General features: G+C 41.0%; 201 protein-coding genes and 1 rRNA gene (1 of these 202 cut by a window edge). 87 read left to right on the top strand and 115 right to left on the bottom strand.

Annotated elements, in window-relative coordinates:
* The 8 genes from FLL46_RS24530 to FLL46_RS24495 all read right to left on the bottom strand — a co-directional run.
* On the bottom strand, window positions 1-631 hold the 5' portion of the coding sequence (locus FLL46_RS24530) for a methionine aminotransferase (RefSeq protein ID WP_142934696.1). The gene continues 518 nt to the left of window position 1, outside the view; only the first 631 of its 1,149 coding nucleotides appear in the window; the start codon lies at window positions 629-631; the stop codon falls past the left edge of the window.
* A 64-nt stretch (window positions 632-695) separates the two neighbouring features.
* Complete coding sequence (xthA, locus tag FLL46_RS24525; protein ID WP_142934694.1) at window positions 696-1,505, bottom strand: exodeoxyribonuclease III; 810 nt, start codon at window positions 1,503-1,505, stop codon at window positions 696-698.
* Between the two features lie 52 nt (window positions 1,506-1,557).
* Complete coding sequence (locus tag FLL46_RS24520) at window positions 1,558-3,366, bottom strand: M61 family metallopeptidase (RefSeq protein ID WP_142934693.1); 1,809 nt, start codon at window positions 3,364-3,366, stop codon at window positions 1,558-1,560.
* Between the two features lie 102 nt (window positions 3,367-3,468).
* Complete coding sequence (locus FLL46_RS24515) at window positions 3,469-4,734, bottom strand: MFS transporter (protein WP_142934691.1); 1,266 nt, start codon at window positions 4,732-4,734, stop codon at window positions 3,469-3,471.
* Window positions 4,735-4,953: 219 nt separating this feature from the next.
* Entirely contained in the window at window positions 4,954-6,216 is a 1,263-nt protein-coding gene (locus tag FLL46_RS24510) for a DegT/DnrJ/EryC1/StrS family aminotransferase (RefSeq protein ID WP_142934689.1), read from the bottom strand.
* Between the two features lie 12 nt (window positions 6,217-6,228).
* Complete coding sequence (locus tag FLL46_RS24505) at window positions 6,229-7,605, bottom strand: NAD-binding protein (RefSeq protein ID WP_142934687.1); 1,377 nt, start codon at window positions 7,603-7,605, stop codon at window positions 6,229-6,231.
* Window positions 7,606-7,891: 286 nt separating this feature from the next.
* The gene (locus FLL46_RS24500; RefSeq protein WP_142934685.1) at window positions 7,892-9,091 is read right to left on the bottom strand and encodes an MFS transporter; all 1,200 of its coding nucleotides are present in this window, start codon (window positions 9,089-9,091) and stop codon (window positions 7,892-7,894) included.
* 606 nt (window positions 9,092-9,697) lie between these two features.
* On the bottom strand, window positions 9,698-18,256 hold the full coding sequence (locus FLL46_RS24495) for an RHS repeat-associated core domain-containing protein (RefSeq protein WP_142934684.1): 8,559 nt from the start codon (window positions 18,254-18,256) through the stop codon (window positions 9,698-9,700).
* Window positions 18,257-18,763: 507 nt separating this feature from the next.
* On the opposite strand from FLL46_RS24495, the gene FLL46_RS24490 reads away from it, so the two are divergent.
* Window positions 18,764-19,393 carry a winged helix-turn-helix domain-containing protein gene (locus FLL46_RS24490; RefSeq protein WP_142934682.1) on the top strand — a complete coding sequence of 210 codons (630 nt, stop codon included), beginning with the start codon at window positions 18,764-18,766 and terminating at the stop codon, window positions 19,391-19,393.
* 166 nt (window positions 19,394-19,559) lie between these two features.
* Window positions 19,560-23,189 carry a two-component regulator propeller domain-containing protein gene (locus tag FLL46_RS24485; protein WP_142934680.1) on the top strand — a complete coding sequence of 1,210 codons (3,630 nt, stop codon included), beginning with the start codon at window positions 19,560-19,562 and terminating at the stop codon, window positions 23,187-23,189.
* A gap of 63 nt (window positions 23,190-23,252) precedes the next feature.
* On the opposite strand, the gene FLL46_RS24480 is transcribed toward FLL46_RS24485, so the two are convergent.
* The 4 genes from FLL46_RS24480 to FLL46_RS24465 all read right to left on the bottom strand — a co-directional run bounded on the left by FLL46_RS24480 (window position 23,253) and on the right by FLL46_RS24465 (window position 28,984).
* Entirely contained in the window at window positions 23,253-23,873 is a 621-nt protein-coding gene (locus FLL46_RS24480; protein WP_142934678.1) for an alpha/beta family hydrolase, read from the bottom strand.
* A gap of 231 nt (window positions 23,874-24,104) precedes the next feature.
* Window positions 24,105-26,657: a pre-peptidase C-terminal domain-containing protein gene (locus tag FLL46_RS27925; RefSeq protein WP_142934676.1), complete on the bottom strand. Its 2,553-nt coding sequence runs from the start codon at window positions 26,655-26,657 to the stop codon at window positions 24,105-24,107.
* Between the two features lie 306 nt (window positions 26,658-26,963).
* Window positions 26,964-27,914, bottom strand: a complete 951-nt coding sequence (locus FLL46_RS24470) for a DUF4097 family beta strand repeat-containing protein (protein WP_142934674.1) — start codon at window positions 27,912-27,914, stop codon at window positions 26,964-26,966.
* Between the two features lie 317 nt (window positions 27,915-28,231).
* Complete coding sequence (locus FLL46_RS24465; protein WP_142934672.1) at window positions 28,232-28,984, bottom strand: glutamine amidotransferase-related protein; 753 nt, start codon at window positions 28,982-28,984, stop codon at window positions 28,232-28,234.
* A gap of 363 nt (window positions 28,985-29,347) precedes the next feature.
* Between FLL46_RS24465 and FLL46_RS24460 the strand changes: the two genes are divergently transcribed.
* The gene (locus FLL46_RS24460) at window positions 29,348-29,680 is read left to right on the top strand and encodes a hypothetical protein (RefSeq protein WP_142934670.1); all 333 of its coding nucleotides are present in this window, start codon (window positions 29,348-29,350) and stop codon (window positions 29,678-29,680) included.
* Between the two features lie 124 nt (window positions 29,681-29,804).
* Here the strand turns inward: FLL46_RS24460 and FLL46_RS24455 are convergent, their stop codons facing one another.
* From FLL46_RS24455 to FLL46_RS24440, 4 genes are all read right to left on the bottom strand, one after another.
* Complete coding sequence (locus tag FLL46_RS24455) at window positions 29,805-32,882, bottom strand: efflux RND transporter permease subunit (protein ID WP_142934668.1); 3,078 nt, start codon at window positions 32,880-32,882, stop codon at window positions 29,805-29,807.
* Window positions 32,883-32,946: 64 nt separating this feature from the next.
* Window positions 32,947-36,189: an efflux RND transporter permease subunit gene (locus FLL46_RS24450; RefSeq protein ID WP_142934666.1), complete on the bottom strand. Its 3,243-nt coding sequence runs from the start codon at window positions 36,187-36,189 to the stop codon at window positions 32,947-32,949.
* A complete protein-coding gene (locus FLL46_RS24445) occupies window positions 36,186-37,325 on the bottom strand; it encodes an efflux RND transporter periplasmic adaptor subunit (RefSeq protein WP_142934664.1) in 1,140 nt (379 codons plus the stop codon). Before FLL46_RS24445 ends, FLL46_RS24450 begins: the two co-directional genes overlap by 4 nt.
* Before the next feature lie 532 nt (window positions 37,326-37,857).
* Complete coding sequence (locus tag FLL46_RS24440) at window positions 37,858-38,433, bottom strand: DUF416 family protein (protein WP_142934662.1); 576 nt, start codon at window positions 38,431-38,433, stop codon at window positions 37,858-37,860.
* A 254-nt stretch (window positions 38,434-38,687) separates the two neighbouring features.
* On the opposite strand from FLL46_RS24440, the gene FLL46_RS27920 reads away from it, so the two are divergent.
* Both FLL46_RS27920 and FLL46_RS24430 read left to right on the top strand, forming a co-directional pair.
* The gene (locus FLL46_RS27920) at window positions 38,688-39,218 is read left to right on the top strand and encodes a sugar O-acetyltransferase (RefSeq protein ID WP_210418812.1); all 531 of its coding nucleotides are present in this window, start codon (window positions 38,688-38,690) and stop codon (window positions 39,216-39,218) included.
* Window positions 39,219-39,356: 138 nt separating this feature from the next.
* Window positions 39,357-41,354, top strand: coding sequence for a DUF1631 family protein (locus tag FLL46_RS24430; protein WP_342779821.1), 1,998 nt, complete (start codon window positions 39,357-39,359; stop codon window positions 41,352-41,354).
* A gap of 74 nt (window positions 41,355-41,428) precedes the next feature.
* Here the strand turns inward: FLL46_RS24430 and FLL46_RS24425 are convergent, their stop codons facing one another.
* Window positions 41,429-42,703 (bottom strand): hypothetical protein, encoded by a 1,275-nt coding sequence (locus tag FLL46_RS24425; RefSeq protein ID WP_142934658.1) that lies wholly within the window; start codon window positions 42,701-42,703, stop codon window positions 41,429-41,431.
* Window positions 42,678-44,090: an MBOAT family O-acyltransferase gene (locus tag FLL46_RS24420; protein ID WP_142934656.1), complete on the bottom strand. Its 1,413-nt coding sequence runs from the start codon at window positions 44,088-44,090 to the stop codon at window positions 42,678-42,680. Before FLL46_RS24420 ends, FLL46_RS24425 begins: the two co-directional genes overlap by 26 nt.
* A 328-nt stretch (window positions 44,091-44,418) precedes the next feature.
* Here FLL46_RS24420 and fabF point away from each other — a divergent pair, with 328 nt between their 5' ends.
* Entirely contained in the window at window positions 44,419-45,642 is a 1,224-nt protein-coding gene (fabF, locus tag FLL46_RS24415; RefSeq protein WP_142934654.1) for a beta-ketoacyl-ACP synthase II, read from the top strand.
* A 32-nt stretch (window positions 45,643-45,674) separates the two neighbouring features.
* Here fabF and rimI read toward each other — a convergent pair whose 3' ends face one another.
* The 6 genes from rimI to FLL46_RS24385 all read right to left on the bottom strand — a co-directional run bounded on the left by rimI (window position 45,675) and on the right by FLL46_RS24385 (window position 52,272).
* Entirely contained in the window at window positions 45,675-46,130 is a 456-nt protein-coding gene (gene rimI / locus FLL46_RS24410; RefSeq protein WP_142934652.1) for a ribosomal protein S18-alanine N-acetyltransferase, read from the bottom strand.
* Between the two features lie 50 nt (window positions 46,131-46,180).
* Window positions 46,181-47,074, bottom strand: coding sequence for a uracil-DNA glycosylase family protein (locus tag FLL46_RS24405; protein WP_142934651.1), 894 nt, complete (start codon window positions 47,072-47,074; stop codon window positions 46,181-46,183).
* Window positions 47,071-47,910 (bottom strand): ion transporter, encoded by an 840-nt coding sequence (locus FLL46_RS24400; RefSeq protein ID WP_142934649.1) that lies wholly within the window; start codon window positions 47,908-47,910, stop codon window positions 47,071-47,073. The genes FLL46_RS24405 and FLL46_RS24400 overlap by 4 nt, the downstream gene beginning before the upstream one ends.
* 278 nt (window positions 47,911-48,188) lie before the next feature.
* Window positions 48,189-48,854 (bottom strand): YiaD family glycine zipper/OmpA-like lipoprotein, encoded by a 666-nt coding sequence (locus FLL46_RS24395; RefSeq protein ID WP_142934647.1) that lies wholly within the window; start codon window positions 48,852-48,854, stop codon window positions 48,189-48,191.
* A 290-nt stretch (window positions 48,855-49,144) separates the two neighbouring features.
* Entirely contained in the window at window positions 49,145-51,604 is a 2,460-nt protein-coding gene (locus tag FLL46_RS24390; protein WP_142934645.1) for an acyl-CoA dehydrogenase, read from the bottom strand.
* A gap of 2 nt (window positions 51,605-51,606) precedes the next feature.
* A complete protein-coding gene (locus FLL46_RS24385; protein ID WP_142934644.1) occupies window positions 51,607-52,272 on the bottom strand; it encodes a TetR/AcrR family transcriptional regulator in 666 nt (221 codons plus the stop codon).
* A gap of 406 nt (window positions 52,273-52,678) precedes the next feature.
* Here FLL46_RS24385 and FLL46_RS24380 point away from each other — a divergent pair, with 406 nt between their 5' ends.
* The 4 genes from FLL46_RS24380 (at window position 52,679) to FLL46_RS24365 (ending at window position 61,637) form a co-directional block, all read left to right on the top strand.
* Window positions 52,679-53,185: a hypothetical protein gene (locus FLL46_RS24380; RefSeq protein WP_142934642.1), complete on the top strand. Its 507-nt coding sequence runs from the start codon at window positions 52,679-52,681 to the stop codon at window positions 53,183-53,185.
* A 739-nt stretch (window positions 53,186-53,924) separates the two neighbouring features.
* The gene (locus FLL46_RS24375; protein ID WP_142934640.1) at window positions 53,925-55,190 is read left to right on the top strand and encodes an efflux RND transporter periplasmic adaptor subunit; all 1,266 of its coding nucleotides are present in this window, start codon (window positions 53,925-53,927) and stop codon (window positions 55,188-55,190) included.
* A 94-nt stretch (window positions 55,191-55,284) separates the two neighbouring features.
* Window positions 55,285-58,533, top strand: coding sequence for an efflux RND transporter permease subunit (locus tag FLL46_RS24370; RefSeq protein ID WP_142934638.1), 3,249 nt, complete (start codon window positions 55,285-55,287; stop codon window positions 58,531-58,533).
* A gap of 2 nt (window positions 58,534-58,535) precedes the next feature.
* Entirely contained in the window at window positions 58,536-61,637 is a 3,102-nt protein-coding gene (locus FLL46_RS24365; RefSeq protein WP_142934636.1) for an efflux RND transporter permease subunit, read from the top strand.
* 170 nt (window positions 61,638-61,807) lie between these two features.
* Here FLL46_RS24365 and FLL46_RS24360 read toward each other — a convergent pair whose 3' ends face one another.
* Window positions 61,808-62,278 carry a hypothetical protein gene (locus FLL46_RS24360; protein WP_142934634.1) on the bottom strand — a complete coding sequence of 157 codons (471 nt, stop codon included), beginning with the start codon at window positions 62,276-62,278 and terminating at the stop codon, window positions 61,808-61,810.
* Window positions 62,279-62,426: 148 nt separating this feature from the next.
* On the opposite strand from FLL46_RS24360, the gene FLL46_RS24355 reads away from it, so the two are divergent.
* Entirely contained in the window at window positions 62,427-63,575 is a 1,149-nt protein-coding gene (locus FLL46_RS24355; protein ID WP_142934633.1) for an adenylate/guanylate cyclase domain-containing protein, read from the top strand.
* A 71-nt stretch (window positions 63,576-63,646) separates the two neighbouring features.
* Here the strand turns inward: FLL46_RS24355 and FLL46_RS24350 are convergent, their stop codons facing one another.
* Entirely contained in the window at window positions 63,647-64,621 is a 975-nt protein-coding gene (locus FLL46_RS24350; protein ID WP_142934631.1) for a LysR substrate-binding domain-containing protein, read from the bottom strand.
* Window positions 64,622-64,896: 275 nt separating this feature from the next.
* Window positions 64,897-65,799 carry a 5'-nucleotidase gene (locus FLL46_RS24345; protein ID WP_142934629.1) on the bottom strand — a complete coding sequence of 301 codons (903 nt, stop codon included), beginning with the start codon at window positions 65,797-65,799 and terminating at the stop codon, window positions 64,897-64,899.
* Between the two features lie 259 nt (window positions 65,800-66,058).
* Between FLL46_RS24345 and FLL46_RS24340 the strand changes: the two genes are divergently transcribed.
* From FLL46_RS24340 to FLL46_RS24330, 3 genes are all read left to right on the top strand, one after another.
* Window positions 66,059-67,696: a tetratricopeptide repeat-containing response regulator gene (locus FLL46_RS24340; protein WP_168204309.1), complete on the top strand. Its 1,638-nt coding sequence runs from the start codon at window positions 66,059-66,061 to the stop codon at window positions 67,694-67,696.
* 38 nt (window positions 67,697-67,734) lie between these two features.
* Complete coding sequence (locus tag FLL46_RS24335) at window positions 67,735-68,424, top strand: sensor histidine kinase (RefSeq protein WP_142934625.1); 690 nt, start codon at window positions 67,735-67,737, stop codon at window positions 68,422-68,424.
* Window positions 68,425-68,566: 142 nt separating this feature from the next.
* Entirely contained in the window at window positions 68,567-69,349 is a 783-nt protein-coding gene (locus FLL46_RS24330; protein WP_142934623.1) for a hypothetical protein, read from the top strand.
* A 34-nt stretch (window positions 69,350-69,383) separates the two neighbouring features.
* On the opposite strand, the gene FLL46_RS24325 is transcribed toward FLL46_RS24330, so the two are convergent.
* Both FLL46_RS24325 and FLL46_RS24320 read right to left on the bottom strand, forming a co-directional pair.
* Complete coding sequence (locus tag FLL46_RS24325; RefSeq protein WP_142934621.1) at window positions 69,384-69,860, bottom strand: STAS domain-containing protein; 477 nt, start codon at window positions 69,858-69,860, stop codon at window positions 69,384-69,386.
* Window positions 69,861-69,862: 2 nt separating this feature from the next.
* Entirely contained in the window at window positions 69,863-71,068 is a 1,206-nt protein-coding gene (locus FLL46_RS24320; RefSeq protein ID WP_142934619.1) for a response regulator, read from the bottom strand.
* A 168-nt stretch (window positions 71,069-71,236) separates the two neighbouring features.
* Between FLL46_RS24320 and FLL46_RS24315 the strand changes: the two genes are divergently transcribed.
* Window positions 71,237-71,542 (top strand): PilZ domain-containing protein, encoded by a 306-nt coding sequence (locus FLL46_RS24315; protein WP_142934617.1) that lies wholly within the window; start codon window positions 71,237-71,239, stop codon window positions 71,540-71,542.
* Between the two features lie 409 nt (window positions 71,543-71,951).
* Here FLL46_RS24315 and FLL46_RS24310 read toward each other — a convergent pair whose 3' ends face one another.
* Together FLL46_RS24310 and FLL46_RS24305 are read right to left on the bottom strand one after the other, a co-directional pair.
* Window positions 71,952-72,692 carry an MlaA family lipoprotein gene (locus FLL46_RS24310; protein ID WP_142934615.1) on the bottom strand — a complete coding sequence of 247 codons (741 nt, stop codon included), beginning with the start codon at window positions 72,690-72,692 and terminating at the stop codon, window positions 71,952-71,954.
* A 361-nt stretch (window positions 72,693-73,053) separates the two neighbouring features.
* Entirely contained in the window at window positions 73,054-73,437 is a 384-nt protein-coding gene (locus tag FLL46_RS24305; protein ID WP_142934613.1) for an HvfA family oxazolone/thioamide-modified RiPP metallophore, read from the bottom strand.
* Window positions 73,438-74,018: 581 nt separating this feature from the next.
* Here FLL46_RS24305 and fliK point away from each other — a divergent pair.
* The 4 genes from fliK (at window position 74,019) to FLL46_RS27750 (ending at window position 79,251) form a co-directional block, all read left to right on the top strand.
* Window positions 74,019-75,923: a flagellar hook-length control protein FliK gene (gene fliK, locus FLL46_RS24300; protein WP_142934611.1), complete on the top strand. Its 1,905-nt coding sequence runs from the start codon at window positions 74,019-74,021 to the stop codon at window positions 75,921-75,923.
* Entirely contained in the window at window positions 75,920-76,267 is a 348-nt protein-coding gene (locus FLL46_RS24295; RefSeq protein ID WP_142934609.1) for an EscU/YscU/HrcU family type III secretion system export apparatus switch protein, read from the top strand. The genes fliK and FLL46_RS24295 overlap by 4 nt, the downstream gene beginning before the upstream one ends.
* A gap of 94 nt (window positions 76,268-76,361) precedes the next feature.
* Window positions 76,362-78,983, top strand: a complete 2,622-nt coding sequence (locus tag FLL46_RS24290; RefSeq protein ID WP_142934607.1) for a putative bifunctional diguanylate cyclase/phosphodiesterase — start codon at window positions 76,362-76,364, stop codon at window positions 78,981-78,983.
* A 91-nt stretch (window positions 78,984-79,074) separates the two neighbouring features.
* Window positions 79,075-79,251: a DUF6316 family protein gene (locus FLL46_RS27750; protein WP_246119396.1), complete on the top strand. Its 177-nt coding sequence runs from the start codon at window positions 79,075-79,077 to the stop codon at window positions 79,249-79,251.
* 330 nt (window positions 79,252-79,581) lie between these two features.
* On the opposite strand, the gene FLL46_RS24285 is transcribed toward FLL46_RS27750, so the two are convergent.
* Entirely contained in the window at window positions 79,582-80,736 is a 1,155-nt protein-coding gene (locus FLL46_RS24285; RefSeq protein ID WP_246119395.1) for a cystathionine gamma-synthase, read from the bottom strand.
* 147 nt (window positions 80,737-80,883) lie between these two features.
* A complete protein-coding gene (locus FLL46_RS24280; protein WP_142934603.1) occupies window positions 80,884-81,867 on the bottom strand; it encodes a PLP-dependent cysteine synthase family protein in 984 nt (327 codons plus the stop codon).
* Between the two features lie 474 nt (window positions 81,868-82,341).
* On the opposite strand from FLL46_RS24280, the gene FLL46_RS24275 reads away from it, so the two are divergent.
* Window positions 82,342-84,387 carry a putative bifunctional diguanylate cyclase/phosphodiesterase gene (locus FLL46_RS24275; RefSeq protein ID WP_142934601.1) on the top strand — a complete coding sequence of 682 codons (2,046 nt, stop codon included), beginning with the start codon at window positions 82,342-82,344 and terminating at the stop codon, window positions 84,385-84,387.
* A 109-nt stretch (window positions 84,388-84,496) separates the two neighbouring features.
* Here the strand turns inward: FLL46_RS24275 and FLL46_RS24270 are convergent, their stop codons facing one another.
* Entirely contained in the window at window positions 84,497-85,162 is a 666-nt protein-coding gene (locus FLL46_RS24270) for an SDR family oxidoreductase (RefSeq protein WP_142934599.1), read from the bottom strand.
* A 72-nt stretch (window positions 85,163-85,234) separates the two neighbouring features.
* Window positions 85,235-85,717, bottom strand: a complete 483-nt coding sequence (locus FLL46_RS24265) for an FKBP-type peptidyl-prolyl cis-trans isomerase (RefSeq protein WP_142934598.1) — start codon at window positions 85,715-85,717, stop codon at window positions 85,235-85,237.
* A gap of 190 nt (window positions 85,718-85,907) precedes the next feature.
* Between FLL46_RS24265 and FLL46_RS24260 the strand changes: the two genes are divergently transcribed.
* Window positions 85,908-86,162 (top strand): hypothetical protein, encoded by a 255-nt coding sequence (locus tag FLL46_RS24260; RefSeq protein WP_142934596.1) that lies wholly within the window; start codon window positions 85,908-85,910, stop codon window positions 86,160-86,162.
* 60 nt (window positions 86,163-86,222) lie between these two features.
* Here FLL46_RS24260 and FLL46_RS24255 read toward each other — a convergent pair whose 3' ends face one another.
* Together FLL46_RS24255 and FLL46_RS24250 are read right to left on the bottom strand one after the other, a co-directional pair.
* Window positions 86,223-86,663 carry a hypothetical protein gene (locus FLL46_RS24255; protein ID WP_142934594.1) on the bottom strand — a complete coding sequence of 147 codons (441 nt, stop codon included), beginning with the start codon at window positions 86,661-86,663 and terminating at the stop codon, window positions 86,223-86,225.
* Between the two features lie 367 nt (window positions 86,664-87,030).
* On the bottom strand, window positions 87,031-87,564 hold the full coding sequence (locus FLL46_RS24250) for a hypothetical protein (RefSeq protein WP_142934593.1): 534 nt from the start codon (window positions 87,562-87,564) through the stop codon (window positions 87,031-87,033).
* Window positions 87,565-88,094: 530 nt separating this feature from the next.
* Here FLL46_RS24250 and FLL46_RS24245 point away from each other — a divergent pair.
* From FLL46_RS24245 to FLL46_RS24210, 8 genes are all read left to right on the top strand, one after another.
* Window positions 88,095-88,562 (top strand): hypothetical protein, encoded by a 468-nt coding sequence (locus FLL46_RS24245; RefSeq protein ID WP_142934591.1) that lies wholly within the window; start codon window positions 88,095-88,097, stop codon window positions 88,560-88,562.
* Window positions 88,563-88,565: 3 nt separating this feature from the next.
* Window positions 88,566-89,354 (top strand): phosphoadenosine phosphosulfate reductase family protein, encoded by a 789-nt coding sequence (locus tag FLL46_RS24240; protein WP_142934589.1) that lies wholly within the window; start codon window positions 88,566-88,568, stop codon window positions 89,352-89,354.
* 12 nt (window positions 89,355-89,366) lie between these two features.
* Window positions 89,367-89,807 (top strand): hypothetical protein, encoded by a 441-nt coding sequence (locus FLL46_RS24235; protein ID WP_142934587.1) that lies wholly within the window; start codon window positions 89,367-89,369, stop codon window positions 89,805-89,807.
* A gap of 3 nt (window positions 89,808-89,810) precedes the next feature.
* Window positions 89,811-90,014, top strand: coding sequence for a hypothetical protein (locus tag FLL46_RS24230; protein ID WP_142934585.1), 204 nt, complete (start codon window positions 89,811-89,813; stop codon window positions 90,012-90,014).
* 3 nt (window positions 90,015-90,017) lie between these two features.
* Window positions 90,018-90,272 (top strand): hypothetical protein, encoded by a 255-nt coding sequence (locus FLL46_RS24225; protein WP_142934583.1) that lies wholly within the window; start codon window positions 90,018-90,020, stop codon window positions 90,270-90,272.
* A gap of 2 nt (window positions 90,273-90,274) precedes the next feature.
* The gene (locus FLL46_RS24220) at window positions 90,275-90,637 is read left to right on the top strand and encodes a DUF2591 family protein (RefSeq protein WP_168204308.1); all 363 of its coding nucleotides are present in this window, start codon (window positions 90,275-90,277) and stop codon (window positions 90,635-90,637) included.
* A gap of 475 nt (window positions 90,638-91,112) precedes the next feature.
* Window positions 91,113-91,436: a hypothetical protein gene (locus tag FLL46_RS24215; protein ID WP_142934579.1), complete on the top strand. Its 324-nt coding sequence runs from the start codon at window positions 91,113-91,115 to the stop codon at window positions 91,434-91,436.
* A 93-nt stretch (window positions 91,437-91,529) separates the two neighbouring features.
* Window positions 91,530-91,994: a hypothetical protein gene (locus FLL46_RS24210; RefSeq protein ID WP_142934577.1), complete on the top strand. Its 465-nt coding sequence runs from the start codon at window positions 91,530-91,532 to the stop codon at window positions 91,992-91,994.
* Window positions 91,995-92,158: 164 nt separating this feature from the next.
* Here FLL46_RS24210 and FLL46_RS24205 read toward each other — a convergent pair whose 3' ends face one another.
* Window positions 92,159-92,482 carry a hypothetical protein gene (locus FLL46_RS24205; RefSeq protein ID WP_142934575.1) on the bottom strand — a complete coding sequence of 108 codons (324 nt, stop codon included), beginning with the start codon at window positions 92,480-92,482 and terminating at the stop codon, window positions 92,159-92,161.
* A gap of 269 nt (window positions 92,483-92,751) precedes the next feature.
* Window positions 92,752-93,471 (bottom strand): hypothetical protein, encoded by a 720-nt coding sequence (locus FLL46_RS24200; RefSeq protein ID WP_142934573.1) that lies wholly within the window; start codon window positions 93,469-93,471, stop codon window positions 92,752-92,754.
* A 399-nt stretch (window positions 93,472-93,870) separates the two neighbouring features.
* Between FLL46_RS24200 and FLL46_RS24195 the strand changes: the two genes are divergently transcribed.
* Window positions 93,871-94,389, top strand: a complete 519-nt coding sequence (locus FLL46_RS24195; RefSeq protein WP_142934571.1) for a hypothetical protein — start codon at window positions 93,871-93,873, stop codon at window positions 94,387-94,389.
* A 4-nt stretch (window positions 94,390-94,393) separates the two neighbouring features.
* Window positions 94,394-95,080, top strand: a complete 687-nt coding sequence (locus FLL46_RS24190) for an SOS response-associated peptidase (protein WP_142934569.1) — start codon at window positions 94,394-94,396, stop codon at window positions 95,078-95,080.
* Between the two features lie 2 nt (window positions 95,081-95,082).
* Here FLL46_RS24190 and FLL46_RS24185 read toward each other — a convergent pair whose 3' ends face one another.
* The 23 genes from FLL46_RS24185 to FLL46_RS24075 all read right to left on the bottom strand — a co-directional run bounded on the left by FLL46_RS24185 (window position 95,083) and on the right by FLL46_RS24075 (window position 120,311).
* A complete protein-coding gene (locus FLL46_RS24185) occupies window positions 95,083-95,436 on the bottom strand; it encodes a hypothetical protein (RefSeq protein WP_142934567.1) in 354 nt (117 codons plus the stop codon).
* Between the two features lie 635 nt (window positions 95,437-96,071).
* Entirely contained in the window at window positions 96,072-96,986 is a 915-nt protein-coding gene (locus FLL46_RS24180; protein WP_168204307.1) for a S1/P1 nuclease, read from the bottom strand.
* Between the two features lie 305 nt (window positions 96,987-97,291).
* Entirely contained in the window at window positions 97,292-103,054 is a 5,763-nt protein-coding gene (locus FLL46_RS24175; RefSeq protein WP_142934563.1) for an LPD38 domain-containing protein, read from the bottom strand.
* Window positions 103,054-104,340 carry a hypothetical protein gene (locus FLL46_RS24170; protein ID WP_142934561.1) on the bottom strand — a complete coding sequence of 429 codons (1,287 nt, stop codon included), beginning with the start codon at window positions 104,338-104,340 and terminating at the stop codon, window positions 103,054-103,056. Before FLL46_RS24170 ends, FLL46_RS24175 begins: the two co-directional genes overlap by 1 nt.
* Window positions 104,337-104,594, bottom strand: a complete 258-nt coding sequence (locus tag FLL46_RS24165) for a bacteriocin (RefSeq protein ID WP_142934559.1) — start codon at window positions 104,592-104,594, stop codon at window positions 104,337-104,339. The genes FLL46_RS24170 and FLL46_RS24165 overlap by 4 nt, the downstream gene beginning before the upstream one ends.
* Window position 104,595: 1 nt before the next feature.
* Window positions 104,596-105,183 carry a hypothetical protein gene (locus FLL46_RS24160; RefSeq protein ID WP_142934557.1) on the bottom strand — a complete coding sequence of 196 codons (588 nt, stop codon included), beginning with the start codon at window positions 105,181-105,183 and terminating at the stop codon, window positions 104,596-104,598.
* Entirely contained in the window at window positions 105,176-105,760 is a 585-nt protein-coding gene (locus FLL46_RS24155) for a hypothetical protein (RefSeq protein WP_142934555.1), read from the bottom strand. The genes FLL46_RS24160 and FLL46_RS24155 overlap by 8 nt, the downstream gene beginning before the upstream one ends.
* Window positions 105,760-106,176, bottom strand: a complete 417-nt coding sequence (locus FLL46_RS24150; protein ID WP_142934553.1) for a hypothetical protein — start codon at window positions 106,174-106,176, stop codon at window positions 105,760-105,762. The genes FLL46_RS24155 and FLL46_RS24150 overlap by 1 nt, the downstream gene beginning before the upstream one ends.
* Window positions 106,177-106,232: 56 nt before the next feature.
* On the bottom strand, window positions 106,233-106,640 hold the full coding sequence (locus FLL46_RS24145) for a hypothetical protein (RefSeq protein WP_142934551.1): 408 nt from the start codon (window positions 106,638-106,640) through the stop codon (window positions 106,233-106,235).
* Window positions 106,641-106,723: 83 nt separating this feature from the next.
* On the bottom strand, window positions 106,724-107,032 hold the full coding sequence (locus tag FLL46_RS24140) for a hypothetical protein (RefSeq protein ID WP_142934549.1): 309 nt from the start codon (window positions 107,030-107,032) through the stop codon (window positions 106,724-106,726).
* On the bottom strand, window positions 107,025-109,847 hold the full coding sequence (locus FLL46_RS24135) for a hypothetical protein (RefSeq protein ID WP_142934547.1): 2,823 nt from the start codon (window positions 109,845-109,847) through the stop codon (window positions 107,025-107,027). The genes FLL46_RS24140 and FLL46_RS24135 overlap by 8 nt, the downstream gene beginning before the upstream one ends.
* Complete coding sequence (locus FLL46_RS24130) at window positions 109,840-111,456, bottom strand: hypothetical protein (RefSeq protein ID WP_142934546.1); 1,617 nt, start codon at window positions 111,454-111,456, stop codon at window positions 109,840-109,842. Before FLL46_RS24130 ends, FLL46_RS24135 begins: the two co-directional genes overlap by 8 nt.
* 6 nt (window positions 111,457-111,462) lie before the next feature.
* Complete coding sequence (locus FLL46_RS24125) at window positions 111,463-112,107, bottom strand: phage adaptor protein (RefSeq protein ID WP_142934544.1); 645 nt, start codon at window positions 112,105-112,107, stop codon at window positions 111,463-111,465.
* 7 nt (window positions 112,108-112,114) lie between these two features.
* A complete protein-coding gene (locus FLL46_RS24120; protein WP_142934542.1) occupies window positions 112,115-112,735 on the bottom strand; it encodes a hypothetical protein in 621 nt (206 codons plus the stop codon).
* A gap of 5 nt (window positions 112,736-112,740) precedes the next feature.
* On the bottom strand, window positions 112,741-113,181 hold the full coding sequence (locus FLL46_RS24115; protein ID WP_142934541.1) for a hypothetical protein: 441 nt from the start codon (window positions 113,179-113,181) through the stop codon (window positions 112,741-112,743).
* Between the two features lie 60 nt (window positions 113,182-113,241).
* The gene (locus FLL46_RS24110; RefSeq protein WP_142934539.1) at window positions 113,242-114,177 is read right to left on the bottom strand and encodes a major capsid protein; all 936 of its coding nucleotides are present in this window, start codon (window positions 114,175-114,177) and stop codon (window positions 113,242-113,244) included.
* A gap of 46 nt (window positions 114,178-114,223) precedes the next feature.
* A complete protein-coding gene (locus tag FLL46_RS24105; RefSeq protein ID WP_142934537.1) occupies window positions 114,224-115,147 on the bottom strand; it encodes a hypothetical protein in 924 nt (307 codons plus the stop codon).
* Window positions 115,148-115,265: 118 nt separating this feature from the next.
* Window positions 115,266-115,469, bottom strand: a complete 204-nt coding sequence (locus FLL46_RS24100) for a hypothetical protein (protein ID WP_142934535.1) — start codon at window positions 115,467-115,469, stop codon at window positions 115,266-115,268.
* Window positions 115,469-117,583, bottom strand: coding sequence for a portal protein (locus FLL46_RS24095; RefSeq protein ID WP_142934533.1), 2,115 nt, complete (start codon window positions 117,581-117,583; stop codon window positions 115,469-115,471). The genes FLL46_RS24100 and FLL46_RS24095 overlap by 1 nt, the downstream gene beginning before the upstream one ends.
* 12 nt (window positions 117,584-117,595) lie before the next feature.
* Window positions 117,596-117,928 carry a hypothetical protein gene (locus tag FLL46_RS24090; RefSeq protein ID WP_142934531.1) on the bottom strand — a complete coding sequence of 111 codons (333 nt, stop codon included), beginning with the start codon at window positions 117,926-117,928 and terminating at the stop codon, window positions 117,596-117,598.
* Window positions 117,928-119,436: a terminase gene (locus FLL46_RS24085; protein WP_142934529.1), complete on the bottom strand. Its 1,509-nt coding sequence runs from the start codon at window positions 119,434-119,436 to the stop codon at window positions 117,928-117,930. Before FLL46_RS24085 ends, FLL46_RS24090 begins: the two co-directional genes overlap by 1 nt.
* On the bottom strand, window positions 119,390-119,836 hold the full coding sequence (locus tag FLL46_RS24080; protein ID WP_142934528.1) for an Ntn hydrolase family protein: 447 nt from the start codon (window positions 119,834-119,836) through the stop codon (window positions 119,390-119,392). The genes FLL46_RS24085 and FLL46_RS24080 overlap by 47 nt, the downstream gene beginning before the upstream one ends.
* Window positions 119,829-120,311, bottom strand: coding sequence for a terminase small subunit (locus FLL46_RS24075; RefSeq protein WP_142934526.1), 483 nt, complete (start codon window positions 120,309-120,311; stop codon window positions 119,829-119,831). Before FLL46_RS24075 ends, FLL46_RS24080 begins: the two co-directional genes overlap by 8 nt.
* A 108-nt stretch (window positions 120,312-120,419) precedes the next feature.
* On the opposite strand from FLL46_RS24075, the gene FLL46_RS24070 reads away from it, so the two are divergent.
* Window positions 120,420-121,349, top strand: coding sequence for a hypothetical protein (locus tag FLL46_RS24070; RefSeq protein ID WP_142934525.1), 930 nt, complete (start codon window positions 120,420-120,422; stop codon window positions 121,347-121,349).
* A 79-nt stretch (window positions 121,350-121,428) separates the two neighbouring features.
* Here FLL46_RS24070 and FLL46_RS24065 read toward each other — a convergent pair whose 3' ends face one another.
* The 4 genes from FLL46_RS24065 to FLL46_RS24050 form a co-directional block, all read right to left on the bottom strand.
* Window positions 121,429-122,421: a hypothetical protein gene (locus FLL46_RS24065; protein WP_142934523.1), complete on the bottom strand. Its 993-nt coding sequence runs from the start codon at window positions 122,419-122,421 to the stop codon at window positions 121,429-121,431.
* Window positions 122,422-122,514: 93 nt separating this feature from the next.
* Entirely contained in the window at window positions 122,515-122,751 is a 237-nt protein-coding gene (locus FLL46_RS24060) for a spike base protein, RCAP_Rcc01079 family (RefSeq protein ID WP_142934521.1), read from the bottom strand.
* Entirely contained in the window at window positions 122,748-127,415 is a 4,668-nt protein-coding gene (locus FLL46_RS24055) for an SdiA-regulated domain-containing protein (protein WP_142934519.1), read from the bottom strand. The genes FLL46_RS24060 and FLL46_RS24055 overlap by 4 nt, the downstream gene beginning before the upstream one ends.
* Before the next feature lie 9 nt (window positions 127,416-127,424).
* Window positions 127,425-127,634, bottom strand: a complete 210-nt coding sequence (locus FLL46_RS24050) for a hypothetical protein (RefSeq protein WP_142934518.1) — start codon at window positions 127,632-127,634, stop codon at window positions 127,425-127,427.
* A 150-nt stretch (window positions 127,635-127,784) separates the two neighbouring features.
* On the opposite strand from FLL46_RS24050, the gene FLL46_RS24045 reads away from it, so the two are divergent.
* The 3 genes from FLL46_RS24045 to FLL46_RS24035 all read left to right on the top strand — a co-directional run bounded on the left by FLL46_RS24045 (window position 127,785) and on the right by FLL46_RS24035 (window position 130,374).
* Window positions 127,785-128,687, top strand: coding sequence for a hypothetical protein (locus FLL46_RS24045; RefSeq protein WP_142934516.1), 903 nt, complete (start codon window positions 127,785-127,787; stop codon window positions 128,685-128,687).
* A 79-nt stretch (window positions 128,688-128,766) separates the two neighbouring features.
* Complete coding sequence (locus FLL46_RS24040) at window positions 128,767-129,603, top strand: hypothetical protein (protein WP_142934514.1); 837 nt, start codon at window positions 128,767-128,769, stop codon at window positions 129,601-129,603.
* A gap of 27 nt (window positions 129,604-129,630) precedes the next feature.
* Window positions 129,631-130,374, top strand: a complete 744-nt coding sequence (locus tag FLL46_RS24035; RefSeq protein WP_142934512.1) for a hypothetical protein — start codon at window positions 129,631-129,633, stop codon at window positions 130,372-130,374.
* A 184-nt stretch (window positions 130,375-130,558) separates the two neighbouring features.
* Here FLL46_RS24035 and FLL46_RS27915 read toward each other — a convergent pair whose 3' ends face one another.
* The 9 genes from FLL46_RS27915 to FLL46_RS23995 all read right to left on the bottom strand — a co-directional run bounded on the left by FLL46_RS27915 (window position 130,559) and on the right by FLL46_RS23995 (window position 135,431).
* Entirely contained in the window at window positions 130,559-130,690 is a 132-nt protein-coding gene (locus FLL46_RS27915; protein ID WP_281282004.1) for a hypothetical protein, read from the bottom strand.
* Window positions 130,691-130,786: 96 nt separating this feature from the next.
* Window positions 130,787-132,118: a hypothetical protein gene (locus FLL46_RS24030; RefSeq protein WP_142934510.1), complete on the bottom strand. Its 1,332-nt coding sequence runs from the start codon at window positions 132,116-132,118 to the stop codon at window positions 130,787-130,789.
* Window positions 132,119-132,170: 52 nt separating this feature from the next.
* Window positions 132,171-132,458 (bottom strand): helix-turn-helix domain-containing protein, encoded by a 288-nt coding sequence (locus tag FLL46_RS24025; protein WP_142934508.1) that lies wholly within the window; start codon window positions 132,456-132,458, stop codon window positions 132,171-132,173.
* 76 nt (window positions 132,459-132,534) lie between these two features.
* Window positions 132,535-132,834 carry a DUF1364 domain-containing protein gene (locus FLL46_RS24020; protein ID WP_142934506.1) on the bottom strand — a complete coding sequence of 100 codons (300 nt, stop codon included), beginning with the start codon at window positions 132,832-132,834 and terminating at the stop codon, window positions 132,535-132,537.
* 2 nt (window positions 132,835-132,836) lie between these two features.
* On the bottom strand, window positions 132,837-133,187 hold the full coding sequence (locus FLL46_RS24015) for a hypothetical protein (RefSeq protein ID WP_142934505.1): 351 nt from the start codon (window positions 133,185-133,187) through the stop codon (window positions 132,837-132,839).
* Window positions 133,184-133,645 carry a hypothetical protein gene (locus FLL46_RS24010; protein ID WP_142934503.1) on the bottom strand — a complete coding sequence of 154 codons (462 nt, stop codon included), beginning with the start codon at window positions 133,643-133,645 and terminating at the stop codon, window positions 133,184-133,186. The genes FLL46_RS24015 and FLL46_RS24010 overlap by 4 nt, the downstream gene beginning before the upstream one ends.
* 119 nt (window positions 133,646-133,764) lie before the next feature.
* A complete protein-coding gene (locus FLL46_RS24005) occupies window positions 133,765-133,959 on the bottom strand; it encodes a hypothetical protein (RefSeq protein WP_142934501.1) in 195 nt (64 codons plus the stop codon).
* A 4-nt stretch (window positions 133,960-133,963) separates the two neighbouring features.
* Window positions 133,964-134,548 carry a replication protein P gene (locus tag FLL46_RS24000; protein WP_142934499.1) on the bottom strand — a complete coding sequence of 195 codons (585 nt, stop codon included), beginning with the start codon at window positions 134,546-134,548 and terminating at the stop codon, window positions 133,964-133,966.
* Window positions 134,517-135,431, bottom strand: a complete 915-nt coding sequence (locus FLL46_RS23995; RefSeq protein WP_142934497.1) for a hypothetical protein — start codon at window positions 135,429-135,431, stop codon at window positions 134,517-134,519. Before FLL46_RS23995 ends, FLL46_RS24000 begins: the two co-directional genes overlap by 32 nt.
* Before the next feature lie 93 nt (window positions 135,432-135,524).
* On the opposite strand from FLL46_RS23995, the gene FLL46_RS23990 reads away from it, so the two are divergent.
* On the top strand, window positions 135,525-135,941 hold the full coding sequence (locus FLL46_RS23990; RefSeq protein WP_142934495.1) for a helix-turn-helix domain-containing protein: 417 nt from the start codon (window positions 135,525-135,527) through the stop codon (window positions 135,939-135,941).
* A gap of 7 nt (window positions 135,942-135,948) precedes the next feature.
* Here the strand turns inward: FLL46_RS23990 and FLL46_RS23985 are convergent, their stop codons facing one another.
* Window positions 135,949-136,329 (bottom strand): hypothetical protein, encoded by a 381-nt coding sequence (locus FLL46_RS23985; protein ID WP_142934493.1) that lies wholly within the window; start codon window positions 136,327-136,329, stop codon window positions 135,949-135,951.
* Between the two features lie 79 nt (window positions 136,330-136,408).
* On the bottom strand, window positions 136,409-136,708 hold the full coding sequence (locus FLL46_RS23980) for a hypothetical protein (RefSeq protein ID WP_142934491.1): 300 nt from the start codon (window positions 136,706-136,708) through the stop codon (window positions 136,409-136,411).
* Window positions 136,709-137,064: 356 nt separating this feature from the next.
* Between FLL46_RS23980 and FLL46_RS23975 the strand changes: the two genes are divergently transcribed.
* Together FLL46_RS23975 and FLL46_RS23970 are read left to right on the top strand one after the other, a co-directional pair.
* Complete coding sequence (locus FLL46_RS23975; RefSeq protein WP_142934489.1) at window positions 137,065-137,685, top strand: hypothetical protein; 621 nt, start codon at window positions 137,065-137,067, stop codon at window positions 137,683-137,685.
* A 107-nt stretch (window positions 137,686-137,792) separates the two neighbouring features.
* Complete coding sequence (locus FLL46_RS23970; RefSeq protein WP_142934488.1) at window positions 137,793-138,104, top strand: hypothetical protein; 312 nt, start codon at window positions 137,793-137,795, stop codon at window positions 138,102-138,104.
* On the opposite strand, the gene FLL46_RS23965 is transcribed toward FLL46_RS23970, so the two are convergent.
* Entirely contained in the window at window positions 138,070-138,279 is a 210-nt protein-coding gene (locus FLL46_RS23965; protein WP_142934486.1) for a hypothetical protein, read from the bottom strand. The two genes, FLL46_RS23970 and FLL46_RS23965, sit on opposite strands and share 35 nt — an antisense overlap.
* Before the next feature lie 40 nt (window positions 138,280-138,319).
* Window positions 138,320-138,856 (bottom strand): hypothetical protein, encoded by a 537-nt coding sequence (locus tag FLL46_RS23960; protein WP_142934484.1) that lies wholly within the window; start codon window positions 138,854-138,856, stop codon window positions 138,320-138,322.
* 419 nt (window positions 138,857-139,275) lie between these two features.
* Between FLL46_RS23960 and FLL46_RS23955 the strand changes: the two genes are divergently transcribed.
* The 16 genes from FLL46_RS23955 to FLL46_RS23890 all read left to right on the top strand — a co-directional run bounded on the left by FLL46_RS23955 (window position 139,276) and on the right by FLL46_RS23890 (window position 147,206).
* Window positions 139,276-139,563: a hypothetical protein gene (locus tag FLL46_RS23955; protein WP_142934482.1), complete on the top strand. Its 288-nt coding sequence runs from the start codon at window positions 139,276-139,278 to the stop codon at window positions 139,561-139,563.
* A gap of 26 nt (window positions 139,564-139,589) precedes the next feature.
* Entirely contained in the window at window positions 139,590-139,940 is a 351-nt protein-coding gene (locus FLL46_RS23950; protein WP_142934480.1) for a hypothetical protein, read from the top strand.
* A 14-nt stretch (window positions 139,941-139,954) separates the two neighbouring features.
* A complete protein-coding gene (locus tag FLL46_RS23945) occupies window positions 139,955-140,161 on the top strand; it encodes a hypothetical protein (RefSeq protein ID WP_142934478.1) in 207 nt (68 codons plus the stop codon).
* Complete coding sequence (locus tag FLL46_RS23940) at window positions 140,145-140,597, top strand: Rad52/Rad22 family DNA repair protein (protein ID WP_142934477.1); 453 nt, start codon at window positions 140,145-140,147, stop codon at window positions 140,595-140,597. The genes FLL46_RS23945 and FLL46_RS23940 overlap by 17 nt, the downstream gene beginning before the upstream one ends.
* The gene (locus FLL46_RS23935; RefSeq protein WP_142934475.1) at window positions 140,598-141,092 is read left to right on the top strand and encodes a siphovirus Gp157 family protein; all 495 of its coding nucleotides are present in this window, start codon (window positions 140,598-140,600) and stop codon (window positions 141,090-141,092) included.
* Window positions 141,093-141,107: 15 nt separating this feature from the next.
* Window positions 141,108-141,272 (top strand): hypothetical protein, encoded by a 165-nt coding sequence (locus FLL46_RS27245; protein WP_168204306.1) that lies wholly within the window; start codon window positions 141,108-141,110, stop codon window positions 141,270-141,272.
* A gap of 58 nt (window positions 141,273-141,330) precedes the next feature.
* Window positions 141,331-141,729 carry a single-stranded DNA-binding protein gene (locus tag FLL46_RS23930; RefSeq protein ID WP_142934473.1) on the top strand — a complete coding sequence of 133 codons (399 nt, stop codon included), beginning with the start codon at window positions 141,331-141,333 and terminating at the stop codon, window positions 141,727-141,729.
* Between the two features lie 818 nt (window positions 141,730-142,547).
* Window positions 142,548-142,745: a hypothetical protein gene (locus FLL46_RS23925; RefSeq protein ID WP_142934471.1), complete on the top strand. Its 198-nt coding sequence runs from the start codon at window positions 142,548-142,550 to the stop codon at window positions 142,743-142,745.
* Between the two features lie 7 nt (window positions 142,746-142,752).
* Window positions 142,753-143,001: a hypothetical protein gene (locus FLL46_RS23920; protein WP_142934469.1), complete on the top strand. Its 249-nt coding sequence runs from the start codon at window positions 142,753-142,755 to the stop codon at window positions 142,999-143,001.
* On the top strand, window positions 142,998-143,912 hold the full coding sequence (locus tag FLL46_RS23915) for a DNA cytosine methyltransferase (protein ID WP_142934468.1): 915 nt from the start codon (window positions 142,998-143,000) through the stop codon (window positions 143,910-143,912). The genes FLL46_RS23920 and FLL46_RS23915 overlap by 4 nt, the downstream gene beginning before the upstream one ends.
* Before the next feature lie 23 nt (window positions 143,913-143,935).
* Entirely contained in the window at window positions 143,936-144,301 is a 366-nt protein-coding gene (locus FLL46_RS23910) for a YopX family protein (protein ID WP_142934466.1), read from the top strand.
* Window positions 144,298-144,696 carry a hypothetical protein gene (locus tag FLL46_RS23905; RefSeq protein ID WP_142934464.1) on the top strand — a complete coding sequence of 133 codons (399 nt, stop codon included), beginning with the start codon at window positions 144,298-144,300 and terminating at the stop codon, window positions 144,694-144,696. The genes FLL46_RS23910 and FLL46_RS23905 overlap by 4 nt, the downstream gene beginning before the upstream one ends.
* 9 nt (window positions 144,697-144,705) lie before the next feature.
* On the top strand, window positions 144,706-144,924 hold the full coding sequence (locus tag FLL46_RS23900) for an excisionase (protein WP_142934462.1): 219 nt from the start codon (window positions 144,706-144,708) through the stop codon (window positions 144,922-144,924).
* The gene (locus FLL46_RS23895; protein WP_142934461.1) at window positions 144,914-146,119 is read left to right on the top strand and encodes a phage integrase Arm DNA-binding domain-containing protein; all 1,206 of its coding nucleotides are present in this window, start codon (window positions 144,914-144,916) and stop codon (window positions 146,117-146,119) included. The genes FLL46_RS23900 and FLL46_RS23895 overlap by 11 nt, the downstream gene beginning before the upstream one ends.
* Window positions 146,120-146,425: 306 nt before the next feature.
* Window positions 146,426-146,590: a hypothetical protein gene (locus FLL46_RS27240; RefSeq protein WP_168204305.1), complete on the top strand. Its 165-nt coding sequence runs from the start codon at window positions 146,426-146,428 to the stop codon at window positions 146,588-146,590.
* Between the two features lie 241 nt (window positions 146,591-146,831).
* Window positions 146,832-147,206, top strand: a complete 375-nt coding sequence (locus tag FLL46_RS23890; RefSeq protein ID WP_142934459.1) for an FHA domain-containing protein — start codon at window positions 146,832-146,834, stop codon at window positions 147,204-147,206.
* A 153-nt stretch (window positions 147,207-147,359) separates the two neighbouring features.
* On the opposite strand, the gene FLL46_RS23885 is transcribed toward FLL46_RS23890, so the two are convergent.
* The 10 genes from FLL46_RS23885 to FLL46_RS23840 form a co-directional block, all read right to left on the bottom strand.
* Window positions 147,360-152,405, bottom strand: a complete 5,046-nt coding sequence (locus tag FLL46_RS23885) for a PKD domain-containing protein (RefSeq protein WP_142934457.1) — start codon at window positions 152,403-152,405, stop codon at window positions 147,360-147,362.
* A gap of 236 nt (window positions 152,406-152,641) precedes the next feature.
* Window positions 152,642-153,619: an AgmX/PglI C-terminal domain-containing protein gene (locus tag FLL46_RS23880; RefSeq protein WP_142934456.1), complete on the bottom strand. Its 978-nt coding sequence runs from the start codon at window positions 153,617-153,619 to the stop codon at window positions 152,642-152,644.
* Window positions 153,620-153,629: 10 nt separating this feature from the next.
* Window positions 153,630-154,229 carry an ExbD/TolR family protein gene (locus FLL46_RS23875; RefSeq protein WP_142934454.1) on the bottom strand — a complete coding sequence of 200 codons (600 nt, stop codon included), beginning with the start codon at window positions 154,227-154,229 and terminating at the stop codon, window positions 153,630-153,632.
* A gap of 28 nt (window positions 154,230-154,257) precedes the next feature.
* Window positions 154,258-154,764, bottom strand: coding sequence for an ExbD/TolR family protein (locus FLL46_RS23870; RefSeq protein ID WP_142934453.1), 507 nt, complete (start codon window positions 154,762-154,764; stop codon window positions 154,258-154,260).
* A gap of 7 nt (window positions 154,765-154,771) precedes the next feature.
* Window positions 154,772-155,470 (bottom strand): MotA/TolQ/ExbB proton channel family protein, encoded by a 699-nt coding sequence (locus tag FLL46_RS23865; protein WP_142934451.1) that lies wholly within the window; start codon window positions 155,468-155,470, stop codon window positions 154,772-154,774.
* A gap of 7 nt (window positions 155,471-155,477) precedes the next feature.
* Entirely contained in the window at window positions 155,478-155,792 is a 315-nt protein-coding gene (locus tag FLL46_RS23860; RefSeq protein WP_246119394.1) for a hypothetical protein, read from the bottom strand.
* Window positions 155,792-156,604 carry a tetratricopeptide repeat protein gene (locus FLL46_RS23855; protein WP_142934449.1) on the bottom strand — a complete coding sequence of 271 codons (813 nt, stop codon included), beginning with the start codon at window positions 156,602-156,604 and terminating at the stop codon, window positions 155,792-155,794. Before FLL46_RS23855 ends, FLL46_RS23860 begins: the two co-directional genes overlap by 1 nt.
* 32 nt (window positions 156,605-156,636) lie before the next feature.
* Window positions 156,637-159,546: a tetratricopeptide repeat protein gene (locus tag FLL46_RS23850; RefSeq protein WP_142934447.1), complete on the bottom strand. Its 2,910-nt coding sequence runs from the start codon at window positions 159,544-159,546 to the stop codon at window positions 156,637-156,639.
* A gap of 2 nt (window positions 159,547-159,548) precedes the next feature.
* On the bottom strand, window positions 159,549-161,336 hold the full coding sequence (locus FLL46_RS23845; protein WP_210418811.1) for a tetratricopeptide repeat protein: 1,788 nt from the start codon (window positions 161,334-161,336) through the stop codon (window positions 159,549-159,551).
* A 3-nt stretch (window positions 161,337-161,339) separates the two neighbouring features.
* Complete coding sequence (locus tag FLL46_RS23840; RefSeq protein WP_142934446.1) at window positions 161,340-161,942, bottom strand: AraC family transcriptional regulator; 603 nt, start codon at window positions 161,940-161,942, stop codon at window positions 161,340-161,342.
* A 453-nt stretch (window positions 161,943-162,395) separates the two neighbouring features.
* On the opposite strand from FLL46_RS23840, the gene FLL46_RS23835 reads away from it, so the two are divergent.
* The 3 genes from FLL46_RS23835 to FLL46_RS23825 are packed head-to-tail and all read left to right on the top strand — an operon-like array spanning window position 162,396 to window position 164,410.
* Window positions 162,396-163,049, top strand: coding sequence for an outer membrane beta-barrel domain-containing protein (locus FLL46_RS23835; RefSeq protein ID WP_142934444.1), 654 nt, complete (start codon window positions 162,396-162,398; stop codon window positions 163,047-163,049).
* Between the two features lie 33 nt (window positions 163,050-163,082).
* Window positions 163,083-163,829 carry an SH3 domain-containing protein gene (locus FLL46_RS23830; RefSeq protein WP_142934442.1) on the top strand — a complete coding sequence of 249 codons (747 nt, stop codon included), beginning with the start codon at window positions 163,083-163,085 and terminating at the stop codon, window positions 163,827-163,829.
* Complete coding sequence (locus FLL46_RS23825) at window positions 163,799-164,410, top strand: outer membrane beta-barrel domain-containing protein (RefSeq protein WP_142934440.1); 612 nt, start codon at window positions 163,799-163,801, stop codon at window positions 164,408-164,410. Before FLL46_RS23830 ends, FLL46_RS23825 begins: the two co-directional genes overlap by 31 nt.
* Window positions 164,411-164,551: 141 nt before the next feature.
* Here FLL46_RS23825 and FLL46_RS23820 read toward each other — a convergent pair whose 3' ends face one another.
* The 3 genes from FLL46_RS23820 to FLL46_RS27235 form a co-directional block, all read right to left on the bottom strand.
* The gene (locus tag FLL46_RS23820) at window positions 164,552-164,818 is read right to left on the bottom strand and encodes a hypothetical protein (RefSeq protein ID WP_142934438.1); all 267 of its coding nucleotides are present in this window, start codon (window positions 164,816-164,818) and stop codon (window positions 164,552-164,554) included.
* 428 nt (window positions 164,819-165,246) lie between these two features.
* Entirely contained in the window at window positions 165,247-166,017 is a 771-nt protein-coding gene (locus FLL46_RS23815) for a hypothetical protein (RefSeq protein WP_142934436.1), read from the bottom strand.
* A gap of 54 nt (window positions 166,018-166,071) precedes the next feature.
* Window positions 166,072-166,995: a calcium-binding protein gene (locus FLL46_RS27235; protein ID WP_168204304.1), complete on the bottom strand. Its 924-nt coding sequence runs from the start codon at window positions 166,993-166,995 to the stop codon at window positions 166,072-166,074.
* A gap of 431 nt (window positions 166,996-167,426) precedes the next feature.
* Here FLL46_RS27235 and FLL46_RS23800 point away from each other — a divergent pair, with 431 nt between their 5' ends.
* Genes FLL46_RS23800 through FLL46_RS23785 form a run of 4 tightly spaced genes read left to right on the top strand, consistent with a single transcriptional unit; the run spans window position 167,427 to window position 170,677 of the window.
* Window positions 167,427-167,993 (top strand): RNA polymerase sigma factor, encoded by a 567-nt coding sequence (locus FLL46_RS23800; RefSeq protein WP_142934432.1) that lies wholly within the window; start codon window positions 167,427-167,429, stop codon window positions 167,991-167,993.
* Window positions 167,963-168,709 carry an anti-sigma factor gene (locus tag FLL46_RS23795; RefSeq protein WP_142934431.1) on the top strand — a complete coding sequence of 249 codons (747 nt, stop codon included), beginning with the start codon at window positions 167,963-167,965 and terminating at the stop codon, window positions 168,707-168,709. The genes FLL46_RS23800 and FLL46_RS23795 overlap by 31 nt, the downstream gene beginning before the upstream one ends.
* Window positions 168,702-169,364: a leucine-rich repeat domain-containing protein gene (locus FLL46_RS23790; protein ID WP_142934429.1), complete on the top strand. Its 663-nt coding sequence runs from the start codon at window positions 168,702-168,704 to the stop codon at window positions 169,362-169,364. Before FLL46_RS23795 ends, FLL46_RS23790 begins: the two co-directional genes overlap by 8 nt.
* Window positions 169,361-170,677: an alginate export family protein gene (locus FLL46_RS23785; RefSeq protein WP_168204303.1), complete on the top strand. Its 1,317-nt coding sequence runs from the start codon at window positions 169,361-169,363 to the stop codon at window positions 170,675-170,677. The genes FLL46_RS23790 and FLL46_RS23785 overlap by 4 nt, the downstream gene beginning before the upstream one ends.
* A gap of 106 nt (window positions 170,678-170,783) precedes the next feature.
* On the opposite strand, the gene FLL46_RS23780 is transcribed toward FLL46_RS23785, so the two are convergent.
* Window positions 170,784-171,950 carry an MFS transporter gene (locus FLL46_RS23780; RefSeq protein WP_142934425.1) on the bottom strand — a complete coding sequence of 389 codons (1,167 nt, stop codon included), beginning with the start codon at window positions 171,948-171,950 and terminating at the stop codon, window positions 170,784-170,786.
* A gap of 147 nt (window positions 171,951-172,097) precedes the next feature.
* Between FLL46_RS23780 and FLL46_RS23775 the strand changes: the two genes are divergently transcribed.
* Window positions 172,098-172,970 (top strand): AraC family transcriptional regulator, encoded by an 873-nt coding sequence (locus tag FLL46_RS23775; protein ID WP_142934424.1) that lies wholly within the window; start codon window positions 172,098-172,100, stop codon window positions 172,968-172,970.
* A gap of 82 nt (window positions 172,971-173,052) precedes the next feature.
* Here the strand turns inward: FLL46_RS23775 and FLL46_RS23770 are convergent, their stop codons facing one another.
* A complete protein-coding gene (locus FLL46_RS23770; protein ID WP_142934422.1) occupies window positions 173,053-174,132 on the bottom strand; it encodes a tetratricopeptide repeat protein in 1,080 nt (359 codons plus the stop codon).
* A 331-nt stretch (window positions 174,133-174,463) separates the two neighbouring features.
* Window positions 174,464-175,861, bottom strand: a complete 1,398-nt coding sequence (locus FLL46_RS23765; protein ID WP_142934420.1) for a sodium-dependent transporter — start codon at window positions 175,859-175,861, stop codon at window positions 174,464-174,466.
* Between the two features lie 274 nt (window positions 175,862-176,135).
* Between FLL46_RS23765 and FLL46_RS23760 the strand changes: the two genes are divergently transcribed.
* Window positions 176,136-176,273, top strand: coding sequence for a DUF3149 domain-containing protein (locus FLL46_RS23760; protein WP_142934418.1), 138 nt, complete (start codon window positions 176,136-176,138; stop codon window positions 176,271-176,273).
* A 45-nt stretch (window positions 176,274-176,318) separates the two neighbouring features.
* On the opposite strand, the gene FLL46_RS23755 is transcribed toward FLL46_RS23760, so the two are convergent.
* The 4 genes from FLL46_RS23755 to aceE all read right to left on the bottom strand — a co-directional run bounded on the left by FLL46_RS23755 (window position 176,319) and on the right by aceE (window position 183,587).
* A complete protein-coding gene (locus tag FLL46_RS23755; RefSeq protein WP_142934417.1) occupies window positions 176,319-177,458 on the bottom strand; it encodes a polysaccharide deacetylase family protein in 1,140 nt (379 codons plus the stop codon).
* A 255-nt stretch (window positions 177,459-177,713) separates the two neighbouring features.
* Window positions 177,714-179,135, bottom strand: coding sequence for a dihydrolipoyl dehydrogenase (gene lpdA, locus FLL46_RS23750; RefSeq protein ID WP_142934415.1), 1,422 nt, complete (start codon window positions 179,133-179,135; stop codon window positions 177,714-177,716).
* Between the two features lie 118 nt (window positions 179,136-179,253).
* A complete protein-coding gene (gene aceF / locus FLL46_RS23745; protein ID WP_142934413.1) occupies window positions 179,254-180,897 on the bottom strand; it encodes a dihydrolipoyllysine-residue acetyltransferase in 1,644 nt (547 codons plus the stop codon).
* A gap of 14 nt (window positions 180,898-180,911) precedes the next feature.
* Window positions 180,912-183,587, bottom strand: a complete 2,676-nt coding sequence (aceE, locus tag FLL46_RS23740; RefSeq protein WP_142934412.1) for a pyruvate dehydrogenase (acetyl-transferring), homodimeric type — start codon at window positions 183,585-183,587, stop codon at window positions 180,912-180,914.
* Window positions 183,588-184,175: 588 nt separating this feature from the next.
* Between aceE and FLL46_RS23735 the strand changes: the two genes are divergently transcribed.
* Window positions 184,176-185,162, top strand: coding sequence for a hypothetical protein (locus FLL46_RS23735; RefSeq protein WP_142934410.1), 987 nt, complete (start codon window positions 184,176-184,178; stop codon window positions 185,160-185,162).
* Between the two features lie 314 nt (window positions 185,163-185,476).
* Here the strand turns inward: FLL46_RS23735 and ampE are convergent, their stop codons facing one another.
* The 3 genes from ampE to FLL46_RS23720 form a co-directional block, all read right to left on the bottom strand.
* Window positions 185,477-186,334 carry a regulatory signaling modulator protein AmpE gene (gene ampE / locus FLL46_RS23730; protein WP_142934408.1) on the bottom strand — a complete coding sequence of 286 codons (858 nt, stop codon included), beginning with the start codon at window positions 186,332-186,334 and terminating at the stop codon, window positions 185,477-185,479.
* 248 nt (window positions 186,335-186,582) lie between these two features.
* Window positions 186,583-187,224: a 1,6-anhydro-N-acetylmuramyl-L-alanine amidase AmpD gene (ampD, locus tag FLL46_RS23725; protein ID WP_342779818.1), complete on the bottom strand. Its 642-nt coding sequence runs from the start codon at window positions 187,222-187,224 to the stop codon at window positions 186,583-186,585.
* Window positions 187,225-187,315: 91 nt separating this feature from the next.
* Window positions 187,316-189,637, bottom strand: coding sequence for a DUF1631 domain-containing protein (locus FLL46_RS23720; protein ID WP_142934406.1), 2,322 nt, complete (start codon window positions 189,635-189,637; stop codon window positions 187,316-187,318).
* Between the two features lie 663 nt (window positions 189,638-190,300).
* Between FLL46_RS23720 and FLL46_RS23715 the strand changes: the two genes are divergently transcribed.
* From FLL46_RS23715 to FLL46_RS23705, 3 genes are all read left to right on the top strand, one after another.
* Window positions 190,301-194,608 (top strand): RHS repeat-associated core domain-containing protein, encoded by a 4,308-nt coding sequence (locus FLL46_RS23715; protein ID WP_142934404.1) that lies wholly within the window; start codon window positions 190,301-190,303, stop codon window positions 194,606-194,608.
* Between the two features lie 96 nt (window positions 194,609-194,704).
* Window positions 194,705-195,031, top strand: coding sequence for a hypothetical protein (locus FLL46_RS23710; protein WP_142934402.1), 327 nt, complete (start codon window positions 194,705-194,707; stop codon window positions 195,029-195,031).
* A gap of 95 nt (window positions 195,032-195,126) precedes the next feature.
* The gene (locus tag FLL46_RS23705) at window positions 195,127-195,459 is read left to right on the top strand and encodes a hypothetical protein (RefSeq protein WP_142934400.1); all 333 of its coding nucleotides are present in this window, start codon (window positions 195,127-195,129) and stop codon (window positions 195,457-195,459) included.
* A 259-nt stretch (window positions 195,460-195,718) separates the two neighbouring features.
* Here the strand turns inward: FLL46_RS23705 and FLL46_RS23700 are convergent, their stop codons facing one another.
* Window positions 195,719-197,560 carry a pre-peptidase C-terminal domain-containing protein gene (locus FLL46_RS23700; protein ID WP_142934398.1) on the bottom strand — a complete coding sequence of 614 codons (1,842 nt, stop codon included), beginning with the start codon at window positions 197,558-197,560 and terminating at the stop codon, window positions 195,719-195,721.
* A gap of 413 nt (window positions 197,561-197,973) precedes the next feature.
* Between FLL46_RS23700 and FLL46_RS27230 the strand changes: the two genes are divergently transcribed.
* The 3 genes from FLL46_RS27230 to FLL46_RS23690 all read left to right on the top strand — a co-directional run bounded on the left by FLL46_RS27230 (window position 197,974) and on the right by FLL46_RS23690 (window position 199,075).
* Window positions 197,974-198,147 (top strand): pepsin/retropepsin-like aspartic protease family protein, encoded by a 174-nt coding sequence (locus FLL46_RS27230; RefSeq protein WP_168204302.1) that lies wholly within the window; start codon window positions 197,974-197,976, stop codon window positions 198,145-198,147.
* Between the two features lie 308 nt (window positions 198,148-198,455).
* Entirely contained in the window at window positions 198,456-198,683 is a 228-nt protein-coding gene (locus FLL46_RS23695; RefSeq protein WP_142934396.1) for a ribbon-helix-helix domain-containing protein, read from the top strand.
* Between the two features lie 5 nt (window positions 198,684-198,688).
* On the top strand, window positions 198,689-199,075 hold the full coding sequence (locus tag FLL46_RS23690) for a type II toxin-antitoxin system RelE/ParE family toxin (protein ID WP_142934394.1): 387 nt from the start codon (window positions 198,689-198,691) through the stop codon (window positions 199,073-199,075).
* Between the two features lie 67 nt (window positions 199,076-199,142).
* Here the strand turns inward: FLL46_RS23690 and FLL46_RS23685 are convergent, their stop codons facing one another.
* Window positions 199,143-200,984 carry a pre-peptidase C-terminal domain-containing protein gene (locus FLL46_RS23685; protein ID WP_142934392.1) on the bottom strand — a complete coding sequence of 614 codons (1,842 nt, stop codon included), beginning with the start codon at window positions 200,982-200,984 and terminating at the stop codon, window positions 199,143-199,145.
* A gap of 437 nt (window positions 200,985-201,421) precedes the next feature.
* Between FLL46_RS23685 and FLL46_RS23680 the strand changes: the two genes are divergently transcribed.
* The 11 genes from FLL46_RS23680 (at window position 201,422) to zapD (ending at window position 213,106) form a co-directional block, all read left to right on the top strand.
* Window positions 201,422-201,976, top strand: a complete 555-nt coding sequence (locus tag FLL46_RS23680; RefSeq protein WP_210418810.1) for a retropepsin-like aspartic protease family protein — start codon at window positions 201,422-201,424, stop codon at window positions 201,974-201,976.
* Between the two features lie 45 nt (window positions 201,977-202,021).
* Entirely contained in the window at window positions 202,022-202,915 is an 894-nt protein-coding gene (gene nadC / locus FLL46_RS23675) for a carboxylating nicotinate-nucleotide diphosphorylase (RefSeq protein ID WP_210418809.1), read from the top strand.
* A gap of 438 nt (window positions 202,916-203,353) precedes the next feature.
* Window positions 203,354-203,779, top strand: a complete 426-nt coding sequence (locus FLL46_RS27745) for a pilin (protein ID WP_142934390.1) — start codon at window positions 203,354-203,356, stop codon at window positions 203,777-203,779.
* A gap of 157 nt (window positions 203,780-203,936) precedes the next feature.
* Window positions 203,937-204,686: a hypothetical protein gene (locus tag FLL46_RS23665; RefSeq protein ID WP_142934388.1), complete on the top strand. Its 750-nt coding sequence runs from the start codon at window positions 203,937-203,939 to the stop codon at window positions 204,684-204,686.
* 308 nt (window positions 204,687-204,994) lie between these two features.
* Window positions 204,995-206,713 (top strand): type IV-A pilus assembly ATPase PilB, encoded by a 1,719-nt coding sequence (gene pilB / locus FLL46_RS23660; protein WP_142934386.1) that lies wholly within the window; start codon window positions 204,995-204,997, stop codon window positions 206,711-206,713.
* A gap of 18 nt (window positions 206,714-206,731) precedes the next feature.
* Entirely contained in the window at window positions 206,732-208,006 is a 1,275-nt protein-coding gene (locus FLL46_RS23655) for a type II secretion system F family protein (protein WP_142934384.1), read from the top strand.
* A gap of 43 nt (window positions 208,007-208,049) precedes the next feature.
* The gene (locus FLL46_RS23650; protein ID WP_281282003.1) at window positions 208,050-208,973 is read left to right on the top strand and encodes a prepilin peptidase; all 924 of its coding nucleotides are present in this window, start codon (window positions 208,050-208,052) and stop codon (window positions 208,971-208,973) included.
* Window positions 208,974-209,081: 108 nt separating this feature from the next.
* Entirely contained in the window at window positions 209,082-211,283 is a 2,202-nt protein-coding gene (gene asnB, locus FLL46_RS23645) for an asparagine synthase (glutamine-hydrolyzing) (RefSeq protein WP_142934382.1), read from the top strand.
* Between the two features lie 11 nt (window positions 211,284-211,294).
* Window positions 211,295-211,591, top strand: coding sequence for a hypothetical protein (locus FLL46_RS23640; RefSeq protein ID WP_142934380.1), 297 nt, complete (start codon window positions 211,295-211,297; stop codon window positions 211,589-211,591).
* Window positions 211,592-211,639: 48 nt separating this feature from the next.
* Entirely contained in the window at window positions 211,640-212,272 is a 633-nt protein-coding gene (gene coaE, locus FLL46_RS23635) for a dephospho-CoA kinase (RefSeq protein ID WP_142934378.1), read from the top strand.
* A gap of 30 nt (window positions 212,273-212,302) precedes the next feature.
* Window positions 212,303-213,106 (top strand): cell division protein ZapD, encoded by an 804-nt coding sequence (gene zapD, locus FLL46_RS23630; RefSeq protein ID WP_142934376.1) that lies wholly within the window; start codon window positions 212,303-212,305, stop codon window positions 213,104-213,106.
* A 118-nt stretch (window positions 213,107-213,224) separates the two neighbouring features.
* Here the strand turns inward: zapD and FLL46_RS23625 are convergent, their stop codons facing one another.
* Window positions 213,225-214,382 (bottom strand): choice-of-anchor H family protein, encoded by a 1,158-nt coding sequence (locus FLL46_RS23625; RefSeq protein ID WP_142934374.1) that lies wholly within the window; start codon window positions 214,380-214,382, stop codon window positions 213,225-213,227.
* 143 nt (window positions 214,383-214,525) lie between these two features.
* On the opposite strand from FLL46_RS23625, the gene FLL46_RS23620 reads away from it, so the two are divergent.
* Window positions 214,526-216,271 (top strand): dipeptidyl-peptidase 3 family protein, encoded by a 1,746-nt coding sequence (locus tag FLL46_RS23620; protein ID WP_246119393.1) that lies wholly within the window; start codon window positions 214,526-214,528, stop codon window positions 216,269-216,271.
* A 115-nt stretch (window positions 216,272-216,386) separates the two neighbouring features.
* On the opposite strand, the gene FLL46_RS23615 is transcribed toward FLL46_RS23620, so the two are convergent.
* Genes FLL46_RS23615 through hutG form a run of 3 tightly spaced genes read right to left on the bottom strand, consistent with a single transcriptional unit; the run spans window position 216,387 to window position 218,979 of the window.
* Window positions 216,387-216,890, bottom strand: coding sequence for a hypothetical protein (locus FLL46_RS23615; RefSeq protein WP_142934372.1), 504 nt, complete (start codon window positions 216,888-216,890; stop codon window positions 216,387-216,389).
* A 39-nt stretch (window positions 216,891-216,929) separates the two neighbouring features.
* Window positions 216,930-218,168: a cyclic di-GMP phosphodiesterase gene (locus FLL46_RS23610; RefSeq protein ID WP_142934370.1), complete on the bottom strand. Its 1,239-nt coding sequence runs from the start codon at window positions 218,166-218,168 to the stop codon at window positions 216,930-216,932.
* Window positions 218,169-218,178: 10 nt separating this feature from the next.
* Window positions 218,179-218,979, bottom strand: a complete 801-nt coding sequence (hutG, locus tag FLL46_RS23605) for an N-formylglutamate deformylase (RefSeq protein WP_142934369.1) — start codon at window positions 218,977-218,979, stop codon at window positions 218,179-218,181.
* 224 nt (window positions 218,980-219,203) lie between these two features.
* Between hutG and hutC the strand changes: the two genes are divergently transcribed.
* The 3 genes from hutC (at window position 219,204) to FLL46_RS23590 (ending at window position 223,527) form a co-directional block, all read left to right on the top strand.
* A complete protein-coding gene (gene hutC / locus FLL46_RS23600; RefSeq protein ID WP_142934367.1) occupies window positions 219,204-219,914 on the top strand; it encodes a histidine utilization transcriptional repressor HutC in 711 nt (236 codons plus the stop codon).
* Between the two features lie 105 nt (window positions 219,915-220,019).
* Window positions 220,020-221,513, top strand: coding sequence for a histidine ammonia-lyase (gene hutH, locus FLL46_RS23595; protein WP_142934366.1), 1,494 nt, complete (start codon window positions 220,020-220,022; stop codon window positions 221,511-221,513).
* Between the two features lie 13 nt (window positions 221,514-221,526).
* Window positions 221,527-223,527 (top strand): urocanate hydratase, encoded by a 2,001-nt coding sequence (locus FLL46_RS23590; protein ID WP_142934364.1) that lies wholly within the window; start codon window positions 221,527-221,529, stop codon window positions 223,525-223,527.
* A gap of 76 nt (window positions 223,528-223,603) precedes the next feature.
* Here FLL46_RS23590 and lysA read toward each other — a convergent pair whose 3' ends face one another.
* From lysA to FLL46_RS23575, 3 genes are read right to left on the bottom strand one after another with little or no spacing between them, the layout of a single operon-like run.
* Window positions 223,604-224,752: a diaminopimelate decarboxylase gene (gene lysA, locus FLL46_RS23585; RefSeq protein ID WP_142934362.1), complete on the bottom strand. Its 1,149-nt coding sequence runs from the start codon at window positions 224,750-224,752 to the stop codon at window positions 223,604-223,606.
* The gene (locus FLL46_RS23580; RefSeq protein ID WP_142934360.1) at window positions 224,752-226,062 is read right to left on the bottom strand and encodes an aspartate kinase; all 1,311 of its coding nucleotides are present in this window, start codon (window positions 226,060-226,062) and stop codon (window positions 224,752-224,754) included. Before FLL46_RS23580 ends, lysA begins: the two co-directional genes overlap by 1 nt.
* A 4-nt stretch (window positions 226,063-226,066) precedes the next feature.
* A complete protein-coding gene (locus FLL46_RS23575) occupies window positions 226,067-227,074 on the bottom strand; it encodes an aspartate-semialdehyde dehydrogenase (RefSeq protein ID WP_142934358.1) in 1,008 nt (335 codons plus the stop codon).
* Between the two features lie 676 nt (window positions 227,075-227,750).
* Between FLL46_RS23575 and FLL46_RS23570 the strand changes: the two genes are divergently transcribed.
* Complete coding sequence (locus tag FLL46_RS23570; protein ID WP_142934357.1) at window positions 227,751-228,062, top strand: LysR family transcriptional regulator; 312 nt, start codon at window positions 227,751-227,753, stop codon at window positions 228,060-228,062.
* A gap of 158 nt (window positions 228,063-228,220) precedes the next feature.
* Here the strand turns inward: FLL46_RS23570 and FLL46_RS23565 are convergent, their stop codons facing one another.
* The 3 genes from FLL46_RS23565 to FLL46_RS23555 are packed head-to-tail and all read right to left on the bottom strand — an operon-like array spanning window position 228,221 to window position 229,781.
* Window positions 228,221-228,757 (bottom strand): SprT-like domain-containing protein, encoded by a 537-nt coding sequence (locus FLL46_RS23565; RefSeq protein ID WP_142934355.1) that lies wholly within the window; start codon window positions 228,755-228,757, stop codon window positions 228,221-228,223.
* Window positions 228,730-229,476 (bottom strand): PepSY domain-containing protein, encoded by a 747-nt coding sequence (locus FLL46_RS23560; RefSeq protein WP_142934353.1) that lies wholly within the window; start codon window positions 229,474-229,476, stop codon window positions 228,730-228,732. The genes FLL46_RS23565 and FLL46_RS23560 overlap by 28 nt, the downstream gene beginning before the upstream one ends.
* Window positions 229,473-229,781 (bottom strand): GIY-YIG nuclease family protein, encoded by a 309-nt coding sequence (locus tag FLL46_RS23555; RefSeq protein ID WP_246119392.1) that lies wholly within the window; start codon window positions 229,779-229,781, stop codon window positions 229,473-229,475. Before FLL46_RS23555 ends, FLL46_RS23560 begins: the two co-directional genes overlap by 4 nt.
* Window positions 229,782-229,920: 139 nt before the next feature.
* On the opposite strand from FLL46_RS23555, the gene FLL46_RS23550 reads away from it, so the two are divergent.
* Entirely contained in the window at window positions 229,921-230,283 is a 363-nt protein-coding gene (locus FLL46_RS23550) for a hypothetical protein (RefSeq protein WP_142934349.1), read from the top strand.
* Window positions 230,284-230,571: 288 nt separating this feature from the next.
* Here FLL46_RS23550 and rrf read toward each other — a convergent pair.
* Window positions 230,572-230,686 (bottom strand): 5S ribosomal RNA (gene rrf, locus FLL46_RS23545).

The raw sequence follows: 230,686 nt of genomic DNA, 5'->3' as shown, positions 1-230,686 counted from the left end.
GTCTCTCGCCGTCAAAAGTAATAAACTCGTACACCTCATCACTAATTAAAAACAGTTCATTATCGAGCACTAATTGCTGCAAGATTTGCATATCATTTTCACGTAACAAGCTGCCCGTTGGGTTATGAGGACTATTAATAATAATCGCCCTGGTATTCGAATTGATTACCGATTTAACCTGTTCCCAATCAACCCGATAATCAGGTGCATGCAATGGAATATGCACACACTTGCCGCCCGCCAACTCTACCGAGGGTTCATAGGAATCATACGCCGGGTCAAAAACAATCACTTCATCACCTTGACGAATAATCGTCTGGATAGCGACCCAAAGTGCTTCGGTTGCGCCCGAAGTAATCGTCACAGTTTTTTGCGGATCTAATTCAAACTCATACTGTCGTTTGATTAATAATCCAACTTCCTCCAATAGCTCTGGCATTCCTGTTGAATGAGCATATTGATTTTTCCCGTCGGTTATTGCTTGATTTATCGCAGACTTTAAGAAGTCTGGCGTGTCAAACTCGGGAAACCCCTGCGACAAGTTGATCGCGTTGTGTTGATTTGCCAGCACAGACATTTCCGTGAAAATAGTCGTGCCGACGTGAGGTAATTTGCTCTGAAAATTATTCAATTGTATTAATCCATTTCAGTTTTAAATCGATTTCGAAAAAGGTTAAACCGCCATTGTGTGAATTTTAGATATCAAACTCAGCCCAAATAGGCGCATGATCGCTTGGCTTCTCCATGCCACGAATATCATAGTCAATTCCCGCATCGGTGCATTTATCGTAGAGTCCCATCGTCGCCAGAATTAAATCAATACGCAGCCCTCTTTTAGGATCGTCAGCAAATCCTTTACTACGATAATCAAACCAACTGAAGCGATCTTCGACTTCTGGGTAGTGTTTGCGGAATGTATCGCCAAAGCCTTTATCAACTAACGCTTGCAACCACTCACGTTCTTCCGGTAAAAAGCTACACTTGCCAGTCTTTAACCAACGTTTGGCATTCGGTGCGCCAATACCAATATCTTGATCTTTAAACGATATGTTCATGTCACCAACAACAGCCCAGTTTTTATTAAGCTTGCTTTTGGTCAGGTATTTATTCAAATCTTGATAAAATTTTTGTTTAGCTGGAAATTTAGTTGGGTGATCTCGATTTTCGCCCTGCGGAAAATATCCGTTAAACACAAATACATTTTCTTTTTTGCCTTTGTGCTCAGTGATTATCGCACGGCGTTGAGCGTGAGCCTCATCACCAGGATAACCTTTTTCAAAAGAAACCGGTGCCTCTTTACTTAACGTCGCCACGCCATAGTGTCCTTTTTGCCCGTGAAAAACAGCATGATATCCAATTGATTCAACAATCTCGTGTGGGAAATCAGGATCATCGACTTTGGTTTCCTGAAGCGCAATGACATCTGGAGAATGAGCATCAACAATTGCTTCTATCTGGTGTGGTCTTGCTCTAAGGCTATTGATATTAAAACTGATAATTTTCATTATTTCTTCTCTTATTTTTATGCCGGTTATTATTCAAAAGCGCTTGTTCGACTCAGTGTCCAACCGCCCATTGTAAAAATGCATCACTCGCTTTTTCATTTTTAAAACTTAAATAACAAGTATTTGCTTCACCTTCGGTGAGTTTAACTTGTGTATGGTAAAGCCGCTCTCTTCTAAAGTAACTAATCAAAACCTCTGTTCCAATCGGCACTCTTGCAATCACTTGATCGAGTTCACTTGAAGCGATTCTGATGTTATCGACAGCAATAATAATATCATCATTGGATAATCCAGCGACGGCAGCACAGGAGTTTTCCGTGACCGAATGAACTTTCGCACCAAGTGCATCAGCCTTGTGGGTGATGCCCAAAAAGGCTACTGATTTTCGGTCTTTGGCTTTGGCCGCAAAACCACCTTTTTCATTATGTAAATACTGGGGAATAACTTGAAACTCAATATCTACCGATTCAAAGTAGGATTTTAAATCGAGATCTTTAGTTGAATAAAGCGCGTCAGCGAAAAAATCGTTTAACGACTGCCCGACCAATTCTTTCGCTAACAGTTGGATTTGCGTTTCACCAACACCTTTACCTGACTTACCATGTTGATTCCATACCAGACGCATTAAATCATCGAGGGACTTTTTTCCTTCCGAAAGTCGGCGTATTTCAAAATCTAGTCCTAAGGCCACCATTGCCCCTTTCGTATAATAACTGACAATCGCGTTAACGGCATTTTCATCTTGCTTATAAAACCGGGTCCAGGTATCAAAACTGGATTCAGTGACGGTTTGTTTTAACCGTCCTCGACTGCGCAATGTTTTAGTGAGTGTTTGTGCCAACATGTCAAGATAAGATGAAGGTTCAATGACTTTTGATCGAGCCAGTAGCAATTCGTCATAATAAGAAGTGACCCCTTCAAAAAACCACAGGAGTTCTGTGTGAACTTCTTGCGACATATCCATTGGAATAAATCGCGCGGGCTTTATCCGCTTAACATTCCAACTATGAAAATACTCATGGCAACAAAGTGACAGAAAAGTGCGATAATTTGCGTCTATGACTTCCGGCGAATCTCCAATGAGTGGTAAATCTTCGAAACTACAGTGCAGGGCCGTGGATGCCATATGCTCTAAACCGCCAAAACCTTTTTTCTGCACAAATGTCATAAACACATAATTTTCAAAAGGTGGCTTTTCATCGCCAAAAAAAGTGATTTCAGTTTCACAAATTTGTTTGATATCTTTCGCAATTCTTTGTAAGTCAACTCGGGCAGGCGCTTCAGTGAAAACCATCTTATGGGGCACACCAAAAACTTCGAATTCCACAGAAGTTAAATCTCCGATTTCAAAGGGATGATCGATTAATTCGTCATAGTTTTCGCTGGTATATTTACCAAATCCCTGTTGATTAATTTGTTTAGCCATCATCGCAGTTGCCACCTGCCAGTTATTTTCAACAGCATGGTCTGAGGCGTTCAGAATGACCGTATGTTTCTCTGCTTCGTACCCTTTAATACCTAAAAACAAACTGGTGCCGTTAAAAAATCCGTGTTGGTTATCTAGATGGGCAGAACGAACCGATAAATCCCAGGCGTAAACCTGGTAATTAATTTCCAGGCATTCCACATCTTCCAGTAACTGCCAGGTTGATTTATCTACTTTTTCCAGTGATACCGGGAAGCCCTTCGTATTCCCTTTAACTGTAATCAGGTTTCGAGCAAAATCTCTGATCATATAGCTGCCCGGAATCCAGTTGGGCAAATAAAATTGCTGTCCCTTATGGAGCGTAAAATTGATATTCAGTTTTACATCAAATAAATGGGCATTAGCGTTTTCGAAACTGACGGTATAGTGAATCATTCAATTACTCTTCTCAATTGCTTTGATAAGTTGGTATTCGATCCAATGTCTAAAAACCTGAATTTGGGATAAGAACTCAGGTTAACTAAGATCTGCCAGATCCTAGTTGGTTTTTAGCTGAAACTGACGATTAAACCACACAAACAAGAGTCCGCCTGTGGTGGTAATACTTAAGGGTAATAATAGCGCATACTTGCCATAACCGGAATGTAGAGACTCTAGCCATTGATAAAAACTAATACCAATCAAAGGCATAATTAGCCCACGAACCCCTGTCAAAGTCACATGAACGGCCATATATTCCATCGGACTGGCATTGCCAACAAAGTCATTATGGCCTAAATTCCATCCTATGACGCCGCCGGAAATAGCGATACCATAACAACAGGCACCAATAAAAAACAACCAGTCTATTCCTGACAACTGGGCGACAACAAAAGCAACAAGCGCCAATACAAACCCCCAGCTATGGATGGAGCGGTAGTGGAAGATGTGGTTACCATCGAGCAATCTTGCCCACCAGCCGACAGCCACCGGAATCAGGGCTAACGGAATGGCCGTTGTGATAAGTATCTGACTACTTTTACTTAGTTCAGTATATTCATTGAGGTACACGATTAGCGGTGCCATAAACATCAAGTTTCCACTGCCCAGAACAAACATCGACAACATATACCTGGCGAAGGGTTTGTTATTTTTCAGCACCGAAAATATCTTGGCGAAAGAGATTTTTTGCGTCGCTGTTTGCTCCATTGAAATCGACTTTTGTTGATGTCTCACTGACAAGAAGCGATATCGATAAGCTCCAGCCAGGGATAGTATGGCAAAGCCGATATATAACCATTGGAACGCCTGGAAATTCCAATCAAGAACCCAGCCGGCGAAAATAGCGGCTATCGACATCAGTAGTGAGGCGAAGGTTGCTAATTTTGCGGTGACTTTGCCACGAATATAACGGGGATAATTGGCACGCCAGATTGGAGAGCGGATCGTCATTATTCCTGACCAGCAGGTCCTCGCAACGATTAACAATACTAATAAAAAACACAACCCAACTGCGCTAAATGAAATGAAACTGATCCCAAAAGTGCATAAGCAACAAATCACGGCCAGGTCAGACACAACTTTGGCTTTGTCTCTTCCGTGGCTAATTTTTACCCAGATAAAACTAACCAGGTTGGAATAAAATGGTGCACCGGTCGCAATCGCAACAGACAAGTTAAGTAACCAGTCAGAAACCAACCCATTAAACCCATTTTTTATGAGGACACCGACAACGCCCCCTTCCAATAACGCCAGGGCAAAAGCTAAGCTGGTCCAGGTAGCCATTTCGGTCCGAATTCGGGCCGCTAAAGTAGGTACAGACATTAATGATTATTCGCTAAGAAGTGAGCAGCCTATACTAGATTAATCTTATTAGAATTCAACCCATATTTGCTTAGGGGCTAGAAATAGTGCTTAGCAGCTATCATCTTGTTGTTTTTTCCAGTAAAACGCAGCCATAGTTCAGACCAGTCTTATTGATAGACAAGTCTGAACAGATTACGAGGTGGTAAATAGACTAATCAGAGTTAAACAACTAACGGCTTATTTTTTGTAATATTCATAAGCCTTGTTAAACGCCGCGAACATCAATTCCATGTGACTTTCACAATAAACGGGATGGGCAGGAAAAACCAATGTGCTCTCACCAAGGAATCTGGCAGTTTTACAATCGAACTGGCTATAATCAATGTGTCTGTGAGCCGGATCATTGAAAGGATAGTTCTTAAGCCCTGCGCCCTGAGTTTTTGTAAATGCCTCTTCATAATATATTTCTGGCCAGGGCACATGAAACGATGGTACCCCTTCGGCTGCAATCGATTCAGCAAATGTTTTTATGTCACAGCTGATTAATTGCATATCTAAAACGAAAGGCGCCCACCAGAAAGAGTTGACTCTGATGTCATCATCAACTGGCGGATGAAGCACTAACGGGTGTTCCCCTAATTGAGCCGAGAGGTATTTTCCATTTTTCTTTCTTTGTGCCAAGTTCCAATCTTCAAACCTGGCCATCTCCTTTATGCCAATGGCAGATTGAACCTCGGTCATTCGGTAGTTGAAACCAAGTCTCGGATGGATATAGGGCAATTTTTGTTCAAGCTCTAGTAATTCAATCCGCTTAGCCACATCAAATCCATGATCTCTAAAGGAGCGACATTTCCAGGCAAGCTCCTCAGATGAAACAAAAATTGCGCCCCCTTCTCCGCCGGTCGTAATATGTTTACTTTGACAAAAACTATAACAACCCGCATCGCCAATTGTGCCTAAATGTTGGTTACCGAACTTCGAACCGAGCGCCTGAGCACAATCTTCTATCACTAACAGATTATGTTTCCTGGCAATCTGCATTATTGCCTCCATATCGGTTGCAACACCAAAAGTATGAACAACTAAAATTGCCTTTGTTCGTTCATTAATATTCTCTAAAACCGATTCGGGATCCAAAGTGTGTGACAGATCAACGTCTGCAAAAACCGGCAAAGCGCCCGCTTGCATAATCGAAAATGCGGTGGCGATAAAAGTATAAGGCTGACAAATCACCTCATCACCCGGGCCAATTCCAAGAGACGAAATTGCCGTATGCAGTGCCGAGGTTCCGTTGGTTGTACTTATAGCATAACCTTCTCCTAAATAGGATTGTAAACTCGATTCAAACTGCTTTCCCTTATCGCCGGTCCAATAGTTTACTTTTCCAGTTTCGATAATTTCAGCAATATCTTCAACGATAGTCTTGTCAAAACTCGGCCATGCCGGAAAAGCTGTTTTGTTAATCGGTGTACCACCATGAATAGCTAATGTATTGTTCATTTTAATCCCTAATTAAATATTTGATGCTAGCCAGCGAGAGACGGCGCAAATGGTTAAAGCTGGATTGGCAATTCCTAATCGAGGAAAAGCACCAGGCCCAATCGCGTAAACCCCAGGCATAGTCGTTAGTTCAAGTTCTTCTGTTAGTGCGCTCGGCCCTTCACTCCCAATAGCGTGACAACAACTTTCATGTTCAAATGAGCCATAAGGAAGTGAAAAGCGCGAATAAACATTGCTTTGCTCAGTTGTATTTAGCGTATCGAGTGAATGGTTGTATTCATCCCATCGAATATCTTTTCCCGAAGATTTGAAAAACTTTCCAGAACTTTCAACTTCGACACTACCGGTAAGTGGTTTTAGTTCTACGCCTAATACTTCAGAAGCGAATGCAACTAATCTCTTCGCGATTTTATTAAAAATGTCGATATCGGATTTCGAGTGATGAGAATCAATTTTTAAACTCGCTTTTCCACCGCTGTAGTGACAGTTAAGTTGACTTAAATCAGAGTGAAGTGGACTCTGTTCCATAACCGCCATAAATTCTAAAATACGATCACCATCCTCCGCGCGCGGTCTTTCCAGCACAAATATATTTGAGCTGAGATCGTGATGCTCGCTATAGCCGGTCCAAATCATTTGGTGCCGAAACTCTCCAACGGGCTTACCACCGTCAACTTTCACAAAAATTCCTAAACAATAATGATCAGTAATCTTTGAGCTAAAACTTTTCTCTATCGAGTTAGCGATAATCGCGTTATTGACAATGGCAGAAGTCGCCAGTACACACTTGGAAAACCCCGACCGATTAACCGTTTTTCCCTGGTTATCCGTTAAGTAAAACCCATCGGTCGACTGACTAATTTTAGCAATGTTTGCTCTCTCAATCGTTATAACACCATCATTTAAAAATGACTCAAGAGAGTAGAGAGGGCTGTAGGCAAAAAACTTACCATCATCGGTCAACTTAGCCGCCTGTGGCGTGTGGGAAAGTTGAGTTCCTTCTTTTTGTTTGCGGGACATTTCAGGATAGCTTTGCGATAGTAAATTAGACACCTGGCGATATAACCCCTTTTCTCCAGTTAGAATTCTTCTCCACGCAACCGGCCAAGAAGAAAGAGCCTCATCTTCAATCGGAATCATAACGCCGTGGTAACAAAGGGAACGGCCGCCCAATCGTTCGCTAATACCGCCGCCGAGCCCCCAGTTTTCATCCGATGTCCAGTGTCTTTTTTTCTCGTCTCCCGCTAACTTTCGAGTATCAAAATTGACATGTTTTTTCCTTAAGCTTGGGCCTGCCTCATAAATGTGGACTCGCTTTCCTTTAATTGCAGCATGGAGCGCAAACTCCAGCCCTGAAAGCCCCCCACCCACAACACACAACTTACTCATATACGCTCCTTTTATTCAAGTAGTCTTCAAGTACAGAAAAATAATTTTGGATTCGCGATTCCAATATTCCTACGAACCTCAAATTGAGTGAAACTGACTGTAATTGATCAAACGTGCTATTTTTGTGATTGTCCGAATTCTATTGCTATTTATTGTCTAATATTTTTTCTGATCGCTTTTATACTTTCCGTTAACGATTTTGTTTTCAGATAGTGGTTCGACTTTCTATTAACTGACTTGCTTTTTTACAAGCTGATATGTTTTTTATGAACTGAACTGTTCTTTATTAGCTGACTCGTTCTCTATTAAATAAATACAATGCTGCCAGGCCAATAACACCTACCGCCGATGAAAACCAGATCGCACCTTTGGTTTCGAAAAAGTAGGTTCCAGAAAAATAAACCAGAGATGAAACTGACGAAGAAATAAAAAATGAAATTGAAAGAAGAGAACTTCCCACGCCCGCGCGTCCTGTCGCTAATGACTGTAAATATCCAATGGGAATACTAATGAGGCAGGAAGCCCCGAGCGCTACTAACGGTACCAACAAATACACATGGATCATATTTTGAGTCATTGATAATAATACGTTGGACAGCGCGAACAGCAACGCACCTACGATGATAACGTTTGACGCTTTTCTACTGGTTGCTTGTTTTGACCAATAAAAAATAAAAAATACTTCAAAAACAGCGATTCCCGCTTCAAATATTCCAATGCTAGAATACTCACCACCAGCCTGCCCTACTATTATCAGCGGAACAGTCGCATCTAAGGTGAAAAGCATGTTAGTCACTAACGATACACTAACCAGCTTCATTAAGTTCTTTTTGGTAAAAACTTTAAGAATAGATTCTGATGCTAAAGAAGACTTTTGCCGAGGGCAGACTAGCTTTTCATTTGAGAATAGTAAAAAAATCAACCCCGCGAATATTCCCGCAAAAAGCCACACTAAAACCAGATCATCTTTAACTAAAGCGATAGAGCCTATCACGCCTAAAGTTAGTACATAGCCAAGTGAATAAGTAGAACGTAAAGCCGCATTTTCGTTGTGTATTTCATGGTTTTCAGATTGCTGTTTCTTCGCTGCGGCATAACCAAATATCAAGGAGTTGAGCACGGAAAATACAGGCAACAGCAAACAGTTTGAAATAAAATAAATGAGCTGATTTGGCCAAATATAAAGCGCAATATTCCCAACTAGCCCACAAACACAGCAAGCGAGTATATATTTAACAAAACTACCTTCTTTATCTGACTTAATGCCAAAGTAGATACTAAAAAAAGTGATCACAATGCCAGATAACAGCATAACGATACCATAATACAACTCTGGTAACCCGATGACTTTGACGCCGAAAATATTTTTGTATGGATTGACTGCCGCACATGCACTCGCAAACAGAAAGATAGCCAGGACCTGCTTATTAAAAAACAGCGCTGTCATTGAGTCCTTATATTCAAACATCCTTATTTTTTTAAACAAAACAAAATCCTCTTAATGTGATACTTTACAATTTCTATGGTTTCGATTTGATTCCAACTTCCGTTGTCGTCATTCCTCAGTGGAAGCAGGCGTGAGAGTTGTATTCAATTTCATTTCAGTCACTCGGCTAAAATGAAAGTTTACCAGTTGCAGCGCTCGAAAAAATTAACGCGGCGGCTAGAAGTGGCTTTAGTCTATCGATCTAAATTTTTTTTAACAAGAACTTTTGTATGAACTTTATATGAATTTGTTCTATCACAAAATTTTCACAATAGCGTTGATAAAATTTTTTAAAAAACGTGAATCCTACAATCTCAAAACAAGATAAATATTCGTTTCGTTTGAATTTGCTTTTCGATTGAAAAATTGATTTAGATTTGATTTTTGTCAGAGAACTTAAAGCGGCAATTAGATGGCTTCGTCAATTAAAAGCCGGCTTTGTCTATTCGATGAAAACCGTTTTTGCCAACAAGTCAGGTGAATTAATTTAAAACTCTGAAAAATTTCAGCGTGAATTCCTCATTCACCTTTAAGAAAATACAACCCTACAGTATTCTGTTAAACTAAGTGCAGCTAAATGCAGGGTTGTATTTTGCTATCGCAACATTATTTTCTGGACTGTTGATATGTCTGCATCAACAACGGAGTCATGTTAGCAGGAAGCACTGAAGATACAACAAAAGGTGTTGCCACCACCACATTGATCCCATTCATAAAACCACCAAAGGCTCTGAATAAAGGTCCACGTGCGGCGTTAACATTTCCCATTGCATCATAACCGAAGAATTGATTTAAATAGTCGTGTGGTCCAGCAAAGGCTTCTACAATTCGATCCCAGATAGATCCCGGTTTATAATCAAAGAATAAAAACTTACCGGTTCCACCTTGCATCCCTCCCAACACGCTTCTCATTTGACCGAAATTACGACTCGTTGGCGCTTTAAAGAAGCGCTTCCAATCCCAGCGCCCTCCCCCTAACTTAAATCCATCTCCCATAAAACCCACGCTAATTCCTGTCGCATTTAACGGGTTGAGTTTTGATTGGGCTATCATAATTTTTCGCATTTTAATCGCGGCAGCTTTTAACATCCCCTGTACAAAAACGGTTTTAAATCCATCGATAAATTTTCCGCCATCCATTTCTGATGAAATCCCCGAAGCGGTTCCTTCAGCTAGCGCTCGACCAAAACTATAAACCTTTTGATAATAACCGGAAATCCCACCAAACAAGGCTCCCGATACGGCGCCTTTGAGCGCTGCTTCAAGAGAGCCCCCCATCACTGCGCCACCGACAAAGCCTGCTACCGCCCCCTGAATTACACCGGCGGCCACTGATGCGGCAGTTCCAGTAAACCCGGCACCGGCAGCCCAGGCCGCCGCTACGCTGGACATGGCGCCATAAGTCACCACAGTCAGAACAATCGCGACAATTGGCCGCCACCATTTTTTTAGAAAACTCTTAACGCCACTTAGAAAATAACCGGAAGGATCCGTGTAGGACAAGGGGTTGTTATTCACATAACTGTAACGATTTAAACTTTGTAAATCTTCAGGAGTTTTCACTTGTGGATCAGCACTGACAAATCGACCAATCTCCGCATCATATAATCGACCATTCATATGAATGAGTTTGACGGTATCCAATTGTTCATGGCCAGTAAATCCACGAGTGATAATTGATGAAACTTTTTCTGAGGGCTTCCAATTACTCTGTCGCCGTTTACCCCAGGCATCAAAACTTAATCTCTCAAGTAACGTGCCAGCTTCATCGGTCACCGATTCAATCGAGCCCAAATGATCCTTATGCAGGTATTTTGTATTCGATTCGATGCCAGATTGTGCATTATTCGACTCGGTGTAAATAGCAATAGTTTCACTACCTTGCTGAATGAAGTGAATGTGCTTAACTTCATTACCTGAAGTCTCTCTTTCGTAGCGGCCCTCAACATAAATCGTCGTTTTCGTTTGAGCGGCCTGAGTGTCAGTCTTTTTAACACGATGATTAAGCGGACCATATTCAAACTCGACCAGCGAGCCATTATTGCTAATTCGACGAGCCTTATTAAACGAGCTAAAAACCACGCTGCCGAAACTTCCGCTACTTAAATCCGACGCGTGGCTAATACGATTACCATTAGCGTCATAACTAAAATATCGATTGCCGGCACGCACCACCGCATGCGGTCTCTGGCTGTCATAGGTATAGTTACCGACATCAGATTTATAAGTAATATTGCCGATATCATCGTAATTGACGACAATCGCAGACTGGCCTGAAACCGTCGCTCGAGTTAACCGATTTAGATTATCATAAATGAAACTTTCAGATACGCCTTGAGTGGCATCAGCCCGATACTCCATATTGCCCAGCGAATCATACCGGTAACTTAGCGATTGAACCGATGAAGAAAGTTTTTTGCCGAATTTCAGCGCACCAGTAGATTGAATAGATTCCAACCAACCGGTATCTGAACGATAGCTTTTGGTGGTGTTAATACCATTACCCAAAGATACCTGTTCTATTTGTCCGCGCGCATTGACGCGTTTCGCTTGCCAGTATGTGTGGCTTTTGTCTTTACTGGTCAACTTAGTTTGATAGCCATCAGCGTTGTAAGCATGACGGACGGCAAACCCGGTTGGATAAGTATAACTATCAACATGTCCTGCACGATTATGAGTTCGCGAGCTGGGAAAAGATTCGTTATCAATTTGGCGAATCACTTCAGACAATCGACCGAAACTATCATAATGATAAGATTCTTTGTTGCCGTTTGGTCCACGAACATAATCCAGCTGACCAACACCAAATGCCGCTGTATCATATTGATAGATTGTCGTCCCTTCAGGCGAAATGACTCGACTAACTCGCCCAAGTTTATCGTAACTACTCCGCACCCATTGTTGTTTTGCATCTTGCTGGGTCAGCATTTCGCCCAACCCGTTATAGGTGTAGTTTGTTGTTCCTGTGTCGCCCTCAGTTATTTGAGTTTTATTACCGCGAATATCATAGCGCATGGTGATCCTGTTATTTTCTGGATCACTCGACTGAATAACATTACCAAAACCATCGTACTGGTACGTTAAAGCTTTGTTGCTATCATCGTATGAGGTAACCAGTCGTCCCCGAGCGTCAACAACGCGTTTTGCCGTTTGGTTTTTAGCATTAGTAATCGTGGTTTCCAACCCTTGATATTGATGCCGCGTGACTCGATTACCTGGGGCGGTTTGGGTGGTAATTCTTTGAAGCGCATCATAATTAAACACAGTGAATATCGCTGAGCTACCAGCAAAGTGCGGTTCCGAAATACGGTACTTCTCACCTTGCCCATTAAACTGCGTATCAACATAAATCGCGTTGCCGTCAAAACCACTAACCTGGTTTCTGATCACTCGGCCTAAACGATCAAAGTAATCAACTTTACTCGCTTTGCCGCTACCATCTTCACGAATGAAATAAACAGCATCGCCTGGACAAGTCAGGTCGCACTTAAAATAACTGGTACGAACCTGCTCTCCGCTGGGCGATGTTTGTAAAACAACCCGGCCGAACGCATCATAGGAATATCGCGTGGTCAACAAGTTAGCGTCGGTTTGTTGACTGAGTTTACCAAGCAAAGGTTCATGAGATAAAGTTTCACTATGCCCTAAAGAATTTTTTCTTCCGGTTTGGAATCGTCCATAACTATCGTAAGTAATTTCCTGGGAACGGCTGACAATTCCATTACCACTAATGGTTACTTTGGTACGATTGCCAAAGTCATCTAAAGTAAACTGATTGATCAGTTTCAAATTGGCGTGATCAGGTTGGACCGTTTCAGTAATCAGTCGACCATAATCATCATAATCGTAAGCCATCGTTCGCGTTTGAGGAGAAGAAAAATTGGATTCAGCAGTGGTTGATTGTCCTTTCATTTGCGACAACAGCCAAGCATTGACATTATTATCAAACGAAGTCTGAACTCGCTCCTTGTTACCATCATTCCAGTCAACCGTGGTATCTATCTGGTGACCAAAGTCGTCATAAATACTAGTTCGAATAACATGCCGGTAAAGACTCGAATCCAATTCATATTGGCGACTTTCACTGCGAGAAATGTAACTAAAATAATGACCGTTTCCACCAAGAGAATTAATATCCAGGGTGTTATCAACTCGCTCAACTAAAATATCATTTCCGACATAGTGGAATGTTTTTACCGGCATATCAGACAGGCGATAATCGTGACTGTACTGATTTTTTATGGTTTTTTGTTCGCCGCTGCGGGTTTCTGTCACTTCGCTAAAACCTAAAAATTGTTTGCGGCTGAAATCGTACTGCCCATCTTTATATTGAAAAGCGTTTTCGAAATTTCCACCAATACCGTTTGGCGTTAAATATCGCGACACAACATAAGTTGATGGCTGAATATTCGCTTTTGGATAAACAGCACCCTGCCCTTTAGCGTAAATAGCGTCGTTGGTTAAAGGCGAGTACTCGATATCAAAATTAAAACCATCGGCATTGGTAATACTTTTAATTAACGGCAATTGGAAATCTTGAGAATAAATAAAATCACGCCGTGTATTTCCCCATCCATTGACCTTGTAAATATCGGTTTTACCGTCGCCGGAAAAGTCTCCATGCTTTAAAGTTGAGACATCGTATCGCGCTCTTCCCAGATCATTACTGACAAAAGTATTCAAACCATCTTTTGTCACAAATTGACCATTTCCAAGTGTCAGATAAATCGTATCAACCTGATAGTTCCCCCAACCGCGTACCCGATAAAGATCGGTTTTTGAGTCAGCGTTAAAATGAAATAATTTGATCCGCGCGATATCAACACCAGCGCCTTGAGTTGAGGAGTTATTGACTGACGTATTAAGCCCGAGTATGCGATGAAATTGTCCATCACCTTTCGACAGGTGAATATAATCACGGGTGCTAAGATTGTCGTTACGCCACCCATCAACATAATAAATATCAAGATTTCCATCACCGTTAAAGTCACCAAATTTAAGACGCGCCAAATCAACATTTGCCTGGGAAACATTGCTCCTTACTTTGGTTGAAATACCATTGACACGGGTAAATGTTGTATTCCCTGTATTCAAATGCAACCAGTCATTGGTGAAATAATTTCCCCATCCGTTCACATAATAAATATCGGCTAAACCGTCACCGTTAAAGTCACCTGGAATTATTCTCGAAAGATCAACACTCGCTCGTTCACGCCCGCTATTAACGATGGTTGAAGGCCCAGTTACTGGATTGGCAAATAGATCTGCACGAGTTTGCCCAGTGTTACCTAACGAATAATAAACGTAATCAGTGAAAGAACCCGGTGACCCCCAACCACCTCTCACATAATACAAGTCAGTGCGCCCATCACCATTAAAATCCCCTAATTTAATTCGTGATAAATCAACCCGAGCTTCACTCACATCATTTGAAATGTAGGTATTGATAGCATTAACCGGCGTACCGAATGTCCCGTCCTCTTGGGCAAAATAAACTTTATCAATCGCGTTGTTTCCCCAACCGTTAATTTGATAAATATCAGTCCGGCCATCGCCGTTGAAATCGCCAAACTTTAAGCGATCAATATCGAGTTGCGCACCACTCACGGTATCTCCGATACGCGTCACCAATCCATCAACTCGGTGATAACTGCCATCACTATTTGATAGATAAACATTATCGGGATCAGGTGAAGGCGCCTGGCTGGTATCCCATCCGATCACTTGATAAATATCTGACTGTCCGTCACCGTTAAAATCAGCAAACTTAATTCGAGATGAGTCCAGAAAAGCGCGTTCCGCCGAACCACCTATTTCCGTTAATAATCCCTGGAATGAATCGTAGCTGCCGTCACCAGGATCTTGCCATGTAAGATTAATCGGCTCATGACATTGCCCGTTGTTGCCGCACTCTGTTATCGATTCGAGATAGGTTCGATCAAGTTGTAATCCATTTTTTTCCAGCGCCGACGTTTCTATATTCATCGCTTCTAGATCATTCGTTTCAACCATATTGCGATTAAAATCTGAGTCATCAAAGTTCGATTCTTTTGTTTGCGTATTAACGTATTGCAATCGATATTCCCTGACAATACTGTTACCGAAATAACTCTGAATTGTTGCTAGTCGTTTACTGATTGTCACCGGCGACCCGGAAACAAATCTAACTCGACGGTCAACTCGACTCTGATAATTAAATGCCACATGTGCAAACGGCAGTGTGCCGGCAACTTCATTACCGGTATAATTGATTCGAGTGGGATAATATTCACCGTCTTTACTATTTTCAAAGTATTCAACCGTTAAATAATTGCCGCTCCTATCAGATAGTTTGCTCATTGCCCAGGAAAAAATATCAGCGCGACCGCTCGCTTCAATTCGCCCGACGTCGCTGTTTGCATTCCCACCATATTCAACAATTTCGCCGCTTTGATACCACACTTTAAAATAAGCTGGACCATTACCCGCAACGCCATAAGAAATAATTCGACTGAAAGTTTCTCGTTCGGTCCGATATTCAGTACCATCTTCTCCATACACGCCACTAATTGCGATTAAGCGCTGACCATCAAGGCAAAATCGGTCATTGCCGTCAAAATCAACCCCATCAACAAAACCATCTTGCGCCTGGGTCGCTGCACATCGAGAGATCCCTGACAAACCAGATAGATTCCAACCAATGCCAAGTAACCCAGAGCTAACCTGGCTGGTATAATTTAAAGATAATAATGGCTGAATTCCTTGTACACCCGGAGAAACAATTAATGGTACTTTATAGTTAGCACTGCCTGTTGCATCAACGCTAAACTCTGCTGGAGTATAACCAAATCGGCTGCCGGAAACCGGTGGTAACGTCGGTAAAACAGCGCTCTTAATGTTCCAGGAAGTTTGTGCACCATTGAGTGTCATGGTGATAGTCTGCATGCCGGTACCCGTTGCTGATCGGCTGCGAATGGCTAGTGTATCGCCGTTGTCAACTTGTGCTGAACTACCGACAACATTGTCATTTTTAATCAATGTACTGTTAGCACCTCCCTGAATGCTGACATTAACGGGACTGTCCAAACCAGCTAACACTATCGTGTTCGAAGTATAAAAAGTATCCGGCACTGCCGCATCTACATCGGTAAAACTAATCAGTAAATCACTGCAAAGAATGTCATAGTTTAATGATGCTGATCGCGGGTTGTTAATACTCCCAACCGCAAAAGTTTCATCGGTATACGCCCCACATAACTCCGGGGAAGTTAATACGCCGCTATTTTCGAAAATACCATTACTGTTAGTTTTGCCAATGACCACACCATCTCTTTCTACTTCGCCGTCTTTCAAACGCCAGCTATAAATATTCTGATTGGCTTGAACGGGATCGGTCGTTATTTTTAACTGTGCGGTATTGCCCAGGCGGTAAGTTGGGAAAAACTCATCAGGGCGCGTCGCAACAGGCGCTTCAGGGACATCACAAGAAATAGTATATGTCAGCGAATTTGAACGCGGGCCGGTACTGGAGCCTACACTAAATTGCTCTCCGCTATAACTACCGCAAATTGACGGATCTTCTAACACCAGCGTATTTTCGAAAATGCCGGCGGCATTTGTTTTTCCAACAAAGTCTCCGTTACGTTCCAACTGACCGTCCTTAAAACGCCACCCAAAGACATCTTCATTGGACTGAATGGGGTTAGTAGTCAGTCGTAATGTCGCTGTTTGACCGATCACATAGTTAGGAAAGTTTGTATCAGTTCTTTCCACATGAGGCGCTTGAGGACAAGTGATACGATAAGACAACGCGGTCGAACGAAGCCCATTTGTGCTACCCACGGCAAATTGTTCGCCGCTGTACTCACCGCAAACGTCAGGATCCTCTAAAACCAGCGTATTAACAAAAATCCCGTTGGCATCGGTATCTCCAAGATATTCAGCATTTCGTTGAACCTGACCGTCTTTTAAACGCCAGGTGTAAACCGGTTCTTCAGGCTGTTTCGGGTTGGTCACCACCCTGAGCTGAGCTGTTTGTCCCAATTGATAGTCGGGGTAGTGGCCATCCGGGCGCGTGGCTACTGGCCTGCCTGGTGGTGGACAGGTTACCGTATAGGAAAGCGAAGATGACCGAGGATTTGAGCGTGAACCTACCGCAAATTTTTCTCCAGAGTACTGTCCACAAACATCCGGATCAGTTAAATAGAGTTCGTTGACAAAAACTCCCTGAGAATTTGTATATCCTAAATGTTCACCATTGCGTTGTAGCTGACCGTCTTTGTATCGCCAGGTATAAACAGGTTCATTAGGTAACGCCGGCGTTGTTGACACAGTAACCCGCGCGAAATCTCCTAAATCATAATTGGGATAGTTATTATCGTTTCTTTGTGCAACCGGCGTTGGGCAGGTCACGGTGTAACTCATCGAAGTGGAACGGTCATTAATGATATTGCCAACCGCAAATTGTTCATTCGTATAACTACCACAGGCGTCAGGATCATCAATGGTGAGGCTGTTGATAAACACGCCGCTAGCATTAGTTCGGCCAATTTCCTCGCCATTTCTCTCAACCGAACCATTTTTCCGACGCCATGAAAAAACCGGTGCATTCGCCATCACTGGGCTGGTTCTGATTTCCAGCTGTGCAACATCGCCGATTTCGTAGTTCGGAAAGTGGCTGTCGTTTCGATCGGCGTCAGGAGCCGGGCAAATAATTTTATAACTTAATGAAGCAGAACGAGGATTACTCACCGCGCCCACCGAAAACTGTTCGCCACTATATTGGCCACATAAGTCGGTAGCCTCCAAAGTGACATCAACTTCAAATACTCCCTGTGAATTAGTCTCCCCTATTTCATCGCCATTTCTCTGTACGACACCATCTTTGACTCGCCAGGCAAAGACCGGCTGTTCAGCTTGCACCGGATTAGTGGTTAGCCTCAAAATTGCTCTATCATTCAGACGATAATTCGGATAATTTCCATCCGGCCGTGTCGCATTCGGTGCATTAACTGACAGGCCAGCCCCGAATTTATTAGCTGCTCGACTATCGGATGCACTCTCATCTTGAGGGCTATTTTTAACAGCGAAACTATTCAAACTAATCAGTAGCGTACACAATATCACGATCAGATTTAGCATCCACTTTCGTATTCTCATTAAGTGATAAAAGATTGATAGGCTCATATTGATTCCTGTGGTCAGATTTGAAGTAAATTTCTATTTTTATTTTTTTCAAGCCGACTTTTTCAATCTGCCGGCTGACGTTCCCTTGTTTCTTTCAAATAAAGAAAAACACTTCCATTGGTAGACTATCAATATAATTGCCACAGCAATATTTAATAAAGTGAATAAAAGTCTATTCAGAAAAAATTAGTTCATGTGAAAAGTTCACTTACGCTTAACAATTAGAAAAATCACTGTTAAGAGGCTGAAACAACTTAGATTTTGCAAGTGTTTAATCGATGAAACTCCAACCATAAACAATTCTCAAAAAGAGATTAACATTAGTTAATATTTCACAAAAAAGTTTCGCTAACCAACCTTCTCCAGCTTGATTTATTAAAAAAAGGTTGAATTTCATTTCAGTAACAAAATCTCCTAAAATATTTTGTTAGATTCAAGTATTATTCATTATTACTAGACAAAATACTGGCTACTAAAACCCAACAAAAAGACGCAAAAAAACTGAACATGGACACTGAAATTATTGATAACTCGGAAATCCTTTACACAAAAAAACAGGCCGTATACAAATCCGGCACTCGTAATTCAAACAGGTTAAATTATCCTGACTTTGAAATCGGCGGTTACTTATTCTGCCCCCGCGATCGAAAAGTAAACCACGATGGAGAAGAAATCATTCTGGCCGGGAAAGTGATGCACACTTTATGTTTGTTAGTAAGCTGCCAGGGCGAAGTGATCAGTCATGACTATCTGATAAAAAAAATCTGGAATGACGATTATATTATTGGAAAAAAAGGTGTTAGCAATGCAATTTGGCAACTGAGAAAAATATTAGGTAAAAATAAAGCTCTCAACAATTGTATTCAAACAGTGCCGAGAAAAGGTTACTTACTCAATGACAACATTGAAATTGGAACAGCCGAAAAATCAATAAACCAAAGACATCGTGTTCCGAATAACACACCAACATCTGCTCATTCGAAAGTCAAAAACTTCAAGCTTTACAATCGAGGGAAAATTAAAAAAAGACTCGCCAATATCAATTTAAGCAAGTTGTGCAAACAACTTTTCACTCATTTATTGATGTGCTGGACTACAGCGATTATGATTTACATTATGCTTAAATTTTTCCCATGAGCAAATAATCAACTGAAACGATAACTTGATACTCACGAATAGTACGTTAAAAATCAAGCCGTCGATTAGGCCAATATACCATTAGTAATAACATTGAAGTTAACGCCAATTATCTATTTTCAACTATAATCAGTATTTAACCTTGTCGATCTTTGCCGTTTTCTGCATGATTAAATACTTGCTATTCGCCTTTACTTTCATTCATTTAGTGTTAGCAAAACCAGCCGATGCTAACAATGCGCTGAGGTTCGAACCCTATTCATTAAGCCAGGGACTGTCACAGGGGACTGTCAACTGCGTGCTTCAAGATCAACAAGGTTTTATCTGGATAGGAACGCAAGACGGTTTAAATCGATTTGACGGCTACACATTTAAAGTTTTTACCCATGATCCCGAAAACAGTCATTCCTTATCATCCAGCTTTGTTGATTCACTTTATGAAGACAAGAATGGCGTTTTATGGGTTGGAACCAGTAATGGCCTCAATCGATTTGAACGCACTACAGAAAGCTTCACGCGTATCAATTTAGCGGGTGAGAGTCGAGAATATATTGGCAGTCAATTCATTAAAGAGTTATCCCCAGCAGTAAACGGAAAGTTATGGGCAGGAACACTGGGCGGTTTATTTTTATTTGATCCAACTAGTCTAACTTCACATCAATTTTCTCATCAGGAAAAAGACGCGAACTCGCTAATCAGTAATCGCGTTTTTACCATGATGCTCGATCAAAAAAAACATCTCTGGGTTGGCACGCAAGGTGGATTGGATATTTTTAATCCAGAAACTAATTCTTTTTCAAGATTCCAATACTTTTTGCAGGGTGAGTCTCATATTATTGACGATATCATTACCATACTACTCCAGGACAAAATAGGAAATATCTGGATTGGCACTTACAATTCAGGATTGTTCCGGTTTAATCCAGAATCGGGCCAAATAAAGAACTTTCGATATGACTCCAATAATCAATATAGTATTGCAAGTGATCGCGTCATCTCCATGTTTCTGGATCAATCTGGAGACCTTTGGGTAGGGACATTTAAAGGCCTTAACTTATTTGACCGCAGTAGCGAAAATTTTTCTCGTTATCAGCATGATCCGGTCAACAAATATAGTTTAAGCGATGATAGAGTTTGGAGTATCGCAGAAGACTTCAGCGGTGGACTATGGTTCGGCACCGGAAATGGCATCAATCGAGTTGATCTGGGGTCGCGTCAATTTGGCCATCAAACCGAAGCAACCAGGCGGAAAAATGGACTCAGTCACAAACGCGTCAGATCACTACATAAATCAAACAATGGTACCTTGTGGATTGGCGTTGACAATGGTCTTAATCGCTATGATCCAATATCAAAGCAATACACATATTTTGTACACAACCCGGATGATAATAATTCGATTAGTTCCGGTCTAGTTATGTCTGTTCTGGTCGATCGAAAGGAACGTACCTGGGTTGGTACGAGTGACGGCGGATTGGATTTATTTATCCCTGAAAACAACCACTTCGAACACATTGACTACAACGAAAATTCACAGCGTAAAACAAACTTAAATCGGGTTTACTCTATTAAGGAAGATCGAAATGGGCAACTATGGGTAGGAACATTGAATGGCTTATTTCAATTTGACCCTGAAAAAAGAACGTTCAAGCAGTTTAAACATGATCCACAAGATCCGGAATCAATTAGTGATAATGAAATTTATTCAACATTGGAAGATAAGTCCGGCAATATTTGGGTTGCAACAAGAAACCATGGATTAAACCGACTCAATCTATCGACAGGCCATTTCGAGAAATTTATTCACGACGCAAACAATCCAAACAGCATAAGTCACAACCGAATATTCGCACTCTATCTAGATGTGAATCAAACCCTTTGGTTAGCAACCTCCAATGGACTGAATAAACATATTCCAGGGACGAATGTTTTTAAACTATATAGCAAGAAATATGGAATACCGAATGAAAAAGTTTACGCGGTAACCGGTGACAGTCGAGGTTTTATCTGGATCAGCACTAACCGCGGGCTGGCGCGATTTGACCCCAGAAATGAAACTTTTAAAAGTTACGATGAAAGTCGTGGAGCGCAATCCAATGAATTCAATAATGGAGCATTTTTTAAATCGAGCGATGGCGAGTTATTCTTCGGCGGCATCAATGGCTTTAACCGATTTCATCCTGAAAACATTGTGGACAACCCTTTTCCCCCAAAACTAATTATCAGCGACTTTTTATTATCAAATCGACTACCAGGTTTAAGCAACGAAAACCCGACTTCACCACTCGACCGAGTCATATCCGAAACCCACAAACTCAATTTGACTTATAAGAACTCCGTTTTCTCATTCGACATTTCTGCCTTACATTTTTCAAGCCCGTTACAAAACCAATATGCCTATCAGCTAAAAGGGTTTGATGAGAACTGGATCAATACCGATGCTGCCCACCGACGAATAACCTACACCAATTTACCATCCGGCTCTTACCTTTTTCAATTTAAAGCCAGTAATGCCGACGGTATCTGGAGTAAGACTCCAAAAATGATTACTATCGAAATTGAACCTGCACCATGGCGAACCTGGTGGGCTTACTTAATTTACGTGACTCTCTTCAGCATCATTTCAGGCAGTTTCATTCGCGTAAAATGGCAGCAATTGATGTTGGAGAGGCAGGCAGCGAAAGCAATTGCAATCAGCCAACAAAGACTCTCAACCGCGCTTTGGGGCAGTCGTAGTGAAATGTGGGAATGGCACATACAAAAAGAAATAGTTGAAAGAGAGAACCTGTTACCTGACATTATCAAGATATCGGGGCCGGCCAAATTTCCAAAGGACTTTATTGCATTAATTCATGAAGATGATCGAACGACATTTGTTAACGCGTTTAATGATCACTTGAATAGAAAAAGCCAATTTCTTGAAACCTCTTACCGAATAAAGTCACATAAAGAAGAGTGGCGCTGGGTTATGGACAGAGGTCAGGTAGTGGAATGGAATGAAAAAAATGAAGCTGTCGTCATGCGAGGTATCTTAGCCGATATTAATGACTTAAAAGTCGCGGAAATCAACCGGGTACTTTCCATTCGAAAATTAATCACCGGGGTCGCCCATGAAATCAATACGCCATTAGGTGTTAGTATTACCGCGATATCGCTGGTGAATAATGAATTAAAAGCTGAGATGAAATCGGAGTCACAAGAAAACCAACAATTAGCCGGCAAACCAGAGCTTAATGAAACTATGGAAGATGCATGTCAGTTGATTGAAGGAAATCTTTTTAGAATATCTCGCCTGATTACAGAGTTTAAGAAGCTCGCAGAATTTTCCGGCGTCAGAAAATACGCCTTTAAACTAATCGAAGTCTTAAACGACTGCGAAGCTCAGTTTCGCTCTTATCAACTCCCTTTACCGCTCCAATATCATATAGAGTGCCGAGACGACATCCTGGTTTTAGGTGAACCGCTGATCTTAAAACAAGTACTGGATATTTTCTTTGATAACAGCATCGAACACGGCTTTCTCAATCGGACTTCAGGAAAAATCACCATTACAGCTAAAATGGCTCAAGGGAAAGTATTACTCACATTTTCCGATAATGGTATTGGAATGAAACAAAAGCATCTCGATCAAGCGTTCGATCCTTTTTTTACCACCAAACGAATTGATCGGCATATTGGACTGGGATTACACACCGCATACTCTTTGATCGTCAATGAACTACAAGGAGACATATCAATCACAACCAACGAGAATGAAGAAGGTGTATCGATTACTATTGAGTTAAAAGCAGTATGAGCTTAATTTTTTCACGCTAACTCTTCGTGTAAATAAAATTAACTATTTTACGCCGAGTTGAGATTACTTTAGCTTTTTACAAAATGTAATGACTTTTTCGGTAGCGAGCTGCAGATTTTTATCGAGTGTTGTCCCCGACTTAACCCTTGGCTTAAAACTATGATCGCCATCGAATAGAAATTCAGTGCTCACTTTTTCAGACAAATCAAATTCGACGACCTCTTCCCTGCTCCCGAAAGTATCTCTTTCTCCCTGTAAAATCAGCGTTGGAGTTTGTATCGTTTGCAGGTGTTCTCCACGATATTTCTCGGGTTTACCTGGCGGATGGAAAGGAAATCCAAAACAAACCACGGCGGCAACCCTATATGCAAATTCAGGCTCACAAACCAGGTGGCTGGCCACTCTTCCCCCCATCGACTTACCACCAATAATTAACTTTTTATTTTCTGATATTTTTTCCACTTCTAACTTAAACGCTTCTAATAATTTTGGCATTCTGTCCGGCGGCCGTCGTTTTCCGTCTTCTAACCGTTTGTTCATATAGGGAAAATTAAACCGTATGACTTCAACTCCATTAACAGTTAACAATTTATCCATCGCCAACATCCAGTCAGAATCTTTATCTGCACCGGCACCATGGGCAAAAAGAAAGGTAAAATGATTCGTGTTTTTATTTGAAGGCATGATCTTTAGAGCTGACTAAAAAGCTTATTTGTGAATTCAGGATGACTGATTGTATCCAATACTCAGATTATTTTATACAGCATAACGACATTTAAGTGATAGAGAAACTCTAAACAATTCGAGTCTTCTTGAGCAAGCAATTATATTTTTATCTGGGTAAAAAAAAGAGGCTGGCAATTATTTCACCAGCCTCAATCATCGGGGATGATTATTCTGAACTAACTGAACAGACTATGGCTTCCATTCAGCATTCAGATTGACACCTGTAAACGCTCTATAACCACGAATACTGATGTGCCATGTACCTGCAGCAGGATTATTAAAACTACAAGACTCTACGTTTCCGTTTCTGTAAGGTCTGCAGTCATACGAGCCAGTAGTCGGTTGAGCGCCTTCACGAACGTAAAGATCAGCGTCGCCAGTACCATCAGCAATGTTGACATCTAAACTCCCCATTCCCACTGGAATTTCAACGGTGAAGTGAGTCCATGATCTTCTCGCACCTGATAAATCACTCTCAGTTAAGCTACCGCCTGTACCGCCAGAGCCATCAGAGAATGAACCAGTTAAGCTAACGCCTGAGTAGCTACTATAGGCGCGTAACATGACGTGATAAGTACCCGCCTGTACATTCGAAATGGTGCAGGTTTCTGAGTTACCATTTCTGTATGGACGACAATCGTAAGTTGTCTGGGTTGGTGCTGCACCGAAGCGAACATAAAGGTCAGCATCACCACTTCCACCGCTAATGACAAAGCTTAGATTGGTCGCACCGGCCGGCACTTCCATGGTGTAGAAGTCTTCGTCACCAGTCGTTCCAGATAAGTTAGTTTTAGCAACGCCATTTTCCAATACATTGTCGCCACCGCCACCACCGCCGGTCACAGTAATAGACTTAGAAGTTGTGTTAGTCGCGCCCTGATTATCAGTTACAGTTAACTGCACATTGTAAGTACCAGCTGTAGAATAAGTGTGAGACGCATTTGCCCCAGTACCAGTGTTGCTATCGCCGAAATTCCACGCGTAACTAGCAATGCTACCATCTGGGTCTGAACTTGCAGAACCATCAAATGTACAAGCTAGATCGGTACAAGAATTGGTAAAAGATGCCGTTGGAGATTGGTTACCACCGCCTCCGCCACAGCTGTTGAACTTAAAGCTAGAAATATAGGTGCTCCATTGACCACCAGACTTACCATATTCACCGGTGTACCAGAAAGTGCAACCGTCAGCTGGATCCAGTGCTAAATGGCTATAGTCGCCGTAACGGTTACTGGAAACGCCTGAAGTACCGTTCACTAGCACAGCTTCGGCTTGAGTCATGGTGCCGCTTGCGTCGTTAGCTAAGCGTCCAGTGTAGCGTAAACCGGCAAAGTCAGAACTACTTCCCCAGCTATAAGCCAGCGCGATGTTTCCATCTTTATCCATGCCGATTGAACCCATCCAGCGGTTTTTGCTATCTGGAGAGTAAGTACCTTCTTGATGAAGACCCCATGCCCCGCCGCCAGAACGTCGTAATTCAAACCATCGAATACCGCCACGGTCGTTGCCGTTCACATCGGTGACATAGTTACCAACGATGGTTTCATAGCTACCGAAGTTACGATATTGTGCGCGGAACATTACGACTTCACGTAATGGATCCAGGTTTGAAGAAGAACCTGATTGTGGGAAACAAGAAAACGAAGTTAGTCCACAAAGCGAAGAATCGAATTCAGCCACAGGGATATCAAGAACTTTAGTAAAGCTTGAATTACTAGTGGTGTTGAAATCAGCGTTAAACTGCCACAACTCAATGTAGTCCTGGCTAGGATTATTGGAGCTAGAATTGTGAACTTCGTCATCACGATGACGTAAGAAATATCCCGGCGTACCATTTGGCATTGCCGTTGTTCCATCGTGATCAACCGGCTGCAACATCTGGAAACCGAAACCCGCTAAATTGGGTGCAGTTAAACGAACAAAATTTGCAGAAGCACCGCTTAACATTGCTGTTCGATTTAACGCATAAACAGTTGGAGAACTTTCGTTAGTGCCAACATAATAAGCGTCAACACCAACACCATACTTTGGATAATCCGGGAAGGTTGGTGACTGGAATGCATAAGCGTACCAACCGCCACTAACTGGATCTGAAGTTTTTGAAATATAAACACAAAGATAGTTTCCTGAAGAAGAAAACTCGCTCAATAACCAGCGCTGTGCCATATCATCAAACAACACAATGGGATCGCCAGCGCCGCTTGCACAGCTACCGCTACCCAAAGTTTCCATGTTAGTCGGTCCACTGACTAAACTACCATTTGATTTATTGTAGACTGAAAAAATCGATCCGCTATTGCCATTGATAGATTGGATATAATAATTAAGACCAACATCACCTGTCGGATCCGGCGGGTTAACACCAGTAAAACCATTACCTTCAAAATTTTGCTCTAAAGCCCTCGCTTCAACTGCCGGTAATTGTGAAGCGATAACTTGTTTTGCCATCAACTTGTCATTTTTATTGGCGACTTTGTTTTTAGGCGCTGCAGGTAAAACATAGTCTTCGCGAAAACGACGGCGAGGCATATCTTTGATTGCCATACCAGCCTGCCATGAATCAGCGGTTGGTAAACTTCGGAGGTCGACGTTCACGTTCTTAGGACTCACTTGCTTAGAACTCCACAAGCTGTCCGCATGAAGTGTTTCATCTTGCGAACTTGCACTAACACCAATACTTGTTGTCAATAGTGCGATCGCTGAAAACTTCAAAAGTGAATGAGAATTATTTGTTGTTGTCACTTTCTTGGTCCTTTTTGTTTATAGAAATGTTGTAGACTGTTTTTTAAATTAAAATCTGGTAACTCGATTCGCTATTTAAAAAACGTTCTCCTTGGTACCTCATATCCCTTGTGCAAAATCAATATACATAATGCAAATGTTACAAAGTACGTAAATAATGCACAGAAAATAAACAAGAAATTAATCTAACCGCGTTTACTTATATTAAAAAAGAGATAACTATTTTTTGTTACGCATAAACAAAATAAGGCTGAATAAATCAGCCTTAAAATAGGTTATAAATAATTTAATAAATGGAAAAAACAATCAGGATTTTTTGCGACTTTTATTTTTTGAATTATCTCTTTTATCATCACGATCAAAGACAGGATCACCAGGTTTCCATAACTTGGCTTTTGGTAGATTACGAAGATCAACATCCACTGCATGAACATTTGAAGGTTTAACTGATTGAATTAATTCCGGTGGAGAAATAATTTTAACTTTGATATCTCCATCGTCTGAAATTAATTTAACTAACGACTGATTATTACCTTGCTGAAAGTTTAATTTCGATTGTTGTTTTCGATTAAGAGTAATCTTTCCCGCTGTCTCTCCAGTTAAATGAATATCCATATCGCTAAAAACATCGGCTTTAATCAATCCGCTTTTTGATTTTGCAGATGAATGCCCCATTTGTTTTATGCCACGTAACCTCAGCGCAATTTCTCCGCTATCAGTTCTCGCTGCAAACAAACCAGTTGTGGTCAGTTTTATATCACCACTTTTTGAAACAGCTTCAACATGACTAGCAGATTTGTCTATTTTAATTAAACCACTGTCAGTTTCTGCGTAAATGCTCACAGTATCAGGAAAAAGTATTGACACATCTGTTCGGCCACGTAACTTACCTTTTTTATCGTGAACGTTTTCTAAATACACAACTTCTATCAATAAACGACCTTCCTTTTGCTCGATTTTAAATTCAGGTCTAACCGGATACTTACCAATTTCCTGATAAGTCGCATGCATAAATATTTTTTCGCCACTATGATTACGAGAACGAATGCTCCCGTAAGGATTTTTTAAAACCACCAGTCGTGATTCAGGAATTTTTCCTTCCCAGTCGTAACTATTAATTTGAACTTTAGGTGTTGCTGCTTTTTTGACTTTTTCGATCGATTTATTTTTGTCAGCCGAGTTTGCTGAAAGAGAAACACTCGCCAATAAAAATGAAATTGCACCGAAAGCGAGTATATGTTTGTTTATGAGTTCCATTATGTCGCACCGTTTGTTGTTTTTCTAGATTGTTATTTTATTAATAAATGTTCCAAACAGGTTCACCTACACTGATAGGTATTCAAAACCAGTAGGAGTTCTCTCCACTTCGGTCGAGATGACAAGGACTGTACCTGCATACTTACCCGAAACATGTATTTAGCATATCGACCAACCTTGCAGTATTCAATGTGTAAAATACCAAATTGTTCTCGACAATATTTAAAAAATATCTCAAGTTATTTAAAACGCAGGACACGTTAATAGTTGGAGCAAGATTTAAAATGAGGCTGAATAAAAATAAATGACGACTGCGGCTAAAAATGACGGTGGTTAAAACAATGTTTTTCATTTACTTTTGGCAGCTTCGCTAAAAATGCACCGAAAACTTTTTCGCTGAGCGATAACGATCGAGCAATTTCATTTTCTGTCTGCTGTTTAATTTGAGCAATACGATCTTGAGATTTATCCAATCCCAACTCTCGCTGATGCACCGGTAAATTAAGCCAGCGTTGAATTAGTGCTGAACTCGCTTCAAGGTGAAACTGAAAACCATAAACATTATCTTTAACTCGATAGGCCTGATTCACAATTTCTTCGCCTTGAATAAGCAACTCAGCATCTTTTGGTAAATCAAAGGTATAACCATGCCATTGGAATATATTTTCCTGTTCGCCGAAGGCCTGTGTTACTGAATCATCTCGCCCAGCAATCGTCGGTAGCATTTTATACCAACCAATTTCACTCTGTTTTGCCCGGTAAACCTCTGCCCCCAGTGCTGCGGCAATTAATTGTGCGCCGAGGCAAATTCCAAGGATTGGAATATTTTGCTCAATTGCTTCGCGAATAACCTGCTTTTCAACGTCCAGATGCGGATACTCTGCTTCTTGACCAATATTCATCGGGCCACCCAGAATAATTAACGCGTCATATCCCTCAATACTAGGCTGAGCGTCTGGGTTACGGCCAAAGTTAACGTATCGAATACGGTGTCTCTGGGAACGAATGAGCGGATCCAACGTGCCTAAAGGTTCGTAAGGGACATGTTGGAAGACCATTATTTTTGCCAATGCAGTAATTCTCGTATTAAAAATAGAATGTTCAATCGATAACTCTAGCGGTTATCGAGTCAGGCTAAGTGTACAATTTTCGATAAATCTTCAAAATATCTCTTGGGCATATAAAAATAACTTTACTATTTCGTTTAATATTAGTGTATTGAGTGCTTTTTTGGAAAATGGCTCAGGTTTCATTTTTGTTGGCTTTTAAATTCATTCCGCAGCATTCTCACCAAATCACAATAAAAAACAAATCTCCCCCTGATATTTTAATGCGCGTTGATCATCACTTCGCTATAATCACCGCAGTTTTTCGGCCGGTACAAGAATTGGGATCCAGTATGGTCGATTTGGTAGTAACTAAAGGAGTAATCAATGAATTCATTTACTAAGTTAGTGGGCAGTTTGAGCTTTTTAACTGTATCCACCATTTCCTCTGCAGCGGGAAGCTATTCACATGATCAGGAAATAAAGCAAATTCAACTATATGAGGGACATACTGGAGTTTTAATTAAGCAGACTGATATGGTCGATCCCGACAACTGTGGTAGAAATGACTATTATATTTTGCCTGAGACTCGAACAATGTTTAAAGAAGCTTATTCTACAGTTCTTGCCGCATACCATTCAGGAAGCAAAATAAAGTTCTGGATTGATGGCTGTCATGAAGGGATCCCTAAAATCAAGCACATATATTTGATTAAGTAATATCTAGCTAGAGGTTAACTAGCTTTATCATATTGACAGTTCCACTTTCTAAAAAAAGTGGAACCATGAATTAGCTTTCAGACAATTAACCCGAACGAGTCTAAGATCACAACTCATACAACAATCACTGACTCGCAGGCTGTTTCCTTCTAAACGCAGACCCAATCCACCGAAAAAGCGCGGCAACCCTGCCCGGCGTATCCTCAACCAGAGAAATTGTCGCCGGCAAAAACACCGTTGTTAACACTGTTGAAAACAATAACCCACCGATAATGACGTAAGCCATGGAATAATAGTACACACCGCCTAGCGAAGGCTTTTGAATCACGATAGGAATCAAACCCACCAATGTAGTTAAAGCGGTCATAATAATCGGCCTTAGTCGTTCCTTCCCTCCTTGAATCATCGCTTTTGATCGCTCCCAGCCTTCGCGACGATAAAGATTGATGTGTTCGATCATCACAATGCCATTATTCACCACAATGCCTAACAACAACAAAACCGCCACTGAAGCAGGTTGGTCGAAATCAATGCCAAATAAAAACAAGGTCCAGAAAGCCCCGGCAAGCGCAAAGGGTAAACTAATCATCAGCGCTATTGCCTGACGCATTGACTCAAATAAACTCGCCATCACCGCGAAAATTAAACCGAGCGCCAACAGCAGATTCAGCACAAACTCCTCCTGACTCTGTTCAGCTCCTCGCCAACGATTATTAAACTGCCATTGATAACCTGTCGGAAGCGGCATGTCTTTTAATAGCTCAACAATCTGCTTGTGATACTCCTTACGTTTACCCTCTTCAAATCTAGCTCCAACCCAAATGCTGGATACTTTGTTTTGCCGCTGAATTCGTCCTGGGCCTTTGCGCGTCGCAAAATTCGAAATACTATCCAGTGCAATTGCTGAACCGTCAGACTTTTCCAGGGTTAAATTTTTCACATCAGAAACATGAGTGTCCTGATCTTCTCCGAGCAATAATCGCATTTCAACTTCACCATTTTCACTTTTAAAGCGCGGTAAGTTTCGACCTCTAAAAGTCATTTCAACTAAACTGGCGGGCTGATTAGAAGCAACACCATAACCAGACATTCGATCGCGATCGAGTTCAGCGTGAAGCTCCAATCTTCCCCCTTCTGCGGTGGAGTAAAAATCAAATAAACCTGGTATATTTTCAATTCTTAGAAGCGCCTTCTCAGAAAGCTCACCTAAAGTTTCAGTATCAGGTCCGTTTAACCGAACTGCAACGCGCTTACCACTATTACGACGCCAAAATGGCCCATTGTCCTGGACCTGAAGCTTAACGCCGGGAATAACAGGGAGCAACTCAGGTAACTGACGGCGAACTTTGTTCATTTCTTCCTCATTCTGGAAACCTTGTTTCATATATAAACGAGTAATCGAGTTTTGTTCACTCCACCAGCTATAAATGGACTTAATATTAAGTTGTTCTTTGTAAGGCGCTAAAGATTTTTCGACACGAGTAACAAGGGCTTCTTTTGCCTGTAATGACATAGGTTCACTAATATCAATTCGGATCCCTACAAACATTTCGGTGGGTGCGGCATCAAAATTAAAGTTAATATTTTTGACCGGATAAATAGTGGCGAGCAAAACACCGAATCCTGATACCACAGCCATCCAGCGATGTTTCAATGTAAACCCAAGTATTCTCGAATAAACCTTTTGTAACCAGTCCATGATTGGCGTTTTAGTCACCGTTTTCTTTTTCTTTAATAGTCGCGTTGATGCGAGTGGAATCAAAGTCTGGCTAATTACCAGGGAGGCAATCAAGGTAATACAAATGGTTAAACCAAGCTCCTGCAAAACAATATTCATGTTCGTAGGCTTGGAAAAAATCATTGGTAAAAAAACGATCAGTGACGTCAGAGTTGCTGTCATAACAGCGATTGAAACTTCTTTCGAACCTAATATTGCCGCGACTCGACCGTCATAGCCTTTCTTTTGATAACGGTCAATATTTTCCATTACGACAACGGCGTTATCCACTAACATTCCGAGGCCAACAATAAGACCTAATAACGAAATAGTATTCAATGACTTGCCTTGCAACCAGATAACGCCACAAGCCACAATCAGTGAAAATGGAATACAGGCAACGGCCACAATTGTAGTCGAAACTTTTCTTAAGAATAAAAATAAAACAATAGTGGCAAGTATCGCGCCGAAGAAGCCGGTTTGCTCTAAGTCTCCCAAAGTGTTGCGAATTTCTTTGCCCTGATCTTGCCAAACCAGGAAATTAATTCCATCCAATTCAGGATCGTTTTGCATTTCATCGATTTTCTGGTAAACCGCATCAGTGATTGTAATCGTATTTGCTGATGATTCCTTGGCAACATTTAGTCCAATTGCAAAATCACCGTCAAGGTGTCTACCATATTCCAGTGGCGGCTCTTCATAACTAATCTCTGCAACATCTGATAATCTTAATTGCGATCCAGTTAAGGGCAAACGACCAATTTCATCGGCAGTTTTAAACGCGCCAACCGACCGCAATAACACTTTAGACTGTGAATTTCTGACGACACCGATGGCAGCATTCTGATTATTCTGAGCAATGTCACGCCACACAGATCTGGCATCAATACGATGTCGTTTAAGTTTTTGCAGGTCGAGATTTATTCTGACTTCTCGCGGGTTAACACCATCAAGTGACACCACTGCAACGCCCGCAATTCTTTCTAGTGGTTTAACGATTTTCCGGTCGAGTAAATCATAGTTTTTACTTAAGTCTCTGCCGGAACTTAAACGCGCTTCCATAATGGTTTCGCCGGACTCACGCGGATTCCAGTTTTCAGATATAACAATTCTTTCCAGATCTTCGGGTAGCTCATCTTTAATACGATCGAGTCGTTCGTGTATTTCCACCCTGGCCAAAGCCATGTTGACGTTAAATGAAAAATTAAGATTAATTCGGCCACCGCGAGAATCACTGTTAGACCACATGTGTTCAAGGCCATTCATTGACGCAAGGCTCTCTTCGATGGGTTTAACAATCATCCGCTCGATCGCTTTTGGCGAAGCATTGGGATAGTTGACCACTACAAATAAATTTCTTTGCTCTGACTCAGGCATGAACGCCAGTTCAAGTTTGAATAAAGCAATAATACCAAGCACCAAAATGCTAATCAGCGCCATTAAGGTGCCTATGGGCTTTTTAACAGCTATTTCTGGTAAGGTCATGATCTTTACCTCTTCACTCTTAAACAATACCTGGCAATTCGAAGTCTTACTTAGCTATCAGCTATTAACGGCCGGGTGCAGGTTCGATCGATTTATCGGCAATCGGATTATCTTTCGACGCTTCATTTGGTTGCTCGTGATGACTCTCAATTTCTTCTGCTTTTGCCACCCTTTCATCAAGAATTTGTAGTTCTTCATCAGTGGTAACATGAGATGGCATGATTAGATAAGCTGCAGGAATAATAAATAAGGTTAATCCTGTAGCGATGACTAATCCGAAAGATACAACCACAGCCAGCGGAGCCCTGAGTTCAGCCCCCTCTCCAAATCCGATAGCCATCGGCAACAGCCCTAACACAGTGGTGCAAGTGGTCATTAAAATGGGTCTCAATCTGGACTTGCTAGCCTCGACAATGGCCTCAAATTTATCTCGCCCACTACGTCGACTCTGGTTAATGGCATCAACCAAAACGATTGCGTTATTGACTACCACACCAACTAAAAAGACAGCACCGATTAAGGAGATAACACTAATGGCGTAACCACTAACGTAGAGCCCGCCGATCACACCAATCATCGCTAATGGAATGGTAAACAAAATAACAAACGGATGTCCTAAGTGTTCAAAGGTCGCCGCCATCACCAGGTAAACCAGGAAAATCGCCAACAGCACCGCAAATAACATACTATCAAAAGATTTTTCCATTTCTTTTTTCTGACCGCCGAACTCAAAAACAATACCGATCGGCGGAGGATTATTTCGAATGACCTGCGCTAATTCTTCAACCACATCATCTAAGCTTCGTTGCTTAAAATTGGCTGCGATTATCGCCACCCTGGATTGCTGTATTCGATCAATAGCAGCTGGACCTTGTGCTGATGTTACCGTTGCAACGGCGCTTAAGGTAACCGGCCTTTGTTGTGCTTGACCAATGACAATATTTTCAATATCGGTCACACTATCTCTATCAACTTCGCGATTGCGTAATCGAATATCGATTTGTCGATCCGGCTGTTGAAATCGTGAAACAATGCTGCCGTTCACCCGTTGATTTAATGTCTCTGCCACATTTTGGATAGAGAATCCCAAGCGCGCCAACTTTTGGCGATCAAACTGGATCATCAGTTCTGGGTTGCCGGTTTCTAACGACGCCTGAATGTCTACCAACCCTTCAACTTTTTCAAGCTCGGGTAAAAGTTGCATGCTGTACTCACGCAACAAATTGATATCTTCGCCAAAAAATAATAATTCCAACGGTGTTTTTAAACTGAAAAAGGAAGGTCTGCCAAACTGCACATCAGCTTGTGGAATATCATTAAATTGTTGCCTTAAATGCTCAGCGACACGCTCTTCCATTTGGGCATCGCTACGATCTTTAATAACCACGCTGATTTGCCCCAGATTTTCATCTTTGGTTTTTAACGAAAGCCCACCACTAACATTACGACTACCAACCGACGTATACACTTTAGCAACATCGGGATGAGCCAGGGCGACATTTTCCATGCCGGTTAAGACTTGATTGGTTGTTGGTAATGCAGTTCCTTCAGGCAAACTGATATCAAAATAGAACTCACCTTCACTCATCTGCGGAATCAGTGCAGTGGGAATTCCAGGTAGCAGTTGTACTGCAAAAAATAGCGCAATAAAACCGCTACTAACGGTTAACCATTTTATCGCTAGCGCTTTACGCAAAACCGATTCGTACCATCGTGAAAAGAAACCTAAGGACTCTCTGTCTGCTTTTGTTATTTTGTCAGTTTGATTAGCGTTTTCTATTTTTGTTGTTGAGGAATCAACTGATTTTAAATCATCAACAGCGGACTTTTTTCGAGCTGACGACTTCCCCAGTGAGGCTAACATCGGAATTAGTGTAAAGGAAACCACTAGCGAAGCTAATAAGCTAAAAGTCACCGTCAATGCCTGATCACGAAACAACTGACCGGCGATTCCTTCGACAAAAACAATAGGGATAAATACGGCAATAGTGGTTAACACTGAAGCCGTCACTGCGCCGCCAACTTCACTGGTTCCAACAATTGCCGCTTGAGCAATACTTAATCCTTTTTCACGTTGTCGGTGGATTGATTCCAACACGACAATCGCTGAATCAACCAACATTCCGACACCAAGCGTTAGTCCGCCTAATGACATAATGTTGAGGGAAACATCGGAGCGGTACATAAAAATAAATGTCGCTACTACAGACAATGGTATCGCCGTGGTAATAATCGCAGTTAAACGGAAATCCCGTAAAAAGATCCACAAAACGCAAATTGCTAACAGACCGCCAATCAACAACGATTTTTTTACTTCATCAATTGACTGTTCGATAAAGCGAGACTGATCAAACTGAACATCAATCGAGGCCCCTTTGGGCAACTTACGCTTTAATGCCTTTAATTGCTTTTTAACCTCTGCCGCCACTTCAACAGTGTTAGCATCACCTTCTTTGTACAGGGATACCAAGATACCTTCTTGGGAATTAAAGCGTGCAATTTCTTCTCGGTCTTTGCTCGACCAGATAACTTCAGCTACATCTCCCAGTCGCACGGCAACTTTTCCAGGCGGTGTAATTCGCAAGTCTCGAATTTCCTGAAGGTTGTCATATTCATTGAGAGTTCTGACCAATAATTGAGTTTGTTTGTTTTTTAACGAGCCGCCAGGCCGGTTGATATTGGAGTTTCGTAACAGCAATTCGAGTTCTTGAGGAGAAATTCCCATTGCGGCAACTTTTCCCTGATTAATGTTCACATGAATTTCTTCTTCTTCACCACCTTGAATTTTCGCAGACGCAACACCTTCAATTCGCTCAAGACCTTCTTTAATTTCCTTGTCGCCTAAAAGCCTGAGCTGGGTTAACGGCAAGTCGCCGCTAATACTTAATTTCAAAACCGGATCTAATGATGGGTCAAATCGCAAAACAATCGGCGTTTCAGCTTCAAGCGGCAAAAATAGACGATCGAGTTTTTCCCTGATATCCATAGCGAGCTCGCTCATGTCAGCCCCCCAACCAAACTCAAGCGTTACCTCTGAGATGCCAGAGCGGGAAACTGAATGAATTTCTTTAAGTCCTTTTAAAACGCCGACAACTTCTTCCACAGGCCGAGTAATTAATTGTTCGACTTCTGCAGGGGCTGCATTAGGAAACTCGGTTTGCACGGTTAACGAGGGATAACTTAACGAAGGAAGTAAATTAATCGGTAATCGAGAAAAACCAACCATACCGAATGCCAGGGTCGCAACCGCAACCATCAGCACGGTGACTTTACGTTTTACTGAAAACTCGACCGCCTGACGGATCATGAATCACGTCCCTGCTTTTTCTTTGGTTTGTCTTTTTCTGCTTGTTGTGGTGACTTAGCTTCAGGATCTAAAACACGAATATCATTACCCTCGTTCAGATTTCTCTGTCCTTTGACAACAATCTTGTCACTCTGACTAATGCCGCTAACCACTTCAGTCTTATCATCAATAATGTAACCGGCAACAATATTTTTTCGTACGGCCTTATTGTTTTCCTCCACAAATAAATAGTACTGACCACGCTCTTCAATTAAAGCAACACTAGGTAAGAGCAACGCATTCTCACGTTGATCGGTGATCATTTTTACTTCAGTGAAATCCCCAGGTCGTACACTTGCGGGATATTGATCTAAACGCACTGTTACCTTTACCGTACCTGTCGTCGGGTCAACGATGGGACTAACCAGATCAATCACGCCCTGTAGAGTGTCTGGTGTACTATCTACTTTTAAATCAACCAACTGTCCTTTCGCGACCTTTCCTATTCGATTAGCCGGCACATGAACTCTTACCAGCAGTGGATCAATCGCCATCACTCTGAACAATAAATTACCGTTTAGCACATGTGCACCCAGGTCAACATCTCTCCATACCAGGCGACCATCAAATGGCGCGGCAACCTTGGTGTAAGATAGCGCGAGTTCAGCGAGTTCCAGATCGGTTTGTGCTGTCAGGTAGTTGGTATTCGCAACTTCCCACTCGTTCGGAGAAACCGCCCCTGCATTGCGCATTTTATTGAGACGATTAAACTCTCGCTCAGCACTCGCCAATTTTTGTTTGGCTTGTTTTAATCTTAACTTCTGGTCATCATCTTCTAATTGCAGAAGAATTTCGCCCGCTTTAACATCATCTCCCTCTTCTCGAAATATCTGCCTGACAACACCCGCTCCCCTCGCGTAAATCTGTGCATCGCTGCTGGGTTCAATCGTTGCAGTGGTCAGGTAATAAGAAGCCGCAGTACCAATTTCTGCATGGCCAACTTCGACAGGAACAGATTTGGCGGCCCCTCGGCCTTTCCCTTTTGCCTTAGCGTTGCTTTTAGAATTAGCACTGTTATCTGAACAGGCAGCCAAACAAAAGATCGAAAGAATAAGCAGGTAAACAAAGGAGTGAGGTCGTTTAAACAAAATACTCATACGGTAAACAGGCCTTATAATGAATTGAAATCTATTATCTTAAAAGTAAAAAAGAGTTTCTTAGTTATTTACGAATATTTACATTTTCGGATCAATAACAGTCCTTAAGTATACTATGTAACCTGAATTCGGGATAAAAATAGCCGCCGAGGACGACTATTAAGACGTAATAATTTCCGAATGGTTTGCACAATGGCTAATTCAATGATTTACGCCTAACAGCTTTTAAGTGATTCATAGCCTCAAATTTCAGTTAAAAGGCCCATGTTTCAATGCCTTAAGCGCAATTTCGATGAAAAGTCTTGCCTCAACCAGGAGTCAATCAATTGTTTTAACAATTAAACAAAAATAGGAAAAGAGGCTTTTTCACTATACCAATACTTTAGATAGCCTGAATTCGAGGCAGATATTTTCTTAACATTCAAAGTGTTACTCGCGTCCAAAACAGGCAAATTCGAGTGACTCAAAGTACTAATGTTACTACCAACGTAATCCATGTTATTGGTAGCGATTAGCGGCTAGAATTTGGTCGTTAATACTCAATGGCCAGGCTAGATAATCGCTCATTCATGACTAATGACTTTATTTTTTGGCAACCTTGTTTGTTGGGTTTAATCAAAGTGACTAAATCAAAAACTTCTCTTTGTGTTTCCATTTCCCATAAAAACAAGTTGTCTTCTTTCAAAGTGGCCTCGTCAGCCTGCCGCTGCGATTGTTGCATTGTGATAAATTCCAGGTAGGCCAAGACAGAACTTTGCGACAGTTGACTGATTTCCCGAGCGCAATTTATTTCTTTATCCTGAAATGACAGAAATAAACACTCCATGCCAGTACAAACATCAATAGCAGGGTAAACAGCGTAGATTTCAAAGCTGGAATCGTTGGGTGTTTCTTGTTGGAGTTTATCCAGTTGAGCGTCGACATTAAACTTGATAGATAACCCGGCTAATTTTTGCCAAACCAGGTCGAGTTGATTAGTCAGAATCGAATAATCGCCAAACTCAGCAGTTTGAGAAAAATACGCATAATTCGGCAACATTCTTTGCATCAGCGCAGCCGCGAATACTTGCTGTTGCCAGAAGTTAAGCGTATTAGCATCAAAGTTCATAGGAAATTAATTGATATTGGTCGTCGATTGACGCACCTTAATACGCCTTGTAATTAAACTCAACAAGATCTCACATAAAACCGCTTCGTCGTTCCATATTTTAGTCTCAATAATAATTCTCTTTGTGCTAACCGTTTAGTTGCATGCCAAATCATCATGAAAGATAGCTGTAGTCTCTATCAATATTAAAAAAACAAAGTAAACTACTCATATTGACCACAATCAGTTACTTACCGTTATCGGTGATCAACAATATGCCTAAAATGGAACAATTTGACAGTCGCCTTCCTGAATTGAGAGAGCAGCGAAACCGGGTCCACGACATATGTAGACAATTTAATCGAAGCCCCAGCAAGGGCAACCTCAAGAAATTAAAAACGATCTTCTCTCGCTGTGGCGATGAAGTTTTTATTGAACAAGGTTTTTATTGTGATTATGGTGACCGAATCAGGCTGGGTGATCGTGTCTACATAAATGTTGATTGTACCTTGTTAGATGGTGGAAAAATCGCCATTGGCGATGATTGTTTAATCGGCCCCAAAGTCCAAATATTAACCATCAACCATGCACTTTCTCCCAAAGAAAGGTTGAAAAAAGAGAATTTTTGTCAAGACGTCATTATCGGTAAAAATGTCTGGATTGGTGCTAGTGCAATTATTCTACCAGGCGTCACTATTGGCGATGGCGCTGTTATTGGCGCTGCCAGCGTTGTCACTCGTGACCTCGACAGCAATTGTTTGTACTTAGGTAACCCCGCCCGAATGGAGCGCCGACTGGACGACTAAATAACTTATTTGATTCGTTCATTTTCAATGTCACCCAGTTATTTTGTGACTATACTTGTAACTATTGTCACGGAAGGAATAATTGATAAAATAGGTCAGATTCCTGATTCACTCTAAACACTCGGTACTTTTAACACGATTTTAAATCAAAAAATGTCAAACAACTCATTCGGTCAACAAGACGTCAACTTACCGAACAATGATAATCAAAAAGTCGACAAATATGTGTTTATTCAACAGTTATTTGATGCGATTTCAGAAAATGATAATTCATCGGCCAGTCAAACAGCGATAATTGCTGAAATTGACGATTTATTGCACAAACAAGTCAAGCAATCGCAAACACTATTAGAAGATTATTCTTCAATAAGCTTACTAGAGTCGCTGGAGTCAAAACAGGATATTCAATTATCTGCACCATTTAAAAACGTAATTTCTTTGCTCGATAATCTATTCGACTTTATCTTGAACGACAAAAACCTGAGATTAGAAATCATTGATTTAATCGCTCGTTTACGTGTCCCATTTTTAAAGCTATCACTCATCGACAACAGTGTATTTCTGGATCAAAGTCACCCAGCTCGAATATTACTTAATGAAATGAGTAAAGTCGGCTTACTCTGGGAAGTGAAAGATTCGAAGACAAATTTAATTAAAGAACAAATCAATAAGGTTACAGCTCAAATTCTTAAGGCAAGTATCGAACAAGATTTAGCCAGCCTGTTCGAAACGGCTTGCGAGCAATTTACACAGTTTTCAAGTAGTTTGATAAAACGAACTGAGATCTTCGAAAAACGCATACGCGAAGCCGAACATGGTAGAGCCAAGGCCAAGTTGGCACAATCAAGAGCGGACCAAGCGCTTAACCAAATAATCAACAAACAAAATACGCCGGAATTTGTTCAAAAGCTAATTCACGACGCTTGGAAACACGTGGTTTATTTGGAATTATTAAAATCTGGTGACAACGATCAATCTAAGCCAATTGTTTCAATTAATACTGCAAAACAACTACTCGTCAGCTTACAACCTTTAAACTCAGTTGATGAACTGGATAAGTTTCTCGAACTCCAACCCATTTTACTCGACGCGTTAAAAAATGGCTTAGAAAAAACTTCCTATTCATTTGCAGAAACCGATGCTTTCATGGAAGAGCTAGACTCCTTTCACACCAACCTGGTGATGCAAGTACAAACTTTTATTGAAAAAGAACCGGAAGAAGAAATCCTCAGGTTAAAACCTGCCGATCCCTTTGATATGAACCAGGAAGATCATTCATCCGAAACACAACAACAAATTGAGCCAATAGAAAATGTCGATGTAGAAAAAATGTCACTCGAAACCTGGACCGAATATATGTTTAATCGATTGCCGGAAAATTCGACTGACAATGAAATCATTATTGAAAATATTCCATTCAGACAAGAAAAAGATGCTGCGGCTAGCAAGAAATTAATTAAGCTGTTAAAACCGGGGCGGTGGTTTGATATTGAAATGAATGGCGATTTTACACGGTGCAAGCTAGCGACTTACCTGGACCAAACTGACCAGTATATTTTTGTCAGTGGCAGCGGCGCCAAAATAGCAGAGCTAGACAGTGAAACACTGATTGACTATTACCAAAATAAGCACGTCATTATTCTTGATAATACTCCCCTGTTTGAGCGCGCATACGGCTCAGTTATTGATCAGGTAGTTGCCACGCACCTAAAACAGCAAGCGCTCAAGCGAGCGGAAGAAGAAGCCGAACTTGAGAAACTCAAAAAACAACAGGAAGAAGCGAGATTAGCTGCCGAAAAAGCGAGGTTAATTGCTGAACAAAAAGCACAAGAAGAAGAACAAAAACAAGTGCTACAAGTGATGGAAAGTCTATCTCATCTAACTGTTGGCAGCTGGGTTGAAATTCAAGTTGATAACGTGATGAAAAAATGTCGGCTGGCGGCTAAAATAGCGTCATCCGGGAAAATGATTTTTGCTGACCGAACCGGGGTTAAAGTAAAGGAATGCTCTCTCGAAGAACTAGCAATTATGTATCGAGCAGATAGACTTCAACTCAAGCAGAAAAACGACCTTTTCGATCAGGCGCTGGCTTCGGTCATATCTAATGTCCGAAATTTAAAATCTGAGCGAAGTTAATCGCTCTGTAAAAAATAGACTGTATTCGGTTAAATAGAACTGTTCATCTTTTACTCTATTACTCTTTTACTCCTTTACTCTTTTAAATCATTCGCGTAGTTTTCAACCAAAGCGTGAGTAAAGGCAATATCTCCAGAGTAACGCGCCAGATGAGTCGTATCGCTGAACATTTCAGGCGTTATCGATGGTATGTTTTGAAAATCCTTAATCTTAATACCTGTTTCCATTTCAATCCGTCGTAAAACCCTATTTTGCCTTTCAAGCGCTTCTGGCGTATTGACTATCCATTTAGAATTTTTTGGCAATAAAATAACTTCGACCTGATCGGAAAACTGTTGAAAGTTTTTAACAATACGAATAAAAGCTTTAACTAATTCTTCCTCAAAGTGAAGATGAGTAATGTCCGCCGAGCGTTCACGCCAGAGTTTATCACTCTCCATTCGATAAGGCGTACGCAAGGTTTCATAATACTCTTTGAATACCGCGATTGTTTCCGCCGATCTTTCTTCTGGAATAGTTCCCCCTCCCTGCCACGATAACGACCAATCCTCATCTTTATAATCTGGGTAATCTTGCTTAAACCTGGTTGATAGCTCATCGCCTAACTCTCGACGCCGGTCAATGATCTCCTGAGAGTCTTTTTCCGCCTCAGGTTTCGGGCGTTCCTGGCTGAACAAACCTCTGCCAAAATAAAAGGTAATCATTTCTGCAGAAATATTGTCACGAATATAATGAATATTGTAGATTAACGCACCTCTCGTCGGATCAGACAAAGCAACTTCTTTAAGCTCTTCTTCACTTGCCAGCATTCCAACATAAGCGTCCATAATTGCCTTTGCGCCGTTAAATCGATTTTTAGTTGTTTGAAATGGATTAAATTCTAAAATTGCCAACTTAACTCGTTTATTATTTTTTTGATAATTTTCCTTAATCCTCCGCGACAAATAATCCTGAAAATAAGGGTTGAGTCCACCGAATCCAAAGTTATAAGATTTAATATCGATCCCCTTCTCTTTCATTTCACGGTCAAACTGACGCGGTGAAAATCCAGCATGTACCATTGATGAACCAAACACCATCACATGGTCTACTTTTTCTTCGGTCATAACCGGCAATGCATGAACAGCTTCAAAAACCCGTGACAGAAAGTTCTCTCCTTTAACTCCCATGGCAAAGGTAAACAGTCTAACGAGTAGCATGGCTGCCGCCATGCCCAGCAAAGCGACTAGCCAGATTTTCAAATAGGCTTTTCTGGGATTGAGAGCCACACTTCCATCTTGTTCTGAACCGGAATTTGAATCAGAACCTGAATCAGGGTTTGAATTAGAATTGGAAATAGATGAATTCATTACTGGGTTCTCCAACGAGTAAACATAAGCCTTGACCAATCACCAATAAAGACCAGAATAGCCAAGCTTTTTTCTTCAATTTTTCCGAGTGATTCAATACAAAATAATCTAACAAATGCATTAACAACAAAGCGAGTATCGCCAATCCAAAAATTAACAAAGCAACATTTCCAGATTCAGGTAGCGGCGCGCTCAATCCATGCATTTCGATAAGCATTAACCAGGCACTTGATAAATCTGGCGCACGGAACAATACCCATCCGAGCAATACCAAGTAAAAGGTCATCGCCCACTTTATGATTACAATTCCTTTGGATTTATTTTCGACAAAGCTAGCGAATTTCGGTAATCCCGCTAAATAATGAGTGACGCTAATAATAATGCCATGAAATACTCCCCAAGCGAGAAAAGTCCACGCAGCTCCGTGCCATAATCCACCCAATAACATGGTGAGCATCACATTGCGATATCGGTTATTTCGATTTCCACCTAATGAAATATACAGATAATCACGCAGCCAGGTAGACAGCGAGATATGCCAACGACGCCAAAAATCAACTGGGGACAATGCAAAATAAGGAACACGAAAGTTTAAAGGAATTTGAAATCCTAGTAGCAAGGCGAGCCCAATAGCCATATCGCTGTAGCCAGAAAAATCCCCATAAATCTGACCGGCAAATGCCAGCACACCAGTCCATGTTTCGATAAGACTAACCGATTGTTCAGCATCAAATGCAAGTTGCGCCGGCCCCGCTAACAAGTCGGCAGTCGTCTTCTTCATCAGCCCAACAGTTATTAATAAAAAGCCATGCTTTACCTGCTCCCATTGAGGAACCTTTATGGCATGCATTTGTGGCAATATTTGTCGCGCCCTTAAAATTGGCCCCGCCACCAGCTGCGGAAAAAAAGATAATGCTGCGGTAAATTCAACGAGTCCTTTACGCGGCTTCATATCACCACGATAGACATCAATGGTGTAACTCAAACTTTGAAAAGTGTAAAAAGAAATACCGACAGGTAATATCCATTCAAGCGCCGGTAAGGAAGCCTGATAATTAAACAGTGTTAAAAAATCTGCAACCGAAACTAATACAAAGTCAGCGTACTTAAATAAGCCTAAAATACCGAGATTGATTGCAATTGAAAGCGTCACCAATCCTTTTCGAGCCCGCTTATCCGACGACGCACCAATCGCTTGAGCGATGAAATAATCAGCGATGGCACTGCCGACCAATAGCGGAATAAAATTATAATTCCACGCACCGTAGAAAACGAGGCTTGCCACCAGAGTAAAGTAAACTTTTGGTGTCTGTCTGAGAAAGACAAAACCATAAAAAAATAGAAAAATAATAAAGAAAGCAAAAAATATCGGGGTGTTAAATATCATCGTTGGTTATTCCCCAGAAAATGTTTGAAATAAAATTTTTATTCTTTGAATCAGTTTCTCACAGCCACTTATTCAGCAAGCTCAGGATAGCCACCGACTTTATAATCGATTAATTTCCTCAATCGATATCTGAAAGTGACAGTCTAACCACCTGCCAAGCAATCATCTACCAAACACTCACCTGCCAAGTATCATTTAATAAACCGTCAGCAACTTAGACGTATTAAAATCGTTTTTCGTTGTCACCAAACGTACATAATTTAGCCACATTGCTGAAACATTACAAGCTGATAATTTATGTAATATGTTAGCAGTATGAGAAATACTTATGTTAAATCGAGTTGCAATCACAGGTTTAGGCGCTATCACGCCCGCCGGTAATACCGTTGAAGAAAATTGGCAGAGTGTCGTGGCCGGTAAATCAGGTATCGATTTTATCCAGAAATTTGACACAGAAAACTTCCCGATAAAAATCGCAGGAGAAGTTAAAGCTAACGTACAAGATTTTATTGAAGGCAAGGAAATAAAACACTTTGATCCATTCATCCAGTACGCCTTAATTGCAACTCAAGAAGCGGTACTTGACGCTGGCATTCAAGACCTTAAAGATGTTGGTGTTGTCATCGGTTCGGGCCAGGGTGGAATTAGCAATATTGAGCGCGAACACTCTAAGCTTATCAATGGAAAAATTCGCCGCGTTACGCCATTCTTTATACCATCGTCAGTGATTGGCATGGCATCAGGGGTTATCTCCTCCCGATTTGGTTTTCGCGGCCCAAGCTACGGTGTCAGTTCAGCGTGTGCAACTTCCGCTCACGCGATAATGGACGCCTGTAAAATGATCGCTGTCGGCGAAGTCGACACGGTTGTTACCGGCGGTGCGGAAGCAACCATTACTCCGCTGAGTTTGGCCGGTTTTTCTCGGCTCAATGCACTCAACACTGAAACAGAAAATCCTCAAAATGCTTCTCGCCCTTTTGACTTACAACGAAGTGGATTTGTATCAGGAGAAGGTGCCGGTATTATTGTATTAGAAAATATGGCAAGCGCTATTCGACGTGGCGCAACTATTTACGGCGAAATCGCCGGCTTTGGGGCAACCTCAGATGCAAGCCATCTTACCGCACCTTGTCCAGACGGTGTCGGCCAAAGTTTAGCAATGCAAAAAGCCGTTGATATGGCAAATATTACGCCGCAGCAAGTCGGTTATATTAATGCTCACGGAACTTCAACGCCACTTAATGACAAAATCGAAACACTGGCGATTAAAAATGTATTTGGTGACGGAGCATCTGAAGTTGCCATCAGTTCGACTAAATCGATGACAGGTCATTTACTCGGGGCTGCGGGTGCAGTTGAATTGATCTATTGCATTGAAGCAATAAAGGCGAGTCAAATTCCACCGACGATAAATCTTAAAACGCCAGACCCAGATTGCGATTTGAATTACACCGCTAATGCCGCCGAGTTTCAAAACATTGAATATGCCCTTTCAAACTCATTTGGCTTTGGTGGTACCAATGCTTCTTTGTTGTTGAAAAAAGTCGCCTAATTCAACCTCTACTTGTAAAGGCTTAAACCTGCTCATAAAGTGAATTGCATTACCACGGCATCTTCTCTCCCCTGCTTGCAGGGGTAATAATTTTTTCGTACACCAATTTCTTCAAAATCAAAATTTTGATACAGTTTCATCGCTGTTTTATTCGACTGTCGAACTTCCAGAAAAATACTCACAATGTGATTGTCTTTAACAAATTGAATTAAATGCTCCATCAACAAACGACCCAACCCCATCCCTTGTTGTTGTGGACAAACAGCAATATCCAGCAATTCGACCTGGTCAAAAACAGGTAATACGATTAAATGTCCAATGACTTGCTTTTTGTGCTTGAGCACCCAACAGCGATGCTCGCCGTTGAGACTCTCGGCTAACATATTTTCGCTCCAGGGGTGTTGATGGCTTGCCTGCTCGACCGCAAGCATTGACTTTAAATCTAGAATATCAGCTGGGACAATAACCAAATCATTTGAATTAATCACTGAATAAAATCGCTCAAACTATTTGCCTCACAAATCAAAACCTGCCAAATTTAAATTAACTTTTCTTCTCTTAGTAAAGCTTTAGCAACCAACCTCAAATCTTCGAGCGCATTTCTCTTAAGTGGCGGGTCGGAAATTAAGCTATACGGGTGATAACTGACTAAGGCCTCAAAACCACCTTCCATTTGTTGCAGCTTTCCTCGCTGCTCCGACACGGTCGCATCTTTATCAAATAAATGACGTACACCTTCTTCGCCAAGCACTAACACCAAATCAGGTTTCAATTCAGTTAACTTCTGCGTCATAGGCTCACAGTCACTTCCTAATCCAGCCTCAGTTAAATGTGCTAAACGCATTTCAATTTCAGCGCCCGAAACCGCAACATATTCCTGTAATGCTTTCAGGTAATCGGACATAAACTGGCTCGGCCCGTTTGATCGTGCAAAACTTTGTGCGGGCTGATCTTTATGGTGCCGGCAAATAATAAGAAGTCGCTTGTCCGCTTTGTTAGTGGATCGCCAGGAAATTAACTTTAGATAGCTTCCACTCACCAGCTTCTTTTGAGCGGTAGTTTGACTGACAGCATGAACAACCGGTTGTTCAGTTTCACCAATTTGTGACTGTGCGTGATTGGTCTTATGCGTGTTTGTTGTATTGTTATGCTTAGCTTCAACTTCCTTACTTTCATTGACACCGGCAAAATTTTCCGTTGGCATCTTGTCAGATGCAGCAGACGCTTTAATTTCAGAAATTGATTGGTCAATCTTTTGCGCAACACTTTCAACCGGTGCCATTGCAATTTGTTGAGCATTTTCAGACTCAATTTCAAGTTCTACTTCATACTCAGGCAAATCTCTTGGTATCCATAGCGGAACTTCCATCGCTTGCAAATAGGCCAGGCGCTGTGCCTCGGATAATGGCTGAAATGCATTTGACTCATTCATAATTTTTCACCGCAAAATTTACAGAAAATTGCATCTTCATCGTGTCCCTCTTCACCACAGTTAATACAAGCATTGTTAGTGATACTTTGTTTATAAACTTTGGCTAATTCAGTACTATATATTCCGGTGGGCACAGCAATAATGGCGTACCCCATAATCATCACCGTCGATGCAATCATTTGCCCCAGGTGAGTTTGTGGCACTATGTCACCATAACCCACGGTCGTTAGTGTAATAATTGCCCAATAAACAGCCTTTGGAATACTGGTGAAGCCACTATCTTCGCCTTCCACCAAGTACATGATCGAGCCAAAAATCACCACGAATATAAATACAGTATAGAGAAAAACGGCTATCTTACGCCGACTCGAGCGAAGCGCTCTCATCAGGTAATCAGCTTCACCAAGATATTCAGCCAGCTTAAATACGCGGAAAACCCTTAAAACTCTCAAAACCCTGATAACTAACAGTGTTTCCGCCCCGGTGTAAAAAAGGCTCACAAAGCTTGGAAGAATCGATAGTAAATCAACGACACCTAAGAAACTCGTGGCGTACAGCAATGGCTTTCTAACAGAAATTAATCTGAGGATATATTCAACCAAAAATAGGAAAGTAAATCCCCATTCCAGAATATCGAGTATATGGCCATACTCATACTTTATCGTCTCAACACTGTCGAGCATTACTGCAATAACACTCAGCGTTATTGCTGCAATTAATACTGCATCAAATGTTTTTCCTGCTGGCGTGTCGGCTTCAAAGATTACTTCGTGAATTTTCTCTCGCCAGGGTGCTAAGGGTTCTCCCTGACTATATTTTTTTAGTTTTTTTCCCATGGATATTTTTATGAGTTCTATTAAACTGACAGCAATTTCAAAGGGTTATGGTTGAATTTAGCCAGTTTTCTTTTTTAAATGTGCTTATCTGTTAAGGTATCTTTTGCTGAGCACTCAGTTTATAAATAGCGCGATGGCAGACGGAACTACTATACTCGAATTTTACACTTTTTGCTTAAATCATCCTATTTCTTAGAGAAAAAGGTTTTTCTGCAAAAATGGCAAAAAAAAGCCGTAAAAAAAGCCACTGAAAAGTGGCTTTTTCTCAAAGCAGTTGATTATCCCTGGGCTTCAATTGCTCTTAATCGAATTTCAACACGTCGGTTCTGTGCACGTCCTGCCGCATCGCTATTTGACGCGATAGGATTAGATGGGCCTTTTCCTGAAGTCACCAGTCGCTGGTAAATGATACCGCCACTTTCAAGATAACCAGCAACCGCGCGAGCGCGAGACTCTGACAGTTTCATATTATGTTCCCAAGAACCGGTAGAATCGGTAAATCCTTGAACTTCAACAATAGTCTCGTCAAACTCTTTTAATACCGTAACAACTGAATCAAGTACTGGGTAAAAATCAGATTGGACGTGAGATTTATTTGTCGCGAATGTGATATTGCCCGGCATAATCAAGCGAATTTGATCGCCTTCACGTTGCACGCTAACACCCGTATTTTGTAATGATTCGCGCAACTTTGATTCTTGCGAATCCATATAAGCACCGATAGAAGCGCCAATGACCCCACATCCAACAGCCGCGTTCCGTGCGTGTTTCCCCGAATCTCTTGATCCGATGATTCCGCAGATAGCTGCACCGATAGCGCCATATTTAACCGCGGAACTGGTTTTCTTTTCGCCAGTGTATGGGTCAAGGGTTTGACACCCGGTGACAAAAGCTAAAGAACTGGCAAGCGCGATTGAAATAAATTGAAGTTTTTTTGCAGACATATCGAAAAACCTTTTCTTTGTTAAAATTTGAGTCCTGAATTACTGCAATCATTCACAGCTTAAATAAGCCACGTTTTAATCTACAGTAAACACAGTTGATATTTGGATTTTAGCGTTGTTAGCTTAATCCAGGCTGAACTGATGGGGCAATAATAGCACCGTCAAACTCAAGAAAAAACGAGTTTGTTGTGAATTTATGTACCAGGTCAAAAAAGCCACTCATGTTGAGTGGCTTTTAAGTCTTTGTGATGGTTATATAGTTATTGTCAGTCAAAAACCGAAGCCAGTTATCAGGCAGCTCTTTCCGGCGCTGATTTAAGCCCTTCTTCAAATTGACCAGCAATATATTCTTTAGAATATTCATCAACTTGAATAGCATCCAGACGAAGTGCTTCAGACTCTAGATAATCATCTGCTTCTTGCTGGCTCAAAATACCGGCGGCAAGTGCAGTAGCAACTGTTTCTTCAAGCTCTCTCGCTGGAGCCAGCTTGCCCTCTTTCACCGCTTTCTTGATTTTCTGCGCTACACTTTTTGTTGCCAATACTTTGTTAAACGCATTTTCAATTCTACCCACCGGATCATTCTCGTCACCAACAAAGATGTTGCAAGTTAATCGATCACGCAATTCATTGTGGTTAAACATCGACTTAACAATTGTATGGTCTAAGTAATCGCTCGGTTTTTTGTACCAGATTCCATATGGGAATACGACTCTTCTCAACACTTTACCCAACCAGGCTGGTCTGAGATTTTCGAAAAACTCAAGAAATGCTTTTTGCATCAGGTGAAGATTATTTTTCAGGTTCCACTCCACATAAGGCAAATCAGATTCCTGACGGCCGCTATCTTCGTAATATTTCAACACTGCGGAACTTAAATAGAGATAACTTAAAACATCACCTAAACGGGCAGACAGTCGCTCTTTGCGCTTTAATTCACCACCGAGTACAGCCATTGACAGGTCAGATACCAAGGCTAGCGCCGAACTCATTCGCGTGAGTTGCTGATAATACCTGCCAGTTGGTCCTGGTACCGGTTTTTTAACTATCCGGCCTGAAGTTAGTCCCATGCTGATACTACGGATAAAGTTGCTCAGGCCATAGCCGATATGGCGGAAAAACAACGAATCAAAATCTTCTACACCTTGCTGTTCATTGGGGTTGGCAGCTGCTTGCATCTCACGGAAGACAAACGGATGACATCGCACAGCACCCTGACCAAAAATCATCAGGTTACGAGTGAGGATATTAGCACCTTCTACAGTAATGCTGATAGGCATCGACATATAGCCACTGGAGAGGTAATTTCGTTCTCCCATAATGACTCCACGACCACCGTGAACGTCCATAGAATCCTTGAGAATATCTCTTGCGGCTTCAGTCATATGGTACTTGGCAATTGCAGTGACCACTGAAGGTTTAACCCCAGCATCTACCGCACCGGCAGTCATTAGTCGAGTTGCCTCTAATTGATAGGTTGAGCCGGCAATTCTCGCCAAAGCTTCTTCCACCCCTTCAAACTTACCAATTTCCGTCTTGAATTGCTCTCGCAGTACAGAATAAGCACCGGTAGCTCGGTAAGCCAGCTTTCCAGTCGCAGTTGAAGACGAAGGTAATGAAATACCACGGCCCGCAGACAGACACTCAACCAACATACGCCAGCCCTTCCCGGCATAGTCTTGACCACCGACAATCCAGGATAAGGGTATAAATACATCTTTACCCCGGGTTGGACCATTCATAAATGCCTGTCCCATCGGATAATGACGTTCACCGATTTCAACGCCTGGGTGGCTAGTTGGAATCAAAGCAACGGTGATGCCGATATCTTCTTTATCGCCTATCAAACCGTCTGGGTCATACATCTTGAATGCAAGTCCAAGTACAGTCGCAACCGGCGCCAGCGTAATATAGCGTTTGTTCCAATTTAAGCGAATGCCGAGAACCTCTTCGCCTTCGTGTTCACCTTTACAGATAATGCCAGTGTCAGGAATAGCGCCCGCATCAGAGCCAGCCTTAGGTGCTGTTAACGCGAAACAAGGAATCTCGTCGCCTTTGGCCAGTCGTGGCAGATAAAAGTTCTTTTGCTCTTCAGTGCCGTAATGAAGTAAAAGTTCAGCTGGTCCCAGAGAGTTTGGAACCATTGTCGTCACACCCAATACGCCGCTTCGGGTGGATAACTTACTTACGATGGTAGAGTGAGCTAGTGCTGAAAACCCTTTACCACCGTACTCTTTTGGAATAATCAGTCCCCAGAAGCCCTCTTTTTTCAGATAGTCCCAAGCTTCTTGCGGTAAATCTTTGTCTTTAAAGTTGATATCCCAATCAGAAACCATATTGCAAACAGTCTCAACCTGATTATCAACGAAGCTCTGTTCTTCTTCAGTTAACTCAGGTTTTTCGTATGCCAGCATTTCTTTCCAGTTTGGGTTACCTTTAAATAGCTCCCCGTCCCACCATACGTCACCGGCCTCCAAAGCTTCGCGCTCTGTCTGGTTCATCGGCGGAAGAACGGATCGGAACATTTTAAAAATTGGGCGAGTAATTTTGTCCTTACGAAGATCGTCGGCAAAATATAGCAAGGCAACAGCGCCGAATAACAACCAGGGAATGACTTTAAACTCCCCAAACATTGTTAGTAGTACGAGCGCTGCACCAGCAACGGTCAATGCCGTCCCCATGCGTGCGCGCATGTAGGCCGACGCCCAGATAACACCAATTAAAACAAGTATTTGGGTTAAAATAACCATTATTATGCTTCTCCTGCAGACAAATAGTTAGCTGGTATATCAGTATTAGAAAAACCAGCAGATAAAAACGGAATAAGGCGAGCGATAATTTCCTTAACATCAACCACTTCACCAAAATCACTCTCAGAAATTTCTTGTAGCGCTTCGTGCCCCGCCAGGGTAAAAATAAATGCCCCTAACATAAAATGCAGTCGCCAGAACATTTCCGAGGGCTTTAATTCAGGACTGGCTTTGTGCAGTAAACGGGTGAAACGGGCTAAAACATGGGAATATCGTTCCATGGCAAAACGTCGAATATGGCCTTGAGTTTCTGCGTATGCTCTACCGAGTAGTTTCATAAAAACCGATGAGCCATTGGGTCTGACGTTATCAATTTCTAGTAAAGGTCTCACCAAAGTGTTGAGCACTTTAGAGACAGTAATTTTCTGATCTTGTCGATCAACCTTAACCATCTCACTCATCAACTCATTGGTAAAGCATTCCATATATCGATCGAAAACGGCTTCAATTAGCGATTTTTTTGAGCCAAAATGGTAGTTGACTGACGCGAGATTCACCTCCGCATTCGCAGTTATCACGCGCAAACTGGTTTCGGAGAAACCATGCTCGGCAAAGAGTTCTTCAGCTGCGTCGAGGATTCTATTTTTAGTAGATACCTGATTAGACATTAATCGTTTCGCGAATTTATTAAACACTTGTTTGAAACATACGTTCAAATTAAACTTATGTCAAGGATAATTATCCCTCCAAACGCCCGCCATTCAGCCAATCTTTCTAAAAATCAGCCTATTCTTTTAAACAACCACGGCGACATTTTCCATTTCAAATGTTGTTACTTCATTTCAGCTCAGCGTATCTCTGATAGAAACAACCTCCGCCAGACTTCAATATTGCCGATTAACCTTGCACCTTCACGCTTATATAGTGGGGCCGCCTGCAGCTGACAGTGAGCGAAGATTAAGAAAGAATCGATGGACATAAAAAATCACTATCTTAGATTTAGTTGTCTATACTCAAAGAAGTTTTAATGAACGATTTGCCATTTCAGAAAAAAACCAATAAACCGGGGTAGTCATGGATCCATCTTGCAATCAAGTAATGCTTCTACAGTTGGCTGCCGCCCAACTCGCATTATCACTTCAAGAAACAGAGAAACCATTTAACGATTTGACCAAACTTTTCCTGGAAATTGTTCAACATCACCGACAAATTGACGATTTACTACAGCAAACTCCAGCTCCCGACATCCAGCTTTTGCATGAGCTACACAAGCAAACCGAAGCTAAAGTTAAAACATCAGTGATGGATTTTCAGTTTTATGATCGTATGAGCCAGCGGTTGCATCACATCCTAAGCAACCTTCAGCAAGCAATCCTGGTACTTAATGACAATGAGAGTTTTCAGGATGAAAATGAGTGGGAAAAAATATTCAATAAAATTGAAGAAAGTTACACGATGCAAGAGGAAAAAGAGCTTTACCTGGCAATTAAGCGTGGCGAAGGTTTTGAAACTGCGGTGAAGAACTTAATTTCTAAAACTCAGCAAAAAGACGCCATCGAGTCTGATATTGAATTGTTTTGACTTATAGTCAATGACCATTCCCAATTAATATTGATAACCTACTTAAACGCCAACAATTTTCGTTGGCTTCCGATCTCGCTTACCGGCTTGATAGCCTTTAGCCAAAAAGACCAAGATTTAGCATTTATTACTACTCATATTGCGATATCCACCGACCCCCTCTCCCACAATCAATAGAAGATTACGCTGGAATTACTCGCCTTAATAGTGAGTGTAATATTGCTTCAAAGCCAGAATCTTCCCATTACCAAATAACATTTTTGCTATAATTTGTAGGTTCTGGGCTGTGCTCTATAGAGAGCGTAACAGATTATCGAGCAATAGCACCATCTTAGTTCGAAACGCATAAAAACACGGCTCAGCATGCGCAAAATCAGAATTTTGACAAGTTTTCCCAGACCAGAAAAAACTTAAGACAGAAGAATTGGACCACAGAACACATCTTTTGTTACAAATAGCACACAGTTTGAAAGGTGTTATAGTCATATAATACAGCATACAGCAGCAGACTAGCTGATGTTAATGAGCAAAAAGGGAAAAATATCTCACTTGGCACAATTTCTGCTTTTCATCTCGAATAGCGAGTTTTGAAAAATAAGTTAAGAAACAAACTAAAGTGGGAATATGACATACAGCTATCAGACGTGTAATTAACGTAAAAATAATAACGGTTTGTAATGCTGATAATAAAAAAATCCCTGCAAATTAATGACGATTTTATTTTGCCATAGGAAACACAATGAAAACTTCTACCTCTACTTTTAAAAAGACAACCAGTTTATTTAAGTTGGCACTTATATCGAGCATTCTAAGCACGTCAATGTTAATAACAGCGTGTTCCGATGATAGTGCAAAAGATGATAAGCAAGCCAGTTCAGAACAATCCAAAAAAGATGATAAGAAAAACAAAAATGATAAAAAAGACGATAAAAAGCAAACCGATAAAACCGCAGAGGCAGAAGATAAAAAAGACGGCAAAGGAAAAGACAAAAAGAAAGAAAAACCACCAATTCCAGTAGAAGTCGTTACTGTTAGCAGGGGAAATATTCAACAAACCTATCGAACAATTACCACGTTGGAAGCAGAACAAGACGCCCAAGTTGTCGCTCGCTCAACCGGGCTTCTACAAAACATTTTGGTTGAAGAAGGCGATGAAGTCACTAAAGGACAGCTTCTTGCCCAGCTAGACGTCGAGCAATTAGCACTTGAAGTTGCACAACTTGAAGCAACAACCAAAAAGCTGAAAAAAGAGTTAGAACGTCAACAGACATTATTCAACAGAAAACTGGGAAGTTCTGACGCATTAGATAGAGCCAGATTTGAATATCAAGCTCAACAAGCGCAATTCAAATTATCAAAATTAAAACTGAATTACGCGAGCATTAAAGCGCCAATCGATGGTGTCATTACTGAAAGAATGGTCAAGCCAGGAAACTTAATTCGTGACAACGATATTTTGTTTAAAATAGTCAATCCATCATCATTAAAAGCGGTACTTCATCTGCCAGAAAAAGAGCTGAGTAATGTTAAAAAAGAGCAGAGAATTTTACTAAGCGTTGACGCATTCGAAAACAAAATCATTACTGGACTGGTTGAACGTATCAGACCTTCAATCGATACAGACACAGGTACTTTTAAAGTTGTCGCTAATCTGAATAACGAAGAAAACTTACTGAAGTCAGGAATGTTTGGAAAGGTCGAAGTAGTGTTCGATGTTCACGAGAATACACTGCTACTCGAACAACAAACCATTGTGACCCAGGATAACCGTTCGCATGTATTTGTTGTTAAAGATAATAAAGCTATCCAAACGCCAATTGTGGTTGGTTTCCGACACGATGGTATGGTAGAGGTTCTAGACGGCCTCGCTGAATCAGACCAGGTAATTAGCACAGGTCAGCAAATTCTAAAACATGAAACTCTGGTTGAAATTGTTGGTCAAGAAGAACAGGTCGCAGAAAAACAAGAAGCAAAGTCACCGGGCAGCGTCGCTGTTAACCCATAAAGCTGTTAATCCATAAGATAATCTACTCCTGTCGTCTAATAATAAAGCTTTGTAGCAAAAACACCGCTACAAAGCTTAATAAAAAGGAAACTCTATGAACATCATTGCTACTGCGATCCGACGTCCTGTAACTGTTGCTATGTTCACTTTAGCAGCATTAGTTTTTGGGCTCGTACTAGTGAATCGACTTGGGTTCAACTTACTACCAGAACTCACCTACCCGACCCTGACCGTGCGAACAGACTTCGAAGGCGCTGCACCAGCCGAAGTTGAAAATTTAATTACGCGTCCACTTGAAGGCGTTTTAGGCACAATAAAAGGACTTCGCCAACTACGTTCAGTCTCTAAAGCCGGTCGTTCCGATATCTATCTGGAATTTTACTGGGGCACGAATATTGACGTTGCCAGCTTAGATGTCCGTGAAAAAATGGAACAGGTACAATTACCAGTCGAAGTAGCGGCCCCTTCACTACTCCGCTTTAATCCTAATAATGATCCGATCATTCGCATGAGTTTAAGTAAAAAGTTAAACGAAGACGAAGATCCAATTGCCTCATTAGCTCAACTAAGACGTTATGCCGATTTACAACTTTCTCGCCGAATGGAAACTGTTGAAGGCGTGGCGGCATCAAAAGCCAGCGGTGGATTAGAAGACGAAATACAAATACTTTTAGATCAATCTCAACTCGCCCAGCTCAATGTTTCTGTAGCTGATATTGCCAATCGGTTGAAAACGCAAAATATTAATATGAGCGGCGGCCAGATTCGCAATGGCCAACAACAGTTATTGGTAAGAACCTTTAATGAATACCGTTCAATTGAAGATTTTGCCAATACGATAATTCTGTCAAAAAGCCAACGAGTTGTGCGGCTAAAAGATGTCGCTCATGTCAGTTTTACTCATAAAGATCCCACCGCAATTATCCGACATAACGGAGAACAAGCGGTCGAACTTGCCATTTACAAGGAAGGAGACGCCAATACTGTCAAGGTAGCAGAAGCAGTTAAGATTCAACTAAAACGATTAGAAAAATCACTGCCCGAAGGCATGCAATTAGTGATGTTGACCGATGCATCTAAATTTATTGAACAAGCGATTTCCGAGCTCATTTCATCCGCCATAATTGGTGGCTTGTTGGCGATGATCATTATCTATTTATTCCTTGGCGAATTTATGCCGACTTTGATCATCTCTGCGACAATTCCATTGTCAATCATCATTACCTTTAACCTGATGTTTGGCGCGAAGATTGACATGAATATAATGTCACTGGGTGGGCTCGCTTTAGCTGTCGGTATGCTGGTGGACAACGCCATAGTCGTGCTCGAAAACATCGCCAGAAAAAAAGAACAAGGAGCCTCTCTCGCCCAGGCAGCCCTCGAAGGTGCTACTGAAGTATCAGGTGCTATAACCGCTTCAACATTGACCACAATCGCCGTATTTTTACCATTAGTTTTTGTCGAAGGAATTGCTGGGCAACTCTTCCGTGATCAAGCTTTAACCATCACATTTTCTCTGATTGTTTCGTTAGCTGTTGCTTTGACATTAATACCAACAATGGCAGCCTATGGCTTAAAAAAGTCAAAAGAAATTCCCGTTTTAGAAAGAACAACAAAACCAATCTGGCTGAGAATTTTGATCTTTCCATTCGAGTTATTAATTCTCATTTTTACGACTATTTTTTTCCTTATAAAAATGACGGTCTTTGGTATCAGCAAAGTTCTAGGGTTCGTTTTTGTTCCTGCTCGAAAAGTGTTTGAAGCTTTCTTCAACACCATTGCTTCATTCTACAAGGGGCTATTACGAGCGTCTCTCAACGCTAAGTCGATTACCTTAATTTTAGCTTTCGGTATTCTGGCGCTGAGTTTGTTTTTTGTGAAACAAATTCCCCAGGTTGTACTCCCGGAAATGGCGCAAGGAGAGTTCGTTGTTAAAGTACAATATTCACCGGGAACCGCAATCGAGTTAACTGATAGAAAGGTAGTCGCATTATCTGAAAGTCTGGTTGCCGTTGATGGCGTTAAAGAAGTTTTCGCCACTGCCGGCGTCGGTAACAAACTGACTGCAAATCCAGAACAAGAAGGTGAAAACCAAGCAGAGTTTACCTTACTACTTGAGTCTGGAATTTCCCGAGAACAGGAAAACCAGTTACTCGGAAAACTGAGGGAGCTATTGGCCGAAGAAAGTGGCGGGCTTACTGCAGATGCAGAGAGACCACAATTATTTAGTTTCTCAACCCCGTTAAGTATTCAAATTTACGGTTACGATATCGATACGCTTAAACGCGCCGCTGAAATGACCGTTGCAGCGCTTTCTAAATCTGATCGATTTATTGATTTACACAGCAACATGAAAAAAGGATATCCAGAAGCCCAAATTACTTTCGATCAAGAAAAAATGGCTCAGCTTGGTCTGTCAATTGAGCAGGCAAATCGCGCCGTGGTTAACGCCATTCGAGGTAACAAAGCAACTCGCTATCGATTACGTGAGCAACAAATTGAAGTTTTAGTCAGGCTGGAAGACTCGGCACGCGACGAATTGGACGATGTTAGAAATTTGATTATTAATCCTGCATCACCCAGACCAATCCCACTACATGCTGTCGCCGAAATAAAAGAAACTCAGGGGCCCAGCGAAATCATGCGAATTGATCAACAACGCGTCATCCTGGTTGAAGGTCAATTGCGAACAGGTGGAATCGGTGAAGCCGTTGCAGAAGCAAAAGAAATACTCGATAGCGTACGTCTCCCCTTTGGCACCAACTTCCAGTTTGGTGGTCAAGGCGAAGAAATGGAAAATAGCTACAACTCTTTGATGATGGCGTTGGCTTTGGCTATCTTTATGGTTTACCTGGTAATGGCCTCACAATTTGAATCTTTACTGCACCCTTTTATCATTCTGTTGAGTATTCCATTAGCTGTAATTGGCGCTATTTTTGCGCTGATTATTACGCAGACAGAAATAAGCGTAGTGGTATTTCTTGGGCTTATTATGCTGGCAGGAATCGTGGTTAATAATGCGATTGTCTTGATTGATCGAATCAATCAATTACGAGTCGCCGGTGTCGAAAAAATAAAAGCGATAACGGAAGCTGCAGAATCTCGATTAAGACCAATTTTGATGACGACGCTAACCACAACACTCGGCATGATTCCGTTAGCAATTGGAATCGGCGAAGGAACTGAAATTCGTGCGCCCATGGCAATCACCGTAATCGGTGGACTATTGGCTTCTACCCTTTTAACCTTGATAGTTATTCCGGTGATGTACCAGATACTGGATCGAAAAGATTATTCTAAAATAGTAGAAGTAAACTCAATTCAAATAGACGCGGAGGCATAATAATGTGGTTCACTAAACTCGCATTAAAACGCCCGGTTACAATCTCCATGATTTTTGTCTGTGCAGTAGTCATGGGGTTGGCCAGCAGTCGTTTACTACCGCTGGAGTTTTTTCCGACAGTACAGTTTCCAGGGATATTTGTTCAGGCAAATTACCCTGGATCGACTCCCGAAGAAATTGAAAAAAACATTACGAAACCGCTTGAGGAAGCTTTATCGACCATCGGCTCAATTGAGCAAATGCAGTCGTTTAGTAATCAAAATCAGGCTTCGGTTTTTATGCTTTTCGACTGGGGGATTAACGCGAAATTGAAAGGTGTCGAAGCACGAGAGAAAGTGGACGGCATCAAAGCCGAACTACCTTCTGATTTGCGCCGAGTTTTTATCTTTACCGGTAGTACTAACGATCAACCCATCGTAGAAGCCAGACTATCGGCAGAGACCGACCTTAGTGATTCTTTTCAGGTGCTCAACCGTCAGCTAAAACAGCGGCTGGAACGAATTCCTGGCGTCTCCAGGGTTAATATTCATGGCGTTGCACCGAAAACTTACCAAATTGAACTGCTACCCGAAAAAATTGCCGCTTACCATATTAATACCAACCAGCTTTTAGCCAAGCTTCAAAATTCAAACAGCCTGGTTTCTGCCGGCGAGGTAAAGAGCGACAAAGAAAGTATTCGCATCACCATCGATCAACAATTTGCTAACCGAGATGATATTGCCAATTTTGTCGTCAATGAACGCGGGCTCAAACTGTCTGATATTGCTAAAGTCTCTTTTGCAAAGGAAGAAATTGAAGTTGGTCGACACCTTGACCGCAAATACGCCGTGGGCATTCAAATCACGCGTGAAGCCGATGCTAACCTGGTGAACACTGCGAACGCCATTGTCGAAGAGATGAAAAAAATCGAAGATCTGCCCGACTTTGAGGGGATAAAACTTTTTGTCATGGAAAACCAGGCCGATGGTGTCGTCAGTTCACTACAAGATATCGCCCAGTCAGGGCTTATCGGTTTCGTTTTATCCTCAATCGTTCTGTTCGCATTTTTAAGGGATATCCGCCTGACCTTGATCGTTTCTTTAGCAGTGCCTTTTTCACTACTGATTACATTTGCGGCAATGTTCTTTTTAAATGTCAGCATTAATCTGTTAACTATGATGGGACTGATGTTGGCAATCGGTATGTTAGTCGACAATGCCGTCGTGGTGAGTGAGAGTATTTTTGGGTATCGTCAACAAATGCCCGATAAACCGTTAGAAGCAACTTTAAAAGGCGTTAAAGATGTAGGCATACCAGTGGTAGCGGGCACCATCACAACCGGTATTGTATTTCTGCCTAACATCATTGGAGAAAAAGTCGATATCACAGTATTTCTCAGTCACGTGGCAATAACCATTGTCATTTCTCTGGTCGCTTCGCTGTTTATTGCAACAACGATCATTCCGCTTTGCCTGAGCAAAATGAAGTCGCGCACCATGGAAATCAGCCATACTGATACGGTTAAAGAGCACGGCCGATATTCAGCCTTTCTTTCGTGGTTGATGGTTCATCCATTCTGGTCAGGAATCATTGTTCTGGTACTTTTGCTTTCGGTTATCTTTCCCGCAATGTTTGTGAAGCAAGATATGTTTCCCGATGAAGAAGATTCCAGGTTATTTATCACTTATAACATTCGTGGTACTTATGAACTGGAAAAAGTGGAAAGCGCGGTTACAACCATCGAAAACTTCTTGTACGCCAATCAAAAAGAACTCGATATTCAGAATGTTTATTCTTTCTATGTCAACAATCAGGCAGGCTCAACTCTGTTATTAATCGATGATGACCAAAGAACCAAAACCAATAAACAAATTCGAGAGTTTATCGAGAAAAACATGCCCAAGATTGCCATTGGAAGTCCCGGATTTGAACGACGCCGATCCGGTGGGCAAGATGCGCTAACCGTCGGACTCAATGGAGAAGACACAGAAACATTGCTCGAAATCGCGCAACAGGTATCACCATTACTGGGGAATATCAAAGGAGTCACCAAGGTGACGCCGGCATCACAAAATGGCACCCAGGAAGTTCGCGTAGTACTGAATTCTCAAAAACTTAATCAGATAGGATTGACGCCACAAGACGTCGCCACCACAATCTCGATCGCTTTACGCAAACAGCAACTTCGAACTTTCCGTTCGGAGCTGGGCGAGACCGATATAACATTAACCTTTGCTGGCCAGAAGAAAGCTTCTATCCAGGACCTCGCCGGACTACCGGTTGAACTACCAAATCCAAAACCAGGTGGTAGTAAAAATGTCAGACTTGATACTGTCGCCAAGTTAGAAGTAAAACGCTCACTACCGCGCATTACGCGATATGATCGCCGCACTTCTGTCAGGTTAAAAATCGACTATTCTGACACCACCGCCCAAGAAATCCGTAAGGCAGCAGACGAACTAATGGAAAGCGTTCCGCTACCGAATGGCTATAGCTGGGGGTTTGGTCGAAGTACGGATAGAGAAAAGAAAATCGGAAGAATTATGATGACCAACATGTTGCTCGCTGTGTTGATGATATTTATCGTCATGGCCGCCCTGTTCGAATCATTAATATTTCCGCTAGCGGTTATCACGTCAATTGCCTACGCGATTGTCGGTGTATTCTGGTACTTCTTTTTAACCGGAACGACATTATCGATGATGGCCTGGATTGGTATCCTGGTACTGATGGGCGTCGTCGTCAATAATGGTATTGTGTTAGTTGATCGAATTAATCATTACCGTAAAGAAGGCTACCATAAGCGTGACGCCATTTTACATGCCGCGAATGATCGTTTCAGACCGATCATGATGACGGTGTTAACGACCATTCTAGGCTTGTTACCACTTAGTCTGGGAGAAACACAATTAGGCGGCGGTGGTCCACCCTACTTTCCAATGGCTCGAGCAGTAATTGGCGGCCTGGCTTACTCGACTATCGCAACTTTAATCTGTCTGCCGGTCATCTATTTGTTTTTAGATTATACACGTGTCTTTTTCGCCAGTTTGTGGCATGCGACCGGCCGCTCAGGAACTCGCTGGAGCTTTCGCAACTTTCGTATCTCTTCAGAGTTAAAACGTTAATTATTCGATGAAAGGATTGATTGGTTCAGGAAAAAGAAAGTTACTATTGAGCCATTAAGACGCCAATTGATTACGCTGGGTTAGTCACAAGAAAATGTAACTAACCTAGCGGAGCGAGTACAAAAAACAGCATACATTTTCTCTACTTTAAATCACTTCTTGTGTTTTCCTTACTTCCCAGCTTTTTTATCCTGATCCTTTTCACTATCCCGATTCTTGTCATTATCCGGGTGCCGGGTTTTATTTTTGATTTTGAGCGACGTTTCAATTGCTGATTTAGCTTTGGCTGAAATATCCCCATTTTTATACTCTTTAACCAGAACATCTTCAACCTGTGCCAGAACGCTATCTACTGTTCGCCCTTCTCCATCATATTGATCAAACAGATTAATTCTTTTCTCACTCATTCTTCCAAATTTTAGCAATGTTTCAAAATAGCTTTTTTTGCCGCTCCGACCTTCGATTAGATCCAGCACAGTGGCAATAATAGATACAGGACTTAATAGGATATCCCGAAGCGCATCAATTGCCAGCTTTAGTTGAAACACCAAGAGTCTACGCACCGGGTGATGTTTGTCACTCGCAGCACTTTTCCTGTTTTCTAATTTTTTCTTCAATACCACTGAGTTTTCTCCAATCATCTGGTTATTGATATCTTTTCGCGGTCGCTAGACAACCAATCATATTGACAATTTAAATCGATATTTCTTTGTTAATCAACTACTACCAAGCTAACAATGCTAACTTTACTGGACTTGCTCTGCACTTGCTTAATTGGTATTTGGGTATATGCTTATTACAGAGCAAAGTACGCGGGTGAAACCATTGCAAGTTAACAATCATGCTGAATTAGTTGACAGTTTAATCTCATTGATTAAGCGCAATATAGATCATACCGGAAATATCGATTTAGATGAAAAGTTTCGTCGCCAACTTGCTGATGTTGTTGAACAAAGCCGACAGCAAGAAAAACTCGCAGAAACCAAAAATATCAGTATTTTGCTGTCAGACTTGAGAGGTTTTACCAGTATTGCAGAAAAGTATTCACCACTGACAGTTATCGAACTACTCAATCGATACTTCCAGAAAATGAGTCAGGTCATTGATAGTCACCAGGGGGTTATTGATAAATTCATGGGCGACTCGATCATGGTTTTGTTTGGCGCAAATGATAATAAAAGTTCTGATATCGGATCTGATATTAAGTCAGATATCAAAAAACCGCTGGCCTGCGCCATCGAAATGCAAATCGCGATGAATGAAATAAATGAGATCAGCGATGCACTAGGGATGGCTAACCTCTACATGGGAATTGGCATTAACACAGGCGAGGTTGTCGCAGGCACTCTGGGGTCAGATATTTATCGTGAATATACGGTTATCGGCGATCAGGTGAATCTGGTTTCCCGTGTTGAGGCCCATAGCCTTAGAGGCCAGATTCTTTTGAGTGAAAATACTTATCGTCTGGCAAAGGATATTGTCGAAATAGGCGAAGTCAATGAAGTGCAAGTTAAGGGTAAATCTCACCCTGTAAAAATGTATGAACTGTTAGCCATCACTCAACCAAGCCACCTCAAAGTCCCCCGAAGAGAGATACGTAGAAGCCCTCGGGTTGAAGTTAATATTCCGCTGAGCTATCAAAAAATTGATGGCAAACAAGTGTTATCAACGCAGTTTACCGGCCGAATTATCGATATGAGCTATGGCGGACTTTTTACTCAAACAACCGAGCCACTTGCACCCTTTTCCGAAATAAAAGTAATAGTCTCGTTATCTTTGATGGGTGGTGGAAACAGCGAAATTTACGCACGAGTACTAACCTGCAAAAAAACTCCTGACTGTTTTGAAAGCCACCTGGAATTTACCGCAATTGAAGACCCTGCGAGAAAGGCTATCAAGTCTTACGTTGATCAGCTCATACCTGGACAAAATGGCTAACAAATTCAGGCAGGGATAGATCAATAAGATAAACTTTATTTAGTGTAAGCCAGCTCTCTGAGTTTGTATTTTTACAATACGGGGATTGAATCAATGTCGACCATTTTGGCAATTTTATTTGCAGATTTAGTTTGTTGTGCCTGAAGAATTAGCTCCTTAGAAAGCTGTGGCGCCAATGCTTCCATAAAGGCAAAAATATATTCTCTGAAATAGAAGTTACGGTCAAATACGATATTAACTAAGGAAGGGCTAATCAAGTGCTCAATTGGGATTTTAACTAAGTCTGAATCAAGATGTTCCTCATAGGCCATATTCGCAATAATCCCCACGCCAAGACCCATACGAACATAAGATTTGATCACTTCGCAGTCTGTGGCGCTAAACACGATTTCGGGAGAAAATCCGTGTTCTTTAAACTTTAATAAAATCGGGTTTCTATCTCCCCCCATGCTGGTATGGGTTAACAACGGATATTGCGCCAGGATATCAAAATTAATCGACTCTTTTTTTGCCAGGGGATGGCTTGAAGGAACAACAATGCAGCGTTTCCAATAAAAACAGGGTAAGTGAATTTTCTCGACAAAACCATTTTCACTTTCGTGAACCAACGCAAAATCCAGTTTTCCTTCGTCTAAATCGGCATTGGTTCTCTGTCCGCTACTTTGAAAAATATGCATCGCCACCTTGGCATATTTTTTCCGATAACTTTCTACCACATCTGGCAAAAAGTAACGAGAAAAAGTGTGGGTTGTTGATAAGTTTAAGCGACCCTCTTTGTGATTAACATGGCTTGCAGCGATATCCTGAATTTTTCTAACCTGTTTCAGAATGTGCTCGGCTACCGGTAGAATTTCTCTACCAGCAGGCGTGATGTTGGTTAAGTGTTTTCCACTCCTCACGAAAATCTCAACCCCTAACTCGTCTTCCAACAAGCGAACCTGCTTACTGATTCCCGGTTGAGAAGTAAACAGGCTTTCGGCTGTTGCAGACACGTTCAGCTGATTTCGCGCAACTTCATAAATATACTTGATTTGTTGAAGCTTCATGTGGTTACCAAAATCAAATAACTATACACAACTATTAACCACTCCTTTATAGTAAGTTGCAACTAGAAGTTGAAGGCGCTGAACACCAGTAAACCTTGACGCAGCTCAACCCCCTTAGTGTCCCTTATAGTTAAAACTTTTAAGACCTCGATTTCCTATAAGCATAGTCACAATTTCCTATTTCACAAGAAAATCAGGCTAAATCCTGTAAAATCTGATGAATTATTTGAAACTGATTATGTGCAACTAATCTATGAGCAGTGCAATCTCATGAGTTAATTATTGGCGACACCGTGGGGTACATGGCCAGTTGCAACATGTTCTGCCGCATCGTCACAATGGGTGGTTTGATCATCGAAAAAAACGTCTGCTTCAAAAGACCGCAAAAATTGCCCTTTTGGCATGCCTCCTAAAAATAATGCCTCATCAATTCGTATTTGCCAGTCTCTTAAGGTTCGAATAACCCGTTCATGTGCAGGAGCCGATCTCGCGGTAACTAGCGCAGTTCTAATCGGGCATTTTTCGACGCTATATTCCTTTTGTAATCGATGTAGCGCCGCCAGAAAACTTTTGAAGGGGCCGCCCATTAGGGGCTGGTTTGCCGAAGTAGTTTCATTTTCAGTGAATGCTTTGAGACCACGTTTTTTATATATCTGCTCTGCTTCATCGGAAAAAATGACCGCATCTCCATCAAATGCGAATCGCAACTCAGTATTTGACTCATTATGTTGATTATTTCTGGGCAAAATGGTTGCCGCTGCATGCCCATTATCCAGTGCGGTTCTGACATCATTAGGATTGGTTGATAGAAATAAATGACTAGCGAATGCTGAAACATAGCCGTACGGATTTCTACCACTGGTAAAAGCAGCCCTGGTAATATCTAACTGGTAATGCTGAATTGAATTAAATATTCTCAGGCCGGTGTCAGCACTATTACGTGACAACAACACCACTTCAACCACTGGGTTATCAGATTTATCGTTATTTAATGCAAGTAGTTTTTTCACCAGCTGATAGGCTGCGCCGGGTGGCAAAGGTTTATCTTCATTTTCTATCTGATAGCGTGAATAAGCCTCTACCCCCTGCTTTTCGTAGATTGCGTGACTTTCATCCAGATCAAATAATGCTCGGGAAGAGATTGCAACGACTAATTTATCACCAAGTTTTGAAGACATGTTCTTTCCATAATTCAATGTTTGATTGGTTTTGTTTAACTGAATCAAATTTCCTGGTACCGTTAATTACGCTATTATTTCTATTTTATCCCAGAATCTAACTATAATTCTTTAATAATGTCTTTTTTTAAACCCCCTTTTATTAAATCCAAGTAGAGGTACCCTAAAGAACATGGTAAAAGTACGCAGGCAGACACCCTTCAATTAACTATGACAAGTATCTACTATCGCTAATAAAATGCAAGAACCAACACTGTTAATGAAAAAACCGCTAGTTCGCTACTCGCAAAAATCAGTTCTGGTCATCGAAGATTTTGCCGAGTTTGCCCGCTCGCTGCGCGGCATGATGATAACCATGGGTAGCAAGAAAATTGATCTTGTCTATAACGGTGAAGATGCTGTTCAAGCTTGCAAAGAAAAGAAATATGACATCATTCTATCTGATTATAATTTAGGCGATGGAAAAGATGGGCAGCAAATTCTGGAAGAACTCATCAGCTTTAAAGTCCTCAAAACTAACTCAGTTTTCATTATGGTCACCGCGGAAAATACAACTGCGATGGTTATGGGAGCGCTAGAATATCAGCCCGATAGTTACCTGACAAAACCCTTTAACGGACATATTCTCAAATCAAGACTGGATAAAGCCATATACAAAAAAGATTTGCTGGCACCTATAGCCCGACTCGAACGTAAAAAGTCCTGGAACGAAGCACTAGAGCAGTGTGATCTAATTATTGCGGAAAATCCCAAGTTTAAAATGGCTTGTCTGAGACATAAGTATGTCTGTTACAAAGCCCTTAAACGGTATGATAAAGCCTTGGAGTTAACCACTAAAATTGTTAACGAAAGACCTATTCCCTGGGCAATGTTAGGAGTCGGCGAGATATTCTTTGCCAAAAAAGAATACGAGCGGGCCATTGAGATTTTCAACGATATGATACTTGAGTTTCCTATGGTTCTCGAAGGGTATGACTGGCTGGCAAAAGTTCAATACTTACTAGGTCGCCCGGTCGAAGCTCAACAAACGCTTGCGAAGGCAGTCGAACGCTCACCCAAAGCTTTAAAACGACAAAAGTTACTGGGAGAAATTGCCGAAGAAAATGAAGATATCGAAACCATGACTTCTGCATTCAGGCAAGCGGTCAAATTCGGCGCTAACTCAGCCTTTGCCAGCCCAGACGAATTTATCAAGCTCACTAAATCGATTGGCCGCCAATTAAAAGGTAACTCTGATGTTGATCGACAAAAATTAATGGATGAGGCTGAATCTGTTTTTAGCAAACTCGACAACCGATTCAAAAATAATCCAAGCGTTCAATTTCGAAGCGCGGTGGCACATGCCGACTTTAGTTCAATTAGTAATGATGAGAAAAAAGTCGATAAATACCTGTCCACTGCAAATCGCCTCTACGATCGAATAGAAGAACATATGGGCTCTAGTGAAAGTATCGAAATATCAGAATCGCTTAAGCAGTTAGGTCAGCAGGAACTTGCTGAATGTATTTTAGAAGAAGCTGTCGAACAATACTTTGACGACCCTGAGTTTATCAAAAAAGCAGCCAAACTAACGACCAATAAAAATCTTATTGAGAATAGTAAAAAAGCTAATCAGATGAATAATAAGGCGATCAAGTTTTTTTCCGCAAAAGACTACACACAAGCCGCCGATTATTTTGGCAAAGCGACTCAGATTGCACCCAATAATGTTAATATCAACCTTAATCATGTGCAAACTTTACTCAAAAACTACCAGTCTGGGGAAAAAAATAAAGCGTTACTCGAAAAAGCCGAATCCATCTTAAGTGGAATAACTCGCCTTCCGTTTGACGACCCAAGGTATGAAAGATATTCAGAACTTTCCCGCCTCACTCAACTAATATTACAAAGTTTATGAGGCCCAATTAACATGAAAAATAGCAGTAAAAGATAACAATGAATAAAGACAATAACAATTTGTTTAGCATCATTCTTGCGTCAACCGTTCACGATATGAAAAATTCTTTAGGAATGATGCTCGATGCACTCAATTCTATTTTAGCGGAGTTGCCGGTTTCACAGCAAGGTCCAGGTAATACTCAGTATGGTATCGTTCAATACGAATCATCAAGGGTAAATAACTCTCTGATGCAGCTATTAGCCTTGTACAAAATTGAAAACAATCAATTACCTTTTAACCCTAGTTATCATCACTTGTATGATTTTATCGAGGAACAAATTCTTGAACATTCTCCTTTGTTAGATGCCAAGGGTTTTAGTTATAAAATTGACATAGACGAAAGTTTGGAAGTCGTATTTGATGAAGCTTTACTCGCAATGGTGATATCTAATATTATCGGTAACGCTATTCGCTACGCTCATTCCGAGATCTTGCTAACAGCAGAAATTGATGACGGTGTTACCATTAATATTTGCGATGACGGCCCCGGTTACCCAGCCCAGATGATAGAGCTCAGCGGCAACTACATTCAGGGCATCAATCAAAGTACTGGTTCAACTGGGCTTGGATTATTTTTCGCTCAAAAAATTGCGATTATGCATCGTCATGGAAATAAAACAGGCCACGTTGAACTTGCCAATGGCGGCCCATTAGGTGGTGGTGTATTTAAAATAACCCTACCATAAAATTTGAACTAGACTTAAAATAGCTATCCATTAGCAAAATTTATGTAATCGACCTGCACGTACCTGGAGCTTTCTTTCCACCAGACACTATGCTAGGTCGTTTCAATATTGACTAACTGTTTGGGAAACTAAGTATAATTTAATGAGTTCTTTTGTCATCTTCGCAGTGATACTGGCTATATTGGTGGTTTGCGTCGCCGCAATTTCGATTATTCAGAAACGAGAACATGAAAAAGCCGCACTCCGCCAAAAAATAGCGCAACACCGGTATAGGGCTAACCAGGCATCCAATATCTTAAGTAATTTTAGCCAACAACCGATTGGACCTGAGGCCCGTCAGATATTGCTACAGTATTGCCTTGCTAATATGAAGGCAATAGAAAAACTAGCGCCGGGCGATCTCAATGCGAAAAAAAGTATTGAGGCGCTCAAACAAAATATTAATAACCCCAAAGCAGCTGCCGATAACCAAAAGCTCTCGATTCCGAGCGATCTCAACTTGCTCACCCAGCAAGTCAATCAACTGTCAACACTAGCAAAGTTTATCTTAAAGCTCAGTAAAACCAATATGGTAACGCCTAGCCTTTCGGCGGTAGCCGTAAATAAAATAATGGCACTCATTTCAGAGTCAAAGATTTGTGCTTACATTCAACAGGGAAAGGAGTCTCTCAGTAAACACGAGTATGTGCCTGCTCAGCGCAATTTTATTATGGCACAACAAATGCTCGTGAAAGTACAAAATAAAAATGAACGATTGAAGACACTTGAAGTAGAACTACACGAACTAATCAAAAGCTCTCCTACCGAAGCGATGAATACTGAACTTTCGTTTGGGCAACCAGGGGATCAACAGCAGCAACCACAACATGAAACGGAAGAAAATGGGTCTCACGATGATTTGTTTGGGCCACGAAAAAAATGGTAAAACATTAACTAATCAACTCTGCGCTAAAAGTAACCTATTTTAGTGCGCTGGTGATATCCTTATAAAACTTTTCATTTTGATCATCAATTGATGCCAGGCTACGATGAGCCTCAATCACTCGTTTTAAAATCTGTTGTTCATTTTGAGGCGTGTTTTCCAGCTCTCTATACTCCCCTTTCAACGGCGAAAAGTCATCGACAAAAATGTTGAACACCTGATCAAAACATACCCTTTTTAATATATTAAACAGCTCTCCCTTTTTGACAAAGATCACGGGCAAACGCTCACTGTACTTTCTGAGTTCTATGGCTATTCTTGCCAACAAGCCGAGAGCGGTACTGTCAAGAATATCAGCATTTTCGAGGTCAATGACAACCTCAGAAAAATCCTTCACATCAAACAAACTATCTATATGAGCCTCTAAACCGGCGCAATGAGAATATCTAACAGTACCTCGAAATTTGATGTACTCAATATCGTCAACCCTTGCCGCCAAAATTGCCCCGTCCATTATCATTCCTTAGTCACAATAAAAACTGTTATATCATCTGGCATATTATCACTTGGATATTGCTTAACCGGACGCATAAAAGAAGGGATACTTATCTGATTATCTTTGACATAATCTAATAAAAAAGATTCCCCGGTGGGTCCGCTTTGCCCCGAAATCAATTCTAACCAACCATCTGAAACCATCAGCAGCTGAAAGTCTGAGGAGATTTCAATTTCATAGTTTTGAAAATTAGCCCAATCAAACAGACCGATTGGAAACCCACCTTCTTTGAGCAATCTGACCTCTCCGCCATTGACCAGCGCAGGCGCAGGATATTGACCGGCCACTGAATAGGTTAATGTCATCAAAGAGCAATCGATTACACCATAAAAGATGGTGATATGTTTGCCGAGGTTGGCGCTGATTAATTCGCGGTTAAGATAGCCCATAAAATCGGCGGGATTAATGATAGAGTCACTATTTCCCGTCCGATAATGGCGTAACGGCTGATTAATCAAACTTTTCAATGTCATGGTAACGAAAGCCGCCGCCGCACCATGACCTGAAACATCAGCAATATAAAAGCCCAGGTATCGCTCCGAAATTTGAAAGTAATCGATGAAGTCGCCACTCAAATTAAGCGATGGGATTATGATATGCTGGAACTTAAAGCCGCCCAAATTTGCATCTGGCTCGGGCAAGAGTTGTAGCTGCGCTCTGCGCCCCGCTTCCTGATCTTGCTGTAATAATTCGAGGTTTCGCTCAAGCTCCAGATTGGCAAGCTCTAGTTCTTTTCGGTAGGTTTTATTCTGTTCTTCTAATTGGTGGCGACGTAACGCATTGATGACTGCATTTTCGAGCACAGCCATATCAGTAACCGGTTTCACCAGGTAATCAAGCGCTCCGAGTCTTAAGGCCTCAACGACATCATGAATTTGTCCTGCACCGGATACGATAATAATAGGTGTTTCAGGAGACATTTCACTGATGACCTTAAGCACCTCAAGGCCATCCATTTTTGGCATGCGCAAATCACAAAGTACAAGATCTGGATAGTACTCACAAAAAAGCTCAACTCCCTGTGCTCCATCCATTGCTTGAAATACCCTGTAACCACTGTCTTCAAGGTAAATTGCAATACTTTCCCGAACAAGGTCTTCATCGTCAATCACTAAAATCTTGCTTTGGTCCAGCGCTGCATATCGCCCTTGCAAGCTAAAATCCATGGTTATAATAAACCCTATTATTAATAATTGTGCGGGAAATACCGTTTTATAGCATAACCATAAATAATCACAAGTGAATTGTTGTGTCTTTTTGATTGACGCGAAGAGCTTATTTTTCTAGTATGAACTGCAAGCCAATAATAATCGATAACCTGCTGGAGGACCTTCATGTCTTCAGTCAACCTAGACTATGAAGAAAAACGAAACTTTATTCGCATGTTTGTAGATGCGACGGTTAGTATCACCGATCCTGAAACAGGTCAAACTTTTGAGGGTGATAGCAAAAATCTGAGCGGTGATGGTGTGATGTTTACAACAAACCAAGATTTCAAAGAAAATCAAAAACTTAATGTGGACATTCGCTCTGAACAAAGCAAGCTATCTCCACTCAGCGCTGAGTTTGAGGTGGTTAGAACGAAAAGTATTGGAAATGGTCGATACGAAGTAGCCGGCAGGATTAGCCGCGTTCGCTAGTAGCGATGTATTTCTAAACAACGAATATAGCAGTTCCTGGACTGCTATATGATTTAACTTCTTTACCGATTTAAACGCACTCTCCCCCGCCGAATTTATCCTACTGAAATAACCCTATCTAATGAAGCTAAATACGATCTGCTTCCATCCTGGAGCCTGTGTCTGAATGTCAAAATTTCAAAACAGAAGCACTCTTAAATTAATCTCGGGGACCTGGTTTCTTGCTCGTGGAGTTTAACAGCAAAATTTCATGATTATTTTTCACAGATGAGTGCATAAATATAAGGAGGCCCGGGATAAATTACAGATTAAATTCCGTACCGGACCGATACTGGATTACATCAAGACGGATATACCATCAACAAAGACATATCAAGAAAAACGCATACAATCAGGAAAAACGCGAAATTTAAAATTCGCAATCTTCCTCATCTTCCTCTTCGCACTCTTCTTCGAATGGTATGTCTCCATCCAACACTTTGTAGCGTCGATTTTGTAAATAGACATCCCGAATGAACGCGTACTCATCGGTTGCATCTTCCAATTGATCTTCTAACGCCATTAACCTGGCGCGACCATCAATCATCTGCAGTACTTTAACCTCATAGCGAGTCCGCTTGTGATCAATCTCGTTGATTAAGTCCATTTGAGCGTCGACAATCAATGCGGCAGTATCTCTTAATGTTGAAGGCCCGACTAAAGGTAACATTACATAAGGCCCGCTGCCCACTCCCCATGCGCCAAGGGTCTGCCCGAAATCTTCATCATGTTTTTCCAACCCTAATTTTGACGCCGGATCCCATATGCCAGCGAGCCCAACCGTCGTATTTAAGACGAAGCGACCCAGGTCAGAAGCAGAGTCTGTAACCTTACCCTGAAGCAAATTATTAATCATTGTTGGCACGTCAGCCAGGTTTGAGAAAATATTTGAAACACCTTTTTCTACAACATCGGGTGTTATCGCTTTATAACCCTTGGTAACTGGTTTTGCTATTGCAGTATCAAGTGCCTTATTAAATTTATAAACTCCTCGGTTCCATCCCTCCCAAGGGTCATCCTTATTAGGTTCTGTGGTAGTGGCGCATCCGCCTAACGCAGCAAAAGTAACTAGTACTGCTATTCGTCCAATCGTAGTAATTCTTTTGTTCATTGTGTTTGTAGTCCTGAGATTTTTAGCAACTGCATTAATTTTCATATTCGACACAAAAACGCCCCGACAGTTTCATCGAACACGAAACTTTGCATTGTATTTGAAAATTGACACTTCAACTAGTCAATAAAGGTGATATTTTTATGATCAACTTCAATTAAATATTACAGTAAAAAAGATTATCGAATTGATTAAAATTTGCGCATTATATTTTGCACTAAAATTGAGAACTTATCATGAACTAAAGAACCTTTTCCTAAATTCAGAAAAGCAAATATCGAGAGATAGGTGACATAAAAAAATCCATAGCTTGAAACTCAAACTATGGATTTAGCACTCAATAAATTTGGTGGGTAATTAATTATTTACCGCCGCATTTACCTTCGCCGCATTTACCTTCGCCTTTCTTTTTCTTTTTGTCTCCGCATTTACCTTCACCACATTTTTCTTTGCCTTTCTTTTTCTTTTTGTCGCCGCCGCATTTACCTTCGCCGCACTTGCCTTCGCCTTTCTTCTTAGCTTTGTCGCCGCCGCACTTGCCTTCGCCGCACTTGCCTTCACCTTTCTTTTTCTTGTCTCCGCCGCATTTGCCTTCACCGCATTTGGCGTCTTTTCCGTCTCCGGCTACAGTTTGAACCTGATCAGCTTTTGCAAAAGGATTAGCTTCAGCTGACGCTGTGCCGAAATACATCGTCGCTAACAAAATTGAACCGACTAGTGCCGCAATTTTAGATAGTTTTTTCATGAGAGTTTTGCTCCTAATATTATTAAATAAACAAACCCGATTTCATTTGGGTATCTCAAAGAGTCGGGCTTTCTCTAAATGTTACACCTGCCGATATTGAATATATCTCCCACCGTCCAGGTAATTCATTGTTATGTAAATAATTAGACGAGAACCGCCACTACAATTATTAGAATATTATTATTAAATTATGAGTATGTCGGAAATACCCATAACTTAAGATGCATCAGACTAGGGAATTTTGCAACAGAAAAACGTGCAATTCGTCACAAATGTCACTCGTTACAACGCAGCTAGCAAAAGATTTGCTATCTAGAAGGCTAAACTCAGTAAATATACTGAAAAATCCTTGTCTTAAGCACCATCAATCAAGGTAGACACAATCACAAAAATATCAAGTTTTCACCAAAAATTCTTAATATCAAGGCTTTTATGAGCTTTTCATCGCAAAAATAGCGTACTCAAAAAAACGACCAACCAACTGATTTTTAAAGAATTTATATATTTTGGAGCGCAAAAAAGTCTTTTTACAGCTATAATTTTAATATCATCATTATGACTTCCAACCTCGGGCCTTTACATTGCAAATTTCTAGCCTTGAAAACGAAATCTCACAGCTTCGAAACTTGCCTCTGGACCCTAAAATCATCCAGCTGATCGAAAAACTAGCCAATAATCCGCTGCTAATTCAACGTCTGGCTATCAATTCAAACTCGCCTGTTAAGCTAGATTTAACGCCGTCGTCCATTTTACGTCAATTACAGCTGCCAACTAGCGCTATCAAGGATTTCGCGAATATCACCCAGAATAACGCAAGCGTCAAAATAGCAACGCAAAACAACCTGGTAATAATTGATATCTCGACTACACCAGATAATCGGGCGAAACAATCACCAATAGCTCGACTAGTCTTTCAAAATGCGAAATTAATTGACGCTCAAACCATTCAACTCACCAAACAACTAAAATTGGCGGGCAATCCGAAATTAGCAGAATCTTTAAAAACGACGCTTGCAGCAAATCCTTCATCAGAAAAGAGCTTGTCGGAAAATGCACCTTTGGTTAAATCAACCAATTCCCCCAGCGTTGACAAAGCCGCGCTCAACAAAACTTTGACAGCTAGAAGTGCCTCGCTCACTCAGTCAAAATCCGTTTCCCCGAATAGCCAAATAGACTCCAATAAAATATTAACTCAAAGCGATAATTTAACAATTAAGCAGGCGATATCATTGTTATTAAAAAGTAAACCTGTTGAATCAAACCAACTGGCTCACAACCTGTCAAAATTAACAACAGGCATCCATCAATTACTTGCGAATCAGAACGAAAACCAAGTGGCGGGCAAACCTGGTAACCCGCCAATCAATCTTGATAAAGCGGCATTAAGCGAGTTACTCACTAAAACGCTCAACTTACCTGTCCCCTCGTCTAAAAATCTAAAGACTGAAAATTCTGAGCGCCAACCAATCGTTGGCTCGGCTATTAACAAAACAACGGTTAAGCAGCTAGAAATACTATTTCGAACAGCTGAAAAAATTAGCCAGGTGATTGGTTTTAATCAAAGCAACCAGCCAACAGCAATTAGCCAACGGTTAACATCAAGTGGTAATTTTTTTGAGTCCCAACTCCATCAGTCTAATAGTCAAAATGGAACGGCAGTAAAGGTCGGGGAGGATCTAAAACTTTTAACACTCCAACTTAAGCAATCACTACAAACGCTTTTAAAGAGTTTAACGGGGACGAGTTCACAACCAATCAGAATTCAAAACCTCATCAGTCAATTGATTTCCCAGCTTAGCCCAAATTCGCAACCGCAAACATCTACCACTCAAAATGCACAAACACCTGTGAGCGCTTCTGTAGCGGAAGGCAATAGTGGCGTTTCGTCTTCCGCAAAGGCGGAACAATCAAACGTTAGTTCTCCGCTATTGCGAAAATTGATAGACTCTCAAAAATCACTATTAATCGGAAAAAACCAGCGATTAACTAAAGAGCAAGAAACAGTTCTGCTCGATATACAACGAAAACATATTAACGAATTGATAAAAGCTGCCAGCGCCGTTATTAACCGCATTGAAACCAACCAACTACTCAGCTTGAGAAGCGAATTAATGCCGCTTCAACAGTTTCTCTTTGACCTGCCAATTTTACGTGATGGTCAAATTGATTCCTTTGAATTATTGTTTGACTTGAAACAAAACGAAGCTCAATCAAAATCAAGTAAAAGCTGGGCGGTTACAATCAAGTTTGACCTAGAGCCGCTCGGCCCAATGTTTGCTCGAGTGACCCTGAAAAACCAGCGGATTACCACTCACTTTTTTGCGCAAGAAGAAACCACCGCTAAACTTTTAGAAGATAACTTACATCGACTAAAAAACACGCTATTTCTTTCTGGACTCGATATCGATGAAATTTCCGGGCAACAAGGTATAGTCCCTGATAACCTGCTTAACAATGATGAGCATTCCGTGGATATCCGAGTATGAACGCCGGCAACTCAAGCAATCAAAAGCTGGGGTCGCAAAAGGCAGCAGCGCTTAAATATGATGGTGAAAACGCCCCTAAACTGGTGGCTAAAGGAACCGGCGAACTTGCCCGGCAAATTATCGACTCAGCCAAAGAGCACGACATTCACATCCACAATGATCCGCTGCTAATTGACGTTCTCGGCCGACTCGAACTCGGTGAAGAAATTCCCAGAGAACTCTACTTAGCTGTGGCAAAAATAATTGCTTTCGCCTACTTCCTTCAAGGCAAACACCCCGAACATAAACCTGATCAATCGATAAGCATTGACAGTCGATTAACCGAAAACAAAGAGCTGGAATAATTACTTTATAGCTGCTAATACTTATTAACGATTATGGACAAATAATTAACATACACTACTACTTAAAGTGGTATTTGTATCTATACTTACCACTATGCCTACCGATTTTTTGCTGTCACAAAAAGAAAACCAGATAAAAGCACTTCGCCGATTATTTGCGCTAGCGGTATTTTGCTTTGCCATTTTATTGCTATTGCAGGCGGTATTTATTAGCCGAGTTCAGTATGATTATCAACAAGACATGATGGCCTCGGTGAGCCAATCCATACTCAAAGAACTTTCACAGAAACTCAATACTCAACGGCTCAAAATGGCACTAATTCATAGTAACAATAAAGTGAATTTTGACAATGCTTATAATGATAACAATAACATCGATGAAAAAACCTATTTAACTTTGCTAGCAGAAATAAGAAAGGACTTTCCAAGCAGTCGTCTATTCACTTTAATCTCTCCCACTGGCAAAAACTTGCTACAGCACATAACAGGAAACTTTTTAGACGACTGCCAGGAAGAAGTGATGGAAACAGTCAACTCAGGCAGACAACAAAGACTTTTTCTACACCGAAGTAAAACCTCGGTTCATTATGACCTCATTCAGCCGAGAAACGAGAAGCAGCCAAGTGACGGTTACCTGTTTGTCGCTTTCAATATCGGATTTATTACCGAGCTACTGAATAAATACCAACTACCCTACCAGCAATTATTTTTATTACGCGACGATAAACAAGGCTTCATTGAAGTCTCTACTGAGCCTGAAAGTGAACTCACTCAGTCACGCCACTTGAGTCCAAATGCATTGGCCGAGTTTGAACACGCGCAAAAAATCCCGGATACACGATGGAATATTGCAATTAGACTCGACCCGGAAACCAAGTCAGGGTTATTGAAAACGGCACTCATGCAATCATTTACCACCTGGAGTGTCGTCACTATTTTACTTTATCTTGCGTTAAACCTGATAAAACGAAACCTCGAATCAAAATACCAGGCTGAAATTCAGCTAAGTCATTCTCGGAAACAAGCAGAAACAATCATCAACTCAGTTAATGAAGCAGTTTTCTCGATTGATTGTCACGGTAAAATTACCTTTGCCAATAGTAGAGCTGCAACTCTGATTAACAAAAATAAAAGTGAAATCATCGGTTCCGTTTTCTCTGATGCCTGTCAATTATTTAATCTCTCAAACGATGAGTCACTTCAATTTCCGCAAATACTTGATGCATTTAAAAATAATAGAATAACCGAATATGCCAATTTGACACTAAGGCTTGAATCAGGAAGTGACATCCAGGTTGCTGTCAGAATATCGTCAATTTATGATCAGCAAAACCAACTCGATGGTTACACCATTACACTAGAAGATCTTTCAACTGCAATTGAGTTGTCAAAGCGTTTAGTATTTCACGAAAGTCGTGATAGTTTAACCGGTTTAATCAACCGCAGACAATTAGAAAAAATACTCAGCCAATTACTTCTCAGCACTAAATCAAATCATACTGCAGAGCAATCGGCCATCATTTTAATTGACCTGGATAAATTTCAGCTTTTAAATTCATCTCACGGATTTGAAGCAGGAGATGAGTTCTTAAAACGCATAGCTATTTTGCTACGCCAATCAGTCGATCCTCATCATAACCTTGGACGTTTAAGCGCCGACGAGTTCGCTATTATTTTACAAAAAACGAATACCGAAGAAATTAAAGCGGTCTGTGACACTATTAAAAAACTAATACGAGACTTCAAATTCATCTGGAAAAACGAAACGCTAACGGCGAGCATTTGCTTAGGAGTCGTTATCATCGATGAGAATTTTTCAGATATTAACGAGATATTATCTGCTGCCGACCATGCTTGCCGACTCGCCAAAACGAAAGGTACCAATATAACCCAGTACTATCAAACCGATGATCCTGAAGTTAAAAAGCATGCCGAAGAAATTACTCAATTCGTCGATTTAAAAAAGGCCATTAACACCGGAAGGTTCATACTTTATCGTCAAAAAATAACACCGACAAACTCTTCAAAAAACGGTCCGCAAAAATATGAGATACTCATTAGAATGGTGGATAACACAGGTAAAACTGTCGCCCCTGTTCACTTTATTCCGGCAGCAGAAAAATATGGTTCAATGGCAAAAATCGACCAATGGGTTATTCGAAATACATTTGCCCACTTAGCAGAACTTAACTCAGACGATCAAGCCCATTACAATATTAATATTTCCAGTAAAACATTAAGTGATAAAAAGATTATTTCATTTGTGAATAGACTGTTTAGTGAATATGGAATATCCCCCGATAGAATTAATTTTGAAGTGACCGAAACTTCAGCAATCTCCTATCTGGATAATGCACTTGATTTTATGCACGCAATGAAATCTAAAGGATGTTCCTTTTCCCTGGATGACTTTGGAACAGGTCTCGCCTCGTTTGATTATTTGAAAAAACTACCGATCGATTATCTAAAAATCGACGGAATTTTTGTTAAAGACATTGAATCGAACCCAAATGACTACGCATTTATCGAGGCCATTCATAAAATATCGAACCAGATGGGCATTAAAACCGTCGCCGAGTTCGTAGAAAACGAGACGATTCTTAACCAATTGACAAACATCGGAATAGACTACGCTCAAGGGTACCATATTCACAAACCAGAGCTTTGGTTACCGTTAAAAAGTGAAACAATGGACAATGTCTCACAAACCAGCTAGCAAATGTCCGCTAGTCAACAACGTTTAGTCTCGGTACAATTCTATCATTGGACCAGATGTATAATGGACTAAAAGATAAAGGATCAGAAAGATGGCTACATTAAAACAAGACCCTCCAAAGAGTGATCGTATTTTTCATAAATCCAGTGGCTGGTACTTTGCTACAAGAGAAGGGCTGGATATGGGCCCGTTTCCAAGCAGGCGCTCCGCCGAACATGAAATTTCGTTTTACTTACGCAGTATGAATAAGTTAAAACGTGTTAGTTGATATCATTTAAGAGACGTCATTAACACAAAGCCAAATAACGAATAACCCGCTACTGAGCAAAACACGCAAGTAGCAAGTTATCACTCGCAAAATAAAAAAACAGTGGAATAAAAACCACAACTACCGCTCAAAAATAACTTACTCGATAACTGATTCACCAATACAAATAACAAAACCACCGGCTTATTTGACAGGTTTACTTAAGTTAATTAATCTCGAATATTCTCGACTAGTTAGTTACAGCAATACATTTAGTCGGCACTTTGACAACCACAACTATTATTTAGTAACAAGACGCCGGCTAACGTTGCGTTAACCGGGGAGCCTTAATCAAAGCTTTTCAAGTGCCTGTCGAATATCTTCAATCAGATCTTCAACATCTTCAATTCCTACCGATAAACGAACAAGATTGTCCTCGATACCAAGCTTTTTACGAACATCTTTGGGCACGGACGCATGAGTCATTATTGCTGGGTGATTAACCAGGCTCTCAACCCCGCCCAAACTTTCAGCTAACGCAAAAATTTTAAGGTTTTGCATAAACTGACTGGCCGCTTTTGGCCCGCCTTTCACCAGGATAGAAATCATTCCCCCGTAGCCCTTCATTTGTCGATTAGCAAGATCAAATTGAGGATGCTCAGGTAAGCCTGGAAAATAAACCGCGTCAACCTTTGGATGTGCCGTCAACCATTGAGCAATTCGAATACCGCTGTCATTATGTCGACTCATCCGAATTGCGAGCGTTTTTAATCCTCGAAGCGCCAGATAACTATCGAATGGTCCAGCAATCGCGCCACAAGAGTTTTGTAAAAATGCCAGCTGTTCAGCCAAATCAGCGTTATCTCCCACCACTGCCACACCACCGACCATATCGGAGTGTCCATTAATATACTTGGTCGCAGAATGCATAACTATATCGATACCAAAATCGAGTGGCTTTTGATTGTAAGGCGTTGCGAAAGTATTGTCTGCAACGGTAATAATCCCTTTCGACTTCGCTATTTCTGCAATCGCCTGCAAATCAACTAATTTCAACATTGGGTTTGTCGGCGTTTCCACCCAAATCATCTTGGTTTCCGGTTTAATCGCTGCTTCCAACTTTTCAATATCAGTTAAGTCAACAAAGTCGAAGTGTACTCCGGCGGACCGTTTACGGACTTTATCGAACAGTCGAAAAGTGCCGCCGTATAAATCATCCATAGCAATAACATGATCGCCAGTATTAACTAATTCGAGAATAGTCGAAGTCGCCGCCATCCCAGAAGCAAAAGCATATCCGCGAGTGCCGCCTTCTAAACTTGCGACACACCTTTCGTAGGCAAAGCGAGTGGGGTTTTGTGAACGAGAATATTCAAACCCCTGATGTTCACCCGGCGCGGACTGAACATAGGTAGAAGTCTGGTATATTGGCGGCATGACTGCACCCGTTGTCGGATCAGGACTCTGCCCACCATGGATCACCAAACTATCAAATTTTAACTTCATTTCATCATTCATAATGTTTTCTCAAAACTGATTCTTTATTAAAAACTCAACACAGATTCTTTATTCAAAACTCATCAATAACCTGAAAGTTACAATTTCATAAAGCAATTCTGCCTAACAAACCATACAAATTCATTGAGTGACTGGCTAGAGAAACCCTTTTTCTTTCATCCAGTTGTCATTATACAACTTGGATAAATATCGATTGCCCGTATCACATACCAAGGATACGACGTTTTTTGGTTCGGTTTGTTGCAAACAATAATTCAGCGCTGCTTTCAACAAGGTTCCGGTGGACGATCCTGCCATAATACCTTCTTTAAGCAACAATTCTCGCGCAGTTAGCATGGCATCTTTATCTGATATGGGGTAAGCCACATCAATCAAGTCCATATCACAAATACTAGGAATAAAATCTTCACCTATTCCTTCCACTAACCAACGACCGGGCTCAGGCGCATGCCCGGTGTTATGCAATGGGGCAAGAATAGAGCCTTCTGGATCTGCCAGAACCATCTGGACGTCCGGCTTTTTCGATTTAAGATAGCTGCCCACGCCTGACAAAGTTCCACTTGAACCGACGCCACACACAAAGGCATCAACCGTGCCTTCTGTTTGCTCCCATATTTCAGGGCCTGTGGTTTCAAAATGGGCTTGTACATTGGCAGGATTAGCAAATTGATTAACAAAAAATGCACCTTTTTCTTTGGCTAACCTTGCCGCCAAATCTTGATAATGCTCAGGATGACCCTTGTTAACATCTGAACGGGTGCGTATAACTTCCGCCCCCATCGCGCGCAAATTATATTCTTTTTCCATACTCATTTTATCGGGCAGTACGATAATAAGTGGATAACCTTTTTGACCGGCAACCAATGCCAGGCCAAGCCCCGTATTACCGGCAGTTGCCTCAATTATGGTGTCACCCGGTTTTAATTCGCCATTGGCTTCCGCCACCTCAATCATTTTGAGTGCGATACGATCTTTAATTGAGCCTGTTGGGTTATTAAGCTCCAACTTCACAAATAAACGACAACAACCCGTGTCGAGATGAGTAAGCTCGACCATCGGCGTATTGCCAATCATTTTCAGAATATTACTGTGTATTTGGTTCGTTTCGAACGGTTTCATTGATACTCCATACAACGGCTAAAGCCACGCTATTTTTCGACCGGGGTACTTTATCACATTTGGTTATATACCCCTAGTCCAGATTAGCTGTTGATATCAATCCTTTTCGGGTTTGTCTCTCAGAGTAAATTGATTCCAAAAACACTATTGGTTTCAGATCGCACTCAATACTAATTTAAGCCAATTAATCAATGCCTTAAAATCACCACAAGATGCAGATTTTGTTGGCAAAACTCGAATAATCTGTTGTCAGATAAGTAAAATCAGCTATTCTTAAATCTATAATCGGTATATCTGACCGGCACAAATTTGCGGTGTTGTCAGTAATAGTTAACAAACGAAGCACTATGGCTAATTATTACCCCAAAATACCGACCGCTGGCCTTGGCATATGACGTTAGGCATATGATATTGGATAGTGTTAGACACCCAGGGTGCGAAATAACAAATCAGGACATAAAATAAGAAACAATAGTGAAACGAAAGCGACCACCTTTATCATTTCGAGCTCAACTGACGTTAATGATGACAATCATTGTTATTGTCATGACTATTGCGTTTGTCTTATTTTTGTATCTGACAGTCAATAAAACACTTGAACAAAACACCATCGATAAAGCAGTTCAACACGCACATATCACTGGTGAAAAAGCTAAAGCAGCGGTCAAATCAATAGACGATGCAGCTGCTAATCAAGTCGTCAAACAATTGGGTAGTTCACAGTCGGTTCATGTGGCAGCTTTGCTGCTCGCCAATGGTAGTTTGCTCGGTTATTACACCGACCAACAAGGTATGCCGTTGCCTGAAATGGATATTAGTCAACGCCTGGAGAGAACAGAAACCGAGCTTTTTATCGCCGAGCCTATTTTTGATGACGAACAGTTAGTTGGCTACGTTTATGTTAACCACAACCTGCAGCAACTCCTGTCACAGGAAAACCTCTTTATTTTCTTTATTGCCGGGTTATTTGTTGCTTCAATAATCGTTTCAATTATCCTCGCAGGGTATTTTCAGAATCTACTGACACTCCCCATAAGGCGGATGGTTCGTCACGTTAACAATGTCTATAAATCCAAAAATTTCGAAAAGCGACTAAATCCGCGAAGCGACGATGAAATAGGTCGGCTGATAAAGGGATTTAACAAGATGTTAGATGCCGTTCAGGAAAGAGAAAACGAACTCACCATGCATGGAAAGCAACTACAAAGACTGGTTGAAGTGCGTACCGAACAACTTTACCAAAAAGCTCACTTTGACTCGTTAACCGGACTACCGAATCGATATTTATTGGTCGACAGATTACATCAAGCAATCTCAAAATCCTCTCGTACCCAATCTATTCTCGCCCTGCTCTTTCTGGATCTGGATCGATTTAAAGTCATTAACGATAACCTAGGTCATCAAAACGGTGATCAGCTTCTTAAAGAAGTGGCAAAGCGACTATCAAAAATGGCCCGCGAAGGCGATACCGTGGCCAGATTAGGTGGAGATGAATTCGTATTTTTACTCGAAAACCTCAATTCTCCGCGAGACGCAGCCATTACAGCAAGAAGAATTATCGATAGTTTTAAAACGCCGTTTCGACTGCAGGAACACATTTTACATGTCTCTACCAGTATCGGAATTAGCATTTACCCTAACGATGGTTCTGATGACAAAATACTGCTAAAAAATGCTGATATCAGCATGTACCATGCAAAAGAGAAAGGCCCCGGTAACTATAGTTTCTATTCCGACGACATGAATCAGACCTCACTCGAAAGATTAGCGATTGAGAGTAACCTGAGAAACGCTATCGAGAACAACGAGTTTCACCTGGTATACCAACCCCAAATGCGCTTAAAGGACAATCAATATAAAAATGTTGAAGCGCTAATCCGCTGGAACAATAGCGATGTTGGCGAAATATCTCCCGCGGTTTTCATCCCTATCGCTGAAGAAACCGGTATTATCAATCAAATCGATCTCTGGGTAATCTCGCAAGTGTGTAAACAACTCAGGCTCTGGCGAGAACAGGGAATGAACGATATTACCGTCGCCATCAATGTATCCGCCGGTCATTTAATCAGCGATACATTACTTGAGCATTTGAAAAAAGAAATATTACTGAATCAGATTGTCGCCCGACAACTTGAAATAGAAATTACCGAAGCGGTTTTCGTCGAGCATACTCAAAGAACCATTGAAAATCTTACAGCCATTAAGAAAATTGGCGCTCGCATTGCAATTGACGATTTTGGTACCGGGTATTCTTCCTTACAGTATATTCAAAATTTCCCTGCCGATACGCTAAAACTTGACGGCATGTTTATTAAAAATCTGAAAGAAAGCAAAGCTAGTCAGGGGATCGTCCGTTCGACCATCATTCTTGCTCACAGTTTAGGGTTGGAACTGGTGACAGAATGTGTTGAGGATCAATACCAGTTAGATTTTTTAACTAAACATCAATGTGATCTGGTACAAGGATTTCTGCTTTCGAAACCGGTTTCGCCAGAGGAAATATTGGTAATCTGCAAATAACGTTCTTACATCTGATTTCTGAATAGATAAAACGAAGAGTAATCGTTCAGTTTCGAAACCTTCCCTGGTCAAAAAACTCAGTGTTTTTTAATCGCTACCTATTTCCTTTTTACCAGGGCAACACTTCTCCATTGGAGTGCCAGAAAGAGCCAGTATTTTCCAGGTTTAAATCATCGATCCTCTGCGCCAATCGCTCCGCTGCTAAGTCAGGTTCGATCTGGCCGCTATAATTAACCATCTCAGTATTCACATAGCCTGGATGCAAAAGTGCCACCGATACGCCTTTCGATTTAAAGTCAACCGCCAGAGATTTTCCCGCTGCATTCAGAGCAGCCTTTGACATTCTATAGCCATAAGAGCCGCCAGAAGTATTATCGTCAATTGAGCCCATTCTACTGGTGATCATTGCGACTTTACTGCCATTCTTTAAATTATCAGCGAGAGTTTGAACAACTCGTAGCGGTGCTACCGCATTAACCTGAAACTGCTCATCAATTTGATCAAAATCGAGACGATCAAATGTCATGCTTCTTAAAATACCAGCGTTGTTGATCAGTATATCAATTTCAGCTGATGCGATACCTTGCTTAAGCTTCTCCATATCAGAAGCAGAAGCCACATCAACACCTGAAATGATAGTTACTGGCAGGGCTTTAATTTCATCTGAAACGTGACGACATACCGCAAAAACATTATCGCCTCTCGAAAGATATTCCTGGCAAAGTGCTAAACCAACCCCGCGATTTGCACCGGTGATTAAGACATTGTTAGACATAGTAACTCCTATTCTAATATTTTTGCTTCAAGTTATAGCTGACTCAATATAACCTTGAGCAGGATTGCTCAGCTAATGATGATGTCCACCGACGCCATGGGCATGGCCGTGAGCGATCTCTTCATTAGTCGCGTCTCTGACGTCAACAATTTCAACATCAAACTTTAGCGTTTTACCGGCAAATGGATGGTTAAAATCTACGGTTACCATAAATTTCCCAACTTTAACTACAGTCACCTGGCGTCTGCCCTTTTCAGTCTGTACGACACCAACCATTCCTTTTTTCCACTTTTTGGCGCCTTGTAAGTGCTTAACTGGGATGCGCTGTTCCTGATCGGGTCGAATTTCACCATAAGCCTCACTGGGCTCTAGTATCGCGCTAAATTGGTCACCAGCTTGTTTACCTTCCATTTCTCGCTCTAGCGCCGGTAATAGATTCTTATGGCCATGCAAATAAGCCATTGGTACTTTTTCTCCAGACTCTTCAAGTACCTTATCGTTAGCGTCCGATAGCTTATAGTTAAACTGAACAACCTTATCATTTTCTATTTTCATAAACTGCCATTTCTAGGATTGAATTGATATTGGGCACATTATAGCTAGCCTGAGAGATTATCGATATTAAAAATTGGGTTAAAACTGCCTGATACCTTTAGTCTTAACATATTAGACACTGACTAACGACAGATACTTCAATCCGGTAAATTCATATAATTCTTCTAAATTAATAAGCCAGAGAAAAATCATGCGTAACTTCTTCATAACCCTTGGAAGTGTGATTTTAGGATTTGTGTTAGGTACCCTGTCAGCATACGTGTGTATTTATGTCATCTTTATATTGGTAAGCCTATTGGTCGATTCGAGTGTTATATTTGTGGCCGTTTTTTGGATTTTTGTACCAGGTGTGATAGCAGTCGGTATTGGTGGCGTTGTTGGCTCAATTGTCTTAACGAAATATGCCAACAAGCGACTGCACCGGGCTAAAAATTGCAAAGGTTAAAAACAGGGTTGTTCTCGCGGCTTAATCGTCGGAAAAATTACGATTCAAATAAGTTAAATTTTACTTACTTTGTTTTTTATTTTTTTGAATATAAATGAATATTAACAAAGCCATAAATAGAACTATTCCGATCCAGGTGTAAATCAGGTTTTGTGATTTCGATATCAGGTTGTCCTGGTATTTTCTGAGAATCTCTGTGTCAGCATCCGATGGATTTGTTCCGTCAATTTCATTTAAATAAAAGTCTTCAAATTTTGAATTAAGCAAATCAATTTCATCCCTCAATTGATTAAAAGAAATAAAGAGCATCACGTACTTCCAATCATTAAATCGCTTACCTGTAATTTCAGCATTTTTAAAACCACTTCCTTTGGTTTTGGTTGTGTACGAGATAACGCTACCGGTCGCTTCTATTACAACTGTCGGGTAAGTAAATCCGGCATAAAAAAGAGCAATTAGTATTGCTGCGAGAAGTCCGATTGCAGAATCTGGAATTTTCATAACTACCTCACTAGCTTGTCTAAACGACAATTATTTAGATAATTCATTTTAAAAAAAGTTTAAATTAAATTATCTCCTCGAGAAATAGTCTTTAGTTTATAATTAGTTAGCAGAGAACTTTAACCAGCTCTATTTTAAAAAAACTACTGAAATTCTGTTTCTATAAATTCTAATTCGTGCAAAAAACTAAATCATTATCGATATTGGAATTTATGTTCGGACAATTTTCCAAGCCAAAAAACACACCGACAACTGCGAACATATTGCGCTACGTTAATAGTTTTAATGTGGAGTTACTTAAAAGTTTTCAGGCATAAAAAAAGCGCCTAATTGACGCTTAATAAGATGAAGTATTTTAGTTTTATTTTCATTGTTTCGAGTTCAACACGGCTTTTCTTTGCGCTTCTTTATATCGACGTATATTTTCGTTAACATCATCAGTTTTTTCAATATTGACTTTTGTGGGCGGTTCGACCCAAAGCTCATCAACATCATCACACTTGATATATTTGAATTTAGATGTGCCTGGCAAAACCCCGAAGTAGAATAAAATAAAACTTAACAGTACATTTCCTCCCCAAATTATATAGCCGTAGGAATCCTTAAACTGGTTAATTGCCATTCCAGCCGCCAAGGAGGCTTTTTGGTCATGTGTTAACTCGAAATGCTCATCTAAAGCATCTACACTTTTCTGAATATGTGGTTCCTGTGCAGTTTCTAATACAACGACAAAGTTAGTTGCAGTAGAAATCACATATCCAAGGAAAAAAAACCACAATACACAACATATTAATCGTGTGATGAGGTTTCTTTTTGCTTTAACTAATAACTCTTGATGGGTATCTGGTGCTTTATAAGGATCGCGACTCAAGTCCTTTTCCTGTACAGGTCTAATTTTCATACTATAGCTAACTATTTTCCATAATAAAACCGCATCCAGTTAGAACGCCGATTTCAGCCTAGCTATTTCAGACAGCTCTTATTATCAGAAACAACACTAATGGTTTCGCATTAGTTATAAAGGGGAAATTTTGTGACAGAAACAAAAAGGCTCAATGTAAGAGTTCTGTTTAATTCATTTTTCTCACTATAGTTAGCTGCATATTATCGTTCGAATTATTTCGCTAACTTAATGGGTAGGAGCAACCTTAGAAACAGGACTATCTTTGGGAAACCCAAATCGCCGATAATTCCAATTTGATTGGCTCTGGAAGTCTAGTGTTAGTTTAACCCACACTATATTACTGTCCCATATCCGTATATCTCAAGTTTTAAGACATTCTACTTCTATTTCAAAGAGTTAAGTGTAAAACCCAACCTTACAAAAACAGTAAAAATACCCTTACCCACTCTAACAAAATCAATAGGTTACAAACCCCTTTTGGGGAAGATTTTAATCGTATTTTTTAATTGGGAGGCTTGGTCAAGCAAATGAATGCACTCATAAAACCGATTTCAATTTCCGCAGATTTAAATAATAAATTACTGGCTTACTTCAAACGAAATATTCATTCCACGCGGATATTAGAAAAGCCATCCGGTACAAATTTTAAACTGCTCGAATTAAAACCTGATACTGATTCTGTTGTTTTGAAAATGCTCAACGCTGAGCTTCCAGGTTATCAACTCAATGTCGTTCGCATTCACGAGTTTAATCAAGAGCAACACGCAGTCGAGCACGTTGATAACGCATTCCCAGGTAACGACACAATTATCATCAGAATGGATTGTGGAGAGAGCCGGTTAAAAATTAACAATCGTGAAATGTCTGAATCCCCTACTCTCGGCTATCACCTGCCCGAAGGTACACCGCACGAAATTACACCAGGTAACAGCACCCGATATTCTCTTGTGATTTGGGGGAATGAAAAGAATCAATTTAAAACTGAAGAGGCTTAACCAATGACTATCAATCTCAAATACTTCGATTGGATTGTAATCAACAGCTCAGCAGGGAAAGATAGCCAAACCATTTTAGATGTAGTTGGAAAGCAAGCCATCGAACTTGGCATTCAAGATAGAGTTGTCGTGTTTCACGCAGACTTAGGCCGCGTGGAATGGCCTGGAACCGCAGAACTAGCAGAAGAACAAGCCAATCGCTACGGTTTCAGATTCGAGAAAATAGCGCGCCCTCAAGGAGATTTATTGACACATATTGAACAGCGCGGAAAGTTCCCAGATTCAGCTCGTCGATACTGCACCAGTGATCATAAAAGAGGCCAAGGGCGTAAATTACTAACGCAAATAACCTCTGAAACATTCACTGGAGAACGTCCATTAAGAATATTGAATTGCATGGGATTCCGCCGTCAGGAATCACCAGCAAGAGCGAAGAAGCTATTTTTCAAAAAAGATGAATCGGCCAGCAATAAAACGAAGCGTCATGTTTATGAGTATTGCCCAATTCTAGACTGGAGTGAAGACGAAGTCTGGGAAAATATTCATAAATCAGGGGTTCGATACCACTGGGCTTATGATGAAGGTATGCCACGTCTTTCTTGTTGCTTTTGTGTTCTTGCCAGTGAATCAGCATTAATTCGCGCCAGTCAATTGCGGCCAAATTTAGCCCTTGAATATAAATCTGTTGAATCAAGAATTGGGCATAAATTCAAACAGGGGTTGTCGATGGCTGAAATCATAGAGAAAGGCAAATTAATCAAAACTACTCAAATTGACAACTGGGCGGCTTAAGGAGATTAACCAATGCCAATATTGAATTACACAACATCAATTAGCACTGAAAAAACCGCGGCTGAAATTCAAAAGAAGTTAGCTCAGGCAAAAGCTCAAGCGGTTCTCTGCGAATATGACGATGACGCAGTTATGAGCGCTATGTCATTTCGAATCGCAACGCCTCATGGGCAAGTATTTTTTAGACTGCCAGCAAATATCCAAGGTGTTCTCAAAGCGTTAAAACGCGACGCTAAAGTGCCTTGGAAAAAGAAAACAAGAGAGCAAGCTGCGCGCGTCGCCTGGCGAATAATTAAGGACTGGGTCGAAGCTCAATTGGCAATAGTTGATGCGGAAATGGCAGACCTGACAGAAGTATTTCTACCTTACGCCCAAGGAGCTGACGGAAAGACCTTGTATCAATCAATTGAACAATCAGGTTTCGCTGCACTTACACACGACAAAGAGGCTTAACCAATGTCATACAAACCTAAATGGCAAATGAAGCCACTTGATGAGTGGTCCATCTGTGGCATGAACCATTATCACATTGACGGAGAAAAGCGCCTTTTTGTATCAATGGTAAAGGATGGTCGTTGCATCACAGAGGAAGGGAAAGACGATAAATATCTGTGGAATCGACTATGGAATAAGGCAGTTGAAATTAGTAACGAGGAATAAATTATGTCGTGCGTCGGACTTAAAGAACACCAGGTAAACCCGCGAAAACCTCACAATTGCGAATGGTGTGCAGAAAAAATACCTGCCGGTGAAAAATGTATGTATAGAGCTTACGTGTGGGAAGGTGTTTTTCACAGTGCTTATCAGCATCTTGAATGTTACGAAGCAATGCAAAAATCGGCTATCGACGACAATAACCTTGAGTTTGATGAAGGTATGTTTAATCGAGGTCAAACCTACGCTGAATGGGAGGGTTAGTAATGTCATACACACAAGAACAGTTAGAGGCGATGAGTGATTATGAAATTAATCGACTAGTCGCTGACAATGAAAATGTTGATTATGACATTTTTCACCATATAGATGCTGAATGCACTATTCATGATGTCAATGACCAGTCAGAGATTAACTACTGCAATAACCCTGCTCAAATAATGCCAATAGCGCTTGGAAGTAGAATAGGCTCCGCATGGTCCTATTTCGAAGGTATCAGCGATTATTGGAAAGCGAAAGGAAGCACACAAAGGAAGCCAGGACCATTTGTCCGGTTTGAATCTATAAGCAAAGATGATCCTTACCGCGCTATTTGTATTGTTTATCTGTTAATGCAGGGGGATGAGTGAATGGTCTCGGCAGAAGAATGGCAATCAAAACTAAACACTGTTTATCAGCAAACAAAGGACATTAAGCGCAACCCTAACAAAAATACTCGCTGCAGTTGTGGGCATTACATAACACCTCTTAATTCTTATCGGTGCCTCTACTGTTCGGAGATTTATTGCAAAGAATGCGCTGAGATTCATTTTGGCAAAAGCGTTGATGAATGGCGAAGAGATAACCCAGTACAGGGGGATGAGTGATAATGGATTGTTGCCCTCATTGTGGTAGCCAAGAATCTTTTGAGCGCCATATAACGGAAAAATATCACCAGATCTATATTTTTGGGAAGAGCATAACCGAAGGAGACAGGACGTCCCCTCACAAAGTAATAGCGGGCCATTATAAATGCAGTTCGTGCGGGAAAACAATTTCAAAGTCGTTGGTAGAGAGCGAGTTTCCCCGAACCACCGGCATCAATATATAAAAGGATAAATAACAATGCTATCCCCAAAGATGATGAAAAAGAATCAGGAACTATTGGTTGAGGCTAATGAGCGGATTGAGGAACTTGAAAATTGCATGGCCATGACAGAGGTTAACTTTGAAAACTATGTTGAAATGAAACAGGAAGAAGTTAAACAAAAAGACAAACAAATAGAAGAACTTAAACACCTGGTTGAGCGTTTAAAACAAGAAGCCCAAACACACGCAATGGAAGCCAGAACGCAGCGATCGACGGTGTTAGAAATCTATCAGGCTCTGGGTATTCAGAAAGGCACGTGGAATGGTGCAAGGCCAATAATTGAGAAATTTGGCAGCTAGACTATATTTGCAATCCTGCTGTAGAATTCCTATGAATATTAATGAGGTTTAACGTTTATAATAATCACACCGACTTTAAAGGGAGTTAAGATTTTGGAAAACTTTTTGTTTAGTAGTATCGCAGCATTAATTATCGGCATTGCAACTGGAATAATTGGATTCATTTCGCGGTATTGGGTAGAAGCGCTAATTCGAGGAAAACACCACGATTACGTGTCAGTACTACCTGGGACTTGGGCTGGTAAAGTAAGTCAACAAAAAGGTGTAAAAGGAAATAATGAGATAGTCTTTGAATTAAAAACTTTTCTCAAAGTTGTTTACGGGACAATAATGTACAAAGGCGAAGAATACACTCTTAAAGTTGTTGGTGGGTTTGTTCAAGATAGATATTTGAGTTTGCACTATGAAAATATTGACAAGGCTACACTTCAACACGGATCTTTAGTTCTTCAATTAAGCGGTACAAAAAACGATCTATCAGGATACTTTCTAGGAGTGGGCCCTTTGTCTGAGAATATCGTACATGGGTCAGTACAAGTGCAGAGGCAAGAAACTTAACAAGAAAGTTTTGAGGTGCTTATTTTTGACGCACAGTTCCTCACGACGAAAATCCGAACGAAATTTGCGCGTAAGTCTATATTTATAACTCTCCTGGCTGGAGTTTAACGACGTTATTGAAGCCCTGCTTAGTGCGGGGCTTCAGTTCTCATTTAAAAGGAACATTATTCAACTGTGATAGCTCTCACAAAACAGTACTGACCATCAATATTTATATTATCAAAAACAAAAAAACGCACGGCTTTTTTTGCCATCTTTGCAGCTAAGATCATTGACAATATTTGAGAATCGTCCTTTTTTACTAGCACGATACTAGTCGAACAATTTGTCTCAGCACTCCATACAATATAACTACTTGGGTAAACTCCGGTAACACCTTCCCAATCAGTGCCGATTGCATTTGAATTACTGTGAACGGTTATTTTAGATATTTGCAAACCAGTTCCAGAATCAACACTTTTTGCAAAAGATTTTAATGAAATAATCATAAAAAATACGAGCCAACAATATTTCATAGTTTTTCCTATATTTGTAGCCAATTAACTCAAAACGAGATTATAAACCAAAAAGGACAGTATTACCCGCCCCATATCCCTGATTAGTTCCCTTTAATAGAGACAAGCCTGACTACAGAGCATTTACTAGTATTTGCTGCGTCTGACAACTAGCCGGTGAGAGAATAATACGATTTATTGTTGCATTTGTGGATAGTAAACCTCTGAGATACACCTAGGTAATAGCCGATTGTGACTATTATTTACATCACCCCATCACTTGAATCTGGATAAGTTACAGTCACAGTCCAAGTTCCATTTACTTGTAGTCGAGCAGTGACTTGAGCGCCTTCTTGTAAGTAAGAATTTTTAACTTCGGAAAGTTGTTCATTCGGTACATTTGTCATAGTGGATTGTCGGCCTTCTAAATTTAGCTCAGTTACTGCACGAACTCGCGCATCTTCAAAAGATTCTGCATGGAGGAGCATAGTTATTGAGCCTGGGCCAGAGATTTCGGAATTTTCTAACCATGCTTTTAGTTTTTCTTCATTCTTCTTTTCGACATTAATACCATCGGGCTTCCAGAAACGTCGCAACAAATCACCACTCTTAGCTTTTTTAACTCTAACCAGCAGAGTTACACCAATTTCCTTAGGAAAAGCAACTGAAATGACATGACGCATTATCTGTCTCTGTCTATCGTCTTCACTAAATATCGTCTCTCGGTGTTGACCTATAAATTTTGCAGCTTCGATTTTCCAAAGCCTTTCGCTTTCAAGTCGTTTTACATCTAATTCCTTAGATTTATTGACTTTAGCAACTTCAATTTGTACATAAGAAACTATAACAGCAGCAATCGACACTACAGCAGTGATGATTGCGCCGAAATGCCGATTTACCAGACTCTCTTCCCGTGCTACTCTTTGCTTTTTATTTAGTTCATGCAGTAGCTCAAGTACAAGTTTTGATTCCGCTTCGTCCATTTTAATCATCCCAATCTTTTTGCTTATACCATGCGTAATCGCTGTTCAGACTTTTTCATCGCTATCTTCACTCCGTGTACGCAAAGTATAGCTTACTCTGATCACCACTCCACCAAAATTTTGGGTAAAAACATACTCATGTTTTCAAAATCTCCTACTTAAGTGAAAGGGACGGTTTCACCCGCCCCGGCATCAGCTGTACACTCACTAGCACCTGCAAAATTGATAATACTGCAAACGCATAATATTGTAGATAGCCGATTTCTGAGTTATTTGTGAGAGTATGGCTATTCTGCTATTTTTAATCATTAATTTAACCAATTTATATAGACCAAGATTTTCATAACTCAGCCTTACCGCTCTTTCCTAATAAAAATAAATATGAAATGGAGTACATTTATGAGTAAAAAACCAGAATATAAAACTTTTTTAGGCGCTGTGACAAACATACGCAACTCACGTAATTCAATTGACAATCTACTAGAAAATTCCACCATGGGGAATGAACGTAATAAGAGCTCGCGTTTATTTGTTGGTTTTTTTGGCCATGCAGAAAATAATAATCAACAAATGTCGAATGAGTTATACCAGTTAATGTCTTCTGTTGACAACTACTTAGAAATTACAGAGCGCTACTTCGAAAACGAATTAGAACAACAGAAGATAGAATTTCAAAAAAAAAGGGCAGCGACTATAAAAGAAGCAATTTATGCGTGGATTCCTTGGTTTTCAAAAATAGTGAGATGGTCGCTAGGGGTTGTCGCCACCGTTTTGTTGTATTCCTACCTGATTTATTGGTCAGCGAAATCACAAGCGCCCAACTGTGACCCGGTCATAGAAAAGACGTGTAAGGTAGTTGAGTGGAAATTCGTCATACCGGTCAAGGATTCAATTAACCAAATAGTTAATAGGAAATAAAGCAATGTGCGGAAGATACACCCTTACTCAACGATACCCTGATTTGAAGCTGTCAGAAATCGATGATTTGATTATCGAGAATGACTATAGCCTTTATAATATCGCGCCCTCTGATTCCGGGCTTGTGATTATCGAACAAGATGGGGAAATAGTAACCACTCAAATGCGCTGGGGTTTCCGGCCTTACTGGGCTAAACCATCTTTCGCGAAAATCAACGCGAAGTCTGAAACCATGTTTGAAGGGAAGATGTTCAAGCACTCCGCATTTAATCGCCGGTGCTTAGTGGTTGCTGATGGATTCTTTGAGCCTAAAGGTCCCTCAGGTGGGTATAGGCCGTGGTATTACTTTAGTTATGAAGATAAGCGCCCTTTCGTATTTGCAGGAATCTGGACGGCATTTGAGACGCCAGAGGAAAGTTATAACAACTTTGCCATTCTCACCACTTCACCGAATTCTCAAATGGAAGCATTCCACCATCGAGCACCGGTGATATTAAATGACCATCATGCCGCGTGGCTCGATACATCGAATAAGAATGTCGACGATTTAAAGGCTATTGTTGCACCCACTGAATACCCCGGATTAGTTGCCTACCGCGTTCCAGAATACGCAAAGAAACCAGGTGATAAAGATGAGCATTGCATCGAATACGTTGAGGATGAGTTCAACACAATTGATTCATTTCATTAATTTTATTTACCTGGCTTAAGCCATCGCTGATTCGTAATAGCATTATTCATGTCGACCTGTAACACCGGGTATTTGACCGGATCGAGGTCGGGTAATTCATTACAGTAACGAATACCAATCTCTTTCCCTGACCAAGTTGTCACTATTAAGCTTACTGTTTCACCATAAAAATTGGGTGCATATTCGTTAAGCTCGTTTTTGACTGGCGGTATTACAGCTTCTTTAACCCGAACATAATGTAAACGACCTGACTTATAGTGTGGGATGACAATCCACCCTGAAGCATTATAAAAGTCTCTCCATTGACTCGGTGTTACCGGGTAATTTTCCGCAATTGGTTTCTGTGTAAAGTGCATAAAACAATAACTACTTATTTGAGTAGTATTATTTTAGACCTAAGTATCGATAAAAATCAAAGAATATCTCAAATTATAAATTGCACTCGTGCTTAGAATTAGGTCAGAATTTCTGTATAAAAAACCATCAAAAGAGCCGACCAAAAAATGATTACTAATATATTAAACAATCTCGAAAAGCGTGTGGGTAAAATTGGCGACCGAACCTATAAACACCGAACCGCGATTTTATACCTGTCAATTATTATGTTGCTCATAGACTTTAATGTAAAACTAACAATTGGCAAAGCATCTTTGGCCGGAATCGGAATCACAGTTGCACCCGCACAATCATTCTCGATAGCATCCATTCTATTCGTATTGCTACTATATCGTTTGTGCGCTTTTTTAGCTTTAGCTCTAATTGAGAATGGGACTAACTCATTAAAAGCCAGGGAAAACGCTAGGATAAAAATTGAGCCTGCCCTGCGCGCAAGCAGAGTCGATACGGAATCCCTAATACGCGAACAAGCTGAAAGCTCTATTCATGCTTGGGGGTTGAGAAGATTAACATGGGATTTTATCTTTCCAGTTCTAGTCGCGTTACTAAGCATGGGAAGGTATATACTCTACTCATATTTTCAGTGATTCAAAAATCAATTCAATGTATCTTCAATCCGTGCAGCCAACCGCACAGCTGCCTGCTTAAGCCGAACTGATAATATAGGCCAATTATTTTCAAAGTAATCATCAGGCAAAGCCCGCGAAGGCCTACCAGGATCATTCGGGATTTTTTCACATTTTCCGGAGCTGCTCAATTTACAATACTCAGTATTCTCCTTTATTGCGATTTGAAGTGACTCATTTGCCATATCCTTAACTGATGACGATTTCCATTCATCTAATGTTGATTTTAAGTCAGCATTATCTTTCATGTTAGCAATCGATTTAAGTAGCGACTTTGCTAACTTTGACTCGGATAGGTTCGTTTCTTTAATTATACAACCATCCCATACACTATGAAGATTTGAGCATCCACTGAAATTTCGAATCTTAGTGTCACCCCCACCTATATCATCCGCGAATGAAACGTGAAGTGGTTGATGAATATCGCCATACCAATGACCAAGAAAATATAGAGCGTATGCTTTTGAGAGCTTGTCACTTTCACTCTTAATTACTTTAGAGTGCAAGTTAATACCTGTAATTAAACACCCAACCAAGCAATCATCAAGTTGAACTTCAGATTCATCCCTTTGAACATTAATATAATGCCAAATCTTTACCTTGTTCCATGGATTGTTATTTTTGATTGAATCGGGCCAAACGCAAGCGTTAGAGAACTTAACTTTAGAGGAAGCACCTACCTTCTGATAGTCGTTCAATTTCTCTCGATCCCATTTTGGCATCAAGTCCACCAGTTCTTTAACTTTTTTCTGTGTATTCTTGCTCAAAAGTTGAAAAGCCATATCACAAACAATGCGATGACCGTTTTGACTCAGTGCGTGGGTACCATTCGAAAAAAGCAGGAGTAATGAAATTAAAGTTACTTTAGCGAATATGAGCTGCATGATGACATCCATTTCCAGTTTGAAGTGTACTTATTATAGTCAGGTTCGCCGACTCTGCCAAATTTTCGCCACCGACTAAAAAATAGGTAATTCAAATATAATTACTACTTGAATTTGTTCGGTACTTAATCGATTATTGTGTTCATGGAACATGACGATAAGACACTTCAAGATTACGTCGATAAATATTATCCCAAAAAGAAAGAGACCTTTCTTTCGGAGCTATGGGATCTAATTACTGAGCCTTCGGTATTGATGGTTAGCTGGTTGATAATCGTCATAGTCATTACAGTTTTTATGGCGACTTAGTTTGCATCGATTTTACTGTATTCTTTATTGAAGTTATCAATTAGTTTCTTTTGCTCATCCTCAAGAAGTTTTATTTGTTTTTTCTCGAATTCAGTCAGTTTATCTTTTCTGCTTAATACTTTAACTCTATCCCTGAATTTCTTTAGTTTTGCTTTATATGCCTTGCCCAAGCTTGCTAATTTGAGAGCTGCGATGTTTTTATCTCTAAATTCCGCCTGCTGCTTCCATGGTAAATCGATAAATTTCTGGTGAATTAACATCACTTCATCAACTCTGTCATAAAAATCACTGATGTCTTGGTATGGGTGGGTTTTGCCTACTAATTTTCGAGCGATTGGAAATTTTCGAATATCGGTAGCTTTATAAGAATCATTCAAGGAATTATTAGTATCTACCACATTATTGATGAATGTACCGAATCCGCCAGTCGCGTACTTAAATAGGTATTCGAAAGATTCTGGTGCAATATCGACATAACCTTTCTCATATTCATCGCCGCCGGTTATCTTGTTAATTGATTTGGCGAAGTCCTTCCAGGCTTCTGAGGTCCTATTTTTTCCTAGTGAGCTGTCAGGCTTTTTGGGATTAATAAAGCGTCGGTCTTGATAAATGGGAGAACCGAAATAGTTTTCATTAAGTGCCATATCTACAAAGGGTTTAGCAACTGTTGGGGTTACTGTCTTAACCACACCGGTCTCAAATTCTTCTGAATTAGCGGTCCCGATGGGTGAGAATGAGCCTAAGACCGAAAATGTCAGAAACTTACCAAGCCAGGTTTTGCTCTTTCGCTTACTTCCATTGATTGTCTGCTCTATGCCAGTACCCACGTTGTGAAAAATATTGTAGCCATAAGGTAATGGGATTTTAATGTAGGTCTTTTCTCCGGCGTTACCAAACCAGCCAGGATTGTTTTTGATAAATGCTTTGCTAAACATCTTTTCGAATGGAAGGAAAAACACCATATTTCGCTCTAGGATGTAGTCTGGGATTTTGTCAAACCAATCCTCTCCATCCTCAGCTTGCCCACCAACAGCTCTCGCTAGCATGGATAGCATGTAGCCAGCGCCAGCCATGGCAATTCCGGCCATCTGTGCTCCTGTCAATTTGATATTTCGTTTACCAGTAAATGGATCTCTACTGATAGGGTTTTGACCTAAGGAGCGCACAAAATTAGCCGAGCCTTGAATGGAAGCATTGGCAAACATGTAAGTCGCATTTAGAACCGTAGTCGAATTCCCACGACGATTGAAATTAACCGTTAAATCTTTGGCAAAAACTGCGGCTTTTTGCTGACTAAGGCCAACATCTCGCGCGTATTTGAAAGCCACCAACCTGGTAGTATTTTCAACAGCGGCATTTAAATCATTCACAAATTTAAGAGATTCTTTCCCATATTTAATTGCTTTCCCTTTAAAGGTTCCTTTCTCTATTTCGATTAACCTCTTAATATCTCGGACTTGCTGCTCAATAGTTTTCGAGTCAAAAAAACCTGTCTTGGCGCCGGAATCAAGGAACTCTCGATAAACTTTATCCCATTCGTTATTTTGTCGAATGGGTTTGCCGCGTTCCTGCCGGTAAATTGCTTGTAGCGCTTTCTTGTACCCGCCTTGTAGAGCGCCGAGATTTAACAGTTCACTCACCTTTCCTGATTTAAGTTTTCCGTCTTCCCTGGTAGTTTCCCCGAGTACATTAAACAAACCCGTTTGTAAGTCACGAAAGAAATTACTGACGATAAAATCAGGGCTTAATGAAGTGCTGACTGTCGAAAGATAACGATTAATTACTCCCATGGCTCTGATCACAGCATTAACTTCATCAACTCCCATGTTTCTCATTGCAGCGACTAGTTCAGGATCATTGATTTTAATGTAATACTGCTTGCCATCCCTTTTGACCGGTACGAATTCATTCGAATCAGCCATATTCTTTTCATTCATCTTGGTTGGCATACCGGTCTTTTGAGACTTAATTTCTGGGGCGTTTTCCGCGGTATGAATTGACCAGTAATGTTTATCAGGATTATTTTCAACGAGCTTTAATAAGGACTGAGCAACTTTATTCTTTTCAGAACGTAGAATAGCTGCGGCCACATCTGCTGAGGTATGGGCCAGGATAGAGCCTGCGGTAGTACGGCGACCCAGCGCCTTTAGAGATTCTTTGCCTTTTATCGCAAATCCTCGGCCAACAATAGGTTGTCCGGTACGTCTTAACTTATCATTTTTACGTGCCAGCCACTTTTTAATAAAACCTTTTGACGCGTCTGCTTCATCAGCTGCGAATCCTTTTAATGGCACATAATGTTGATATTTTTTGTTCCAGGTGTCAGATTCTTCATCCGATAATAAACCATTTTCTTTGAGAAGGTTTCTCTTATGATTGAGCATGCGATAGACATTATTTGCCGCATCTTCGAGCTTAGAAATTCGACCTTCGCTCTGAAATGTTTCAATAATCTGCTTGGCTTCGGCGTCGCTCATCCCAGACAGCGATTCACTTACATTCTCTACTTCTTGCTCCTGATAAAACTCAACCAACGCTTTGTTACGTTCCGGAGCGTGTTTGGCGTAGAGAAATAAATCTAGTTCTTCGGGCTCGATTTTGTGCTTATGCAGGTATTGCATTAACGGCTTGATATGTTGACGTTCGAAGATTTCGAGATCACGCTCGACTTTACCATGCATCAAAGTTTCTTTTTCGTAGACATTTGCCTCATCTGTTATCACTCTGCCCTGCTTCTCAATTGATTGCTGAGTGCGCTTTAAACTAACGTATTTATCCTGGAAAGTACGAACTAGCGAATCATATCTTTTTACTTCTGGTGTGATGACGGTGTTTTCGTCTGTTCGATAACGAGTATCACTTGTTGGCGAATTATTGCCAACCTCACCTTTCTTAAGCTTACTTTTAGCTTTTGAAAGAGCAATGCGAATGTCTCGTTTGGAAATTCCTAACTCTACAAGTGGGTTTAACAACTCCTTGAGAAAAACGATAATTCGATCAAGTACAGAAGGATTAGTATTATTTTCGGCAATTTCAGCAATGTATTCATCGGCAATCACTTCTTTGTTATTTAACTTAACACCATGACGCCTCGCGGTATTGATTCGATCAGAGGCTTTCATTGAATCCCATACTTTATTGATGAATTCTTTATGTTTATCGCCCAACAAGTTCCGCAGACCATGATGGCCAACTAGCTCATGAAATACCGTTTTGGTTAGGTCGCGAACATCTTTATGATTATCACCCACGACATAGATTTTGCCATCAGAGTAGATCCCTTTAACTTTTCCGCCATTGCCATCGATTTTTATTTTGTTTCGGATTCCACTAGGCAAATCAGCTTCAGTCAAATGATAAGAAATCGGTGAATTTGGAAATTCATGTTCAACACGCTCCCGAAATTTCGAAATTGCACCTTTCGTTATCGGGTTACCCAGCTGTAGTCCTAGGCGATATAGACTGGCTTCATTCTCAATTGGGTTTTTCGTGTCACCTTCTTTTAACCAGGATTTAAATTCGAAAGAAGTTAATTCTGTAACTGGCCCGACTTTCCAGCCTTTCTCGTAATTGCTCAGATAACCGTTGACAGCCTCTTGCTTGTTTTCAAATCCGAGCATAACCTTATGTTCGTCGAACTTACCATTAGCATCAACTTGATCGATAACAAAGACATTTTCGCTTTCAGGTTTATCACCAACAAACACATCAACATGATCACCATCGGCACCTTGAGTTCTCTTGATATAGCCATAATGATGATTGATTTTACTCTTCCATTGCTTACCATTAGGATCAATTCCACTACGTTCAGATCCTTTAGGATTCTCAATGGAAATATTTAAACCCTGAATATTAACGTGTGCCTTTTTATAGTTGCCTGCTTCTTTTTGTGCTTCACTGGGATTTAGTTCAACATCAGCAACTTTTTCCTCAATTTTTTTGTTTAATTTAACTTCGGGCTCTTGTTCTAAATTTTGTTCTTGACTAAGATCAGAATTAAGCGGTTCATTTGCATTTTCTGAAAGAGTCTCCAAATCTTTACCGATTGAATGTTCCGCTACTTGTTTATCTTCGTTTAAATTGGCGCCTTTATACTCTTCACTAAACGAATCGGTCATTCCATCTTTTGCAGGTCGTTGTTTTTTATTTTCTTGACCAGCAAAAATAACGTCCTCTTTTTCAATAAGTGGTTGTTGGTAATCTTTTGGTATCGCATTTCCTTCCGAATCGACAACAAAATCGCTTTCAGGAACGGTTACTTGTTCGGTCTCAATTGACAATGAAGTTTTAGAGAACTTATCTTTAAGATTTATGATTGCTTCTGAAGATGAATCAGAAACAGAATTATCCAGCTCACTTTCAGATTTTTCTTGGTTAAGCCTTTGTTGTTCTCTTAGTTGAGCTTTATGTCCACCAGCTCCCGCAACGGAGCCGGCAACTCCACCGCCGATTGCGCCTAGAACAGCATTCCCGAACGATCCTTCCCATGGATTTTTTTCAAATCCGCCTGCATCGTTATACGCGCTCTTTTCGGTATAACCTTCGGTAACTTCCTCAGCACCTTCTGTTATTGCTTCAGCGGCCCCTTTAGTGGCGATATTACTTCCCAGTGAATTTCCTCCAAGCTTGGTCAATGGTGAAAATATATAACCACTTAACGCCCCCGTAATGGCTGTTGTTCCCGCAACATCAGAAAATACTTCTCGCTCCAGTACAGATTTGAGATCATTTCTGGCATTCTCTGGACTTGCTCCCATTTTGACAACTTGATTAAAGAATTCAGATTGCTCAGCTAATTCTTCATCTGTGAGATTATCGATAACAGTTTCTACTTCCCTACTAGCTGCCCCTCCTGATTGCATCGAGCCGATTGCTGCACCTATTCCCATTTGCGCTCTTAAGCTTCGACCCCGAGTCAGATAGGCCGCTCCTAGTTGAGGCAGCATATTACCCAGCAAATCAGCAGCTTGTGCCGTATACCCTAGCAAACTAGGATCTTTACCAGCAGTCCAGGTCGAAGGGTCATTTATATCCCCATCAGGGATTGAATTTTCTTTCGCTTTTTTAAATCGATAGCTCGTATCATCTTTTATTATTTCACCAATATTTATTAATGGCTCCGAAATATATTCGTTTGCGAAAGAACGAACGGTATTACCAACTTTGTTTTCAATCCCTTTACCTTGAGTGATGTTTGCGTTGTGCTGCATGGCAAGACGCTTCAGAACATCAGCATCGATTACCTCCCCTCTGGCTTCAGCTTCCTCAACATATGGCTTAAGTAACACTGCGGCTTTGTGAGAATTTGGAAGTTTCTCATAGTCCACATCCGAAAATGTTTTGACTGCGATGTTTTTAACTCCGTCCCATAGTGGATCAAGTGATTGACGAAGAAAACCTGGCTTTGCTATATCAACTCCCTCTTTTTCAAATTCAGCTAAAAGCGAGTTCAGATCATTTGGTTGAATATATTGTTCACCCAAGAAAGAACGCGCACCTTCGGCCAATCCACGGGCTACTTGACCGACTCCTTGAATCGCTGAGCCGGTGAGTTGTTTACCAAAATCAGTTGATTCCGCACTTGTCTGAATATCGCCGCCGGTTAGCTTTCTAAAATTGGAATAACCGGACTCTTTTTCATCATCTGATAAGTTGGGTGAAATGAAATCTTGAAAATACTGGTCGCGAACGACTTCCCGATCTGACTCACTCAGATTTTTGTATTTTTCTGAGGACTCGAGTTCTTTCCATTGCATTAATCAGCACCTAGAACACGGCTAATGTAATCGTCGGCATTTTCGCCTTTTTTACGATCAGTTGAAGATTCTTTTTTGCTCTCTTTACCCGAATTATCACTATGCTCGTTCTTGAAGTTTTTAAGCAGTTTGGCTTCATTTTTAGCCTCATCAAGCCATATTGCTTTTTCTTCGCGACCGGCGAACTCCCCACCCGACCTGATTTTCATCAGGTAAATATCAGAAGCCAGTTCCTCAAGTGACCGACTGTTTTTAGAATTGACTAACTTGATTGCGTCATCAGGTTTAAGACCGTGTTGCTTGACGTAGTATTCAATCATTTGTTGGTCTTTTGGGATAGAGCCTGCACCACCATAACGCGTTACTCCCCTGATCCCATGAGCTCGATTATTTTGGTCTTTTTGTACGAAACCAGCACCAAGCCTTTCTGGATCGCTAAATCGTGGCTGAGGCTCCACGCCGCCCATCGTCATCATCTCTCTGAGCTGATTTCTTAATGCGTATAATTGTTGATCATCATTCGCAAGATGCTGCCGGGTTTGAATGTCGCCTAAAATTAATTCGACGGGGATTTGTTTAACCTTGTCATTCTCGTCAGTTGAGCGATTGATGGTCGCTGGTGCACGGTATTCAAATGGTTGACCGTCCTTATCTACACCGGTAATTAATAAGTCAACAACGACAGTTCCCGGCTTTTTACCGGGCATGATTCCAGCAACTTGTTTGCCCGTTATTTTCCCGCCAGGGTAATTCGGCGTTACACCTGGTTCGAATTCGCGATTGATTTTAGTCGCGAAAACTTTGTTAAAGGCGCCCAAGAATTTTGGGGAATTAATCGCACCGCGATCTTTTCCGGACAAATAACCGGCAACGCCATTAGTCAATTGCTGAACATTATATTTAGTTGCATCATCAGCAAGAGAAGATAATTCAATATCGAGATCTTTTATCAGCCGCCTATCGGCTTTAGTCGGTCGATAATCTGGTTTGTTCATTCTGTCGAAAAGAACTTTTGCACTTAGTCCACGATCTTTGCGCTCATGCATCTTTTCCTGGCGATCAAAATTCTTCTTCTGCATTTCATGTGATTGCCTGGCCAATCCTAAACGAGTTTGACTCTCAGTCATTCTCTGATCGTTCATGCGACGCTGCTGCTCACGATCTTTTGCTTGCTCCGCACGATCTTCCTGTCGTTCTTTATCTCGTTGATTACGACGCTGAATACCATCAACGAACTCATAACCTTTCATAGCTCCATCAATTAACGCTTGTGCTTTTGTGCTCATAGCCATTCACTCAGTAAAAAACCCGCGACTGCACCCATTGCCATTCCAGCGGGACCACCAACCGATCCAGCTTGAGCGCCAGCCATCCAACCAACCGTTGCGCCCGTCGCAGTATTCGAAGTCTGGGCCGCATCTTCAGCAGCTTCATTTAAATCATTTTGGTTTTCGCGTTGTGTTTGCATCTGTGCAACACGAGAAAAGCCCTGTCTTGCGTCAGTTGCGTTTTGTCTTCCTAAGCCAATAACGCCTGCCATATTAGCCTCCACTTAATCTTGAATTAGAACTGTTATTATGAGAGCCGGCCATTATCCGCATTTGTAGATCGTTGTGAGCAACACGCGTTTGATTCTTCGCTTGGGCAATCGCTGCAGATTTAGACAGGTTCCTGTTGCGTTCGGCGCCGACTCGCAAAGAAGGATCACGAATACCATACCGCTGAGCCGTCATTGCGGATTGTTTAGCTGCACTTTCAAATCCTGAATTTACTTCATCACCAGCCCTGTTGATTGCCGCTCTTTTTTCTTCGGGATCTGAAGCTAAACGCATCAGTTCGATTTCCAATGGTAAATAGCGTTGTCGATAATCTTCGTATTCGGCGCGAATTAAATCGGCATTAATGTCTGCCGCATCTGAATTGGGATGATAATTAATAGTTCGGGCATTTGAGATCGGATTGTACGGGCTTCTTCTATTCGCATCACCTGGACCGATAAGTTGTCCGCCGCCGTAATATCCAATTCCTGCCCCTCCACCAAAATGCGTACCATCATTAATACGAGAAACATGACGTGACTGATTCGGATTGAAATAGTTCATCAAACGCATGTATTCCAATCTATCCATTCGCTGGTGAATCCTCTGGTTTGGTATCGCTGTTGTAGAGTCGAGTGGCGCCGCCCAACAGAGTTCCTACTGCGCGCGCATTACCGAGTGATCGAGTCGAAGCCGATTCAGCATCTGAGACAGCTTGACTATGCGCGTCAGCCGCAAGCTCGCCAAATCCACGAAACGCATCAGCTTCTTTTCCTCGGCCAATTGAAATTGCAGATTCTAAGCCGCGAACTTGCTGTTCATTCATGTCATTGTTTACATCAGTGTTCGCATATCCCAGTGAACGACCTTGCTTTTTTAACACTCGTTCCAACGCTCCATCAAATCGGCCCGAGCCAGGTTTAGCGCCAGCCTGTAGCTCCTGGTTAACAACATTTTGCCTTGCTTTTCCAAACGCAGAATTTACCCCTGCTGTTGCAATTCCTCTTAAGTTATCGCGATCTTGATTCGTTACTTCAATTCGTTGAATAAATTCGTTCTCAAAGGGAATATAGCGACCAACATAGTCATTCCACTTATCTCCTGCGACTCGTGCGAGTTCTCTTTCTTCTTCGGTTTCGGGAACCTCGTTACTGCCACCGCCGCCCATTATTCAACGCTCCAACTATAAGAAATCATTTTAGTCTGCCATTCTTTCGGTAATATTCTTTCATAGCCTGCTCGGTAGGTTTCAAATTGAATGGACTTTGCATTAACATCCTTTGCCAGTGCTTTTAGCCACTCAAAATATCGTTCTTCTGCCAAAACATTGTTAGAAGCCTGGTATGAATGAAGAATCCAAATAAATAATGTCTTGTGTAAGTTAAAACGATTGGTATTTACTTTAAGAATAATAAAACCTTGCTTATTCTCGAATAATTCGGCTTTACCATTCACACACTCGGCGAATACATCTTCTGGTTTCCAGTCCGTTTTATACCGTTGATGTAGTTTCGATAATGCGAGCATAACGCGTTGGCGCGTTTCTGGAATTCGTATATCGGTCGCTGCTGGTATTTCAATCATTTAACCGACTTCACAGTTAATCTAACAAAAATAGCAAAAGTGAAAATCTATCCAACTTAATACAGCCCTAAGTCAGAAATATTAATCTGCTTGGCATCAGGATAAATTTGGTTTAAGTGTTCATAAGCCTGTTCAATCAACTGCTTATCATTATCCTCGGGCTCAAACAGAAATCCGGCTTCCTGATTTTCTTCATTGATCATTAATCCAATAGGAGGTTGCCCCTCTCTCAATAATTTTTCGGAACCGAAAATACTTACCTGGTAATTTGTATGACGCCGGCGGTTTTCTTTGCTCACGGGATCATACTTAGTGACCATATTGCCTGAGGGTTCCTTAACCATCTGAGACTGAACAGCATAATGGAAATTATCAGTACAACTGTCTGAAAGCATGGTGATTACGAGTAAGGCTTTTTTTAATTCAATGCCATTTGGGGTTTTTAAGGGGGTTTCTAACGCCATGAAATTTAACCTCTGAAATGAGCTGATTGCGTTCAATAGTTTTTTAGTCTATCAAACAGCTCATCTCTGAAAATCTATCCAGTTCAGGCGTTTCTAGCTCGCTCCAAAGCTCTTTCTTCACGACGCGTTAATACTGGCGCAACCATGAGATTCGAAAGCTCTAGAATACGCCCCTTTAAAGTCTCGAAGTTTTCCAGAGTTGTCCAGCTGCCAGGTTTCGTTGCACCTTGATATTCGTAAGTATCTAATGCTTTATGTTTTTCTATATGTCCGTCTTCATACTGCACGATAAGAAACTGTATACCAGCATTGGGCGCGGCTTCGAATTCTGCTTTAGTGGTGCCAGATATAACAGTTTCGTCCTCGTAAATGATCTCAAATGGTTCAGGCATCTGCGGCCTCTCCTATCCCGGTTGATGAATCAAGTATTGTTGTCTCTCCGCTTCTCCTAATTTGAAAAATTCCGCTTGCAGTATCACTTCCCGCGCCTTCCATTAATGTGCGTAGAACCATCCAAGATCGATCAGATGAAAGAGCCACCCAAGTTCCAACCGCAGCCGCTTGAATATCCCAACTTCCGGAAATCATTTGCGAGCAACGTACATCATAGTTATCACCAAGGGTTGTTTGTGGAGCGCCTGCATTCCAATTTGAATTCGGTCCGCCATCGAGCTCTATGGTTCCATCTCGCTTAAATTTGATGGTCGCAGTTTGAGGTAAAGCGCCTATCGCTTCGGAGCTGAACTGGCTCGGCATGTTGACAAAATCGCTGGTTCCGCTGCCATTCTGTGCCATGATTGTCGGAACAGTCCAGCTTAAGGTCGAGTCTGTTCCAGTATCACCGGAAACGCTAGCGAGTGCTTGAGAGACCCATAAAGGATCGTCACCTGATGGGACGCTTGTGAACCAACTCGACGGTGCAGTCGGTGTATTAGTGCCAAAATTAAAGCTCCCGCCAACCGGTGTACTCGGTGCAAAACTTGAACGACGATAGACGCTAAACTGATACGTGCTCAGCCCATTGGTTCCATCAGCACCATCATTGCCATTATTCCCATTTTGTCCGTCTTGACCATCTTGCGCGGCGATGGTTGGTGTGGTCCATGTTTGTATTGAATCAGTCCCAGTTGTTCCCTGGATAGAAAAACTCGCATCACTCACATAAAGCGGATCGCTCCCGGCTGGAACTGATGAACTCCAACCTGGTGGGGGTGTCAGTGTGTTGGTTCCGAAATTGTATGAACCACTATTATTAGCTGGCGTTGCTGGTGCAGTACTAGCTCGTCGATACACGCTGCCCTGATAAACTGATAAACCGTTCGTTCCGTTTGTGCCATTCGTACCATTACTTCCATCAGCACCATCTTCTCCATTTTGAGCAAGTATGTCTGGCGCCCCCCAAACAATTGAATTATCGACGCCACTCAAACCGATTATCGATGCGATACCAACTGATGCATACAATGGATCTGTACCGGCAGGGATTGACGGCGACCAGTTAGCCGGCGCAGTTATGCTGTCGGTTCCAAAGTCATAATTACCGCCTGACGGCGTACCTGGTGAACTTGCTGCCCTCCTGTAAACAGTTAACTGAGCAACTGATTTCCCATCACTACCTGTAGCTCCATCAAGGCCGTCAGCACCGTCTCTCACTAAAATTTCAGGCACCGACCAGGTTAATGTCGAATCCGTTCCTGTATCCCCAGACACGCTTGCTAATGTCGTACTCACATAAAGCGGATCGGTTCCGGCCTGCGGGCTAACGGACCAACCTGCCGGCGCAATTGGCACATTCGTTCCGAAGTTAAAACTACCACCAACAGGCGTCGTTGGTGCAGAGCTTGCGCGTCTATAAATTGAGAAAAGATACGTACTCTGACCATTTACTCCATCATTACCATCGTCACCGTCTTGTGTAAAAATGACAGGAGTCGTCCAAGTTTGTGTCGAGTCAGTACCAGTAGCCCCAGGAGCTGCGAACGTGGCTTCAGTAGCATAAAGTGGATCAGTACCAGCAGGAATCGTATCAGACCATCCACTAGGAGGTGTTAACGTGTTCGTACTAAAGTTGTAAGTAGCACTATTGTCCGGCGGGGTTGCTGGTGCACTCGCTTGGCGCTTAAATACTCTCGCCAAGTAAACTGAGGTTCCATTAGTTCCGTCTATGCCGTTAAAGCCGTTGGAACCATCTAAACCATTCTGCGCAAGAATGTCAGGTAATCCCCAAGTAATTGTTGTATCAGTTCCGTCGGTCCCATCGATTGACGCGATACCAACCGATGCATATAAAGGATCAGTTCCTGGCGGAATACTAGCTGACCAATTTGTTGGGGCTCCAATTATGTCGGTATTAAAATTATAACTACCACCTACCGGTGTGGCTGGTTGAGAAGCTGCACGACGATAGATAGTGAGTTGGGCGACGGACTTTCCATCAACACCATCTGCACCAATGGCGCCTCTTGAAACCGACTCAATTGAAAAAAAGTCGCACTCCATTTCACCATCACCACCATTATAATTTAAGATGAAAGTTGGGCGAATGTACGCGATACCAGCTGTCAATGGTGTTGGGTTTGTTTCCGTATTAGATGTAAAAACGCCATACCCAGAAAACCAGCCGTTGAAAGTTTGCCACTCTCCTATTGGAACCTGACTCATATCAAAACCACTGGTTGCGGCATAATGTTGAGACGAAAACGTATCAGTGCCATTGACATTAATTAACGTGCGACCATCTGAGCTAACACCCGTAATACCAGCGAAAACTCTTTCTTTTAATGGATCTGTTGCTGCAACGGTTCTGCGGATTCTGCAGCTCACTCGATAAATCCATTCAGCATTGTAGGGGATCAAATCTTTATGGATCCGCCAGGTGTATCCGCTGGCATTTAATACATGCCCACCAACTTCACCATTCTGTGGAAATGAAATATTGGTGTCGCCAAGGTATTCATGCCAATCTTTCGAAGATCGAGAACTCCAGTCCTCAAAAAAATTCACCGACGAAATATTGCTCGACGAGTCGTTGTCATTGATGAGTGATAATCGATTGGTTAATTCCGATAGTGAGACAAGAGGATCATTGCCAACCTGCCCGTTCATTTGATTTAAGTTGCTTCTGATTGCATTTAAAATTGGATGCAATGACTTTGGTACCGAACCACCAACAGCTGGAATAGCCGGTAACCGTTTGACTTTAACCATCGCGCAACTCTCTCGCTGATTGCGCTAATGTAATACTGTTAATCCGTTCGGTTCCAGAGACTTCAATTTCCCATTCATCGGCAAGAAATCCCGCAGGCATTCGAATGGCGTCGCGACTAGTTATCGTACCCTCAAATACGTTGTTGCCATCAGCAAAAACTTTGAAGTTAACTGGGTACCCTCTCGCTCTAATTTCCAACCAACCAAAATTGACCGGTCTCGGTGTCACAAATACTTTTGATCGCCAGGTATAAGTTTGTAGTGTTAGTGCTTCATCCCATATTTTGATTTGTGTCGAGTTTTCTTCAGTAAAGAAAATTGAATCTTCTTCAAGATCTAAATATAAACATTCCGAATATTGCGTGAGTTGAGTTAAGCCGGCCTGCGGCTCTGTTGGATCGATAATAAATCCAGCTTTGAAACCGCCGTTTGCAGTCGCATCATAAAAACCGTAGTAGCGTTGATCATGAAAAACGCCAACGATGCTCGAAGGATTTAGAGCTTGCCATTCCTTTTTTTTCATCAATGGCTCAGTCAGTACACTCGCCCCACCCGAAATTCTCACAAGCCCATCAGGTGACGCGTATAACACCGAACTCCCCGCCTCGACAATCGATTTTTTAGAGATGCATGCTTGGTTAATTTCGATGGCTTCCAACGAGTAAGCACTCGGATGGATCCCGTGAGAGATGTAAGGAAAGCCTTTTGTTAGAACTACAATTGAAGAGTTAAGTTTTGCCAGCCCTACAATTTCATAATCTACCGTAAGCGAATAACTCGGGGGCCAAGCATGTGGGACATAGGGTTCACTCAGCCGAATTTCGTTGCCTTTGAAACCAGCTAAAACACCATTAGGTAAAGAGATTAACCCTTCAAGAGTTGCACTTGGCGAATACCACTCTTCACTGACTAACGGACCGCCTGTTTCAGAATCTTTTATTTCATCAATATAGGTCGTTTGAGCAAGAGGAATATCTGCTACAAAAACATATTCACCTTCTAAGGTTCGGTAAATCCTTTTAGTTGTAATATTGTGATCACCAGCACCTGGATTAACCAGGTTTGATAAATCCACTCGTTGCAATTCGTTTGGTTCAAATTCATCAGAAATTGGACTTGGCGGACCTTCTTCACCGTATGCTGAAACATAGGTAAACACATAGAAGACCGTTCTTTGTTCTTCCTCGCTAGCACCTGAGGCAGGATTTGAATGTGCATTAAGAGCACCACTTGGTTTCGTGGCCGGTGCTGGTATTCCAAGAGTGTAACTATCAGTTGGATAAGGTGAGGCGGCGTTTATTTCTCCAGCGACGCCCATTTTAGGATCACCATCACCAGTCCAATAAACACGACCAAACTGATCATCAGGTACAGGAGAACGTACCACATCAACGTCAGAATTCCATTGTAACCACTGATTAGCGGCATAACGAAAAATCGTTGTAGGTATTGATGGAAGATTAACATCATCGATCGACTCTCTCCATGATTCCAGGGAGCCAGAGAATAGGCGGCAGTTGTTTGCAACCTGTGCTTGATCACCACGGAGTTTTAATGGGTCTTGTCGTGGCGCAATACCTCCGAAAGAATTGATTCTGATCCTCGTCATCGTTCACTATTTGCCTTTCGCTGCCGCCGGATGGATCGCAGAATCAATCGAAATTTTTTCCCCTAGACTTTGTAAGAAAGCGGTGTAATGAGTGTTTGCCTTACCGGGATCTTTTACTTCCGAATCCTTGATGTAAGCTCGGTAAAGCATGTAATCTAAAATAGCGTTCGCGTAAATATCATCGATCTCGATAGTTTGGTTGTCCGTATCGAAATCCGATATGATAATTGCTGTTGGCGCCTTTGCATAAATGATATTGATATTTCTGGGGACGGTCGGATGCGGATACAAATAGAAGTTTTTCGGATCTCGTAAATCATAAACATATTGCTCGGGATCACCTTGAGCTCCATGCCAATCAATAACATGAACATCGATGATGTCCCGATCAACAAAACGAATGATTTTATTGGTTGTCGCATCATTTACCACATCAATTAACCGTAATCCATCAGCTGGCAAAGTTTGTTTAGAATTCGGTTGTGCCGAAAATACATCATTAACAGTCAAAGCATCGGGACGCTTCAAACAGACTTCTCTTTGACCTGCATTTAGCCAATCTAATAATTGTTGCTTTGGCCATCGGACACCAGTGTCATGTAATAAACCAAGAGCATCACTGATGAGTTTTCTTGCAAAAATAGTCGCCATGATTCACCTAAATAAATTTGTTGAACTGCTGTTGTTCTGCACCGTTCGCGGTAAGCGCCTGACCTTTTGCTTGAGATAGATTGGTAAAATACCTTCCTCGATAAAAACTCGCACTTTCTGGATTTGTCCATGGTTTCTTAGGCTGCATCATTAGCTTAAATAGTGTCGCCGCAGCAAATCCCTCCTCCCACTCATCTAGAACTGCATCATCGATATAATTTGATGACTTGCTTGGCCTGAGAATGACGTTGAGTTTTATTTCTGTCGCCACACTATTAACCGGAAAAACTTCGAAAGTTAATAGTCGTTGTAAAATTAATCTCGGAGTTGAGGAACTAACGAAACGATTTTTTGCTTTAAGAAGAGTATCTGGGGTTGCCTTGCGTAACGGAATACCCGCAGCAAACGCTGAAGAAATTCGCATGACTTCTGCATCAGTTGGCAACAATGTCGATAAATCGAGAAAAGCGGTATTACCTGGTAATGTGTATTCAATTTCTGTTTGCCAAACTTCCGTCGAACGCAAGAATTCCCTCACAGCATCTCTAACCGCAGAAGTCGCAGTAATATCCATCAGTGAAGGACATTCTTGTTTAACGCGTAAAACCAGGCTATCGAATGACGCCATTTATCTTAGCCTGCAGCTACTTCTTCCGCAGTGGCCGCAACAAATCGTGCACCCTGCTTAGCTAACGCTGGCGTATACGCAAAGAAACGACCTGTTTTCACACACTTAAGATACGGAGGCGGAACAAAGTCAGGATCATCAGAAAGCAATGGTGTGTGTTGTTTACCTTTTTCCAATGCATCACGTTCCATTTCCAGTGCTGCTCTAGCCTGTTGCAAAGCGTTTCTTTCAGTATTTAACAGTGCTTGTTCTTCCTGAACTCTTGCTTTTTCATCTTCCAGCGCTTTACGTTCAGCTGTGACTTTTTCCTTTTCGGATCCGATTGCTTTTTCCTGCTCATCAAGCAACTTTGCTCGTGCATCAAGCGCTTCTTCTTGCTCTTTCAAAAAGTCTTCTGCTGCATCAGAAACTTTCTTATCAGCGGTCTTTGATTTTGACTTAGTCATTTGAAATTACCTATTTTAAAAAACGAAAAATCCCCATCCAGAAGATGGGGAAATGTACAATTACCGACGGATTACACAGTGAAGTAAAGACTCAGGCTTTATTACCTTGTAGCCGTAAACGTTCAAGCCGCGAACTAGTCGACCAAAATCAAATGGATTAGCAACATCTTCCATTTTGACCATTTGAGACGCGAAGGTAAGCGCCGATTTGTGACCAGCAACTGAGTGATAAACAGTGTTTGCACCATCAACTGCAGTCGCAATATTGTTATTACGGTAAATGTGCAAACGGTCAATCATTCCGATATTGCCAGTACGCAAAATAGATTTCGCATCACCGGCAATACTCGCGTCTTTTAGATCGGACTTTTTGATCATGCCGCAAGCCCAGGAAGGTAGTCCGATCCATCGTTCAGAGTCAGGAAGATTCTGTTCATCCATAACCGTGCCGACATCGACTAAGAAGTCGATAATGTTGGCTTTAGTCAACTGAACCGAATTACCACCTACTGCACCGAGATCAAAAGAACCGGAAATTTTACCTGCTGTTTGGCCTGAGTTAGCAACATCAGCATCGACATAGATATTTGACAAAATATCGGTATCGATGACGATACGCATCTGTTCGGTAGCATCATTCGACCAATCATTCATCAACTGTAAATCAGATTGATGGGTCTCAATGTCATTGCACTCAAATGCAAACGACTTGGCTTTATCGATCGATAGTTCGACCGACGGGCTTGTTGGTTTCTGGTAAGTTAATCCGGCACCAATAACATAATCACTGATAGTAATATTTGGTACGGTTCGGATGATTACGGTATCACCTAGCGCTTTGATTTCGCCTTCGTAATCAGTGTTCGCAATTTGCGCGAACATGGTTGTTGCATAAAACTTGGTGACTAACTTCCCACTCCAAATCTGTGGGATAAACTTGCTGGCACTCGTTGAGCTAATATCCGGCCAGCCGGGATCTCTATTTGGACCTGCCATATTGGATAACCTTTATTCTATGGCCAGGCTTTCGTTTTATTTCGGTTTAAATGATTCGACCGTGTTTCGATGCCTGGGCAATTTTTTGTTCCATAGCATCAACTTCATCTTCTCGACCTCTGTACTTACCACGTGCAACATCTTTGTAAAAAGTATCAATATCCTGTCTGGTCATATAACCATCATGTGGATCGTTTTGATTCCCACCTTGACGTTGTTCAGGCAGCACAGATTCGTTAGACAATGACTCATTATCTTTAGCGTTCTCGCTAACTTCATTGTCTGTTGAAGCTGATTGCTTGCCTGATTCACCAAATTTATTGAAAAAGAAAACCACGCGATTAATATCCTGATTTCTATCTGCTTCTTGCAGTAAAGTGCGGTAGTCATGGCCACTTAACGGATCGACCTGGTCAAGCCAGTCATTAAACTCATCACTTGCGTTAATTCGCTGCCAATCGGGAACTTGTGCGCTCAGTTTTTCGATGAATGTTTGCTCTGCATTTGCAGCGTTTTGTGCATTCATTGAATCTATTGTTGCTTGCTGTTCCGCTAGTTTTTGATTGGTTTCCTGTTGAGTTTTGCTGATTGTCTCTTCAACCAAATCGGCGTATTCGCCAAATTCTGTCTTTTTGTCGGGACTAATTAATTCGCTCGATTCAGGTTTTTTGCTCAACAATTCAACCTGTTTTTCAAGGGACTGAATTTTTGCATTAAGCTGTCTGGTTTCGGCATTGTATTTGCCGAGCATCACATTGCAGCGATTTTTCCAGTACTCCACGTCCGCGTGACGAGGGTCAGATTTATCGTCTGTCTTAACCTGAGTTGGTGTTTTTTCAGCTTGTTCCGGTTCTTTCGCTTCAGGTTCCTTTTTTTCAGGTTCCTTAACCGGCTCTTGCTCTTTCTTAATCTTTGCTTCGTAGGATTCAACAGCTTTTTGTTGAGCTACGACGTGCTTTGGTAAACCCATATTTGCTCCGAGTACAAGTCGTAATGGTTCGATTAGATGTCGCGAACATTTCGTCGAGATTAACCGTTGTGATTCGATAAACGCAGTATTGCGTTACTGAAGATTCTATTTGTTGAAATTAAGTTGTCAAAAAACTGGATACATGTTGGAGAGCAAGCGCTTTTCCCTGAAGTTTTTGGAAGTTTTCGGCATCAACTTTCCTTAACGCGAGATCAGTTTCCTTTTGCGCCAGCTCTATAGCGTCTAGCAAAAGCCTCATTTCTGGTTTCGATTGCAAGGCTTTGATTGCAGCTTTTTGCTCTTGAGTAACATTATCAAACATCACGCAGCCTCCTGCATTCGTTTAAATTCTAGTTCGGCCATGGCTAACTTAATTTCGCTGGCCTTGGCCTCCGCTTCTGCCTTCTTCATTTCGAAGATTTGCTTTTGTTGCTCAGGACTGGGCGGTTTCTCGCTGTTTTCTTCTTCTTCAAATTCCTCTTTACCAGGAACAATCCCATCCATTTCCATATGCTCAAAGACTTTTTCTAAGATGTCTCGGCGCCCAGTCTTTTTAATAATCTCCATATCAAGAGGATTCGCAGTTCTATCCAGTAACTCAAGACGGCGAGCATGTTGTTGATCTTTTGCAATAATGCCATTGACGCCTGCAGCAATAACTTTTGTATCCCCCATGATTTCCGGATCATCATTGTTCACCATGTTGTGGTACCAAATCATTTCGATGGCTGGTCGCAATACGTAGCGATCGACATGTCTTATCGCAGACTTAATTCCTTTACTTGCCGCGTCCATTAATAACTCAAGACCGCCAAAGGTTTGCCCCGCTCCGCCCACTTTCTCATTGCCATACATGTATCGAGGGATATTGGTTGCGTCATCCGCTTTCACTTCAAACTCGTTATAGATTTTGAGGAGTTCGCCTGCATTAGATTGCGGCTGGAAAAAATAAAGAGGCGGATCTGCTTTGTTACCCATTCCAGTTGGATCGCTCTGGAATCTAAATTGCGCCCACGGACGAACCTGGGGAACGTCACCTGGCGCCATACGAGAAGTATTAATACCGACCATCGGGCCACTTGCCATTCCCATGTTGTTGATAAGAGCTCGCGCAGTCGCATTACAAGTTCTTTGAATATCTTCCATTAATTCCGGCGGAGACATTCCCCACCAAGAGCCTTGAACGCGCTGGAAGCTTGCCTTGTGATATGGTCTACGAGATAGAGGATCGGGATTAATTACCGCCCTGATGACGTGACTACCAATTAGTATCCCATCGATTTCATACTCTGCTAAAGGGTCTTTAACTTTTTCAATACTGTAACCCCATTCAAGTAGCATTTTACCCTGGACGCTTCCCCAAAAATGCAGGCCATCAATGAGAATATCTGAGCTATTCCAAAGGTTTTTATCTTCTAATTCACGACGTTCATTTTCACCAAACAACCATTCCTTCAAACCAGATTGACCGTATTCATCGAGAACCGCGTCAATTTCATTATCGTTGTAGCCTTCAACTCCTTTTAGTGCATAAATATCGCCTCTACGCAGTCGAAGATGTTCAATCAAATCCCCTTGATTTGTTTCACTGGCGTCTGGGCTTGGGTAAATGTCAAACGGACTTGTGCGCTCATAGGTTGGTATTGTTTCTTCATGAACAACAGGCTTTGCCCCCTGCCATTTTAAAGTTTTTCGTTTCCTGTTAATTGGTCCTTTAAGGATTGCCGATGGAAAGGTCACAAAGTCTTCAATGAATTCTTCCATTGCTTGAGCCCATCCGCCTTCAGCAAGCTGGTCTTCAATTTTTGTTTCCATTTTTCCAGACGCTTTCTTTGCTTCCTTTTGAACTTCGTTAGTTACCTCTTTTCTCAGTCGATTCATTTCCTTTTCGGCTTCCATCGCCATCTGAGCTTCTAACTCTGGCGTTATTTGCTCACCTGCCTTCTGCAATTTCATCAATTCATTTTGGAATTTATACGCGACCTGTTCTTCCGCAGCTGATTCTATTTCTTTTACTTTTTCTTCGGGAATATCAGCAATCGGTGTTGGTTTTAATGCCCATGCTTTGTCATTCGTAGGAAGAATAATATCTTTAACCCAGGCGCTTGCAGAACGACACTTAGTAGCAGTAATTTTCATGAAAATGTCACTGCCGCCCATGTCCTTGATTGCGCTCAATGTTTCAGTATCGTAAACGCCCTTGCGAAGCTGCATGCAATTAATTAACCGGTCATTAATTTTGAATCTTGCGCGTTTATTTTGCTCCCAAACGGTTCTAATATGCGCAGCTAACCGGCTTTCTTGAATTTCATTGATACGGTCTTCGAGCCTTTTAGAAGCAGCGTAATTTTTATCAACTTGTTTTTGCTCTTGTTCTAACTGCCCTGCACTTTTAACTATCACAGAACCTTGGTTGTAACCTTCATCGTTTATCATTATGCTCACCAATTAATGCAATAAAATGATTGGTTTTTCTTTCTTGCGATTTTGCTTCGCATCCAATAGCGCATTGGCTAAATCTTCCATCACGCCATCAATATATTTCTGATAATCTTTCATTAACTCAACAACCTCGACTTCAAACTTGATACCGAAATCACCTTCGGCAATAAATTGAATTCTCAGTCGCCCTTCCTTATTTCCTTTTCCTTGGAGAACCTCTACATTTCTAAAAGTTGCTTTCTCATCAAGTCTTCCATGATGATTTCGAGCAACTGGAGCAAATGCGTTTTGAAGCGCTCTTTTTAAATCCGTGGCATCAAATTGAATATATTGTTCCATTAGGTCCACCCTTTGTTACTAATGTTTTGCTGGCGCATTTGACGCGCAAGTAAGTCTTGATTTTGGACATTTACCATTGGTTTGAATGGTGCAAAAGTAAGTGCAAGTGATTCTGCAAGGTCTGGAGAAAAACCAACTCTTTCTTTTAGGTCTTTTTTGGATTCGAGCTGAATTTGCATTTTGTTGTTGTAACCGTACTCTAGATAAACGAGATCATCTGACATTTCATCGGTGAAAATAATATCTGCACCTTGCTTTAACCAGGCGCGCATTTCTCCCCAGATTTCCGCGCGTAAGTTTGCATACTCGCGTGGTTTTGTCGCAGCATTTGAGACAACAACATCAACAACTGGTAGACCTAATTGTCTGAGCCTGTCAACTACTCCCGAACCGTTACCAATTCCATCGACGTAAATTGCATATGGCTGATGCTCTCGATAGAGTTCAACGACTTTTCCAGCGAGTTCCATGTTATCCATTCCGCGATAAATATTTGGATCAAACATCTTCATTCCCTGCCGAATGGTAATGACAGAGCGGTCATCACCGAACCGAGCGACATCAACCCCCATCAGTTTTCGATAGGAAATATATTCTCTGAGTTCAAGCTGTCTTTGCTGTGCTTCAAGCACGATGTCGGAGCCAATAAACTGATTGCTGCCAGCTCGTGGGAATTCACCGCGAACACGAATACGGAAAAAGTCAGAGTCTTCGCCATAATCCTCTAACCACCCATTAATTTTTTTCTTATCGGTCATTTTCGCGGTGCGAGAATCGATTTTTTTGTGGCCCCAACGATGCGCGAATTTACCACCAGGAAAACAGTTTCTAAATCTCCCGCTATTACGCGTTGGGTTTCCGAATGCAACCCAAACAGCCTCTGGTGTGGTCATAGCCCCTTCGGACACTTCCCAAATGCAATCAGGGATCGCGCTCGCTTCATCGTAAATAATGAGCACGTATTCAGCATGAAGACCGGCGAAAGCCTCAGGGTTATTTTCTGACTGGGGGATTGCTTGAACAAACCAGGTTTCAGGATGTTGAACGTGAGAAAATTTAGTTGCGGTCCATTTAAACCAGTGATTATTAAGCGCGAGCTTGTGCCAGACAGCGAGTTCTTTCCATGTTTTACTCGAAAGTTGAGCTTGGGTATTTGCAGTGACCACACCATTCAAATGCGGTCGCAATGACATTAACGTAATAATTATCCACGCACACTCACAACTTTTGCCAATTCCATGGCCGCTCGAAATGGCTTCCTGGACTGATTTTCCTTCTTTTAATTGCGCACCAATATCGTCGAGCAGTTCCTTTTGCCATTCATCTGGACCATCATGTTTTTCAAGCAATGTCCCCTTCTCGCCCCAGGGAAACAGGTACATGACGAGCCCGTATAAATCGAAATAGAATTCCGAAACATCTTCAAGAAGCTGCTTTTCAAAATCGACGGCTTCAGCGTATTCACTCACGACAACAAATACTCCTAACTCTACCGCCGGTGTAGACATCAATAGATGCCGCGTGCTTAACTGCTTCTTTCGCGTTTAACCCTAATTTAAGAGCTGATAAACAGAGGGGAGCGCCGGAACCTACAGCAAAACTGTCGTTAATAAGACAAAGCCTGCCATTTGAATCGTCACAAAATGAATACGCTTTACTTTCAGTGACAATAATCCCACCTATCTCCATGCAATCCGGTAAATCATCAAGGCAATCATTTTTGATCCAGCTCTCTATATAATGATGTGCGTCCGCATCCCCAGATAAACCAATAGCAATAACTCTTTCACCGCGCAAATTGGCATTTATCTTTCTAACCTTTGAAAAATATGAATCAACTATGTAACCGTTGACAGTGAGTCGACCATCGCCAGCCAATGATTTTCCATCCCAGACGATACTAGTCACGATTCTTTGCCCTCTCCCTGGCTTTCTGAAGTTTTTCAACGTGATCAACAAAGACATGCTCGTTCTTGGAGCGAATTTTTATCGCTGCTAAATCACCGTCCATTTTGTTGAGCTCAGCAATTGCTCCAACTGCGGTTTTGCCGTCGAATTGGTATTCACCGGTTTCAGTCCATTCACCCTCAACCTTTATCATCACGGGCTCTGCTTGAAGGCAACGCTCGATGACTTCGCGAAGCTTTTCACGCTTCCATTCGGCGGTAATATGAAGGTCTTCTTTGAGTTTGTTTTGCTCGGCTTCGATTTTTTCTGCGATGTGGGGTTTTCGTAGGTTTTCTTTGGCTACTGATGCCAGCGTATTATCCGAGCCTTTATAACCCGCACTTTTAGCCGCTTGTACGCCATTGCAGCCATTAGCCAGGTAATTTTGAACGAAAAGTTCTTGTTTTTTGGTGAGTTTCTGGGATTTTGAGGTCATCCCGAGATTTTACGAGATTTGTTTGAGAGAAAAATCTATCCAATTGATAGCGAAATAACATCCCGTAAACTAAACTTTGAGTTATTAAGCTCAAGAAGGGATTCTGAAATGATAATTAAAAAGTATATTTTTGATGTCGCTTTATTACTCACGCTTATCATTGCAGGATTCATCTATGGTTATACAGAATCCTACAAACCAACAATATCAAGCTCATTCGCGGGATCGCTAGTTTTTGTCTTTTTTGCGTCGCCCTATTTCATAATTAGAGCGATTTTTATACGATCTATAAAGAAAATAACACTTGGAGGCATAAAAACCGAATCAGGAAACAAAACTATCGCTTATCTGGTTAGTTTATTTAGGATTCGAGCAAAACGATTAACTTTTGCGGCTCGAATAATATTGGTATTTATATTTGTCACATTACTTGGAGGAGCACAAATATACATTTATGCAGATTCGATTGCACGAAAGACAACTCAAATGTCTAGAAACTATGAGACTACCCAATTTATACAAAAAATATCCGAATCAGTGATCACCTCTATGATGAACAAGAGTGAAATTGTTATCGATGATACAGCCTTTATTCAGAAATTGGAGGAAACTAAATATGGTAGAGTCCCACTTCCATTGAAAATTGAACGAGCTCTTACAGATAAGCTTAACAAAGATCTAAATAATATTCTTGCGCCGCAGTTAAACAGCCATTTGGCAAAAGTCCAAATTGAGCAGCAAGCGAAGGGTTGGAGTTCCTCCGAGATTTCAGCACTAAGTACTAGGGTTGGAGCTGTTTTTATGCTCTTGTTTTTGGTTCAAATACTGGTTTCTCTTTATAAGTACAGTACTCGACTTGCTGCATTTTACGATGGCAGAGCTGACGCCTTACAACTCAGCAAGCGAATTGATAATTTAACTTTTGAAGAACTTGTAAAATTAACTTCGCCGGATGACCTTGACTATTCCAAAGCACATAAGGCCCCTTCCGACCAAGCAGTCGAACTTGCAAAACAATTGCTAAAATCTGGTAAATAAGTTCCGGTGATGTTTCAAATTATCATAAAATTGGTTGTTTTATCAAAACCAATACGCCCATGTTCTTATGCTCATTATTCTAAGTTAAATTAGCCACACATTTATACAAACTTAAGTTGATTAGAAAAATTAACAATAAAACAAAGACTCTCCAGCCTATTTTGCTTGATGAACGATATTGCCGATTCTCTAGAAAGAGTAAAAAATCATTAAACTTTGTCTGAATCGGCCCCCAAACACGATATTCAATCCAATTGTAATGGTATGCATCGAACTCATAATTGTAAAAATCCCCATAGTATTGAGCTCTAATTTTAGCGATGTCATGAACAACCAATTTGGAATATTTGACATTCTTTTCAGCCAATTTATTAACTAGATAGGATTGCAATTTATCTTTTGATTCAAGCTCCTGTTTACTCAGGGGGAATCCACCCAAAATATTAACTACCTTATCTGTAGAGCGAATTGTTACTTTTTCGACTTCTTTATCTTTAAATATAATTTCGACAAGAAATATTACGTTCAAAGTGCATCGCACACTTCTAAACTCAAACGCTTGAGGAAGAACTTCGACGGTCAAAGAGTTACTCGAGAGATGCTCTTGAATCGGCTCCCATTTATTAATAAATTCACCAACCTCATATTTTCCTTGGGATGTCGCTAAGACTAAATTTCTCTTTCCGTCATATCCCATCAATTTGTTCAGATTGATTCTGTCCACACTACAGCTGTAAAAATCAGGTGGGTCGTAACTATTTGAGAAAACTTCAAAAGGCTTTAATATTTTCGGGTTTCCCGTAAAATCTTCTAACTTGATATAGTAATTCTGTCCTACTTTTAAATAGATTTCAAAAATGATGACAGTACGATCTTTGAGGTTTTCTAGTACAATATTTCCGACATATGGAACGGGGCCTCCCATTACAATGCAATAAGTCCCACGCACATATACTCCTGATTTTCTTTTGAAATTGCGTGTTGTGATAATCAGAGCCGTAAGAGAAATTAATAATGCAACCATAGGAAGTGCAGTTTGTAACAAGCCCTTCAATTCCAATAAAATCACCATTTTTATTTTTGCCTTGATTCTCGGTTCTTTACAATTAAACTAATATCCCCCGTAAATGCAAGGTTGGATTAAAAAAATACCAAACAATTAGTCTCACGCCATCCCAATAATACCAGCCACAGTTGTGCCGGTCGCATGAACTCTCTTAGGTTGTGCAACAAGTACCTGGCCTGCCGCGACTGTGAATGTTTCAGTGTTTCCGTCTGCGTCTTCTAGGACGACATTGCCTGCGCCATTAAAGTAAAGCGCTCTGACTGCTACTTCTAAGCGATTAGTGTCGTGCGGAACGATTGCTTTCCATTTGCGTGGGGGTTCTGTTGCGTTGCTCATAAGCTGATTCCTATTTTGATTGATATACCTGGTGTGTACTCGTCGAGTTCTGCGGCACTTGCAGGTAGCGTTGTAACCGACCAAATATCGGTTACTCCGCCGACGTCGAGAGTGACTGTTGTTTCCGTGCTGTTGATAGTGGAGCTTGTTTGTCTGAGTCTTACCGTTTGGCCATTGTTAATGGTTGTTGCGACGTTCGTGTAAGCGCCGCCGTCAATACTGAATTCACCTGCTCCCGTGATACTAATTGATGCCACTGCGTTTATGCCTGCAATCGTAATTTCATCTGAAATAATCTGGCTCGATAAGTTAACACCGGTTTGGTCAGTGAATGTAAATGCGTCTGGTGTTGTATCTGCGGCGCCAATAGTTGTTACATCCCATTGGTCTGCCACTCCCCCGATATTAAGCGTTCCATTAACTGACGTGCTGTTTGCTGCAGAGCTCGTGACTCGTAATTGAACGGTGTCACCATTGTTTACTGTGCCCGCCGTGGTAGTGTAAGCCCCGGCATTAATCCGGTATTCCATGCCGGCTGATGATGTAATTGAAATTGATGCTGGTGTGTCGATACCTGAGACTGTGATTACATTAGATTCAACCTGAGTACTTAACGCTATGTCGGTCTGGTCGATGAAAGAAAAAGCGTTAGGTGTTGTGTCTGGTCCGGCGGGTCCGACATTTATAGTTATTTTATCCGAGTTGCCGGACTCACCAGATTCGTTTGCACCAAAGGCCGATATTTTAGTTGCATCGACCGCGCGAATTACATACTCATAATTTCCATCTGCAACGCCTGTTAGAACCCCTTTCAATCCCGAGAAACTTAAAACTGGATTTACCATGTCGCCAGTTTCGTAGACGTTAAATTTTGTTATTCGATAACCTCTATCCGAACGGTATCTTCCTATCCTGAATGTGATTTCATCTGCTGCAGTTGTTGAGGCTGCGACTCTTAAAGGTGGTACCGTTCTGCCAAAGTATCCCCAAATATAATCAGATAATGATTCTCCATCAGCGCAAAAACCTCTGGCACCCGAAATCACTCCATCAAACTGCGTGGGGTTTTGAGTGTGAACCGGGTTTCTGACTGGTAGATTCGTTTTCCCATACTGACGCATTCTTTCTCGAATACGAGTCTCTGCCGGGTATGGCCATGCCCATCTGTTGGTTGCTGTCTGCCAACCTGGATCGCCTGGCATTACATGTGATGGACATTTAAATTTCGTCAGGTCTGCACCGTGGCCAGATAGCGCCAGTGGTGAACCTTCTTCAATTCTTGTCGGATAATCCCAGCCGTTCGCATGGGGGTCGGTCGTTATGGTTCCGCTAACCGTATAAGCACCGCTGGCGTCGATTGTGCCTTTAAAATCATAAACATTGTTATCAGTGAAGGCACTGCCGGACGTTCCGCCGGTTGCATTTAGTAGTGGTCCGACATCAATTGTCGCTGACACACTCCAACCGCCCTGGCTGAATATTGATTTAGTAATCGTAATATCGTTAGTTGAATCACCCGCTCTGATAAATCCATTTGAACCCGCCATGACCTCATCATTCCAGGTGCTATTTTTATCAAAGCTGGCGTTGTCCAGATTAAGAACTGAATTTGAATTAATGATTGCCGGGCTTGTTGCGCCTGTTTGTGGCGTTATCGTATTGGTGGAGTCGATGACCACGAAATGACTTGCATTGATAATACTTGTGCCTGCAGAACCATCAGCAGTGAATGGCACCATATGGGTATTGAGGCTTAGGTTGCCATGAAATACCTGGTTATTAGGGAATGCTTCGTTACCCGTCGCTGGGAAAGCAAAAGCCCCTGCATAATTTGAGTAAAACGGCGATAGGTGTTCCTGGTCACCGTCAACAACAAGGTTTGAGAATACGCCGCTTCCTTCGGTTGAATAATGGGTAATTGCTCCACGAGGTTGGTCACCGTGATATTCATCTGGGCGCACTAGACAACGTGACATCAAAGTATCTGAAATCACATTCCCAAATTGCAGGCCATACCGAAATTGTCCGAACGCAAAACAGTGCTCATAAACCGAACCATTACCCTGCATGTAACCTGAAGCTACTGAGCCATAGGAAGCATCAGCTTCTGTGAAAGTTGTTGGATTCTGAGCGTACCCGCTATCAGTTGCACCCACTAATTCGAGTACGTTACTCGCAGCGGCGTTTAATATCGCCTGGCGGTTTGCGCCAGTGAATTCCATTGAAGCGAATTTAACAAATGATTTAATCGTCGCCTGGTTAGCCAGAATTTCTAAACATTCATCTTGTCTAGGGATCGCATCATGAGGACTCGAGTCAACAATAACCTCACCGGCACCGCATATTGTTGTTAGTTGATTAGCAGTGCCGGCAGGTATATCGCCGCCAAAACTATCAGCGAAAGAATTCTCAAAACTTCCATTAGCTGATACCGACGCATAATAAAGCCCACCGGGAACAGCTAATGTATCGCCGCTGGCAAAAATCGCTTCAAGTGCACCAATTCGAATATTAGATGATGTGGTATCTGTACCAAGTACAACAAGTTTTGACGTGCCGGTGTTATCAACGTGGAGCACAAACCATTTGGTGTCTTCTCCCCATTCGTTTGAACAACCGATTGCAATCGGAATACCCTGCCCCCTTGGGAATCCCGTTGTATCCCAGGTAATTTCCCCTGTTTCTGGATTAACCTGCATACTATCTGGACCGTACTCCTTGAACCAGAAAACATCGGAGCCAGCTGAGAGAGTCGGTGTATACGAAAATGTGTTGCCCAGGGCTACTGTTGCGTGAGGCGGCTGATTAATCACCGGTGCGGGCGGTGGAATGTACTGGAGGTAATGCCGACCTTCACTAATAATGATAATGCTGCGATCCGGTAAGATTTCTACCCCTTCAGCCTGTGGATTGACAGAAGTGTCGACCTCCGAATAATAGACCCCTGTCTCAACATCGACCTCAATGGCTTTGCCGCCTGTATGACTTTGAATAATTATTCGTCCGGTTTTATCGTCGAATGAGCATCCACTTAAATCAAACTGTTCTCCGGTCGCCCCCAGGATAGCAAATGTGACTTCGGGATCAAAAGGCTCGGTGACAACTAATTCTGGATCGGTGTATGTGTAATCGGTTGTTGTATTCGTCGGTCTGATAACTTTGAAAAATTTTCTTGGCGTATTAACCTGCTGTCCCTCACCTACCCCATAAAATACCTTATTTACTTTGTCGTAAGTTAATCCCTCTAACCCACTATTGTTATCGATACCTGGTTCTGCGAGAGTCAAAGATTGTTTTGCACCAATTGAAATATCAACTGTGCCGGTCGGCAAATCCAGAATATGGATTTTATAGGCGCCGCCGTCTTCGGTACCGACTGCAATTTCTCCATTACCCATATAAGTAATAGATTCGGAGTCTGAACCATTATCGAGACCATTGATACTTACGGTTCGAATGGTTGTACTGTAGTCTCCAATCGCATACTCATGTAATTCTCTGGCGCCGTTACGAATGACACCTATCCTGCCGTTTTCAATATCAACACCAACACCCGAGCTATTGCCATCAGGGTGAGGGAATTCTTGAACTATTCCGACCGGCGTATAAGCCGCTAAGTTAATGCCGCCGATGTTACTGGTTCCACCGCCTCCCCCTCCACCGCCAGAACCACCAGTTGTGAATCCAACGGTTTCTGCCAGACTGTCATTAGCAGCGGCATCAGTGTGGACAAAAAAGAGTTCGTAGTTAGTGGATTCTGATAAGCCGGTAACTGGTGTAAAACTGATAACGCCAGTTGATAATATTGCTAGATTCTCAGCTGCTATTGCCGCCGTTCCGTTGCTTTGTTGGCCTGCTTTGATTTGCGCAATACTTGGAACATCGCCATCGGGAACAACAACTATATAAGCCGTGCCGTTACCTTCATCTGTGATTGCCTGTGGTGTAACACCATCTGCAGTTACAGTGCTCGCTGTCGGGTTAGTTAAGACTGGCGCTGTCGTATCACCCCCTCCTGGCGCCGCATTTAAGACCATTGCGAACCAGCCCACTTTATCAGTGGCTAACCCGCTTTGAATTGTGTTGCTTACGTTCGTCGCATCAGCAGTTAATACTTTAATCGCCGCAACGCCTGATGTATTTGTTCCCTGTGTCCACTGAGGCGCAGAATCACCCGCGACTTGCGTATAACTTCCGAATGTCCAGGCAGTTCCGGTCGCCTTTGAACAACCTACGAACGCAATTGCCATTCCATTTTCAATTTCATCTAGAACGTAGGTTGCGTCCTGTGTGGAGTTTTGAGCACCGACGGCAAAATCAGTGACTGTAGTCGTTTGGTCCACACCTGCAAATAAAATCGAAATAATGACGATGCTTGAACTCGCAACCGTTACCCCTTGGAAGACAATCGAGGTATCCGTGATGTTTGGTATATCAGCTTCTTTGATGTAAAAACCAACGACATCAATCGTACCGGCTAAAAGTTCGGTATGAATTGTTGCCTGGACGCCACCAATCGTTATCCCTGTTAATCCCGCCAGGTCTGTTCCTTCACACAATACTGCGCCGGCTAATACTCTATCTGGTCCAGCTATTGGTAAGCCAGTCGGGAGAGTGTCGTTATCCCCTAACCCGAGTGCTTGTTGTAGGATACTTATTGGCACGACTTATCCCTACTGAGTACCGAGATACTTCCAGGCGGCTAGAATGAGTCCCCAGACAGCTGAAATAATTATTGCGGCACCGAATGCTATTCCTTTTGTTCGTGTTAGAAACTCGTTATTTCGCTCTACCGCCTCAATTAACTTTTCTACTCGTTGTTCGAGGTTTTTGTTTTTTTCTTTTAAGACTGCGATTTCGACTTTTTGTGATTCGTCTGCCATTTGATTGGAAAGTGTTGATTACGGATAACTGATGTTATCAACTTCGAGAGATTCGAAAATCTATCCAGTTTAAACACTCTGTACATTTAAATTGCGGTAGGCTAAAGTATTTAAAATCAGCTATAGGGATATGAAAATAATAAAGAACTTATGAATACGTTACTGCAATTAGGAGCAGGGCTAGCAATATTTTATGCGGTAGTTAAATTTTTTAAGACTATCGAATCTAGCTTGTCAGAATATTCAAAAAATCAAATCACAGTGTGGCTCAAAGGGCAAAAGCCAAATATTATCATTCCGAACGAGTCTGCAGAGAAAACAAACTTTAGTTTAGCCCATACATTCTCAAATCTGCTAGATGTAGTTTTCACTAATAAACACTTATCGTTGAAATGTCTCTATAGAAGCACCCTAGCGACATTTATTGCAATATCACTTTTTACACTCTTGCACTACACAATTATTGATTTCAATCCGTTCGAGTTACTGTTCATTAATTCAGAATCTTTCTTTTTTTGGTTGCTGGATTTCTTTGGTTCAATTCTATTAATTTCAGTCTTACCTGACTATATCTCGCTACTTCAGAGTCGTTTTATAATACATAAAATGAAATCCTCAAAATCAAGAGGTATTATACTTCTCTTGTTAATTGATTTTGTTTTAAGTGCAATAATCGCATTATTTTCAGTCACAATTTGGCTATCCTTACTATATAATGTTGGAGGAGAATTCGTTAGTTCTGGGCGATATGAGTTTTCATTTTGGTTGGTAATTAACGATTTCTTCGATAACTTGACACAACGGGGTCTGTTTCTATCTGAAAAAAACGCTTCTATAAGTATGGGGAGTTATTTCTACGCAACCTTTATTACTTCAATATGGGTTTGGATATACGTTATCGGAGCATACTTGCTTAAATTTTTACCCAGACTTAAATCTGGAAAAGTTCTCGTTTTAAAACTAATGGATATTGATAACAAACCTTTGCAGTCTATTGGTGTAGTTTCGGGAATGTTTATAGCCTTGGTCTATTGGGTGTTCCTGCTTTTTTAATGCTGGCTGACACTTAGTAAATTAAGCTTTCTAATTGCACAACAACAAAAAATATCAAAAAGAGATAAAAGGACTAGTCATGAAAGACCTATCACACCGCTGGAAACTCTTCGGCTCGATGTTGTTTGACCCCTGGACGCTTATTCTCGCCATCGCGGTTCTTGCACTACTCTGGCTTTCATATGGCCAACCAGACCCCAAGTTTGCAACTGTACTCAACATATTAATCATACTTTCCTCCACCATCGTTGGTGCCAGGGTTACAAAACAATGGAGTGAAATTAATGACGGCGGTATCGTTAAAGAAAAGGGAAAGTCAGCAGTAAGAAACTTAAAACTTCTCTTGCGAAACATTGAAGCGTTAGATATTCGCGTACGAACCTTCAAAGAAAACAGTAGCGACTCGCCAATCGAAACCAAGCTAATACAAAATAATTTCGAAGAAATAAACGAATTCTGCAACCTGCTAAAAGAAGAAGTCGTTAACTCCATTGAAAATTGGACCGATATTCTTCCCGAACTGGACATCGCAACACAGATAGGTGAAATAAGTAATTTAGCTAAAACGCTGAAAGATACCGAAGACGAAAAGAATTTATTAGAAATGAAGCTAAAAACCAAAGAGGAAATGTCAGCTGAAGAAAGTAACAGAATTCACAATCTAATCCAAGATAAAGACCAAATGATTATAGATTTAGTTAAGCAAATTGATTCGAGCTCAAAAAAATTAACAAAAGATCATCGATTGCTCCAACCGATAGGGAATAACACATTTGCTTCATACGTAGCAAAATCCGGTTTTGAAAGTATAGCCAGCTCGGGCCTTAATCACTTTCACAGAGTAGGAAAGGCTCCTAGTATCTCGAAGGTGGGGTCAGTTATGGAAGAGTTTGCTGAAGAAAAAGATAAAAAATAGCCGGTAATTAAAGCCAAAGGAAAAGCCATGAGCAAGAAAGTAATCGCCGGATGGATACTAACTGGAGTTTGGGTTCTGATTTGGAGCCTCTATTTAACCGCTAACTGGGATGCGCTCACAACTCGCCCCTTTAATGAATGGGGAGACTTCTTCGCAGGTATATCAGCCCCTCTAGCTTTTCTATGGCTTGTTATTGGGTATTTTCAACAAGGAGAGGAATTAAAACAAAATACCGAAGCATTGAAAAAACAAGATGAAGCATTACGCCTTCAAGTAAAAGAGCTTAAACAATCCGTCGAGCAACAAAAGATACTCGCTGAAGCAGCTAAAACTGAAAGTGAGATTAATCTTAAAAATTATGCTGCCCAAGTAGAGAGCGAACAAAAGAGAAATTTACCTAGATTGTACATGTTAGACCAACCGCGTGTTAAACAGCAAGAAAATGATCGGGTCTTCACATTTAGTCTTATGAATAAGGGAGCCGACATATCTCTGGTTAAGTTTATTCCCTCTGAGACCATGATAGAAGCAGGTATAGCAATCGCGAGCAAATCGGATCAAGCGGATTGGCCGCAAAAAAATCAAAGAACGGTGAGTGTTTGGGTGAAAAAAGAATATTTTAATAATCCTCGAGATCGTCATATCACATTTTCACTTGAATTTACAAATTTAGATGGTGATCGTGCAATGGTTGAAATAAAATTAATAATTAACGATGAACGAACATTAACAATTTATATGGAGCCTCAGTCATATACAGTTGTTGAATAGTTTTGATATGTACCACTCCACTCATAGTGAAACTCCGTCAGCATGTAGCATCTGACCCAAAAATTTCGAGAGCTCTTCCTATAGGGTTGCTTGATTTATATATTTAGAATGAGAATTGATTACGAATGATTAAGCCCACAGTTAAATATTGCGAGCTTCAAGATAGGGGTAAGAAATCTCAAATTTATGAGATGACCACCCCGCCCATTTTGCGAAACCGAGTAATCGGCTTCGATCTCCCATCAATAGCTCTTTCAAGGGCTTTTTCTCTGGACTCTGACGATTTTTGAAGCTTTTTCTTTAAATCATCCTTCATGCAATCACTCCTAAAGTTATAGCGTAACCAATTAATTCTATCATAAATATGCTTTCATGCAGTTGGCAGTACAAATAATCTCCAAGAAACAGGCAATTAGCCACATTCATCTCCAGAAAGATTTGAAATATCGTCAATTTCAACCTTTTCTATTAATCGCCCCAAAATGGCAATATACGGCTTCATCAATGGCACAAAAAGTTCCAAGTCCTTTTCATGAGTTTGTAACATGCTACGTCGATCACAATGGATATTTAAAACTCCGACTGGTAGTAAATTGCCATCAACCTCAGATGAAGTATTAGTAATTGGCAGTGAAAGTAACGACCCCATAGTCGGTGCATATTCATCACAGAAATATTTCAAGATCTCATTTTCAGTTTCAGTTTTATAATTACACTTTTTAAACCAACTTTTCCAAAGTTCTTTCGAGCGAGTATCTTTAATTGCGATTGATGGATGATCAGTGTGAAGATTAAATGCGGTCGGAGCACCAGGTAAGCTATTGATAACCCCAAAAGAATCTACATGTTTTTTGTGAACAGGGAGACATAACCCGCAAGGAATAGTATTATCAATATCAGAAATCTGTGTTGACAGAAAACGAGACCCAATTATTCTGATACTTAGTGCACTATAAAGAACAAGAAAGCCTCTAAGATCTTCAACGCCCCCTGAATCTAATAGCCGTAAACCCTTAAATTTTGATCGAATGCTCTGACTTGTTGGGTTATCACCGAAGCGTTCGATAGCTTCAAATAACATAATGTTTAAAGAATATTTCTCGTCACGCTTTCCACTACCTTCGGCTTCGAAATCGTGTAAAAGTATCCCAATAATCTTTAATATAGCTTTAATAGAGTCAACTACTGTTTTTTTATATTCAATATCCTGCTTTTCTTCTTCATTCAAATTAAGTTCGAGAATGGAAAAAATAATATTGTTTGCCTGAACGTAAGCACGACTATGATGCTGAATGATATTACCAGGCGGTAAGGAAGAAAAATAATACCTGAGCTCTTTAACAGAATCAGAGTATGTTTTCGCTTTAATATATGTCCGTGTTACTAAGCAGAATCCTAAAATAATGGCAGTCCAAATCAGGTATTTAATTACAACTAAACTCTCCCCAATTAACAACTCCTTAGTAGCGCATATCCAATAATTTTTAGCCGAATCACAAACAGGAGATACTTTCTCCGAAATTTCTTTATATCTCATAGAGCCAACAATACCTATTCCTGTCATTAGTAATACACTTAGAGCCGGAATAATATGTGAAGAACAAATACAACTCCAAATCGACCAAGCTTTTCTAAATGGAAAAGTAAATAAATTAAATATCAACTCTAGAATTCGCATTCTGATGGACTGATTATTTCCTTTAAATTGCTCTAAAAAGTAATTACGAATTGAATTTAGACTCAACGTACTGACTCCTTCATTAGTTTTATTCCTCACCCAATAATAGCATAAACATCTAACCGGCCTGCCGATAAAGTACTCTCCTCCAACTCTCAGCATTCTCTTCAAACTCCTTCCGAATTGGCTTTGAATTGTGAATGCGAGATACTTTACTCGGCTTTGGGTAGCGTTTTGAAGTGAAATCCAGCGCGGCGTCACCGTACTCTCGATATTCCCGCAAGATCTTCCTAAGTGTCACGCGAGTTACATTCATTTCCCTGGCAATGCATGACTTACTGTATCCTTCAAGTAACATATTTTCAGCGGTAAGTATTTGCTGCTTAGTCATTTGTCTGATTGGCATGTCGCACCTCGATTTCTGATGTTTAATGTCAACCACAGCAAATGATATTTGGATTGTGGTCTGAATTGTTGGTGTCTTATTTCAAGACGATTAGTTCTTTCTCTAGCAAAATTCGTTGAGTTCGCATTACTGCTTCCAGATGCATGAGTTTTAGTTCATCGTGACTAAAAGTTGTTTTTAATTGGCCGTCCATTGCCGCATGACAATTCGAGCAACCGTAAGCCCCCTCATTGTCATTGTTTTTGAGCGCCATGCCAGCGCCATTCAGATGGCAAAACACAGTTGTCTCTTCGTTAAAATTGCAAACACCAGGTATTCTGATTTGGCATTCCTCCCCTTTTGCGCTTTGAGTAATTTTCTTGCTTTTATGCTTCATGGCTAATGATTCGCTCCATATGCCGTTCTCTCCATGCGTGTATTAGCGTTCTGGCTTCTCCAGACATCAATCCTTAATTCAGCCGCTTTAATCATAAGGCGCAGTTTCTCAGCGTCATGCATGGCGACTTTGAGGCCGTCTAGTAACTCAATGTAGTCTTTGTGAGCGTAAGCAAAAGCTTCTCGTGATTGAACGGTTTTAACCCCACTTCGTTCAGCCTCGATAATTAGCTGCGATTTTTTGGTCTTTCGGTATTCCTTCAGGTATTCCATTTGTGATTTAGCAACTGCGTATTCGTCAGCTTTATCTCTAATGAATTGGAGAGTTTTTTCAATATCCAGTAAGTCACTCATTTTGCTATCACCGTAACAACAGTCTTGTCTTTCACTACTGCTTTAACGCCGTTACAAACTGGATACTTACCGTTACCCATCTTCTCAATAATCATTTCCATATTTTCATCCAGTATTTGTTTTTTGATCTCTGCAACATCTAAGCCTTTTACTCGTTCCAGGTAGCGCAATACAGCGTGATCAGTAATGCCTACCATGCTTTTTTCCAGTGATTTAATATCTTCTTTTATTTCTCTAACCGCGTTCATCGCCTCACTATGAGCTCGCGCTGCGTATTTCATTTCTTCACACAAAGCCTTTTCAGCTGTTTCAATATTCGCCAGTTTCTTACGCAAATCAGTCAACAATTTTTGTTTAGATGAACTCACTTTTTTAGCCTCTGAATTATCCATTCCAAAATCAAAACCACTACCATCACTAACACGATTTCCATCTTTTGCCCCAAATTTCCTTTTCATTTCCAATACGTTCAACAATCGACGCATCATTCACAGCAATTTCAAAGTAGTTATCAGCGATGAATTTACCGCCCATAAACCAAGCCTCAAGCTCTCGCTTCTTGTGCTTGATTTTGTACCTAGTTCGTTCTTCGGGTGATTTCATCTCTATGCTCTTCACAAATTTGTTTGGCTCTGTCTTTGTCTTGCGTGTAACCTAAAATTTTTTCTCGATAGCTAACCGTCAACATCGGTTTATCAGCCCCCGTCCAACAAATTGCATACTTCCCACACTTGCTTTCTGCATGCCATTCGCTTTTGACGAAGAATTTCATCTCACTACAGTCCGTCAATGATTTTCTTAATTTTCATTGATGACTTTTTGCGGTTTACTTTTACAACCTCTTTCGGAATTGCCGTTGGATGCTCTATGAACTCATCACCACTTAGCGCGGCTCGAATCATTTTCCTGTAGACCTTTGCCAAATGTCTTTCACTTTGCTCAACCCGAGATTCCAAGAACCGTTTAGCGTCTATGTTTCGCCAGACCCAATAGCAATATTTATCCAATCTCGGAATTTGCCCGGCGTTGAATCGAATTAGCGTCCGGTTAATATCGTATTCATCGGGAATATTCAGAGACTCAATAACTCCCTTCTCGCACCATTTGATGAATTCTCCAGGGGATGGCCAAAGCGGTTTGGCTTCGCGGCGAGCAATCTTTAATCCAAGCTCTAACTTTTCAATGGAATCGATATTGTTTTCTGTTAACGCCTTCAACCAGGTTCCGCGCATCCGGTTGTATTCTTCCTGTTTTTCAAAGTTAACCCGCCAGGCAACACAAATCGCCTTAAGCTCCTTCATGAGCTGATTAACGACATGTTTGCTTTGGTCACCAGTCGATATTGCTGTCGTCAATTCCATTAGCGGCTCCTCGGTTGTTAGAATTCAAATTCAAATACCATTGATAATTCACTCCCTTCCACCCCTTGTCCAAACACATCAAAATCATATCTGTTCGAGAAACTCCGTTTTGCACGCATTCATCCAAGTTTTTAATTAATGAGCGTGTGGCCCTGACAGTCTTTTCTGCTTTTTTGCGCTTTCTCAATGAAATAAATTCTTTCCAAATTCCTAAATCCACGCAATCAGGTTTGAAAAACACGAGTTCTTTTTCAGAAAGTAACTTTTCAGGTGGCAAAGATTTCAACGTATTAATATCTTTAAGATCTTTCTTTACATTCTTTTCATTCTTTAACTTCTTGTTAGTGGTTAGCTGTTGGTTAGTTGTTGGTTGCTTGTTGGTTAGGTCGTCGGTTAATTGTTGGTTGCTATTCCGCCCCACCCCTTTTGTGTCAACGCTTTCCGCTGGTTGGTTGTTGGTTGATTCGTTGGTTGAGTTTTTAACGATTTTTTCAAAAGTACCATTTTCTGTTGGTTGCTCGTTGGTTATTTCTGCTGTTGATTGCTTGGTTGAATCGTTGGTTGATTGTTCTTCACTGTCTTGGTGTAGGCTATAATTCACAAGGGTTACAATCGAATACTGGCTGGTTGATTTGATGGTTATTTCGTTGGTTGATTGCAGTCTTTTCAAACAGGTTCTAATTTGCTGTTCCGATAACCTTAATTCAGACGACAAAATCTTCCTTCCTGTGACTAATTGCCCTCGCTCGATCACCTTCCCACGCCAATTTTTAGGCCGATGATTAGCCTTCAAAAGAAGATGAAGAAATACAGCAAAAGTATTTATATCGCCGTACCATTCCCAGTCGATAATCTTTCTATGAAGCTTAATAAATCCTTTCATGAGATATAAACTCGTCGCTGAGCTTTATATTGAATCATTCTCCTTTCGCGTCTAGAATCGATTACATCTGCACTTTCCGTAACTGTTAATACTATGCAAACCATCCATGAAATAAGGCTTACTAATGTACGCGGAATTCTCCTTAAGTACGCCAATGGCAAACAAAAAATACTTGCTGAAAAGTTAAAGTTAAATCCTAATACTGTCTCTCGTTGGCTGGGTGATAATGAAAACCGAGCAAATATTTCAGATGACTCTGCCAGGACTATTGAAAATTTACTTGGTTTAGAAATTGGTTTCATGGACAACACGCATACTCAACTTGACATAAAAAAAGTTAGAAAATACTTTTCAGACTACGCTTCTATAGCTGCTGCCAGTCCGAAAACTGTCAACCCATTAATAATCTTCGATGCAGCCTTGGCTCGATGGGAAGCTGAAATAGTTGATCCAAAAACAAACCCGATGGATATATTTATGAATCTCCAAACTGATAACAGTGACCATTAGTTGCCACTTAACGCACACTTGAAAACATTGGAAAATCAATTACATTAGCGGGCTTTCTTGCTAAATATCTTTTTCTTTCATTAGCCTGAATTAAAGATAATTTTCTTTCTATTTCCATCAGATTGTTAACCGTTGGTTCAAGCAGCAAAGCTGAAACTACCTTCAGGTCATTTAGGACTCGAATCAACCTTGCACTCTTTATGTCCGACTCATCTATTAGGTTTACTCTTGGTAATGAATTACATAAAAAATTCTTTTTGTCGTTCGCTGCCGTAATAAAAGAAATTTCATTGACCAATTTTTCAAGCACAATCTCGCTTTGAACTTTGTAAAATCTGATGGCAGTTAATTTTCTGATAAAACTTGATACATTCGTTCGTAATTTCATACTCATCTCTCTTTTTGGTCCTAATAAGGGCCCCGAATTTGTGTAAAAAAGGCCCTTTCCAGGGCCTAATCTTGACCTGTTAACCTCTTCGATTGCGGTGTATGCTAACTACCTTTGATTTTTCGCCATCGAGGTAAGAATTGATTAAATCATCAATAATGGCTTTTTCGTTCAATGGCGATTGGCGAAGCTTTTTCTCAAGCTCTTTAAAACGTGGATGCTCCCAAACAATGCAGGCATATATCGCTAAATCTCTTAAAAGAGCCGCGTGTTTGGTGCGAAGAAATTTGCAAAGATCAGTAAATACTTTATGGCAATATGTAGTCGTTTTCGTTTTCAAAGGTATTTCTTTTTTTCCTAAAAAGCTCCCTATTGACATGAGGTCTCCTTGCTCATCATGAAATGCTCGACCATATCACCCTGCGTTAGATCACCATTCGAAGCATCGATCAGTTTATTCCAAAGCCTTTTTCTAGGTGTTTTATACGGTTTCATTAATTGTGTATTGATATACCCCTCAGTAGTTTCTGCTTGCAAAGCAAAATTCCTGAGAGTACCGCTTACTTTTAAGTTATTAATAAATTGTCTGAATTTAGTCATTTCTGCCTCCGACAGAAAGAATATACCTTATTGGTATATTTCGATCAATAAAATTTTAAATATATACCAAGCAAACAAATATTCTATGCCTTTATGGTATTTTTTAAGAGTTTAGCTAAAAGGTATAATTCCTAGATGAGAAAATTTACAGAACTACAAAAAATAAGGCACAAGAACCTAAGAAAGATCATCGAATCGAAAGGTTACGGTTTCCAGAAAAGACTTGCAGATCTATTAGATCAAGATCCCACATACACTGGGCAATTTGCTGGTAAACGCCCTAATCGCCCTATCAGCGACGATATGGCTAGAAAAATTGAAGAATCTTTGGACCTGATCCAATTTTCACTTGATGGTATGCCAGAAGAATCCATTAAAGACAATCAGGAGTTAAACAACTCCCGTATGCTGTTAGCAGTAAAATTCGCCCAAAAAACTGAGAAATATTTAAAGGAACCTTCTACTCCTGAGCAATTTTCCAGAATGCTTACCAAGCTTTACAACGGAGATCCTTACACCATCGACTCCATTTACTACAAATCAGAAGACCCTAAGAAAGAATTAATGGTACAAGCAGGCGTTTTAGCGCACGAAACACTTCAAAAAGTTAAAGATGAACCTGGTGTTGATATATCAAACGAGGAAGCAAGAAAACTATATGCGGAAATTATTGAAGAGATATATATTGATTTATTGAATGAATTTGGGAAGTTAAGAAACGAACACGAAAGGTCACATACTACCGCACGATCTTAAGTTATTTTATTGTTTTTCACGCTGTTTCACACTAAATACACTGGAATCAAATCTCTCGTAGTGATAGTTTCGATCACTATCAAATTAATGAATACATGGAAGATGCAATGACCCTAAAAGAATTACTTACTAGAATTTTTAAGCGCAGTGCTGATTCTGGCAAGTCGCTCGACTTAGACTATATGGTTGCAGAAAAGCCTGCGGATCTTATTAAGTACAAAAAGCTGAAAGAAGTAGCACACGATTTACTAGTTGAAAGATACGCTATTGAACAAATGGATGCTAAGACAAAACCGTTAGCACTTTCTGTTTGGTGGAGAAGGTTTCACAAACACGCAGCTTTAAACCCTGAATACTTCCCTAAAATTGAAGACGATGAAATTGTTACGAATCTAGCTCTTCTGGATAGTCGGAAATAAAACTTTCGGCTTCCATTTTACAAGCAATCGCTTGAATTGCGACATCATCCGCCGGTGCATCGGAATCAATATCCAATACTTTTTTAATAATTAGCCGTCGTCGCTGTTCCAGGTTTTTCTTGCGCTCCGCATTTTGAATAAACACAGATGGATCGCCAGAAATTTCTGAAATCACTCTCTCATCTAGTACGTCGGCCTTCGAAATGACTTTACTCTTATTTAACCGTTTTACTACGATGAAACAAACTAGGGATCCTGCTAATGCTACCCCACATAAAACTAAAAATCCTAAATACTCCATAACGCTCCATTTTTTTGATATTGCTGGCACTTCTAGTTACTAAAGGCCAGAAAATCATAAAGATAACTAACGCATCAAAAACTAGACTTGAGACGCGGTAGATCTCTAAAAACGAATTATCTTTCAAAAGATAACGGTCAAAATGCATAATTAAATTTCTTAAGATGCCCAAAAAGAAAATGAATATTATGCAGCAATCGGCCTTACTTATACTTTTCCATTTCAAAAACAAGACCCCAATCATACCAACTAGAAACAGAGAGCCAAATGACACAAACCACCAAGCACCTAAACCATGCTCCTTTAGATAATACTGAACAGCTAGACCTGCATAAAATAAGAGGCATATAAACGCGTTTCTAGCGAGCTCGTATTTTAAAACAAAACTGAAAATAACACTGATCACCAAGATGACCAGCATTATATTCTCAAGAAGAACGCTTAGACTCATTTAACGATATTACCGTTATCCTTGCCCTTATTATCGTTTGGATCGTTCGGTGGATCATCTGGCGGTGGATCGCTACCAGGGCACATATCCAAATACTTTTGAAATTTCATAAATAAACCTCCCGTTTTACTTACCACAGAAAAGTGCAATCAAAGCCAACATAGAAAACAAGCACAAATATATACCATTAAGGTATTGACAAAGTATACCATTAAGGTATACATTAAATCTACATTGTCACTTACACCAACTTATGTTTAACGCTATTTTCAACAAAGAATCTACCAAAAAAGCGTTAAAAGCAGTCTAGCATGAGGCAAAACATAATTGTATGCGATATGCCAATTATTTTATCTCATATAGAGAAGCTCACTATCAGTTTAGTAAGCAATTATTAAATCATCCAGCGGGAGAGCTAAGTGGAAAACCTACAAACTGCCATCAGAGAGAATAATTTCGCTATCTCGGAGCACTGCAAAGCCCTGAGTTTAAGCGCTACGCAACTAGAGCTAGCTAGCGAAGCTTCAACCCACAGTCTTGAAGCAGGTCGAACACAGTTCGCAGCCCTATCAGCAGGAATGGATGTGGTGCTAAAGGAATCTGGTGTCTCCATTCAGGAAGCAATGGAAAAGGTAGAAGCCTACGAAAAAACACAAAAAGAATTACGTAAAGCTCTTTTCCCATCACTACTAAACAGCACTCACTAATCGGGCCTATCCCGGGGAGAGCAGAAATGAACAGACTTCAGATTTTCACGGAAGCAAGCTCGCAGTTGATGGATTTATCAGAGCTAGCGGTCAAGAAGAACCTACAAGCTGGTATCGCGGCATCAATTCAGGAAGCTGAAGATTTCGAAAACTACCTTATCGAAGCTATATCCGAAGAATCTGAATACATTCAGGAACTCTTTCAAACCTATTGCGAAGATGAAACCGCCCTGCACTCTGCCCTTGGACGAATCGTTGCACAAGCCTACGCAAACCAAATCAAAGACGAATTCAAAGACATTGATATTGAGGGCGAGCCTGACGATCACGGCATGAAGCAATCAGAATTTTTAATGCCTGAACACAAAGTTGCATAACAGGGAGAACCAAGATGAGTAACACTGCAGAAAAAATTGATATTTTTGACAAAGCCAAAGCAGAAAAAGAAATCGGTGAGCTTTGGTTTGATGGCGCGTTAACCGAAGATCAAGCCAGAGAATCCGCTTATCAAACCGGTGCTGATTTTGATATGTGCGAATACTGGTACGGAAAAAAATACCATCAAATGGAGGCGTCTAGCCATGGATATAATTCTTAATCAATTCAAAGAGCCCTTTAAGCCAAACGAAATCCACTGGCGTATTGGTCGCAAATCAAGAGCTAAAGATAAGGCGACAGCACTCGCTTACCTCGACGCGCGAAATGTGATGAAGCGTCTCGATGATGTAATCGGTTTTGCCAACTGGCAGGACAAATATATTGAGACTGCCTCAGGACGACTCATTTGCGAGCTCTCAATTCGAATTGGCGATGAATGGATCACAAAAAGCGACGGTGCCGGTGACACGAATGTTGAGGGTGAGAAAGGCGCTATCTCCGATGCGTTTAAACGGGCTGCAGTTAAGTTTGGTATCGGACGCTATCTCTATTATCTAGACGGCAATCGTTACTACCCTATCGACCAATGGGGAAAGTTTACAACTCCACCCATACTGCCCGACTGGGCATTACCTAAACAAAAACAGGTGGCTTAAATGAATCTCTACAAAATATCGAAAGACTATCAAGACGCGTTTCTAGCCATGGCAGACATGGATGAGTTAGACGAGGAAATTATTAACGATACGCTATCGGGAATTGAAACCGAGTTTAATGATAAAGCGATTGCTGTATCAGGCTTTTTCCAAAATATCGAAGCGGATATTAAGGCGATGAAAGACGCGGAGAAAAGAATTGCTGCTCGTCGTAAGTCGAAAGAAAAGCTTGTTGCAAGAATGAAAGACTACCTGCGTGAAAACATGGAGCAATGCGGCATTCAAAAAATCGAATGCCCTGAATTTCGGATCACATTAAGAAAAGCAATGGACGTTGTCACCATCGACGAGATTGATGACCTACCAGAAGATTACGTGAAAACGAAAATTGAAAAAAGCGCCGACAAAACAAAACTCAAAGCTGATTTGAAAGAAGGTAAATCTATACCAGGTGCACATCTTTCGAAAGGCAAACGCTCTCTACTGATTAAATAAAAAGGAATCGTAAAAATGGAACTCGACATGAGCAACGATGATTCTCGATTAAGAGAGTATAAAAAAAGCGTTATTAATTTTGCTTTAAACGAAGGGATAAAACTTTACCTGGAAAACGAAGAAAGCAAAACGAAAGTTAAGCGATTCATTAGCAACCTGAACAAAGTTAATCTGCAGTAGTACCCCAATTCCCCGCACTTTTCTTCCCGGGGTGCGGGGCTTTTTAAAGGACAAGTAAATGGCAATAAATGTTTTAACGGTTAGCGGAAATATCGGACGCAATTGCGAGAAGCGCTACACGCCTAACGGCAAATGCATCGCTGACTTTCCTATAGCGGTAACTTCTGGTTTCGGAGAAAGAGAAAAAACATCTTGGTTGAAATGCAAGCTACTGGGTAACCGAGCAGAAAAACTAACAGAGTATTTAACAATTGGTACAAGAGTTGTCGTTTCAGGCCAGTTTAGTATCGAAGTTTGGATGAAAGGAAACGAAAAACAGTATACCCCAGAGTTACTGGTTAACAGTTTGGATTTTGTGAGCAAATCAACCGCGGACCCGATGAAAAATAACACGCACCAGCAACAACAAATCGCCGGTGCAATCGATAACGAATTTGATGACGATATTCCATTTTAGTCTGCAGGTAGTAAGCGGGTGACGCGCTTAATCGGTCTGTTTGTCTACGAGTAACGAGGCGGCGCGTAGACAGACGATCCCGCCTAGAGCCCAAACATTGCTTAGCATTGGTTCAAGCTCCGCGCAGGCTGGAAGGTCTGCACCAATTTTGAGAAAGGCTTTGAGTGCAGGGGGACGCACTTAAAATTCAACCCGCTCCAGCACCGACTGGAATGCCAGCTTAAAGTGGGACGGCAGTATCAAACGGGAACCAGAGCCTTTCTCAAAAAGAATCCCTATGCAGTCATGCAAAGTAGCTTTTGATGATGGATTAGTACTCGCATTGTGCGCAGCTCAAAAGGCGCGAGGTAGCTTGAGAAGATGACCGAATGGGTGCGAGGCCCAACGAATACCACAGTGAGAAGAGGTGATGAAGTTGATTAACTACAAATACATTTATTCGCCGCGAGTTTATTTGTAGTCAACTGAGCCTAAAGGATGGCGACGGGTGTAAACGATGAGAGCCCGTTAGTTAAGAGATAGAACAGAGCTGGTAATACTCTCTCAATTCGTAGTGATAAAGGTTTGCTGTTCGGCCTTTGTTGCGATTAAAAACTTTTAGAGCGGAGTATGGATAAGGAGTTGATTACCTTGTCACGCAATGAGCCCTAACAGCTACCGCAGGCATACTCGCGGGAGGGACGCAAAGTTAGCTAGAAGTACGGACTAATCAACCGTACTTCGCTCTAAAAGTTTTGATAAGTGTAGACCCCCACCCTACTACTGACTAACTGTTCCTTGAGTCGGTAGCCAGGGTGGGACTTAACAAAGGTGAGCTCATGACAACAAGCATCGACCAAATGAGACCAGGCATGAAGTACACGCCTCAAATGTTAGCTAAGCAGACAGGAATGTCAGTTAACAAAGTGAAAGGTGAACTGAAGTCAGCACTAATGGGCGGCTTTGTGGAAGAAACAAAAGTAAAAGGTCAGCGCGGCAAGTATTACGAAACTAAACAAATCGATATTTTTAACTGAGCACACTATGGACGTAAACACTGATTGCTATTCCCCTGATGAACTAATAAACCATTTACAAATATTTGGTACACCTCAGGAAAAGAAACTTATTCAGGAACTCGAATTCGCGACTCGTTCGGTTGAAACTCTTCAGGAGCAAAACAACCAGCTCGAATTTTTCTTAGAAGAAAAGAAATCCGAAATTATCCAGCTCGAAGAAACAATCGCAGAACTCGAAGAGGAATTAAAAGAAGCTCGTGAGGTAGAAGCATGAATGCCATAGATTTATTCGCTGGAATTGGCGGCAATACCGAAGCAGCAAAAATGGCCGGTCTAGATGTCGTATGGGCAGCAAATCATAATCCTATTGCGGTAGAGTTTCACAGCCTAAATCACCCGGAAGCTATTCACAGCTGCCAAGATTTGCAACAGGCAGACTGGTCCCAAGTTCCAGCTCATAATTTTGGAATTGCTAGCCCATGCTGCCAAGGTCATACGGACGCAAGAGGAAAAGAAGGGCCGCATCATCATAAAAGCCGCTCGACCGCCTGGGCTCCTGTTTCTTGCTGGGAATATCATAGACCAGAAGTTTTTTTAATTGAAAATGTGCCCAAATTTTTAAATTGGAAATTATTCCCACAATGGAAGTCTTGTTTTGAATCTCTTGGATATAGCCTCTCTATTAACACATTCGATGCGGCTGACTCTGGTGTACCGCAAAACAGAGAGCGCGTATTCATCATTGGAACTCAAAGCAAAAACCCTATTGAAATAAGCATACCGAAACGGCCACACGTAGGCGTTAACTCAATTATCGAATGGGACTACGCCAGATGGAGCCTAATTGAAAAACCAGGTAGAGCCGCCGCTACCCTCGAACGCGTTAAAAATGGCCGTAAGAGATTTGGTGATAGATTCGTAATGCCTTATTACAAATCTGGTTCAGGAAAAACTGGGCGGTGCCTTAGTCGCCCCATTGGGACAATCACTACTAAGGATAGATGGGCGGTGGTCGACGGCGACAAAATGCGAATGCTGAATATTAACGAGTATCGCAAGGCTATGTCGTTCGGTGATCACATCAAACTTCCCAAAACCAGGACACCAGCAATTCAATTACTGGGTAATGCTACTTGTCCGGTTCAAGTTCGTGACGTTCTTAAAGCAGTTAAGAAAGCGATTTAAAAAATATTAGCTAAAGGTGTGTTATGAAATTCAAAGCATTCGACAAAGCTAAGAAAGTCTGGCTTTACAATATTTATGTCAGTGCAGATGGACGCATTTTTCATAAGGAAGGCGATAACTTGACGGTGAGAATTAATGTAGAGCTCGTTTATTCACCTGGCTTTAAATATTCAAACGGCACAATTGTCTATCAAGGTGACATTGTTAAATCGAGCTGGTACGACTACAACCTGGAAGTCACTTTTGACCCTAGTATTTGTTGCTTTGCCCTACTCAACCACAAGACTGGCCACACGATGCAATTAACCAAGCGCAGCTTTGAAGAACAAGCATTTAAAAAAGTTGGTCACGCATTTGAAAACCCTGAAATGATAAAAGGTGCGGCATGAGAGAACCAGACCAGGTAATAGGCGGCGATTACTTAAAGCGTTGGTATGTGATTCCCCGTAATCGCTTTTTTAACATATATCTGCATTGTTTTAATCGCTCAGATGATGATCGTGCGCTTCATGACCACCCTTGGTGGAGTCTTTCAATCTTATTGAAAGGTGAGCTCATTGAACACACTTTCAATAGCGTTAGACACATTCCGCGACTTCTCCCGATCATACGCTCTGCAAAACTGGCGCACCGATTAGAACTGGTAAAGGGACCAGCCTGGACAATTTTTATAACCGGTCCAAAGGTTCGTGAATGGGGATTCCACTGCCCTATTTCTGGCTGGAGACATTGGAAAAAATTTACCACTGAGGATGGACTCGGAATTGAAAGAGGATGTGATTGAGGTGTAACTATGAAAATAACTTTGCAAGAATGGGACAAACAGGAATTTAGTGTAAGGCACTCTATGAATACGCTTCGAGCTTGGGCCACCAGTGGTCTAATTCAACCTGCTCCGCTAAAAATAGGTGGACGTTGGATGGTAGAATCTTATGCTCAATATGTCCCACCAAAAGTGAATAATAATAGTGGCGATCCAATCGTTGACAGGATATTAAAAAGTGTCTCCTAAGAAGCGAAACAAGCTCAACAATCACGGTATAGAAAATCTCTACCTGAGTAAAGATAAAAGAACAAATCGTGTTTACGCGCAATACAAAGATCCAAGAGATGGAAAATTCAAAGGCTTGGGGCCTGATATTGCAAAAGCCAAGCATCGGGCAAAAATGCTGAATGTCGCGATTTACGGAATGCTGGAAAAGCAAAAACTGGAATTGTTATTATCGAGTGACAAACAGGAGCTAACAGTCGAAGAATGGGCAGTGCACTACGTCGCAGAACTCACAAAGCAATATAAAAGTGGTGAGATTTCATATAACACTTTCAATGGCCGCAAGTCTCACATCAAACCTTTGCGCATTTTCCACGGCGATACACTATTAAGGGCAATTACCACAAAACAGATTACAGGTATTCTCAACACCTATTACGATGATGATAAACGAAGTATGGCGCAAAAAATCATTGTTGGTTTACATGATTTCTTTCGTTCCGCTATCGCTGAAGGCGAAGCAGAAACCAACCCACTAGATGTGATCAAGAAAAAATCAATCGTAATTAAACGGGCTCGATTCACTGAAGAGTCAATCAACCAAGTTTTGCAAACATTGAACACTGTAACCAGGCCGAGATTTCAACCCTGGTTAATCAATAGTATTTGGCTGGCAATAACTACAGGTCAACGGCTAGAAGATATTACGAAGTTCCGTTTTCGCAAAGGCAGAGACTGGGAAAAACTTTATCAAAAAAGAATAGCTGGAGATAAACGCGCTAAACCTTATTCGTATATTGATGGTGACCATTTACACGTATTCCAACAAAAAACCGGCAATATGCTCAGAATTCCCCTGGCGCTTAGAAACAATGTTTTCAATGTGTCGGTTAGAGAAGCAGTTGAGCGTTGTAAAATATACTCGTTCGCAGTTAACTTGATCCACCATGCTAAAAGTAATGGAACGGTTAGAAAAGGTACACCAGTTTCTCCGAAGACCTTATCTAAAAAATTCAGCGAACTTGTCTCTTTGTCCAACATTGATTGGGGCGAAAATACACCGGCCACATTCCATGAACTAAGATCTCTTGCTGAGCGTACTTATAAGAAACAAGGCGTGAATACTTCCACTTTGTTGGGACACAAAAACCCACAAATGACGGCCAAATATCATGACGCTAGAGGGTTCGACTGGGAGACTGTTCATGTACGCTGATTTGGAGAGGATTTGGGGAGGATTTGGGGAAAGGTTTTGGACCTTTAAAATCAACAGCTTAAAAATATGGAGTGTCCCATATCCGGACAGTACACTGTTCGATTACCTCAAAACCGGACACTTTTCCAATCAATCAGCACTACATCTTTCATTTTTTACCTTAACAATCAATAACTTACAAAAACAAAACATATTGGCCCACCTATTGCATTACTGTTAATAACAAAGCAACAAATCGCGTGCATAATCTGGAAAACCAAGTCGCGATATTAACCAGGTATTTACCAACTGTCAGAGAAGTTGACCATGAGAAACATAAACATAAGGATAGTAAAAGAAAAAGTATGTATGGCGTTTTTAGCCATTGGGCTAGGATTAGCTGCCGTACACGAGTTTGGGTGTTCTGTCGGCCATGCCGCCATTGCTGACACACCAGAAAAACCGCAAAAAGTTATCATTGTTCGAGGCTAAAATAAGCTAACGATAGCCAACGCGGAATCTAGAGCTAGCGCCCAAAGTGGCGCTAAGAATCTTGTCTGTTACCTGAAAATTCGATATTCCCACCAATCAAACCGATTTAACAACCCAGCCTTCTATTTATTAATTTTCATAAGCTTCAAAAAGACGTTTGGGAATTGCTCATCTTCAGCTACAATCCACTATTAATTTACATTATCGACAATATTAACCAGCAATCAATCAGGGATCAGTTATGGCGGTATTGGTACAACTACTCGACGGAAATGTTCTCAACAAATTTAACATTACAGAAGCGGGATTATCGATCGGTCGGTCAATCAACAACAATATTTACCTGGACGATCTTTCCGTCAGCCAGAAGCATGCGAAAATTGAGCAAAAGCAACTGACTGATGGCGCCTACGTTTGTTTTATTCACGACTTAGAAAGCACGAACCACACATTTGTGAATAACCAAAAAGTTACTACTCACCTATTATCCGATCAAGATGTTATTGTCATCGGCACACAAAACTTTAAATTTATTGACGAAGAAAATGAAAAGTTAGCGCAAACAAAAGCTTTTAAGAAAAGCTGGATACCAGGAATGTATTATCTGGAAGACTAACTTCCTTAATCGATAATTAGCTGAGAATATCGACTAAGAGAAAATCTTTTTCGGGATTGTAAAATCAGAAATAAAAAACCGCTCTAACTAAGAGCGGTTTTTTGCTATTTGCGAAACATAAAAACTAATGATTCATATTTAAACCATCAACTTTTACTCCACACATTCCAAATCCATGTTAGTCTGGAACTTAAAGTTCGAACGCGTGGTATGACGTTCAGCGAAGAACAAATCAAATGAGTATCGATTACCAACAGTAATGCCTAACTCATCAGCAATCTCATCCAGGTCAATTGTCCGCTCAATCGCCGAGTGAATTCCACCGATATCAATTGCCAACTTACCATTGATAAATAACCAGAGATCATCGTCACCACGGAAAGTAAACACCTCACCACCTTTATAATCAAATGATAAGTGAGTCTCCATGGTAAAGTGATAGTTGTGATCAGGATTGGTTAATCCAGAATTACCATAACCTTCACCATCAATTGGGAAGAAGCTTGAATTACTGTAACCCCAAATTGTCGAGTCAGGTTCTCTGGTAATCACCAGCGTTTTCGGAATATTCAAGTTAACGCCGTCGGTGTCTCGATACCATTGGTAGAAATAGGCCGCACCATTTGTTGTTTTGCTACTACCGTAAGAGCGCGCATAAACAGGTAGCCCATCGGAACCTAAATCCTTTTTAACAATTCCATAATCCGTTCCCATATTGTGATACTCAAAATCAGGGTGGGCAGGTGTAAAGTCTCGAATGGTAACCGGGATCACTCGCTGGGTTTCATCAGACAAATCACAAGTCGCCGGCGCCACTTCTATCGTTACTGTGTCAGGTACACTATCTAAAGCACCATCGTTAACAATTAACTGGAATACATAAGTTCCCGTTTCATTAATAGTCACTTCCGGCTCGGCACTTTCAGCATTAACGATGACTGGCGGCGTACCACCAACAACTGTTAACAAACTCCAGCGATAAGTTAAATCATCGCCATCAGAGTCATAACTTCCGGTTCCGTCAAGCTTAACCAATTCCATGATATCGACAGACTGATCGTCACCAGCGTTAGCAACCGGACGCATATTGAAAGTCGAAATCATAACGGTATCGGGTTCGCTATCCAATTCTCCATCGTTAACAATTAATTGAATAACGTAATCACCAGCAACATCAATGTCTAATTTTGGCTGAACACTGCTCGACGATGAAAGCTCAGCATTACTATCTGCAGGCTTGTGCAAAATACTCCAACGGAAACTCAAGGGATCACCATCAGGATCACGACTCGCTGAACCGTCAAGTGTCACCTTACTTCCCGTGTGCACACTCTGGTCTTCTCCAGCGTTTGCAATCGGCGCTGTATTCGCTTCATCAATAGTCGCCACTAAGGTATCTGGTTCGCTGAGCACCACACCATCACTCACAACCAATTCAATGACGTAACGACCGGCAGTGTCAAAAGTGATTGAAGGATTCACAATCTGACTGTCAGATAATGCACTGCTGCTTCCAATTGGCGCTTCAACAATTCGCCATTGGTAAGTCAACGGGTCGCCGTCGAGATCACTACTACCGGCACCCGATAGCATAATAGTCACACCAACCGTATCACAGATATCCTCACCGGCATCGGCAACAGGTTTAGTATTGTCGAGTTTCAACTCAACAAAGTCTGGCGCGCTATCAACTTTTCCGTCATTGACAATTAACTGCAGACGATAATTTTGACTGTCACTAATAATGACGTTTGGTGTTACATCATTTTCATTAGACAGCTGAATATTATCTGTCACATCAGGTTCAACAACCGACCAACGATAAGTTAGCGGGTCGCCATCTCTGTCACTACTCGCTGAACCGTCGAGCTGTAAAGTCTGGTTTCTTTTATAAGGCTGATCAGGTCCCGCATCGGCAACAGGCGGGTTATTCGGATCTTCAACTGAAACAGTCACACTATCAGGCAAGCTATCGCTAGTTCCATCATTAACGATGAGTTGAATTTCATAATTGCCTTTCACATCGGTCATCAAAGTCGGCGAAACACTTTCGTCGTTATCCAGCGTCGCGCTGCTACCGCTTGGCAATTGTAAAATAGTCCAACGATAAGTCAGCGGATCTCCTTCAGGATCATTACTGGCCGAACCATCCAGTGTCACCTGGGTACCAGTCGAAGCATTTTGATCTTCTCCGGCATTTGCCACAGGTCTCAAATTGACAATGCTTATTTTAATGTTAACGCGATCAGCATCACTATCTTCACTGCCGTCATTAACAATTAGCTGCGCGACATAATCACCTTCCAGGTTTGGTTCAAAGCTTGGATTAACTTTGTCCGCATTATTTAAAATCACAGAACTTCCTGCGGGAGACGAAGTCATCGTCCAGCGATAAGTCAATGGATCGCCATCAGGATCTGAACTACGAGATCCATCTAAGGTAATGGTATCCCCCACCGCACCGGTCAAATCAATTCCGGCATTCGCCACAGGCTTTTGATTTTTTGCTTCAATCGTTGCTATTGCAGAATCAGGTACACTATCCAGCTCACCATCATTCACAATTAGTTGAACGGTATAACTACCAGCAACATCGGCAATCAAACTGGCTTTAACACTTTCTGAATTATTCAATAACGCATTACTTCCAGCCGGTTTGCTAACCATTGACCATTTATAAGTTAGGCTATCGCCATCAGCATCTAAGCTAGCCGAACCGTCAAATACAACAGTCTCTTGTGTTAGCGCTTGATGATCACTTCCAGCGTTTGCAACCGGTTGAGTATTATTTTTGACTGCCGAAATGGTCGCTGTATCGATATTACTATCAACCTGACCGTCGTTAACAATCAACTGCATCACATAGTCGCCTTCTACATCAGGCGTAAAACTCGCGTTCACCTGATTAGCACTAAATAACGAAGCGCTGCTGCCCGTCGGTTTTGATTGGATACTCCAGCGATAGGTGAGCGCATCACCATCAGGATCTGAACTGCCGGAACCATTCAAAGTAAAAGTTTTACCCAGGTCATCGGATTGATCATTACCTGCATTCGCAGTCGGCGCATTATTGACCGGTGGAGCGCCCGCAATGATGTTGACGGTATCAGGCGCACTATCAACTTTACCGTCGTTAACAATCAGTTGAACCTGGTAGCTACCAACACGATCCGGCGTAAACTCTGGTTCAACAGTTGTTGAATTTGAAAGTATTGCCGTGCTCTGAGCCGGCGCGTTTAGAATTAACCAACGGTAGCTTAAACTGTCTCCATCAGCATCAGAACTATTGGCTCCTGATAACTTAACCAGGGTTCCAATATTGACAGTTTGATCAGCACCGGCGTCGGCTTTAGGCACATTATTAACGACCATCACTGTCACGTTAACATTATCCGGCGTACTATCAGCTTCCCCGTCGTTAACCACCAATTGAATTCGATAAACACCACCAACATCCGTTTCTAAATCAGGCGTTACGCTATCGCTGTTAACTAAGTTAGCCGCACTTCCTTGCGGTTTTTCTGTGATTGTCCAGGCGTAAGTGAGTTCATCGCCGTCAGGGTCGTAACTCTCAGAGCCATTTAGTTTATAAACATTTCCGGCAACACCTCGTTGATCGGCACCGGCATTGGCAATCGGTAAATTATTCGGGAAATGACAAACGATTTCGGTACCATCTTCGTTATCGGTAAAGTCTGCGTCGAACACTTGCAACGAAGAAGGCTGAGCAACAATAGGTTGGCTGATCGCAAGCTCAGTAAAAACAGTATCGGCTTTCACTCGAACCACCGGCAAACGACTGTCATCGCTAGGGTTATAAACCCAGATTCCATACTGAACATCTAGTTCTGCGCCAGAATCTGAAGCGCTACAAAAACGGTTAATTCCCTGGTCTATTATTGAACACTGTGCCCAACTTACCAGTAAACGCGAAGAGTCGTCTCGGTATGGCCAAAAAGTGCTGAACCAGCCCGCTAAAGAAAGTTGTTCCGGGTATAAATCGACGTTTTTAGACGTCAAACTACGGGGAGAAAATTCTGAAAAAATATTGTCATTTTGCTCGCCTTGAACGGGTAATAACTCATACACGCCCCCGCCCAATACACTGTTGTACTGGTGACGAATTAAAGTCATCAAACTGCCGTTTTCAATTTGTAATAACTTATCGAGTGCAAGAAAAGCGGCGTCAGAATTATCCAGCGTAGTGGTTCTGTACAACTGTTGCATACTTTTAGTTTGCGCATCAATGGTTAGCAGTTGGTAATGGTTAGTGACAAACACCGGACCATCGGCAGTTTGTTTCGCCAGATTACATTGATTAGTATCCGACCAGGTGCCAGGACTGTTTAAGCCTGCAGCAAAATCAGCCTCGAATGAGTGACCACTATTCGCTGAACATTGTGGTGCCGGTTGCATACTTCGTTGCCAGCGAACAAAAGCAATTTTATCATCACTCAATAAAGTAGGATTTAAATCGTGGTTTGTTGTACCGAAAGTTAACTGAACAATATTTTCACCTTGGGCAGTCATTCTGTGCAACAACGAAGGGTTTTCGATTGGATCAACTTTTTCACAAAGATCGCCTACAAGCTCAATATTTTCTCTCGGAAAAGCCGGGTCACCCGCGTCACGATCAGAAGAGAAAACGATGACGCCTTCATTGTTAATCACAGGATTAGTATCCTGGCCGGCATTAGCGATAGCGTCATCTTCTATGACTCGTCGTATCGACTTGTTATCGAAGGAATAAATAAAGATATTCCAGGTGAAGTTTTTCAGATTAGCGTCAGAACCCCGTGCAGCAAAAATTAACTGCTTACCGTCAGCAGATACATTCAAATCTTTGACATCATAATCTGTGGAGCCAAAATACTCAGATAGCACTTCGCTTTCTATTGCATCAACTTCCAGACCAGTACGTACCATAAGGCGAGCACCGGTGTTAAATGCGTAAGGCGAATGTAAATCAAGCGGTGATAAACCCGAGTTTTGTAATGACTGCTCGAATTGATTTTTATAACGCTCAGCCTGCGCTGCAACGCTACGCTCGACATAAGCAAATGGTATTGACTGCTTTACTTCAACAACCTGTTGGCTTTCTTCTTGCTCTTCGGTTGACTCATCTTTACAGCTCGCAATCAGCAAAACACTCAAGATTACGAACAACCATTTTTTTGTTATATGCGATAAAGAATCCATAATTCCCTCGAAATATAAACATTTTTATTTCAAGGGATCTTGCCATTAAACTCGATCAGAAATATGGAAGAACTTCACAAAGAATACAAGAGAATATACCGTTCATCGAAAAGTTTCATGACTTCTCAAAAAAATAATTTATCGAAATTCGACCGTTCTAAATATTAAATTCAAAGCGGTACTATCTTCCATTAATAGATGGAAGTTTTCAATAAATATTCACTCAAAGTTAAGCACTAACTTGGGATAAACACGAATTTATATTCGACCTCAGTTGAGGAAACATCATCAGGCCCAAAATCAATTTGTTGAATTCTGCTTAACATATCTTGTTCTAAACTATTTAGCGAAAGCTCGCTGGAGACCAACTTAAGCCCGGTTATTTTTCCACTTGGCAAAATAACTAAACGAAACACAAATTTTCCGTTTAAGTCTGGATATTCATCAAGCGCTCGGTTGTACAAAGCATAAATAGCGCCTTTTTTCTCTTCAAAAATTCGTCGAATACTGTCCATATCACGCTGCCCGCTTTTATAGCTGCGATATTCAACCGTTCCATTCGACACACCTTCGGTAACAACACCGTCAACAGCCGTAGTTTGATGAGCAGCGAGCTTGGACACCTCTCCTTTCATCAAGTTCTCATTAACACTGATCCCTGTCGCCCTTCTGTTGGCAGTATTTTCGCCTAATTTTTTATGACTAACAGTGGCGACGATCCCTGCATTTTTACTGGTGATTTTTTTCTTTTTCATTCCAGCAACATTGAGCGCACCTCGCAAAGCATTCAGCTCACTAGATACCTTCGCTAAACCATGAGACTTGGCGACTGAAGCTTTGGTGCTAACTGGTTTCTTTTTTACCGATTTAGCTTTGTTATTTCCTAATTTTGGTTTCGCTTTTTCTTTCTTGACCTTTGGTTTTACTTTTTCCGGCTTTGGTTTTACCACAGGTTTAGGACGGCTTTTTACAACTTCGGCCTTCGGCGTTGGAATTTCTTTTCGCTCTAAAATAACTTTCGTTTTAACAAGCCTTTCTTTTGGAATTAACTCCGCTTCAAAAACGGGTAAAAAAGGAACGATAATAAACAGTACCAACAAAAAGATAGCGGCCCTTATGCTCCACCGTTTAAATTTCTCTTCTTGTTCTACCAGCGGTTTCCATGGTAAAGCTAAATCTAACGCCAGCGGTTGTAAGGTTAGTGTCGAGCTCATTTCAACCTCCCTAATTGGCAGTCAAATCAATTGCATCGATAGGTAACGCTTGTTCAGCGTCACCAGATACAGTTAAAAAAGATTGAGTCGCAATTCGGTTAACTGCTAGTGATATTTCACGAAAATCATTTTCGCTGCAAATAGTCATGACTCGTTTTAATAAGCTAAATGAAACATCTTTATCGCCCATAATAGTCACCGTCAACCCATTTTCTTTTTCGTATGCAGATAATTCACCGCGCCTTTCTTTATAACCAGCTAGCGCTTCAGAAAATACTTTTTCTATCGAATCGTCAGAAGAGTTAAGCAGGTCATCAACCTGAACAACCTGTTTATCATTCAACCAGATATCATCCTCGCCAATCATAATAATTGCTTCCACATGCGGCGCTGTATCAGCACTTGAATCTGGAAGTTTAACAAACTTGGCATTTTCCAATTTTTGACTGTCGCCCGCATTGAGCAACAGAAAAAAAACCAGAATAGTAAATATATCCATCAAAGCAACCAGATTTAACTTAGTCGCAAACACTGGCTTTTTAATTTTGTTAAAGCCAAGGCTTGTTGAACTCAAACTGGTATTGTTCGCACTTAAATTTGGATTAGCCATATTATTAATACTTTTTAATTAATACTTGTCATTTAATGCTTGTTTCAGCCAGAGAAATCTCTGGAAATAATTCAATCTCTACCAAACTGGCTGCTACGACCGTTTTATGGGATTTAACCGCATCCATCGTTGAGACGAGCGTTTGATAATCAACACCGGGTTCAGAAAGAATCAACACGTCTCGTTTATCTGCCAGCTGCTGCTTTACTTTCTGCAGCACCAATGACAAGTAAGCGAAATCATAAGTTTTTTGCTCTTCAACCATTTTCATCGGTATTGTTTGAATCAGTACGTTGCCGGGATAAAAAACTTTAATCCCCTCTTCGGCAGTCAACATAACCTCCAACTGTGAAGGTTTTTCCTGCGCACTCTCAGAACTAGGCGTTAAAGATGGTAAGCTAATCTCATGCACAGTAATTTGTGTAAAGGTTAAGCTCAACAACATGACTGGCACTAACACGATCATTAAATTCATAAACGCCGTGACATCCAGTTCAGCATCCTCGCGACTATATTCTCGAAAATTAAATGCCATAGTTACCTCATTCCGCAGCAGCTTCGGCTTCTTGTGGTGTACCTTCAACAACTGGTGCGCCCGCATAAATTGCTTTGTTGTAGGTCATAATATTCAAAAACTTTACCGCAGCCATTTCGATGCTACCGATAATTGCAGCCGTCTTATTTTGCAACAACGAATGGAAAGCAAGTAGCGGAATGGCGACAATCAATCCAAACGCAGTGGTATTCATTGCTACCGAAATCGATGCCGATAACAAGGATGATTTTTCTGCAGGGTCGGCACTAGCGACGGCAGTAAATGCACCAATCAAACCGATGATTGTTCCTAATAAACCTAGCAACGTTGCAATGTTCGCTAAAACAGAAAGATAGCCTGTTCGTGTTTCAAAACGAGGCATAGTCTCTAACATCCCCTCACTCATTGAGTGCTCGACATCTGCGCGATGCTTGGTGACTTTCATCATGTCTAAGCCACATCCGATCACTCGGGTGATAGGCGCAGTGTTTTCTCGGGTGTAAAGCTGCATTTTTTCTAAATCTGAAGTTCTTAATAACGGAAGAAAACTATCAAAGGCTTTAATGTTTCTTGCTTTCTCTCGTGAAAGAAAAAGCCACCTTTCAAGACTGATAATTAATCCTATCGCCAGAACGATTGAAATAGGATAGATAAACAATCCACCTTCTTGAAAAAATTTGACAATAGTACTGTAGATATCTGACATAACGACCTCATTTACTCTCAGGTTTAACTTTTAAATTCGTTTCTAACTTTAATTCTTGATAAATAGCCGTTGAGCGAAGCATCACTTTTCGATCAACTAAATCCAATGTGCGATCAATTTTGTCGCTGATTTGCCACTGTAACTTATCCGGTGTTCCAATTCCTTCCCACGGAATAAAGTAACTCACCGAAGGTTGTTCTTTATCACCAATAAAACTCGATTCCAGTTTTATTGATGTAGGACCTGACTCTTCATCCTCATTGGCACTCAATGGTAGCGACAAGATTGACAAAGATAACGCGAGAATAAACTCACTTTTCATCAGGAGTCTCCCTTTTTGTCTTGGCTGTTTTCCGCTTGCTCCGCTGCAAGCCTGGCTAGAATAACCTGTTCTTTTTGTTGGGCATCTTGCTCAATATAATTCGCCTGATTGGTTCGCTGGCGAATATCTTTTAACCAGCTATCGACTTTCGCATGCTTTTGCTTAGCCAATAATTGATAGGCTTCCATGTGCTTCTGTGCGATTTCAGGTTGATTTAAATAGACGTCATATAAGATCGACAAATTGAGGTGCGCCTCAGGAAAGTCGCTCCACTTCGAAAGCGCTTTTGCATAAGTATTCTGCGCATGTTTAAACAAGCCAGACTCCCTTTGCATTTTCGCTAACTTGATATAAGCGTTGACGTTATTCGAATTAACCGAAATAGCTTGCGCATAATATTTTATCGCCGCCTTTGTCTGCTGTTTTAGTTTTGCAATATCTCCCAACAAAACAACCGGGCCCGATAACTGTGTATTTTGTTCGCTTATTGACAGCAATATTTTCTCAGCTTGTACAAACTTTTTTAACTTGATCGCGCGACGAGCTTCGATGAATTGCACAACAATATTTTTATCGAGCTGTCCTTTTTCTTTGAGATAGGGATTTTGTTTTGACGCATATGGTAATCTTTTACCGGTTTCTTCGTTAACTTGAATAAATGGTAAGTATTTTTCAGTGCTCAAAACTTCAGGAGTTATCGCCTGGTCGGTTACAATAGAAATTTCGGCAATTTTAGGCGTAGAACTACAACCGCCCAAAACTCCAAGCCCTATGGCCATTACTATATAAATTTTAATGCTAACTAACTTCATAAATTTACCTGTAACCTTGAACTGCCAGAGAATTACCAAATTTCATCGCCATAACTCACGATCACTTCTGTCTTTGCAAAACGCTCTGGATACAATCGACCCATAGCGATAAAACTCTTCTCAATCCATTCGTCAAACTCGCCTTCCCATGCTCTCATCACATTGCCTTCATGCAATTCCAAAACGGCCTCCATTAGAGGTGCCGCCTGCTCTTCGATAATTTCTCGATAAGCTGACACTTCTGATCCTGACAAGCCTTTGGGAACTGGTGATTTTCTCAGCTCCGCTACTAAGGTTTGGTACAAGTCAGCCGTCTTGACGCTGGTCATAGTAACGAACTCAAGAATTCCGTAATCAGCCGCTTTTTGATAACGCTGAGTGGCCTGACTCAAGGCCTTGTTTTTCTTTGGCAGACTTTTAGCCAGTGGTAATGTCAACCGCCGCTTTTTAAACTCAGAGGAAAAATAATCACCATACTTCACGTTTGCCCATGCCCCCAACCAACGGCTTCTTGAATTACGCTGCTCTCCTCCTTTTGCATCGCCTTCAATGATTCGCCTTAGCCAGAATAACTGTTTAGAAATGTCATCAGTTTTTTCATATAGATCGGCCAGGTTATACCGTGCCTCCATACGCACAGCAAACGGCTGTTCATAGGTTCTGGCATACCGCTTAAATAACTTAATTGACGTCTCGTAATTCTTGCTGTTCTTATTCATTTTCGCAGCCAGAAACAAACTATCTCTGCGAACTTCTTCGTCGGGATCTTTCTTACTCAGTGTTAGATAGTGTTCTGCCGCCAGCGTCCAATTAGTGTTCTGTTCGTACGCAAAAGCGAGCTTACGTTTAATATCTTGGGCATGAACATACTTTGGAAACAATTCAATCAGTTGGGTCAATTGCGTTATTGACTCATCCCAGCGTTTTGCTGATAACAACAACCGCGTTGCGTCGTATTGAGCTGTTACTCGAACCGAGGAATCTGGCGCCAATTTGGTAATTTTAAGAAGCTGTTCAATTGCCGTATCACTTTGCTTGATTGCAATGAGTTGTTCAGACTTTTTGTAAATTGCCGTCGCAAGCCTCTCAGTAATTTTTTTGTACTCGTCACTGCCTTGTTTTGTCAAAGCACGCTGGTTGATATAGTTATCTTCTGCTGCCTGGTATTGCTCTAACTTAAAATTCGAGTGAGCCATAATGCCATAAGCTGTTTTCTTTAAAGTTGCGTCCAACTTCGGATTATTTGCAACCAGTTGTCCGGCTACCTGCAATGCTCGTGCAAACTCATTCAGGGTAAATAAATACTCTGCAGCATTTGTTAGAACGGTTGGCGAGCGCTTGTCGTTATGAAACTTAGTGGCGAAACGCAACATGCTTTCAACCGCTTTCGCTTGCCATTCTGCGGCACTGCCTTGCTGAGTAATTTGATCAATATGTTTCTGATAAGAAATTATCGCTGCATATCCAGCGTCAGCTGAAAATTTGGCAACCGGATTTGATTGTGCCTGACTTTCTGACGATTGATTAGCCCTGTTATCTATTTCATAGGCGACGGCTTCATAATCTCGAATAGCATCGGCAAAGCGCTCGGCCTGAAAAAGTACCTCTGCCCGCAAATAGGTCATTTCACCGAACTTTTCGTCATTCGGGAATGTTTTTAAATATTCGGTATAAAAATGAGCGGCGCGATTAAACGCTATGATTTCTTTCTCAGATAACTCAGCGTGTCTCTTAGCAGCAACAGCACTTAACTTTACAGTCTTTTCCTTGGACTTATCTTTTTCTAATGCCTTATCTAACTTGGCAAGTGACTTTTGAATGCCTTGCCCCTGATTGTGATAATGCTGCGCTAATTCTTCAATATAGACTTTCAGGTGCTGGCGAATTTCATCGCTTAGTTTTCCAACATTTTTAACATAATCAGAGCCAAGTCCATAAAACTCGACATAGGATTCTTTCTCCTTTAATGCCAATAATGGAAAACTGCCTTTAATGTAAGTTTGAATCAGCTTGTGGTGCAGCTCCGGCGCCTTTTCCGCGTAGTTGTATTTATTGACATACAAGCGATAAGTTTTAGCAGAATCTTCATAGCGCTCTTTTTCCAGGTAATAATCACCTAACTCGTTATAAACCATCCAGATATGTGGCTGATTTTGCAGGCGCGCAATTTTCTCAATGGTTTCGGCGCCGCCATGTTTAGAAAGCGCGAGACTCATCGAATGGATGGTATCTTTTATCAGTGGCTTTTCAGTTTTGGTTAATGCCTCGCTGGTCTTTGATTTTGCCATTAATTGATTAAGTACAAACGCAAACGCGTCCAGACTCTCATCATAATCTAGCTGTTTGTAGTTAGCCCACCCCAGCATATAGCGGGCATAAATCATTAACTCGGGGTTTTGATATTGCGTGACAATATTAAATTCATTTTCGGCATTTCGATACTCTTTGCGAGAGAAGTAGATATCGCCCATTCTAAAGTGCGCTTCAGCGTTATTTTCATAAGCAGGATGATATTTCGTTAACTGAATGAGCATCTTCATCGCCTGCTTTTGATTGCCTTCCATATCATAAGCCCTGGCTAATTGATAAAGGACATCGGCATTGTTTGGCGAATTCGGATACTTTTCCAGAATATTCTGATAGTTTTTTATGGCTTCGGTGTAATAACTTTTTTTCGGCTCCGCTTTAAGCTGAGACTCACCGCTTTCAATCATGTAAACATCAGCAATGCGACGCTCAATCTGTTCTTTTAGCTCGTCATCCTTAAATAAACTTAACAGCTCCTGGTATTCTTTACGGACTTCTTCATGGCTTAGTTGCTCCAGCACAATTTCTTTTTCTTGCTCCGGCTTATATTTCAGATCGGCTAACGTCTGATGTTCTGAGCCAGCACAGCCCAGCATGATAGTCACTAACAGCAAGCAGTATATAATTCGACTCATACTTATTTATCCTTCCCATCACTATCAGCGGCTTGACGTTTTTGTTTTGCCTTGTGCTTCGCTTTATCCAGTGTCATTAACGTGGTGTCATAAAGCCTGGCTTTGGCTAAACGAGACTGTGCCCAGTAATACCGCATTCGCTCTTCGTGTTTATCAAGTTCAGCATTAACTAAACTTCTAACAACAGGCTCAAGAATGGCAACATATTGATTAGTCTCTCTTAACTTTTGCTTGATTTGCTGGTGTTTATCATTCACCTGTTGCAGGTAAACTTCAGGTTGTTGGTAGGGCTTATCAACCAACTGTAGTCGATCAACTTTGCTCGTCAGTAATGACAGGTCACCTTCGATATTTTCAAGTAGTGCACTAAACCGCTGTTGTTGCTTTTCCGATAACGTCAGTGCATGAAGTTTTAATTCAGACTTTTTATCATCCAGTAAACGCTTCAGTTGTTCACTTTTATCTAATATATTTTTGTCTTGCTTATCAAAGCTTTTACTTTGAGCATTTTTAATAATTAATTGATGCTGCTTCGCTTGTCTGTCCCAATGAATCAGGTTTCTTTGAATGGCGTAAAGATCTGAAAGCTCCTTTAATGTTTCGTTCAGAACCTTACTCGACATTAAGTCAATCAGGAAAGGTGTGAGTTTCTTATAATCAACCGATGGCTGTGATCCAAACCAGTCAGTATCGTCAATTATCACCTCCAGATTTTGAATAAATTCTTTTGGTACTTCTTGTTTGGCGATAATAGTTCGGGCCACATCAACTTTCGCGACGCCGTCTTCAAATGCATCAATCGCGAGTAAATTTGCTTTTAGCGCTTTGCGCGATGAACCTTCCTGTTCATAAAGATGAGCCAATAATACTTTCGCTTCCTGTACTTCAGGTATGGCAATTGAGCGACTATTCAGAATTTCAAGAGCCGCTACCGCATCATTGAATTGTTTAAGTTTAATCGCTGTCCAGGCATAAGTTAACAAAGCTCTGTTCGAATACAGACCATGGGTGCGGATAGCAGTCAAATGGTTCCACGCAATCAGGTTCTGTCCCTGTTGTAACGCAATCTGTGCTAACCCATGCTTTGCCCGGTCAGCCAATATTGCCAATTCTTCATTCTGCAGCTCAAAACTAACGACCTTTTTTAATTTTTCAATCGCTAACAGTACCTGCCCGTCACGAAGTTGCTGAATGGCCAGATTGAAAACAATGTAAGGGTAATGTGGATGCTCCTCCGGCAAGCTGTCTAAAATACTTTCATCAACACCAATATGCTCGGCCGAACTATTGACCAGCGTCGCCAGGTAATGATATTCCGGATGTAGCTCTTGAGGAATTTGACCGTGAACCTGTTGCAAGGCATCAAACGCCTTAGCATGTTGCGATTTATGATAGTAAAGATTGGCTAAATAATACCAGGCTCTATTTCTTATGCCTGGTGTTGCCCCGAGCTCTAAAGCCTCTTGAAAAATTTCGTGAGACTCATCTGCAAGTCCGTAAGATAAAAGCATTCCGCCTTGTAGTAATTTTCCTGACAAGCTTTGAGCGATTGTGTTATCAATGGTCGCTGCATATTCATATTCAACCAGCGCGGAAAAATAATCTTTCTGATAATACTCAAAAAGCACTGCGCCCCATTCTAAGTCTTGTTTTGAATGCTCATCGCCATGACTAACCGAAGCCATTGAAAAAGCGGAAACGCAGCTACAATAAAGCGCGATACTCAATCCGCGAACTGACTTAGTCATGTTGCGTTTGACATCATGCTTTATAAGAAATCTTCCCAACATCAGCTACCACCGCTTCATCTTAAATACGGGTTCTTGGGTATCACCATTATCTCTTATTGCAATTTCCAGATACTCACCTGCCTGCCCTTTTTCAAAATCGAGTGTTTCTGCGAGTTTCTGTGCCCTACCATTCACATCTGTTCCAGTAAAAAATGCCGTGACATTATGTTTACCGGGGCTAAGGTTAGTCAGGTAGAGCTTTTGAATTCCGCCTCGCGCCATTGCCTGCCGTTGGTTTTCGGAATAAACATGGGAAGTTACCAGCTCTCCGTCGAGCTTTAACTTAAGACTCTCAAGCTTGAAAAACTGACCTGTGGTCAATGAAACAAATACAGTAAATTTGGTACTTGAGGGATAAAGAATTTTTTCTTCCGTTAAACGAAGCTCTTTGTTCAGAGAAACTACGTCCTTTTTTAGAGACTGCAGCCCCGCGGAAACTTTTCTCAAAGTTGCTAACGCCTCTTGCTCCGACTGGTTATGGCTTCTTTCGCTACCAACGTCCTCGGCGGAAGGGTTAGAATTATCAGTATTTTTTGGTTCAACAGTTTCAGCAGTAAAGCTTATAGTGCTTAGTACTACCCAAAAAGATAAGATGATTTTATTCATTTTTTACTATCCGCTAGTGATAATTTTCTTCCTATCAGGGCCTGAACAAGTTCAATTAATTAGATATTTTTTCAATTAATTACGTTTGGTATCGGCTAATTCGAGAACAATAAAAGGAATAAAGCTAACGCTCTGAGAAGCTTGTAACAGGTACCGACTATTTCGTTGCTAACACTATACAAAATTCATCTTTTCTTCTGAATGTCGATCTATAAATAGATCCAACTCCGTCACATTTTTCGTGCAACATCTTTCAGAAATCGAACTTAGTTCACAAGAAAGCAAGCCGCACGTTCGCACTCGAAATGAGTTTAGTTACAATTCATCATCGCTAAAATCGTAACTGATGCATGGAATAAAACACGTTACTAAAAAAGATAACGCATCAGACTTTTATTCCACCGAGCGCATATCAATATTTTTAAACAATGCCATTTAGGGTATGGGATAGGTATGTCTAATTACCAGCACGCACTAAAAAGAATAACACTTTTTTTATTTTGCACTTTTTCTCTACAGCACAATGTAAAAGCGGAAGAGCCAATATCAAAAGATGTCAAAATTATTAAACCGAAGAAAGATGTGGTCACAGCTAAAGCGGCTGCGATTGATACTGAAAAATTTGAACTGGGACTGCTAGCTGGATTCCTGGCGGTTGAAGATTTCGATAGCAATCTGACACAAGGAATTAACTTCACCTACCACATCAATCAAGATTTCATCGTCAGTTTAGAAAGCGCACAATCCAAGGTTGGGCGGGCGACATTTGAAGATGTCGTTGACGGTGATTTCTTAAGAAAATCTGACGAAACTTTTAAATACACTTCGGTCAGCGCTGGCTACAAGCTTTTTCATGGCCGCTCCTTTTTAAGTAAGGAAAGTAAATATGATTCCAATATCTACTTTCTTTTGGGTGTCTCTGAAGTGAAATTTGCCGGCAACTCGGAAACAGGTTTGGTCATTGGTACCTCTTATAAGACAGTGCTAACTGACTGGTTAACCTGGGACTTGTCAATTAAGGATCATGTTGTTAATCGCGACTTTCTTGCCGACGATAAACGAACTCATAATATTGAAATGTCACTCGGCCTTAATTTACTGTTTTAGCCAAGTCAGATCGGATTTAAAGGAAACATCAATATGAAATATATACTCTGGCTTTCACTATTACTGACGGCTTCATATTCTTGCCTGGCCAAAGATATTATGATCCGATTGGAAGTGATTGACCCCTACCTGGAAATGCATACAGGACCGGGCGACGGTTATCCAATTATTTATACTGTTGAGCAGGGAGAAATGATAGATCTTCTTACTCGCCGACCCGATTGGTATGAAATAAAGTCAAGTACTGGCCGTATCGGCTGGGTAAAGTCTTCTCAAATAGCACGCACTATTCAACCAACAGGAGAACCCGTTGATCTGCCAAGCGTAAGCTATGGTGATTATTTAGAAGATAGTTTAAGCCTTGGTTTTAATGTCGGCCAATTTACTGGTGGAGAGTTGAAAGGTTCGCAAACATTTAGCTTCACCAGCGAGCAAAGGTGGCTTTCGTGGTTTGGCACTGAGTTAGAAGTTGGAAAATACTATGACTCAGAAGTCAGAGGTCGTTATTACGGTCTCAATCTTTTATTTGAGCCCTATTCCGATTGGGTTGTTTCGCCAGTAATCATTGTTGGAACCGGCAACATGAAAACCACAGTACAACCTAAGTTAATTCCACTTTCAATAGAAGATTCCGGATATTATCAATATGGCATAGGAGGAAATTTCTACCTGGGCCGTAACTTTGTAATTAGAGCAGGCTACCGTGAGTATACTGTTTCCACAGAACAAGACGATGAGAGATTAGATCGATGGCACATTGGTTTCAACGCGTTCTTTTAGGCGCTTCACTTGCTACATTCACTTTAGTTACTGCCACTGAAGCGCAAGCCGAACAAGTCACCACGATAGATTCGATTGAACAACTCGACAACGAGTTATTTGAGCTTGGTGTGACGACAGGAATTATCAATATCCAAGATTTTGGCAGCGAATTTGTAACGGGTATCAACGCTGGTTTTATTGCATCTGAAGACATTTTTATGCAATTGAATTACGTGTTTGCCGATGCAGGTTTGTCTTCTTTCGAAAAAAGTCAGGGTGCCCTTTTTTCGGGCGATGATCGAAAGTTTCAACATTTTGATTTTCTGGTTGGTTATAACTTGTACCAGGGCGAACAATTTTTTAGCGGCACCGATGCGCAGCTCTCCTCGTTATACCTGGTAGCAGGAATTGGAGATACTGATTTTGGTGGCGAAGAAAGTTTTACCTACACTGTAGGTATTGGATATCAAATCGGTTTATCGCGTACCTACAATTTAAAATTTGATTACCGTGATTATATTTATGACTCAAGTTTATTACTTGAAGATGAAAGTACCCACAATGCTCAGTTTTCAGTCAGCTTAAATGTTCTTTTTTAACAGGATAAGCGCTTAAATTTCTCGAAATGCCGAAGAATAAATCTCAGTTATCCTCTCCTTTAGCAAAGGAGGGTTAGAGAGGATTTGATATTAAAAGTCAGGCTTGTAGAAACAGTTTTTATGGTCAAAATTTGAAGAAAATTAAATTCCTATCACTAGTTTATCGGTGAAAGTTTCAAGCCAGCGAAGATTTAAAGATGAAAATAAATTCAACTGTTCCATTTTTAACCGTGCTGTCTGTCCCGGATTGACAGCGTATTTGTTTGTGACGATAGTCGCAATGTGTCCAATGTGATTGGACTCGACAAATATGTCATGCAACTTATCATACGCTTTCCCTATTTGCTCAATGTTGGCGATTTGGTGTTGGTTGAGTGGTTTGCAGTTATTTAGGTAAGTAATTTTCATCAAATATTTTTCCAGTTTAAATTGCGAACAAAAGACAATGCTATGAATTTTTTTGCATTATCTCGGACTTCATTAAAAGAATCAGATAAAATGAAGGGCCTCGTTCCTTGCGGCCCAGCTAAACTAATCTACTCTACATGATCGATTTAGAATAAATATTACAGAATTAGTACTTGAACATATTCGGGCAGATCGGATATGTTCGCGGCTAAAGGCGTGCCACTACGAATATCAAAGACTTCAATATTGTTTGTGGCGTTATTAGCATCCAGCTCGCGTCGAGTACAAACTAAAAACTCGGTATTTTTAAGCGTAACTGCAACGCGTAAGCCATCATCATCCTCTCTTTCACCAGCATCAAACGCATTGGCAACTGCGCGTAATGAAAACCTGACAACATTATCAATATCAAGTGTTTCAAAACTATTCTATGCGGCTAGCGCGTCAACAACAGAGCAAAATCCCGGTGACTCCGACACACGAACTCTGGGCTGATTGTTCTCATCAAGATGGATGCCATCAAAATCCTGACTGCCTGGATTGCCATTGGGCGGGTTAACCGCAAAGAAAGGGGCGCCTTCGGTATTACCGTCGGCATCCCTGGATTCTCCAAGTACACCGAAGATGATGACATCTGTCCCTTCTCCGCCATCAAAAAAATCGCTTCCATCACCCGGCGCCCAAATAAAAACATCATTACCACTATGACCAAACGCTCTGTCGCGATTGTCAGATCCGTTGCCATCACCATTAACACTGGAATTAAAATCTTCAGTGCCGCCAATAAGAATGTCATCACCGTCATAACCCATTAGCACATCAACTCCCAAACCACCGATAAGAATATCATCTTGCTCGTCACCGATTAAAACGTCGCCAGCTCGTAAACTTTGGTTTGGTGAACCACCCGGTCCCCCCGGGTTAGCAGATAACAAAGGACGATTTTTCTGGTTGGTGTCCGTTCCTTCAACTGGCTTAAACTGTTTAGGTGTTGGCGCAGGATCTGGCTCAATATCATTGTCATCGTTATAACTGCTATCGCTACTACAACCTGTCAATAAGACGCCCAACACAGCAGCAATCAGTGCTGTTGAACGAAAAAAGAAACGGTCATTTTGCTGTTTCCTTTGCTGTTTTTGAGCGATGAAGTGCGGTTGAGAATTGTTTAAAAGCTTGTCATTTGTCGTATTAATTTTCATGATATAAACTCCGGTTTTTTGTCAATTTTTAAGCAGGTTCTTTTGTCACAATATTTAGTCTGCTATCGGAGCAGAAAGAAGCTGGTAGGCCTGTAAAGGAAGTTGTGACGCGTCGACTTCTTGCGCAGGTACTTGCCTTAGATCGAAAATTTGTTGAGTGCCGGCAGTTTTACCAGTACAAACAAGAAACTCGACATTTTTCAGGTGAATCGCCACCCTCAACCCATCGTCTAGCGTCGCGGGGTCCAGATTGGGATCTGCGGCTACTTCTGATTCAAAGTTAGCGCGAGGTCCTCGTAAAACAAACCTGATAAGGTGCTCAAGACCCAGCTCTTCCAACGCTGTTTTGTTTTCCGCATCCTGCTCAACAATTTCACAAAAGCCCGGTCCTGCAGGAACATTGATTACAGGTAAATTTTGATCATTGAGATGAATGCCATCAAAATCTCTTAAATTGGTAGGCGATGGCGGGCTAACAGCGAAAAAAGGCGCTTGTTCAGTATTACCGTTTGAGTCTTTCGACTCACCGATTAAGGTCATAAAAAGAACATCGGTACCAGGCCCGCCATCAAAAAAATCATTACCATCCCCTGGCGCCCAAAGAAAACTATCATCCCCTTCTTCGCCAAATGCTCTATCACGATTGAACCCATTAAAATCTTCAGTGCCGCCAATGAGAATATCGTCGCCGAGACCGCCAAAGAGAATATCGATACCAAGGCCGCCAATTAAAACATCGCTATCGTTGCTACCGGTTATCATGTCTCCCAATTGCAGACTCTGGTCTCCACCACCATTCGTGCCGCGATTTGCGCTATAGATAGAAACGATTTCATTTTCCGTGCTGCTCGCGCTGCTCTGGTCGGTTCCAATTAGCACTTCAGCAAATGCGTTATTGATAAACAATCCACTCAGCAGAAATGTTTTGGTAAAATACATTGTTTTTTTGGAGGTCGTCATTTTGTTGGAGGTTTTCATAGTATGTCCTCAATATGGTTTTAAAGGTTGTTTTGTGAATGGATATACTGGAGCCGAAGGTAAAGGTTGCAGTACTTGGAAATTTTTTTTATAAAATAAGTTGAATGGGAACTAGTCGACATTTTTCGCTAGACTGAAGCCAAGGACTTAGAGCCTCTCTAGAATTCAAGTTACTATCAGGAAAGCTCAAGACGAGACAAGAGAATTTCGGACCGGAAATTTTTATGCAACTTTTCCTACAACTCGTCCGTATAATGTTATGCCTAGCTCGTATAGCTTGATGCAAACTACTTTGGCGGCTTGCCCGTGACGTAGATTGGGATTCGATATAGATTGGGATTCGATATAGATTGATATTTGATATAGGTTTATATTCGATAACTGTTTTCGGGTATGCCGGACGTAACAAATTAACTGGATAGATAATTTTCATGCATGACCAAGATGCTTTAATTGATCTCCTCGCCCGTTGTGCGTTAAAGGATCAGCAAGCGCTAAAACAACTCTATGAGCGCTTATCTCCTTACTTGAATCGCGTGGCTTTCAATATTGTCAGATCAGACGATCTGAGCAATGAAGTTTTGCAAGAAGCATTTGTCCAAATCTGGAACAATGCTGGCGACTATCGCCCAGATAAATCCAAGCCAATAACCTGGCTGACTAGCATCACTCGATATCGTGCGTTAGATCGTTTGGCGAAAGAAAAACGCCATAGTGAGAATCGTTCCGAAAATATTGAGTTGGATTCAGTACACGCGGAAAACAGCTCTCCTGAAGACAAGGCGGTACACGGTCAACAGCAGGGAGATTTGCTTGCCTGCATGAAAACGCTCAATGAACGGGCTAGAACTTGTATTACAATGGCATACATACAAGGCTATTCACGTGACGACCTTGCCAACAAATTTAACACCAATGTTAATACCATTAAATCCTGGTTACACCGGGGATCTAAAAGGTTAAAAGAATGTCTGGATCAGAAAACGCAAATAGCCTGAATAACGATAGCGCTGCATTTGAATACGTTGTAGGTACGTTAAGGGGAAAAGCTCGAACTGATTTTGAAGCGTTGATGCGTCAGAATGAATCTCTTCGGTTTCAGGTCTCAGAGTGGGAAGAGCGGCTTATGAATCTCAATACAACAGAATTAACCCGAACGCCGACAAAAGATAACTGGTCGGCCATCGAAAATAGAATTAACACAACCGCCCAATCATCGCATCAGTCTAAGCCTGGATTGTTAGCTCGACTATTTTGGCTGCCGTGGTTATTAACCGGCGTGATGACGGTGTTATTAATGTTTAATAGCACGCTATTTCAAACCGATCAGGAAAATGGTATCGGCAAATTACCCATCGACTACATGGCGGTGATGACGACCAACGATGGTAAGGCGGCACTAAGCGCTGTCGCCAGCGGTGATGCGAGACGTATGTGGTTGCGTTGGGAAGATAACAGGCTAGAAGCAGATCAAGATTTTCAACTGTGGGCAGTATCCAGAAGTGACGGAGAGATCCGCTCGATCTCGGTTATCGCAAACAGTGACACCGAGGTACTAGAGTTATCTGAAGCCGAGTGGCGTCTGGTAAAAGATGCAGACTCTTTGCTGTTGACGGTTGAAGATGAAGGAGGCTCACCAATTGACGAGCCCAGTGATAATTTAGTGGCTAAAGGTCTGTGTGTAAGGCTAACCAGGACTGATCGCGATGTTTAAATTTTTGTTTAATCGAGCCATTTATATTTCAGTTTTAGCTAATCTGATTTTATCCAGTCAAACTAACGCCACGCCAGTTTTAGCTGGCGTGGCGGATACAAAATTTCGGCAATGTATCGAGAAGTTAATGGCAAAGCATCAATGGCAAACGGCGGCACAGGTAGAATCAATAAAATGCCATAATCAAGAGATAACATCGGCTGAAGGAATTCAGCAATTCGAAAACATTAAATCATTATCCCTTTACAAGAATACAATTAAAACTATCGACATCAAAAATTTAAAAAATTTAGAGACGCTGAACCTCGCCGGGAATCGGTTAAATCGGCTGATACTTTCACAGCTACCGAAATTACAAAAAGTGTATATTTTTAAAAACCAGCTAACCAAGTTGAATTTCAATAACTTGCCACAACTCACTCAATTAAAAGCGAATGACAATCAACTTGACTCAGTGAATTTGGCTTCGACGCCTCTGCTAACCAAACTCTATTTGTTTAATAATCAACTTGAATATCTCGAGATTAAAAACCTTCCAGAACTTCGTTACCTCGACGTAAGACAAAACCCAATGCCTGATGAGTTTTATGATTTTCTCGATGATCAAAGTGATCTGACTGCGCGCCACGACGGTAATATGGAGGACTGGGATTGATTGTTAGTAATCGATTTTTCAATTCATTAAAGTTCACTGCTCTATCATTGTTATTCACGGGATTGATAAATGCCAAACAAATTGTCGCTGCCGCAGAGAATCTTCCCGATAAAATTGACGACAACAACTCAACCATAAGTGCACTTTTCAGTACTGAATTCGAGTTCGGTTTACGTGTTCGTCATGAACAAGTTGAGCAAGGCAATCTTTCCGCCCATGCCAATACTGCTAAATTCAGACTTCATACCAAAACTCGTTTTAATGATAACTGGCGTATCGAATTTGAACTGGACCATATTGAGGCTTACGCAGAAGATCACCATAGCGACGGAGTGCTAGCAAATGGAGAATTGGTGATCGCGGATCCAGAAGGCACAGAGATTAATGAAGCTTTTCTCAACGCCAATTTTGATGATCTTCAAATACGTGCCGGCAGGCAGAAAATAACATTTGCTGATGAGCGTTTTGTTGGCAGCGTTGGTTTTCGCCAAAACGATCAGACATTTGACGCACTATCTTTAAAATCAGATCTTCTAACCGCCTCGCAACTGGATTACGCTTATATTTTTAACGTCAATCGAATTTTTGGCGATGATGCCACAGCACGATTGTCCCCAACAGATTCTCGTTTTGAAGCACTATCAGGCATCCGCCCGGCAGGTCTTCGTGGTGACCACCGTGTTGAAGGACACCTGATTAATTTCGCGATAAAAGAATGGGATCATCTGGAGCTGAATAGCTATCTATACAGTGTGCATAACCAAACATTTTCTGCTTTTTCTAATCGTTCTCTAGGGCTCAGGGCTGAATATCGCCGAAAAATAGCCAGAACTCGTTTATTTGCTGATATCGAATTAGCAGCACAAAAACAGCAGGAATCATCAGTAGATGACTGGATTGGTTATAGCTTGTTTGAATTTGGCGCGCGTTATCGTTCATTACAACTCAGCCTGAGACAAGAACGACTGAATGAGAAAGACGGACAGGCATTTATTACACCGCTGGCGACTCTCCATAAATTTCAGGGCTGGGCCGATCAGTTTCTCATCACGCCATCAGTAGGTCTAAGTGACCAGGTTATACGCTTACAATGGAAACAGCGTCCAATAACCGTTGACGTTCGCTATCATCGTTATCGTAGTATTAAAAATAGTATGCTCATCGGTAATGAAACTAATGTTGATTTTGTTTATAAAGCTAATCGGCAGCATGAAGTGAAACTTAGGTATGCAGACTTTGAGGCGGCGGCCGATCAACAGATAGTGCTCAATTCAGTTAAGAAAATGTTCTTGATGTATTCATATAATTTATAAAACGAATGAGCCAGCGAGCTTTCTGAAAAAACGGCCTCTTTCTGTTTATTTCAAAAAACTCTGGTATCAACTTTTTATGGGCAAGCCAAAAATAACAGTCATGCACTCAACTATTAACAAGAGCCGTTTTACTCTTAAGCTCACTGTCAACCAGCTGCGAAAGAACTAACGAAACAAACGCCATCAAAGCACCGGCATAAAACACCATTGACGGATTCACTAACCAGATAATGCCAAAAGAGGCCGGAATAACGACTGCAGCAATATGGTTAATCGTAAAACTAACACCTGAAGACGACGCAATGTCCGCAGGATCAGCAATTTTCTGGAAAAAAGTCTTTATCGCAATCGCCATAGCAAAAAATATGTGGTCAATAATATATAGTGCAGCTGCTACGTGCGCGTCTTGCACTAAGCCATAACTGACAAATACGACAATAAGCCCAATGTATTCAAAGGTCAGTGCTTTTCGTTCTCCGATACGCCCTATCCAGTGTCCAATCTTAGGCGCCAGATAAAGATTTAATAAATGATTAGCGATATAGAGCAGCGCAATGTCAGAGGCATCGTAACCAAATTTTTCAACCATCATAAACCCGGCGAAAACCATAAAAATCTGCCTTCTTGCACCGCTAAAAAAAGTCAGTAAATAGTAAAGCCAGTACCTTTTTCTAATAATGAGTTTCTTATTTTGCTGAACTGGAGAGTCAAATTTTGGAAACCCAAGCCATAACCATAAAAATAAAACGAATCCAATACCGCCAAAGATCAAGTAAGCAGAAGAGAAACTGATCATTACCACCGAAAAGAAAAGCCAGATAGCGCCATAAGCTATCAGAGAGGCTAAGGAACCGACTGATATCAATTGACCTAAAACGGCAGGGGCTTCCTGTTTACTCAGCCACTGTAACGACAAGGAATTGTTGACCGTTTCAAAATAGTGAAATCCTATCGACATTAATACCGTGGTTGCGTAAAGACCAATCTCAAACGGAAATAACCCGGTGAGTGCTACTCCAATACTCAGCAAACAAAGTGAAACCAGCGCGAGTGTCTGCTCACTAATCACTAACAATAAAAACACGGCAGTAAACGCCATAAAACCAGGTATTTCCCTTAAACTCTGCAACATGCCGATTTCAGCGCCGGTGAACGCCGCTTTTTCGATAGCGAAATTATTTAACATGGCCATCCAGCCGGCAAAAGTGAAAGCCATTAATATTCGAGTTGTCACCAAAAATGCTTTTCTACTTCGCAACCATTCAAAGTTCATTCTCTACAGTCCTTATTGCTGCTGTCTTGTATAAAAACGATTATATCGCTACACTAAAATGCATTCTTTCGCATAAGAGACAGATAATTTATCATTTCGGACATTACGACAAACAGGTTTCTTTAAATAGAAAAAATTCAACAAAACATGACCAACTCCACTAATAGAACAGACAATGGCACAACGACGCCTCCTACCTGGGCACGAGGGCGCTCTCCCCGATTGCAAGATACGCTCGCACAGCCAATACTAGCCAGGGTTTCAGAAATGCCTGAGAATTACGTAGTCGAAGAACATCAGCATCCCTGGGGGCAGCTCGCTTATGCGTCTCGTGGTATTATGAAAGTAAATGTTCCGGGCGCGAGCTTTATCATTCCACCCGAACGTGCTTTATGGATCCCCAAGTTTACCCCACACCTGGTTTCAACCCGTTTTGGTCTCAGTTTCAGAAGCCTTTATATCGACAACGATTGGTCAACAAACCTGCCGACGACTACCACTTCCATTAACGTCAATGGGTTATTAAGAGAATTAATTTTAACAATCACTCAATGGCAAGAAGAATATGAACTAAATGCACAAAGAAATAACCTGCTTAAGGTAGTGATCGATCAGATAGAAAGTGCGAGTAATGCACCACTTTTTGTTAATATGCCAACCGATAAACGCCTCATAAAAATCACTTCAACACTCAACAAAAATCCAGCTGACAGCACCACACTGGAACAATGGAGTCATACCATCGGGGCGACCCCTCGTACCTTAAATCGATTATTTCACAAGGAAACTCAAATGGGTTTTGTTGAATGGCGACAGCGACTGAGAATACTTTACTCACTCGAAAGAATTGAAAGAGGTGAATCGATTAATAATATCGCCGTTGACCTTGGTTATGAATCTGGTTCGGCATTTATTACTATGTTTAAAAAGCATTTAGGCACTTCACCTAAACGCTATTTTAAGGAAACTAATGAAAATATGAGGGAATTACTCAACTGCTCAATCGAGGCCGCGGGTTAAGCGACTGGAGCTGAATTAATCGCATTTTATGTTGATTCTGCTCCACAATTTAGTCTTGATTAAATCACTAAACAATCTCGCCCTAAAGTTTTTCTTTAACCTGCTTTATCAAGTTTTGATCCTGAGTCTTACCTGATATTTTTTGATAAATGACTCTCGCTTCATCATTCTTGCCCTGAGCTTCAATCAAGTTCGCTAAACGAAACTGCGCCCATTCCTTGCTCGGTAAACTTTCATGTTCAGGCGCTTCAGCAATATAGCGTTTAAGGAATTTAACGCCTGGCTCAATATTTTTCTGGCTTAAAACACTGGTTCTTCCCAATTGATAGATTGCAGCATATTTTGAAATCGAAAACTCTTCTTTCTCGCCCGCGTTTGTAATTGCTTGTTGAAAACTTATTGTGGCACGTTCAAACTTTTCTTTACCCTGTTCAATAATTCCTTTATTAAATAATACGTCAGCATCATTCGCCAGCGACTGAGGAATACTATTAAGTAACGACTGGGTAGATTCATCATCTTCTATCGATGTATAAACACTCAGCAGAGCGATAAAGCCGCGCTTTTCGTTGATTTTCCGAATAGCTTTAGCCTGTTCTACCGCAATCTCTTTATCGCCTCCGGCAATGCCCGGCGCATTTAAGTGAAAATTAATTAAGCTTAGTCGATAGTCAATATTACCAGGCTCTAACTCTACCGCTTTGTTAAATCCCTTCAGACAATCTTTCACATAACCCATCGCAGTAAACACACTGGCATCTCTTGCAATGCTTCCATACACGGCGCCACTCAAATGTTGAACTTCCGCATTTTCCGGCGATATTTCTAGTGCCTGTTCAATATAGTTTTCCGCGTCGTCCAGTTTATAGCCACGCATACTAATACGGGTAAGGTAGATAATACTTTGTAGATGTTTATTGTTTGACTTTAATATCTTAATAAACTTTTTTTCGGCGGATTGAAATCGACCTGAATCAAAATCTTTAATCGCCAACTCGAGTTCATTTTGCGATCCAGGATTATTTTTTGCTGGTGTTTCTGCCGACGCATCAATCATAAAATGTGGGATACATAAAATGGTTAGGACAATGAATGCCTTTCCACTTAATACTTTTTTACCTAACATCTTTTCACCTAACACCTTTCCAATTTGGGGGAGCATGAGTATTAATCCTTCTTATCTTTATTAGTAAACCGAGAAAGATAAAATGAGTAGCCTTAACGGTTCCTGAACAACGGTTTGCCAGTTATTAGTTATCAACAATGATGACTTTAAAAAATCAAAAAACACTGTCATCTCGACCGCAGTGGAGAGATCTCCATCAGATATACGCTAAGTTACTATTATCAAAGACGCTTAACTAAAAACTCTCCGCGTAAGACTTACTTAAAATAACAGACCATCAAACGCTTTGGGAGATCTCTCCACTGCGGTCGAGATGACATTGAACTATCTTTTAGTATCTGTCTTATTGAAAACTAAAAAAAACATCTTAAAAACTAATACCAAGATAGCTATCAAAAATTGTCACCAAAGAGATAATACCTAAAATTATCGGGCAAATATAAGCGATAGCAAAATTAACATATTGGCGTAAAAATCCGTTAACCGCTGTTTCATTTTCTACTCTCACTTCATCCATAAAGTTTTTCCTACGCCAGATAAATGCAACGAATACAGAAATCAAAAAACCACCCAAAGATAAAAAGGTGCTGCCACCGACTACGCCAACAAAACTCATAAAACTCAGAGAGCTGTCACTGCCAGGCAGCTTGACAAAATTCGCAAAAAATTCTGATGCACCACTACCTAACATTGAAGGGATCCCAATCAGAAAAATAATACCGGCCACAATCCAGGTTGCTTTACTTCGCTTAATTTTCTTTTCATCAACCAGGAAAGCTGTTGGAACCTCCAGCAACGAAATCGTGGAAGTTAGCGCAGCGAATGAAAGCAGCAGGAAGAAAATACTACCGACGACAATGCCTAACACTGGTCCGAGCGACTGAAATACTGCGGGCAGGGTCTCAAATATAAATGATTCTTCTCCAGAAATAGAATTGATTGCAGCCAGATCACCTTTGGTTAAATAAGCCACTAATGGGAACATCATCAGACCTGCGAGAAATGCGATACAAACATCGCTAAAGGTTATTATTGCCGCCGAGGAGACCAGGTTAGTTTCTTTTTTCACATAGCTACCAAAAGTAATTAATGCGCCCATACCAAGTGACAATGAAAAGAAAGCTTGCCCCAATGCGCTATAGACGACAGCGCCGGTTACCTTTGAAAAGTCAGGTAATAAGTAATATTGAATGCCGACCATTGCGTTCGGTAATGTCAGCGAGTAAATAATTAATCCGAAAATGAGAGAGAGTAAGAGCGGCATCATAATTTTGGCAGCGCGTTCAATACCATGGGAAATACCACGGCTCACAATAAATGCCGTTGCTGACATAAAAATAATGCCATAAATCCCAATTTTCAGCCAATTGGAAACGTACTCACTAAAGTGTGATCCAATTTCAAAATTTCCAACAACCATTTCAAAAAAATAACCAAAAGACCAGGCGGCAACGACGTTATAAAAAGAGAGAATTAACAGTCCCGAAGCCAACCCTAAATACCCAATTCCTGACCACTTAGAAAACCCGAGCTTGCGAAACGCACCGACCGGGCTAGATTGGGTGTGCCGTCCAATCGCTAGCTCAGCGGTCATCACTGGAAAACATAACACGAAGGCAAAGAAAAGATAGATAACGAGAAAAGCAGCGCCACCGCCCGCACCGACTTCAAACGGAAATTTCCAGATGTTTCCAAGACCCACAGCCGAGCCTGCTGACGCTAAGATGAAACCGAGCCTCGAATTAAAATTGCCTCTAGATGCCATGAATGAACACTCCCCTTTTTCTTGTTATTGACTGGCTATTGTTATCGACTGACTATAACGTACTTTGCAATTATTCATCCAATCAATTCATTGAGTTTGACCACTATTGAGGTGAAGATTTGGTGAAGACTCCAAAATTCGCCCAATTTTTAACAAAGTCACGAGAATTGTTCAGTATGAAAATAGAGAACGCCAGTAAAATTGATTTAGATCATCTCAAAAACAGGCTTCATTGCTTAAACTTACCAAGGTAATTAATCACGAGGAAACTACCATGGAACTATTTAAAGAGTTGTTTTCAAGCGCAGAAGGGTTACTGAGCTTAGGCGTAATACTATTTATGATTTTCATGGGAACCTATCTGGCCAGAATGTTTATCAAGAAAATGAACCAAAAGCCTGATGCTGACTAAGTTTAGCAATTCGATAGGTTATTCAATCGACGAATCAACCGCAGATTAGTCAGCAACACGAACCCAGGGCTGAGAAAACCAGAAAAATCGATTGTTCTTTCGATTTTTCGCTGTGCAGTTGTATCGATTTCTACCGTATTTCAAATCGACTTTCGACTGATAAATTAATTCGCCATTTGTTTGAGTTAGCCAACCTTGAGCGAGCCCATTTGAAAAGCATTGTAGATTAATATTTTGCATATCTTGGTCCTTCAAATCAGCATTTCGCCGTTTTGTATCCTGTGGCCTTTCATTATTTAATTCAGCATTGTGAGAATTTTTTTTCAAATGGGATTTTTTTAACTTGATAACTAACTTTGGCCTCTTTACCTTCGAGGGTAAAACATGGTCGATAAGCCGGTTGTCTTTTTCATCGAGCAATGTCACTGACGCTATTGGTAACGGCAAACTATTTACTTTAACCGCAAAGTCTTTTAACTCTCCGTAACTGCCACCAAAAGGAAATCGCGGAATCGCCTGATGATCAACATCAACCGAAACTGCACCTGATTGCTGACCAAATGCGATGTACCCCATTGAGTCGAGTATATTTTTCAACGCCAGGTTAAACTCACCATAAGGGTAAGCGAAGGCTTTAACACTCTTTCCCAAACGAGATACTATTTCAGCTTGAGCCACGCTGATTTCTTGCGATACTCGCTTCTCCCATTCAGACTCAGACTCGCCGCTCCCCTTTCTAATTAAATATGCATGACTCACTGAATGATTAGCGATAGTCCCTTTATTTCTGGTCAATTCCTTCAAATGTCGCCAACTCATAAACTGCTTTGAGTTTTCCGATACCGCTTTGGTATTAACAAATACAGTGAAGGGAAAATCATATTGTTTTAACAGAGGAAGTGCATTTTCATAAATGGATAAATATCCATCATCAAATGTAATGACCACAGATTTATCAGGTAGCGTTTTTTTCTGATTTAACAATTTAATCAATTCGGCCATAGCAAGCACTCTGAAACCATGAGTTTTCAGATAATTCATATGCCGCTTGAATAACTCGGGAGAAGTGCTAGTCACTCGTGGAGTACTTTCAGAGATATGATGGTATTGAAGAACCACTGTCGCTTTAGTATCTCGACAGAAACTCAATATCAACATTAGTGTCAATCCAGCCAGAAAACGCATTTAAAGTCTCCCATCACTAATCTTTATTATTTTGGGTAATTCGGCTTGAGCTCAAAAAGTTACATCACTTTATTACTTCAAACAATCAATCTTTCAAAAATAGCCCGCCGCCTCGGTAGCTCCATACATGTAAATAAAACAGCATTGCTCATTCTTCGACAACTCTTGTCGATCAAAAAAGGCGCAATTACTGCGCCTTCTTTTGAGTGTTTTTTAGCAACTTTTCACCAACAGACTTAGGTGAACTCGCTCAGCCTATTTCTTTTTGCGGGCTGGTGGTAAATCAGTACAAGTTCCTTCGTAAGCTTCAGCTGAGAATGCCAAAGATTCAGAGAGCGTTGGATGAGCGTGAACGGTTAGTGCGATATCTTCCGCGTCACAACCCATTTCAATTGCAAGCCCAGCTTCACCGATAATCTCACCGGCGTTAATACCAACAATAGCAGCGCCTATAATTCGATTATTCGATTTGTCATAAATTGATTTGGCAAAACCTTCAGTACGGCCGGCGCCAATCGCTCTGCCGCTGGCAGCCCATGGGAAAGTCCCAACGCCATAATCGATGCCTTTTTCTTTGGCTTCTTTTTCCGTTAATCCAACCCAGGCAATTTCCGGATCAGTGTAAGCGACGCTTGGAATACATTGAGGCTCGAATGCGTGCTTTTTGCCGGCAATCACTTCCGCAGCAACATGCGCTTCGTGAGTCGCTTTATGGGCAAGCATTGGCTGGCCAACTAAATCACCGATAGCATAGATATGAGGAACATTAGTTCGGAGCTGTTTATCTACGGCGATAAAACCGCGCTCATCGACATTAACGCCCGCTTTACCTGCGTCGAGCAAATCACCGTTTGGTCGACGTCCAACAGCGGATAAAATCTTGTCATAGCGTTGCGGTTCTTTCGGCGCTTTCTTACCTTCAAATGTTACCCAAAGGCCATCGTCTTTCGCTTCAACTTTGGTGACGCTGGTTTCAAGCATGATGGATTCATACTGCTTTTTCACATAGCGATGTAGCACCTTAACCACATCTTTGTCTGCCGCAGGAATCAGTTGGTCGAACATTTCAACAATTGAAATTTTACTACCTAAAGCGCGGTAAACAGTCGCCATTTCAAGACCGATAATTCCGCCACCGATAACCAACATATTTTCAGGTACATCTTTTAACTCAAGCGCGCCGGTTGAATCGATGATTCGATCATCTTCTGGCAAAAATGGGAGTTGAACAACTCTGGAACCTGCAGCAATAATACAGTTTTCGAAGTTAATGTTGCTGACTTCGTCATTACCTTCGATCGCTAAAGTGTTTGGAGAAGTAAATTTGGCAACGCCTTGCACAACCTTAACCTTGCGCATTTTTGCCATACCGCCTAAACCTTTGGTCAGCTGGCCGACAACACCTTCTTTGTATTCTCGGATCTTATCAATATCGATACTGGGGTCACCAAAAGAAACACCATGAGATTCCATGCTTTTCGCTTCGTCGATAACTTTAGCAGAGTGCAATAAAGCTTTCGACGGAATACAACCAACATTTAAGCAGACACCGCCCAATGTTGAATACTTTTCAACCAAAACAACGTTTAAACCCAAGTCAGCCGCGCGAAATGCGGCGGTATAACCGCCCGGACCAGCGCCAATCACTACCACTTGTGCTTGAATGTCATTACTCATAGTGCTTTCACCTTTTAAATTATGACAATGGCCTTAGTGACTAAGGCCATTATTTTTAACCATCAATGATTTAGCGGATCAGATAAAAACAATTCTAACTATCTTGATCCACTATCAATTATTTCAAAAGAACGCGACGAATATCGTTCAACGTCTGTGACAAATGAACCACAAATCTCGCCGCATCAGCACCATCGATTACTCGGTGATCATAAGAGAGCGACATGGGCAACATCAGTCTGGGTACAAATTCGCTTCCATTCCATACCGGCTGCATTTTGTTTCTTGAAAGCCCCAGTATGGCAACGTCGGGCCATTTTACAATAGGAGAGAAAGCAGTACCACCTATTCCACCTAATGAAGAAATAGTAAAGCTACTTCCCTGCATATCATCGGCTGACAATTTCTTCTCTCTGGCTTTTGCGCTGATTTCTCCCAGCTCCGTGGCCAGTTGATAGATGCCTTTTTGATCAACATCTCTGATAACTGGGACCGTCAAGCCGTCAGGCGTTTCAACCGCTACACCAATATGGTAGTAATTCTTAAATATCAGATTTTCACCGTCACTCGCTAGCGACGCATTAAACTTGGGAAACGCTTTTAACGTGTGAACGAGCCCCTTCATGATGAAGGCAAGCGGTGTTAAACGCACACCATCACGCGCCGCTTCATCTTTAAGTGACTTTCGAAAAGCATCTAAATCAGTAATGTCGGCATCTTCATGTTGAGTCACATGGGGAATTGTAATCCAGTTACGATGTAAATTAACGCTGCTGATTTTTTGAATTCTGGTCAAAGGTTTAGATTCAATCTCCCCCCACTTAGCATGATCCACTTCAGGCATTTGAGGCGTTGAGAATGCACCAGTCGCTGCGGTTGCTTTAGGGCGTGATAATTCAAACTTGATGAAATTTTGAACATCTTCTTTGAGAATTCGGCCTTTCGGTCCTGAGCCCTTGACCTTCGCAAGATCGGCTCCCAATTCACGGGCAAACCGACGCACAGCCGGGCTAGCGTGAACAATTCCCTTGGAAGCTTTCTTTTTCATTTGCGGATGATCGGGTACCGGTGCACTTTTACTTTCTTTAGCTACCGGAGCAGGTGCAGTAACTGCAGCAGGCGGTTGAGAGGCTTTTGGCGCATCGGCAGATTCAGTTTTAATACGACCAATAACATCGCCCTGCGAAACTTTATCACCGACCTTCACCGAAACCGATAATATAGTGCCATCGTCAGAAGCCGGAACCTCCATTGTGGCCTTGTCAGTTTCTAGAACGATTAATCCCTGATCTTTTTTGATTGAATCGCCGTCAGCAATCAGCACTTCAATCACATCAACATCGCTGGCATCGCCAATATCAGGTACGGTTAGATCTTTTTCTTCAGCTTGAGAAGCTGCGGGCTGAACATTTTCGACAGGCTGCTCTGGCACAGACTCAGCGACTTGCTCAGATACAGCCTCTTGCTCAGCCGCGACATCAGGCTCTGCCGCTGAAGTTTTTGCCTCAGTGACGCCTGAAGCACTGGCTTCTACTTCGAGAATCAAATCGCCTTGAGAAACTTGATCGCCGACCTGCACGTGAATGGCTTTTACTACACCTGATTCACTGGACGGAACATCCATCGTTGCTTTGTCGGTTTCTAACGTAATCAATGAATCATCTTTTGCTATGGTGTCGCCTACGTTGACTAATAACTCGATTACATCAACCTCAGAAACGTCACCAATGTCGGGAACATTGACTTGAACTAAATCACTCATTTTCAATCTCCCCTTTAGCTGATTAATGGATTAGGTTTATTGATGTCGATGTTGTAAAGCTCAAGCGCTTTTGTAACATCTTTAGCCGTTAAAGTGCCTTCATCGGCTAACGCTTTGATTGCCGCAACAGCCACATAATAACGGTCAACTTCAAAGAAACGGCGCAGATTTTCGCGGCTATCACTTCGTCCGAATCCGTCGGTTCCCAACACTCGGTATTTTGCAGGGACAAATGCACGAATTTGTTCGGCGTAGGCTTTCATCGAATCTGTTGAGGCAATGACCGGGCCTTCTTGGCCACCTAAGCACTGCTCAACATAACTGACCGCTGGCTTATCCGATTCAGGGTTTAACATATTAAGTCGGGTCACTTCATTGCCGTCACGCGCCAGCTCGTTGAAACTGGTTACACTCCAGATATCGGCGTTTACTTTAAAGTCTTTTTCAAGTAATTCTGCTGCTGCAATCACTTCATTTAAAATTGGACCGCAACCTAACAATTGCACCCTTGGCGCAGTATTTTTTCCACGGGGTTTTTTACCCGACTTTAACAAATACATTCCTTTGATAATGCCTTCTTCGCATCCTTTAGGCATTTCCGGATGCGCATAGTTTTCATTGAGCGTACTGATGTAGTAGAAAACATTTTCCTGGTTTTCATACATTCGACGCATCCCGTCGCGAATAATCAACGCTAATTCATAACCATAGGTTGGGTCATAACTGACACAGTTTGGAATAGTTGAGGCAAGTATATGGCTGTGGCCATCTTGATGCTGTAGTCCTTCACCATTCAGTGTAGTACGTCCAAAAGTTGCGCCGAGCAAAAATCCTCTAGCCTGCATATCACCTGCGGCCCAGGCTAAATCGCCTATTCGCTGGAATCCAAACATTGAGTAGAAGATATAAAACGGAATCATTGGCAAGTTATTGCTTGAATAACTGGTTGCAGCCGCAATCCAGGAAGACATCGCACCGGCTTCGTTAATGCCCTCTTCCAAAATCTGGCCTTTTTTATCTTCGCGGTAATACATCACCTGGTCAGAATCAACCGGCTCGTAAAGCTGACCGACAGAGGAATAAATACCGATTTGTCGGAACATACCTTCCATTCCAAAGGTACGCGCTTCGTCAGGAATAATTGGTACAATCCGTTGGCTCAATTCTTTATCTTTGAGCAGAATATTGAGGATTCTGACAAAGGCCATAGTGGTGGAAATTTCCCGACCATTTGATCCCTTGGTAATCGCTTCAAATGCTTTCAACGGTGGAACCGTTAGATTAGTCGACTTTGAACGCCGTGCAGGTAAATAACCGCCCAGTGCTTCGCGACGCTCTCGCAAATATTTAATTTCCGGGCTATCTTCACCGGGATGGTAGAAAGGTGTTTCCTCTAACTGTTCGTCACTAATTGGCACATTGAATCGATTTCGGAATTGTTTCAATGCGTCCAGATTCATTTTCTTCACCTGGTGAGAAATATTCTTTCCTTCACCACTGTCTCCCATACCATAGCCTTTCACCGTTTTAGCCAGAATGACCGTCGGCTGGCCTTTATGGTGAACTGCTGAATGATAAGCGGCATATACCTTGGTTGGATCATGTCCACCGCGATTTAAGCGCCAGATATCAGAGTCGGACATGTTAGCGACCATTTCCAATAACGCAGGATCTTTACCGAAGAAATAATCGCGAGTGAACTTACCACCTTTTGACTTATAGTTTTGGTATTCACCATCGACTGACTCGTCCATGACTTTAAGCAATTTGCCTTCGGTATCACGAGCAATCAGAGGGTCCCAATAACGTCCCCAGATAACTTTAATAACATTCCATCCGGCTCCGCGGAAACTGCCTTCGAGTTCCTGGATAATTTTACCGTTTCCTCGCACCGGTCCGTCAAGACGCTGCAGATTACAGTTGATAACAAAAACCAGGTTATCCAGTTTTTCACGGCCAGCGAGCGAAATTGCGCCTAATGATTCCGGCTCATCCATTTCACCGTCACCCATAAATGCCCAAACCTTACGTTTTTCAGTACTGGCTAACTCTCGGTTTTGTAGATACTTTAAAAATCTCGCCTGGTAAATGGCCTGAATTGGCCCGAGGCCCATTGATACGGTTGGGAATTGCCAGAAGTCAGGCATAAGCCAGGGATGCGGGTATGAAGAAAGCCCTTTTCCGTCCACTTCCTGACGGAAATTTTTCATTTGTTCTTCGGTTAATCTTCCTTCAAGGAAAGCTCGCGCATAAATTCCCGGTGATGAATGGCCTTGATAATAAATCAAGTCACCTTCTTGTTGTTCATCAGTTGCACGAAAGAAATAGTTGAAACCGACATCATATAAAGTAGCTGAAGAAGCAAAACTAGAAATATGACCGCCGAGCTCTTTGTTCTTTTTGCTCGCCTGAAGTACCAGGGCAATGGCATTCCAGCGAATAATGGAGCGCAAGCGTTGTTCCATTTCCTGATCGCCTGGAATTCGAGCTTCTTTGGTTGTTGGAATCGTATTGAGATAAGCAGTGGTGGCGCTGTAAGGTAAATAAGCACCTGAACGGCGCGCCATGTCGATCAGCTTTTCGAGTAAGAAATGTGCTCTTTCAGTTCCTTCTTCTTCAAGCACAGCCTCCAGGGCATCTAGCCATTCATGAGTTTCAATGGGATCGACATCGTGATTTTTATCAGACATAGGATTCCTCGCTGGAATAGTATATTTTTTATTTGGTGCTTCAGGTTTTATTTGTCACGTTAATCGGCTGTTAAAATAGTATTTCTTTTTAAACCAGTACTTCGAATTAAGAAGGACAAATAATAAGGCGCCAGCAATAAAAGACGCTAGAAAGTATAGCAGTTAACCATGAAGCTGCATTTTCAGTCAGTATTCGGCTTGTCGCCATAAACTGCGCACAAAGTAACACTAATCTGCCAAAAACTCAATATTTAGCCTGGCTAACAATATTTAAAACTGTCTTTTAGAAAATATCCATGACATCACAGAAATTTCAATGGCATAGTGGTCCAATCACAAACTTGTTAAACGGTAATCGAAATTTAATTAGCCAGGCTAATTGTTAACTATGCCACGAGCAAATTATTCCAAATATTCCCATCTCGATACGCTCCAAATATCATCAAAATTAAATGAGAAAATATCTCAATTAAGTTAGCCCGGATTCTTCCATCATTTATCCCTATCGCATTATAATAATCCAATCATCTATAGCTCATTGGAATATCTCAATCGCGATTATGCGAGCCAACAACGGAAGTGAAGATCATGGAAACCTCAGTCTCTAACGCAAACCTTACATCAAACTCGAATACCGCTAATCTCAACGTGTCCAGCCAGAGCAAAGAAAATAAAGACGAAAAAGCACCTGCTCAAACTGTAACCGACATATCACAAAACAACGAAGAACAACCTGCACTTGTTGTGACGCCCGAAGAAGTCGAGCAGCTCATAAACAAAACAGTCGATAAAGTAGCACAAAGTAATAAACAAACATTCTGGACCAAACTCAAAGTACAATTAAGCGACATTGGTAAAACGATTATGGCGTCAACACTTGCCATTATTGTCGCTATTGTTACTTCTTTGATTTTTAATTCGCAAACAACTGAAAAAATTCAGACCTTTATCGGCGAAGTTCGAGAAAAACTCCCCACCGAAGCAGACAGAGCTCTAGTTGCGCAGCTTTCTAATTCGTTAGGTGAAAACAGCTCAATACTGAATCAGCTACAAATAACGCAAAGTAAACAAATAGAAAAGACCGATAATATTTCAACACTCGGTGATGAGCTTAAACAACAAATGCAGCATGTGGATCTTAAGTTCACCTCTCTCAATAATCTGTACAACGAACAGAAAAATAGTTACACGCAAAATAATAATAAACTCAAAAATCTCGAATCAACAGTGACTAAAATTCAATCTAAGCTATCCACCAACAAACGAGAGATTAACACTGCCTTACTGCGCACTTTGGTTGAGTTCAGGGAAAAAGGAGAATTAATCGCGCAGCGACGGCTCAATGGAAATAGTTCCATGTCTCAAGAAAGCAATCGGTGGTTAAAAAGTGTTTACTATTTTATCAACACCTTGCCAACCAACGGACAACCTAAGCAATTGCTAACGATTCAAACGGCAATCAAATCGATTCTAAATCGAAAAGATGAGTTTGACGATATCGACTCAAGACTTGACGAGTCATTGATTATACTCTCGACAATGGAATCTCTCGTTCAGGCGGCAGTGTTGGGGTAAAGACTGTCACCAGTTTACCTTTAGCAAAGGATTAAGTCCCCTCTCCTGGAAGGAGAGGGCTAGGGAGAGGTTGATAGTTCTCAGCGAAAAACCGAACAGAGTTAAACTTTGTAAGTCGAATTTCCCTCTCCCCCCCCTCTCCCAAAGGAAGAGGGAGGTAAGAGATTGATAAATTTCAGCACGAACCCAAACGGAGTTAAACTTTGTAAGTTGGATTTCCCTCTCCCCAACCCTCTCCCAAAGGGAGAGGGAGCTAAGAGATTGATAAATTTCAGCACGAACCGAACGGAGTTAAACTGAGTTGGATTTCTCCCTTACCAAAATGCGAGCGGCGTTAGTGCGGCCGCCACCACCACATAAATTATCAAGGTACGCTCGACCATTGCCATTGCGTTACGATTTTCTTTGATCCCTTGATCAGAGACGCCCATTTCTAAGCCAAGTGCGGCAACACCAGTTTCACTGATAATATGTTGGCTATTCGCAGACAAATCGGCAAAATAATCTTTCACCCGATAAAAGCCATTCACAAAATCGCCAGTCAGCAGAAACAAAAAGCAAGTCAATCTAGCCGGCAGCCAATCAACAACGTGAAGCAACTGACTCATCAAAGGCAGGTGTTCTTCCTTGTTATGCTTTTTACAATCACAATAATATTGATGTGCCAAACGGTAAAACAGCGCGCCGAACGGACCTAAAAAGATAAACCAGAAAAGTACACCGAAATAACGAGCCTGGCTTTCTACCAAAATGACTCGGGTGGCATTTCTGACAATTTCATCACCTTCAGGCACGTCTTCAGCCTGGGATTCCTGGTTTAGCAATAAATAGGCGGCCTGCTCATCTCCTCTTTCCATTGCCTCGAAGTATGAGCGAAATGAAACTTCAAGTGGACGTGGTCCCAGACATAAAAACAAAACCACACAAGAAACAATAAACAAAATCAGGTAGTAAAATCCGCCATCAAATATACCCACAAACAAACCGACAATCAGTACCGGTATTAATAGTATCAGGCCTATTCCTCCCCAACCTTCAAAGAAAGAATGCTCTCCAAACATGTCATCGAGTTTCTCTTGCAAACTTGAGAACCAGCCAAATGATCGATATTCGGCCCCCCATTGAAAATGGTATTCCAGTGCAACTACCAACAGTACGGTTAAAAGCGTCATTTTTTAATCTCTGTGTTTCTTATTGGCGTAACTTATTGTGCTAACAACCCGAATTCGGGATAAATAGTTTATCGCTCTGAGCCTCTATTCACCCCGATAATTCGTTCGTCAATTAACAGACTCGAACTCGTTCAAGACAGCGTTTTAAAAACGGGCAAGATACTAACTGATTTTAGTATAAAAATCAGGCTGATATAAAATCAATCTAATGGAAAGCTTGAAAGAATCAATCCCAACGGGCTCAGTTATTACAGGCTATCAAGATATCGTGTCCAGTCGAAACTCTCGCCCGGATCTGTTTTACGTTGCGGCGCAATATCACAGTGACCAACAATTCGACCATTGGTTATCTTTGGATATTTTTGTTGTAAATAGCGTGTGACTTCGATTAGCGCGTCATATTGCTCATCTGTATATTCAAGCTCATCCGTCCCTTCTAATTCAATTCCAATTGAAAAATCATTGCAGTTTTCTCTTCCTTTGAAGTTTGATACGCCAGCGTGCCAGGCCCTTTTTTGAAAAGGTACAAACTGAATGATTTCACCCCTTCGACGAATATATAAATGGGCGGAAACCTGCAAATCGGCAATCTTTTGAAAATAAGGATCACTCGCAGGCTCTAGCTGCCCCTGGAAAAATTTCTCCACATAATTCGAAGAGAAATTACCTGGCGGCAGGCTGATATTATGGATAACCAACAATGATATATCGTCGGCATCTGGTCGCTCATTATAATGGGGGCTCTCAATAAAGCGAGCTTGTTTAAGAAGACCACTAACGATCATTTGACGCAGGTTAACTAAGATTGAATAACCAGAGGCTAACAGTGATTGGAAAGTGACGCTAGTGGTAATTTTATCTGAAAACGAATAATAGATGCTCCAACTCAATAGTTGAAGGGGGCATCATCAAGTCAATCCTGGCGAATTTAAGCCCTGACAAACTTAAGTCCTGGCAAATTTAAGTCCTGATATTAAAGCATCAAGCGTCGGCTTTCATCGCTCGTAAATTAGAAATAACAGACTCAAGCGCACGATCAAAAAGCGCTTCGTCATCGAGAATTTTCAGCCGGCCGGTTTGATACTCAAGAGCAAGCGCGTCAGTATAAAATTCAGCTAATTTTACACCATTACGATTAACAAAAATAAACTTTCCGCTTGATGAAATTTTAGCCGCCAGCTTACAACGCTGGGAATTAGAGTCAATTTCAAGTTCAACCCATTGACCCGCAGTTAAACTTTCGATTGCCTGTATGCTCGCCTGACTGATGTCGACATCGAGAGTATCTTCCAGCTGCGGCTTACCAGTTTGTTCCGGCGTAAAACCAATGTCATGAATTTCAATGGATTCGACTTCTTGACTCGGTGCTAAATCAACGGCCCCACTTTGCTCTTCCTGCTGCAGTAAATTCAATTCGATTGAATCTGAAAAAGGAGTCGGTGCTAAGCGAATAATTTCTTCCTGGTTTTTACCTTCAATATATTCCTGCGCTTGTTTGATCACCTCTCGGTGAGTTTCTTCTAATTGATCCAACATGCGCGTGGCATCAATCGGCGACAGTGAAATAATATCAAAACCTTTGCGGATATTTTTAACAATGCGAGGGACTCGGCTGATCAGTTTTTCTAAAGTTGTCGCTTCCTTAACCGGCTGCACACTCCAGATCAATAACTTACCAATCTTAGTGACCTTATCCCATGAGTCTGGATTGTTCTTCAGACTTTCAAGAAACATCACGTGAACCCAAACATTTTTGAGCAATTGACGCACAGAATCAGGAATCGACTTGCCCTTACACATACGTGCCAACTCTTGATTAACTCTCGCCCGAGCAGATTCGGCCTTTGCCTTGCCCTCTTCCGCTTCTTTGGTGCGGCGCTCAAGAATTTGAGCTCGTCGTTGGGTAGTTTGCTTAAAGTTTAAAAGGTCATCAAGTATCCCATTGAAAATGGATATGTCATCTTTAAACTCCGAAGTAATTCGTTCAGAGATTTCCTCGATTTTACTCAATACCAGTTTTGAGTCTGTCGCTTTTGGATCCCAGGAAATACCCGTGTATGCGATTTCATTGAGCAAGACTCTGGCAGGATGCTTTTTGTTTGAGAAAAATGTTCTATCGACCAGACCCACTTTCAACATCGGAATTTGTAATCGAGCTATCGCCGATTTTATCTCCGCATGCACATTTTTATCGTCAAGAATAAAGTCAAACAACATCGATACGATATCGATCATATCGTCATTGAATTGTCCCAAAGCACCTTCTTGAATCGCTTCAGGTGAGGTATTTAGTTGCGAACCCAAAACATTGCGCAAATCGACAATGGTATTTCCACCTTCAGCGGATTGGGCAAACTGCGATGCCTGCAGGTTTGTCAACGCGTTGATCAATTGTGGTGTATCGACCTGCGTCGTCGGGACACTATTATGCATCTGGATTGAAGGTCGATTATTCGCCAACAAGCTTTGCATTAGTGAGAGCACCTGATCGTCAACCGGTGCTTGATTTAAAGAAGTACTAGCAGATGTTTCGCTAATCGCTGTTTCTAACAAACCTTCTGAGGGTAAAGCAGTGTTAGGTGAGCTCATTGGCTTTTGTTTTTGACGTTGTGGTGTTGAAACTTTAAGGTCCGGTAACACGCCTTTAGCCACAAAAAGCTCGTTCACTTTTTGATAGCCAATTTCAAGTTGTGATAAAACAGTTCGCTCGAATAATTTATAGACCACCAGCAATGAATTGAGGTCAATATCAAGCGCGAGAGAAGCATTTTTAAATGCAGTGCAGATACAAACTGGTTCAAATGGATTATTTTCGCGAGTTACCGATTTGTTAGGGATCAGTGTGTCTAAACGAGTACGAATTTTATCCAGGGCATCAACATTACCACTTCTGGCCTTTTTGACCATTCCATCAATAGCGATACCTTCTTCTAATTCACTATCTCCAACCAGGGCAATATTTTCGAATGATAAACTCTCAATTGAGGGCTCTTGATAATCATCTCGTTTACCCAGACTTTCGGTAAAGCTGTTCAGCATTTCTTTGTAGAAACTTTTAAGTAGTCCGTCTTTTTTCAGACGTAGCATTCGCATCGCGTCAAAATGCGCGTTCTGGTAACCGCCGTCAGACATGTCAAATAACATATCGTCAGCTTCCTCGAACATTTGTTTTAGATTACTTTCGAGCTCGCCGATAAAAATTTTGCGAGCGTCTTCGACCATCACTGGTAAAGAAATCGCTTTTTTGCCTTGAACAGACTTAGCGTTTGAATTGAAATCTAAGATGTGGCTCTTATTGCCCACAACGCTTACCTCTTGGTTAAAAAAGATAAGATTTGAGAACTGGCCTCGTAAGGCTAGTCACTCAAAACTGACTACTGGGAATGTTATTTATAGCCGATCCTCTATGTCACCGCTGTGACCCAACCCCCAAATCAGGATTATTCACGGATATACGTCAAATTTAATAGCAACTTGAGATTGCACCGCAGAGATTGTTCACGGAATTTGTTTCCCTTTGAATCTAAGTATAGTCATCAGGACAGGTGATGTGTTCATTATTCGCTCAAAAATCAATCGTTTATTTTGAGGGAGTATAAGAAAAATATTGATGATTCTGTTGGGGTATTAAGTCCAGTTACCGATTCAGTTTAGTTTCACCACAAATTCATTAGCACCATGCCCGCGATATTAAGTAATTGATTAGATACTAAAACTTTCAACTATGGCGCTATTTTAGCAAAAACTACTTGCTCAAATAAATAGTGGACATTATCTGTGCTGATAGATACACTGACCTAATAATTGTACATCCGTTATAAAAAATATCAGTCTTATATCGCGGAGTGTACTTTGTCATGACTTTATTGGATTTCGCCAGGTAAAGTTTTGAATCAAGAATCCAGGGATAGGACGACTTCTATTGCTGTAATTAATTATCGATTGAAGTATTTAAGGGATCTAAATATGAGCATAATCTTTCACAACCTGATGGGGCATAATCAAAATAACCGACACCCCAACTTATTCGTTATTTTTTCAGTTTTCTTTCTTTATTTTTTCTCCACTACAGCCAATGCAATCGGTGAAGACTTTCGACTAATTGAAGAAAATTATAAACCTTGGATAGCGCCAGGAAAAGTCGGTTCAACACAGAACAACGCCATTACTGCGGCTCAGATTGGATGTGACGATTGGAAGTTCCACTGGGGAAATATCAACTATGAGGTAGAAGATTGCAATCCAGAAGAGCTTCAACCCAATCCTAACCGACCCGGTGACTATTTAGTTTCCTATACGAGAGTCAATTCGTTCTTGAATATTAGAACGAGTTTACATTTTAGTGTTTTCCACGCTCTTGAATGCACAAGCTCTCCTTACACTAAGCCAGTTGATATGGACGGAGATACTAAACCCGATGTCTGTATGAAACCGGCAAAATGCGAATCGAATCGTAGTGTTGTTGGTGATCCAATTGTATGTTCCACCGGCGAAAGTATTCAAACGACTCCGATATATTCGGGTAAGGGAACAGATCCACTTGAATATAATATTTCCTACAAAAGTCCACTATATAGTGATGAGCAGGAAGAATACAACCAACTCAATTCTCATCTGGGCCAACAACTCAACGATAACCAATTTAGAACACTTAATACGATTTACACAAAAGGAAGTGGCAGAATAGTAAAGCTCACCTGGGGAGGAGGCCATAGTCGACTTTATGTTACCTTGAATGGCTCCCCCATCATGAAAACCGTTGGCTTTGACACGAAAAACCAGGAGCGATATGGGTATATCAATCTTAACGGCGATGGGACGCTAACTTATACAACTAAACGAGGTGATACCCAAAAATTTTCCGCTAATGGAAAAATCCTCTCAAAAACAACAAAGAACGGAATTAACCGAAGCTTTAGTTATACCTCTACCGGTAAATTAAAAACCGTTACCAACCACTATGGTAAACAACTTACCTTTTTCTACAATACGTCCGATGAGCTGGAAAGACTTGTTGCTCCGGCTGGCGAAGAGTTCTGGTTTGAATATGATAATACCGGCAATCTGGTGAAAGTTATTTATCCAGACGATACACCTTCAACGAATACTGATAATCCGTTTATTCAGTATCTTTTCGAAGATGCACGATTTCCGAAAAGTATGACTGCAAAAATCAATGAAAAAGGTATTCGATTTGCCACCTGGTCTTATGACGAGTTTGGTCGTGCCATCGACAACGAATTAGCGGGTGGTGTCGAGAGAGTTGAGCTTGACTACTCTGTGGAAAACCAGACCAAGGTCAAAACATTTATTTCAGATAATTTGTCTAACGAAAAAATCTATCACTTTACTACTGATCTTGAAGGGCGACGTCTACTCACTAAACTCGAGCAGTTGGCTTGCACTGATTGCGTTACTGGCGACTATGTTTACGAATATAATGCAGCAGGAAATCAAACCAAAGCGACTTCTCCAACTGGTAAGGTTAATACCTATGAGTATAATAGCAGCGCCTTGCAAACCAAAAAGATATTGGCTGAAGGAACAGCTGAAGCACAACAAGTCACCACTAACTGGACAAATAACAGACCAACTACAATAACTGAAGGAAATCTAAAAACTGTCATTGGCTATAAAACAAATGGTGATATTTACTATAAACAACTTAACGATTTAACGACTGGTAAATATAGAATTACAATCTATCAATTTTATCCTCAAGGAAAATTGAAATCGATAAACGGCCCAATTTCTGGCTCATCAGATACAACCAATTATTACTACGACTCAAACGGTAATATTTCAAAAGTAAGAAATGCGCTTGGACATGAAACGCTATTTACAGATTATGATGCAAGCGGCCGAGTAGGTAAGGTGACTGATGCCAATGGTGTTGTTACTACACTAACCTACATCCCAAGAGGTTGGCTCAAAACGTCAACCACTCATGGTGCTGTTACCCAATACGACTATTTTCCAACTGGCTCGCTAAAATCAGTCACCTCCCCTACCGGACAAGTTATCAACTACGAATATGATGACGGTGAGAGATTAACTGCAGTGACAGATTCGCAAGGTAATCGAATTGAATACACCCGTGACCTGATGGGAAATATCACGGAAACTAAAACGAAAGACTCTAATGGTGTTTTAAAACGATCACAACAATCAGTGTTTAATGCTCTAGGACAATTAACAAAAAACTTAGGCAATAATGGCCAAAGCAATGAGCTCACTTATGATGCTGATGGTAATCCGGTTACTGATAAAAATGCATTGAACAATCAAACCACTTCCAGCTTTGATGCGCTCAATCGCATCAAAAAAATTGTTGACCCGGATAACGGAGAAACCCAGTTTGGTTATGACCAACACAATCAAATCACAAACGTCACTGATGCCGAAGGTCAATCAACCCAATATGAATATAATGCCTTTGGTGATTTAACCAAACTCATCAGCAAAGACACCGGCACGACCACTTTTACCTATGATAAAGCCGGTAACAGGTTGACTAAAACCGATGCTCGCGGCGTAACCGTCACTTTCACTTACGATGCATTGAACCGGGCGAAAACCCAGTCTTATTCGGATTCAACTGAAAACATCGTTTACACTTATGATGAAACCGCTAACGGAAATAAAGGCATTGGTCGTTTAACCTCAGTCACCGACCAAAGTGGTTCAACCCATTACGTTTACAACAGTTTCGGACAGGTCACCAAAGAAACCCGCGTAATTGATGGAAAAAATTATGTCACTGAATATCACTTCGATAACCAAGGTCAAATGACTGGTGTAACTTATCCCGGTGGCAGAAAACTGACTTACACTTTTGATGCTTTGGGTCGCGTGAATGGGCTGAACTCAACACTTAATAATCAAACCAAAACCCTGGCTAGCAATATCGCTTATTTACCTTTTGGCCCGATGACTCATCTCACCTTCGGTAATGGAAAAATGCTAACCCAGGGATTTGATTTAGATTATCGACTGACCAGCAAAACAGTCAGTGGTATTGATGAGAAAAGTTATACCTATGATTTAACCAACAACATCACCGGGATTGTTAATTCCCTGGATAACGGTAAAAATCAAACACTCACTTATGACAAGTTATCCCGATTGTTAACGGCTAACGGGGGTTATGGTGATATCAGTTTTACTTATGATAAAGTTGGTAACCGGAAAACCAAAACCGATAATAATCAAACAGGCACTTATGCTTACGCGGCTGATTCCCACAGGCTAACGGAAGTCACCGGTAACCAGGCCAAAAGTTTTACCAATGATGCAATGGGCAATACCCTCACCCAGGGCGACCTCACTTTTACCTATAACCAGCATGGGCGCATGAAGACCGCCAGTAAAACCGGCATGAATGCCAACTATGTTTATAACTTCAAAGGTGAGCGAAGCATTAAACAAGTCAATGGCAATACGAACCATTTTATTTACAGCTTAGATGGTCAGCTGATTGCTGAAGCGAATAGTCAAGGACAAATCCAAAAAGAATATATTTATCTCAATGGTCAGCGCTTAGCCACCGTTGATAACAATCAGCTTTATTATGTGCACACCAATCATTTAGATACGCCGGTGGCGATTACCAATGAGACTGACACTATTCAATGGCAAGCCCACTACACGCCATTTGGGAAAGCGATTGTTACCACCAATAACCTTAACCAGAGTATTCGTTTTCCGGGGCAGTATCTGGATGATGAAACCGGTCTTCATTACAACTACTTCCGGGATTATGACCCCGAAATAGGACGGTATATTCAGTCGGACCCGATTGGGCTTAATGGGGGGATAAATACTTATGGCTATGTTGGAGGGAATCCAATTAATCGCATCGACCCTGAAGGTCTCAGTTGGCTTAATCCGAGAGCAGTCTTTCAGTTTGGGCGGATGATTGGAAATGCACAAGCAGCCTATTTGGCCGCCCAAAGAGAAGCTGATTCACAAGCGAGACACCGTGCTTGCTCTGCAGGAATCACCGCTGCCTGCCTGCCTGATTTTCCAAATCAATTTAATGAAGGTTCGGACGACAATGTGATACCATTTCCTAGCACGAATGAGACAGATACAATCAATAGCCCAGCATTGCCAGACGCATGCGAGTCTGCTTGTAACAGGAGATACCAAGAACAACTTAGGAATTGTAATTCAGATGGATGTAGTGATAACGACCAGAGATTACAATGCATTGAGTTTGCTAAAAGAACATGGAATTCATGTATTGCTCGCTGTAGAGCGAACAAACAATAATGCCTAAACTTTGGATGTTCGAAACAGCCATATAAAATTAACTACATAGAAAGCATAAATTATGTTAATAGCTAACTAAACAACAAGGTCAGAGTAATGTTAAAAGTTACAGATAAAGCGCAAGAAAAATTGCGTGAAATGATTGATGTTGAAAAACTCTCTTACTCCGAGAATGATTTTAAAGTGCTAGAGAAATTCGTTTTTGCAATAGCATTATACGCATCTCATGACGATGATTTATGTTGGGAGTTATTTGCTACCGCAGCTTCAAAAGACATGCCCAATGAAAGTTTTTTGGTTGTTAACGGCATTATGTTTCATGACCCAGCCATCAGGACTATAGAGGCTGATGTGGATTTTGTTGAAGGGGAGTTTTCTGTCAACGGTCAACGTGTTCGCCTTTTGCCAAGACAATCAAAATGATGAATTCATGAGCTTAAATAGTCAAAAACGCCTGGGGGATAGCTACAATTAGAGATTTCTCGAACAATTGGTTGTCGGCTATTAAAGGTATTTTTATGTTAAACCGCACTTTTCATATCCAAGATATAGTCGGTAGAAACTGGGGAACATTCACCGTTGAAAAGGAAACAGTCGACTTTTTAGGAGAAAAGCAAGTTCACGGTTATTTGAAACCAGCCCCGGCTTTCAAAGAGGTGAGGAACTTATTTTTAACCCACGAAATAGAAATGTCTCAAGCTGGAAATAGCATAGATTCAAATTGGCAAGAAATAGTTGCTCTAAAACCCTATCTAGTTGATATTAAATCCAATAAAAACTTTGATATTGGAGGCGTAATATTTATTGGTGAAAACTTTCTAGTTACTTGCAAAATAAAAGATCTTACGTAAGGCTAATGGGTAGCAAGGTAGCCTTGAAAAATAACATTCATGTAGCCTCGGTTTCTAATCGAGGTATTCTCAACGCAAAATGATAAACCAATTAATATCCGTGAACACCACGCAAAAAATTTTCCCTATCTGCTTAACATTTTTCTCGCTGAAAGTTCGTTCCCTGACTCCACGAAGCTCGATCAAGGCTACAAAGACTTAAGATAATTAAAGCCTAAAAGAATCTCAGAACGAAAACTCCGCCCTGAGAAAACATCACTTAAGGTTTCCACCTCGCTTCCATAGTCAAACCATCAACCGCTTCATAACCATAAATTCCAATATACCATCGACGCGATTCAGGATTATTAAAAGTGCAAATCTCATTACTGTCACCATCATAAGGTCGACAATCCCAATTATCTTTGTCTGGATAACTCGTTTTCTTCACATAAAGATCAGCATCACCATTGTTTGCAGTCGTCTTAACGGTGAGTGTTTTCATTCCTTCAGGAACCTCTATCCAATATCGCCTCCAACTACCTTGACTGATATAAATGTTGTCATCTTTATAACCGCCACCGCCGCCAGAATAAGTGGTCTTTAAACTTAAACCACTAAACGATTCATACGCGTGCAACATTGCATACCAACTTCCACTACCGGGTGTTTTAAAACTACAAGTTTCATTATTGTTATTTTTCCAGGGACGGCAATCATAACTACCGGTCGTTGGCAACCCTCCCAACTTAACATATAAGTCGGCATCACCCGACCCGTTAGAAGCCGCAATTTGTAAATTACTTGCACCAGCGGGAACATCAATCTTGTAATAATATTTCGCTCCCTGGTCGCCGTAGATATATTTTTTAACTTGCCCATTTCTCATTGGCCAAATCGTCGGTTCTGTATCACCATCAACGCCAGGGTTATTAATCCACTCCCATGCACAATAATAATTGTTATTTTTTCGTAACCAGAAGTAATTACAGTTACTATCATAACTATTACGCCCAGTGTGCACCTTAAAACCTGATAATGAAACATTATTCAAATGATAATACTGACCATTCTTTTTTAAGGAAAAATGCAAGTGAGGCCCAGTAGAAGCACCACCATTACATAATGCCTGATTTCGATTACTGGCATAATTTGCTAACCGAGTATTTCTCGAAACAGTTGAGCCGTGATTTACACGAATACCTGATAAATGATAATAAGTAGTCGACCAACCACCACGATGAACAACTTCTAAAAAACAAGAAGAATGACGTACAACTCTCCCACCAGCTGAAGACGTCACCCAAATTCTGGTAAGATTGTCCCCCCAACGTCCACCATTATTAAAGTCCAACGATGATTGCGGATAGCTGCCACTTCCAGTACTGGTATGGCTACCTCCGTAAGTCCAAGTTTTACCAACGGGGTAAGGTAATTGCAAAAAGTTATTTGCAGGTACCATTTGAATTGCACCGCCTTCTCTTTCATTGCTTTTTAATTTGGTTTCTGGAAAAAGTTGCCTAAAAACCGAGTTAAATGACCGCCTCTCATTCTCAACATTCGCATTGAGTGTGTTTGTTTTTTCGCCTGACGCTATGATAGTTTGAATTGCCCTGTTAGCATCTTCATCGCCAGTGCGCTTAGCATTCAAGCCAGTATCATGAAATGAATGTCCATCATAAAATGCACGTGACAACCGATCAGCGATGTCGGCAACTTGCCCGTTAAAATCCGATTTTTTCGATAAATTACCAAACGGTAATTTAAGATCCCCGTTATTTTTTCTAACTAGACCGGTTTGATATTCGATTAACGCGATAATTATTTTAGGGCTTATGGAAGATCGTCCTGCATAATGAGAAATTGCCTCAGAATGAGCAGCTAAGTGAGGCGCATTTTTTTCTAAGTAATTTTCAATATTAAAATTAAACATCTCGTCATAGCTGTATACCAGGTCACTTTTGGATATAGCATTTGTTAGAGTTTCAGCACCGCTATCTTGAACCTGTTTATCATTAACAACCTTGTTACTAGCAATCGTATGAAAACTCTTGGTTGACATCAAAACCAAAAGAATAGCTACGCCAGCGATAAATTTATTATTTCTTATGATACTACTCATTATTACCCTCCTATTTTAGTTAAGCGAACGAGCAAGCAATTAATATTGATTAACCGGATATTTATTCTTGTTAATCACCGTTCTTATGTTGATCGCCTTGATGGAACAAAACAGTAAAAAGTCATCTTTGCCTTGCGATAAATTCATTAACATTAATTTATTAAGTTTCACCTCCCTACTTTTAACCCCAACAAAATATCCTCAGATACAACAAGGATACAATCAAGATACATTAAAATCTAAAAAAATAATAGAAGATATTGAAAACAAACCAATTTATTCTCGCTAAGAGATTTTTCGATAAAACAACATAGCCAAAACTACCTTCTATGGTGTGAAACTTTGCTATCGCCATTTTTAAATAAATCGAAATGTAGATTGGAAGTTGCTGAGCACTTGATATGACTTAATCGATGCGATTAACACTAAGTTGGTACTTGGATAAGTTATGCAGTCAAACTCAAAACGGCGTAGAGGTGACCGTAAAGCTGAATCATTATGGCCATTACCTGGTTTCTGGCACTGTTAATCATAACGACGCGACATTCATACTGGATACAGGCGCCACACTAGCAAAGTATCCCTGAAAAAAAACATACGTAGCCTCGGTTTCTAACCGAGGTTTTCTCAACACGAAATGAGAAACCAGCTGAAATTTATGAACGCCATGCAAGAAAAATTCTCTATCTGCATAACATTTTTCTCACCGAAAGCCAGCTCCCTGATTACGCAAACAACATCGGGTCTACTGTCTAAAAATCGAATTTTGGTGGGGGTCGCTAGACGCTCGCCAACAAATTAGCCGTGATGAAGATAACCAATCTATGACAAATATTGACGATATTCGACATAAAGATTATGCTATCGAATAAACCTCACATATGGAGATGTCAAGATGTCGAGCAGTTTAAACTTGTCCCTGACTGAAGAACTAAGAGACTTTGTAGATAGTCGTACTGGCGACTCTGGCCTATATGCCACCCCGAGCGAATATCTTCGTGATTTAATTCGCCGTGATATGGAGTCTCAAAAAACGGTTGTCCATGTTTTGGACGGACTTAGCGACATAAAACATAATCGCTTTTCAGACTTGTCCATTTTAGATATTGCAAAGGAAGATTAAAAGTAATGCCAAGGAAGGTTCAATATTACATACTTACATCTACCGCGGAGCGCGACTTTCGAGAAGCACGTCAGTGGTCTCTAAGGCGCTGGGGTAAAGAGTTAACAAAACAGTATTTTCTAGATCTTCACAAAAGTGCAGAAGAGATAGCGCAAAATCATCTCTCTTCTGCGAGAAATATACATTTAACTAATAAAGCAGGCCTGAGTATTCATGCTGTTAGAGAACACTACATTGTTTACGTACCATTAAGTGATAAAAAGATAATAATTGTCGCATTGATTCGACAAACCCGAGATGTCCCCGCAATTCTAGAGAAAAATTCCTATATTATCTCTCGCGAGCTAAAGGAAATCTCGAAGGCTCGAATGGAAGGTCATCTCGATATATAAGATTCCCTAACCAACTCAATACTCCAATAATCTCAGGACGAAAAACTCCGCCCTGAGAAAACATCATTTAAGGCTTCCACTCCGCTTCCATAGTCAATCCATCAACGGCTTCATAACCATAAATTCCAATATACCATCGACGCGATTCAGGATTATTAAAAGTGCAAACCTCATTACTGTCACCATCGTAAGGCCGACAATCCCAATTGTCTTTGTCTGGATAACTCGTTTTCTTCACATAAAGATCAGCATCACCATTGTTTGCAGTCGTCTTAACGGTGAGTGTTTTCATTCCTTCAGGAACCTCTATCCAATATCGCTTCCAATTACCTTGACTGATAGAAATGTTCTCAACTTTGTATCCACCACCGCCACCGGAATAAGTCGTCTTTAAACTTAAACCACTAAACGATTCATACGCATGTAACATGGCATACCAACTTCCACTATCTGGTGTTTCAAAACTACAAGTTTCATTATTATTATTTTTCCAGGGTCGACAATCGTAGTTGCTAGTCGTGGGTAATGCCCCTAACTTGACATACATATCCGCATCACCCGATCCGCCAGACGCAGCAATTTGTAAATTGCTTGCATCAGCAGGAACATCAATCTTGTAATAGTATTTCACTCCTTGATTTCCAGAAATATTATTTCTTACCTGGCCGTTTTCCATCGGCCAAATCGTTGGTTCAGTATCACCATCAACACCCGGGTTATTAATCCATTCCCAAGCACAGTAATAGCTATTGTTTTTTTCTAACCAAAAATAATTGCAGTTACCGTCATAACTGTTACGACCCGTGTGCACTTTAAAACCTGATAATGAAACATTATTCAAATGATAAAACTGGCCATTCCTTTTTAAGGAAAAATGCAAGTGAGGTCCAGAAGAACTACCACCATCACACAATGCCTGATTTCGATTACTGGCATAATTTGCTAACCGAGTATCTCTCGAAACAGTCGAGCCGTGATTTACACGAATACCTGATAAATGATAATAAGTAGTCGACCAGCCGCCACTGTGAACAACTTCCAGAAAGCAAGAAGAATGACGCACCACTCTCCCGCTAGCTGAAGACGTCACCCAAATTCCGGTAAGATTGTCCCCCCAACGTCCACCATTATTAAAGTCCAACGATGATTGCGGATAGCTACCGCTTCCAGTATTGGTATGGCTGCCGCCGTAAGTCCAAGATTTACCGACCGGGTAAGGTAATTGCAAAAAGTTATCTGCGGGTACTACTTCAACTGCACCGCCTTCTTTCTCATTACTTTTTAATTTAGTTTCCGGAAAAAGTTGCCGAAAAACCGAGTTAAATGACTGAGTCTCATTCCCGGCATTCGCATTGAGTGTATTTGTTTTTTTGCCTGACGCGATGATAGTTTGAATTGCCCTCCTAGCATCTTCATCACCGGTGCGCTTAGCATTCAATCCAGTATCATGAAATGAATGTCCATCATAAAATGCGCGCGACAAACGATCAGCAATGTCGGCAACTTGCCCGTTAAAATCCGCTTCTTTCGATAAATTACCAAACGGCAATTTAAGATCCCCGTTATTTTTTCTAACTAGACCGGTTTGATATTCGATTAACGCGATAATTATTTTAGGGCTAATCGAAGACCGTCCTGCATAGTGAGAAATTGCCTCAGAATGAGCAGCTAAGTGAGGTGCATTTTTTTCTAAATATTTTTCAATATCAAAATTAAACATCTCGTCATAGCTGTATACCAGGTCACTTTTGGATATAGCATTTGTTAGAGTTTCAGCGGCACTATCTTGAATCTGTTTATCGTTAGCAACCTTGTTACTAGCAATCGTATGAAAACTCTTGGTTGACACCAAAACCAAGAGAATAGCTAAGCCAGCGATAAATTTATTATTTCTTATGATACTACTCATTATTACCCTCCTATTTTAGTTAAGCGAACGAGCAACTAATTAACATTTATTAATCGGATATTTATTCTTGTTAATCACCCTTCTTATGCTGATCGCCTTAATGGAACAAAAAAGTAAAAAGTCAGCTTTGCATTGCGATAAAATCATTAACATCAATTTGCAAAGTCTCACTTCCTTACTTTTAATCTCAAAAAAAACAAATCTGAGATGCATTTAAGATACATTAAAATCTAAAAAAATAATAGCAGATATTGAAAACAAACCAATTTATTCTCGCTAAGAGATTTTTCGATAAACAAATAGCCAAAACGACCTTCTATGGTGTGAAACTTTGCTATCGCCATTTTTAAATAAATCGAAATGTAGACTGGAAGTTGCAGAGCACTTAATATGACTTAATCGATGCGATTAACACTAAGTTGGTATTTGGATAAGTTATGCAGTCAAACTCAAACGGCCCCCAAAATAGAGAACCAGGTAAAGAAACGGACACCCAAACCGCCGGTAACCGCATGATAATGATTGCCTGGATTATTGCGATAGCCTTATTGACAACTATTTTTGGCTCCTGGGAAGATAAGCAGATAAACCCTAATAGCGCGCCCGATACTTATCAAACTCAAAATGGCGTAGAAGTGACCTTGCAACGCAACCGCTATGGTCATTACCTGGTTTCTGGAACCGTCAATCATCAGGACGCGATATTCATGCTAGACACCGGCGCGACACTGGTTGCCATACCAGGAGAAATTCAACAAGAGCTAGGGCTGATTTCTGGTCAATCCCACTACACCCACACTGCGAATGGTACAGCCAAGGCTTATTACACTGTAATTGATAGATTGACCATCGGCGATATTGTCATCCGGGATGTAAAGGCATCTATAGTACCGAATATGGAAGGCAGGCAAATACTTCTTGGTATGAGCGTTTTAAAAGAACTTGAGTTTACACAAAAGGGCAAACAATTGACCTTGCGACAAGTTTACTAACTGTTAGAATAGCGCCAGTGTAAAAATTACTTCACGGAATTTCAGTTGGACCAAAAACTATTCCAGTCGTTACTTGAGCAAGAAATAGCCCAAATGTGCCAGTTTGCGTTAGCGGAAGATCTTGCTGACTGTAGTATTAATGCGGACTCAGCGCGGGATATTACGGCAGAATTAATTCCGAAAGATAAAATAGCATCAGCGACACTTATCACCAGAGAAGCAGGTGTATTATGCGGAACTGCCTGGGTAGATAAAATCTTCGAACTACTTGGCGGAAACGTCACCATCAAGTGGAACTTTCAAGACGGTGACAAACTCTCTCCCGAAGATGTCATTTGTACATTGGAAGGAAATGCAAGAGAATTGCTCACTGGTGAACGAAGCGCAATGAATTTTGTACAGAGTTTATCCGCCACCGCTACCCTCACCTCTCTCTACGCCGAACCACTTGTTGGTACAAATTGTCGCCTTTTGGACACCAGAAAAACACTTCCAGGAATGCGCTTCGGCCAAAAGTATGCTGTCAAGTGCGGCGGTGGGACTAATCACAGAATTGGTCTTTCGGATGCTTTTCTTATCAAAGAAAACCATATCATGGCCTGTGGTGGAATACCGCAGGCATTAAATCAAGCCATTCTCAATCATCCCGACAAACTACTGGAAATCGAAGTTGAATCATTGGATGAGTTGCAACAAGCGCTAGACGGAAAAGCACAAGTCATCATGTTGGACAATTTTAGTCTGGAACAAATGAGAGAGGCGAAAAAGCAGCGAGATCAGCATTCCAGTAAAGTGCTGCTCGAAGCCTCCGGGAATGTATCATTAGAAGCTATCAAATCAATCGCGGATACTGGTGTCGACTACATCTCGGTAGGCGCGCTGACAAAAAATGTCCAGGCTTTAGATCTATCTATGCGAATCTCAATAGATTTAAAATAAAATTAGCCAGACGAAAACAATTCCCTTATAAATCTCCTCTTTTTTGTCAATGTAACAAACTATGTCAGTCTAAAAGTGTCATGTATGACACTTTTTGTCACATGTGACACTTCAGGTTTACCTGATATCTCGATTAATTATTTAATTCATTTTATTTTTTACTAATCAATTACATTTGTGAAGTAGTAGAACTTATTCTCTAAATATACCTTATATCATTGAAATATAACGACTAATCATATGATCGTTTAAAAATGCCAGTTAATAAAAAATGAGAATCAAGTCACATTAAATGGACACTGGTGATAATTCTGGCATTAACATTGCTCTCCCTTAACCAAAGGGATGGTTCTTGTGAATTTTTAGAAATAGTCTACTTTGTTTTATTAAGAAACTTTTTCTTACTATTTAAATTACTAACTAACTGAGGTGTTAATTATGAAAAAAGTCCAATCTGGTTTTACATTGATTGAATTAATGATCGTTGTCGCGATTATCGGTATTTTGGCTGCGATTGCATTGCCAGCTTATCAGGACTATACAATTCGTACTAAAGTAGCTGAGTGTATGGTTATGGGTTCAGAAGCTAAAACAGCTGTCGCTGAAACTGCAGCCTCTCTAGGCGGGCTAGCTAACGTAACAGCCGCAAATACAGGTTATGTTTCTAGCGCCACAACTTATTGTGCAAGTGTCGCCATTACCGATGCGACGGGCGTTGTAACTTTAACTACACAAGCAACAGGCGCTACAACTCAACCTGTAATGACCTTAACACCTGCTCAAGCTAACCCAGAAGATCCGCTAACTTGGACTTGTGCAACAACTGCTGGTTTGGCTAAGCACGTTCCTGCTAACTGCCGTTAATCAATAGTTTACTGATTAAATTAAAAAAGCCGCGAATAGCGGCTTTTTTATTGTCTAAGTCAAGGTGAATAAAAAAATTTGCATTTATTTTCAGCAACGGCAAAATATCAGCATCTAACTCAACCAATTGCTTGTTTTAAATACGATTACTTGTGTTATGAAATCTATTAAGTCCAAATCAATTGCATTTCTTGTGCACCTTATAATTAGTGTTTTTGTCATTGCCGCATTTCTTCTTTTCTTAAAGTTATTTTGGTATCAAGACATATTCTTCGAACTGGAGAATGTTTGGGAAGGTCTCAAAATTCTAATTATCGTAGACGCCATTCTCGGGCCATTGTTAACTTTTATCGTCTACCTGCCTGGTAAAAAAAGCTTGAAATTTGACCTTTCTACAATAGCCGTATTACAACTATTAGCTTTAATTTATGGCGGACATCTAATTTATCATCAACGCCCTGCGGTGCTGGCGTTTGTTGGAGACAGGTTTGAAGTACTGGCCGCTTCTGAACCAGTGGTAGAAGGGTTACCAAATTCTCATTTTGATGGCCTTTCATTTAACTACCCAGCTATAACTTATGCGTTACCGGCCACATCAGACAAGGAAAGGACAGATTTCATATTTAATAACGTACAATACAGCAAAATTGCAGAAAGACATCGCCCAATTAGAGATCATATTGAGATACTTGCTAAATCATCATTGAACATAGACCAACTAACACCGAAATCACCCAAGTCGGAGAAATCACTGCAAGAATTCATTAGTGAATCACAAAATAAAGAATATCTCCTATTACCGCTACAAGGTACGAATGGGAATGCCATGGTAATAGCCATAAGCGTTTCAGATACAAACGTACTGGGTTACATACGCATCGATCCGTGGAAAGAATACCAAAGATAAATAGTGTTAATCGTTTTAACAACTAAATCCAATACGCAAATCAGCGTCTCCAAATTCAAGTCTCATTACAGTAATATGTAATTTGTTTATGATAGTCGTCCATAATTTACTAAAATCAGGTGAGAATGGTCTGCCTATACAGATGAAGGTAATATATTAATAATGTGCGCTATCTAATTGTTTTTAAAATATAATGATGAAATATATTTACAATCGCACTATACTCTCTTTAGCTTAATATAAACCTTTGGTGGGCTTTTGAATAAAAAGTTATATCAAACATTGACACTAGGGATTTAATCCTCGAAATGGCTACACCTCAAACAAATATCGTTCTTAGTGGACTTGTTCGCAGATTAATTCAAGATGGCGTTCTTAACGAGTCAGATGCTCTTGATGCCGTCACTAACGCTCAAAAAAACAAAACTAACTTAGTCTCATATTTAGTGGAAAATACTTTAATTGACTCATTGTTGATTGCAAATTCAGCCTCAACAGAGTTCGGCGTGCCTCTTTTTGATCTGAGTTCAATGGATTCGGAACAGATTCCAACAAGTTTAATTAGTGAAACTCTTATCAAAAAACATAATGCGGTCCCTCTTTTCAAAAGAGGAAAAAGGCTGTATGTGGCCGTTTCAGACCCAACCAACCTTGCCGCGCTAGATGAATTTAAGTTTCACTCAGGCCTAACCACTGAAGCAGTTTTAGTTGAAGAAATCAAACTTAACAAAACAATCGAAAAAATCGTTGAAGATAAAGCAAACGAGGAACTCGGGGATTTTGACGACGCTGATTTAGAAAATTTAGATCTTGAAGCGGTTGACGAAGAATCACAAGATGATGCGGAAGCTGCAGGTGGGGCTGACGATGCCCCCATAGTCAGGTTTGTAAACAAAATACTACTTGATGCTATTAAGAAAGGCGCCTCTGATTTACATTTCGAGCCATACGAGAAACGCTATCGAGTAAGGTTCAGAATTGACGGAATACTAGCTGAGGTTGCGGGACCTCCTATCAATCTAGCGACAAGAATTTCAGCAAGACTGAAAGTAATGTCAAAATTAGATATATCGGAAAAAAGGGTTCCTCAAGATGGCCGGATTAAACTTAAGTTATCTAAAACTAAAGCGATAGATTTTCGTGTCAGTACACTCCCAACCTTGTTTGGCGAGAAAATTGTAATGCGTATTCTCGACCCAACTAGCGCGCAACTCGGAATTGATGTCCTGGGATATGAGCCTGAACAAAAAGAGCTATTTCTGGATGCTATCCATAAACCTCAGGGAATGGTTTTGGTTACTGGCCCGACAGGTAGCGGAAAAACAGTATCGTTATATACTGCAGTAAATATTATAAACACACCGGAAAGAAATATTTCCACAGCAGAAGATCCCGTGGAAATTAACCTTGAAGGAGTTAATCAAGTTAACGTCAATCCAAAAGCAGGGCTCAACTTTTCAACGGCACTTCGCGCATTCTTGCGCCAAGACCCTGACATAGTGCTAGTTGGTGAAATTAGAGACTTAGAAACAGCTGAAATTGCAATTAAAGCAGCTCAAACAGGTCACTTAGTGTTGTCGACTCTACATACTAATAGCGCGCCAGAAACTCTGACAAGAATGGTCAATATGGGAGTTGCTCCGTTCAATATAGCAACAAGTGTTAATTTAGTTATTGCCCAGCGTCTCGCCAGAAGGCTGTGCGAAAACTGTAAAAACGAAGCAGATCTTCCCGACGATGTGCTAATAAAAGTTGGATACAAGAAGGAAGAAATAGGTACTTTTAAAATCTTTGAACCAGTTGGTTGTGATAATTGTACAAACGGTTATAAAGGACGTGTAGGTGTCTACCAAGTTATGAAAGTCAGTGAGACTATCGGAAAAATCATAATGGAGGGAGGCAACGCACTAGATATCGCCGAACAAGCGACAAAAGAAGGGGTTAACGACTTGCATCGTTCCGCCTTGGTAAAGGTTATGCAAGGAGTAACTTCTCTTGAAGAAGTTAATCGTGTAACTCAGCACTAAGACATTAGGATTACTAATATGGCTGTTCAAGCACTTAAAAAAGACAGAAAAACCGTTAAGAGAAAATCAACTGCTGCCAAAGCACCGAAACAACACAGTTATGCTTGGGAAGGTGCAGACAAAAAAGGACAAAGAGTTAAAGGTGAAATGACGGGAGAAACGCCTGCAATTGTCAAAGCGCAACTGCGCAAGCAAGGCATCAGTCCTATAAAAGTAACCAAGAAATCTGTCCCGCTATTTGGCGGTAGTAAAGGAAAACCTGTAGAGCCTAAAGATATAGCGATGTTTTCTCGTCAGATAGCAACGATGATGAAAGCCGGTGTTCCACTGGTGCAATCTTTCGATATCATAGGGCGTGGCCACGAAAAACCTTCCGTTCAAGAATTATTACTTAGTGTCAAAGCGGATATAGAATCGGGTAATACGATGGCCGATTCCTTGCGTAAAAATCCTAAGTATTTCGATGATTTATTTTGTGATCTTGTTGATGCTGGAGAGCAATCAGGTTCTCTCGAAGGCATGCTTGATAGAATCGCTACCTATAAAGAAAAAACTGAAGCGCTAAAATCAAAAATCAAAAAAGCTTTAAGCTACCCTATCGCGGTAATCGTTGTTGCGGTCATTGTAACCTCAATTCTATTAGTTAAAGTGGTTCCACAATTTCAAGATATCTTTAAAGGATTTGGAGCTGACTTACCTGCATTTACTATCTTTGTTATCGGCATATCAGAATTTATGCAAGAGTTTTGGTGGATGTTCTTAATTGGTATTGTCGCATTTATTGCTATATACAAAAGGGTTTATCAGAGTTCAAAAAAAGTTAGAGATCGACAAGACAAAGCATTACTTAAATTTCCAGTTATTGGAGTGATTTTACACAAAGCCGCAGTGGCCAGGTTTGCACGAACTTTAGCGACAACCTTTGCCGCTGGTGTACCATTAGTCGAAGCACTAGACTCAGCAGCCGGAGCTTCCGGAAACGCATTATATAGAGATGCTATTATTAAAATTCGTGATGATGTTACTACCGGTATGCAGATGAATTTATCAATGTTATCTACTGGTATATTTCCGAATATGGTAGTTCAAATGGTTGCCATCGGTGAGGAATCCGGTGCAATTGATGCAATGCTTTCAAAAATTGCAGATATTTATGAACAAGAAGTGGATGATGCTGTTGATGGGCTTAGCGCACTTCTTGAGCCCCTCATAATGGCCGTATTAGGTGTTTTGGTCGGTGGACTTATCATCGCTATGTACTTGCCAATATTCCAATTAGGTGCTGTTGTATAGCTCCTTTTCTCTTATTAATAAAAATTCAAGCCGAACATATTAAATGTTCGGCCATAGCGATAAAATGAATCAAATTATTCAAACTCTCGAGTACTATCCTGCCGCACTAACAATAACGACGATGGTCTTCGGTCTTCTCGTAGGTAGCTTTCTTAATGTCGTAATTTATCGCTACCCTGTTATGCTATTTCGCGAGTGGGAATCGATGGCGAAAGACGTGCTAAAAGATCGTGGTTTCACACTCTCCCCTCCTAAGGAAGCTGTCGACAAGCAACCTGAAAAGTTTAACTTAGTCGTACCCCGCTCAACCTGTCCGAAATGTGATCACAAAATAACCGCGCTTGAAAATATTCCGGTTATTAGCTACCTGTTTTTAAAAGGAGCATGTCGCAATTGTTCTAGTAAAATATCGCTCAGATACCCTTTTATTGAATTGTTGACGGGAATAACATTTGCCTTATGCTCGTGGCATTTTGGTTTCAGTTGGTCCCTCCTTTTCGCACTGATAATTACCGCTTATTTTATTTCAATGAGTATGATAGACATTGATCATCAAATATTACCTGATTCAATGACAATTCCACTACTTTGGCTCGCATTACTAACATCGACTCAAAGTCTTTACGTGCCTTTGGGAGACGCTGTAATCGGGGCTGCTGCAGGGTATATGGTACTTTGGAGCATATATTGGTTGTTTAAACTCATCACTGGCAAAGAAGGCATGGGGTATGGTGATTTTAAACTTTTAGCTGTCATTGGTGCGTTGGTGGGGTGGCAAAAGTTAGGACTCGTAGTTGTACTTTCAGCAGGCGTCGGTGCCGTTTTGGGCGGGATTATTTTGCTTGTTCAGAACAAAGATTCTCAGACGAAGATTCCATTTGGTCCTTATCTGGCTGTCTCGGGATGGATTACATTCTTATGGGGTGACATGTTGATGAAACAGTATTTAGATTTAGTCGGCTTATAAGTACCGAAGATATCAGCATTTACAATTCAATATTTCTGGCAGTAAAAACTAATAGTACAATCAATAATTGTCAACGCATACATAAATTGCACTTAGGAACAGTAAAACATGTGTGGATTTGCAGGATTCATTAGCTTTAATTTTCAAAATAGTTGTACTAAAAATGTGCTCAGTGAAATGGGTAACGCCCTGAAATACAGGGGTCCTGACGACGAATCAATTTATCAAGATGAATTTCTTTCTTTTGTATTTAGAAGACTGTCAATTATTGATCTAGAAGATGGTGCCCAACCAATTTGGAACGAAGAAAATTCGATTTGTGTCGCGGTAAATGGGGAAATATATAACCACCTTGAACTCCGAAATAACTTAGAACAACAACATACTTTCAGCTCTAAATCAGACTCGGAAATAGTGCTACACCTCTACGAAGAAAAAGGTGTCGAGGCTTTTGAGTTATTGAACGGCATGTTTTCTATTATGATTTGGGATAAAACAAAAAACCAACTTGTTTTAGCAAGAGATCGATTGGGAATAAAACCACTATACTATGTCACCACTCAAGAAGGGTTACTTTTCGGCTCAGAGCTAAAAGCGCTATTGCTTCACCCTGATTGTCCTAAAGAAATCGATTGGTCTGATCTAGAGCAAGTAGGCATACAAGATAAAGTAGAAGTTTCATCTTATGTCAAAGGGGTCAACCACTTTCCAGCAGGGTCATATCTTATTTATTCAGCAGATGAAAAAATAGAAACTCAACAGTATTGGAATATCAGCCAGTATTTAGCTAAACAGAACTCTGTTGAAGAAAGCGAAGTCCTTGACGAATATTGCAATTTACTCAACGATTCATTGTCTAAACGGTTAATGTCTGATGTCCCTGTGGGACTATTTCTCAGTGGTGGCATAGACTCTTCAATTTTAGCCGCACTTTCAGCAAAGCAAATATCTAACCTTCATTGCTTCACGGTTGTAGAAAAAGCCTCATTTGAATCAGGCGACGTCAACAACGCGAAAGCGGTCGCAGAGTCGTTAAACCTAAAGTTCTACCCGATTTTATTCGATCTGAAAAACATCATTGAAAATTTTGGACTTGCTGAACTAGAAAAAATGATTTACATGATCGAGTCGCCAAGATTTGATTTAGAATGGTTTTATAAGTCTGAACTCCATAAAGCAGCTAAGAAGCTAGTTCCAGATCTTAAAGTTATCCTGTTAGGTCAAGGGGCAGATGAATTTGCAGGCGGTTATTCTAATTATTTGGGATCAGATTGGAGTTCGTGGAATGAGTATATTGAAAACGATGTTATACCATCACTCATTAACAGAGAGAGTATTTCTGAAGCGGTCCCATCAAGACTCCAAGAGTTTTTCGATAAACCTCAAAAGACCAAAGGTTATAGCCCATATAATAATAAGATGAATGCATATGTTTCTCAGCTACAATTTTTTAATTTATGGCACGAGGACAGAACAAGTTCGTTCTATGGAATTGAATCAAGAGTCCCATATTTGGATCACCGAATAGTTGAGTTTCTCGCTCAATTACCAGAACAGTATCATGAGTCACTTTTTTGGAATAAAAAGTTAATTAGACAAACCCTCGAACGTGAGCTCCCTAATTATCCGAAAACACATCCTAAAGTGCCATTTTTTGTGACAGACGACCAATCCTCATTGAACTTAGTCGCAAAAACTATTTGTAAGAATGTTTTTAACGATTTCTGTCGGGATTATTTTGCTGATAGCTCACTTCCTGTCAATGAAGAGAACTTTAGATATCTTTATTCATCATCACAAGAAAATAATCTTAAGAGTGCAGAATCTGCCTGGAAACTAATCGAATTAATGTCGATAGTCATTTTTGACCGATTTTGTAAGAAACCCAAGGAATTTATTGAAAAGAACGATCATTCTTTATCATCCGGTTTTCCTTTATTCGACGTAAATAATTGGGAAGATCTACCCGAAATACTCAATAATTCAGCGCTTGATAAAGAAAATGCAGACTGGCAATTAGATACTATCATTAACATTCCTGATAGATGTGAAATATTAAATCCATTGACAGAAAATGAGGGAGCAACAGATCTAGTTCTTATGAATGAAGGGCAACAAATTAGCCGAGTCCAAATTCCCGACTCGCATGACTGGGTAGTCATGTTGCTCGACGCTATGGGAAAATATGTTGATACCCCCAAAGATGTACAATTTTGGGCTGAAAAAGCCAAAGTATCACCGCAAGATATAGTCAATATTGCTAACAACTTGGTTCGAGGTGGTTTTTTGATAAAGTTAGCGAACAACTAAAAGAGAACTAGATGATTAAAGACTTTTTAAAGAGAAAGAAAATCTCCCAATTTGCACACGAAATTGTGGCAACGCACTTCACCGAAGTAGAAAAAAGAAAAATTGAAAGCTCTGTCGATGCCAAACGCGAGAAAAGAGTTAAAGCTCTCACGAGCAAATTAAAATCCGATGTTATTCGCTTTAAAAAGACAGAAAATTTAGGTGTGTATGGAAAGGCCAAACTTCTCAAAGATATTCAGACAGAGCTGGACAAACACTCACTTAATTCTGAACTGACACATTATGTCATTAACTCGTTATTACGCTAGCTACTGCCCAAAACTGATAGTATCTTTTGCAATGATAAGTTTTCGATTATGCCTTCGCAACAATTAAGAGTCGCCCTGACTGGCGGAATTGCTTCAGGGAAATCTTCGGTAAGCGATTTATTCGCCAAAAAATCAATTCCAATAATTGATGCTGACAAAATCGCCCGAGACTTGTTCAAATCAGGTTCTCCATTACTTAAAACGTTACTAGAAAAGTTTGGAGAGGATATATTTCATAACGACGGGCAACTTAATCGAAAAGCGCTAGGAAAAGTCGTGTTTAACTCTCCAGAAGATTTAAAATGGCTTAACGAATTTACTCACCCGAAAGTTTCAGCTGAGATTAACAATCAGCTAATCAAAGCCAAATCACCTTATGTAATTCTGGATATCCCTTTGCTGGTCGACAAATCGGGAAATATTCCGCCTCATTTAGCCAAAGTAGTCGATCGCGTTTTAGTCGTCGATATCGATCCAGAAAAACAAATAGAACGCCTTTGCAAAAGAGAGAAGTTGTCAACTTTAGATGCCAAGGCAATTATTGCCAATCAATCAACTCGAGAACAAAAAATTGCGCAATCTGACGATGTGATCGACAATAATGGAGCAATTGAAGAACTTGAACAACAAGTCAACCTCATCCATAATCAATATTTACAACTATCTCAGAATGCAAACTAAAGTAAAACGCTAACATAGCATGGAGCACCAGTGAATAAGGCGGCCAATCAACCAACCTCTTCTAGTCCTCAACAGAAGGAAAAATTGTTATTTGAGTATCCACTAAAGGAAAACATCCGTGGTTTTCTTCGGCTGGAATCTTTATTCACACAGTTCGAAAGAAATCGACTTGCAGTACACAGTGATAATCATTTACATGCATTAAAGCTGTTTTTTGAAATACTGGAAATTTTGGAACGCGGTGATACGCGCTCTGAACTAATCAAAGAGCTAACTCGCCTTTCCACAATGTTCGAAACACTCAGAAAAAGTCCTGAAGTTGATGTCGCAAAACTTGATAATTTTTTGAAGCAAGTGACACAACTCTACCAATGGGTCATTAAATACCAGGGAAAGTTCGGCGACAAATTACGTAAAGAGCCGTTTATTGAAACGGTTAAGCATAGAGCCAGTATTCCAGGTGGCACTTGCACTTTTGATTGTCCCGATCTTTTTTTATTTTTGAGCCAACCTCACGACATTAGGCAGAACCAGCTAAACGGTTGGCTTGAAGATATTCGAGGTGTTAAAACCAGTATTGAAGTGATTTTGAGAATTATGAGAGACAGCGGTCACTGGCATTCAAAAGTCGCCCCGCTTGGTAGCTTTCTGATTGAAACGAATGAACAACCAGTTCAGTTGCTACGACTGAAACTTGATCAAAGCGACAATTTATTTCCCGAGTTTAGTTGCGGGAAACACAGAAGTAACATTCACTTTATGCGCTTTAATCAACAACATCGAAAAGTTCCCGTTCAAAAAGAAATCGGCTTTGAATTAGCATGCTGTTATTAAGGTTTAATATTATCAAAATAATAGCTTTATGAAGTAGCACGCAAATCTAATCCTATAAAAAGAAAAGCCGCATAATGCGGCTTTTGATCATCTTGTTAAAACTAACCCACAATAAGAACTAGTTCTGTCGCCTTCTCACAGCCAGCAATCCAAGCCCCAGAAGAACAAATCCAAAACTACCGCCACCTGATTCATGAACAACAACTGAAGATCCACCGCTCACAGGCCCTTGTGAAGAATTCGGATTATCATAGTGATCATCATAATCATCAGACTCGATTGGCAATTGTGTAAGTGAGCTAAAATCTTGCGCCGCATTTGCTAAAACCTGCCCAGTATAAACATCAATCAATCGTATTTCGATATCATACCAACCGGCGACATAGCCACCTTCAAAAACTAAATCGATAAACTCAGTTTGATTACCTAATTGAAAATCTACAGTTGATACTGTGCGACGATGCAATGAAGTTGAATTGGTCAAATCAATCTCAGCGTAAACCATTCTTCCAGAGTCTAACGTATCGATATCATACTCAAGTGTTAAGCGTGTATAAAATCCGTCAGCATCAAAATCTGTCGATAATTCCGACGCTACATAGGTAATTAAAGTCGCATCGCTATTTAGCTCGTGCTCAGAATCTTCAAGTGGTAAACTAAATAAATCACCATCTTCATTGGGACCTGCCGTTGCAACAATTCCAGAAAAACCAACTTCATAAAGATCGATTAAAATATCATATTCGCCGGTAGGAAAGTCTCTATTAAGTAAAGTAGTAACCCGGTAATAATCGTCATCGTCAGAACCATAAATAGTAAACGCATCTGTCGTCACAATATGTACCCAGGAACCGCCTTCAAGACTCAGGTATATATCTGCAAAAACATCAGCGTAACCGCCAGAAAAATTAGCGTCGAAATTAACGGTGAACTCACTGAAATAACCATCTCCATCTTTGTCATAATTTAATGTTACCCAGGAATCATAGATATCAAAATAATGAAAGCGCTCTGCAGTCGATGGTGATTCGGGTCTATATTTTTTTTGACCCTTCACTTTTTCTAACTGACTTTTATTGCGAACTTTTTTTGCTTGCTGTCGACGACTAACCTTAACATCACCTGAACTAACCTGTTTAGTTACCTGAGGCGATTGTTTTGTGTGAGTAACAACAGAACTTAAAAACGATTCCTTTTTCAATTTAGTATCTGCGCCACTTGCTAAAGCGCTAAAGCTCAAAGCACATGCAACGGTTAACCAAAGCTTTTTCATCATAAACTCCAATTTTCTTAAGTGATGCCCCTATTAAATACCTTTGTACATGAATAAATCCTGAATCATTTTTAAGAATTTGGTGATTAAAAGTGTTAATATTCAAAAACTAAAAAAACTACTGAATAATATTTCTTGGAGGGATAATGAAGTCATATGAGACGAAACTCGGCACAGTAAAACCTGTTACGAAAAACCTCAGGTTAATCGCTGGTTTACTGTTAACCATGCTTGTTGCCAGCTGTGGTCAAGAACCAACCTCAAATAAAAAAGAAGCACAAGTAGAAAATAAGCCCGCAGAGCAAAAAAAACTGGAAGCTCCAGTTTCCAAACCTAAGCCAACTAATCCACGATTTGGGATCTATAAAGAAGTTGAGCTCAACAGCGATTTATCTCATTTGAGCGCAAATCAAAAGAAAATGATTGCCCTACTCATAGATGCCTCCACGATTATGGATGAGCTTTTCTGGAAACAGGCTTACGGCGATAAACAAGCGTTACTCGACAGTATTAGTGACAAAGCCACTCGCCGCTTCGCAGACATCAATTATGGACCATGGGACAGACTTGATGGCGATAAACCATTTATCAAGTCGTTCGGTGAAAAACCACTTGGTGCGACATTTTATCCAAAGGATATGACAAAGGAAGAGTTATCGGCTTCGAAGCTCGCAGAGGAGAAAGGACTATATTCAATAATCAAACGTAATGCTGACGGCGCGCTTTATTCTGTGCCCTACCATCAGGAATTTAAGGAAGAGCTCACTAAAGCAGCTAGCCTGCTGAGAGACGCTTCTAACCTGGCAGATAATTCAGAATTTAAGAATTACCTTAAGTTAAGAGCCGACGCCCTGCTTACCGATGATTTCCAAAAAAGTGATTTTGCCTGGATGGATATGAAAACCAACCCTATTGACGTAGTGATTGGTCCAATTGAAACCTATGAAGATCTTTTACTGGGTTATCGAACCGCTTATGAGTCTTACGTATTGATTAAAGATCAGAGCTGGAGTGAAAAGCTGGCCAAATACGCAGCATTTTTACCCGAACTGCAGAAAGGACTTCCGGTTCCGCAACAGTACAAGCAAGAGACTCCAGGTACAGATTCAGACCTCAACGCCTATGACGTTGTTTACTACGCAGGTCATAGTAATGCGGGTTCAAAAACTATCGCCATCAACTTACCAAATGATGAGCAGGTTCAACTAGCAAAAGGTACTCGCAGACTCCAACTAAAAAATGCGATGAAAGCAAAGTTTGACCATATTCTAATTCCTATTGCTGGTGAACTGATTGCTGAAGACCAACGTCAATTTATTACTTTTGACGCGTTTTTCGCCAATACAATGTTTCATGAAGTTGCTCACGGACTCGGCATTAAGAACACGCTGGATGGAAAAGGAACGGTGCGCAATAGCCTTAAAGAAACAGCATCGGCTCTCGAAGAAGGCAAAGCAGACATTCTAGGGCTTTATATGGTATCCAAGCTATTTGAGTCTGGCGATATCGATGAAGGTAAGTTAATGGACAACTACGTCACCTTTCTCGCCGGCATATTCCGAAGCGTTCGCTTCGGCGCTTCCAGCGCACACGGTAAGGCTAACATGGTTCGATTTAATTTCTTTAAGAAGCTTGGCGCCTTTTCACGAAACGAAAAAACAGGGCTTTACCGAGTAAACTTTGACGCTATGACAGTTGCCATGAATGAGTTGTCACGTCATATTCTGACATTGCAAGGCGATGGAAACTATCAAGGGGCAGTTGAGCTATTAAACGAAAGCGGCGTTATTGGCAGTCAACTGGCTAAAGATTTGGGTCGATTGGAAGAGGCCAATATTCCTGTCGATATTGTATTCAAGCAAGGTAAATCGGTGTTAGGCGTTGGCGAATAACCTTAACTAAAATTTTATTCCCTCAAAAAAAACAGCGAGTTATCTCGCTGTTTTTTTTGAAGTTTAATAACCGGCACCACAGTTCATTTGTAGTGATTCACACAATACAAATATTTCACTGAAGACGTTGGTGCAATTGATAAATAACCATAAACCACGCAAGCCCCACCGCCATTTTTCTATCACTGTCGACACTAAGCATTTCATCACGCCACTGGTTTGCAATGTGAATATCATCTTTATATCGATCATAAATGTCGGCAATTAAATTCTCTTCCTGACAATCAACCGGCAGCCATTTATTTTCAAATGCAAATGCCACAGCTGCTGCTTCCTGCGGAAATTCATTGGCTAAATCTCGAGCTAAAACTTGCCGTACGTAATTTCCAAATGGCGTATCAATTAAATCTTGTGGATTATCAGCTGCTGACTGTTGTTCATGCACCTGATTAATTTTGTTACCATACTTGGCTTCCATCTGTTTAATCAGCTCTAACTCATCAGCCGAAAGTTGGCTAATATCACCATTAATTTCATTTAGACGTTCTGACAAATTATTAAATATTACTTTATCTTCATCCGACAGCTGAGCGATCATCTGCTCTAATAGACTATTCATTGATTTACCCTGGATAATTTAGAAGTTGAAAAGGTTGACCTATGGCAATTTGACTTTTAACCCTTTCTCGGCATATTCCTGAAGATCGACTCCAAAAGCCATATTCTCATATGCTTTGATGATCTTATAAGGTTTTGATTCTGGGTCCAAGTCCATTTTTGCCATATTGATGAGTCTTTCTTTACGCGGTTGCTTATACTCGTCTAGAACGAGAAGAACTCTAGGCTTTAATTTGTGTTCGCTATTGGCACTAATTACAATCCCGACTTCACCATTTTCCATTTCGACAATCGAACCTGGTGGAAAAATGCTACGCCACTTAATAAACTTGAGTATTAGCTGCTCGTCGAAGTGGCTGTTTTTACCAGCCATGAGTACTTTATAGGCATCCATTACCGACATTCCTTTGCGATAGGTTTGGTGGCTGGTTAGCGAGTCAAATACATCAACGATACTGATCAACCTGACATTCTGAGATATCTGCTCATCCTTCAACCCACGGGGATATCCCTGGCCGCCCAGTCTTTCATGGTGAGACATAACAACATCAATACAGGAGGGTGTGAGATCATTTTTTGCTGAAAGAATGTCAAAACCGAATTTAGGGTGCTTGCCAATCTCTGCGCGCTCATTTTGATTAAGCTTACCTTTTTTCTTCAGAATTCTTTGGTCAACCTTCATTTGCCCAACATCATGCAGCAATGCCGCCATACCAATATCTTCAAGTTGGGCCTCTGAATATCCTAACGACTGTGCAAAACCAATCGATAATATACTGACATTTAGACAATGCTCAGCGACGTCTTCATTTTTACTTTTCAACATCGTCATCATCAGCATAGCTTCATTGTTCTGTAGTACAGCTTTGACGTTTTCTTTAACAGAGTCACGTACAGCATGCAGATCAAAATCTTCGCCGAGCATTATTTTATCCATCACCCCTTTCATCAGGCGACTGGTTTTTCGAGTTCGAGAGAGTGCAGGTTTTAATTTTTGGCGTAAGTTATAGTTACCGCCAGCCATAGAACTCTGTAATTGTTGTTTATAGGTCGTCGATGCTGTCGTCTCCAATTTATAATTCTTAAATTGCTCTTCGCTGCGAAAGTCAACATAAACAAACTTACACTGGCGTTTAACTTCATCCACATCTGCCGGGCCCTCGATGGTAAACCCTTGCAATAGGAAAGTGGTTTCGCTCCAGTCGCGATCCAGCTCCGACACAAACATGCCCGGCTGCAGGTTCTCGCTAAATACTTTTACTCGCTTTAGGTGTTGCATATTACTTAGTTTAGCGCCTTTTAATCTGTTTGAGGGTATGTTTCTTCAATTGCTCGAAAAAACTCTTAATTTGCACAACCACTAAAGCAGCTTTTTCTTCATCATAGTTTAATTTATCTTCATTAAGATAAGTCGCTTGAGACAACTCCAATTGCAAACTATCAATACCATTTTCTGGTTTGCCGTAATGCCTGGTAATGTACCCACCTTTAAAGCGGGCGTTAAAAACTTTGCTATATCCCTCGGGTTGCCAATCATCGACAAGTTTAGTGAAATCCTTAGAGCTACTTTTCTGATCAAAATTTCCAAAATTAAAATCCGGTAGTTGGCCTTCAAAAAAGCGCGGCACGACAGACTTAATTGAATGCGCTTCAAATAGCAGCGCATAACCAAATTGATTAACCATTTCATCTAATTCTTCTTTAAGCTTCAAATGATAAGGTTTCCAGAACTCATCCACTCTACTTTTTATCTCATTCTCAGATGGTTGTCGACCTTCAAGGTAAATTGGTTGCCGATCGAACTGAGTCGTTGGACAAAGTTCAGTGGTGTCTGCGCCTGGGTACAACGACTTATTATCTTGTGGACGATTTAGGTCAATCACGTAACGAGAAAATAGCGGTTTGAGCAAAGAGCAACCCATATCTTGGGCGAAACCGTAGATCCGGTCCATAAACCAGTCGGTATCAACAACCTCAAGTGCAGAAGTCGTCATATTTTTCGCAATTTTATCCGGGATCAAAGTACCGTTATGCGGCATTGATACCAGGATCGGTAAGCTCCCTTTACAAAACTCATAGGTTTTCGACATTCGTTTCTCTCTTATTTAACAGTCTATTGACGGACAGCCTAATCTAATAATGCGGTTCGCTTTAGCGAAAAAACGCACGCTTATTCAATTTCATTCAGGCGCTTTGAACATTTTACCTTATTTTAACCAAAACTTAACTTGTATATACAACTAAAAAAACGCATAATTAACCTAAATATCGAATTGTGCTGAAAAAGCGCTTCTTTGAGGACGATAAGTTTCCTATGAAAAAAGCCGAAAGTCGCTACAGTCAGGTAAAAAACTATATTCTCGACGGCATTAGTCAGGGTAGCTGGATTGCAGGCGAAAGAGTCCCCTCAGAAAACGAATTAGTCGATTTATGCGATGTCAGTCGAATGACAGCACGAAGAGCACTACAAGAACTATACATCGAAGGGACCCTGGTTCGGATAAAAGGTAAAGGCAGTTTCGTGGCGGAAGAAAAGCAGCAATCTTCATTACTGCAAATTCGTAGTATTGCTGCTGAAATAAAAGAGCAAGGCTTCAATCACCATGCTGAGCTTATTCATTGTGCAAATGAGATTGCCTCTCAAAATATCATCAGAGAGCTACAGCTTGGCGACCAGCAACCCTGTGCTCATTCGCAATTATTACACTTTCAAGAGCAACTCCCGATTCAACTTGAACTCCGCTGGGTTAACCTGGAAATCGCACCGGAATACTCCAATCAAGACTTTACTGAAATGACCCCGAGTGAGTACCTCACTTCTATTGCCCCAGTAACCGAGGCAGAACACAAGGTCGAGGCTATTATTGGTGATAAGAAAACGCGAAATTTGCTGGAAGTTGAAGAAAGTGAAGCTATTTTACTGTTAGAACGAAAGACCTGGTGTAACGGCAAGTTAGTCAGTTACGCCAAACTGTATCACCCCGGCAATCGTTATCGTCTGGGAACCAAATTTAAGACCACCTAAAATTAAAACAAATTAAATTTAAGACGAGTTGGTGTCTGCTCTATTAAGACTCAATTTGAACATAGATTAACTACGTAGTAAGAAATTAAGAGTGAGGAAAGCAAAATGACGTTTAGATATGGTGTTGATCATCTGAATCTTGATATTGTCAACGGCATTGCAGACGGCAGTATCAAGACTGAGCTTTGTCAGCTAGCGTTGGATAAAATCAATGCAAGCCGACAGAATGTCGAAATTATGGCTAACTCTGATGAAGCCGTTTACGGCATCAATACTGGGTTTGGCCCGCTTTGTGACACCCAAATTTCACCGCAAGAAACCCACTTACTTCAAAAGAACTTACTTATCACACACGCTGTCGGTGTGGGTGAGCCTATTAATAAAGCCATTTCAAAATTAATGTTGATAACCAAAGTTCACGCGTTAAGCCAAGGTTTCTCAGGCATCCGTCTGGAAGTAGTCGAAAGAATGTTAGCTTTTATCAACCTGGACCTGATTCCTGTAGTGCCTGAGCAAGGTTCAGTAGGAGCGTCGGGTGATTTGGCACCGCTTTCTCACTTGTTTTTACCACTTCTTGGAGAAGGTGAATTCTGGCAAGACGAAAATCGAGTGCCAGCGGCACAGGTCTTAGAAGAACATGGTTTGAAGCCTATGGAGTTGCACGCTAAGGAAGGTTTGGCACTAATCAACGGCACCCAGTTTATTCTGGCGCATGCGATTACAGCTCTTACCAAAATGCGTTACCTGCTAAACCTCGCCGATGTCGCGGGCGCCATGAGCATTGAAGGCATGCAAGGCAGTAAACAGCCATTTAGAGAAGAATTGCATGCGACTCGCCCTTTTACCGGCAACGTCGAAGTAGCTAAACGCATGTGGTCTTTCTTCGAAAACTCGCAAAATATGAGCGCCCACACAGATTGCGACCGAGTACAAGATCCCTATTCATTAAGGTGTATCCCGCAGGTACATGGTGCCTCCCGTAACGCCTATACCCATTTATTAGAATTGTCAGAAATTGAAATGAACTCAGTCACAGACAATCCAATTGTAATCAGCAGCGAAGAAGCGATTTCAGGGGGGAGTTTTCACGGCCAACCTTTGGCAATGGTATTGGACTATGCGTCGATTGCTGCAGCCGAGCTAGGTAATATTTCTGACCGTCGTTGTTATTTGATGTTAGAAGGATTACATGGCCTGCCCAGACTGCTTACCACTTCGGGCGGTTTAAACTCAGGTATGATGATACCTCAGTATGCTACCGCAGCATTAGTAACAGAAAACAAATCACTGTGTTTCCCTCCATCAGCTGATAGCGTACCGACTTCGATGGGTCAGGAAGATCACGTTTCTATGGGTAGCATATCCGGTAGAAAATTGAATCAAATCTTAGGTAATTTAGAAAAGATACTCGCTATTGAATTAATGTACGCAGCTCAGGCCATAGAATTTAGACGTCCAAATACTTGCTCTGACATTATTGAAGACAACTTCAGTTTGATCAGAAGCAAAGTGGCCAAGCTGGAAGAAGATCGCCTGTTAAAACCCGACATTGATGCCATGGTTGATTTAGTTAAATCACAAGCATTTAAAGTTAATTAAGAGAGGCAAAACGATGAATTTCAAAGAACAAATCATACAAGGTATCCCAAGCGTATTGCCCGAAGCCAAGCCCTACCCCGCAGACGCAAATCGTGCCCCTAAACGAAAGGATATTCTTTCTGCAGAAGAAAAACAGTTAGCGGTAAGAAATGCATTACGTTATTTCCCTAAACAATGGCATCAGGAATTAGCACAAGAGTTTGCTCAAGAACTGAAAGATTTCGGTCGCATTTATATGTATCGATTCAAGCCAAGTTATGAATTAAAAGCACGCTCAGTTTCTGATTATCCTGCCAAATGTGAACAAGCTGCAGCCATCATGTTAATGATCGACAATAACCTGGATCCTGCTGTCGCTCAGCATCCAGAAGAGCTAATTACCTATGGTGGTAATGGCGCAGTATTCCAAAACTGGGCGCAATACCTGTTAACTATGCAGTATTTGAGTGAAATGGAAAGTGATCAAACGCTGCATATCTATTCAGGTCACCCAATGGGGCTCTTCCCATCTTCAACAGACGCTCCTCGTGTAGTTGTCACCAACGGCATGATGATCCCTAACTATTCAAAACCAGACGACTGGGAGAAGTTTAACGCTTTGGGTGTCACTCAATACGGGCAAATGACCGCAGGGTCGTTCATGTATATTGGCCCTCAAGGGATTGTTCACGGCACAACAATTACTGTGATGAACGCATTTCGTAAAGTGTTAAATAAAGATGAAAGCCCTAAAGGAAAAATATTCTTAACCGCAGGCTTAGGAGGCATGAGTGGTGCCCAACCTAAAGCAGGCAACATCGCCAACTGTATTACGGTTTGTGCTGAAGTTAATCCTAAGGCCGCGACTAAACGTCATCAGCAAGGTTGGGTTGACGAATTAATTGATGACATGGATCTGCTCATAGCACGAGTCAAAAAAGCGCAAGCGAATGAAGAAGTGGTGTCGATTGCTTTCATAGGCAACGTGGTGGACGTATGGGAAACATTTTATGAAAAAGAAGTTTTTGTTCACCTGGGCTCGGATCAAACGTCTTTACATAATCCCTGGTCAGGCGGCTACTATCCGGTAGATATTAGTTATGAAGAATCGAATCGATTGATCCGAGAAGAGCCGGAAGTGTTCAAAGTCAAAGTGCAGGAAACACTCAAACGTCATGCCGATGCTGTTAATAATCATACCGCTAGAGGCACTTACTTTTTCGACTACGGCAATGCTTTCTTGCTAGAAGCTTCACGTGCGGGTGGCGATGTTATGGCAGAAAACGGCGTTGACTTTAAATATCCGTCATATGTTCAGGATATTCTTGGACCTATGTGTTTCGACTATGGTTTTGGGCCGTTCCGTTGGGTATGTGCTTCTGGAAACCCTGAAGACCTGGATAAAACCGATGCCATTGCTGCGAAAGTTCTCAACAAGATTATGCAAGAATCACCGCAAGAAATTCAGCAACAAATGCAGGACAACATTACCTGGATCAATGACGCCAAACAAAATAAATTGGTGGTTGGCTCGCAAGCTCGAATTCTTTACGCTGACGCGCAAGGTAGAATGGAAATCGCTAAAGCCTTTAATGATGCGATTAATCAAGGCGAAATTGGGCCGGTTGTATTAGGTCGTGATCACCATGACGTCAGTGGCACAGACTCGCCATTCCGCGAAACTTCAAATATTTATGATGGCAGTCGCTTTACCGCTGATATGGCAATCCACAATGTCATAGGCGACAGTTTCCGCGGTGCAACCTGGGTGTCTATTCACAATGGCGGTGGTGTTGGCTGGGGTGAAGTAACAAATGGCGGTTTTGGCATGTTGCTTGACGGTACACAAGACGCAGAACGCCGCCTTAAATCTATGTTGTTATTCGACGTAAATAACGGTATTGCGAGACGTAGCTGGGCCCGAAATGAAGAAGCAAATTTTGCTATCAAACGCGAAATGGAAAGAACACCTAAACTCAAGGTTACTTTGGCCAACCTGGTTGACGATGATATATTAAATGAACTATCACTGTAGTTTGGTATTTCAAATTGAAAAATTAAAAAAGGGCCTTGTGGCCCTTTTTTCTATTTCATACATAAACCACTCAAATTTATTCGCTATAAAAAGCTTCGTTTTGATCACGCAAATTATAACGAGACATCATCACTTCGCCGTAAGCACCGGCGCTACGAATAGCAATCAAATCTCCGCGTTTAGTTTCTGGAAGTTTGATTGCTTTACCGAAACAGTCAGTGGATTCACAAATGGGTCCAACAACGTCGTAAGATGTCGGCTCGCCGTTGCTAGTCAGGTTATTAATATGATGATAACTTTGATAAAGTGCCGGTCGCATTAACTCAGTCATTCCGGCATCGACAACTGCAAAATTGGTGTTTAATCCATTTTTAATAAACACCACTCGGCTAATCAAACTACCACACTGAGCGACGATGGAACGACCTAATTCAAAATGTACTTTTTGATTAGTTTTTCTTCGCAAAAACTCGGCGAAAATTGCGAAATATGTTTCGAAGTCAGCGATTGGCTCAGCATCAGGCTCAAGATAATTAACCCCCAAGCCTCCACCAAGATTAAGGTGCTCAATTTCGATACCACGATCACTGAACCAGCTTTCAATTTCATTAACGCGTAGACATAAACCTTTAAAAACGTTCATATCCATAATTTGAGAACCGATATGAAAATGCAAACCAGTGAGCTTAATATTGCTCAGCCCATTAAGTGTTTCAATAACGGTCGGCAAATCAGTCTGATTAATTCCAAACTTATTTTCATCTAAACCGGTTGTAATATATTTATGAGTTTTGGCATCAACATTGGGATTAATACGTAATGAAATTTCAGCGGTTTGAGAAACTTCTTGGGCAAGCTCATTGATCACTTCCATTTCTTGTATCGATTCGCAATTAAACGCCTTAATGTTTTGTTCTAATGCATAACGAATTTCTTTATCCGTTTTACCAACACCGGCAAACAACACTGTCTCAGGAGCAAAGCCACATTCAATTGCGCGTTTGACTTCGTTGCCACTAACACAGTCGGCGCCGAAACCTGCCTTAAGAATTTCGGCGAGTATTCGTTCGTTACTATTTGCTTTTATCGCATAATGAATTTCAAAGTCATACTTTTCCGCTAACCCTTTCACCTGGTTTAACGAGTCATTTAACAAAGCTAAATCATAATAATAAAACGGTGTCTCGCGATTTTTAAATTCGCTGATAATTGACGTACGGAACATTAAAACAACCTCTGATGTAACGCGTTTAACGCATTAACTTTATGTTCTTCTGAAACCAAAAGAGAAATATTATGGGAACTTCCACCATAAGAAATCATTCGAATAGGAATATCTTCCAGTGAGCGAATGACCTGTGATGCAATACCACTGCTTTCAACCAGAAACTCGCCAACAACACAAACAATGGATAAGTTTTTATCTACTTCGACCTGTCCAAATTCGGTCAGCGTTTTAACGATTGATTCCAAATATGATGTGTCATCAATAGTCACAGATACTGCAACCTCAGAAGTGGTAATCATGTCGATAGACGTATGATACAACTCGAAAACTTCAAATACTTTACGCAAAAAACCAGGCGCTTGAAGCATTTCACTGGAACGAATTTTTATCGCAGTAATACCGTCTTTCGCAGCAACAGCTTTGATTCTCGCTTGCGCGCTCTTGGTTGAAATAACTGTACCTGAAGCTGATGGTTCAAGCGTGTTTAATAGCTTGACCGGTATGTTCTTTTTACGAGTTGGTTTAATACTGCTTGGGTGTAGGATTTTGGCGCCGAAATACGCCAGCTCCGCAGCTTCATCAAAAGATAATTCTCGGATAGGCTTGGTTCCGTCAACGTACCTCGGATCGTTATTGTGCATTCCATCAATATCGGTCCAGATTTGCACTTCTTCACTATCGATCGCCGCCGCAAACAATGATGCAGAATAGTCACTCCCGCCACGTTTTAAGTTGCATATTTCGCCAAAAGCATTGCGACAGATAAATCCTTGAGTCACAAAAATATCAGTATTACTATGATTCGAAATTTGTGCACTAAGTTGCTCCGACAGATAATCTTCATCGGGTGCACTATCTTGATTTAGGCGTAAAAAGTCGAGAGCAGAAAGCAACGACGCAGACTTCTCTTGTTCTCTTAATAATAAGCTGAATAACTCAGTTGAAATCAATTCACCTTTCGCCAAAATATGAAACTCTAAAGCAGGTACATATCTTTGTTGGGCGACGTCAGAAATATCCGCAAGTTGCGCTTCAACAAAGTCTCTAGCTTCAGACTTACTGGTTTCAAGACGATATAGATTATCAATGTAGCGTTGATAGTGATTTTGTAAGACTTCAACTATGTTTCTCGCCTTAGCTAGCTCGCCATGTTTAACCGCGTCTACAACTCTCACTAACGAATCTGTCGTACCGGCAACAGCCGACAAAACCACCAGAACTTTTCCCTGTTGGCACACAATGTCTGCAACATTTCGCATTCTTTGGGCATCGCCCAAAGATGTACCGCCAAATTTTAGAACTTTCATCGGTTTACTCATTATTAATAAGCAGTTCAGCAATTTGTACAGCATTTAAAGCCGCACCCTTCCAGAGCTGATCCGCTACAACCCAAAACGCCAGACCATTTTCACATGAGATATCTTCTCTAATTCTTCCCACATTTGTTTCCATGGTTTCACTTACCTCAACAGGAGTTGGGTAACCACCGTCTTCTCTTTGATCGACAACATTAATGCCTTCGGAACTTGCAAGCAATTCTCTTGCTTTTTCGACTCCAACAAACTCTTCAGTTTCGATATTTATTGCTTCAGAATGCGCACGTATAACCGGTACTCTCACACAGTTTGCAGCAATTCGAATATTGGCATCCCCCATAATTTTCCAGGTTTCATTCACCATTTTCATTTCTTCTTTGGTATATCCATTTTCCTGAAATACATCGATATGAGGGATAACGTTAAAAGCGATTTGCTTAGTGAAATTCTCAACAGCAGCAGACTCTCCTGCAAGCACAGCTCTCAGCTGCTCGTTAAGCTCCCTAACGGCATCCTGACCGGCTCCCGAGACAGCCTGGTAGGTTGATACGACAACACGTTTAATTTTTGAAAAGCGATGGATTGGATTTAACGCGACAACCATCTGAATGGTTGAACAGTTCGGGTTAGCAATAATGCCATTATGATTTTTCGCCGCTTCTGGATTCACTTCTGGTACGACTAGCGGCACATTATCATCCAATCTGAAAGCGCTACTATTATCAATAACCACGGCACCAGCTTCGGCCGCAAGTGGTGCATATTTTTTACTATGCTCTCCACTCGTTGCAAAAAAAACAAAGTCTTTTCCGGTGAAACTATCTTCAGAAAACTCTTCAATAGTTAGCGATCCGAATTCAGAATCAATGGTCTTACCAGCAGATCGTTTTGAGGCTAACAGCGTTAATTTTTTTACCGGAAAATTTCTTAAACTGAGAACTCTAATAAGCTCTTGTCCGACAGCACCACTGGCACCGACGATAGCTACATTGTAACTTTTCATATCTGGTTAACCTTTTGATTTTTCATAATAAAAATTCACTTTCCGCTTTTTCTGAATGAGTATAGCGTGAAGAAAATGTTTGTGTTACCCGATTTGGCACTCAACCAATATCATCGACTGTATAGCAATTTTGGGCGCAAGCATATAATAATTAACTGCGCCCGACGCATAATTTTTTGTTATATTTTGCTCACAATATAACCAAATGTTATTTTAGCCGTCTTGACGGCTTTCTAATAAGAATGTTATAAAATCAACCAAGCGGAGGCATTAACCTCAAGAAAACAGTTTTGGTTTCAATAAGTTCGACTAAAATGGATTGAAACTTTGTTAAAGTATTTTAAAAGCGCATTGAGAAAAGCGTTAATAAATAAACACTTAAATAACTAAATTTATAAAAAGATTACTCAATATTAGAAAACAATGAATACTAACCAATATACCAACATTAACATGCCTACAGTCACAAGCTTTATTAAGCCTGTGATTATTATCGCATGTGCGTGGTTAGTCTCTATGTTCAAGCACATGCTCTTTACAAAAAAACATAGAGTCGGAGTGGTGTTCTAATGCTTTAACCAAGAAAAGAATCAAGAAACGCCACTCAGTAATCACTAAGTGGCGTTTTTTTTTGACTTTAACTATTTAATTTTATTAATAAATAAGGAAACACAAAATGAAACTTCAACAACTTAGGTTCATACTCGCAATCGCTGAAAGTGATTTAAATATAACTCAAGCGTCTGAAAAGCTTTATACCTCTCAACCTGGCGTAAGCAAGCAACTAAGATTACTTGAAGATGAGTTGGGGATTAAAATTTTTGCTCGTAATGGTAAAAATCTAGTTGGTGTAACTGAGGAAGGAAAAACAATATTGGAAAAAGCGCAGTCCATTATGGCTCAAATCAATGAGATAAAAGAATTCTCAAATGAAATGAACCCTGAGCGACGGCCTTTACCCATTCAGTCTTTTTCAGTGGCAGCGTAACTTATGGTAAGTGATAAGATCAGAGATTTACCACTGAACTAGCCAAGTTAAAGTTTCTAAAACTCAAGCTCGCTAGCCAAATGGTAAATCTCGAATATCAATGCTATCCATTAGCAGAATATTCGCGTGCTCTTAAACCAGAACTTAAAAATCTCCCACTACTGAATAAAATTCAACTGCGCAAAACCTATCATTCCCGTTTCAAACTTTTCTAATTGTTTGGTGCATAAATAATAAAGCTCTCCCTGGGTGTTTGGCTTTCCTTTAACGTAATAATACTTAATATTTTTGTTTTTTCGATATCTTGAAGCTACAACATCGACAGTTTTGCTTTCTTTGCAATAGGTAACTAATTTCCATGGCGCTGCAGGCATCGAAAACTTTCCCGTCGCTTTTGGAGTTGCACCTAATTTTAACGCAACACTTTTCCACTTAGCCCCATGCCCTATTTCTCCATATAATTCGTGAGCTATTGCATGGGCAAACTCATGCAATAATGTATCTAACACCACATCTTGTGCATTATTATTGATATGGCATAAGCTAATACTAATTTCTTTTTTGTCGGCTCTACAAATGCCTGCCCGTCTTTTCGCATTATCAAAATTGACAGTCCATTCCGACAAAAATGAATACTCATCTGTTAATCGCTTATGAATATCACTCGCTAGCTTGTCAAAACTCGTCTTCTCCAACTTTTACGACTCCTATGACTCACAATCCAGAGAACAATACCTGACAGTGATGTTATCACGGCTAAAAATGCGAAAACTTGTAATAAAATATGGTTAAAATTGTCCCGAGTTTCATAATCCATCACATGCAGCATCCACATAAAATCAAATATTCGCCACTTTGTAGTTCTTAAACTAATGACTTTTCCACTATAACCATCAAGATATAAATGTAGGTTATCTTCACCATCAAAAACAACTCGGTAAACCGGTAAAGGCTTCCCTCGATATTCACTATCCTGCTCAACAGAAGTAATCCAGTTGATTGATATAGGTTCACCGGCGTTTTGTGTTGCGCTTTTTGCTCGTTTTAGAGCTTCTCCTTTTGACATTTTTTCTAGAATAAATTTATCTTTTGCATTAACCCATATGACATTTTGATCAATCAATCTTACTTTATAAAATAACTCGCCGTCTAACGGTACTAATTGAACGCTTGTAGTTTTACTTATCTCTATCCGATTACTTATAAGCAGTGTTCTTAATTCCTCCAAGGACATGGCCGAAAAGCCTGATTTCCAATCAAACTCTCCAGCAGGTGTTCGAAGGTGATTGCCATGGATTTCCTGTATTGGAATTAAACTAAAATATAGTCCGCCAATTGACCAGAAAAATAGCTGGAGTCCAACAATTAGAGCAATATATCGATGTATTTTTCGAACAAGAATTTTGTTATTCATTTTTCTAGTAATTCTACTGGGAGTATGTTTTGGACGATAGAAATCTCATTGGCTGGAGAGTTTATCATGTTTATCTTATCTGCTTTTTTCATTCTCTTAATTTTTGCTTCAACTGTTGAAGCTTCCGAGCGGTTTTCAGCTTGAAATATGAATAATAGTGCTTTTGGCTTTCTTCCCCTAAAAAACTTAGCACCTTTCTTTGAGTTCAAATGCTCACTCCAACGTCTCTGAATATCAGTTGTTATGCCTGTATATAATCGCTCATCTGACGATTGAATTATATAAACATACCAAGTTGTTGACACCAATCTATATTCTCTTACCTGCCTAAAATAGCTGACGCATTTTTACATACAAAACCTTCTATCCACAAGTAATCCGATAGAATTTGCTTCCACATCGATTTATAATCACCTATGAATAAACTAACCGAGTATTTTTTAGATGAATCAAGAATTACCAGATATTAATATCGATAGCAGTTCACTTGTTAGAGAAGAAGTCTATACAGATCAAAAAGTTGGAAGCGTCAGAGTTTTAACGCCGGTTACAACCGACGGTGACATTGATGCGTCTAGAGAGGTAAGTTACTTTGGCCAAACTCAGGTCATGACTGCAGCGGGCCCACTTCCCCTTAACTTCGAATTGAAAGCGGATAGTTTAGCTTCTGCTTTTACTATGTTCGGAGAGGCAGCAAAAGAAAGTATGGAACAAACTATGAAAGAAATACAAGAATATCAACGTGAGCAAGCTTCTAAAATTGTTGTTCCTGGGCAATCACCTAGCTCAAAAATTCAAATGCCATAGATAAGCAATTTCAAATCTGTTACTGCCCTTTTAGGGCAGTTTTTTAATGACTATTCTAACAATCATTTCAGAAGTCTGATTTTCAAACTCAGGTCAGTACGAAACAAATTCAGTTGGCTTTCTTTCACTGCTCTTTAGCAGCAAAATAATTGGTACAAATAACCCATCACTTGCAGACCCATAGTCCTAAGCCATTCACACACAGCGACAACTCTTAATCAATCACGCGCTTTTTCCTACCAGCAATAAAAAAGCCCACCATAAGGTGAGCTTTTCTCTTAATTAAATGCCTGGCGTTGACCTACTTTCACATGGGGAAGCCCCACACTATCATCGGCGCTAAACGTTTTCACTTCTGAGTTCGAGATGGATTCAGGTGGTTCCCGTTTGCTAATGTCACCAG

It is taken from the genome of Aliikangiella coralliicola (assembly GCF_007004725.1).
In the GTDB taxonomy this organism is placed as follows: domain Bacteria; phylum Pseudomonadota; class Gammaproteobacteria; order Enterobacterales; family Kangiellaceae; genus Aliikangiella; species Aliikangiella coralliicola.
This window is presented reverse-complemented; position numbering and strand designations above follow the sequence as displayed.

Bases quoted from the DNA above. Each gene is read 5' to 3' on its own strand.
- FLL46_RS23715 (WP_142934404.1), top strand. From the start codon at position 190,301: ATGAGCATAATCTTTCACAACCTGATGGGGCATAATCAAAATAACCGA.
- FLL46_RS23640 (WP_142934380.1), top strand. From the start codon at position 211,295: ATGATTAAAGACTTTTTAAAGAGAAAGAAAATCTCCCAATTTGCACAC.
- hutC (WP_142934367.1), top strand. From the start codon at position 219,204: ATGAAAAAAGCCGAAAGTCGCTACAGTCAGGTAAAAAACTATATTCTC.
- FLL46_RS24245 (WP_142934591.1), top strand. From the start codon at position 88,095: ATGAATGCACTCATAAAACCGATTTCAATTTCCGCAGATTTAAATAAT.
- FLL46_RS24125 (WP_142934544.1), bottom strand. From the start codon at position 112,107: ATGGCGACTATTTTTGCAAGAAAACTCATCAGTGATGCTCTTGGTTTA.
- FLL46_RS23590 (WP_142934364.1), top strand. From the start codon at position 221,527: ATGAATTTCAAAGAACAAATCATACAAGGTATCCCAAGCGTATTGCCC.
- FLL46_RS23830 (WP_142934442.1), top strand. From the start codon at position 163,083: ATGAAATATATACTCTGGCTTTCACTATTACTGACGGCTTCATATTCT.
- FLL46_RS23755 (WP_142934417.1), bottom strand. From the start codon at position 177,458: ATGCGTTTTCTGGCTGGATTGACACTAATGTTGATATTGAGTTTCTGT.
- FLL46_RS23995 (WP_142934497.1), bottom strand. From the start codon at position 135,431: ATGAAAGGATTTATTAAGCTTCATAGAAAGATTATCGACTGGGAATGG.
- FLL46_RS24185 (WP_142934567.1), bottom strand. From the start codon at position 95,436: ATGCACTTTACACAGAAACCAATTGCGGAAAATTACCCGGTAACACCG.
- FLL46_RS24265 (WP_142934598.1), bottom strand. From the start codon at position 85,717: ATGAAAATAGAAAATGATAAGGTTGTTCAGTTTAACTATAAGCTATCG.
- FLL46_RS23650 (WP_281282003.1), top strand. From the start codon at position 208,050: ATGTTCGGCCATAGCGATAAAATGAATCAAATTATTCAAACTCTCGAG.
- FLL46_RS24365 (WP_142934636.1), top strand. From the start codon at position 58,536: ATGTGGTTCACTAAACTCGCATTAAAACGCCCGGTTACAATCTCCATG.
- FLL46_RS23990 (WP_142934495.1), top strand. From the start codon at position 135,525: ATGCAAACCATCCATGAAATAAGGCTTACTAATGTACGCGGAATTCTC.
- FLL46_RS24105 (WP_142934537.1), bottom strand. From the start codon at position 115,147: ATGGGTTTACCAAAGCACGTCGTAGCTCAACAAAAAGCTGTTGAATCC.
- aceE (WP_142934412.1), bottom strand. From the start codon at position 183,587: ATGTCTGATAAAAATCACGATGTCGATCCCATTGAAACTCATGAATGG.
- FLL46_RS23695 (WP_142934396.1), top strand. From the start codon at position 198,456: ATGTCGAGCAGTTTAAACTTGTCCCTGACTGAAGAACTAAGAGACTTT.
- FLL46_RS24095 (WP_142934533.1), bottom strand. From the start codon at position 117,583: ATGATAAACGATGAAGGTTACAACCAAGGTTCTGTGATAGTTAAAAGT.
- FLL46_RS23770 (WP_142934422.1), bottom strand. From the start codon at position 174,132: ATGCTCCCCCAAATTGGAAAGGTGTTAGGTGAAAAGATGTTAGGTAAA.
- FLL46_RS24280 (WP_142934603.1), bottom strand. From the start codon at position 81,867: ATGAAACCGTTCGAAACGAACCAAATACACAGTAATATTCTGAAAATG.
- aceF (WP_142934413.1), bottom strand. From the start codon at position 180,897: ATGAGTGATTTAGTTCAAGTCAATGTTCCCGACATTGGTGACGTTTCT.
- FLL46_RS24100 (WP_142934535.1), bottom strand. From the start codon at position 115,469: ATGTTTGATAATGTTACTCAAGAGCAAAAAGCTGCAATCAAAGCCTTG.
- FLL46_RS23920 (WP_142934469.1), top strand. From the start codon at position 142,753: ATGGACGTAAACACTGATTGCTATTCCCCTGATGAACTAATAAACCAT.
- FLL46_RS23985 (WP_142934493.1), bottom strand. From the start codon at position 136,329: ATGAAATTACGAACGAATGTATCAAGTTTTATCAGAAAATTAACTGCC.
- FLL46_RS24040 (WP_142934514.1), top strand. From the start codon at position 128,767: ATGAAAGACCTATCACACCGCTGGAAACTCTTCGGCTCGATGTTGTTT.
- lpdA (WP_142934415.1), bottom strand. From the start codon at position 179,135: ATGAGTAATGACATTCAAGCACAAGTGGTAGTGATTGGCGCTGGTCCG.
- FLL46_RS23935 (WP_142934475.1), top strand. From the start codon at position 140,598: ATGAATCTCTACAAAATATCGAAAGACTATCAAGACGCGTTTCTAGCC.
- FLL46_RS23615 (WP_142934372.1), bottom strand. From the start codon at position 216,890: ATGAATAGTCTATTAGAGCAGATGATCGCTCAGCTGTCGGATGAAGAT.
- FLL46_RS24260 (WP_142934596.1), top strand. From the start codon at position 85,908: ATGCGTAACTTCTTCATAACCCTTGGAAGTGTGATTTTAGGATTTGTG.
- asnB (WP_142934382.1), top strand. From the start codon at position 209,082: ATGTGTGGATTTGCAGGATTCATTAGCTTTAATTTTCAAAATAGTTGT.
- FLL46_RS24060 (WP_142934521.1), bottom strand. From the start codon at position 122,751: ATGAGCAACGCAACAGAACCCCCACGCAAATGGAAAGCAATCGTTCCG.
- FLL46_RS24150 (WP_142934553.1), bottom strand. From the start codon at position 106,176: ATGATTGAAATACCAGCAGCGACCGATATACGAATTCCAGAAACGCGC.
- FLL46_RS23800 (WP_142934432.1), top strand. From the start codon at position 167,427: ATGCATGACCAAGATGCTTTAATTGATCTCCTCGCCCGTTGTGCGTTA.
- FLL46_RS24190 (WP_142934569.1), top strand. From the start codon at position 94,394: ATGTGCGGAAGATACACCCTTACTCAACGATACCCTGATTTGAAGCTG.
- FLL46_RS23840 (WP_142934446.1), bottom strand. From the start codon at position 161,942: ATGAATAAAATCATCTTATCTTTTTGGGTAGTACTAAGCACTATAAGC.
- FLL46_RS23845 (WP_210418811.1), bottom strand. From the start codon at position 161,336: ATGTTGGGAAGATTTCTTATAAAGCATGATGTCAAACGCAACATGACT.
- fabF (WP_142934654.1), top strand. From the start codon at position 44,419: ATGTTAAATCGAGTTGCAATCACAGGTTTAGGCGCTATCACGCCCGCC.
- FLL46_RS23550 (WP_142934349.1), top strand. From the start codon at position 229,921: ATGAATCAAGAATTACCAGATATTAATATCGATAGCAGTTCACTTGTT.
- FLL46_RS23815 (WP_142934436.1), bottom strand. From the start codon at position 166,017: ATGAAAATTAATACGACAAATGACAAGCTTTTAAACAATTCTCAACCG.
- FLL46_RS27235 (WP_168204304.1), bottom strand. From the start codon at position 166,995: ATGAAAACCTCCAACAAAATGACGACCTCCAAAAAAACAATGTATTTT.
- FLL46_RS24395 (WP_142934647.1), bottom strand. From the start codon at position 48,854: ATGTCTGCAAAAAAACTTCAATTTATTTCAATCGCGCTTGCCAGTTCT.
- FLL46_RS24140 (WP_142934549.1), bottom strand. From the start codon at position 107,032: ATGCCTGAACCATTTGAGATCATTTACGAGGACGAAACTGTTATATCT.
- FLL46_RS27230 (WP_168204302.1), top strand. From the start codon at position 197,974: ATGCGATTAACACTAAGTTGGTACTTGGATAAGTTATGCAGTCAAACT.
- FLL46_RS23700 (WP_142934398.1), bottom strand. From the start codon at position 197,560: ATGAGTAGTATCATAAGAAATAATAAATTTATCGCTGGCGTAGCTATT.
- FLL46_RS23925 (WP_142934471.1), top strand. From the start codon at position 142,548: ATGACAACAAGCATCGACCAAATGAGACCAGGCATGAAGTACACGCCT.
- FLL46_RS24240 (WP_142934589.1), top strand. From the start codon at position 88,566: ATGACTATCAATCTCAAATACTTCGATTGGATTGTAATCAACAGCTCA.
- FLL46_RS24200 (WP_142934573.1), bottom strand. From the start codon at position 93,471: ATGGACGAAGCGGAATCAAAACTTGTACTTGAGCTACTGCATGAACTA.
- FLL46_RS23705 (WP_142934400.1), top strand. From the start codon at position 195,127: ATGTTAAACCGCACTTTTCATATCCAAGATATAGTCGGTAGAAACTGG.
- FLL46_RS23680 (WP_210418810.1), top strand. From the start codon at position 201,422: ATGCAGTCAAACTCAAACGGCCCCCAAAATAGAGAACCAGGTAAAGAA.
- FLL46_RS23960 (WP_142934484.1), bottom strand. From the start codon at position 138,856: ATGAGTCTAAGCGTTCTTCTTGAGAATATAATGCTGGTCATCTTGGTG.
- FLL46_RS24145 (WP_142934551.1), bottom strand. From the start codon at position 106,640: ATGGCGTTAGAAACCCCCTTAAAAACCCCAAATGGCATTGAATTAAAA.
- FLL46_RS24000 (WP_142934499.1), bottom strand. From the start codon at position 134,548: ATGGAATTGACGACAGCAATATCGACTGGTGACCAAAGCAAACATGTC.
- FLL46_RS24495 (WP_142934684.1), bottom strand. From the start codon at position 18,256: ATGAGCCTATCAATCTTTTATCACTTAATGAGAATACGAAAGTGGATG.
- FLL46_RS24405 (WP_142934651.1), bottom strand. From the start codon at position 47,074: ATGAATGAGTCAAATGCATTTCAGCCATTATCCGAGGCACAGCGCCTG.
- FLL46_RS24045 (WP_142934516.1), top strand. From the start codon at position 127,785: ATGAATACGTTACTGCAATTAGGAGCAGGGCTAGCAATATTTTATGCG.
- FLL46_RS23945 (WP_142934478.1), top strand. From the start codon at position 139,955: ATGAGTAACACTGCAGAAAAAATTGATATTTTTGACAAAGCCAAAGCA.
- FLL46_RS27240 (WP_168204305.1), top strand. From the start codon at position 146,426: ATGAGAAACATAAACATAAGGATAGTAAAAGAAAAAGTATGTATGGCG.
- FLL46_RS23790 (WP_142934429.1), top strand. From the start codon at position 168,702: ATGTTTAAATTTTTGTTTAATCGAGCCATTTATATTTCAGTTTTAGCT.
- FLL46_RS24155 (WP_142934555.1), bottom strand. From the start codon at position 105,760: ATGGGCGGCGGTGGCAGTAACGAGGTTCCCGAAACCGAAGAAGAAAGA.
- xthA (WP_142934694.1), bottom strand. From the start codon at position 1,505: ATGAAAATTATCAGTTTTAATATCAATAGCCTTAGAGCAAGACCACAC.
- FLL46_RS24130 (WP_142934546.1), bottom strand. From the start codon at position 111,456: ATGACGAGGATCAGAATCAATTCTTTCGGAGGTATTGCGCCACGACAA.
- FLL46_RS23890 (WP_142934459.1), top strand. From the start codon at position 146,832: ATGGCGGTATTGGTACAACTACTCGACGGAAATGTTCTCAACAAATTT.
- FLL46_RS24070 (WP_142934525.1), top strand. From the start codon at position 120,420: ATGATAATTAAAAAGTATATTTTTGATGTCGCTTTATTACTCACGCTT.
- FLL46_RS24315 (WP_142934617.1), top strand. From the start codon at position 71,237: ATGTCTTCAGTCAACCTAGACTATGAAGAAAAACGAAACTTTATTCGC.
- FLL46_RS24400 (WP_142934649.1), bottom strand. From the start codon at position 47,910: ATGGGAAAAAAACTAAAAAAATATAGTCAGGGAGAACCCTTAGCACCC.
- FLL46_RS23825 (WP_142934440.1), top strand. From the start codon at position 163,799: ATGGCACATTGGTTTCAACGCGTTCTTTTAGGCGCTTCACTTGCTACA.
- FLL46_RS27245 (WP_168204306.1), top strand. From the start codon at position 141,108: ATGGAACTCGACATGAGCAACGATGATTCTCGATTAAGAGAGTATAAA.
- FLL46_RS23690 (WP_142934394.1), top strand. From the start codon at position 198,689: ATGCCAAGGAAGGTTCAATATTACATACTTACATCTACCGCGGAGCGC.
- FLL46_RS23975 (WP_142934489.1), top strand. From the start codon at position 137,065: ATGAGAAAATTTACAGAACTACAAAAAATAAGGCACAAGAACCTAAGA.
- FLL46_RS24425 (WP_142934658.1), bottom strand. From the start codon at position 42,703: ATGAATTCATCTATTTCCAATTCTAATTCAAACCCTGATTCAGGTTCT.
- FLL46_RS23835 (WP_142934444.1), top strand. From the start codon at position 162,396: ATGTCTAATTACCAGCACGCACTAAAAAGAATAACACTTTTTTTATTT.
- FLL46_RS24470 (WP_142934674.1), bottom strand. From the start codon at position 27,914: ATGGAACTCATAAACAAACATATACTCGCTTTCGGTGCAATTTCATTT.
- FLL46_RS23610 (WP_142934370.1), bottom strand. From the start codon at position 218,168: ATGCAACACCTAAAGCGAGTAAAAGTATTTAGCGAGAACCTGCAGCCG.
- FLL46_RS23795 (WP_142934431.1), top strand. From the start codon at position 167,963: ATGTCTGGATCAGAAAACGCAAATAGCCTGAATAACGATAGCGCTGCA.
- FLL46_RS23915 (WP_142934468.1), top strand. From the start codon at position 142,998: ATGAATGCCATAGATTTATTCGCTGGAATTGGCGGCAATACCGAAGCA.
- FLL46_RS23875 (WP_142934454.1), bottom strand. From the start codon at position 154,229: ATGGCTAATCCAAATTTAAGTGCGAACAATACCAGTTTGAGTTCAACA.
- FLL46_RS24005 (WP_142934501.1), bottom strand. From the start codon at position 133,959: ATGAAATTCTTCGTCAAAAGCGAATGGCATGCAGAAAGCAAGTGTGGG.
- FLL46_RS24065 (WP_142934523.1), bottom strand. From the start codon at position 122,421: ATGGTGATTTTATTGGAATTGAAGGGCTTGTTACAAACTGCACTTCCT.
- FLL46_RS24295 (WP_142934609.1), top strand. From the start codon at position 75,920: ATGAACGCCGGCAACTCAAGCAATCAAAAGCTGGGGTCGCAAAAGGCA.
- hutG (WP_142934369.1), bottom strand. From the start codon at position 218,979: ATGTCGAAAACCTATGAGTTTTGTAAAGGGAGCTTACCGATCCTGGTA.
- FLL46_RS23685 (WP_142934392.1), bottom strand. From the start codon at position 200,984: ATGAGTAGTATCATAAGAAATAATAAATTTATCGCTGGCTTAGCTATT.
- FLL46_RS23870 (WP_142934453.1), bottom strand. From the start codon at position 154,764: ATGGCATTTAATTTTCGAGAATATAGTCGCGAGGATGCTGAACTGGAT.
- FLL46_RS24050 (WP_142934518.1), bottom strand. From the start codon at position 127,634: ATGGCAGACGAATCACAAAAAGTCGAAATCGCAGTCTTAAAAGAAAAA.
- FLL46_RS24385 (WP_142934644.1), bottom strand. From the start codon at position 52,272: ATGTCTAATCAGGTATCTACTAAAAATAGAATCCTCGACGCAGCTGAA.
- FLL46_RS24485 (WP_142934680.1), top strand. From the start codon at position 19,560: ATGATTAAATACTTGCTATTCGCCTTTACTTTCATTCATTTAGTGTTA.
- FLL46_RS24020 (WP_142934506.1), bottom strand. From the start codon at position 132,834: ATGAAGCATAAAAGCAAGAAAATTACTCAAAGCGCAAAAGGGGAGGAA.
- FLL46_RS24290 (WP_142934607.1), top strand. From the start codon at position 76,362: ATGCCTACCGATTTTTTGCTGTCACAAAAAGAAAACCAGATAAAAGCA.
- FLL46_RS24335 (WP_142934625.1), top strand. From the start codon at position 67,735: ATGAATAAAGACAATAACAATTTGTTTAGCATCATTCTTGCGTCAACC.
- FLL46_RS23980 (WP_142934491.1), bottom strand. From the start codon at position 136,708: ATGTCAATAGGGAGCTTTTTAGGAAAAAAAGAAATACCTTTGAAAACG.
- FLL46_RS24320 (WP_142934619.1), bottom strand. From the start codon at position 71,068: ATGGATTTTAGCTTGCAAGGGCGATATGCAGCGCTGGACCAAAGCAAG.
- FLL46_RS24225 (WP_142934583.1), top strand. From the start codon at position 90,018: ATGTCGTGCGTCGGACTTAAAGAACACCAGGTAAACCCGCGAAAACCT.
- FLL46_RS24520 (WP_142934693.1), bottom strand. From the start codon at position 3,366: ATGATTCACTATACCGTCAGTTTCGAAAACGCTAATGCCCATTTATTT.
- FLL46_RS23940 (WP_142934477.1), top strand. From the start codon at position 140,145: ATGGATATAATTCTTAATCAATTCAAAGAGCCCTTTAAGCCAAACGAA.
- FLL46_RS24160 (WP_142934557.1), bottom strand. From the start codon at position 105,183: ATGGATAGATTGGAATACATGCGTTTGATGAACTATTTCAATCCGAAT.
- FLL46_RS24420 (WP_142934656.1), bottom strand. From the start codon at position 44,090: ATGATATTTAACACCCCGATATTTTTTGCTTTCTTTATTATTTTTCTA.
- FLL46_RS23775 (WP_142934424.1), top strand. From the start codon at position 172,098: ATGACCAACTCCACTAATAGAACAGACAATGGCACAACGACGCCTCCT.
- FLL46_RS23860 (WP_246119394.1), bottom strand. From the start codon at position 155,792: ATGAAAAGTGAGTTTATTCTCGCGTTATCTTTGTCAATCTTGTCGCTA.
- FLL46_RS23710 (WP_142934402.1), top strand. From the start codon at position 194,705: ATGTTAAAAGTTACAGATAAAGCGCAAGAAAAATTGCGTGAAATGATT.
- FLL46_RS24230 (WP_142934585.1), top strand. From the start codon at position 89,811: ATGTCATACAAACCTAAATGGCAAATGAAGCCACTTGATGAGTGGTCC.
- FLL46_RS24215 (WP_142934579.1), top strand. From the start codon at position 91,113: ATGCTATCCCCAAAGATGATGAAAAAGAATCAGGAACTATTGGTTGAG.
- FLL46_RS23760 (WP_142934418.1), top strand. From the start codon at position 176,136: ATGGAACTATTTAAAGAGTTGTTTTCAAGCGCAGAAGGGTTACTGAGC.
- ampE (WP_142934408.1), bottom strand. From the start codon at position 186,334: ATGACGCTTTTAACCGTACTGTTGGTAGTTGCACTGGAATACCATTTT.
- FLL46_RS23655 (WP_142934384.1), top strand. From the start codon at position 206,732: ATGGCTGTTCAAGCACTTAAAAAAGACAGAAAAACCGTTAAGAGAAAA.
- FLL46_RS24450 (WP_142934666.1), bottom strand. From the start codon at position 36,189: ATGATCCGTCAGGCGGTCGAGTTTTCAGTAAAACGTAAAGTCACCGTG.
- FLL46_RS23850 (WP_142934447.1), bottom strand. From the start codon at position 159,546: ATGAGTCGAATTATATACTGCTTGCTGTTAGTGACTATCATGCTGGGC.
- FLL46_RS23580 (WP_142934360.1), bottom strand. From the start codon at position 226,062: ATGAAAGTTCTAAAATTTGGCGGTACATCTTTGGGCGATGCCCAAAGA.
- FLL46_RS24010 (WP_142934503.1), bottom strand. From the start codon at position 133,645: ATGAAAAGGAAATTTGGGGCAAAAGATGGAAATCGTGTTAGTGATGGT.
- coaE (WP_142934378.1), top strand. From the start codon at position 211,640: ATGCCTTCGCAACAATTAAGAGTCGCCCTGACTGGCGGAATTGCTTCA.
- FLL46_RS23910 (WP_142934466.1), top strand. From the start codon at position 143,936: ATGAAATTCAAAGCATTCGACAAAGCTAAGAAAGTCTGGCTTTACAAT.
- FLL46_RS23625 (WP_142934374.1), bottom strand. From the start codon at position 214,382: ATGATGAAAAAGCTTTGGTTAACCGTTGCATGTGCTTTGAGCTTTAGC.
- FLL46_RS23780 (WP_142934425.1), bottom strand. From the start codon at position 171,950: ATGAACTTTGAATGGTTGCGAAGTAGAAAAGCATTTTTGGTGACAACT.
- FLL46_RS24350 (WP_142934631.1), bottom strand. From the start codon at position 64,621: ATGAAGCTTCAACAAATCAAGTATATTTATGAAGTTGCGCGAAATCAG.
- FLL46_RS23885 (WP_142934457.1), bottom strand. From the start codon at position 152,405: ATGGATTCTTTATCGCATATAACAAAAAAATGGTTGTTCGTAATCTTG.
- FLL46_RS24220 (WP_168204308.1), top strand. From the start codon at position 90,275: ATGTCATACACACAAGAACAGTTAGAGGCGATGAGTGATTATGAAATT.
- FLL46_RS23970 (WP_142934488.1), top strand. From the start codon at position 137,793: ATGACCCTAAAAGAATTACTTACTAGAATTTTTAAGCGCAGTGCTGAT.
- FLL46_RS24270 (WP_142934599.1), bottom strand. From the start codon at position 85,162: ATGTCTAACAATGTCTTAATCACCGGTGCAAATCGCGGGGTTGGTTTA.
- FLL46_RS24355 (WP_142934633.1), top strand. From the start codon at position 62,427: ATGCTTATTACAGAGCAAAGTACGCGGGTGAAACCATTGCAAGTTAAC.
- FLL46_RS27920 (WP_210418812.1), top strand. From the start codon at position 38,688: ATGCCTAAAATGGAACAATTTGACAGTCGCCTTCCTGAATTGAGAGAG.
- lysA (WP_142934362.1), bottom strand. From the start codon at position 224,752: ATGTTCCGTACGTCAATTATCAGCGAATTTAAAAATCGCGAGACACCG.
- FLL46_RS24175 (WP_142934563.1), bottom strand. From the start codon at position 103,054: ATGCAATGGAAAGAACTCGAGTCCTCAGAAAAATACAAAAATCTGAGT.
- FLL46_RS24340 (WP_168204309.1), top strand. From the start codon at position 66,059: ATGAAAAAACCGCTAGTTCGCTACTCGCAAAAATCAGTTCTGGTCATC.
- FLL46_RS24255 (WP_142934594.1), bottom strand. From the start codon at position 86,663: ATGAAAATTCCAGATTCTGCAATCGGACTTCTCGCAGCAATACTAATT.
- FLL46_RS23930 (WP_142934473.1), top strand. From the start codon at position 141,331: ATGGCAATAAATGTTTTAACGGTTAGCGGAAATATCGGACGCAATTGC.
- FLL46_RS27745 (WP_142934390.1), top strand. From the start codon at position 203,354: ATGAAAAAAGTCCAATCTGGTTTTACATTGATTGAATTAATGATCGTT.
- FLL46_RS24205 (WP_142934575.1), bottom strand. From the start codon at position 92,482: ATGATTATTTCATTAAAATCTTTTGCAAAAAGTGTTGATTCTGGAACT.
- FLL46_RS24440 (WP_142934662.1), bottom strand. From the start codon at position 38,433: ATGAACTTTGATGCTAATACGCTTAACTTCTGGCAACAGCAAGTATTC.
- FLL46_RS24025 (WP_142934508.1), bottom strand. From the start codon at position 132,458: ATGCCAATCAGACAAATGACTAAGCAGCAAATACTTACCGCTGAAAAT.
- FLL46_RS23880 (WP_142934456.1), bottom strand. From the start codon at position 153,619: ATGAGCTCGACACTAACCTTACAACCGCTGGCGTTAGATTTAGCTTTA.
- FLL46_RS24195 (WP_142934571.1), top strand. From the start codon at position 93,871: ATGAGTAAAAAACCAGAATATAAAACTTTTTTAGGCGCTGTGACAAAC.
- FLL46_RS24135 (WP_142934547.1), bottom strand. From the start codon at position 109,847: ATGGTTAAAGTCAAACGGTTACCGGCTATTCCAGCTGTTGGTGGTTCG.
- FLL46_RS24345 (WP_142934629.1), bottom strand. From the start codon at position 65,799: ATGTCTTCAAAACTTGGTGATAAATTAGTCGTTGCAATCTCTTCCCGA.
- FLL46_RS24330 (WP_142934623.1), top strand. From the start codon at position 68,567: ATGAGTTCTTTTGTCATCTTCGCAGTGATACTGGCTATATTGGTGGTT.
- FLL46_RS24505 (WP_142934687.1), bottom strand. From the start codon at position 7,605: ATGAGTAAGTTGTGTGTTGTGGGTGGGGGGCTTTCAGGGCTGGAGTTT.
- FLL46_RS24090 (WP_142934531.1), bottom strand. From the start codon at position 117,928: ATGGAACAATATATTCAATTTGATGCCACGGATTTAAAAAGAGCGCTT.
- FLL46_RS24380 (WP_142934642.1), top strand. From the start codon at position 52,679: ATGGATCCATCTTGCAATCAAGTAATGCTTCTACAGTTGGCTGCCGCC.
- FLL46_RS23820 (WP_142934438.1), bottom strand. From the start codon at position 164,818: ATGAAAATTACTTACCTAAATAACTGCAAACCACTCAACCAACACCAA.
- FLL46_RS23735 (WP_142934410.1), top strand. From the start codon at position 184,176: ATGGAAACCTCAGTCTCTAACGCAAACCTTACATCAAACTCGAATACC.
- FLL46_RS24235 (WP_142934587.1), top strand. From the start codon at position 89,367: ATGCCAATATTGAATTACACAACATCAATTAGCACTGAAAAAACCGCG.
- FLL46_RS23560 (WP_142934353.1), bottom strand. From the start codon at position 229,476: ATGAATAACAAAATTCTTGTTCGAAAAATACATCGATATATTGCTCTA.
- FLL46_RS24460 (WP_142934670.1), top strand. From the start codon at position 29,348: ATGAATTCATTTACTAAGTTAGTGGGCAGTTTGAGCTTTTTAACTGTA.
- FLL46_RS24170 (WP_142934561.1), bottom strand. From the start codon at position 104,340: ATGAGCACAAAAGCACAAGCGTTAATTGATGGAGCTATGAAAGGTTAT.
- FLL46_RS24510 (WP_142934689.1), bottom strand. From the start codon at position 6,216: ATGAACAATACATTAGCTATTCATGGTGGTACACCGATTAACAAAACA.
- FLL46_RS24165 (WP_142934559.1), bottom strand. From the start codon at position 104,594: ATGGCAGGCGTTATTGGCTTAGGAAGACAAAACGCAACTGACGCAAGA.
- FLL46_RS24310 (WP_142934615.1), bottom strand. From the start codon at position 72,692: ATGAACAAAAGAATTACTACGATTGGACGAATAGCAGTACTAGTTACT.
- FLL46_RS24375 (WP_142934640.1), top strand. From the start codon at position 53,925: ATGAAAACTTCTACCTCTACTTTTAAAAAGACAACCAGTTTATTTAAG.
- FLL46_RS24285 (WP_246119395.1), bottom strand. From the start codon at position 80,736: ATGAAGTTAAAATTTGATAGTTTGGTGATCCATGGTGGGCAGAGTCCT.
- FLL46_RS23620 (WP_246119393.1), top strand. From the start codon at position 214,526: ATGAAGTCATATGAGACGAAACTCGGCACAGTAAAACCTGTTACGAAA.
- FLL46_RS24370 (WP_142934638.1), top strand. From the start codon at position 55,285: ATGAACATCATTGCTACTGCGATCCGACGTCCTGTAACTGTTGCTATG.
- FLL46_RS24360 (WP_142934634.1), bottom strand. From the start codon at position 62,278: ATGATTGGAGAAAACTCAGTGGTATTGAAGAAAAAATTAGAAAACAGG.
- FLL46_RS23905 (WP_142934464.1), top strand. From the start codon at position 144,298: ATGAGAGAACCAGACCAGGTAATAGGCGGCGATTACTTAAAGCGTTGG.
- FLL46_RS23570 (WP_142934357.1), top strand. From the start codon at position 227,751: ATGAAACTTCAACAACTTAGGTTCATACTCGCAATCGCTGAAAGTGAT.
- FLL46_RS23950 (WP_142934480.1), top strand. From the start codon at position 139,590: ATGAACAGACTTCAGATTTTCACGGAAGCAAGCTCGCAGTTGATGGAT.
- FLL46_RS23765 (WP_142934420.1), bottom strand. From the start codon at position 175,861: ATGGCATCTAGAGGCAATTTTAATTCGAGGCTCGGTTTCATCTTAGCG.
- FLL46_RS24115 (WP_142934541.1), bottom strand. From the start codon at position 113,181: ATGACTAAGTCAAAATCAAAGACCGCTGATAAGAAAGTTTCTGATGCA.
- FLL46_RS24455 (WP_142934668.1), bottom strand. From the start codon at position 32,882: ATGACCTTACCAGAAATAGCTGTTAAAAAGCCCATAGGCACCTTAATG.
- FLL46_RS24480 (WP_142934678.1), bottom strand. From the start codon at position 23,873: ATGCCTTCAAATAAAAACACGAATCATTTTACCTTTCTTTTTGCCCAT.
- FLL46_RS24085 (WP_142934529.1), bottom strand. From the start codon at position 119,436: ATGTCTACACCGGCGGTAGAGTTAGGAGTATTTGTTGTCGTGAGTGAA.
- FLL46_RS24490 (WP_142934682.1), top strand. From the start codon at position 18,764: ATGGACACTGAAATTATTGATAACTCGGAAATCCTTTACACAAAAAAA.
- FLL46_RS24325 (WP_142934621.1), bottom strand. From the start codon at position 69,860: ATGGACGGGGCAATTTTGGCGGCAAGGGTTGACGATATTGAGTACATC.
- FLL46_RS24390 (WP_142934645.1), bottom strand. From the start codon at position 51,604: ATGGTTATTTTAACCCAAATACTTGTTTTAATTGGTGTTATCTGGGCG.
- FLL46_RS24515 (WP_142934691.1), bottom strand. From the start codon at position 4,734: ATGTCTGTACCTACTTTAGCGGCCCGAATTCGGACCGAAATGGCTACC.
- FLL46_RS23865 (WP_142934451.1), bottom strand. From the start codon at position 155,470: ATGTCAGATATCTACAGTACTATTGTCAAATTTTTTCAAGAAGGTGGA.
- FLL46_RS24120 (WP_142934542.1), bottom strand. From the start codon at position 112,735: ATGGCGTCATTCGATAGCCTGGTTTTACGCGTTAAACAAGAATGTCCT.
- FLL46_RS24110 (WP_142934539.1), bottom strand. From the start codon at position 114,177: ATGGCAGGTCCAAATAGAGATCCCGGCTGGCCGGATATTAGCTCAACG.
- FLL46_RS24180 (WP_168204307.1), bottom strand. From the start codon at position 96,986: ATGCAGCTCATATTCGCTAAAGTAACTTTAATTTCATTACTCCTGCTT.
- FLL46_RS24250 (WP_142934593.1), bottom strand. From the start codon at position 87,564: ATGAAAATTAGACCTGTACAGGAAAAGGACTTGAGTCGCGATCCTTAT.
- hutH (WP_142934366.1), top strand. From the start codon at position 220,020: ATGACGTTTAGATATGGTGTTGATCATCTGAATCTTGATATTGTCAAC.
- FLL46_RS24445 (WP_142934664.1), bottom strand. From the start codon at position 37,325: ATGAGTATTTTGTTTAAACGACCTCACTCCTTTGTTTACCTGCTTATT.
- FLL46_RS27915 (WP_281282004.1), bottom strand. From the start codon at position 130,690: ATGAAGGATGATTTAAAGAAAAAGCTTCAAAAATCGTCAGAGTCCAGA.
- pilB (WP_142934386.1), top strand. From the start codon at position 204,995: ATGGCTACACCTCAAACAAATATCGTTCTTAGTGGACTTGTTCGCAGA.
- FLL46_RS23900 (WP_142934462.1), top strand. From the start codon at position 144,706: ATGAAAATAACTTTGCAAGAATGGGACAAACAGGAATTTAGTGTAAGG.
- FLL46_RS23665 (WP_142934388.1), top strand. From the start codon at position 203,937: ATGAAATCTATTAAGTCCAAATCAATTGCATTTCTTGTGCACCTTATA.
- FLL46_RS27750 (WP_246119396.1), top strand. From the start codon at position 79,075: ATGGCTACATTAAAACAAGACCCTCCAAAGAGTGATCGTATTTTTCAT.
- FLL46_RS23855 (WP_142934449.1), bottom strand. From the start codon at position 156,604: ATGAAGTTAGTTAGCATTAAAATTTATATAGTAATGGCCATAGGGCTT.
- FLL46_RS23575 (WP_142934358.1), bottom strand. From the start codon at position 227,074: ATGAAAAGTTACAATGTAGCTATCGTCGGTGCCAGTGGTGCTGTCGGA.
- FLL46_RS24075 (WP_142934526.1), bottom strand. From the start codon at position 120,311: ATGACCTCAAAATCCCAGAAACTCACCAAAAAACAAGAACTTTTCGTT.
- FLL46_RS24035 (WP_142934512.1), top strand. From the start codon at position 129,631: ATGAGCAAGAAAGTAATCGCCGGATGGATACTAACTGGAGTTTGGGTT.
- FLL46_RS24305 (WP_142934613.1), bottom strand. From the start codon at position 73,437: ATGAAAAAACTATCTAAAATTGCGGCACTAGTCGGTTCAATTTTGTTA.
- FLL46_RS24015 (WP_142934505.1), bottom strand. From the start codon at position 133,187: ATGAGTGACTTACTGGATATTGAAAAAACTCTCCAATTCATTAGAGAT.